Annotated in this window: 220 protein-coding genes, 3 tRNA genes, 1 pseudogene and 2 riboswitches (1 of these 226 only partly in view); of the genes and pseudogenes, 100 read left to right on the top strand and 124 right to left on the bottom strand. The window is 71.1% G+C overall.

Going from position 1 to position 225,405, the window contains the following annotated elements; genetic code table 11:
• Together ASG23_RS01095 and ASG23_RS01090 are read right to left on the bottom strand one after the other, a co-directional pair.
• On the bottom strand, positions 1-1,629 hold the 5' portion of the coding sequence (locus ASG23_RS01095; protein ID WP_056018883.1) for an ABC-F family ATP-binding cassette domain-containing protein. It extends 18 nt beyond the left edge of the window; 1,629 of the gene's 1,647 nt are visible here — the first part of the coding sequence; it begins with the start codon at positions 1,627-1,629; its stop codon lies beyond the left edge, outside the window.
• A 95-nt stretch (positions 1,630-1,724) separates the two neighbouring features.
• Positions 1,725-2,123: an ATP-binding domain-containing protein gene (locus tag ASG23_RS01090; RefSeq protein ID WP_235520782.1), complete on the bottom strand. Its 399-nt coding sequence runs from the start codon at positions 2,121-2,123 to the stop codon at positions 1,725-1,727.
• A gap of 67 nt (positions 2,124-2,190) precedes the next feature.
• On the opposite strand from ASG23_RS01090, the gene ASG23_RS01085 reads away from it, so the two are divergent.
• A complete protein-coding gene (locus ASG23_RS01085) occupies positions 2,191-5,643 on the top strand; it encodes a TM0106 family RecB-like putative nuclease (protein WP_056018877.1) in 3,453 nt (1,150 codons plus the stop codon).
• Positions 5,644-5,709: 66 nt separating this feature from the next.
• Here the strand turns inward: ASG23_RS01085 and ASG23_RS20210 are convergent, their stop codons facing one another.
• Positions 5,710-6,555, bottom strand: coding sequence for a hypothetical protein (locus tag ASG23_RS20210; RefSeq protein WP_056018874.1), 846 nt, complete (start codon positions 6,553-6,555; stop codon positions 5,710-5,712).
• Complete coding sequence (locus ASG23_RS20095) at positions 6,527-6,769, bottom strand: hypothetical protein (protein WP_056018872.1); 243 nt, start codon at positions 6,767-6,769, stop codon at positions 6,527-6,529. The genes ASG23_RS20210 and ASG23_RS20095 overlap by 29 nt, the downstream gene beginning before the upstream one ends.
• Positions 6,770-7,183: 414 nt before the next feature.
• Here ASG23_RS20095 and ASG23_RS01070 point away from each other — a divergent pair, with 414 nt between their 5' ends.
• The 10 genes from ASG23_RS01070 to ASG23_RS01025 all read left to right on the top strand — a co-directional run bounded on the left by ASG23_RS01070 (position 7,184) and on the right by ASG23_RS01025 (position 17,013).
• A complete protein-coding gene (locus ASG23_RS01070) occupies positions 7,184-8,215 on the top strand; it encodes a TIGR03885 family FMN-dependent LLM class oxidoreductase (RefSeq protein ID WP_056018870.1) in 1,032 nt (343 codons plus the stop codon).
• Positions 8,212-9,894, top strand: coding sequence for an alpha-amylase family protein (locus tag ASG23_RS01065; protein ID WP_056018867.1), 1,683 nt, complete (start codon positions 8,212-8,214; stop codon positions 9,892-9,894). Before ASG23_RS01070 ends, ASG23_RS01065 begins: the two co-directional genes overlap by 4 nt.
• Positions 9,895-10,020: 126 nt before the next feature.
• Positions 10,021-10,992 carry an FKBP-type peptidyl-prolyl cis-trans isomerase gene (locus ASG23_RS01060; protein ID WP_056018864.1) on the top strand — a complete coding sequence of 324 codons (972 nt, stop codon included), beginning with the start codon at positions 10,021-10,023 and terminating at the stop codon, positions 10,990-10,992.
• Between the two features lie 97 nt (positions 10,993-11,089).
• Positions 11,090-13,147, top strand: a complete 2,058-nt coding sequence (locus tag ASG23_RS01055) for an elongation factor G (RefSeq protein ID WP_056018862.1) — start codon at positions 11,090-11,092, stop codon at positions 13,145-13,147.
• Positions 13,144-13,500 carry a nucleotide pyrophosphohydrolase gene (locus ASG23_RS01050; RefSeq protein WP_200941483.1) on the top strand — a complete coding sequence of 119 codons (357 nt, stop codon included), beginning with the start codon at positions 13,144-13,146 and terminating at the stop codon, positions 13,498-13,500. The genes ASG23_RS01055 and ASG23_RS01050 overlap by 4 nt, the downstream gene beginning before the upstream one ends.
• A gap of 10 nt (positions 13,501-13,510) precedes the next feature.
• Positions 13,511-14,131, top strand: coding sequence for an L-threonylcarbamoyladenylate synthase (locus tag ASG23_RS01045; RefSeq protein WP_056018860.1), 621 nt, complete (start codon positions 13,511-13,513; stop codon positions 14,129-14,131).
• Positions 14,132-14,248: 117 nt separating this feature from the next.
• On the top strand, positions 14,249-14,725 hold the full coding sequence (locus ASG23_RS01040; protein ID WP_056018858.1) for a TIGR00725 family protein: 477 nt from the start codon (positions 14,249-14,251) through the stop codon (positions 14,723-14,725).
• A gap of 84 nt (positions 14,726-14,809) precedes the next feature.
• Positions 14,810-15,559, top strand: a complete 750-nt coding sequence (locus tag ASG23_RS01035; protein WP_327019452.1) for a uracil-DNA glycosylase — start codon at positions 14,810-14,812, stop codon at positions 15,557-15,559.
• A 26-nt stretch (positions 15,560-15,585) separates the two neighbouring features.
• Complete coding sequence (locus ASG23_RS01030) at positions 15,586-15,996, top strand: VOC family protein (protein WP_056018856.1); 411 nt, start codon at positions 15,586-15,588, stop codon at positions 15,994-15,996.
• Between the two features lie 60 nt (positions 15,997-16,056).
• Positions 16,057-17,013 (top strand): glycoside hydrolase family 113, encoded by a 957-nt coding sequence (locus ASG23_RS01025; protein ID WP_442856797.1) that lies wholly within the window; start codon positions 16,057-16,059, stop codon positions 17,011-17,013.
• Here ASG23_RS01025 and ASG23_RS01020 read toward each other — a convergent pair.
• Positions 17,006-17,767, bottom strand: coding sequence for an RDD family protein (locus ASG23_RS01020; RefSeq protein ID WP_162242647.1), 762 nt, complete (start codon positions 17,765-17,767; stop codon positions 17,006-17,008). The genes ASG23_RS01025 and ASG23_RS01020 overlap by 8 nt on opposite strands.
• 134 nt (positions 17,768-17,901) lie before the next feature.
• Positions 17,902-18,633, bottom strand: coding sequence for a TetR/AcrR family transcriptional regulator (locus tag ASG23_RS01015; protein ID WP_157465462.1), 732 nt, complete (start codon positions 18,631-18,633; stop codon positions 17,902-17,904).
• Positions 18,634-18,755: 122 nt separating this feature from the next.
• Between ASG23_RS01015 and ASG23_RS01010 the strand changes: the two genes are divergently transcribed.
• Genes ASG23_RS01010 through ASG23_RS00995 form a run of 4 tightly spaced genes read left to right on the top strand, consistent with a single transcriptional unit; the run spans position 18,756 to position 22,002 of the window.
• Positions 18,756-19,697, top strand: coding sequence for an NAD-dependent epimerase/dehydratase family protein (locus ASG23_RS01010; RefSeq protein ID WP_056018851.1), 942 nt, complete (start codon positions 18,756-18,758; stop codon positions 19,695-19,697).
• An 11-nt stretch (positions 19,698-19,708) separates the two neighbouring features.
• Positions 19,709-20,533 (top strand): LLM class flavin-dependent oxidoreductase, encoded by an 825-nt coding sequence (locus ASG23_RS01005; protein ID WP_056018849.1) that lies wholly within the window; start codon positions 19,709-19,711, stop codon positions 20,531-20,533.
• Entirely contained in the window at positions 20,530-21,195 is a 666-nt protein-coding gene (locus ASG23_RS01000; RefSeq protein WP_200941481.1) for a GNAT family N-acetyltransferase, read from the top strand. The genes ASG23_RS01005 and ASG23_RS01000 overlap by 4 nt, the downstream gene beginning before the upstream one ends.
• 15 nt (positions 21,196-21,210) lie before the next feature.
• Positions 21,211-22,002 (top strand): hypothetical protein, encoded by a 792-nt coding sequence (locus ASG23_RS00995; RefSeq protein ID WP_056018846.1) that lies wholly within the window; start codon positions 21,211-21,213, stop codon positions 22,000-22,002.
• A gap of 20 nt (positions 22,003-22,022) precedes the next feature.
• On the opposite strand, the gene ASG23_RS00990 is transcribed toward ASG23_RS00995, so the two are convergent.
• Together ASG23_RS00990 and ASG23_RS00985 are read right to left on the bottom strand one after the other, a co-directional pair.
• The gene (locus ASG23_RS00990) at positions 22,023-22,406 is read right to left on the bottom strand and encodes an SseB family protein (RefSeq protein WP_157465461.1); all 384 of its coding nucleotides are present in this window, start codon (positions 22,404-22,406) and stop codon (positions 22,023-22,025) included.
• A 45-nt stretch (positions 22,407-22,451) separates the two neighbouring features.
• The gene (locus tag ASG23_RS00985) at positions 22,452-22,775 is read right to left on the bottom strand and encodes a hypothetical protein (protein WP_056018839.1); all 324 of its coding nucleotides are present in this window, start codon (positions 22,773-22,775) and stop codon (positions 22,452-22,454) included.
• 198 nt (positions 22,776-22,973) lie between these two features.
• Here ASG23_RS00985 and ASG23_RS00980 point away from each other — a divergent pair, with 198 nt between their 5' ends.
• Positions 22,974-24,038 carry an LLM class flavin-dependent oxidoreductase gene (locus ASG23_RS00980; protein ID WP_056018836.1) on the top strand — a complete coding sequence of 355 codons (1,065 nt, stop codon included), beginning with the start codon at positions 22,974-22,976 and terminating at the stop codon, positions 24,036-24,038.
• A 9-nt stretch (positions 24,039-24,047) separates the two neighbouring features.
• Here the strand turns inward: ASG23_RS00980 and ASG23_RS00975 are convergent, their stop codons facing one another.
• Positions 24,048-25,532: a DHA2 family efflux MFS transporter permease subunit gene (locus ASG23_RS00975; protein WP_056018833.1), complete on the bottom strand. Its 1,485-nt coding sequence runs from the start codon at positions 25,530-25,532 to the stop codon at positions 24,048-24,050.
• A 99-nt stretch (positions 25,533-25,631) separates the two neighbouring features.
• Complete coding sequence (locus ASG23_RS00970) at positions 25,632-26,192, bottom strand: hypothetical protein (protein WP_056020545.1); 561 nt, start codon at positions 26,190-26,192, stop codon at positions 25,632-25,634.
• A 207-nt stretch (positions 26,193-26,399) separates the two neighbouring features.
• Between ASG23_RS00970 and ASG23_RS00965 the strand changes: the two genes are divergently transcribed.
• The 4 genes from ASG23_RS00965 to ASG23_RS00950 all read left to right on the top strand — a co-directional run bounded on the left by ASG23_RS00965 (position 26,400) and on the right by ASG23_RS00950 (position 31,982).
• Complete coding sequence (locus ASG23_RS00965) at positions 26,400-28,619, top strand: glycoside hydrolase domain-containing protein (protein WP_056018830.1); 2,220 nt, start codon at positions 26,400-26,402, stop codon at positions 28,617-28,619.
• Positions 28,620-28,640: 21 nt separating this feature from the next.
• Entirely contained in the window at positions 28,641-29,930 is a 1,290-nt protein-coding gene (locus tag ASG23_RS00960) for a glycosyltransferase (protein WP_056018826.1), read from the top strand.
• Between the two features lie 84 nt (positions 29,931-30,014).
• The gene (locus tag ASG23_RS00955; RefSeq protein WP_056018824.1) at positions 30,015-30,476 is read left to right on the top strand and encodes a pyridoxamine 5'-phosphate oxidase family protein; all 462 of its coding nucleotides are present in this window, start codon (positions 30,015-30,017) and stop codon (positions 30,474-30,476) included.
• A 105-nt stretch (positions 30,477-30,581) separates the two neighbouring features.
• Positions 30,582-31,982, top strand: coding sequence for a glucose-6-phosphate dehydrogenase (locus tag ASG23_RS00950; protein WP_056018822.1), 1,401 nt, complete (start codon positions 30,582-30,584; stop codon positions 31,980-31,982).
• Between the two features lie 3 nt (positions 31,983-31,985).
• On the opposite strand, the gene ASG23_RS00945 is transcribed toward ASG23_RS00950, so the two are convergent.
• Both ASG23_RS00945 and ASG23_RS00940 read right to left on the bottom strand, forming a co-directional pair.
• Positions 31,986-32,396, bottom strand: a complete 411-nt coding sequence (locus ASG23_RS00945; protein WP_200941480.1) for a type II toxin-antitoxin system VapC family toxin — start codon at positions 32,394-32,396, stop codon at positions 31,986-31,988.
• A complete protein-coding gene (locus ASG23_RS00940; protein ID WP_056018819.1) occupies positions 32,393-32,623 on the bottom strand; it encodes a FitA-like ribbon-helix-helix domain-containing protein in 231 nt (76 codons plus the stop codon). The genes ASG23_RS00945 and ASG23_RS00940 overlap by 4 nt, the downstream gene beginning before the upstream one ends.
• A gap of 142 nt (positions 32,624-32,765) precedes the next feature.
• Between ASG23_RS00940 and ASG23_RS00935 the strand changes: the two genes are divergently transcribed.
• From ASG23_RS00935 to ASG23_RS00920, 4 genes are all read left to right on the top strand, one after another.
• A complete protein-coding gene (locus tag ASG23_RS00935) occupies positions 32,766-33,332 on the top strand; it encodes a DUF4956 domain-containing protein (RefSeq protein ID WP_056018816.1) in 567 nt (188 codons plus the stop codon).
• On the top strand, positions 33,329-34,045 hold the full coding sequence (locus ASG23_RS00930; protein ID WP_157465460.1) for a polyphosphate polymerase domain-containing protein: 717 nt from the start codon (positions 33,329-33,331) through the stop codon (positions 34,043-34,045). The genes ASG23_RS00935 and ASG23_RS00930 overlap by 4 nt, the downstream gene beginning before the upstream one ends.
• A gap of 11 nt (positions 34,046-34,056) precedes the next feature.
• A complete protein-coding gene (locus ASG23_RS00925) occupies positions 34,057-35,832 on the top strand; it encodes a carbohydrate-binding domain-containing protein (protein ID WP_056018810.1) in 1,776 nt (591 codons plus the stop codon).
• Between the two features lie 126 nt (positions 35,833-35,958).
• Positions 35,959-36,393: a hypothetical protein gene (locus ASG23_RS00920; RefSeq protein ID WP_056018807.1), complete on the top strand. Its 435-nt coding sequence runs from the start codon at positions 35,959-35,961 to the stop codon at positions 36,391-36,393.
• A 27-nt stretch (positions 36,394-36,420) separates the two neighbouring features.
• On the opposite strand, the gene ASG23_RS00915 is transcribed toward ASG23_RS00920, so the two are convergent.
• Positions 36,421-37,695: an alpha/beta fold hydrolase gene (locus ASG23_RS00915; protein WP_056018804.1), complete on the bottom strand. Its 1,275-nt coding sequence runs from the start codon at positions 37,693-37,695 to the stop codon at positions 36,421-36,423.
• A gap of 104 nt (positions 37,696-37,799) precedes the next feature.
• Between ASG23_RS00915 and ASG23_RS00910 the strand changes: the two genes are divergently transcribed.
• On the top strand, positions 37,800-39,182 hold the full coding sequence (locus ASG23_RS00910) for an MFS transporter (protein WP_082515643.1): 1,383 nt from the start codon (positions 37,800-37,802) through the stop codon (positions 39,180-39,182).
• A gap of 27 nt (positions 39,183-39,209) precedes the next feature.
• Positions 39,210-39,392, top strand: coding sequence for an antitoxin (locus ASG23_RS00905; RefSeq protein WP_056018796.1), 183 nt, complete (start codon positions 39,210-39,212; stop codon positions 39,390-39,392).
• Between the two features lie 42 nt (positions 39,393-39,434).
• Here ASG23_RS00905 and ASG23_RS00900 read toward each other — a convergent pair whose 3' ends face one another.
• The gene (locus ASG23_RS00900) at positions 39,435-40,064 is read right to left on the bottom strand and encodes a hypothetical protein (protein ID WP_056018793.1); all 630 of its coding nucleotides are present in this window, start codon (positions 40,062-40,064) and stop codon (positions 39,435-39,437) included.
• A 136-nt stretch (positions 40,065-40,200) separates the two neighbouring features.
• Between ASG23_RS00900 and ASG23_RS00895 the strand changes: the two genes are divergently transcribed.
• Complete coding sequence (locus ASG23_RS00895; RefSeq protein WP_056020539.1) at positions 40,201-40,635, top strand: nitroreductase family deazaflavin-dependent oxidoreductase; 435 nt, start codon at positions 40,201-40,203, stop codon at positions 40,633-40,635.
• On the opposite strand, the gene ASG23_RS00890 is transcribed toward ASG23_RS00895, so the two are convergent.
• The 3 genes from ASG23_RS00890 to ASG23_RS00880 all read right to left on the bottom strand — a co-directional run bounded on the left by ASG23_RS00890 (position 40,632) and on the right by ASG23_RS00880 (position 43,409).
• Positions 40,632-42,134, bottom strand: coding sequence for an APC family permease (locus ASG23_RS00890; RefSeq protein WP_056020536.1), 1,503 nt, complete (start codon positions 42,132-42,134; stop codon positions 40,632-40,634). The genes ASG23_RS00895 and ASG23_RS00890 overlap by 4 nt on opposite strands.
• Positions 42,135-42,206: 72 nt before the next feature.
• Positions 42,207-42,944: an MIP/aquaporin family protein gene (locus tag ASG23_RS00885; RefSeq protein ID WP_056018790.1), complete on the bottom strand. Its 738-nt coding sequence runs from the start codon at positions 42,942-42,944 to the stop codon at positions 42,207-42,209.
• Between the two features lie 27 nt (positions 42,945-42,971).
• The gene (locus tag ASG23_RS00880) at positions 42,972-43,409 is read right to left on the bottom strand and encodes a ribosomal maturation YjgA family protein (protein WP_056018788.1); all 438 of its coding nucleotides are present in this window, start codon (positions 43,407-43,409) and stop codon (positions 42,972-42,974) included.
• 147 nt (positions 43,410-43,556) lie between these two features.
• Between ASG23_RS00880 and ASG23_RS00875 the strand changes: the two genes are divergently transcribed.
• Positions 43,557-44,267 (top strand): HNH endonuclease family protein, encoded by a 711-nt coding sequence (locus tag ASG23_RS00875; RefSeq protein ID WP_082515641.1) that lies wholly within the window; start codon positions 43,557-43,559, stop codon positions 44,265-44,267.
• 59 nt (positions 44,268-44,326) lie between these two features.
• On the opposite strand, the gene ASG23_RS00870 is transcribed toward ASG23_RS00875, so the two are convergent.
• The 4 genes from ASG23_RS00870 to ASG23_RS00855 all read right to left on the bottom strand — a co-directional run bounded on the left by ASG23_RS00870 (position 44,327) and on the right by ASG23_RS00855 (position 47,697).
• Complete coding sequence (locus tag ASG23_RS00870; RefSeq protein WP_056018785.1) at positions 44,327-44,716, bottom strand: RidA family protein; 390 nt, start codon at positions 44,714-44,716, stop codon at positions 44,327-44,329.
• Positions 44,717-44,797: 81 nt separating this feature from the next.
• The gene (locus tag ASG23_RS00865; protein WP_056018782.1) at positions 44,798-45,523 is read right to left on the bottom strand and encodes a M50 family metallopeptidase; all 726 of its coding nucleotides are present in this window, start codon (positions 45,521-45,523) and stop codon (positions 44,798-44,800) included.
• A 55-nt stretch (positions 45,524-45,578) separates the two neighbouring features.
• The gene (locus tag ASG23_RS00860; RefSeq protein ID WP_056018780.1) at positions 45,579-46,283 is read right to left on the bottom strand and encodes an LmeA family phospholipid-binding protein; all 705 of its coding nucleotides are present in this window, start codon (positions 46,281-46,283) and stop codon (positions 45,579-45,581) included.
• Between the two features lie 82 nt (positions 46,284-46,365).
• Positions 46,366-47,697, bottom strand: coding sequence for a GmrSD restriction endonuclease domain-containing protein (locus tag ASG23_RS00855; RefSeq protein WP_235520780.1), 1,332 nt, complete (start codon positions 47,695-47,697; stop codon positions 46,366-46,368).
• A gap of 121 nt (positions 47,698-47,818) precedes the next feature.
• On the opposite strand from ASG23_RS00855, the gene ASG23_RS00850 reads away from it, so the two are divergent.
• Positions 47,819-49,171, top strand: coding sequence for a multidrug effflux MFS transporter (locus tag ASG23_RS00850; protein WP_082515637.1), 1,353 nt, complete (start codon positions 47,819-47,821; stop codon positions 49,169-49,171).
• A gap of 91 nt (positions 49,172-49,262) precedes the next feature.
• On the top strand, positions 49,263-49,679 hold the full coding sequence (locus tag ASG23_RS00845; RefSeq protein WP_056018777.1) for a hypothetical protein: 417 nt from the start codon (positions 49,263-49,265) through the stop codon (positions 49,677-49,679).
• A 24-nt stretch (positions 49,680-49,703) separates the two neighbouring features.
• On the opposite strand, the gene ASG23_RS00840 is transcribed toward ASG23_RS00845, so the two are convergent.
• Genes ASG23_RS00840 through ASG23_RS00830 form a run of 3 tightly spaced genes read right to left on the bottom strand, consistent with a single transcriptional unit; the run spans position 49,704 to position 54,344 of the window.
• Positions 49,704-52,760, bottom strand: coding sequence for an AAA family ATPase (locus ASG23_RS00840; RefSeq protein ID WP_056018774.1), 3,057 nt, complete (start codon positions 52,758-52,760; stop codon positions 49,704-49,706).
• On the bottom strand, positions 52,760-53,923 hold the full coding sequence (locus ASG23_RS00835; protein ID WP_056018771.1) for an exonuclease SbcCD subunit D: 1,164 nt from the start codon (positions 53,921-53,923) through the stop codon (positions 52,760-52,762). Before ASG23_RS00835 ends, ASG23_RS00840 begins: the two co-directional genes overlap by 1 nt.
• 55 nt (positions 53,924-53,978) lie before the next feature.
• Positions 53,979-54,344 (bottom strand): STAS domain-containing protein, encoded by a 366-nt coding sequence (locus ASG23_RS00830; RefSeq protein WP_235520778.1) that lies wholly within the window; start codon positions 54,342-54,344, stop codon positions 53,979-53,981.
• Between the two features lie 149 nt (positions 54,345-54,493).
• Between ASG23_RS00830 and ASG23_RS00825 the strand changes: the two genes are divergently transcribed.
• On the top strand, positions 54,494-54,886 hold the full coding sequence (locus ASG23_RS00825) for a PPOX class F420-dependent oxidoreductase (protein ID WP_056018769.1): 393 nt from the start codon (positions 54,494-54,496) through the stop codon (positions 54,884-54,886).
• On the opposite strand, the gene ASG23_RS00820 is transcribed toward ASG23_RS00825, so the two are convergent.
• The 4 genes from ASG23_RS00820 to ASG23_RS20650 are packed head-to-tail and all read right to left on the bottom strand — an operon-like array spanning position 54,876 to position 56,530.
• Positions 54,876-55,382 carry an aminoacyl-tRNA deacylase gene (locus ASG23_RS00820; RefSeq protein ID WP_056018765.1) on the bottom strand — a complete coding sequence of 169 codons (507 nt, stop codon included), beginning with the start codon at positions 55,380-55,382 and terminating at the stop codon, positions 54,876-54,878. The genes ASG23_RS00825 and ASG23_RS00820 overlap by 11 nt on opposite strands.
• Before the next feature lie 18 nt (positions 55,383-55,400).
• On the bottom strand, positions 55,401-55,778 hold the full coding sequence (locus ASG23_RS00815) for a nuclear transport factor 2 family protein (protein ID WP_056018762.1): 378 nt from the start codon (positions 55,776-55,778) through the stop codon (positions 55,401-55,403).
• Between the two features lie 25 nt (positions 55,779-55,803).
• Entirely contained in the window at positions 55,804-56,229 is a 426-nt protein-coding gene (locus ASG23_RS00810) for an SRPBCC family protein (RefSeq protein WP_056018759.1), read from the bottom strand.
• A complete protein-coding gene (locus tag ASG23_RS20650; protein ID WP_056018756.1) occupies positions 56,222-56,530 on the bottom strand; it encodes an ArsR/SmtB family transcription factor in 309 nt (102 codons plus the stop codon). Before ASG23_RS20650 ends, ASG23_RS00810 begins: the two co-directional genes overlap by 8 nt.
• Before the next feature lie 87 nt (positions 56,531-56,617).
• On the opposite strand from ASG23_RS20650, the gene ASG23_RS00800 reads away from it, so the two are divergent.
• Both ASG23_RS00800 and hrpA read left to right on the top strand, forming a co-directional pair.
• Positions 56,618-57,700, top strand: a complete 1,083-nt coding sequence (locus ASG23_RS00800) for a phosphotransferase (protein ID WP_056018753.1) — start codon at positions 56,618-56,620, stop codon at positions 57,698-57,700.
• Between the two features lie 40 nt (positions 57,701-57,740).
• On the top strand, positions 57,741-61,997 hold the full coding sequence (hrpA, locus tag ASG23_RS00795; RefSeq protein ID WP_056018751.1) for an ATP-dependent RNA helicase HrpA: 4,257 nt from the start codon (positions 57,741-57,743) through the stop codon (positions 61,995-61,997).
• Positions 61,998-62,075: 78 nt separating this feature from the next.
• On the opposite strand, the gene ASG23_RS00790 is transcribed toward hrpA, so the two are convergent.
• Together ASG23_RS00790 and ASG23_RS00785 are read right to left on the bottom strand one after the other, a co-directional pair.
• Positions 62,076-62,870, bottom strand: coding sequence for an ABC transporter permease (locus tag ASG23_RS00790; RefSeq protein ID WP_056018748.1), 795 nt, complete (start codon positions 62,868-62,870; stop codon positions 62,076-62,078).
• Entirely contained in the window at positions 62,870-63,781 is a 912-nt protein-coding gene (locus ASG23_RS00785; RefSeq protein WP_056018745.1) for an ATP-binding cassette domain-containing protein, read from the bottom strand. The genes ASG23_RS00790 and ASG23_RS00785 overlap by 1 nt, the downstream gene beginning before the upstream one ends.
• Before the next feature lie 85 nt (positions 63,782-63,866).
• On the opposite strand from ASG23_RS00785, the gene ASG23_RS00780 reads away from it, so the two are divergent.
• The 6 genes from ASG23_RS00780 to ASG23_RS00755 all read left to right on the top strand — a co-directional run bounded on the left by ASG23_RS00780 (position 63,867) and on the right by ASG23_RS00755 (position 70,915).
• The gene (locus ASG23_RS00780) at positions 63,867-65,018 is read left to right on the top strand and encodes a TetR/AcrR family transcriptional regulator (protein WP_056018742.1); all 1,152 of its coding nucleotides are present in this window, start codon (positions 63,867-63,869) and stop codon (positions 65,016-65,018) included.
• Positions 65,019-65,087: 69 nt separating this feature from the next.
• A complete protein-coding gene (locus ASG23_RS00775; RefSeq protein WP_056018739.1) occupies positions 65,088-65,699 on the top strand; it encodes a DNA-3-methyladenine glycosylase I in 612 nt (203 codons plus the stop codon).
• 93 nt (positions 65,700-65,792) lie between these two features.
• Positions 65,793-66,008, top strand: coding sequence for a hypothetical protein (locus ASG23_RS00770; protein WP_056018735.1), 216 nt, complete (start codon positions 65,793-65,795; stop codon positions 66,006-66,008).
• Positions 66,009-66,138: 130 nt separating this feature from the next.
• Positions 66,139-66,234, top strand: a riboswitch (SAM riboswitch).
• 67 nt (positions 66,235-66,301) lie between these two features.
• Complete coding sequence (locus ASG23_RS00765) at positions 66,302-67,339, top strand: methylenetetrahydrofolate reductase (RefSeq protein ID WP_056020527.1); 1,038 nt, start codon at positions 66,302-66,304, stop codon at positions 67,337-67,339.
• A gap of 7 nt (positions 67,340-67,346) precedes the next feature.
• Positions 67,347-69,680, top strand: a complete 2,334-nt coding sequence (gene metE / locus ASG23_RS00760; protein ID WP_056018731.1) for a 5-methyltetrahydropteroyltriglutamate--homocysteine S-methyltransferase — start codon at positions 67,347-67,349, stop codon at positions 69,678-69,680.
• Between the two features lie 68 nt (positions 69,681-69,748).
• Complete coding sequence (locus ASG23_RS00755) at positions 69,749-70,915, top strand: MalY/PatB family protein (RefSeq protein WP_200941479.1); 1,167 nt, start codon at positions 69,749-69,751, stop codon at positions 70,913-70,915.
• Between the two features lie 81 nt (positions 70,916-70,996).
• Here ASG23_RS00755 and ASG23_RS00750 read toward each other — a convergent pair whose 3' ends face one another.
• The 5 genes from ASG23_RS00750 to gcvP all read right to left on the bottom strand — a co-directional run bounded on the left by ASG23_RS00750 (position 70,997) and on the right by gcvP (position 76,507).
• On the bottom strand, positions 70,997-71,422 hold the full coding sequence (locus ASG23_RS00750) for a (deoxy)nucleoside triphosphate pyrophosphohydrolase (protein ID WP_056018728.1): 426 nt from the start codon (positions 71,420-71,422) through the stop codon (positions 70,997-70,999).
• Between the two features lie 79 nt (positions 71,423-71,501).
• Positions 71,502-71,735 (bottom strand): helix-turn-helix domain-containing protein, encoded by a 234-nt coding sequence (locus ASG23_RS00745; protein WP_056018726.1) that lies wholly within the window; start codon positions 71,733-71,735, stop codon positions 71,502-71,504.
• A gap of 283 nt (positions 71,736-72,018) precedes the next feature.
• Entirely contained in the window at positions 72,019-72,390 is a 372-nt protein-coding gene (gcvH, locus tag ASG23_RS00740) for a glycine cleavage system protein GcvH (protein WP_056018723.1), read from the bottom strand.
• A 38-nt stretch (positions 72,391-72,428) separates the two neighbouring features.
• Positions 72,429-73,571: a glycine cleavage system aminomethyltransferase GcvT gene (gene gcvT, locus ASG23_RS00735; protein ID WP_056018721.1), complete on the bottom strand. Its 1,143-nt coding sequence runs from the start codon at positions 73,569-73,571 to the stop codon at positions 72,429-72,431.
• 11 nt (positions 73,572-73,582) lie between these two features.
• A complete protein-coding gene (gene gcvP, locus ASG23_RS00730) occupies positions 73,583-76,507 on the bottom strand; it encodes an aminomethyl-transferring glycine dehydrogenase (RefSeq protein ID WP_442856803.1) in 2,925 nt (974 codons plus the stop codon).
• A 237-nt stretch (positions 76,508-76,744) separates the two neighbouring features.
• Positions 76,745-76,839: riboswitch (glycine riboswitch) on the bottom strand.
• A 107-nt stretch (positions 76,840-76,946) separates the two neighbouring features.
• On the opposite strand from gcvP, the gene ASG23_RS00725 reads away from it, so the two are divergent.
• From ASG23_RS00725 to moaA, 3 genes are read left to right on the top strand one after another with little or no spacing between them, the layout of a single operon-like run.
• Positions 76,947-77,441 (top strand): MogA/MoaB family molybdenum cofactor biosynthesis protein, encoded by a 495-nt coding sequence (locus ASG23_RS00725; RefSeq protein ID WP_157465458.1) that lies wholly within the window; start codon positions 76,947-76,949, stop codon positions 77,439-77,441.
• Positions 77,438-77,851, top strand: a complete 414-nt coding sequence (locus ASG23_RS00720) for a molybdenum cofactor biosynthesis protein MoaE (RefSeq protein ID WP_056018718.1) — start codon at positions 77,438-77,440, stop codon at positions 77,849-77,851. Before ASG23_RS00725 ends, ASG23_RS00720 begins: the two co-directional genes overlap by 4 nt.
• Positions 77,851-78,945 carry a GTP 3',8-cyclase MoaA gene (gene moaA, locus ASG23_RS00715; RefSeq protein ID WP_082515631.1) on the top strand — a complete coding sequence of 365 codons (1,095 nt, stop codon included), beginning with the start codon at positions 77,851-77,853 and terminating at the stop codon, positions 78,943-78,945. The genes ASG23_RS00720 and moaA overlap by 1 nt, the downstream gene beginning before the upstream one ends.
• Position 78,946: 1 nt before the next feature.
• Here the strand turns inward: moaA and ASG23_RS00710 are convergent, their stop codons facing one another.
• The 7 genes from ASG23_RS00710 to ASG23_RS00680 are packed head-to-tail and all read right to left on the bottom strand — an operon-like array spanning position 78,947 to position 84,061.
• Positions 78,947-79,183: a MoaD/ThiS family protein gene (locus tag ASG23_RS00710; protein WP_056018712.1), complete on the bottom strand. Its 237-nt coding sequence runs from the start codon at positions 79,181-79,183 to the stop codon at positions 78,947-78,949.
• Positions 79,180-79,440, bottom strand: a complete 261-nt coding sequence (locus tag ASG23_RS19725) for a DUF6457 domain-containing protein (RefSeq protein ID WP_056018709.1) — start codon at positions 79,438-79,440, stop codon at positions 79,180-79,182. Before ASG23_RS19725 ends, ASG23_RS00710 begins: the two co-directional genes overlap by 4 nt.
• The gene (gene mobA, locus ASG23_RS00700) at positions 79,437-80,102 is read right to left on the bottom strand and encodes a molybdenum cofactor guanylyltransferase (RefSeq protein ID WP_082515628.1); all 666 of its coding nucleotides are present in this window, start codon (positions 80,100-80,102) and stop codon (positions 79,437-79,439) included. The genes ASG23_RS19725 and mobA overlap by 4 nt, the downstream gene beginning before the upstream one ends.
• Positions 80,099-80,575: a cyclic pyranopterin monophosphate synthase MoaC gene (moaC, locus tag ASG23_RS00695; protein WP_056018706.1), complete on the bottom strand. Its 477-nt coding sequence runs from the start codon at positions 80,573-80,575 to the stop codon at positions 80,099-80,101. The genes mobA and moaC overlap by 4 nt, the downstream gene beginning before the upstream one ends.
• Positions 80,572-81,762, bottom strand: a complete 1,191-nt coding sequence (locus tag ASG23_RS00690) for a molybdopterin molybdotransferase MoeA (protein ID WP_056018705.1) — start codon at positions 81,760-81,762, stop codon at positions 80,572-80,574. Before ASG23_RS00690 ends, moaC begins: the two co-directional genes overlap by 4 nt.
• Before the next feature lies 1 nt (position 81,763).
• Positions 81,764-82,870 (bottom strand): molybdopterin-synthase adenylyltransferase MoeB, encoded by a 1,107-nt coding sequence (gene moeB, locus ASG23_RS00685; protein ID WP_056018702.1) that lies wholly within the window; start codon positions 82,868-82,870, stop codon positions 81,764-81,766.
• A 30-nt stretch (positions 82,871-82,900) separates the two neighbouring features.
• Entirely contained in the window at positions 82,901-84,061 is a 1,161-nt protein-coding gene (locus ASG23_RS00680) for a pyridoxal phosphate-dependent aminotransferase (RefSeq protein ID WP_056018699.1), read from the bottom strand.
• A 58-nt stretch (positions 84,062-84,119) separates the two neighbouring features.
• Between ASG23_RS00680 and ASG23_RS00675 the strand changes: the two genes are divergently transcribed.
• Entirely contained in the window at positions 84,120-85,112 is a 993-nt protein-coding gene (locus ASG23_RS00675; protein ID WP_056018697.1) for a magnesium and cobalt transport protein CorA, read from the top strand.
• Here the strand turns inward: ASG23_RS00675 and ASG23_RS00670 are convergent.
• Genes ASG23_RS00670 through ASG23_RS00660 form a run of 3 tightly spaced genes read right to left on the bottom strand, consistent with a single transcriptional unit; the run spans position 85,109 to position 88,432 of the window.
• Positions 85,109-85,591 (bottom strand): glutathione peroxidase, encoded by a 483-nt coding sequence (locus tag ASG23_RS00670; RefSeq protein WP_056018693.1) that lies wholly within the window; start codon positions 85,589-85,591, stop codon positions 85,109-85,111. The two genes, ASG23_RS00675 and ASG23_RS00670, sit on opposite strands and share 4 nt — an antisense overlap.
• Positions 85,592-85,598: 7 nt before the next feature.
• Positions 85,599-86,063 carry a low molecular weight protein-tyrosine-phosphatase gene (locus ASG23_RS00665; protein ID WP_056020510.1) on the bottom strand — a complete coding sequence of 155 codons (465 nt, stop codon included), beginning with the start codon at positions 86,061-86,063 and terminating at the stop codon, positions 85,599-85,601.
• A gap of 44 nt (positions 86,064-86,107) precedes the next feature.
• Complete coding sequence (locus tag ASG23_RS00660; RefSeq protein ID WP_056018691.1) at positions 86,108-88,432, bottom strand: esterase-like activity of phytase family protein; 2,325 nt, start codon at positions 88,430-88,432, stop codon at positions 86,108-86,110.
• 141 nt (positions 88,433-88,573) lie between these two features.
• Between ASG23_RS00660 and ASG23_RS00655 the strand changes: the two genes are divergently transcribed.
• The 4 genes from ASG23_RS00655 (at position 88,574) to ASG23_RS00640 (ending at position 92,272) form a co-directional block, all read left to right on the top strand.
• On the top strand, positions 88,574-89,500 hold the full coding sequence (locus tag ASG23_RS00655; RefSeq protein ID WP_056018684.1) for an NADP-dependent oxidoreductase: 927 nt from the start codon (positions 88,574-88,576) through the stop codon (positions 89,498-89,500).
• Between the two features lie 113 nt (positions 89,501-89,613).
• Positions 89,614-90,276 carry a PadR family transcriptional regulator gene (locus ASG23_RS00650; RefSeq protein WP_056018680.1) on the top strand — a complete coding sequence of 221 codons (663 nt, stop codon included), beginning with the start codon at positions 89,614-89,616 and terminating at the stop codon, positions 90,274-90,276.
• A gap of 173 nt (positions 90,277-90,449) precedes the next feature.
• On the top strand, positions 90,450-91,457 hold the full coding sequence (locus ASG23_RS00645; protein WP_056018677.1) for an ABC transporter ATP-binding protein: 1,008 nt from the start codon (positions 90,450-90,452) through the stop codon (positions 91,455-91,457).
• Positions 91,454-92,272 (top strand): ABC transporter permease, encoded by an 819-nt coding sequence (locus tag ASG23_RS00640; RefSeq protein WP_056020507.1) that lies wholly within the window; start codon positions 91,454-91,456, stop codon positions 92,270-92,272. The genes ASG23_RS00645 and ASG23_RS00640 overlap by 4 nt, the downstream gene beginning before the upstream one ends.
• A 56-nt stretch (positions 92,273-92,328) precedes the next feature.
• Here ASG23_RS00640 and ASG23_RS00635 read toward each other — a convergent pair whose 3' ends face one another.
• From ASG23_RS00635 to aceA, 5 genes are all read right to left on the bottom strand, one after another.
• Positions 92,329-93,846: a CoA-acylating methylmalonate-semialdehyde dehydrogenase gene (locus ASG23_RS00635; protein WP_056018673.1), complete on the bottom strand. Its 1,518-nt coding sequence runs from the start codon at positions 93,844-93,846 to the stop codon at positions 92,329-92,331.
• 178 nt (positions 93,847-94,024) lie between these two features.
• Positions 94,025-94,789, bottom strand: a complete 765-nt coding sequence (gene map, locus ASG23_RS00630) for a type I methionyl aminopeptidase (protein WP_082515625.1) — start codon at positions 94,787-94,789, stop codon at positions 94,025-94,027.
• Between the two features lie 321 nt (positions 94,790-95,110).
• Complete coding sequence (locus ASG23_RS00625; RefSeq protein ID WP_056018670.1) at positions 95,111-95,890, bottom strand: SDR family oxidoreductase; 780 nt, start codon at positions 95,888-95,890, stop codon at positions 95,111-95,113.
• A gap of 111 nt (positions 95,891-96,001) precedes the next feature.
• Positions 96,002-97,645 carry a malate synthase A gene (aceB, locus tag ASG23_RS00620; RefSeq protein WP_056018667.1) on the bottom strand — a complete coding sequence of 548 codons (1,644 nt, stop codon included), beginning with the start codon at positions 97,643-97,645 and terminating at the stop codon, positions 96,002-96,004.
• A 112-nt stretch (positions 97,646-97,757) separates the two neighbouring features.
• A complete protein-coding gene (aceA, locus tag ASG23_RS00615) occupies positions 97,758-99,056 on the bottom strand; it encodes an isocitrate lyase (protein ID WP_082515770.1) in 1,299 nt (432 codons plus the stop codon).
• A 151-nt stretch (positions 99,057-99,207) separates the two neighbouring features.
• Here aceA and ASG23_RS00610 point away from each other — a divergent pair, with 151 nt between their 5' ends.
• Complete coding sequence (locus ASG23_RS00610; protein ID WP_056020501.1) at positions 99,208-100,662, top strand: helix-turn-helix transcriptional regulator; 1,455 nt, start codon at positions 99,208-99,210, stop codon at positions 100,660-100,662.
• 31 nt (positions 100,663-100,693) lie between these two features.
• Here the strand turns inward: ASG23_RS00610 and ASG23_RS00605 are convergent, their stop codons facing one another.
• The gene (locus tag ASG23_RS00605) at positions 100,694-101,158 is read right to left on the bottom strand and encodes an LIC_13387 family protein (RefSeq protein ID WP_056018661.1); all 465 of its coding nucleotides are present in this window, start codon (positions 101,156-101,158) and stop codon (positions 100,694-100,696) included.
• Positions 101,159-101,223: 65 nt separating this feature from the next.
• On the opposite strand from ASG23_RS00605, the gene ASG23_RS00600 reads away from it, so the two are divergent.
• Positions 101,224-101,793 carry a TetR/AcrR family transcriptional regulator gene (locus tag ASG23_RS00600; RefSeq protein ID WP_056018658.1) on the top strand — a complete coding sequence of 190 codons (570 nt, stop codon included), beginning with the start codon at positions 101,224-101,226 and terminating at the stop codon, positions 101,791-101,793.
• A 2-nt stretch (positions 101,794-101,795) separates the two neighbouring features.
• On the opposite strand, the gene ASG23_RS00595 is transcribed toward ASG23_RS00600, so the two are convergent.
• The 6 genes from ASG23_RS00595 to ASG23_RS00570 form a co-directional block, all read right to left on the bottom strand.
• Positions 101,796-102,584, bottom strand: a complete 789-nt coding sequence (locus ASG23_RS00595) for an SDR family oxidoreductase (protein WP_056018655.1) — start codon at positions 102,582-102,584, stop codon at positions 101,796-101,798.
• An 88-nt stretch (positions 102,585-102,672) separates the two neighbouring features.
• Positions 102,673-103,464, bottom strand: a complete 792-nt coding sequence (locus ASG23_RS00590) for an IclR family transcriptional regulator (RefSeq protein ID WP_056018652.1) — start codon at positions 103,462-103,464, stop codon at positions 102,673-102,675.
• A 19-nt stretch (positions 103,465-103,483) separates the two neighbouring features.
• The gene (gene kduI, locus ASG23_RS00585; protein WP_056018650.1) at positions 103,484-104,314 is read right to left on the bottom strand and encodes a 5-dehydro-4-deoxy-D-glucuronate isomerase; all 831 of its coding nucleotides are present in this window, start codon (positions 104,312-104,314) and stop codon (positions 103,484-103,486) included.
• Between the two features lie 33 nt (positions 104,315-104,347).
• Positions 104,348-105,655, bottom strand: coding sequence for a TRAP transporter large permease (locus tag ASG23_RS00580; RefSeq protein WP_082515623.1), 1,308 nt, complete (start codon positions 105,653-105,655; stop codon positions 104,348-104,350).
• Positions 105,652-106,212 (bottom strand): TRAP transporter small permease, encoded by a 561-nt coding sequence (locus ASG23_RS00575; RefSeq protein WP_056018647.1) that lies wholly within the window; start codon positions 106,210-106,212, stop codon positions 105,652-105,654. Before ASG23_RS00575 ends, ASG23_RS00580 begins: the two co-directional genes overlap by 4 nt.
• Entirely contained in the window at positions 106,209-107,249 is a 1,041-nt protein-coding gene (locus ASG23_RS00570; RefSeq protein ID WP_056018644.1) for a TRAP transporter substrate-binding protein, read from the bottom strand. The genes ASG23_RS00575 and ASG23_RS00570 overlap by 4 nt, the downstream gene beginning before the upstream one ends.
• 220 nt (positions 107,250-107,469) lie before the next feature.
• Between ASG23_RS00570 and ASG23_RS00565 the strand changes: the two genes are divergently transcribed.
• Positions 107,470-108,426: a DUF4862 family protein gene (locus tag ASG23_RS00565; protein WP_056018640.1), complete on the top strand. Its 957-nt coding sequence runs from the start codon at positions 107,470-107,472 to the stop codon at positions 108,424-108,426.
• 26 nt (positions 108,427-108,452) lie between these two features.
• On the opposite strand, the gene ASG23_RS00560 is transcribed toward ASG23_RS00565, so the two are convergent.
• The 4 genes from ASG23_RS00560 to ASG23_RS20205 form a co-directional block, all read right to left on the bottom strand.
• The gene (locus ASG23_RS00560) at positions 108,453-109,016 is read right to left on the bottom strand and encodes a hypothetical protein (RefSeq protein ID WP_157465457.1); all 564 of its coding nucleotides are present in this window, start codon (positions 109,014-109,016) and stop codon (positions 108,453-108,455) included.
• A 70-nt stretch (positions 109,017-109,086) separates the two neighbouring features.
• Positions 109,087-110,694: an FAD-dependent oxidoreductase gene (locus tag ASG23_RS00555; RefSeq protein WP_056018635.1), complete on the bottom strand. Its 1,608-nt coding sequence runs from the start codon at positions 110,692-110,694 to the stop codon at positions 109,087-109,089.
• 159 nt (positions 110,695-110,853) lie between these two features.
• The gene (locus tag ASG23_RS00550) at positions 110,854-111,495 is read right to left on the bottom strand and encodes a GyrI-like domain-containing protein (protein ID WP_056018632.1); all 642 of its coding nucleotides are present in this window, start codon (positions 111,493-111,495) and stop codon (positions 110,854-110,856) included.
• An 84-nt stretch (positions 111,496-111,579) separates the two neighbouring features.
• Positions 111,580-112,197, bottom strand: a complete 618-nt coding sequence (locus tag ASG23_RS20205; protein ID WP_056018629.1) for a hypothetical protein — start codon at positions 112,195-112,197, stop codon at positions 111,580-111,582.
• Positions 112,198-112,375: 178 nt separating this feature from the next.
• Between ASG23_RS20205 and ASG23_RS20645 the strand changes: the two are divergent.
• Positions 112,376-112,621, top strand: a pseudogene (locus tag ASG23_RS20645) (DJ-1/PfpI family protein); the annotation flags it as partial.
• Positions 112,622-112,675: 54 nt separating this feature from the next.
• Positions 112,676-113,083, top strand: a complete 408-nt coding sequence (locus ASG23_RS20640; RefSeq protein ID WP_327019458.1) for a helix-turn-helix domain-containing protein — start codon at positions 112,676-112,678, stop codon at positions 113,081-113,083.
• A gap of 118 nt (positions 113,084-113,201) precedes the next feature.
• Here the strand turns inward: ASG23_RS20640 and ASG23_RS00535 are convergent.
• Positions 113,202-113,284: transfer RNA gene (locus tag ASG23_RS00535), tRNA-Leu, on the bottom strand.
• Positions 113,285-113,477: 193 nt separating this feature from the next.
• Between ASG23_RS00535 and ASG23_RS00530 the strand changes: the two genes are divergently transcribed.
• The 7 genes from ASG23_RS00530 to pknB are packed head-to-tail and all read left to right on the top strand — an operon-like array spanning position 113,478 to position 122,170.
• Positions 113,478-114,188, top strand: coding sequence for an FhaA domain-containing protein (locus ASG23_RS00530; RefSeq protein ID WP_056018623.1), 711 nt, complete (start codon positions 113,478-113,480; stop codon positions 114,186-114,188).
• Positions 114,189-114,197: 9 nt separating this feature from the next.
• Positions 114,198-114,716 (top strand): FHA domain-containing protein FhaB/FipA, encoded by a 519-nt coding sequence (locus ASG23_RS00525; protein ID WP_056018618.1) that lies wholly within the window; start codon positions 114,198-114,200, stop codon positions 114,714-114,716.
• A 4-nt stretch (positions 114,717-114,720) separates the two neighbouring features.
• A complete protein-coding gene (locus ASG23_RS00520; protein ID WP_056018615.1) occupies positions 114,721-116,034 on the top strand; it encodes a Stp1/IreP family PP2C-type Ser/Thr phosphatase in 1,314 nt (437 codons plus the stop codon).
• Positions 116,035-116,044: 10 nt separating this feature from the next.
• On the top strand, positions 116,045-117,472 hold the full coding sequence (locus ASG23_RS00515) for an FtsW/RodA/SpoVE family cell cycle protein (RefSeq protein WP_056018610.1): 1,428 nt from the start codon (positions 116,045-116,047) through the stop codon (positions 117,470-117,472).
• Positions 117,469-118,920, top strand: a complete 1,452-nt coding sequence (locus ASG23_RS00510) for a peptidoglycan D,D-transpeptidase FtsI family protein (RefSeq protein WP_056018607.1) — start codon at positions 117,469-117,471, stop codon at positions 118,918-118,920. The genes ASG23_RS00515 and ASG23_RS00510 overlap by 4 nt, the downstream gene beginning before the upstream one ends.
• Positions 118,917-120,167: a serine/threonine-protein kinase gene (locus tag ASG23_RS00505; protein WP_056018604.1), complete on the top strand. Its 1,251-nt coding sequence runs from the start codon at positions 118,917-118,919 to the stop codon at positions 120,165-120,167. Before ASG23_RS00510 ends, ASG23_RS00505 begins: the two co-directional genes overlap by 4 nt.
• Entirely contained in the window at positions 120,167-122,170 is a 2,004-nt protein-coding gene (pknB, locus tag ASG23_RS00500; RefSeq protein ID WP_056018602.1) for a Stk1 family PASTA domain-containing Ser/Thr kinase, read from the top strand. The genes ASG23_RS00505 and pknB overlap by 1 nt, the downstream gene beginning before the upstream one ends.
• A gap of 48 nt (positions 122,171-122,218) precedes the next feature.
• Here pknB and ASG23_RS00495 read toward each other — a convergent pair whose 3' ends face one another.
• The 4 genes from ASG23_RS00495 to ASG23_RS00485 are packed head-to-tail and all read right to left on the bottom strand — an operon-like array spanning position 122,219 to position 124,671.
• Positions 122,219-122,857, bottom strand: coding sequence for an aminodeoxychorismate/anthranilate synthase component II (locus ASG23_RS00495; protein ID WP_235520774.1), 639 nt, complete (start codon positions 122,855-122,857; stop codon positions 122,219-122,221).
• Complete coding sequence (locus tag ASG23_RS20200) at positions 122,854-123,012, bottom strand: hypothetical protein (protein ID WP_186813462.1); 159 nt, start codon at positions 123,010-123,012, stop codon at positions 122,854-122,856. Before ASG23_RS20200 ends, ASG23_RS00495 begins: the two co-directional genes overlap by 4 nt.
• 31 nt (positions 123,013-123,043) lie before the next feature.
• Positions 123,044-123,847, bottom strand: coding sequence for a class E sortase (locus ASG23_RS00490; RefSeq protein WP_056018597.1), 804 nt, complete (start codon positions 123,845-123,847; stop codon positions 123,044-123,046).
• Positions 123,844-124,671, bottom strand: coding sequence for a DUF881 domain-containing protein (locus ASG23_RS00485; protein ID WP_056018593.1), 828 nt, complete (start codon positions 124,669-124,671; stop codon positions 123,844-123,846). The genes ASG23_RS00490 and ASG23_RS00485 overlap by 4 nt, the downstream gene beginning before the upstream one ends.
• Before the next feature lie 210 nt (positions 124,672-124,881).
• Between ASG23_RS00485 and ASG23_RS00480 the strand changes: the two genes are divergently transcribed.
• A complete protein-coding gene (locus ASG23_RS00480; RefSeq protein WP_056018590.1) occupies positions 124,882-125,130 on the top strand; it encodes a cell division protein CrgA in 249 nt (82 codons plus the stop codon).
• Between the two features lie 306 nt (positions 125,131-125,436).
• Here the strand turns inward: ASG23_RS00480 and ASG23_RS00475 are convergent, their stop codons facing one another.
• Positions 125,437-126,162, bottom strand: a complete 726-nt coding sequence (locus ASG23_RS00475) for a rhomboid family intramembrane serine protease (protein ID WP_327019451.1) — start codon at positions 126,160-126,162, stop codon at positions 125,437-125,439.
• A 144-nt stretch (positions 126,163-126,306) separates the two neighbouring features.
• The gene (locus tag ASG23_RS00470; RefSeq protein ID WP_056018583.1) at positions 126,307-126,846 is read right to left on the bottom strand and encodes a peptidylprolyl isomerase; all 540 of its coding nucleotides are present in this window, start codon (positions 126,844-126,846) and stop codon (positions 126,307-126,309) included.
• Between the two features lie 130 nt (positions 126,847-126,976).
• On the opposite strand from ASG23_RS00470, the gene ASG23_RS00465 reads away from it, so the two are divergent.
• Positions 126,977-127,933, top strand: a complete 957-nt coding sequence (locus tag ASG23_RS00465; protein ID WP_200941476.1) for a hypothetical protein — start codon at positions 126,977-126,979, stop codon at positions 127,931-127,933.
• Positions 127,934-128,126: 193 nt separating this feature from the next.
• On the top strand, positions 128,127-131,285 hold the full coding sequence (locus ASG23_RS00460; protein WP_056018580.1) for a glycoside hydrolase family 9 protein: 3,159 nt from the start codon (positions 128,127-128,129) through the stop codon (positions 131,283-131,285).
• An 80-nt stretch (positions 131,286-131,365) separates the two neighbouring features.
• Here ASG23_RS00460 and hisF read toward each other — a convergent pair whose 3' ends face one another.
• Genes hisF through ASG23_RS00435 form a run of 5 tightly spaced genes read right to left on the bottom strand, consistent with a single transcriptional unit; the run spans position 131,366 to position 135,396 of the window.
• Positions 131,366-132,163, bottom strand: coding sequence for an imidazole glycerol phosphate synthase subunit HisF (gene hisF, locus ASG23_RS00455; protein ID WP_056018575.1), 798 nt, complete (start codon positions 132,161-132,163; stop codon positions 131,366-131,368).
• Entirely contained in the window at positions 132,153-132,782 is a 630-nt protein-coding gene (gene hisH, locus ASG23_RS00450; RefSeq protein ID WP_162242646.1) for an imidazole glycerol phosphate synthase subunit HisH, read from the bottom strand. The genes hisF and hisH overlap by 11 nt, the downstream gene beginning before the upstream one ends.
• Positions 132,783-132,824: 42 nt before the next feature.
• Positions 132,825-133,640, bottom strand: a complete 816-nt coding sequence (locus tag ASG23_RS00445) for an ABC transporter permease (protein ID WP_056018567.1) — start codon at positions 133,638-133,640, stop codon at positions 132,825-132,827.
• Positions 133,637-134,473, bottom strand: a complete 837-nt coding sequence (locus tag ASG23_RS00440; protein WP_056018564.1) for an ABC transporter permease — start codon at positions 134,471-134,473, stop codon at positions 133,637-133,639. The genes ASG23_RS00445 and ASG23_RS00440 overlap by 4 nt, the downstream gene beginning before the upstream one ends.
• A complete protein-coding gene (locus ASG23_RS00435; RefSeq protein ID WP_056018561.1) occupies positions 134,470-135,396 on the bottom strand; it encodes an ABC transporter ATP-binding protein in 927 nt (308 codons plus the stop codon). Before ASG23_RS00435 ends, ASG23_RS00440 begins: the two co-directional genes overlap by 4 nt.
• 83 nt (positions 135,397-135,479) lie before the next feature.
• On the opposite strand from ASG23_RS00435, the gene ASG23_RS00430 reads away from it, so the two are divergent.
• Positions 135,480-136,127, top strand: a complete 648-nt coding sequence (locus ASG23_RS00430) for a GNAT family N-acetyltransferase (RefSeq protein WP_056018559.1) — start codon at positions 135,480-135,482, stop codon at positions 136,125-136,127.
• Between the two features lie 34 nt (positions 136,128-136,161).
• Here the strand turns inward: ASG23_RS00430 and ASG23_RS00425 are convergent, their stop codons facing one another.
• From ASG23_RS00425 to ASG23_RS20370, 5 genes are all read right to left on the bottom strand, one after another.
• Entirely contained in the window at positions 136,162-136,662 is a 501-nt protein-coding gene (locus ASG23_RS00425) for an HAD-IA family hydrolase (protein WP_056018556.1), read from the bottom strand.
• A 65-nt stretch (positions 136,663-136,727) separates the two neighbouring features.
• Positions 136,728-136,800, bottom strand: a tRNA-Ala gene (locus ASG23_RS00420).
• A 25-nt stretch (positions 136,801-136,825) separates the two neighbouring features.
• The gene (locus ASG23_RS20375) at positions 136,826-136,945 is read right to left on the bottom strand and encodes a DLW-39 family protein (protein WP_235520772.1); all 120 of its coding nucleotides are present in this window, start codon (positions 136,943-136,945) and stop codon (positions 136,826-136,828) included.
• A 22-nt stretch (positions 136,946-136,967) separates the two neighbouring features.
• A tRNA-Ile gene (locus ASG23_RS00415) sits at positions 136,968-137,041 on the bottom strand.
• 96 nt (positions 137,042-137,137) lie between these two features.
• Positions 137,138-137,698: a DUF3566 domain-containing protein gene (locus ASG23_RS20370; protein WP_235520770.1), complete on the bottom strand. Its 561-nt coding sequence runs from the start codon at positions 137,696-137,698 to the stop codon at positions 137,138-137,140.
• Positions 137,699-137,813: 115 nt separating this feature from the next.
• On the opposite strand from ASG23_RS20370, the gene ASG23_RS20365 reads away from it, so the two are divergent.
• A complete protein-coding gene (locus ASG23_RS20365) occupies positions 137,814-138,005 on the top strand; it encodes a hypothetical protein (protein WP_235520767.1) in 192 nt (63 codons plus the stop codon).
• A gap of 64 nt (positions 138,006-138,069) precedes the next feature.
• On the opposite strand, the gene gyrA is transcribed toward ASG23_RS20365, so the two are convergent.
• The 7 genes from gyrA to dnaA form a co-directional block, all read right to left on the bottom strand.
• The gene (gene gyrA / locus ASG23_RS00405) at positions 138,070-140,676 is read right to left on the bottom strand and encodes a DNA gyrase subunit A (RefSeq protein WP_056018549.1); all 2,607 of its coding nucleotides are present in this window, start codon (positions 140,674-140,676) and stop codon (positions 138,070-138,072) included.
• 48 nt (positions 140,677-140,724) lie between these two features.
• On the bottom strand, positions 140,725-142,764 hold the full coding sequence (gene gyrB / locus ASG23_RS00400; RefSeq protein ID WP_056018546.1) for a DNA topoisomerase (ATP-hydrolyzing) subunit B: 2,040 nt from the start codon (positions 142,762-142,764) through the stop codon (positions 140,725-140,727).
• 183 nt (positions 142,765-142,947) lie between these two features.
• The gene (locus tag ASG23_RS00395; protein ID WP_082515618.1) at positions 142,948-143,508 is read right to left on the bottom strand and encodes a DUF721 domain-containing protein; all 561 of its coding nucleotides are present in this window, start codon (positions 143,506-143,508) and stop codon (positions 142,948-142,950) included.
• Positions 143,498-144,679, bottom strand: coding sequence for a DNA replication/repair protein RecF (gene recF, locus ASG23_RS00390; protein ID WP_056018543.1), 1,182 nt, complete (start codon positions 144,677-144,679; stop codon positions 143,498-143,500). The genes ASG23_RS00395 and recF overlap by 11 nt, the downstream gene beginning before the upstream one ends.
• Before the next feature lie 10 nt (positions 144,680-144,689).
• The gene (gnd, locus tag ASG23_RS00385) at positions 144,690-145,619 is read right to left on the bottom strand and encodes a phosphogluconate dehydrogenase (NAD(+)-dependent, decarboxylating) (protein ID WP_056018539.1); all 930 of its coding nucleotides are present in this window, start codon (positions 145,617-145,619) and stop codon (positions 144,690-144,692) included.
• Between the two features lie 65 nt (positions 145,620-145,684).
• The gene (dnaN, locus tag ASG23_RS00380) at positions 145,685-146,815 is read right to left on the bottom strand and encodes a DNA polymerase III subunit beta (RefSeq protein ID WP_056018536.1); all 1,131 of its coding nucleotides are present in this window, start codon (positions 146,813-146,815) and stop codon (positions 145,685-145,687) included.
• Positions 146,816-147,523: 708 nt separating this feature from the next.
• Positions 147,524-149,068 (bottom strand): chromosomal replication initiator protein DnaA, encoded by a 1,545-nt coding sequence (dnaA, locus tag ASG23_RS00375; protein WP_056018533.1) that lies wholly within the window; start codon positions 149,066-149,068, stop codon positions 147,524-147,526.
• A 490-nt stretch (positions 149,069-149,558) separates the two neighbouring features.
• On the opposite strand from dnaA, the gene rpmH reads away from it, so the two are divergent.
• The 8 genes from rpmH to ASG23_RS00340 all read left to right on the top strand — a co-directional run bounded on the left by rpmH (position 149,559) and on the right by ASG23_RS00340 (position 159,467).
• Positions 149,559-149,696, top strand: coding sequence for a 50S ribosomal protein L34 (rpmH, locus tag ASG23_RS19335; protein ID WP_043601468.1), 138 nt, complete (start codon positions 149,559-149,561; stop codon positions 149,694-149,696).
• Between the two features lie 11 nt (positions 149,697-149,707).
• Positions 149,708-150,073 (top strand): ribonuclease P protein component, encoded by a 366-nt coding sequence (gene rnpA, locus ASG23_RS00370; RefSeq protein WP_056018530.1) that lies wholly within the window; start codon positions 149,708-149,710, stop codon positions 150,071-150,073.
• A 7-nt stretch (positions 150,074-150,080) separates the two neighbouring features.
• Complete coding sequence (gene yidD / locus ASG23_RS00365) at positions 150,081-150,377, top strand: membrane protein insertion efficiency factor YidD (RefSeq protein WP_056018527.1); 297 nt, start codon at positions 150,081-150,083, stop codon at positions 150,375-150,377.
• A gap of 21 nt (positions 150,378-150,398) precedes the next feature.
• Complete coding sequence (gene yidC, locus ASG23_RS00360; protein WP_056018525.1) at positions 150,399-151,451, top strand: membrane protein insertase YidC; 1,053 nt, start codon at positions 150,399-150,401, stop codon at positions 151,449-151,451.
• A 35-nt stretch (positions 151,452-151,486) separates the two neighbouring features.
• A complete protein-coding gene (locus ASG23_RS00355) occupies positions 151,487-152,002 on the top strand; it encodes a Jag family protein (protein ID WP_056018523.1) in 516 nt (171 codons plus the stop codon).
• 3,529 nt (positions 152,003-155,531) lie between these two features.
• Positions 155,532-156,260, top strand: coding sequence for a 16S rRNA (guanine(527)-N(7))-methyltransferase RsmG (gene rsmG / locus ASG23_RS00350; RefSeq protein ID WP_235520765.1), 729 nt, complete (start codon positions 155,532-155,534; stop codon positions 156,258-156,260).
• 1,051 nt (positions 156,261-157,311) lie between these two features.
• Positions 157,312-158,277: a ParA family protein gene (locus ASG23_RS00345; protein WP_327019450.1), complete on the top strand. Its 966-nt coding sequence runs from the start codon at positions 157,312-157,314 to the stop codon at positions 158,275-158,277.
• The gene (locus ASG23_RS00340; RefSeq protein WP_056018517.1) at positions 158,274-159,467 is read left to right on the top strand and encodes a ParB/RepB/Spo0J family partition protein; all 1,194 of its coding nucleotides are present in this window, start codon (positions 158,274-158,276) and stop codon (positions 159,465-159,467) included. The genes ASG23_RS00345 and ASG23_RS00340 overlap by 4 nt, the downstream gene beginning before the upstream one ends.
• Positions 159,468-159,517: 50 nt before the next feature.
• Here ASG23_RS00340 and ASG23_RS00335 read toward each other — a convergent pair whose 3' ends face one another.
• The 8 genes from ASG23_RS00335 to ASG23_RS00300 form a co-directional block, all read right to left on the bottom strand.
• Complete coding sequence (locus ASG23_RS00335) at positions 159,518-160,471, bottom strand: D-alanine--D-alanine ligase family protein (protein WP_056018514.1); 954 nt, start codon at positions 160,469-160,471, stop codon at positions 159,518-159,520.
• A gap of 74 nt (positions 160,472-160,545) precedes the next feature.
• A complete protein-coding gene (locus tag ASG23_RS00330; protein ID WP_056018511.1) occupies positions 160,546-161,892 on the bottom strand; it encodes an aminotransferase-like domain-containing protein in 1,347 nt (448 codons plus the stop codon).
• A gap of 94 nt (positions 161,893-161,986) precedes the next feature.
• Entirely contained in the window at positions 161,987-162,319 is a 333-nt protein-coding gene (gene trxA, locus ASG23_RS00325; RefSeq protein WP_056018509.1) for a thioredoxin, read from the bottom strand.
• 6 nt (positions 162,320-162,325) lie between these two features.
• Positions 162,326-163,321, bottom strand: coding sequence for a thioredoxin-disulfide reductase (gene trxB, locus ASG23_RS00320; protein ID WP_056018507.1), 996 nt, complete (start codon positions 163,319-163,321; stop codon positions 162,326-162,328).
• A 91-nt stretch (positions 163,322-163,412) separates the two neighbouring features.
• The gene (locus ASG23_RS00315; RefSeq protein ID WP_157465456.1) at positions 163,413-165,344 is read right to left on the bottom strand and encodes a protein kinase family protein; all 1,932 of its coding nucleotides are present in this window, start codon (positions 165,342-165,344) and stop codon (positions 163,413-163,415) included.
• Between the two features lie 29 nt (positions 165,345-165,373).
• Positions 165,374-167,020, bottom strand: a complete 1,647-nt coding sequence (murJ, locus tag ASG23_RS00310) for a murein biosynthesis integral membrane protein MurJ (protein WP_056018501.1) — start codon at positions 167,018-167,020, stop codon at positions 165,374-165,376.
• Positions 167,017-169,152 carry a DUF6049 family protein gene (locus tag ASG23_RS00305; protein WP_157465455.1) on the bottom strand — a complete coding sequence of 712 codons (2,136 nt, stop codon included), beginning with the start codon at positions 169,150-169,152 and terminating at the stop codon, positions 167,017-167,019. Before ASG23_RS00305 ends, murJ begins: the two co-directional genes overlap by 4 nt.
• Positions 169,149-169,703, bottom strand: coding sequence for an NUDIX hydrolase (locus ASG23_RS00300; RefSeq protein ID WP_056018497.1), 555 nt, complete (start codon positions 169,701-169,703; stop codon positions 169,149-169,151). Before ASG23_RS00300 ends, ASG23_RS00305 begins: the two co-directional genes overlap by 4 nt.
• A gap of 138 nt (positions 169,704-169,841) precedes the next feature.
• Between ASG23_RS00300 and ASG23_RS00295 the strand changes: the two genes are divergently transcribed.
• Positions 169,842-171,293 carry a CCA tRNA nucleotidyltransferase gene (locus ASG23_RS00295; RefSeq protein ID WP_235520843.1) on the top strand — a complete coding sequence of 484 codons (1,452 nt, stop codon included), beginning with the start codon at positions 169,842-169,844 and terminating at the stop codon, positions 171,291-171,293.
• On the opposite strand, the gene ASG23_RS00290 is transcribed toward ASG23_RS00295, so the two are convergent.
• The 4 genes from ASG23_RS00290 to ASG23_RS00275 all read right to left on the bottom strand — a co-directional run bounded on the left by ASG23_RS00290 (position 171,268) and on the right by ASG23_RS00275 (position 176,114).
• On the bottom strand, positions 171,268-172,956 hold the full coding sequence (locus tag ASG23_RS00290; protein WP_056018494.1) for a SpoIIE family protein phosphatase: 1,689 nt from the start codon (positions 172,954-172,956) through the stop codon (positions 171,268-171,270). The two genes, ASG23_RS00295 and ASG23_RS00290, sit on opposite strands and share 26 nt — an antisense overlap.
• The gene (locus ASG23_RS00285) at positions 172,953-174,263 is read right to left on the bottom strand and encodes an MFS transporter (protein WP_056018491.1); all 1,311 of its coding nucleotides are present in this window, start codon (positions 174,261-174,263) and stop codon (positions 172,953-172,955) included. Before ASG23_RS00285 ends, ASG23_RS00290 begins: the two co-directional genes overlap by 4 nt.
• A gap of 112 nt (positions 174,264-174,375) precedes the next feature.
• The gene (locus ASG23_RS00280) at positions 174,376-175,467 is read right to left on the bottom strand and encodes an inositol-3-phosphate synthase (RefSeq protein ID WP_056018488.1); all 1,092 of its coding nucleotides are present in this window, start codon (positions 175,465-175,467) and stop codon (positions 174,376-174,378) included.
• Positions 175,464-176,114, bottom strand: a complete 651-nt coding sequence (locus ASG23_RS00275) for a PadR family transcriptional regulator (RefSeq protein WP_056018485.1) — start codon at positions 176,112-176,114, stop codon at positions 175,464-175,466. Before ASG23_RS00275 ends, ASG23_RS00280 begins: the two co-directional genes overlap by 4 nt.
• Positions 176,115-176,432: 318 nt before the next feature.
• Between ASG23_RS00275 and ASG23_RS00270 the strand changes: the two genes are divergently transcribed.
• The 5 genes from ASG23_RS00270 to rplI all read left to right on the top strand — a co-directional run bounded on the left by ASG23_RS00270 (position 176,433) and on the right by rplI (position 180,724).
• Complete coding sequence (locus ASG23_RS00270; protein ID WP_056018482.1) at positions 176,433-178,817, top strand: transglycosylase domain-containing protein; 2,385 nt, start codon at positions 176,433-176,435, stop codon at positions 178,815-178,817.
• A gap of 218 nt (positions 178,818-179,035) precedes the next feature.
• Positions 179,036-179,329, top strand: coding sequence for a 30S ribosomal protein S6 (rpsF, locus tag ASG23_RS00265; protein WP_055915972.1), 294 nt, complete (start codon positions 179,036-179,038; stop codon positions 179,327-179,329).
• Positions 179,330-179,403: 74 nt separating this feature from the next.
• Complete coding sequence (locus ASG23_RS00260; RefSeq protein ID WP_056018479.1) at positions 179,404-179,946, top strand: single-stranded DNA-binding protein; 543 nt, start codon at positions 179,404-179,406, stop codon at positions 179,944-179,946.
• Positions 179,947-180,023: 77 nt separating this feature from the next.
• Positions 180,024-180,260 (top strand): 30S ribosomal protein S18, encoded by a 237-nt coding sequence (rpsR, locus tag ASG23_RS00255; protein ID WP_056018476.1) that lies wholly within the window; start codon positions 180,024-180,026, stop codon positions 180,258-180,260.
• 14 nt (positions 180,261-180,274) lie between these two features.
• A complete protein-coding gene (gene rplI / locus ASG23_RS00250) occupies positions 180,275-180,724 on the top strand; it encodes a 50S ribosomal protein L9 (protein ID WP_056018473.1) in 450 nt (149 codons plus the stop codon).
• Between the two features lie 106 nt (positions 180,725-180,830).
• Here rplI and ASG23_RS00245 read toward each other — a convergent pair whose 3' ends face one another.
• Complete coding sequence (locus ASG23_RS00245; RefSeq protein WP_235520761.1) at positions 180,831-182,174, bottom strand: MATE family efflux transporter; 1,344 nt, start codon at positions 182,172-182,174, stop codon at positions 180,831-180,833.
• Between the two features lie 326 nt (positions 182,175-182,500).
• On the opposite strand from ASG23_RS00245, the gene dnaB reads away from it, so the two are divergent.
• The gene (gene dnaB / locus ASG23_RS00240; protein WP_056018470.1) at positions 182,501-185,092 is read left to right on the top strand and encodes a replicative DNA helicase; all 2,592 of its coding nucleotides are present in this window, start codon (positions 182,501-182,503) and stop codon (positions 185,090-185,092) included.
• An 89-nt stretch (positions 185,093-185,181) separates the two neighbouring features.
• Here the strand turns inward: dnaB and ASG23_RS00235 are convergent, their stop codons facing one another.
• Positions 185,182-186,069 (bottom strand): helix-turn-helix transcriptional regulator, encoded by an 888-nt coding sequence (locus ASG23_RS00235; protein WP_056018467.1) that lies wholly within the window; start codon positions 186,067-186,069, stop codon positions 185,182-185,184.
• Between the two features lie 139 nt (positions 186,070-186,208).
• On the opposite strand from ASG23_RS00235, the gene ASG23_RS00230 reads away from it, so the two are divergent.
• Together ASG23_RS00230 and ASG23_RS00225 are read left to right on the top strand one after the other, a co-directional pair.
• A complete protein-coding gene (locus tag ASG23_RS00230) occupies positions 186,209-187,195 on the top strand; it encodes an aldo/keto reductase (RefSeq protein ID WP_056018464.1) in 987 nt (328 codons plus the stop codon).
• A gap of 24 nt (positions 187,196-187,219) precedes the next feature.
• Positions 187,220-187,591 (top strand): DUF2255 family protein, encoded by a 372-nt coding sequence (locus ASG23_RS00225; RefSeq protein WP_056018461.1) that lies wholly within the window; start codon positions 187,220-187,222, stop codon positions 187,589-187,591.
• Between the two features lie 56 nt (positions 187,592-187,647).
• Here ASG23_RS00225 and ASG23_RS00220 read toward each other — a convergent pair whose 3' ends face one another.
• Positions 187,648-188,709 (bottom strand): sensor histidine kinase, encoded by a 1,062-nt coding sequence (locus ASG23_RS00220; RefSeq protein WP_056018458.1) that lies wholly within the window; start codon positions 188,707-188,709, stop codon positions 187,648-187,650.
• A 95-nt stretch (positions 188,710-188,804) separates the two neighbouring features.
• The gene (locus tag ASG23_RS00215) at positions 188,805-189,458 is read right to left on the bottom strand and encodes a response regulator transcription factor (protein ID WP_056018455.1); all 654 of its coding nucleotides are present in this window, start codon (positions 189,456-189,458) and stop codon (positions 188,805-188,807) included.
• Positions 189,459-189,627: 169 nt separating this feature from the next.
• Between ASG23_RS00215 and ASG23_RS00210 the strand changes: the two genes are divergently transcribed.
• Entirely contained in the window at positions 189,628-190,506 is an 879-nt protein-coding gene (locus tag ASG23_RS00210; protein ID WP_056018452.1) for an ABC transporter ATP-binding protein, read from the top strand.
• A complete protein-coding gene (locus ASG23_RS00205; RefSeq protein WP_056018449.1) occupies positions 190,503-191,495 on the top strand; it encodes an ABC transporter permease in 993 nt (330 codons plus the stop codon). The genes ASG23_RS00210 and ASG23_RS00205 overlap by 4 nt, the downstream gene beginning before the upstream one ends.
• Before the next feature lie 433 nt (positions 191,496-191,928).
• Here the strand turns inward: ASG23_RS00205 and ASG23_RS00200 are convergent, their stop codons facing one another.
• Positions 191,929-192,531 carry a TetR/AcrR family transcriptional regulator gene (locus ASG23_RS00200; protein ID WP_056018446.1) on the bottom strand — a complete coding sequence of 201 codons (603 nt, stop codon included), beginning with the start codon at positions 192,529-192,531 and terminating at the stop codon, positions 191,929-191,931.
• Positions 192,532-192,630: 99 nt separating this feature from the next.
• On the opposite strand from ASG23_RS00200, the gene ASG23_RS00195 reads away from it, so the two are divergent.
• The 6 genes from ASG23_RS00195 (at position 192,631) to ASG23_RS00170 (ending at position 197,793) form a co-directional block, all read left to right on the top strand.
• Complete coding sequence (locus ASG23_RS00195; RefSeq protein ID WP_056018443.1) at positions 192,631-193,794, top strand: epoxide hydrolase family protein; 1,164 nt, start codon at positions 192,631-192,633, stop codon at positions 193,792-193,794.
• Positions 193,795-194,165: 371 nt separating this feature from the next.
• A complete protein-coding gene (locus ASG23_RS00190; protein WP_056018440.1) occupies positions 194,166-195,398 on the top strand; it encodes a GNAT family N-acetyltransferase in 1,233 nt (410 codons plus the stop codon).
• A gap of 574 nt (positions 195,399-195,972) precedes the next feature.
• Entirely contained in the window at positions 195,973-196,404 is a 432-nt protein-coding gene (locus ASG23_RS00185) for an SRPBCC domain-containing protein (protein ID WP_056020488.1), read from the top strand.
• Entirely contained in the window at positions 196,394-196,741 is a 348-nt protein-coding gene (locus ASG23_RS00180; protein ID WP_056018437.1) for an ArsR/SmtB family transcription factor, read from the top strand. The genes ASG23_RS00185 and ASG23_RS00180 overlap by 11 nt, the downstream gene beginning before the upstream one ends.
• 1 nt (position 196,742) lies before the next feature.
• Entirely contained in the window at positions 196,743-197,315 is a 573-nt protein-coding gene (locus ASG23_RS00175; protein ID WP_056018434.1) for a dihydrofolate reductase family protein, read from the top strand.
• A 16-nt stretch (positions 197,316-197,331) separates the two neighbouring features.
• Positions 197,332-197,793: a nitroreductase family deazaflavin-dependent oxidoreductase gene (locus tag ASG23_RS00170; RefSeq protein ID WP_056018432.1), complete on the top strand. Its 462-nt coding sequence runs from the start codon at positions 197,332-197,334 to the stop codon at positions 197,791-197,793.
• A gap of 134 nt (positions 197,794-197,927) precedes the next feature.
• Here ASG23_RS00170 and ASG23_RS00165 read toward each other — a convergent pair whose 3' ends face one another.
• Both ASG23_RS00165 and ASG23_RS00160 read right to left on the bottom strand, forming a co-directional pair.
• Positions 197,928-198,713: an SDR family NAD(P)-dependent oxidoreductase gene (locus ASG23_RS00165; RefSeq protein ID WP_056018428.1), complete on the bottom strand. Its 786-nt coding sequence runs from the start codon at positions 198,711-198,713 to the stop codon at positions 197,928-197,930.
• Positions 198,714-198,715: 2 nt separating this feature from the next.
• Positions 198,716-199,513 (bottom strand): alpha/beta hydrolase, encoded by a 798-nt coding sequence (locus tag ASG23_RS00160; RefSeq protein ID WP_056018424.1) that lies wholly within the window; start codon positions 199,511-199,513, stop codon positions 198,716-198,718.
• 110 nt (positions 199,514-199,623) lie between these two features.
• Between ASG23_RS00160 and ASG23_RS00155 the strand changes: the two genes are divergently transcribed.
• A complete protein-coding gene (locus ASG23_RS00155; protein WP_056018422.1) occupies positions 199,624-200,259 on the top strand; it encodes a TetR/AcrR family transcriptional regulator in 636 nt (211 codons plus the stop codon).
• Between the two features lie 31 nt (positions 200,260-200,290).
• Here ASG23_RS00155 and ASG23_RS00150 read toward each other — a convergent pair whose 3' ends face one another.
• Together ASG23_RS00150 and ASG23_RS00145 are read right to left on the bottom strand one after the other, a co-directional pair.
• Positions 200,291-201,268, bottom strand: coding sequence for a hypothetical protein (locus ASG23_RS00150; RefSeq protein WP_056018418.1), 978 nt, complete (start codon positions 201,266-201,268; stop codon positions 200,291-200,293).
• 119 nt (positions 201,269-201,387) lie between these two features.
• Entirely contained in the window at positions 201,388-201,831 is a 444-nt protein-coding gene (locus ASG23_RS00145) for a response regulator (RefSeq protein WP_056020485.1), read from the bottom strand.
• A gap of 202 nt (positions 201,832-202,033) precedes the next feature.
• On the opposite strand from ASG23_RS00145, the gene ASG23_RS00140 reads away from it, so the two are divergent.
• Positions 202,034-202,888, top strand: coding sequence for a Gmad2 immunoglobulin-like domain-containing protein (locus ASG23_RS00140; RefSeq protein WP_056018415.1), 855 nt, complete (start codon positions 202,034-202,036; stop codon positions 202,886-202,888).
• A gap of 52 nt (positions 202,889-202,940) precedes the next feature.
• Here ASG23_RS00140 and ASG23_RS00135 read toward each other — a convergent pair whose 3' ends face one another.
• The gene (locus ASG23_RS00135) at positions 202,941-203,300 is read right to left on the bottom strand and encodes an MmcQ/YjbR family DNA-binding protein (protein WP_056018411.1); all 360 of its coding nucleotides are present in this window, start codon (positions 203,298-203,300) and stop codon (positions 202,941-202,943) included.
• A 157-nt stretch (positions 203,301-203,457) separates the two neighbouring features.
• Here ASG23_RS00135 and ASG23_RS00130 point away from each other — a divergent pair, with 157 nt between their 5' ends.
• From ASG23_RS00130 to ASG23_RS00120, 3 genes are all read left to right on the top strand, one after another.
• A complete protein-coding gene (locus ASG23_RS00130) occupies positions 203,458-203,997 on the top strand; it encodes an AAA family ATPase (protein ID WP_056018408.1) in 540 nt (179 codons plus the stop codon).
• A 90-nt stretch (positions 203,998-204,087) separates the two neighbouring features.
• Positions 204,088-204,984, top strand: coding sequence for a fructosamine kinase family protein (locus ASG23_RS00125; RefSeq protein WP_235520759.1), 897 nt, complete (start codon positions 204,088-204,090; stop codon positions 204,982-204,984).
• 65 nt (positions 204,985-205,049) lie between these two features.
• Complete coding sequence (locus tag ASG23_RS00120; RefSeq protein ID WP_056018403.1) at positions 205,050-206,153, top strand: hypothetical protein; 1,104 nt, start codon at positions 205,050-205,052, stop codon at positions 206,151-206,153.
• A gap of 30 nt (positions 206,154-206,183) precedes the next feature.
• On the opposite strand, the gene ASG23_RS00115 is transcribed toward ASG23_RS00120, so the two are convergent.
• From ASG23_RS00115 to ASG23_RS00095, 5 genes are all read right to left on the bottom strand, one after another.
• Complete coding sequence (locus ASG23_RS00115) at positions 206,184-207,476, bottom strand: cation:proton antiporter (RefSeq protein ID WP_056020478.1); 1,293 nt, start codon at positions 207,474-207,476, stop codon at positions 206,184-206,186.
• A gap of 89 nt (positions 207,477-207,565) precedes the next feature.
• Entirely contained in the window at positions 207,566-207,964 is a 399-nt protein-coding gene (locus tag ASG23_RS00110; RefSeq protein ID WP_056018400.1) for a (R)-mandelonitrile lyase, read from the bottom strand.
• Positions 207,965-208,005: 41 nt separating this feature from the next.
• A complete protein-coding gene (locus tag ASG23_RS00105; RefSeq protein WP_157465453.1) occupies positions 208,006-208,449 on the bottom strand; it encodes a cyclophilin-like fold protein in 444 nt (147 codons plus the stop codon).
• 92 nt (positions 208,450-208,541) lie between these two features.
• Entirely contained in the window at positions 208,542-209,114 is a 573-nt protein-coding gene (locus tag ASG23_RS00100; protein WP_056018395.1) for a DapH/DapD/GlmU-related protein, read from the bottom strand.
• A 15-nt stretch (positions 209,115-209,129) separates the two neighbouring features.
• Positions 209,130-210,035 carry a helix-turn-helix transcriptional regulator gene (locus ASG23_RS00095; protein WP_056020475.1) on the bottom strand — a complete coding sequence of 302 codons (906 nt, stop codon included), beginning with the start codon at positions 210,033-210,035 and terminating at the stop codon, positions 209,130-209,132.
• A 142-nt stretch (positions 210,036-210,177) separates the two neighbouring features.
• On the opposite strand from ASG23_RS00095, the gene ASG23_RS00090 reads away from it, so the two are divergent.
• The 3 genes from ASG23_RS00090 to ASG23_RS00080 all read left to right on the top strand — a co-directional run bounded on the left by ASG23_RS00090 (position 210,178) and on the right by ASG23_RS00080 (position 212,553).
• Positions 210,178-211,197: a zinc-dependent alcohol dehydrogenase family protein gene (locus tag ASG23_RS00090; RefSeq protein WP_056018390.1), complete on the top strand. Its 1,020-nt coding sequence runs from the start codon at positions 210,178-210,180 to the stop codon at positions 211,195-211,197.
• A 194-nt stretch (positions 211,198-211,391) separates the two neighbouring features.
• Positions 211,392-211,871 carry a GNAT family N-acetyltransferase gene (locus ASG23_RS00085; RefSeq protein WP_056018379.1) on the top strand — a complete coding sequence of 160 codons (480 nt, stop codon included), beginning with the start codon at positions 211,392-211,394 and terminating at the stop codon, positions 211,869-211,871.
• A 184-nt stretch (positions 211,872-212,055) separates the two neighbouring features.
• Entirely contained in the window at positions 212,056-212,553 is a 498-nt protein-coding gene (locus ASG23_RS00080; protein ID WP_200941474.1) for a CHRD domain-containing protein, read from the top strand.
• 80 nt (positions 212,554-212,633) lie between these two features.
• Here ASG23_RS00080 and ASG23_RS00075 read toward each other — a convergent pair whose 3' ends face one another.
• The 5 genes from ASG23_RS00075 to ASG23_RS00055 form a co-directional block, all read right to left on the bottom strand.
• Positions 212,634-213,281 carry a dihydrofolate reductase family protein gene (locus ASG23_RS00075; RefSeq protein ID WP_056018376.1) on the bottom strand — a complete coding sequence of 216 codons (648 nt, stop codon included), beginning with the start codon at positions 213,279-213,281 and terminating at the stop codon, positions 212,634-212,636.
• Positions 213,282-213,317: 36 nt separating this feature from the next.
• A complete protein-coding gene (locus ASG23_RS00070) occupies positions 213,318-214,823 on the bottom strand; it encodes a multicopper oxidase family protein (protein WP_056018373.1) in 1,506 nt (501 codons plus the stop codon).
• Positions 214,820-215,251: a hypothetical protein gene (locus tag ASG23_RS00065; RefSeq protein WP_056018370.1), complete on the bottom strand. Its 432-nt coding sequence runs from the start codon at positions 215,249-215,251 to the stop codon at positions 214,820-214,822. Before ASG23_RS00065 ends, ASG23_RS00070 begins: the two co-directional genes overlap by 4 nt.
• A gap of 153 nt (positions 215,252-215,404) precedes the next feature.
• Positions 215,405-216,052 (bottom strand): response regulator, encoded by a 648-nt coding sequence (locus ASG23_RS00060; RefSeq protein WP_056018367.1) that lies wholly within the window; start codon positions 216,050-216,052, stop codon positions 215,405-215,407.
• Complete coding sequence (locus ASG23_RS00055; RefSeq protein WP_056018364.1) at positions 216,049-217,221, bottom strand: sensor histidine kinase; 1,173 nt, start codon at positions 217,219-217,221, stop codon at positions 216,049-216,051. Before ASG23_RS00055 ends, ASG23_RS00060 begins: the two co-directional genes overlap by 4 nt.
• Positions 217,222-217,353: 132 nt before the next feature.
• Between ASG23_RS00055 and ASG23_RS00050 the strand changes: the two genes are divergently transcribed.
• Positions 217,354-217,878 carry a hypothetical protein gene (locus ASG23_RS00050; RefSeq protein ID WP_235520757.1) on the top strand — a complete coding sequence of 175 codons (525 nt, stop codon included), beginning with the start codon at positions 217,354-217,356 and terminating at the stop codon, positions 217,876-217,878.
• A 23-nt stretch (positions 217,879-217,901) separates the two neighbouring features.
• Here the strand turns inward: ASG23_RS00050 and ASG23_RS00045 are convergent, their stop codons facing one another.
• From ASG23_RS00045 to ASG23_RS00030, 4 genes are all read right to left on the bottom strand, one after another.
• Positions 217,902-218,573, bottom strand: a complete 672-nt coding sequence (locus tag ASG23_RS00045) for a hypothetical protein (RefSeq protein WP_157465452.1) — start codon at positions 218,571-218,573, stop codon at positions 217,902-217,904.
• Positions 218,574-218,700: 127 nt separating this feature from the next.
• A complete protein-coding gene (locus tag ASG23_RS00040; protein WP_056018358.1) occupies positions 218,701-219,645 on the bottom strand; it encodes an ATP-grasp domain-containing protein in 945 nt (314 codons plus the stop codon).
• Positions 219,642-220,412: a hypothetical protein gene (locus ASG23_RS00035; RefSeq protein ID WP_056018355.1), complete on the bottom strand. Its 771-nt coding sequence runs from the start codon at positions 220,410-220,412 to the stop codon at positions 219,642-219,644. Before ASG23_RS00035 ends, ASG23_RS00040 begins: the two co-directional genes overlap by 4 nt.
• A 60-nt stretch (positions 220,413-220,472) precedes the next feature.
• Positions 220,473-221,882: a hypothetical protein gene (locus ASG23_RS00030; RefSeq protein ID WP_056018352.1), complete on the bottom strand. Its 1,410-nt coding sequence runs from the start codon at positions 221,880-221,882 to the stop codon at positions 220,473-220,475.
• 128 nt (positions 221,883-222,010) lie between these two features.
• Between ASG23_RS00030 and ASG23_RS00025 the strand changes: the two genes are divergently transcribed.
• Positions 222,011-222,232, top strand: coding sequence for a hypothetical protein (locus tag ASG23_RS00025; RefSeq protein ID WP_056018349.1), 222 nt, complete (start codon positions 222,011-222,013; stop codon positions 222,230-222,232).
• 76 nt (positions 222,233-222,308) lie between these two features.
• Here the strand turns inward: ASG23_RS00025 and ASG23_RS00020 are convergent, their stop codons facing one another.
• From ASG23_RS00020 to ASG23_RS00010, 3 genes are all read right to left on the bottom strand, one after another.
• Entirely contained in the window at positions 222,309-222,731 is a 423-nt protein-coding gene (locus ASG23_RS00020) for a DMT family transporter (RefSeq protein ID WP_082515766.1), read from the bottom strand.
• Entirely contained in the window at positions 222,728-223,423 is a 696-nt protein-coding gene (locus ASG23_RS00015; RefSeq protein WP_056018346.1) for an FMN-dependent NADH-azoreductase, read from the bottom strand. The genes ASG23_RS00020 and ASG23_RS00015 overlap by 4 nt, the downstream gene beginning before the upstream one ends.
• A 235-nt stretch (positions 223,424-223,658) precedes the next feature.
• Complete coding sequence (locus ASG23_RS00010) at positions 223,659-224,603, bottom strand: NADP-dependent oxidoreductase (RefSeq protein ID WP_056018344.1); 945 nt, start codon at positions 224,601-224,603, stop codon at positions 223,659-223,661.
• Positions 224,604-224,628: 25 nt separating this feature from the next.
• Here ASG23_RS00010 and ASG23_RS00005 point away from each other — a divergent pair, with 25 nt between their 5' ends.
• On the top strand, positions 224,629-225,102 hold the full coding sequence (locus ASG23_RS00005) for a winged helix-turn-helix transcriptional regulator (protein WP_200941473.1): 474 nt from the start codon (positions 224,629-224,631) through the stop codon (positions 225,100-225,102).
• Positions 225,103-225,405: the final 303 nt, after the last annotated feature.

The raw sequence follows: 225,405 nt of genomic DNA, 5'->3' as shown, positions 1-225,405 counted from the left end.
GGTGACCTGGCCGTCCTCCACGTGCCAGCGACGGGTCAAGCGGACGGTCTCCAGCATCCGGCGGTCGTGCGTGACCAGCAGGATCGTCCCGTCGAAGCTGTCGAGCGCGGCCTCCAGCTGCTCGATCGCCGGCAGGTCCAGGTGGTTCGTCGGCTCGTCGAGGACCAGCAGGTTCACGCCGCGGGCCTGCAGGAGCGCGAGGGCGGCGCGAGTCCGTTCGCCCGGGGACTGCGACGAGGCAGGGCGGTGGATGTGGTGGCCGCCGAGCCCGAACTTGGCCAGCAGGGTGCGGACGTCGGCCGTGGGCCAGTCGGGGACCTCGCGGGAGAACGCGTCGACCAACGGCTCGTCGCCCTCGAACGCCCGACGCGCCTGGTCGACCTCACCGACGAGCACGCCGGAGCCGAGGTCGACCGTGCCGGACGTCGGCTCCAGACGGCCCAGGAGCAGGCCGAGGAGCGTCGACTTGCCAGCTCCGTTGGGACCGGTGACGGCGACCCGGTCGCGCCAGTCGAGCTGGAGGTCGACCGGGCCGAGGGTGAAGTCGCCGCGGGTGAGGACCGCGTGCCGGGCGACCGCCACGACCGCACCCGACCGGCCCGCGGTCGCGATGCTCATCTGCAGCTGCCACTCCTTGCGCGGCTCGTCGACGACATCCAGGCGCTCGATCATCTTCTCCGTCTGCCGAGCCTTCGCCGCCTGCTTCTCCGATGTCTGCCCGCGGAAGTTCTTGATGTGCTTGTCGTTGTCCGGCGCCTTCCGACGAGCGTTGCGGACACCCTTCTCCATCCACGCCCGCTGCATCCGCGCACGGGCGTTGAGCGCGTCCCGCCGGGCGGCATACCCCTCGTAGGCCTCGCGGGCCTGGCGACGGGCGATCGAGCGCTCGTCGAGGTAGGAGTCGTAGCTGCCGCCGTAGGTGGTGACGCGCTGCAGGCTGCGGTCGATCTCGACGACGGCCGTGACGGTGCGGCTGAGGAACTCGCGGTCATGGCTGACGACGACGATCGCGGCCTCCGACCGGTCGACGAACTCCTCCAGCAGGTCCAGGCCCGCGGCGTCGAGGTCGTTGGTCGGCTCGTCGAGAAGGTAGAGGTCGTAGCGCGAGAGCAGCAGTGCGGCCAGGCCGACCCGGGCGGCCTGTCCCCCGGACAGCGCGGTCATGGGGTGGTCGAGGTCGACGGTCAGCCCGAGGTCGTCGGCCACGCTGCCGAGGCGCGACTCGAGGTCGGCCCCGCCCAGCGCCAGCCAGCGTTCGAGCGCCTCGGAGTAGGTGTCGTCGGCCCCGTCCTGTCCCGCACCGAGCGCGTCGGCGGCCTCGTCGAGGGCGATCTGCGCGGGCGTCACGCCGGTCCGACGCCCGAGGTGGTCGCGCACGGACTCGCCGTCGAGACGCTCGATCTCCTGCGCGAGGTAGCCGAGCTGCGCGTGCGCGGGCGACACCGCGACGCTGCCGCTGTCGGCCTGGCGACGGCCGCCCAAGATCTGCAGCAGCGTGGACTTGCCGGCGCCGTTGGGGCCGACGAGACCGATGACGTCGCCGGGTGCGACGACGAGGTCGACGCCGGAGAACAGCTCGCGATCGCCGAACCCGGCCCTCACGTTCTTGGCCTGGACGGTTGCGGTCATGCGGTCATTCTCCTTGCTCGACGGACGTGCGAAGGTACGCCGCCGACCGGTCTGGGCGCCTGCTGATTCCCGACGAGGAAGCGCTTCGCTCGGTGCTACACGACCTGAGCCCGCTCGAGCCGCTTCCGCACCCCGTCGCCACCGATGCGCTCGATCTCGGCCCGGGGACCGACCACCACCAGGAGCACCCGCGCGCGGGACAGCCCGGTGTAGAGCAGCGTCCGCGCGCGCTCGATCTCACGAAATCCGTTCACCGCCAGGATCACCACTGTTCGTTCCAGGCCTTTGAACCCGAGGACGTGGGCCCAGAACACCTCCTCGCCGGCGAAGAACCCGTCCCAGTACCCGTCGTGCCCGGCGCCGTCCACCAGCTCGACCTGCAGCTGGTGCCGTGAGCCGGTCGCGAGCAGGGCGATCTGGCCGGGCAGCCAGCCTTCCTCGAGCAGGGTGTCGACCATGTCGTCGGCTTCCCCGATCGCGCGCTCGTACGGCACGTCGAGGATCCGCACCGGGGCGCCGCCCCGCGACGGCCTTGTCCGAGGCGCCCTCTACCCTCGGCGCATGTTCCTCCTCGCCGACGGCGGCCTCGTCCTCAGCCCGAGCGACCTCGCCAACGCAGCCGCCTGCGAGCTCGCAGTGCTCAGCCACCTCGACGGTCGGCTCGGCTGGTCGGATCCGGCTCCGATCGCGGCGGACGCGATGCTCGAACGGGTGTCTGCGCTGGGCACGGCGCACGAGCAGGTGGTCCTCGCCTCGTATCGCGCGTCGGGCGACGTCGTCACGATCGAGCGACCGCGGTACGACGAGGCAGGCGAGCGTGCCGCGCTGGAGAGTGTGCACAAATCGACGCTGGAGGCGTTGTCGTCGGACGCGGACGTCGTCTACCAGGCAGGGTTCTTCGACGGCCGGTTCACCGGGTGGGCCGACTTCGTGGTGCGCGAGGGCGGCCGGTGGGCAGTGCTCGACACCAAGCTGGCCCGCAGCGTGAAGGTCACGGCCCTGCTCCAGCTGACGGCGTACGCGGACCAGCTCCTCACCGCCGGCATCCCGGTGACGGACGACGTGCACCTGATCCTCGGCGACCGCTCGCGGTCCAGCCACCGCCTCGCCGACCTGCTCCCGCTCTACCGCGAGCGCCGCGCGCGCCTGGAGGACCTGCTCGACGAGCACCGTTCCGGGGGCACGCCCGTGACCTGGGGTGATGCCCGCTACCGGGCGTGCGGCCGGTGCGACGCCTGCACCGCGCGGGTGGTCGCGCACCGCGACGTCCTCCTGGTGGCCGGGATGCGGTCGACCCAGCGCGCACGCCTGGCGGCGGCCGGCGTGACCACGATCGACCAGCTGGCGACGGGCACCGGGGCGGTGCCCGGCATCGGCGTGGCCACGCTGGCCAACCTGCGCCGACAGGCCGCCCTCCAGGTCCGGCAGGAGACCGCGACCGAGCCGCTCGTCTTCGAGGTCGTGGAGCCCGCGGCGATCAGCGACCTGCCGGTGCCGGACGCCGGCGACATCTTCTTCGACTTCGAGGGCGACCCGCTCTGGACGGACGACACGGTGCCCGCCGACGAGCCTGCGGACTGGGGCCTGGAGTACCTGTTCGGGGTGGTGGAACCTGACGGCTCGTTCCGGCCGTTCTGGGCGCACGACCGCGCGCAGGAGAAGCAGGCGTTCCTCGACTTCCTGGCCTACGTCGAGAAGCGTCGAGCCGACCATCCCGGCATGCACGTCTACCACTACGCCCCCTACGAGCGGTCGGCCCTGCTCCGCCTGGCGGGCCGCCATGGTGCCGGCGAGGACGGCGTCGACCAGCTGCTGCGCGACGGGGTGCTGGTCGACCTCTACGCCACCGTGCGTCGCGGGCTGCGCGTCGGGAGCAGCTCGTACTCGCTGAAGAAGCTCGAGCCGCTGTACATGGGTTCCCGGACGCGCGACGGGTCGGCCGTGACGAACGCCGCGGACTCGATCACCGAGTACGCCGAGGCGTGCGACCTGCGTGACGCCGGGAACGAGACCGCCTGGCGCACCAAGCTCGACGAGATCGGCGAGTACAACCGGTACGACTGCGAGTCGACGCTGCGGCTGCGCGACTGGTTGCTGGCGCACGGTCCGGCTCCGACGCGGTCCGCTGCGGCCGAGCTCCAGGAGCCGGCCGAGGAGGACCCGCTGGTCGTCGACGTCCTTGCGAGGGCCGAGGGTCTCGACGATCCCGCGGACCGCCAGGCGCTCCGGATGCTTGCGGCGGCGGTCGGCTACCACTCGCGCGAGGCCAAACCGTTCTGGTGGGCGCACTTCGACCGGCTCCAGTCCGACCCTGCCGAGTGGATGGACCCGCGCGGCACGCTGCTCGTCGACGGCACGCCCGAGGTGGTCGAGGACTGGAGCGTCGGAGCTGGGAAGCACACCTTCAGCCGCGTCCTGCGCGTCGCGGGCCACCTCGAACCAGGCAGCGACCTGCGCGCGGGCGGCAAGGCCTACGCCCTCTACGACCCGCCCCCCGCCTACGCGCAGACGTCCAGCACCGGGCACCGCGGGTGGACGCGGGGCGTCGAGATCCTCGACGTCACCTCGCAGCACGCCCCGGACGCGCCGTCCGGCAACCGCGACGTCCTACGGATCGTCGAACGGCTCCCCAAGGGCGCGACACCCGGGCCCGACCTGCCGATGGCGCTCGCGCCGTCAGCGCCACCGCCGACCCCGACCATCGAGGCGGCGATCCGCACCCTCGTGGAAAGCGTCGGCGACGACCTCCCCGACCTGCCGGCCGTCGACCTGCTGCGCCGCATGCCCCCGCGCACCCGGGCGCTCCCGCTCCCGCGCCCCGACGACGTCACCGGCACCACCGAGGCGATCATCGACGCGATCCTCGACCTCGACGGCTCCTACCTCGCCGTGCAGGGGCCACCAGGGACCGGCAAGACGTACACCGGGGGCCACGTGATCGCGGCACTCGCGGCACAGGGCTGGAAGGTGGGCGTCGTCGCGCAGTCCCACGCGGTGGTCGAGAACATGCTGCGTGCCGTCCATGACGCCGGCCTGGCCGCGGAGCACATCGGCAAGAAGGCGCAGGACGAGCACCCCGACGACGCCGTCTGGGAGTCGCTCCCGCAGGGCAAGCACGCGGTCGCGTTCCATGCCAGGCAGCCCGGCGGCTTCGTCATCGGTGGCACGAAATGGGACTTCACCAGCCGCGACCGCATCCCGGAGGGCGGCTTCGACGTGCTCGTCGTCGACGAGGCGGGTCAGTTCTCCCTCGCGGACACGATCGCCGTGTCGACGTCGGCCCGAAACCTGCTGCTCCTCGGAGACCCGCAGCAGCTCCCGCAGGTGACCCAGGGCCGACACCCGGAGCCCGTGGACCGGTCGGCGCTCGGGTGGCTCTCGGACGGGCACGACACGCTGCCCGACGAGCTCGGCTACTTCCTGCCGCGCACGTGGCGGATGCACCCGGCGCTGTGCGCGGCCGTCTCGCACCTCTCGTACGAGGACCGCCTCGAGTCCGTCGCCCTCACCGCGGACCGCTCGCTCGAGGGCGTCGATCCCGGGCTGCGGACCGTCGTCGTCGACCACGTCGGCAATGCCGTCTCGTCACCCGAGGAGGCCGCGGTGGTGGTCGACCAGGTGCGTGACCTGCTCGGCCGCAGCTGGACGGACGGCACCACCCGACCGTTGACCGGGCACGACATCCTGGTCGTCGCGCCCTACAACGCGCAGGTCTGGACGGTCCGCCGCGCCCTGGACGCCGCGGGCATCGCCGGCGTCCGCGTGGGGACCGTGGACAAGTTCCAGGGCCAGGAGGCCGCGGTCGTGCTGGTCACGATGTGCGCGTCGTCGGCCGACGAGGTTCCGCGCGGGATGGAGTTCCTGCTGAACCGCAACCGGCTGAACGTCGCCGTCTCGCGAGCGCAGTGGTGCGCGGTCATCGTCCGGTCGAGCCGCCTGACCGACTACCTGCCCACCCGCCCGGAGACGCTGGCAGAGCTGGGCGCGTTCATCGGGCTGTGCACCACCGGGTGACGGGTGCGACCGGACCGGGGACGGGAGCCGACCCCCGGCTCCCGGCCCCCGCCTCGTGGTCCCGCGTTACTCGACGCCCGACTGACGGCGTCGCAGCCACGTCAGCCCGCCGAGCACGGCGACACCGGCGGCGACCAGCCCGGCCGCGATCGCGAGCGTCGGCCCGGTCTCCGTCCCGGTCACGGACAGCTGCTCCGCACTGAGCACCGGGTTGGTCAGGCAGCTCGGGCTGGACGGCGGGTACGCGACCGTGACGGTAGCCTCAGGGTTCACCTGGAACAGCACCTGCACGCTCGGGCGCACCCAGTCGAACTCGTCGCCCTCGACCCACGTGCCGTCCGTCAGCTGGGTCCAGCCTGGCCAGTCGACGCCGCGCCCGTTCACCACGACCGCGCCCGGCCAGTTGACCGTTCCGGACAGCGGCTGGTCCGCGTAGACCACGTCGGCTCCGCCTGGGTTGAGCCAGGTGATCGTCACCGTCGTGGCAGTCGAACCCGGCACCGTGATGTCGTAGCGCAGCTTCGGGACGTCACCGTCGCAGATCGGCGCCAGCACGCCGACGTTCAAGGCAGTCGGGGTGGGCGTCGGCGTCGGGGTCGGCGTCGGCGTGGGGGTCGGCGTGGGGGTCGGCGTCGGCGTGGGGGTCTCCGCCCGGTAGCACGGGGCTGCGGGGTTGGTGGACTGGAACCCCAGGGCGCCTGCCACGGTGATCACCCGGGTCTTGGTGGTGGTGCCGTCCGGGAACGTCGCGCCGTTCTCCGCGGTGATCGTCAGCGTGTAGACACCCGGGCCGTCGTAGGTCGGGGTCACCGACACGCTGACGTTCGGGAACGTGTCCTCGAAGTCGAACGACCCGGCCGTCTCGCAGGTCGGCGGCGTGGGCTCAGCGTTGAACAGCGCCGGGATCGGCACGACGGGAACGGTCGGCGTGGGCGTCGGCGTGGATGTCGGCGTCGGCGTCGGCGTGGGTGTCGGCGTTGGCGTGGGTGTTGGTGTTGGCGTTGGCGTGGGTGTTGGTGTTGGTGTCGGCGTCGGCGTGACGGTTGGGCTGGTCGTCGGTGGGTAGGTGAAGGCCGCGTCGTCCAGATCCGACGTCGTCTCGGACTCCCCCGCGGCGGTCGCCCACGACGCGACGGCCAGGCCGAGGACGACGGCGAGCAGCGCCGCAATACACAGCTTGATGGTTGATCTCATGGTGCGTGCCCCCCGGCTCGGCGGGCGGTCGTCTACCCGCCCTTCCCGGGGCCGGGGGCGGTGAACTCTCGTGACGCACCGCACTCCCGAACTCCGGGCATTCGTGTCATGTCACCAATAGGCTGGCACACTATTCGGAATCGGTCATTAAGGACATTTGTCCAACAGAATGCGCGTACAAATCGCTCCCTGTCGGTAGCGACGACAGACCGACGGACCGCATGGGGGCAGCTCGAGCAGACCCTCACCTCGATGACCGTCCGCCGAGGGATGCGTCCCACCGTCGACCCCTGGACTCGGCCGCTCGCCGCGCACGTTCCAGGCGGAGCGGGTAGAACCGATCCACATGACCATCGTCGGATTCCACAACTCGCACGAGCAGGTCCACCCCGCCGCGCTCCTCGCGGCCACCCAGCGCGCGGAGCAGGCCGGGTTCGACGCCGCCATGTGCTCGGACCACTGGGCCCCCTGGTCGGTCCGGCAGGGCCACTCCGGGTTCGCCTGGACGTGGCTGGGTGCTGCGCTCGCGACGACCGGGCTCCCCCTCGGCGTCGTGAACGCGCCGGGTCAGCGGTACCACCCGGCGATCATCGCGCAGGCCGCGGCGACGCTCGCCGCGATGTTTCCGGGGCGGTTCTGGGTGGCGCTGGGCTCGGGCGAGAACGTCAACGAGCACATCACCGGCGGACGCTGGCCGGCCAAGGCCGAGCGGGACGCGCGCCTGCGGGAGTGCGTCGAGATCATCCGCGCGCTGCTGGACGGCGAGGAGGTCACGCACGACGGGCTGGTCACGGTGGACCGGGCCAAGCTGTGGACGCTTCCCGACGAGAAGCCGCTGCTCATCGGCCCCGCGGTGACGCCCGCGACGGCCCGCGCGCACGCCGCCTGGGCCGACGGGCTGGTCACGGTGAACCAGTCGCCGGAGATCCTCAAGCAGGTCGTAGGTGAGTACCACGACGCCGGCGGGCGCGGCTCACTGAGCCTGCAGGTGCACGTGTCGTGGGCTCCGACCGCGGAGACCGCCCTGGCGGTGGCCCGGGACCAGATGGCCGGCCAGGTGTTCGGCCCGCCGGTGGCGTGGGACCTGGACACCCCGGAGGCGTTCGACTCCCTCGGCACCCACGTCGGCGACGAGACCCTGCGCCGCAGCGTGCTGGTCGACCACGACCCGGCGCGCCTGGCCGACCGGGTGGGCGAGCTCGTGGCCATCGGCTTCGACGCGGTCTACCTGCACCAGGTGGCGACAGACCCCGTGCCGAGCGACGAGAAGCACGACGACGCCGCACGGACGGCCACCCCGCGCAGCGCGACCCTCGACGCGTTCGTCGACATGGCCGCCGAGCACCTCCTCCCCCAGCTGAAGCAGGTGACCGCATGAGGATCCACGACACCGGCGACCTGTGGTGGAAGAACGCCGTCATCTACTGCCTGGACGTCGAGACGTTCATGGACTGGAACGACGACGGCGTCGGGGACCTGCCCGGCCTGGTCCAGCGCATCGACCACCTGGCCGACCTGGGCGTGACGTGCCTGTGGCTCATGCCGTTCTACCCGACGGCCGACTACGACGACGGCTACGACATCTCCGACTTCTACGGGGTGGACTCGCGCCTCGGAGACGCTGGCGACCTGGTCGAGGTGATCCGGACGGCGAAGGATCGCGGGATCCGGGTGATCGTCGACCTCGTCGTGAACCACACGTCGGAAAAGCACCCCTGGTTCCAGAGCGCCCGCAGGAGCAAGGACAGCCCGTTCCACGACTTCTACGTATGGCGCTCGGACAAGCCGCCGTCGACCAAGGACAAAGTCGTCTTCCCTGACAAGGAGACGGGCATCTGGACCAAGAACGAGGCCACCGGCGAGTGGTACCGGCACACCTTCTACCACCAGCAGCCCGACCTGAACACGGCGAACCCGCAGGTCAGAGACGCGATCGCGAAGGTCATCGGCTACTGGGCGGAGCTCGGCCTGAGCGGGTTCCGCGTGGACGCCGTGCCGTTCTTCCTGGCCGATGCCGCCAAGACGCCGGGTGACAAGGTCGAGGACAAGCACGACTTCCTCAAGGAGCTGCGCGCGTTCCTCACGCGGCGGGTGGGCGACGCGATCCTCATGGGCGAGGTCAACCTGCCGTACGTGGAGCAGCAGAAGTACTTCGGTGGCGACGGGGCCGACAGCGACCAGCTCACGCTGCAGTTCGACTTCATCGGGATGCAGAACCTGTACCTCGCACTGGCCCGGCAGGACGCGCGACCCATCGCGAAGGCTCTGGATCAGCGGCCGGAGATCCCGCACGACGCGCAGTGGGCCACGTTCGTCCGCAACCACGACGAGCTCACGCTGGACAAGCTGTCGGAGGACGAGAAGCAGGAGGTGTTCGCCGCCTTCGGCCCCGACCCCGACATGCAGCTGTACGACCGCGGCCTGCGCCGACGCCTCCCGACCATGCTCGGCGGCGACCCGCGCCGCATCCGGATGGTCTACTCGCTGCTGTTCTCGCTGCCCGGCACCCCCGTGCTGTTCTACGGCGAGGAGATCGGCATGGGCGAGAACCTGGCCGCCGAGGGACGCCTAGCGGTCCGCACCCCGATGCAGTGGACGTCGGGCGTCAACGGCGGGTTCTCCCGGGCGCCGAAGCGTGCGCTGTCCGGCCCGGTCACCGACGGCGGGTTCTCCCCTGAGCACGTGAACGTCGCCGACCAGCGTCGCGACCCGGACTCGCTCCTGTCCTTCGTGCAGCTGCTGATCGGGCGGTACCGCGAGTGCCCCGAGCTCGGCTGGACGCCGCGGGCCGAGATCCTCGACCAGCCGCACAGCGCCGTCCTGGCGCACCGCAGCACCTGGGACGACGGTTCCCTGGTCGCGCTGCACAACCTGGGCACCGAACCCGTGATGGTCCCGCTGCGGCTGGCCGACTGCGACGACACGGTCCAGCTGGTCGACCTGCTCCAGGACGGGTCGTGCACCATCGACGCGCGCGGTGCCACCGAGGTGGAGCTCGACGGCTACGGCTACCGCTGGCTGCGCGTGGTCCGCGAGGGCGACCGCCGGCTGCTGTAGCCGCGGCCGCCGAACCGTTTCGCACCTCTCACCCACCGGCTCGCTCAGCAGGCTCCCAGGGTTCTCGCGTACCGTGCCGTGGTCCGCCGCCTCCCCGGGCGGGACCCGAACCGACGGAGGACCCTCGTGCGCCGCACGACCACCGCCCGCCGCGGCCTCGCCGCAGCAGCTCTCACCCTGTCCCTCGGCCTCGCGCTGGCCGGCTGCTCCGGCGACTCCGGCGACGACCCGTCGCCCTCCGCCTCCTCGACGTCGTCGGCGAACCCCGCCGACACCGCCGCACTGGCCGAGGTCACGGTCGAGGGCGAGCCCGGCAGCAAGCCCACCATCACGCTCCCGAGCACCCCGTTCGAGGTCACCGCCCTCACGGTGCGCGTGGTCGACGAGGGTGACGGCGACGAGATCGAGGAGGGCCAGACCCTCTCGATCCAGACGACCGCGGTCAGCGGCGCCGACGGCTCGGAGCTGGGCGACACGTACTCCACCGCGCCCGAGAAGATCGTCGCCGACGACCAGCTGCTCCCGGAGCTGCACGACGCGCTCGTCGGCCAGCAGGTCGGCGTCCGCATCCTCTTCGCGATCCCAGGCACCGCGGACGCGACTTCTACTGCGGCCCCCGTCACGAACGTCGTCGTCGGTGAGGTCGTCGAGGCCAAGGACACACCGAAGCCCCTCGAGCGCGCCGAGGGTGAGGCCGTGACGCCTGCCGCCGGCCTGCCCACGGTCACGCTGGACGCGGACGGCAAGCCGTCGATCACCCCGGTCGACGCCGCGGCGCCCACCGAGCTCGTCGTGCAGCCGCTGATCACGGGCACGGGAGCACCCGTGACCGAGGACCAGACCCTCACCGTCAACTACACCGGCTGGCTCTGGGACGGCACGCAGTTCGACTCGTCCTGGGACCGGGGCGAGCCGGCGACGTTCGCTCTCACCGGAGTCATCCCGGGCTGGACGCAGGGCCTCACCGGCCAGACGGTCGGCAGCCAGGTGCTCCTGGTCATCCCGCCGGACATGGCCTACGGGGAGCAGGGCAGCGGCGAGTCCGTCCCGCCGAACTCGACCCTGATCTTCGTGGTCGACATCCTCGCGGCCAGCTGACAGCTGCTGCACCGCACGAGCCCGGGACGCACCTCGCGTCCCGGGCTCGTCGCGTCCTAGGGTGGCTCAGGAGCAACCCGTCGACCAGGAGTGGGCCATGGACCAGGCAACGACGCCGAGGATCCGCACCGTGGCGCTGCTGGGCGCCGTCGGGTCGGGCAAGACGACACTCACCGAGGCGCTGCTGCACCGGGCCGGCGTGCTGAGCCGCACCGGCCGCGTCGAGGACGGGTCGACGGTGAGCGACCACGAGCCGGAGGAGATCGCCCGCGGAATCTCCCTGGGCCTCGGCGTCGCCCCCTTTCCGTGGACGGCGACGGACGGCAACACCTACGACGTGACGCTGCTGGACACCCCCGGGTCGGCGGACTTCGCCGGGGCGGTCGACGCGGCGCTCGCAGCCGCGGACCTGGCGCTCGTCGTCGTCAGCGCGGTCGACGGGGTGCAGGCGGGCACGCACACGGCGTGGCGGCTCGCGACCGACGCCGGGGTGCCGCGCATGGTCGTCGTCACCAAGGAGGACAAGGCACGGGCCGACTTCCGGCACGTGCTGGCGGACCTGCGGGAGGCGTTCGGCGACGGGCTGGTCCCCCTCGAGCTGCCGCTGGGCGAGGAGACCGCCTTCACGGGCGTCGCCGACGTGCTCAGCGAGGAAGGTCTCGCGTACGACCGTGAGGGCCACCACCACACGGAGGCGCTGCCGGCCGGGCTCGCCGACGAGGAGCACCGCCTGCACGACGAGATCACCGAGGAGATCGTCGCCCACGACGACGACCAGCTGGAGCGCTACCTGTCGGGCGACGTGCCCACCACGCAGGAGCTGGAGAGCACGCTCGCGCACGAGGTCCTCGCGGGCGAGGCGTTCCCGGTCCTGATGGTGTCGGGGGTCACCGGCGTGGGGGTCGACCGGTTGGCGGACCTGCTGTGCGAGCTCGGCCCGTCACCGGCGGACCGGACCGCACGGGTGCAGGCGGGGAAGACGGAGGTCGAGGTCGCCGCCGACCCCGCCGGACCGACGCTGCTCTACGCGTTCCGGACGCTCGCCGACCCGTTCGTCGGCCAGGTCACCATGTTCCGCGTCCTGTCCGGCACGGTCCGCAACGGCGACCGGCTGCTGAACACCGCGACCCGCACGGAGGAGCGCATCCCCGGGCTGTTCCGGCTGCGCGGCAAGGAGCACCTGCCGGTCGACGCGGTACCGGCGGGGCAGATCGGCGCCGTCGCCAAGCTCACGGGCACCCCGTCGGGAACCCTGCTGGCGGAACGGACCGGGCCGGGCGCGTCGATGACCGCCCGGCCCCCGCGCGAGCGGGCCACGGTGTTCGGCCTCGCGCTCGAGCCGGTCACGCAGTCCGACGACGACCGGCTCTCCGCCGCGTTGACCCGTCTGACCGCCGAGGACCCGACCCTGCGGGTGGACCGGTCCGGCGACAGCACCGTGCTGCGCGGGCTCGGCGACACCCACCTGGCCGTCGCGCTGGAGCGGCTGGCCCGCGTCTTCGGGGTGCACGTGAGCACGTCGCCCGTGCCGGTGGGGTACCGGGAGACCATCCGGAAGCCGGTCGAGGCCGAGGGCAAGGTGAAGAAGCAGTCGGGCGGGCACGGGCAGTTCGCCGTGGTGCAGCTGCGGGTGTCCCCGCTGCCCAGCGGGACGGGGTTCGAGTTCGTCGACGCGATCGTCGGCGGGGCGATCCCGCGCACGTACGTCCAGGCCGTGCACAAGGGCGTCGTCGAGGCGATGGCGTCCGGTGGGCCGCACGGGTACCCCGTCGTGGACCTGCGCGTCGAGGTCTACGACGGCAAGTCGCACTCGGTGGACTCCTCCGACATGGCGTTCCGGACCGCGGCCGCGACCGGCGTCCGCGAGGCGCTGCACGCCGCCGGGACCACCGTGCTCGAACCCATCAGCCACGTGTCCGTGACGGTGCCGATGGCCGCGCAGGGCGACGTGATGAGCGACCTGTCCGCCCGCCGCGGGCACATCAACGCGACCACGTCCCTCGACGACGGCCTGGTGCTCATCGAGGCGTCGGTGCCGGAGGCCGAGCTCGGGCGCTACGTGCTGGACCTGCGCTCGCTCACCGGTGGTCGCGCGGAGCTGACGATGGAGCCCGACCGGTTCGAGGTCTGCCCCGACCACCTGGTCCCCGCGTGACGCAGGAGCGCGAGCTGGCGGAGCTGACGCGCCTGGTCCGGGAGTTCAGCACCGAGCGCGACTGGCAGCAGTTCCACGACCCGAAGTCGGTGATCCTGGCGCTCGTCGGGGAGGTCGGGGAGCTGGCGGAGCTGTTCCAGTGGGTGCCGGCGGAGGAGGCTGTCGCGCGGTTCTCGGACCCGTCCCGCAAGGCCCGTGCGGCGGAGGAGATGGCCGACGTCCTCGTCTACCTGGTGTGCCTGGCGGACGTGCTCGGCGTCGACCTGGGCGAGGCTGCCCGCGCCAAGCTGGCCGCGTCGCACGTGCGGTTCGCGGCCGACCAGGTCCGGGGCGTCGCACCCGACAAGCCGTAGCCTCGTCCCCATGGCCCGGTACTTCGACGTGCACCCCGAGAACCCCCAGCCGCGGTCGATCGCGCAGGTGGTCGACCTGCTCCGCCAGGACGCGCTCATCGCCTACCCCACCGACTCGTGCTACGCGCTCGGGTCCCGGATCGACAACCACGCGGGCGCCGACCGCATCCGGACCATCCGGCACCTCGACGACAAGCACCACTTCACGCTGGTCTGCGCCGACTTCGCGCAGCTCGGGCAGCTGGTGCACCTGGACAACAGCGCGTTCCGGGCCATCAAGGCGGTCACCCCCGGCCCGTACACGTTCATCCTCCCGGCCACCCCCGAGGTGCCCCGCCGGCTCGCGCACGCGAAGAAGCGGTCGGTCGGCGTCCGGATCCCCGACCACCCGGTGGCGCAGGCGATCCTGCGCGAGCTGGGTGAGCCCCTCCTGTCCAGCACCCTGCTGATGCCCGGCGCCGAGTGGCCGATGGTCGAGGGCTGGCAGATCAAGGAGGAGCTGGACCTGGTGCTGGACGCGGTCGTCGACGCGGGCGACTGCGGCACGGAACCGACGACGGTGGTCGACTGGACGGAAGGCGCTCCGGAGGTGGTCCGGGTGGGCGCGGGCGACCCAGACCGCTTCAGCTGACACGCCACCGAACTCGTCGGTCGCGGCCGAACTCGTCGGTCGGGGCCGAACTCGTCGGTTGCAACGAACGATCTCGGCCCGGAGCGACGAGTTCGGGGCGACGCGGAGGAGGCGGACATGGCGTACGTCGGAGTGGTCGGGCCGTCGTCGGCCGACCAGCGTGAGCTGGACGACGCGGAGTCGCTCGGGCGCGGGCTCGCGGCGCGCGGGCATGTCGTCGTCTGCGGCGGGCTCGGCGGGATCATGGAGGCCGTCGCGCGGGGGGCGGCACAGGCGGGCGGGATCGTCGTCGGACTCCTCCCCGGCACCGACCGCTCGTCGGCGAACCCCCACGTCACGGTGACGATCCCGACGGCTCTCGGCGAGATGCGCAACGCCCTGCTCGTGCGGTCCAGCGATGTCGTCGTGAGCGTCGGCGGGTCGTGGGGAACGCTCAGCGAGATCGCGCTCGCGATCCGCACGGGAGTGCCGGTGATCGGGATCGGAGGCTGGCAGCTGACGACGGCGGACGGCCGGACGATCGACGACGGACCGCGGTCGGTGTCGTCGGCCGACGCGGCGCTCGAGCTGCTGGACGACCTGCTGCCTCGGTAGACCGAACGTTCCCCTGACCTGCACAGATGGACCCCAGCGACCCATCGCGCACGGACCGTGGCCCGTGGACGTACCGTGCTGAGTGTGGACCACCCGCTCACGGTGCCGACGACGCCCGACGACGTCGCCCGTGCCGCCGCCGACGCCCCCGACCTGGCGGCGCTCGACGCCGTCGTCCCGCATTGCCGTGCGTGCCCGCGCCTCGTCGAGTGGCGGGAGCTGGTCGGCGTCGAGAAGCGCGCGGCGTTCCGCGACGAGACGTACTGGGCGCGACCGGTCCCCGGCTTCGGTGACCCGGACGCGACGGTGCTCGTCGTGGGTCTGGCTCCCGCGGCGCACGGCGCCAACCGCACGGGCCGGATGTTCACCGGCGACCGGTCGGGTGACTTCCTGTTCGCGGCGATGCACCGCACGGGGTTCGCGTCGCAGGCCACGTCGACGTCCCGCGACGACGGCCTCACGCTCACGGACATCCGCGTCACGGCGCCGGTGCGGTGCGCGCCGCCCGCCAACGCGCCCACCCCGCTGGAGCGCCGGACGTGCGGGCCGTGGCTGGGCCGGGAGCTGGCACTTCTGCGTCCGCGGGTGGTCGTGGTGCTCGGCGGGTTCGGGTGGCAGGCGCTGCTGACGACCCTGGCCGAGCAGGGCTGGGCGGTGCCACGTCCGCGGCCGGCGTTCGGTCACGGCGTGGAGCTGGCCCTGTCCGGGCCGGGCGGTGCCGAGCTCGTGCTCCTCGGCTGCTTCCACGTCAGCCAGCAGAACACCTTCACCGGTCGGCTGACCCCGGACATGCTCGACACGGTCCTGCTGCGAGCCCGGACCCTCGCCGGCTGACCAGAGTCCGCGGCTACGGTCGGACGATGGAGATCTCCTTCGTCGCGGGCTTCGGGCCCATCACCCAGGACGGTGACGCCGCCCGCGCGTTCTGGGGTGACAGCCTCGGCATCGCCCTGGAGGAGCCGGTGCCCGGGTACCTCACCAATGACGACCTCGACGGCGTCAAGGCGTTCGCGCTCTGGCCGCTCTCCCAGGCGGCGCAGTCGACGTTCGGGTCGGCGCAGTGGCCGACGGACGTGCCGGTCCCGCAGGCGTGGGTCGAGCTCGACGTCGCGACTGTCGCCGCTGTTGCCGATGCCGTCGCCGAGCTGACCGCCGCGGGTCACCGAGTGCTCAAGGACGCCACGGAGGAGCCGTGGGGTCAGACGACCTCCCGGCTGCTCAGCCCGGAGGGCCTGCTGGTCGGCGTGACCTTCACACCCTGGATGCACTGACTTTGTTCGTCGCTCTAAGAAAGTCGTAGGGTGGCCTCCTCGGCGATCGAAGGAGATGGCGTGGGCGACCTCGGCTACGTGGCGGGCATGACGTGGGGCTGGACCGGCGTGCGGGGCACGTGGGGTGGCCCGGATGCTCAACGGTCGATGGACCTCATGGTCGAGCGCCTGGGCGTGAACTGGACGGCGATCACGCTCAGCGCCCTGCAGGACACTCCGCAGTCGACGCAGATCCAGTTCCACGACCGGCCGACGGTCACCGACGACGAGGTCCGCTGGGCGGTCCGGCAGGCCAAGGCGCGCGGGCTGAAGGTCTGCCTGAAGCCCGTCGTCAACGTCAAGAACGGGACGTGGCGCGCCCACATCAACTTCTTCGACATCGACGTCCCCCCGGAGCCCAAGTGGTCCGAGTGGTTCGCCAGCTACACCGAGTTCATCGTCCACCACGCGCGCATCGCCGCCGAGGAGGGCGCCGAGATGCTCTGCATCGGCTGCGAGATGGTGCAGACGGACCGCCGCGAGGCGGAGTGGCGCGCCCTGATCGCGGAGGTCCGCGCGGTCTACGACGGCCTGGTCACGTACAACTGCGACAAGTACCAGGAGGACCGCGTCGGCTGGTGGGACGCGGTCGACGTCATCTCGTCGTCGGGCTACTACCCGGTCGACGACTGGGAGAACCAGCTGGACCGTATCGAGCCCGTGGTGGCCGCGTCCGGGAAGCCGTTCTTCTTCATGGAGGCCGGCTGCCCCAGCCGCGTCGGCTCCCCCGCCCTGCCCAACGACTGGAACCTGCAGGGCGCGGTGTCCCAGCAGGCACAGGTCGACTGGTACCAGGCGGCGTTCACGGCGTGCGCCCGGCGCGACTGGGTGGGCGGCTTCATGCTCTGGGACTGGCCCGCACGGTTGTACGACGAGTCCGCCGCGGCCACCGACGACGACTACTGCATGTTCGGCAAGGCCGCCGAGGGTGTGGTGCGGAGCGCCTACGCGGAGGCCCTCCGCACCGGCGTCAGCTGACGACGACCGTCTTGGTGAGCTTGTCCGAGAACGTCTGTCGCTTGGCGTCCCAGAGCGGCCAGAGGTACCCGAGGTAGAAGAACCCGTCGACGTAGTGGGCGACGTCGCGCACGAACGCCATCCAGATGCCGAGCGGCTCGCCCGTCCCGTCGCGCTGCATCGTGAGCCCCAGCGCCTTCTTGCCCCACGACTGCCCGGTCCGGCCGCCGCGCACCCACCGGTTCCATCCCCACAGACCGAACGAGACGAACGCACCGAGGACGAACGCCAGGGCGCCGGCAGGGTTGGGCTGGCTCACCGGCACGCCGTCGACGTAGGACGTGGTCGGTGACGCCACCGCACCGATGATGGCGCCCATCCAGTAGGGCAGCAGGGCGAGCGAGTCCAGCAGGTAGGCACCCACCCGCTGGCCCCACGAGGCGTGGATGACGCCGAACCCGACGAAGTACCCGGGGTATCCGACCGTGGGAGCGCCGTACGCGGGAGAGCCGTACGCGGGAGGACTGAACGTCGGTGCGCCGTCGGCGGGTGCGCCGTACGCGGGAGTGCCGTACTCGGGAGTGCCGTACGCCGGTGCACCGATTGCGGGGGTGCCGTACGCGGGGGCCCCGAACGCGTCCTGGCCGTACACGGGCGCGGCCTGTCCGTAGGAAGCGGGTACCGCGTACGGATCGGCAGCCGACTGCCCGTAAGGGCCCGGTGCGGGCTGGTCCCAACGCGCGCCTGAGGGCTGGAAGGGGTCCTGGTTGCTCACGGTTCTCCTGTGCACTTGGGGGCTGACGGACGAGTCCACATCCCCCATCGGCACGGCACGCGCACCGATTGAACCGGGGGCGACGGCCGTCGTGGGCCGTCACCCGGTCGGCGGTCGCCCTGGTCAGCCCCGGGTCAGTCGAGGGAGACGCGCAGGCCGACGCCCGCGGCGGACGTGGCGATGGTGACGTCGAAGAACCGTGCGTAGTCGCCCGCGACGTGGTGCAGGTGGCCGAACAGCTCGACGGAGATCGCGCCGACGAGGGAGGTGAACAGCGTCCCCGACCGGATCGCGATCCGCGCCACGTCGTCGGGCACCGTCGTGGGGTCGGTGAACCCCGCGACGGCGAGGGCCTCGGGCGCCATGCGGCCGGCGGGGTCGAAGTCGGGTCCGGCCGGGTCGAGGACCCCGTCGCGGGCCGCCGCCATGAGCAGGCCGATGATGACCCCCCACAGCCGCACGGCCGATCGCACGGTGTCGTCGGGGGCCCGGTAGCCGCGGACCGGGGTGCCGTAGATGAGCTCGAACGAGTACGGCTGGTCGAGGGCCCATCGCCGCACCGCGCGCGCCACCTCCAGCCACGTCTGCGCCGGGTCAGCCCCGTGGGCGTCGGCGGCGACCTTCTCCGCGACCTCCCCGACGGCGTCGTACGCCTCGATGATCAGCAGGGTGAGCAGGGCGTCGCGCGACGGGACGTAGCGGTAGACGGCCGACGAGGCCATGCCGAGGTCGCGGGCGACCGCGCGCAGGCTCAGCGCCGCGGACCCCTCGCTCTCGAGGCGCGCACGTGCCGCGGCGAGCAGCTCGGACATGACCTCGGCCCGCGCTCGGTCGCGGGCGCGCAGGGGGGTCGTCGGCTCGGTCACGGACGCCAGTGTGCCTGCTCCGTCGCGAAACTGCGAGCACTGCTCTTGTTCTCGACAGACGATTGTGCGAGCATTGCTCACAGCAGAGAGCACTGCTCTCGTTTCTCACGAAGGAGTTCGACATGGCTCGCCACGTCATCGTCGGCAAGGGTGCCGTCGGCACCACGCTGGCCCACCAGCTCGCCGACGACGGTGCCGACGTCCTGGTGCTCAGCCGGACCGGCGGCGCGTCCGCCGGCCGCATCACGCACGCCGCCGTCGATGCGACCGACGTCGATGCCCTGACCGCGGCCGCCCGAGGCGCCGACGTCGTCTACAGCTGCGCCGCCCCGCCCTATCACCGCTGGCCCACCGACTGGCCCCCGCTGTGGGCGTCCCTGCTCGACTCGGCTGCGCGGACCGGTGCAGTCCTCGTGGCCGTCGGCAACCTCTACGGGTACGCGACGCACGGTGCCGTGATGACCGAGGACACCCCGCTCGACAGCACCGAGCGCAAGGGCAGGGTCCGCGCGCAGATGTGGCGCGACGCCGAGGCGCGCCACCGCGCCGGCGACCTGCGGGTCACCGAGGTGCGCGCTGCCGACTACTTCGGACCGTTCGCGGACTCCCAGGCGATGGCCGGACCGCGCTTCCTCGGACCGCTGCTCGCCGGCAGGGTGGTGCGGACGGTCACCGCCGTCGACCAGCCGCACAGCTGGACGTACCTGCCCGACCTGGCCCGCGCGCTCGTCGCCGCCGGCAGGACGCCCGACGCCTGGGGGCGCGCCTGGCACGTCCCGACAGCGGAGCCGCTGACGATGCGGGAGCTGGGCGAACGGTTCGCCGGTGCGGGACCGGCCCCTAGGATCCGACCGATGCCGGGGCCCGTCGTGCGCGCGCTCGGCCTCGTGTCGCCGCTGCTGCGCGAGGTCGCCGGCGTCTCCGACCACTTCACGCAGCCCTACGTCATGGACACCACCGCGTCGTCGCGGATGCTCGGCCTCGTTGCGACGCCGTGGGACACCTCGATCGACGAGACGATCGCAGCGACCCTCGGGCGGTCGGGTGTCGGAGGTCGGGCGTAGCGTCGGCTCCCATGAAGTTCGGTGTCACCGCGTCGTGCGGTTCCGCAGCCCAGAACATCGAGATGGCCGTCGCGGCAGAGGATGCCGGCTGGGACGCGTTCATGGCCTGGGACGGCATCAGCGTCGGCCCCATGGACACGTTCGACCCGTGGACCGTGCTCGGCGCCGCCGCGGTGCGGACCAGCCGGATCACGCTCGGCGCCATGGTGTTCTCGCTGCCGCGGCGCAAGCCCTGGGAGGTCGCGCGCCAGGCACTGACCGTCGACCACCTGTCCGGCGGCCGCTTGGTCCTGCCCGTGGGCCTCGGCGCCATCGACGACGGTGCCTACAGCCGCGTCTCCGGTGAGACCACCGACGTCAAGGAGCGCGCCGCACTTCTCGACGACTCCCTCGCGATCCTCGACCTCGCCTGGACCGGGGAGAAGTTCAGCTACCAAGGGACCCACTACCAGGTCACCGATCTCGAGTTCCGGCCTCGGCCGGTGCGAGGAGCGATCCCCGTCTGGGTCATCGGCGCCTGGTTCGCGCCACGGTCGATGCGCCGTGCACTCGCGCGCGACGGGGTCATCGCGGTCCGGCGGGAGGACGGGTTCGACCCGCTGAAGCCCGACGAGTGGCGGTCCGTGCGGTCCTGGGTGGACGAGCACAGCGGCGGTACGCCCGTCGAGCTGGTCGCCGAGGGCGTGCTCCCGGCCGACCCTGCCGAGGCAGCGGACAAGATCGCCGCGCTCGAGGACGCCGGCGTCACCTGGTGGATCGACTCCAACTGGAACTTCGACACCGTCACCCCCGACGGCCTCCTCGACCGGATCCGCCAAGGACCCCTCCCCACGTGAGCGTGACCGTCGCCGACTGCGAGCGCGTCCAGACCAGCTGGTTCCAGCACCGGTCCGAGGTCCTCGGGGTCGACGCGTGGGAGGACACCGGACTGGTCTGGGCCAACGGCGACCTGATGTTTCCGCAGCTAATCGACCCGGCGGCCCTCGCCCGCGGCGTGGAACGCGCTCGCGCCGGCGGGAGCACCGTCGTCGGCGCGTGGCTCGGGCTCGACGTCGACCCGGCCCCGCTCGCGGCGGCGGGGTTCGAGAAGGGCTGGTCTCCGTGGTGGATGACCGGCCCGATCGACCTGGGCGGTCTCCCGGCGGATCCGCGGGTCGAGCTGCAGGACGCCTGGGAGCGCGCCTGGTACGCCGCGGCCCACGTCGACGGACGGCTCGCGGGCCGGGCGGCGTCGCACCGCGTCGATCACCTCGCCGGCGTCTTCGACATGGAGGTCTGGCCGACGTTCCAACGCCGCGGGCTGGGCACGGGGCTGATGCAAGCCGTGTGCGCCGCCGCAGCCGACGCCGGGGCCCGGCACGTGGTCCTCAACTCGACGCCGACCGGCGTCCGCCTCTACGAGAAGTGCGGTCTGGAGCGCATCGGGACGGGCATCACCTGGTGGCTGCATCCGCCGACCGTCCCCGGAGCACCGCTGGGTGCGTCACACTCTTCGTAGAGACGAAGGAGCACCATGCTGACATGCCCGGTCTGTACGTCCGGAGAGCTCGAACTCGTCGAACGGTTGGCGGACGATCGCCGCACCATCCGATGCACCGCCTGCGCACACCAGTGGACCCGCGGAGAGTCGAAGACGTCGGCCCCCCTGCCGTCCTCGTCGGCCGACCTGCAAGCCGCGTTCCCCGACCGCTCCGCTGTCGACCCGGCCCGGTGGGACAAGGTCGCCGCGCTGGCCGCGACGTCGCCGCCCACCGAGCCCGGGTTCGACTGGTCCCACTACCAGCAGGTGTTCGCCCGCGACGAGGTGGCCGACTGCGACCCCCGCGACCTGCTGTCGTTCGTGAACGAGACGCCGGGCGCGACGAACGCGACCACCGCCTCGTTCAACCGGGCGTGGAAGACGATGGGCGAGCGTGAGGCGTCGGCCCGCACCCGCAACACCATCCGCTACCTGCTGTACGGCCCCACCTCGGTGCCGCTGCCGGACCGGCTCACGCGGCTGATCCTCGGCCAGGGCGGGCTCGGCATGACGGGCTTCAAGGAGCCGACGCTCACCCGGGTCCTCGTCGCCACCTCCCCCGAGTCGTACCTGCCCATCTCCACCTACGGCGGGGCGCGCGGCGGCAAGAAGGAGATCGCGCAGCGCGTCTACGGGCTGAGCCTGCCGGAGGTCGCCAAGGAGCAGTTCACGATCGGTCGGCTCATCGTGTGGAGCAACGACCTGCTCGTGGACCTGGTCGAGGACGAGTTCGACGACCTCACTCAGGCGGCCGCGTTCCTCACGACCGTGAAGGTGCCGGCGTAGTCACTCGGTGCTGACGCGGCTCACGGCGACTCGTCGTGCGGCCGCGTCAGCTCGTCGCGCAGCTTCGCGACGACGTCCGGACCCAGCTCGAACCCCTGCGAGCTGCCGGGGTTGATCACGATGCCCACGTCCGCGGGCATCCGCAGCAGCACCTCCCGGACCGGCATCGCGACCGCCTCGCCCCCGAGCCGCCCCTCGTCCCTGAACCGCTGCACCGACGAGAACGCCACGAGGTGGTGCGAGCCGTCACGCTGCACGAGCGCGGGGATGAAGCCCTCCAGGTGCTCCCCGACCGGGCCGCCGCTCGGGACTGCGACCTGCTCGTACGCGAACCGCGTGAGCAGCTTGGCGCCGTCGATCGTGCCGGGGGCCGCGGTGCGCAGCGCCTGGTCGAAGTCCTTCATCGGTGCTCCCTCGTCGTTGCGGGCGAGGCTCACGCTACCGGCGGTTCACCTCGTCGCCAGCCGGAACAGGGAGGGTGTCACGACCTCGATCCTGTGCACCTCGAACCCCGTCCGCCGACCCACGACGTGGCGAGCCCACGCGTGCTCCCGGCACAGCTCCTCCGATGACCACACCTGCCCGTGCGGGAACCCCGGCGTGTCCAGCAGAACACCCATGACCTCGCCCATGACGACGACCCAGCGCGTGTCCGGGCCGGTGATCGGAGCCTCTCCGATCGGGTGGGCGACGGCCCAGACGGTCGAACCCGGGATCGGCTCGTGGTGGTCGGTGGCGGAGCGGAGGCGGGTGGCGTCCGACGTGGTGGCCATGGGTCCAGTGCACTCGCGCGACGTGGCGGGGGTGTGACGGCAGGCCGACGGGGAGGTGGCCGTCCGACGAGGGACGGATGGCCGGAGGTCGGTATCACATGTCGAGCATGTCGATCGGCTTAGTGACGTATTGCCCGGGACTCGGGCACGATGCGCCGGCTGAGCCGAACCGCTCCGACGAAATCCGAGGAACCCTCCATGAGCTCGACCTACCTCTGGTACATCCCCAATGAGGTCGCCCCCGGACACCGCGGCGACTCCGTCGTGGCGCACCACAACAGCCTGTCGACCCTGACCGAGCGGGCCGTGGCGCTCGAGAACCACGGCTGGACGGGCGCGCTGCTCGGCACCGGCTGGGGCCGGCCCGACACGTTCACCGTCGCCACAGCCCTGGCCGCCCGCACCGCCACGTTCGAGCCGCTCATCGCGATCCGGCCCGGGTACTGGCGTCCCGCCAACTTCGCGTCCGCCGCGGCGACCCTGGACCACCTCACGGGTGGGCGCGTGCGCATCAACATCGTCTCCGGCAAGGACAACCTCGGCGCGTACGGCGACGTCGAGGGCGACCAGGCGGACCGCTATGCGCGGACGCGGGAGTTCATGCAGGTCGTGCGCCGCCTCTGGACGCAGGAGGACGTGCACCACGACGGCGAGCACTTCCAGCTGACGGGGTCGACCGTGGTCCCGCGGATCGAACCGCGCGACGGACGCCTGCACCCGACGCTCTACTTCGGGGGTGCGTCCGACGCGGCCGAGCGTGTCGCGGCAGCCGAGGCCGACGTCCAGCTCTTCTGGGGCGAGCCCTTGGCCGGGGTGCGGGACCGCATCGAGCGTCTGCGGGCGCTCAGCGACGAGGTCGGACGGGAGCACGCTCCCCTGGAGTTCGGCCTCCGTGTGACGACCCTCGTGCGGGACACCACCGAGGAAGCCTGGGCCGACGCCGAGGCGAAGGTCGCGCAGATGGCCGCCACACAGGGCGCCGCCCCGCAGAACCCGCACCGTCGGACGGCCGTCGGCCAGCAGCGCCTGCTCGACCTGGCTGCGCAGGGCGACGTGCTCGACGACAACCTCTACACCGCACCCGGCCGGTTCGGTGGCGGGGGCGCGGGCACCACGTGGCTCGTCGGATCTGCCGACGACGTCGCAACGTCGCTGCGCAAGTACGAAACCCTCGGCGTGACGCACTTCGTTCTCTCCGACACCCCGTACCTGCGGGAGATCGAACGGCAGGGCGACCAGCTGCTCCCGCTTCTGCGCGGATGAGCGAACCGGTTACGCCTCGCGACGCGCGTCGGCCGGCGGCCGCCCTCCGGGTGTGTCGACCTTCCTCGGCAGCACGAACACCAGCGCGAAGCTCACGACGGCAAGCACTGCACTGACGGCCATCGCGTGCGCGGCGCTGTCGACGAACGCCTGCGCGATCTGCGTCGGGTCGTTGCTGGTGATGTGCAGCGTGCCGAACAGGACGCTGCCGATGACCGCGATCCCGATCGCGGAACCGACGCGCTGCATCACGCTGATCACGCCGCTGGCGGCCCCGGCTTCGGAGCGATCGACGGTCGCGACGATGAACTGCGCGTTCGGTGCGATGAACAGCCCGCTGCCGATGCCGGCGATCAGCAGCGGCAGGAGCAGGTCCCAGCTGACGAGGTCCGCCGCGTCGACGAAACGCAGGACGAGCCACGTCGAGACCAGGCCGACTGCCACCATCCCCGTACCGACGATGAGCACCGTCCGCCCGAGGCGCTTCGAGAGCCGGTTGCTCTGCGAGGCACCGATGATGCTCCCGATCGCGAACGGCACCGCCACCAGCCCGGACTCGAGCGCCGTGTGGCCGAGGCCCGCCTGCCACAGCAGCGAGATGGTGAAGAAGATGCTGGTGAACGCAGCGAAGTAGACGAGCGCGAGGATCGTGCCCCCGGTGAACGCCGGGTGGGAGAACAGGTGCGGCGGCACCATCGGGTTGTCGTCCTCGATCCGCTTCTCCCAGAACGCGAACGCCACGATCAGCAGCACACCCGCCGCCAGCGTGACGAACGTCCACGTCTGCCAGCCTTTGTCCTGCCCCTCGATCAGCGGCACCAGCAACGCGATCAGTCCCGTGGTGAGCAGCGCCAGCCCGACGAAGTCGTACCCGTCCTTCGCCCTACCCTCCGCACCTGCCGGCAGGATCCTCGCGGCCGCGATCAAGGCAACGACACCGATCGGGAGGTTGACCCAGAACACCAGCCGCCACCCGTTCACGTCGCCGAACGCCTGGATGATCAACCCGCCGAGAATCGGTCCGAGAGCCGTCGAGACCCCGATGACCGAGCCCATGATCGCGAACGCCTTGCCGCGCACCGGCCCCGGGAACAACAACTGGATCATCGCCGTGACCGCCGGGACGAAGATGCCGCCCGCCAGGCCCTGGACCACCCGCGCGACGACCAGCTGCAGACTGTTCTGCGCGAGCCCGCAGAACAGGCTCGCGATCGTGAACAGCAGCAAGCCCGTGAAGAAGACCCACTTGTGGCCGATCCGGTCACCGATCCGGCCCGCGGGGATCAGCGCGATACCGAACGCCAGCGCGTAGCCGCTGATGATCCAGCTGAGCGTCGCCTCTGACGCGTCCAGGCTGACCTGGATGGTCGGGAGGGCGACGTTGACGATCGTCGTGTCCAGCAAGGCCATGAACATGCCAGCCATGAGGACGATGAGCGCGTTCCAGGCGGAGCGGGGCACGGCGATCGCTTGCCGGGACTGGCCGTCCGTCATGAAGGCGCGTCCTTTGAGCGGCGGCAAGAGACAGGGCGCGCACCTGCGCCGAGCCCACGATCTCCCGACGATCGCCCACGCGCAACGCGTGCGGCGTGCTCAGCGGGCGCTCTGACCCAGTCCGCCGTATCCGAATATGTGGGCGCTGAGCACGTCGACTTCCCGGCGTGGGTCGCCGAAGAAGGCCTGAATCCGACGAGCGACCCGGGCAAACGGCCGCTCGCGAGCGCCTCCCGCGGCATTCCAATTTGCCATGGGAACGATCAGGAACAGGTGGTGCGCGTCGGGTGCGATGTGGACCTTCCAGAAGTCTTTGAGGTCGTGGTTATTGGTCGTCGTGCCTCCTCGTTCGACCTCCGCGACGATTCCACGGCCGAGCCCGAGCGGGTACACGAAGTCGGGCCGGGCACGGGTGACAAGCCCAACCTCCGGCGTGAGGACCACCTCCTCGCGAAACCCCAAGTCCGCGAAAAGCAACTCAGAGACGATTCGCTGGACCGCACTGCTACCGGCACCGTGAATGTGGACGAGGTCGATGTCCTCGGTTCGCGCCTCCAGGTGAGTTGACAACTGAGCCGCGACTGAATCGACGGTGCTCAACTCCACTGCCTCAGCGGCCGTTATCTCGCTACGCGTGAACCTTGCGTAGCGCTGGACCATGTCGAGCAGCTTCGCCCGCATTCCATCGAAAAGCTAGCTCCGAATGGATGCAATGCGCTCAAGCTCGCGCGATGCTCGCCGTGCTTGCTCAGCCCACGAAACCCCCCCGCAACACTCCCCCCGTACCGTCCCCTCAACGAGGCATAGACGCAGGCGTCGCCCGCACGCGACCCCAGCGTCCCGACGGACGAGCGCGAGGAGCGGCGGATGTTCGAGCGCGTCGACCCTTTCATCGGCACGGAGGCCACGAGCCTGCCGGGTCAAGAAGGCCTCGCACGGACATGGTGGTGGCCGAAGCCGCAGGTCGGCAACACGCACCCGGGCGCGACGTACCCGCTCGGCATGGTCAGCGCGTGCGCGTACTCGGGCGCTTACCCGACGGGGTACGGCCGCTACGACCTCGGCACGGAGGGCCTCCCGACGGAGCTGTACGACCGGCAGGTGGCCAGCGGGTTCACGCACTTCCAGCAGTCCGGCACGGGTGCGATCCGCAAGTACTACAACTACTTCCGCGTCACCCCGATGCTGCAGCCGTTGGACGATCTGGGTCAGCTGTGGGACGTCGTCGACGAGAGCGCGGAGCCCGGCTACTACACGGCGACGCTCGACTCAGGCATCCGTGCGGAGATCACGGTCGGTCCCAAGTCGGCGGTCCACCGGTACACGTTCCCCGCGCACCGGGACGCGCGGCTGGTCATCGACTTCTCGCTGGGCGGCCTGTCCATCCCCCACGGCCGGACGGTTCCGCTGCGGGCGCACCTGCACTCGATCAGTCCCGGGATCGCGCAGGGCGAGATCGTCGTCGAAGGTGCTCCGCTGGCCATCCATGTGGAGTGCGACGACCCGCGCTGGCGGCAGCTGCTCTGGTACGACCGTCGGCTCATGCCGGGCGGCACGCGGCTGGACTTCGACCGGATCCGGCCGACGACGCTGCGACCGTTCGGGCTGATGTGGGCGGGGCCGTCGGAACCCGGTCAGGTGGTGGAGCTGCGGTTCGGGTTCTCGCTGAGGGGTGTGGACCAGGCGCGGGAGAACCTCGAACGTGAGTGCGGTCCGGGCCCGTCGAGCTTCACGACGCGCCGCGCGGCGACTGCAACAACCTGGCAGGAGGCGCTCGGCAAGATCCGGGTGGACACGCCGTCGAAGGACAAGCAGACCGTCTTCTCGACGGCGCTCTACCACTCGCTGATCAAGCCGTGCCTGGCGCCGGACGAGTCGCCGTTCTGGCCGGCCGACGGGCCGTTCGCGTTCGACCTCGCGACCATGTGGGACATCTACCGGACGCAGCTGCCGCTCCTGGCGACGCTGATGCCGGACAAGGCCGTCGAGCTGGCCAACGCGCTGCTGTACATCTCGGAGGAGGAGGGGAACCTCCCGATCGGCTACCGGATGGCGCGCGGTGCCGACCAGTTCAGCCGGCAGGCGTCCGCGCTGGCGCACACGTTCCTGTCCGACCTCTGCCAGCTCGGGCTGCCGGGCATGGACTGGGACTGGGCGTTGGTGCACATGCACAACGACCTGCGCCGGACGTACGGCGAGGACTTCCTGCTGCGCGGCAAGGTGCACCCGATCAGCCACACGCTCGACCTCGCGTTCGGGTACTGGTGCACGTCGCAGATCGCCGCCCACGTCGGTGACCCGGCGCTGGTCGAGCAGTTCACGCCGTTGGCAGCGCGGTGGGTCAACGCGTTCGACGAGGAGACCGGCCTCCTGCAGGACTCCACCTACTACGAGGGCGGGCGCTGGAACTACTCGTTCCGGCTGCTGCACGACATGGCCGCACGCATCAAGCTCTCGGGTGGCGACGACGCCTTCGTCGCGCAGCTCGACCACTTCTTCGGCTTCGACGCTCCGCCCGTGGTGCAACCGGGGGTGCGGCCGAGCATCGAGGAGATGGCCACGGGGTACGCGCTGAACCGGTTCGAGGGCCTGAACAACGAGCCGGACATGGAGGCGCCCTGGTCGTACCACTACGCCGGCCGACCGGACCGGACCGCAGAGGTTGTGCAGGCCATCGTGCAGAACCAATTCAGCACCGGGCGCGGCGGGCTGCCCGGCAACGACGACTCCGGTGGGCTGTCGTCGTGGTTCGTGTGGGCGTCGCTCGGGCTCTTCCCCGTCGCGGGCCAGAACCTGTTCCTGATCAGCGCGCCCGCGTGGCGCGAGTCGAGCATCGACGTCGGCGACCGCAACCTCACGATCGAGACCACCGGATTCATCGAACCGACGCCGGGCGGGCCCACGCAATATGTCCATTCCGTGCACCTCGACGGTGTGCGGCTGGAACGCACCTGGCTCACCGGCACCGAGCTCCATCGCGGCGGACGACTGCACCTGGAGCTCGGCCCGACGCCGAGCGACTGGGGCACCACCGTCCGCCCTCCGTCCGTGAGCACCCACCCCCCGACCACCGCGCTGCGGCGCTGAGCGAGCCACCAAGGAGCAGCCGTGTTCCCGAACCGCCGTCTCGTCATCGTCGTCCGCGCCGACCCGGTTATCTGCGGCCACTCGGGTGAGGCCCGCAATCTCGCCGAGGCTGCCCTGCAGCGAGGTTTCGACGACGTCCGCATCGTCACGTGGCCCATCGACCGGCTGCAGGCGACCGGCCTGCCCCTCAAGCCCCTCGACGGCGTGCTGCCGTACTCGCCGGGGATCACCGTCGAGCGCCCCGAGCCGGTCGGCGACTACAAGGTTCCCGACGGCCGCTGGCTCGCGGGCATCGTCGGCCGGCTCGTGGAGCTGTTCACGGACGGCGTCCCGACGGTCGCGATGTCGCTCTACCTGAGCCCGCACTCGCTCGCGGTGGCCGACGCCGTGCACGTCGCCCGTCGGACCGGTCTGCCGGTGAACGTGACGACCGTCGCGGAGGCCGTCGGCTCCGACGTCACCAACGTGGTCCGCGCCTGCGTCGAGAAGGACGAGTTCGGCGCCGCGGCGCACGTGCTGTCCAGCTACCTGGAGCACGACGTGTGCCTCGCGGTCAGCGACTACACGCGTGAGCTGATCATCGCCGAGGCCGCCGCCATCGACGCCAAGCACGGCACCACGTTCGCCGCCCAGTGCCGCGAGCGCGTCTCGGTCTCCTACCCGGCGATCGACGTCGGCTCGTACCTCGACCTGGACCAGACCGAGACAGCGCGAGTGCTCGATGCTCGCGGGCTGCGCGCCGACGGGTACGTCCTGTTCCTCTCCCGTCTCGCGCACGCCAAGGGGGTCGACGACCTCATCGCCGGCTTCGCGACGAGTCGCGGCTGCGACGACCTCCGGCTGGTCGTCGCCGGCAACGGTCCCGACGCGTCGCGCCTCCAGGAGCTCGCGGCCTCGTCGAGCGCCGCCGACCGGATCGTGTTCTTCGACGACGTCGACGACGACGAGAAGGCCCACCTCATGGCCGCGTCCGCCGCGTACGTGCTGCCGAGCAAGCCGCGGCCGGAGTTCGTCGAGACGTTCGGCATCGCGCTCGCCGAGAAGATGCTCGCCGGCGGCGGACCGATCATCACCACCGACACCGGCGGCATCAGCGAGGCGGTCGGCGACTGCGCGCTCATCGTGCCGGTCGAGTCCCCCTCGGCGATCGCCGAGTCGCTGGACCGCATCCTCGCCATGTCCGCCGACGAGCGCGCCGACTGGGAGACCCGCGCGCGACTGCACGCCCTGCAGTTCGACCGAGGCGCGGTGCTGGACGCGATCCTCGACCGGGTGGCGCGCGTGATGTGGGTGCCGACGCCGGTGGGCTGAGGTGCGCGTCGTTGACGTGCCCGCACGCGCGGTCGGAGACTGGCGGGACGAGGGCTCGACGTCCTCATCCCCGCAGGAGGCATCGTGGCCGACAGCGCGACCTACCCACAGGCACCCCCGCTCACCGAGGACGAGCTCACGGACTTCCTCCGGAGCGCGGACGTCGCCCGTCTGGCCACCCACAACGAGGACGGCAGCATCCACCTGGCACCCGCGTACTACGTGTACGAGCTGCCGGACATCCTGATCGGGACCCAGACCACCTCGCGCAAGGCCCGCAACGTCGCGCGCGACCCTCGTGTCTCTGTCTTGTTCGACGTCGTCGGGGCCGAGCCGATCGGCGCCCTCGTCTACGGCACGGCTGAGCTGGACCGCCACGACGTGCTGGCCAAGCGGGCGACGATCTTCCGTCGGTACATGGCCGACGACGCCGCCGACCAGTTCGCCCGGAGCCTCGCCGACTCGTGGGATCCGGTGATCATCCGGGTCCGGCCCGAGCGCATCGTCTCGTTCGACTACCGCAAGGGCTTCCCCGCTGGCGACTGAGGCAGACATGTCGGGGCGGTAGACGCGGGGTGATCCCGACGCGCGCTCGTCGGCAAGCGAACGTACGGTCGAAGACCCGCCCGTCACGTCGTGAGGATCAAGCCGATGGCGTCCACCGAGCCCTTGATCTTCGTCCTGCACGGCGCGCGCGGTGACCTGGCGAGGCGCATGGTGCTCCCCGCGCTGGCCACGCTGCAGCGGCGGCACCTGCTCCCGGAGCGGTGGGCGCTGCTCGGCACGGGCCGCTCACCGATCAGCTCGCAGGAGTTCGACGAGCTGCTGCGCGACGCGGTCCGGGAGTTCGGCGACGACGAGGCCGCCGAGGGCGTACCCGAGCTGACCGAGCACACCGCCTACTGCGGAGACGTCAGCGAGGACGACAGCGCCGACGAGCTCCCCGGGGAGCTGGACCGGCTGCGCGCCAAGCTGGGCGGCGACGTGACAGTCATCCACTACCTCGCGGTCCCGCCGTCGTCGTTCGCGCCGATCACCCGGGCGCTGAAGAAGGCGGGTCTGACGGACGGGATCCGCATCGTCTACGAGAAGCCCTACGGCACGTCGCTGGAGACGTTCCGGGAGCTCGACGCGACGGTGCACGACGCGTTCGACGAGGAGCAGGTCTTCCGGATCGACCACTTCCTGGGCAAGGAGGCGACGCAGAACCTGCACGTCCTGCGGTTCGCCAACGAGCTGTTCGGCGGCATCTGGAACCGGCAGCACGTCGCCCAGGTCCAGATCGACGTGCCGGAGACGCTCGACGTCGCACAGCGCGCGGAGTTCTACGACGCGACCGGCGCCGCGCTCGACATGCTGGTCACGCACCTGTTCCAGGTGGCCGCCGAGGTGGCGATGGAACCCCCGCGCCGCCTCGACGCCGCGAACCTGGGCACGGCGCGCGAGGACGTCATCGCGCACTTCCGCCCGCTCGACCCGACGAACGACGTCGTGCTCGGGCAGTTCGACGGCTACCGCGACATCGACGGAGTGCCCGACGACTCCACGACCGACACGTTCGTCGCCGCCCGGCTCTGGGTGGACACCGAGCGCTGGAGGGATGTGCCGTTCCTGCTGCGCACGGGCAAGCGGATGGCCGCGTCGGCGCAGCAGGTGACGCTCGTGCTGCGGACGCCCGACGAGCTGTTCGGCTCCCCCGTCGGACCCAACCACGTGATCGTCTCGCTGGCGGGATCGGGCGAGCTGAAGGTCACGACCACCGTCAAGCGGCCCGGCGCGTTCCTCGAGCTGGCGACGGGTACCGCGGACCTCGCCCTCTCCGACGTCGAGCCCGGACAGTCCCTGCCGCCCTACGCGGGACTGCTGGAGGACGTGCTCGTCGGCGACCGCACCCTGTTCACCACGTCCGCCGGGCTCGAGTCCGCGTGGATCGCGTTCGACCCGCTGCTCGGCGCAGACCGCCCGACGCCCGAGCCGTATGCGGTCGGATCCTGGGGACCGGAGGCCGCGGACCGGTTGGCGGAGCCGCACGGGTGGGTGCTTGGCGACTGACGCTCAGGCGGCCGCGGCGACGACCTCGATCGGGCACGTGACGTCCGGTGCGCCGGCGATCCGGGCATCGGCCGTCAGGAGCACGGCGCCCAGTCGCTCCGCGAGCGCGACGTACGCCGCGTCGTAGGCCGAGAGGTTCGCGCCGAGGGCCCACACCCGCTCAGCGAGGACGTCGTGCGACCAGAGGTCGATCGAGAGGGAGCGGAACCCGTCGAGAGCCAGCCGCGCCTCGGCGTCCGAGAGCCGACCGGCATTGCGATACCTGCGCAGGACGTTGGTGACCTCGTACGGGAGCAGGTCGGGCGCGACGACCGCTGCACCGTCGAGCCGCGCCGCGACGTGCTCACCGGCCGGCCCCGGGTCGATCAGGAGCATCAGCGCGGCCGACGCATCGAGGACCACCGTCTCCGTCACCGACGATCGGCCCCGAGCTCGTCGACCAGATCGGCGTACGAGAGGCGCGGGTAGGCGCGCGCCCGGGACCGGACCTGAGCGAGCGCGTCGGACGGGCTGGGCCGTCCGGTGAGGTCGATCAGGTGCGCGCGGAGGAACTCCTGCATCGACATCCCGCTGCGCGCCGCTCGGGCCGCGAGCTCGTCACGCACCTCGTCCGGGACGTCCCTCACCGTGATCACTGTCATGACTGCATCCTAGCGTGCGTGCATGCATTTCACCTGCACGCGACTGCACGTCGGGCAGATCCACGCCCCAGCCTCAGCGCCCGCACAGCGTCGGTACAGGCACGCATCGCTCAATGGAACCCGTCCCACACGGAGGGTTCCCATGACTCAGTACGCGCTCCTCGCGCTCGACCTCGTCGCCATCAGCGTCCTCGCGTTCGGCGTCTACTTCCCCCGGCACCGTCGGCGTGACCTCGTCGTCGCGTACCTCGGCGTGAACGTCGGTGTCCTGGCAGTCGCGACGGCCCTGGCCGGCAGCGCGGTCGGTGCAGGCCTCGGGCTCGGGCTGTTCGGCGTGCTGTCGATCATCCGGCTGCGGTCCACGGAGCTGACGCAGCACGAGGTGGCGTACTACTTCTCCGCGCTGGCGCTCGGGCTGCTGGGCGGGGTGACGGTGACGCCGTCGGCCGTCAGCGCCGCGCTGATGGTGATGGTCGTGGTGGTCATGGCCGTCGTCGACCACCCGCGGATGCTGCGGCGGTACCGGCAGCAGACGATGGTGCTGGACTCGGCGATCACGGACGAGACCGCACTCGTCGCGCACCTGGAACGCCTCCTCGGCGCCACCGTGCACACGGCCATCGTGCAGCGGGTCGACCTGGTGAACGACACCACGTGCGTCGACGTCCGGTACGAGCTGGCGGCCGCACGGGAGCGGGTCGCCGCATGATGCCCATCGGCCTGGTCGAGCTGACCGAGCGCGCGAGCCTGCAGACCCGCATCGACCGCAAGTACGTGATCCCTTCGGCGAAGCTCGACGTGCTCCTGCGAGGCATCGAGCCGGGCGCCCGGGTCCTCGAGATCGACGGGGAGCGCGACTTCGCCTACGAGTCCGTCTACTTCGACACCCCCGACCTGACCAGCTACCTCGGCGCGGCACACCGCCGGCGTCGGCGGTTCAAGCTCCGCACCCGCACCTACGTGGACTCCGCGCTCTGCTGGGTCGAGGTCAAGACCCGCGGCCCGCGCGGCAGCACTGTCAAGACACGCCTGCCGTACGACCCGGACGACCGCGACACCCTGACCGACGAGGGCCGGCGGTTCGCCGGCGACGTCCTGGACAGCGACGCGGCGGTCGGCAAGACGCTGGTCAGCACGTACCGCCGGACGACCCTCTTCCTGCCGGCCACCGCGAGCCGCACGACCATCGACACCGGCCTGGTGTGGACGTCGGCGCTCACGGGAGCGTCCCGGGCCCTGCCGGACCGCGTGGTCATCGAGACCAAGACCGGCTCCACCCCGAGCTCCACCGACCGCCTCCTGTGGCGGCACGGCCACCGCCCGGTCCGCATCTCCAAGTACGGCACCGGCATGGCCGCCCTGCACGCCGACCTCCCCCACCACCCGTGGCGCCGCGTCCTCGACCGGCACGTCACCCTCTGAAGGAGCACCTCATGCGACGCCTCACCCCGACGATCCTGGTCCCCGCCGCCCTCGTCGCGGCCCTGCTGACCGGCTGCACGGCCACGGCTGACGCCGCCAGCTCCGACGGGAGCACGACCACCGTCACGACCGACGCCGACCTGACCGTCGAGCAGGCCAGGGATGCGAACACGGCCCCGTCGGAGGTCGATCTCGAGCCGTCGGCCGACGAGGTCGCGATCACCCTCAACGACCCGACCGCGACCGACGGCGTGACCGTCGACGGCAGCACCGTCACGATCACCGCGGCGGGCACCTACCGGCTCAGCGGCGCCCTCACGGACGGCTCCGTCGTCGTGAACACCACCGACGACGGGGTGGTCCACCTGATCCTCGACGACGCCTCCGTGACCAGCTCGACCACGAGCCCGCTGCAGGTGCTCGACGCCGACCAGGTGGTGGTCCAGCTGATGGGGGACAACCACCTGTCCGACACCGCCGCGTACGCCGAGACCGACGAGGCGAGCGCGGCGCTGTTCAGCAGCACGGACCTGACCATCACCGGAGACGGTTCCCTGACGGTCGACGGGAACGCGAACGACGGGATCGCAGCGAAGGACGGCCTCGTCATCGCGGGCGGCACGATCACGGTCGACGCCGTCGACGACGGGATCCGCGGCAAGGACTACCTGGTGGTCACGGGCGGCACCCTGGACATCACGGCCGGCGGCGACGGCCTGAAGTCCGACAACGACGAGGACGAGACCCTCGGCTACGTCGAGATCACGGGCGGCTCCGCAAACGTCACCGCCGGGGACGACGGCATCGCCGCGCAGACCGACGCGATCCTCGCCGACGGCACAGTGAGCATCGTCGCGGGCGACGGGCACGACGCCACGGTCGCCGACGACGCCTCCCCCAAGGGCCTCTCGGGGGCGGTCTCGGTGGTGGTCGGCGGCGGGGAGCTGCTCGTCGACGCGGCCGACGACGGCATCGGGTCCGACGGCGTCGTCAGCATCGCGGGCGGATCCGTGACGATCGCTGCCGGCGACGACGGCGTGCACGGCGACCAGGCCCTGCAGATCAGCGACGGGACGGTCGACGTCACGTCGTCGGTGGAGGGCCTCGAGGCGGGACTCATCACGATCGCCGGCGGCGACATCAACGTCCTGGCCAGCGACGACGGCGTGAACGCCTCCGACCCGGACGCGACGGGCGAGCAGGCGCCCGGCCGTGCGGCGGGGACCGACGTCGGGCTCACGATCACCGGCGGCACGATCGTCGTGGACTCCCGGGGCGACGGGCTCGACGCGAACGGGTTCCTCACCATGACCGGCGGCACGGCCGTGGTGAACGGGCCGACGAACGACGGCAACGGCGCGCTCGACGTGGACGGCACGTTCGACGTCTCCGGTGGCACGCTGCTGGCGGCAGGCGCGTCCGGCATGGCGATGACCCCCGGCGCCGACTCCGCGCAGTCGTTCGTCGCGTTCACCTTCGCCTCGACGCAGGCCGCCGGCACCGTCGTCCACGTCCTCGACGCCGAGGGGACCGAGATCGCCGCGTTCGAGACCAGCAAGGACTTCTCGTCGCTGGTCTACGCGTCGGCGGACGTCGTCGCCGGCCAGACCTACTCGGCCGCCACCGGCGGTTCGGTCAGCGGCGACACCGTCAGCGGCCTGGCGGAGGCCGGCGACAGCGCCGGCTCGACGGTCACGACGACGGCGACAGCCGGCGAGGCGATCTCCGGAATGGGCGGCGGGGGGATGGGCGGCGGCCCTGGCGGCGGCCCGGGTCGTCGACCCTGACCCTGCTCGACCGAACCCGATATGGGTGCCGTCTCGAGCCCGATGACGACACCCATGTCGGGTTCGCCGCGGCAGCATCGGCGGTGTCGACGTGCGGGGGGCCGTGGGCACAGCGACCATCGACTCATGGCCGACGAGCGCGACGACGAGCACCGCCAGCCGCCAGGCACCTCCGAGCAGACGGTTGACGCCGTCGGTGCGCTGACCGCCGCGTTCGAGGTGGTCGAGCACGCCCGCGGCATGCTCTACGCGTTCCACCGGCTCACGGGCCGGGCGGACAACGAGCTGGCGGACGCCCTGGACCAGCTGGCGGAGGCAGGACACCAGGAGCTGGCCGACGAGCTCCGCGCCGAGCTCGTCGGCCGCAACGTGCTGCCGGGCCGATGGACGTTCCAGGTGGTCGAGGCGTACGACGAGCAGTACTACCGGGTGTTCGAGGCGGCCGAGCAGCGCGTCCGGGACGAGCTCATGGCGGGTCGTCGCCACGTCTACGAGGCACGCCTCAAGGAGGAGAACCGCACCCACGGCCGCCCGGGCCACGAGCCGACCCCGGAAGCGTGAGGACGGCACGTCGCGACGAGTGCGAGGTCAGCGGCCCGTGACGCGCGACTTGCCCGCGGCCAGGTCGAACAGCCTCGGCAGGATGGTGTCGCCGGCGACGCGGAGCCCGTCGTGCAGGTGCTCGTTCGTGATCCAGACGTCCAGGTTGCCGACGGGGGTCGCCAGCGCGAGGTCCAGGTCCACGTACGGGTCGTCGTAGTACTGCACCGCCGCGACGGGCACCTCGTTCGCCGCGAGCGCGTCCAGGTCGTACAGCGCCGGCCACTCGGTCCGGGACGCCAGCGCCTCGGCGGCACCGCGGAACGGCCGCAGGGCGGCGTGCTGCTCGTACATCCACGGGAAGATCGCCTCGCCGGTGAGCTGCAGCGGGCGCGCGTCCGGGTCGAACGACGGCCACCGGTCGCGCTCGGCTTGCGCCGCCCATCCCGGTTCACGGGCGCCCTGGTGGTAGATGACCTCCTGGAGCACCGCATACAGCGGGTTGCTGTCGAACCCGGTCGCACGCACCACGGACCCGAGGAACGCGTCGGACAGCGTCCCGGCGGGGGTCAGCGCCGTGTCGAGCAGCCAGTGGAGCTCGTCGACCCCCGTGCTCATCCCGAGCGGCTGCCCCAGCTGCTGGAGCCGCTCGACGGTGAAGGGCTCGCCGGTCGGCAGGACGACGGACCCGTCGGCCAGCAGGTCAGCGATGCGTCCCAGCAGCGGCACGTCCGACGGGTGCAGCCGCGCGAGCTCCCGGTTGCGTGCCGTCTGCCGCCGGAACGTGGCCGCGTAGACGGTCTCGGCGTCGACGGTCGCGGGCGGCAGCCCCCCGGTGACGAAGCAGCGGGTCAGCGCCGACGGGTGCCGCGACAGGTAGGTGAGCGTGAGGAACCCGCCGTACGACTGCCCCAGGGTCGCCCACTGCCGGCCCCCGTACACCGACTCGCGGAGGTGCTCCGCGTCGGCGACGATCGCGTCGGCACGAAAGCACGCGAGGTAGCCGGCGGCGTCCTCGATGCCGCTGATGAGCATCCCGTCCACCGGTGACGACCGGCCGGTCCCGCGCTGGTCGAGGAGGATCACGCGGTACTTCTCGAGCGCCGCGGCGACCCAGCCACCGCCCAGCGGTCTCGGTCCCTGACCGCCCGGTCCACCCTGGAGGAACAGCAGCAGCGGCAGGTCGTCCGACGCCCTCTCCGGGTCCACCAGCTCGCGGGCGAACACCTCGATCGAGCCGAACCGCTCGGGTGCCGACCAGTCAACGGGCACCTCGATCCGGTGCTCGCGGACGGTGAACCCGGTCATCGCATACTCGCGCATCACGCGTGCCAGCCTAGGGTCGGTCCTGAACCACCCCCAGCGAGGAGGCACCCCTGAGCATCGACGTCGGCTTCCGCTCCGAGCGCGGGCCGATCCTCGTCGCGATGATGGTCACCACCGGCCTGGTCGCCATCGACGCGACCATCCTGGCCACCGCGGTGCCGACGATCGTCGCGGACCTCGGCGGCTTCGCCAGCTTCCCGTGGCTGTTCTCCGTGTACCTGCTGACGCAGGCGGTGAGCGTCCCCATCTACTCCAAGCTGGCGGACACCGTCGGCCGCAAGCCGGTGATCCTGCTGGGCATCGGCCTGTTCCTGCTCGGGTCGATCCTGTGCGGGTTCGCGTGGAGCATGCCGGCACTGATCGCGTTCCGCGCGGTGCAAGGCCTGGGCGCGGGGGCCATCCAACCGATAGCCATCACCATCGCGGGGGACATCTACACGGTCGCGGAGCGAGCCAAGGCGCAGGGGTACATCGCTAGCGTGTGGGGCATCTCGGCGGTCGTCGGTCCCACGCTCGGTGGCCTGTTCGCGGAGTTCCTGACCTGGAACTGGATCTTCTTCGTCAACATCCCGCTGTGCCTGGCGGCGGCGTGGCTGCTGGTCCGGCACCTGCACGAGACGGTCGAGCACACCCGTCACCGCATCGACTGGGCCGGCGGCCTCCTGCTGACCACAGGCATGACGCTGCTGATCCTCGCGCTGCTCGAAGGCGGCAACGCGTGGGAGTGGCTGTCGGTGCCGAGCATCGCCGCGTTCGTCGTCGGCACGCTGCTGCTGGTGGCGTTCGTCGGCGTGGAGCAGCGGGCCGACGAGCCCGTGCTGCCGCTGTGGGTGTTCTCACGCCGGCTGCTGCTCGCCGCGTCGCTGGTGTCGGTCGGGGTCGGCGTCATCCTGATCGGCCTGACGTCCTACGTGCCGACGTTCCTCGAGGCGCTGCTCGGCGTCTCGCCGCTGGTCTCGGGCCTCACGCTGGCCACGCTGACCATCGGATGGCCCATCTCCGCGTCGCAGTCGGGCCGGCTCTACCTGCGGTTCGGCTTCCGCACCACGGCCCTCATCGGGTCCACGGTGGTGGTGGTGGGCGCGGGTGGCCTGGTCGTCGCGTCCACCCACCCGTCGGTGCTCGCGGTCGGGCTCGCCTGCTTCGTCATCGGTGCGGGCCTGGGGCTCGTCGCGTCACCGAGCCTCATCGCCGCGCAGTCGAGCGTCGGCTGGAGCGAGCGTGGGGTGGTCACCGGCGCCAACCTGTTCTCGCGGTCCATGGGCAGCGCGGTCGGGGTCGCGGCGCTCGGAGCGCTGGTCAACGGCCTGATGCACGGGGACACCCCGACGCAGGACCCGGAGCAGTTCGGCGACGCGGTCACCGTGGCCTTCGTCGCGGTCGCGCTCGTCGCGCTGGCGACGGTGGCCGCTGCGGCCGCCATGCCCCGGACCACCCTCGAGCACAGCTCGCCGGGCGCACCCGTCGACGACGTCGCAGACTGAGACGTCACCACGGAGGAGGACGACATCATGGGCATCGAAGACCTGGTCAACCAGGCGAAGGCAGCCGTCAGCGGCCACGAGGACCAGGCCAAGGACGCCATCGAGAAGGCGGCCGAAGCGGTCAAGTCGAAGACGAGCGACAGCCAGGACGCCCAGATCGACAGCGTCGTCGAGAAGGCCAAGACCTACCTGGACGAGCAGAAGAAGTAGCCGGGTGCGCGGCGGTCAGCGCGACCGCCGCGCACCGTGGTCTCAGTCCTCCTGCAGGCAGAGGACGTCGGACTCGGCGTCTGCCTCGAGGTACAGGTCGTCCGGGCACTCCTCCGGGGTGCTGACCTCGGAGATCGCCTTGAACTGGTGCTCGGAGTCGCAGCCGACGGCCTCGGCCATCCCGTCCTCGTCCACGGTCCAGCAGGAGCCCACGCCGGTCTCGAGCGACTCGGCCGCGACGAAGCTCGACGCCGCGCCGACACCCGTGCCGAGCACGGCGACGACACCGACGGCGACGATGCCCTTGGCGAGCCCGCTGAGGTCGGGGGCGCCGCCCTTGCGCGCGGCCCGGTACTCCGTGAACGCACGCACCAGCGCGATGGCGCCGACGATCATGCCGCCCCACCAGATGACGCCGCTGTTCGAGTTCGACGTGACGATGGTCGAGATCGCCCCGGCGAGGAAGACGCCGACGCCCACGAGGAACGACGTGGTGGCCTGCTTGTAGTGCCGGGTGGCCTCGGTGGTCTCGCCGGGCAGGACGGTGTCGTCCTCCACCCAGAGCTGCCAACCCGGGGGCGGCGCGGGCAGCGTCGGGTCCGGGGTCCAGCCGGGCTCCGGCGTGAAGCCCTCAGGCGGAGCCGGCCAGTTGGGCGGCGGGTTGAACTTCATGGAGCTCCGATCTGTGGCCGGCGCGCGGCTGGGAGGGCGCTGGGGAGCGCCGTGTGCGGTGTGTCATCGACTGCTCAGGTTCGTGGCTTGAGTGCGCGCGGGAATGCGCTTCCGCGTCGACGTCGTTGCATCGGTCATGCCACTGACCGGAGAGTATGCGCCCAGCACGTCCGCGTGGGCCCGTAAGCAGGCCGAGACTTTCGAGCGCAGCAACGGGCAGGAGGCCAACACGCTCCAGGGGAAGCCCGTGATCGTCCTGACGTCCGTGGGAGCCACCAGCGGAAAGCTCCGCAAGACGGCCCTGATGCGCGTCGAGCACGACGGCCGGTATGCCGTCGTCGCCTCGAAGGGTGGGGCCCCCGAGCACCCTGCCTGGTTCCGCAACCTCGTCGAGCACCCGCACGTCGAGCTCCAGGACGGCGCCGTGAAGAAGGACTACGTCGCGCACGAGGCGAGCGGGGCCGAGCGTGACGAGTGGTGGGCGCGCGCGAACGAGGTGTGGCCGGCGTATGAGAGCTACCAGAAGAAGACGGACAGGTTGATCCCGGTCTTCGTGCTGGAGCCGGCCTAGAGCTTGGCGCCCGTCCTGGCGTCGTGGTGCGGGTTCGCCGCCACCGAGTGCCGGTACGAGTAGGCGAAGTAGATGACCACCCCGGCCACCAGCCAGGCCAGGAACCGCAGCCACGTCAGCGTGGTCAGGTTCACCATGAGCCACAGGCAGGCCACGCCCGCGATGATCGGCAGCGCGGGCGACCAGGGGACCCGGAAGCCGCGCGGCAGGTCGGGGCGCGTCCGGCGCAGGATCGGGATGCCGAAGCTGACCAGCACGAACGCCGACAGCGTCCCGATGTTGATCATCTCCTCGAGGAGCTCCACCTCGGAGAGTCCGGCGATGAGGGCGACGACGATGCCGACGCCGATCTGCAGCCGGACCGGGGTGCCGTACTTGTGCGACGTGCGCGACGCGGCGCGGGGCAGGAGCCCGTCGCGGCTCATCGCGAAGACGATGCGCGTCAGGCCCAGCAGCAGCACCATGAGCACGGACGTCAGGCCCACGAGGATGCCGACGGAGATCACGCGACCCGCCCAGTCCGCGCCGACGAGCACGAACGCCGTGGTCAGCGAGGGTGTGTCGGCCTCCGCGAGCTCCGTGTAGGACACCATCCCCGTGACGACGATCGTCACCAGGATGTACAGCACGGTCACGATCGCGAGGCCGCCGAGGATGCCGCGCGGCACCGTCCGCTGCGGGTTCTTGGTCTCCTCGGCAGTCGTGGCGACGACGTCGAAGCCGATGAACGCGAAGAACACCAGTGCGGCGCCGGACAGCACGCCGATCACGCCGTACGCGGTGGGCTCGAGCCCGAAGAGGAACGCGAACACCGGCTGCTCCAGCGACGTCCGCTCCGGGGCCGGCTGCGACGGCGGCACGAACGGCGAGAAGTTCGCGGTGTTCACGTAGAAGAAGCCGACGACGATGACGAAGATCGTGATGGCGACCTTGATGATGGTGAACACGCTGTTCACGCGCGTGCTGAGCTTGGTGCCCAGGGCCAGCAGCGCGGTGAAGATGCCGACGATGACGACCGGGCCCCACTCGACGTCCACGCCGCCGAGCGTGAGCGTCGTCGGGATCTCGATGCCGAACAGGCCGAACGCGTCGGACAGGTACACGCCCCAGAACTTCGCGATCACCGCGGACCCCAGGAGCATCTCCAAAATGAGGTCCCAGCCGATGATCCAGGCGACGAACTCCCCCATCGATGCGTAGGAGAACGTGTACGCGGAGCCGGCGACCGGCAGCGTCGAGGCGAACTCGGCGTAGCACATGATGGCCAGCCCGCACACGACGGACGCGATGATGAACGAGACGATGACGGCCGGACCCGCGTAGTTCGCCGCCGCGGTGGCGCCGACGGAGAAGATGCCCGCGCCGACCGCCACGGCGACGCCGAGGACGATGAGGTCCCACGTGGTCAGGGTGCGTTTCAGGGCCCGTTCGGGATCCAGGGTCTCCTCGAGAGAGTCCTCGACGGACTTCCGCCGGAAAATGCTGGTGCTACCTGCCATGGTCGCCACCACCCCCGCGACCGAGCATGCCGGTAACGCCGTGGTTCGTCACCTGCTGACTCACCTCGATGGTCAGCCGAGCAGCAGGTACCAGCCGCCGACGCCGATGATCCCGCCCAGCACGGGCGCCGCCACGGGCACCCACGCGTAGTCCCACTGCGACGACCCCTTGTGCCGCAGCGGCAGCACCGCGTGCACCATGCGCGGTCCCAGGTCACGCGCGGGGTTCAGCGCCGGGCCGGTGGGACCGCCCAGGCCCGCGACCAGTCCCCAGACGAGGAACCCGAGCGCCAGGTGCGCGACGGCGGGCTCGGTCTGGGTGAGCGGCGAGTGGATGATCGCCAGCGCGCACGAGAAGAGCACCACCGAGCCCAGCAGCTCGGACAGGAACCCGTTCAGGCGCGAGTGGGCGGCGTTGATGGTCGAGAACGTGGCCAGGATGTCCTCAGGGTCCGTCGTCTGGTCGTAGTACGGCTTGTGCGTGACGACGATGGCGACCTGGCCGGCGATCGCCCCGAGCATCTGCGCCACGATGTACGGCGCGACCTCCGACCACGGGAACAGCCCCCAGGTGGCCAGCCCGATCGTGAACGCGGGGTTGATCATGTTGCCGCTGATCCCGCCGAACATGATCGCGGGGATCATCACACCGAAGCCGTAGCCCATCGCGATGAGCGACCACCCACCGCGGTACCCCTTCGACCCCTTGAGGTGGACGTTCGCGACCGTGCCGTTGCCCAGGATGATGAGGATCGCGGTGCCGATGAACTCGCAGGTCAGCCGCACGGCCAGGCTGTACGACGGATCCATGTGCCCCCGCTTCGTCGGTCCTGGTCGTCAGCGTCGCACAGCCGCCCCCCGCCGCACGAGCAGGGCGGCCCCGACACCGGCCGCGTAGGCGACCAGGTCGACGGCGACGAACGTGGTGCCGAGCGCGTACCGGGCCGCGGGGACCGCGTCGACGACGGCCGCGGGGATGCCGGTGAGCTGCGCGAGCTCGACCAGGACGCAGAGGCCGAACGCGATCACGGCGACGGCGCTCGGTCGCGCGCGGGGCGCGATCACGACGAGCAGCGCGTACACGAACGCGGCGTAGACGGCGTCGCCGACGGGATCGGCGAGCGGGTGCTCCAGCCGAGACACCATGAGCCCGACGCCGACGAGCCCGACCGCGACAGCCCCCGCCACCGCCCGAGACGTCAGCGGGCCCCGCGACGCCTCCGCAGGGCGGGGCGACGTCAGCTCGTCGAGGGTCGGGGCGTCGTCGGCGGGCACAGGGTCGACCGTACGGCGAGGTCTGCGGAGGTCGTGTCACGTGAACGTGCAGGTGCTGCGCGCGCCGTCGAGTGGACTCGGCCGCCCACAGCCCGCGCTGCGCACAGGCGGCCGGGGGCCACCGCCCGATCTGCGCGATCGTGCGGCATGCGCCACGACGACCACCCGGCCCCGAGACGGCACCGGCCCGGTCCGTGGCTCGTGGGCCTCGTCCTCTGCATCGCGGTCGGTGCCGGGGCGCCCGCCTGGTCCCAGGCGCGAGACGCCGCACGGTACGCGGTCACGGCGGAGGATCTCGCGGCCGGTCGCGCGGCGCTCGACTCGTTGGCGGTCCGCGGTCGGGCGCCGAGCACCGGGTACGCCCGCGAACGGTTCGGGCAGGCGTGGGCGGACGTGGACCGCAACGGCTGCGACACCCGCAACGACGTCCTGCGCCGGGACCTGGTGGCGACGGTCGTCGAGGACTGCGTGGTGCTGAGCGGCACGCTCGACGACCCCTACACCGGTGTTCCGATCCCGTTCGTCCGCGGACCGGGCTCGGCCGCGGTGCAGGTCGACCACGTCGTCGCGCTGTCGGACGCCTGGCAGAAGGGCGCCCAGGGGTGGACCGCGGAGCAGCGCGAGGCGTTCGCCAACGACCCGGCCAACCTGCTCGCCGTGGACGGACCCGCCAACCAGGAGAAGGGAGCCGGCGACGCAGCCACCTGGTTGCCGCCTCACCGCGGGTACCGCTGCGTCTACGTGCTGCGGCAGGTGCGCGTGAAGGCGGCGTACGGGCTGTGGGTCACCGCGGCGGAACGCGATGCCATGAACCGGACGATGGGCGGGTGCGTCGTCGCTACGGTGAGGCCACCCTGACGCTGCGCTTCCCGACCCTGCTGCGGCGATCGTTCGACCAACGTCCGTGGGCCGTCCACCTAGTCGTCGTCGGACGTGAGCCGCCCCGCGACGACGTCGATCTCCACCTTGATCCCCGCCAGCTGCGACCCGACCGTCGTCCGCGCGGGCTTCGGGTACGGGAAGAACTCCCCGTACGCCTCGTCGAACTCGGCGAAGTCCGCCAGATCAGCCAGGTGGACCGTCGTCTTGACCACGTCGCCCAGGTCGAGCCCCGCCTCCGCCAGCGTCGCCTCGACGTTCCGGAGCACCCGACGCGTCTGGTCGGCCACCGACTCCGGGATCTCGCCGGTGACCGGGTCCTGAGGCCCGAAGCCCGCAGTCCACACCAGGTTGCCCAGCCGGATCCCCTGGGAGTAGTTGCCCGCGGGCTGCGGCGCGTCCGGCGTGCTGATCTTCTCGCGGGTCATGAGGCTGCCTCTCGGTGGTGAGCACTACCGAGTCCAGTCTTGCTCAGCGCGCCGCGCGACCGGGGAGGCTGGGCAGTACGGCTAGACCTGCAGCCCGATCAGCCACGCCGCACCCAGCGCCAGCGCGGCCAGGCAGACGAGCATCAGGATGGCGACCCAGAGCGCGCCAGGCGTGTGCGTCAACCGACCCAGCATGCCTGCGTCGGAGGTGTCCGTCGCTCCTCGGCGCCGACCGCGCCGACGCTGCGACTGCATCTCCAGGACCGCGCGCGGCGCACCCAGCAGCAGGAACCAGGTCATCGCGTAGGCGGCGACGCTCTGCACGGTCGCCGATCCCCACACCGTCACACCGACCAGCAGCGCACCCGTCACGAGCACCGCCCACAGGCCGTACCAGTTGCGGATCTGCACCAGCACGAGGACCAGGACGACGAGCAGGATCCACAGAAGCGCGACCGCGTACCCGCGGGACAGCAGCCACGCCGCGCCGAGGCCGAGCAGCGCCGGGCCGGTGTACCCCGCGGCGACAGTCGCGACCATGCCCGGACCCCGGGGCTTGCCCACCGAGACGGTCAGACCCGAGGTGTCCGAGTGAACCCGGATGCCGGACAGCCGGCGCCCGACGAGCACCGCGACCGTCGCGTGCGCAGCCTCGTGCACGATCGTCAGCCCGTGCCGTGCCACGTGCCACGCAGCCGGGACCAGCAGGACCAGCAGCACCCCGGCGGCGGTGAGCAGCACCGTGGTGCTCGACGGCACCGGTTGGGGCGTGGTGATGTCCTGCCAGGCGTCGCCGATCCAGTCCACGGGCAGGGGTCCTTCGTCCGTCGTCGTCCACCCAGCCGGGTGGGCAGGACGGACCCTACCCAGCCGGGGGCGCAGCGGTGGGCAGGACCACGTCGGTGCCGTCAGCGGTGATGCGCACCCCGTCCGCCACGACGGTCGCGTCCGACAGGACCAGGCCGTCCGGGAGTCCCTCGACGGGGATCTCGATGTCGGTCAGCCGGTTGCCGATCGCGTTCGGCAGGTCGTCGACGGACACCGTGAGCCCGGCGATCTGCACGTTCTCGACAGACACGAGCAGCGTCCCGTCCTCGACGCGGGGCACCAGGTTCGCGGCCAGCCGCAGCCCCAGGACCTCGCCTGACGCCGTCAGCGCATTCCCCTCGACCGCGACGGCGATCTCGAGGTCTGAGCGGTCGGCGACGATCTGCTCGATCGACGCGGTCGGCAGCGTCGCGGAGATGGTCGCGGTGCCCACCGTGTACGGCTCCGACGTGCTGACGTCGTGCCCGTCGAACGTCACGTCGGTGGCGTCGATCCCGTCGAGGGTCACCCCGTCGACCTGGCCCGTGACGTCGTCGATGGAGCCCGCCAGCAGCTGGGTGAGGAACGGGAAGCCCCCGAGCTCGACGGTCGGGGTTCCGACGACCTCGAGGTTCTCCTCGATCGCGGCGACCACCTGCTTCTCGGCCGACGACTCCGCCACCCGGTCCGCGACGAACGCGCCGGCCACGAGCACGACGCACGTGCTCAGAACCCCGATGGCCACTCCGCGTGCGCTCACGGGACACAACCTAGAGGCTGCGACGACCCCGCGGGCAGCGGCTCCGCCGGGCACGTCGACAGCACCTGACCGGACCTGGTGGTCAGGGGCGCCTCTCGCACCCGATCCCGTCGAGGTCGCGGTCGAGCTTGGTGGCGTACCCGGGGTCACCCACGTACACGGGTGCGGCGCCCGCCGCCCACGCTTCGGTGCAGTTCGCGAACGGGCCGGTGACGGGGGCGGGTGCGGGTGCGGGTGCCGGAGCAGGCGGAGCCACGACCGCGGGAGCGACCGGTGCGGCGGGTTGTTCGACGACGGGCGGCGGCACGACCACGACCGCCGGCGCCTCCTCCACCGTCAGCGGCGGGACCGCCGAACCTGCCGGTAGCGGCTCTGCCGGGCACGTCGACAGCACTCCGACCATCGCGTCCTGCTCGGCCTGCGTGACCCAGAGCCCGTAGGTGTACTTCACCCCGACCTGGCGCGCGACGTACGCGCACCGGAACGCCTTGTTCGGCGGGAGCCACGTCGCCGTGTCTCCGTCGCCCTTCTGCTGGTTCAGGGGGCCGTCCGCGGCGAGCAGGTTCAGCGGGTCGTTGCCGAACGCCTCCCGCTTCGCGGTGTCCCACTGCTGGGCGCCCTTCTGCCAGGAGTCGGACAGCGCGACGACGTGGTCGATCTGCACGGCCGACGACGTGTCCTGCCCGCGGACGAACGCGATCGGCGTCCCCGAGTACGGGTCGTTCAGCGTGCCCGCCGCCACCACGCAGCCGTTCGTACCGTCCTTGAGCACCTGGTCCGTGAGGTCCCGGCGCAGGATGTCGTTCCGGGTGTCGCAGCCGTTGCGGTCCACGTCCTTCCACGCCTGGCCGTAGAGGTCGCGGTCGTAGCCGGTCTTCGGCGCGCGGCCCTTGACCGGCAGCAGGGCGGCGGTGGCCAGGGCGGTCTGCGGCTGGGCACTGGCAGCGACAACCGCGTCGTCGGCGGGCGGTGTCGGCTCCGGCTCGGGCAGTGCCGCCGCCTGATCCTCGAGGCTCGGGGTCGGGGTGGCGCTCGGGGTGGCGCTGGCGGCCGGGCTCGCGGCCGTCGGTCCGGCTTCCGGGTCGGCGGACGGCGAGACAGCCACGGACGCGACGACGGTCAGGACGACGAGCGACCCCGCGAGCAGACCAGCGGCGGCACCGCGGCGCATCGGCCCGAGCCACGACCGGCGCCGGACCACCGCGTACAGCGCGGTCACCCCGACGTACAGGCAGGCGAGCTCGACCGCGGCGGACCAGCCGGAGGTCAGTCCGAAGAGCACGACGAGCGCCAGACCGACGGCACCGGCGATCCGTGCCCAGCCCCAGGTCGAGCGGACCGGCGGTCGCTCAGGCTCGGGGGCGGAGTCGGTCGGGTCGGCCCACCACACGTCGTCGTCCGGCGGTCTCGTCACTCCCCGAGTATCGGCGCCGTGCGGCCACCGGATGACGGACGAAAGTCCCGGTCGCACCATGACCCGTCCCACAGAGTGGACATCCAGGGAAGATGCTTGCGTCTCACAACCTTGGACTGTCATGGCCCGAACCCCCGTGGCGCGTGCGAGCGTCGGCTTCGTCCTCCTGCTGTCGGCGCTCACGGCGCTCGGCCCGTTCACGTTCGACACGTATCTCGCCGCGTTCCCCGAGATCGCCGCCGACCTGAACACCACCGCCGCCGCCGTCCAGCTGACCATCGCGGCGTCGCTCGCCGGCCTTGCGCTCGGACAGCTGCTCATCGGCTCGGTCTCCGACGCGTACGGCCGCCGTCGACCGCTCCTCGCTTCCCTCGTCGTCTACGTGCTGACCTCCGTGGGCCTCGTGCTCGTGCAGAACATCACCGCGTTCACCGCCCTGCGGTTCGTGCAGGGCTTCACCGCCGCCGCGGGGATGGTCCTGTCGCTGGCAGTGGTCCGCGACAGGTTCGAAGGGCTAGCCGTCTCCAAGGTGATGGCCCGCCTGATGCTCGTCGTCGGGGTCGCTCCGATCCTGGCGCCCACCATCGGCGCCCAGCTGCTGCTCGTCGGCTCGTGGCGGCTGATCTTCGTGTTCCTCGCCGCGACCGGCGCGGTGCTGTTTGTCGTCGCGGCATTCGCGCTGCGGGAGTCGCTCCCGGTCGAGCTGCGCCGCACCGGTGGGACGGGCGCCGCGCTGCGCACCTACCGCGACCTGCTCACCGACCTGCCGTTCCTCGGGCTCGCCCTGATGTCGGCGTTCTACCTGTCGGCCATGTTCAGCTACGTCGCGTCGTCCACGTTCGTGTTCCAGGAGGGGTACGGCCTGACGCCGCAGCAGTTCGGCTGGGTGTTCGCCGCGGGCGCGGTCGCGATCACCGCCGGCTCGCAGATCAACGGCGCCCTCGTCGGCCGCTTCCGCCCCGAGCAGATCCTCTCCGGCGCCGTCGCCGTCGGCGTGGTGCTCGGCCTCTCGCTCTTCGCGACGACGCTCCTGGGTGCTCCGTTCTGGCCCGTGACCGTCCTGCTGGTGCTCACCCTCGGCACCGCCGGCTTCGTCCTGCCGTCCGCACCGGCCATCGCTCTGGCATCCAACCCGCACCGCGCGGGGTCGGCCGCTGCCCTGCTCGGTGCCCTGCAGTTCGGGCTCGGCGCGCTCATCGCACCGCTCACCAGCATCAACGGGACGCCGACCGCCGTGAGCATGGGGGCCGTCATGGCGGGCGTCATCGTGATCGCCGCGGTCCTGCTCGTCGCGGTCCGACGCTCGTGGGCGCGTGGTGCTCTCGACGAGGCCGAGGGTGTCGTGGCGGCTGCGCGAGCCGGCGCGGCGGCGGACATCGTGGCTGATGCCGACGTCGTCGTAGACGCGGACGTGGCCCGGGTTCCGGGCGTGCCGGCGTCGCAGGTCGCCGCCGGCGCGCCACTCAACCGCTGACCTGAAATCCGCCGTCGGGGTGGCAAATGATGTGGCGTAGGTCACATTCGCGACTTAGTCTGAGTCGTACGCGCTCGACGAAGGACGCACGATGAGCTGGGTCATGCTGGCCGCTGTGATGTTCGTCCCGGCGCTCGTCTTCGGAGCGATCTGGCAGCTGTTCCCGTCGCCCGACGAGCCGCCGCGATGGCGCACGTTCCTGGCCACCCGGCTGGAGCACCTGGCCGCCCGGATCCGGCCGCCGCGGCCGCCCGAGCCCGACCCGTTCGACACCCTGCGCGTGCAGGAGCGGCTCGGGGTCGTCGCCGACCACGTCCGCACGCTCGAGCTGAACACGCGCACCTTCGCCCGCGCCGAGCGCATCATCGCGTCGCAGCTGGCCTACGACCAGCTGCTGGTCGAGGCGTGCCAGCTGGCCGGCGTCGAGGTCCAGCCTGCCGCGAAGGGCGACCCCGCCGAGCGGTTCCGCGAGGAGGTCGAGCTCGCCTCCCGCGGCTGGGCCTGGTGACGACGAGCTGAGCGAGGACGCTCGTCAGCCCGCGCGCACCGTCAGCGTGCTCGGGCCTGCGGCCGTCGGGCGGACCTCGACCCGGTCGGCGATGGACTGCTTCAGCGCCTCGACGTGCGACACCACCCCGACCACCCGGCCACCCGCGCGCAGGCGGCCGAGCTCGGCGAGCACCGCGTCGAGCGTGTGCGGGTCCAACGATCCGAAGCCCTCGTCGACGAACAGGGTGCCCAGGTCGATCCCGCCCGCCTCCGCCGTCACGACGTCGGCCATGCCGAGCGCCAGGCAGAGGGACACGTAGAACGTCTCCCCGCCTGACAGGGTGCGAGGGTCCCGAGCCTGCTCGGTCCGGTGGTCGATGACGCGCATGGCCAGGCCGGTGTTCCGCGCCCGCACGTCCTCCTTCTCGTCGCTGCGGACCAGCTCGAAGCGGCCGTCCGACATGACGAGCAGCCGCTCGTTGGCGGCCGCGACGACGTCCTCGAAGCGGCGCATCAGCACGAACGTGGCCAGCGACAGGTTCCGTGCGTTGTCGCCCCCGCCGCCTCCGGTCAGGTCCGCGAGCCGGCTCACCGGGCCCGCGGTCCCGAGCGCGTCGGCGAGGGCGGTCGCGGACGCGATCACCCCGTCGGCGGCGACCGCGGCTGCCGACGAGCGATCCTCGGCCACCCGTGCCTCACCGGCGGTCCGCTCCGCCTCCACCCGCGCAGCGGCCTCCGCGGACGTCGCCGCGTCGAGGTCGACCACCAGGTCGTCGGCGAGCGCCGCGACGGCCGGCTCGGCCAGTCCGGCGGTCGCCCGGTCGAGCCGGGCGGCATACGCGGTCACGACGCGGTCCAGCTCCGCCAGGACCGCCGCGTCGACCGCAGCGGCACGCGCCTCGTCGACAGAGCCGAAGCCGTGCGCGGCGAGTCCCTCGGCCAGCTCGTCCTGCCGACGGCCGAGCTCGTCCTGCGCGGCGTCCTGCTCCGCCAGCGCGTCGAGCACCGTGGTCGACGCGGCAACCCGTGCGAGCAGCTCCGAGTGCCGGGCGGCGACCGTCGGGTGGTCACCCCGGCCGGCGACGACCTCGGCCTCGGCGGCGTCGAGGTCCAGCGCCGTCACCTCCAGCGTCGCCCGCTCCCCCGCGAGGCGCGCGACCGCGTCCGCCCGCTCGGCCTCCCGGATACGGGTCTGCGCGTCGAAGCCGTCGAGCGCCGGCACCAGCCGGACGATGTCGGCCTCGGCGGCCCGAGCCTGCGCGACTGCCGAGCGCGCCTGGTCGCAGCGTTCCGTCGCGTCCTGCGCGGTGCCGTCGCCCACGCGCGCTCGCAGCGCACCCACGCGCTCCTCCAGCACGCTGCACCGCTCGGCGGCGGCGTGCAGGGTGCTCTCCGCGGCGGCGCGCTCGGCCTCGGTCCGCTCGACCTGCTCGGCGGACACGTGATCGGCACTGCGGACGGCCTTGGCGGGATGCTCCACCGAGCCGCACACCGGGCAGGCGTCGCCGTCGCCGAGCCGGTCCGCGAGCTCGCCCGCCAGTCCCGCGATCCGGGCGGCGCGCAGGTCCCGCTCGACGTCGAGCGCATTCACGGCGGCGGCACCGGCGGCGGTCCGGGCCGCGCCGGCCTCCGCGAGGGTCTGCTCCGCGGCGGCGAGGGCCTTGTGCGCACCGACGATCTCGATCGCCGTCGCCAGCGCCGACTCCCGCTCCCCGACCGCAGCGGCCAGCGTCCGGGCAGCCTCCAGCTCGGCGAGCAGGGCAGCCCTCGCGGCAGGCCGGGTGGCGAGCCACTGGTCGTCGGTCGCGATCGCGGCGACCAGGTCGTCAACCGTGTGGCGCGTCTGGCGCACCGCCCGGCGACGCGACTCGAGCCCGGCCTCGACGTCCACCAGCCGCGCGAGCGCGCCCGCATCCACGGCCGCGGACCGTCCGGCGGCCTGCACGTGCGTCCGCAGGTCCGTGCCGTCCGGCGGAGTCGTGAGGTCCTCGGGGGCTCCGTCCAGCGCGGCGGTCACCGTCTTGCGGGCGGCCTCGAGCATCGTGGCGGCGCGCTCGGCGCCGACCAGCAGCGGCCGAACGGCCTGGGCGGCCCGTGCGGTGGTGAGCTGCAGGATGGCCTCGGCGTTCATGTCGGCCGCGGCAGCCAGGGCCGCGCACTCGGCGCGCAGCGCGGTGCGCCGGCGCAGCAGGACATCGGTGGCCGTCGACTCGTCGAGGTGCGTGCGTGCTGCCCGGCGGGCCGCGTCCGCCACCACCGCTGCGGCGCGCGCGGCCGTCGCCCGGCCGTCGAGCGCGTCGGTCCGGGCGGCGACCACCGCTCGCACGTCGGCCACCAGTCCGTCGCCGCGCGCGACGGCCGCGTCGATCGCTGCCCGCAGCTCTGTGGCCTCCTCGTCGGTGAGCTGAGCGGCCCCGACCAACCGCGACGTGCCCGACGACAGCGCCGTCCGCGCTGCCGCGCTCGCGCGGTCGCCCTCACGACGCATCTCCGCCAGGCGCTGCGCGAGCCGTTCGTAGACCTCGGTGCCGAAGATCTTCTGCAGCAGCCCGCGCCGCTCCTCGGGCTTGGCGCGCAGGAAGTGCGCGAACTCGCCCTGCGGCAGCACGATCGTCTGGACGAACTGCGTGCGGTCCAGCCCCACGGCCTTCTGGATCTCGGCGCCGACCTCGTCCAGCCGGTTGCCCAGCGGGACGCCGACGGTGTCGAGGATCGCCGGGTCGACGTCCGTCCCGGCAGGCAGCCGCCACGCCTTCACCGACGCGTTCGCCGTGGTGGTGCCGCTGCCCCGCCGCTTCGCACGCTGGTAGGCAGGGGTGCGTCGGACGCGGTAGATGCCGGCGGGGACCTCGAAGACCAGGTCGACCACGCTCTCGACGTCGTCCGCGGCGTACGCCGAGCGCAGCCGGTCCTCCGACGCCTCGCTCGACGCGACCTTCCCGTACAGGGCGAACACGATGGCGTCGATCAGAGTCGACTTGCCGGAGCCCGTCGGACCCTCCAGCAGGAAGAGGCCGGCCTGGCCGAGCGCGTCGAAGTCGACGGTGTGCCGTCCGGCGAACGGCCCGATCGCCTGGAGCGTGAGGGTGCGCAGGTGCATCAGGCGCTCCGCTCCATCGCGGCGACGTCCTCGTAGGCGTGGCGCAGCACGTCGGCCTCGGCGGGCGTCGGCCCGTGCCCGGTCACGTGCGCGAGGAAGTCGGCGGCGACATCGAGTGGGTCGTGCGCCGCCGTGACGACGGCCGTGCGCGAGGACGACGCCGAGTCTGCGGGACGGTGGTGGACCACGAGGGCGTGCGGGAACCGCTGCTTGACCTGGCGGAACAGGTCGTCCGGTCGGTGCGCATCCGTGACGGTCACCCGCGTCCACGCGTCGGTGTGCGGCGCGCCCGCGGCACCCAGAAGCTCCTCCAGCGTGCCCGTCACGTCGGCGAGCCGGCGCGGCACCGGAGCGGCGACCAGCGACGTGCGCACCTGACCGCCGGACAGCTCCACCAGGACCGTCGACTTGGCGTGGTGCTGCTCGGAGAACGAGTAGGCGAGCGGCGAGCCGCTGTACCGCAGGACCGTGCCGTCGGCACCGGTCACCGTCTGCGGGCCGTGCAGGTGGCCGAGCGCCACGTAGTCCACCCCGGCGAACACCCCGGCCGGGACCTGGTCCACGCCGCCCACGCGGATGTCCCGCTCGGAGTCCGTCGGGGCGCCCCCGATGACGAACGCGTGCGCCGCCACCACGGACCGCTGTCGAGTGGAGCCGGGCCGCCGAGCCAGGTCGTCGCGGATCCGACGCATCGCCGCCGCGGCCACAGCCTGGTGCGACCGGGCCAGCGACTCGGGCCCGTCGGCCAGCTCGACGCGCGCGAAGTCGGGGTCGAGGTACGGGATGCCGTACACCAGCACGTCGCCCTCGTCGTCGGGGAGCACGACCGGCTCCGCCAGGCCGGCGACCCGGGTCCGGAGCCGGACCCGGTCCCTCATCAGCGCGGACCCGAAGCCCAGCCGCGTCGCGGAGTCGTGGTTGCCGGACGTCACGACGACGGTGGTGTGCTCGGCCAGCCGCGCGAGCGTCTCCGAGAGCAGCGTCACCGCCTCGACGGGCGGGATCGCGCGGTCGTACACATCGCCCGCGACGACCACCGCGTCGACCTGCTCGGCGCGCACGACATCGACCAGGTGATCCAGGTACGCCGCCTGGTGGTCGAGGAGATCGACCCCGTGCAGCGACCGGCCCAGGTGCCAGTCAGACGTGTGCAACAACCGCATGCCGCGAAGGTAGACCAGCCCACCGACACACCCGCTGACCGGGCTCGGGGTGGCGTCAGACAGACACCGCGGGCGCTGTGGGCGCAGCAGGCGCTGTGGGCTCCGGGAGCATCTCGTCGGAGATCCCGACCATGTCGAGCACGTCGCGGAGCACGCGGTGCGGGTCGAGGAGCGACACGGGGATCCGCTCGGCGGAGGCCGCAAGGTGCAGCTGGAGCACGAAGGCGATGCCGGACGAGTCGATGAACGTCGCCCGGGTGGCGTCGATGACCACCGGCAGCCCGCTGACCAGCGCGACGCCCATGCACGCGCCGGCCTCGTCGCGCAGGGCCGCGTCGATCTCCCCGACGAGGCTGATGACCGTCGTCGTGTCCTGCGCGTCGACTCGGATGGTCCCGGCCGCGGGCACGCCTTCGATCACGTCGAACTCTCCTCAGCTGTCGCCCCCGTGACCGGACCTGCTCTCCGGCGCGTCGACGCTACCGCTCGTGGGGTGGGGGCACCTACGCATCGACGAACGGATGTGGTCGTCCGGAGGTTCCCGGACGGGAGCGGAGCTAGCCTCGTGCGATGGCCCACCACGAGCTCCCCGCCAGCCACGCCGACCTGCTGGAGCGGCCCCTCTTCGCCCACCTCGCCACGGTCGCGCCGGACGGCTCGCCCCACAGCAGCGTCATGTGGTTCGTGTGGGACGGCGAGGTGCTGCGGTTCACGCACACGTCAACCCGCCAGAAGTTCAAGAACCTCCAGAACGAGCCCCGGGTCGCCATCTCGATCCACGACCCCGCGAACCCGTACCGCTCGCTCGAGGTCCGCGGCGCGGTGGTGGAGACGATCCCCGACGACGAGGTCGCCTCCTTCTACAAGTCGCTGCAGACGCGCTACGGCCAGGACTACGAGATCACCGACGCCCCGAGGCGCGTGATCCTCACGGTCCGGCCGACCACGTTCGTCACGAAGTAGCGGGCGGCTCGGGCTCGGTCACGTCCGAGACCGTCGCGTCCAGCGCGTGCACCAGCGCGGCACCGTCGACGGTCGCCGCAAGGCCGTGCGCCCCGCCACCGATCGACACCGCCCGCGTGCGGATGCGCGAGTCGGCGACGACGGGCCACGCCACCAGCGAGCCGAACGGCGTGATCGTGCCGCGCTCGTACCCGGTGACGTCCTTCGCGGTGGCCGCGTCGGGCATCGACAGCCGCGAGACCCCGAGCAGCGCGCGCAGCTTGGGCCACGAGATCGTCCGGTCCCCCGGCACCAGCACGAACAGGAAGTCGTCGTCGCCGCGGCGCACCACGATCGTCTTGACGACGCCGGCGGGGTCGATGCCGCGCGCCTGCGCGGCCTCCGCCAACGAGCCGACACGCCCGTGCCGGGTCACCCGGAACTCGATCCCCGAGGCCTCGAGGCCGGCGAGCGCGCGACGCTCTCCGTCGGTCGGTGCAGCGGCTGCATCGTTCATCCGGCCACTGTAGGAGCGTCAGCGGGACGGCGTCGCGCCAGCCATGGCCTGTCCGAAGGCGGCGGAGTCGAACACCAGCGTCTCCGCCGCGATCTTCCCGTCGCGCACGACGAAATGGTCGACCGTCGGTGGCAGCGGCTGACCCGTTGGCCCGTGCAGCTCGTACATCAGGAGCATCTCGTCGCCGTCGCCGAACGCGGCGACCTTCCGCCAGCCACGCCCGATCCGGCTGCTGAACCGGGCGAGGAACGGCACGAACTCGTCTGCCGACGTGAACGACGCGCCGGCGCCCTCGAACGTGAAGTCCGGCGCGAGGTAGGTCGCGGCGGCGATGAGGTCCCCGGACGTCCAGGCGTCCTGGTAGGCGGTCACGATGTCGAGCACGTGCTGCGTCATGGCTCCTCCTGCGGTAGTGGTGGGTTCATCTGGCCCAGGTGTCGGGGCCGGGGTCATCGCCTGCGGCGCTCGTCGCCAGGCGGGGCAGGAAGTGCGCCCAGCCCTCCGAGTGGCCGGCGGCGCGGCTCGTCGGCAGGCCGGTGTGGAACAGCTCGACCCGGGTCCCGTCGCCCACGGCGGTGAGCACGAATTCGACGCGGCTCGCCGAGGGTGGGAGCTCGGCGCTCCCGGCCATGCCCCAGGACACGACCACCCGGTGCGGCGGCTCGACCTCGAGGTACTCGCCGCGCACCAGTGAGCCGCCGATGTCGACGGCGAACTCGCCGCCGACGACGGGGTCGAGCGACGCGCGGTGGCCCATCCAGGTCACCATGCGCTCGGCGACCACCAGGTGCGAGAACACGACGTCCGGCGGAGCGTCGATGTGGATCGACGTCGCATAGTCAGCCACGGGACGCCTCCGCCGCGCTCTTCAGTGCGCGCAGGTGCGCCGGCCAGAAGTCGTCCAGGTACTCGCGCACGGCAGAGAGGCCGTCGGTCCGCACGACATACAGGTGCCGGGTGCGATCACGCTGCTCGGTGACCAGGCCGGAGTCCCGCAGCACACGCAGGTGGTGCGAGACCGCCTGCTGCGACATCCCGACCTGCTCGGCGATGTCGCCGACCGCGACCGGCCGGTCCCGGACGACGGTGAGGATCCGGCGGCGGCTCGGGTCCGCCAGCGCCCGCAGCGCCGAGGCAGCAGCGTCCATCCGATCCTCCACAAGTCCGTGCTTGTACAAGTGAACGTTAGCTTGGCCAGCATTCCGGGACAAGGGTCCCTGCGACATGCTGGCCCCATGACCGACGACACCCTGCGGAACGCCTCCGCCGCGCTCGGTGTGCCGGTCTCCGACCCGCAGCCCCTCGGCGGCTCCACCAGGTCCGAGGTGCTGCGCTGCCGAGTGCCGACGGGCACCGTCGTGCTCAAGCGGTACCCGGACGGGTCGTCGGCGACCGCCCGGGAGGTCGCCGGGCTCACGGCGCTGGACCACACGCCGGACCTGCTCGCGGTCGACCGCGCAGCGGGGCTGGTCGTGATGAGCGACCTCGGAACCGGTCCCACGCTCGCCGACCTGCTGCTCGGCGACGACGGTGCCGCCGCATGGGCGGGCGCGCTCGAGTGGGTCGAGGCGCTCGGGGACACCCTCGGCCGGTCGCGCGGCGCCACGGCGGTCTTCGCTGCCGCGCTGGGCGTCGTGTCCACGGACGAGCCGTCGGCCGCCGCCCGGGTCGGGGCACAGATGCTTCGCGACGACGTCCTCGGCCTCCCGGCCGACCCCGCGCTCGACGCGGCTCTCGACGCGGAACTGCAGCTCATCTCCACGCTCGACCATCGTGACCCCGCCTCGGACGTCGTCTCCCCCACCGACACGTGCCCGGACAACGCGATCCGTACCGCCGACGGCTGGCGCTTCCTCGACCTGGAGGGCGCGACCGTGCACCACGCGGCGTACGACGCGGCCTACGCGGCGATGCCGTTCTCCACCTGCTGGTGCGTCTTCGACCCACCCCCGGGCTTCACCGACCAGCTGCTCGAGCGCTTCACCGCGACGCTCGGCACCCACCTGCCCGACCTCGTGCGCGAGCCGGGATGGACCCGGTCGGTCGACCTGGCGTCGGCGGCGTGGATCCTCGCGATGACCGGCTGGCTCCTGTTCGGTGCCGACGAGGACCGGTCGCGGGTCGGCCCGCCCGGTCTGCCGTCCCCGTCCTACCGGCAGCTGCTGGCCACGCGCTGGCGCTGGGGTGCGGTGCGGTTGCGGTCCACGCTGCCGGCCGTCGCGAGCCTCCTGGGGACTGCCGCGACCTGGGCCGACGAGGAGTGGGGCGAGTCCGCCGCGCCCGTCGGCCCGTACCGCGCGTTCGCCGACGACGAATGAAGGAGCGGTCGGCGCCCCGCACCTGGGAGACTGGGACGTCGTGAGCACGCCGTCCCCCTCCCCCGTCGACCCGCCCGGGTCCGGTGCGGGGCGACCCCCGAGGCGCCGAGGCCGTGGGCGACGGAAGCCGACGACCGCGGAGCAGCCGAAGCCATCCACTGACCCGCCCTCGGGTCAGCGGTCGTCCGGTCAGCGGTCGTCCAGTCAGCGTTCGTCCGGTCGACGTACCTCGGGTCGCGACGATCCCGCACGCGCCGCCGCCCGCCGCGCGCGTGCCGCCGAGATCCGCCACGCGGTCGATCTCCCGCCGATCGTCTACCCGGAGCAGCTCCCCGTCAGCGCGCGCCGGTCGGAGATCAGCGACGCCCTGCGCGACCACCAGGTCGTCGTCGTCGCCGGCGAGACGGGGTCCGGCAAGACGACGCAGATCCCGAAGATCGCGCTCGAGCTCGGCCGGGGACGCGCCGGGCAGATCGGCCACACGCAGCCGCGCCGGATCGCCGCCCGTAGCGTCGCGGAGCGCATCAACGAGGAGCTGGTCGGGGACGCCCCGCTGGGCGGGATCGTCGGCTACCAGGTCCGGTTCACCGACGAGTCGAGCGAGTCGACGCTGGTCAAGGTCATGACCGACGGCATCCTGCTCGCCCAGATCCAGCGGGACCCGATGCTCCGGGCGTACGACACGCTGATCATCGACGAGGCGCACGAGCGGTCGCTCAACATCGACTTCATCCTCGGGTACCTCACGCGGCTGCTCCCCCAGCGCCCGGACCTCAAGGTCGTCATCACGTCGGCGACCATCGACTCCGACCGGTTCGCCCGGCACTTCGCGAGCGCCGACGGGGTCGCCGCTCCCGTCGTGGAGGTGACCGGCCGCACCTACCCGGTCGAGATCCGCTACCGGCCGCTGTCCCCGGACGTCGAGGAGGGTGCTCCGGCGCAAGCGAAGCAGCGCAGGAACCGTGCCGAGGACCGCGACCCGATGACGGCCATCTGCGAGGCCGTCGACGAGCTCTGCCTCGAAGGCCCCGGCGACATCCTCGTGTTCCTGTCGGGCGAGCGGGAGATCCGCGACGCCGAGGACGCCCTGCGCTCGTCGCTGGGGGTCCGGGTCAGCGACCCGCGCACGCCCGGCGCGGTCGAGCTGCTCCCCCTGTACAGCCGGCTGTCCGCCGCGGAGCAGCACCGCGTGTTCGAGCGGCACCAGAACCGTCGCGTGGTCCTGTCCACCAACGTCGCCGAGACGTCGCTGACGGTGCCGGGCATCCGGTACGTGATCGACCCGGGCACCGCCCGCATCTCCCGGTACTCCAAGGCGACCAAGGTCCAGCGGCTGCCCATCGAACCGATCTCGCAGGCGTCCGCCAACCAGCGGTCGGGTCGGTGCGGGCGCGTCGCGGACGGCATCGCGATCCGCCTGTACTCGGAGGATGACTTCGACGCGCGGCCGTTGTACACCGAGCCCGAGATCCTGCGTACGTCGCTCGCGTCGGTGATCCTGCAGATGATCGCGGTGGGCGTCGCGACGACGCCGGAGGACATCGGCGACTTCCCGTTCGTCGACCCGCCGGACACCCGGGCGGTCCGCGACGGCGTCCAGCTGCTCACCGAGCTCGGAGCGCTGGGCGACGGCCGGCTGACGGACACCGGCCGTGCGCTCGCACAGCTGCCGATGGACCCGCGGCTGGCGCGGATGATCGTCGAGGGCGGTCGCCGGTCGGTGGCCCGCGAGGTCATGATCATCGCCGCCGCCCTGTCCATCCAGGACCCGCGTGAGCGCCCGGTCGAGGAGCGCGAGAAGGCCGACCTGTCGCACTCCCGCTTCGCCGACCCGACCTCTGACCTGCTCACCTACCTCAACCTGTGGCACTACCTGCGCGACCAGCAGCGGGACCTGTCGGGATCGGCGTTCCGACGGATGTGCCGGTCCGAGCACCTCAACTACCTGCGCATCCGCGAGTGGCAGGACGTGGTCACGCAGCTGCGCGAGCTGGCCAAGCCGCTGGGCATCGTGGTCAACGCCCCCCGGAGCGCGCCGGACACCGAGGGGCTCCGGCTCGAGTGGGACGGCGACCGCATCCACGTCGCGATCCTGGCCGGGCTCCTCTCACAGATCGGGATGCAGGAGGCCACCGAGGTCTCGACGCGCGGAAAGACCCCCGGCAGGCCCGACCGACGGGGCCGCAACGAGTACCTCGGCGCCCGCGGGGTCCGGTTCGCGATCTTCCCCTGGTCGGGCCTGGCCCGGAAGCCCCCCGCCTGGGTCATGGCCGCCGAGCTCGTCGAGACGTCCCGCCTGTGGGGCCGCGACGTCGCCCGCATCCAGCCCGAGTGGGCCGAGGAGGTCGGCGCTCACCTGGTGAAACGCACCTACTCGGAGCCGGCCTGGTCCACCAAGCAGGGTGCGGCGACGGCCTTCGAGAAGGTGCTGCTGTACGGCGTCCCGATCGTCAACCAGCGCCGCGTCCTGTTCGCCAAGGTCGACCCCGAGCACGCGCGCGAGCTATTCATCCGGCACGCACTGGTGCAGGGCGAGTGGAGCACCCACCACTCGTTCTTCCACGAGAACCGGCGCCTGCTGGCCGAGGCGGAAGGGCTGGAGGCACGGGCGCGACGACGGGACCTGGTGGTCGACGACGACACGCTGTTCGCGTTCTACGACGAGCGGATCCCGGATGACGTCGTGTCCAGCCGGCACTTCGACCAGTGGTGGAAGTCCGCCCGCCGCGAGAACCCCGACCTGCTGACGTTCACACGCGAGCTGCTGGTGGGCGAGGCGGGGGCGATCGACGAGTCGGCGTTCCCGTCGCGCTGGCCGCAGGGCGACCTGCGCCTGCCGCTCACGTACCAGTTCGAGCCTGGTACAGAAGCGGACGGCGTGACTGTACACATCCCTCTCTCGACCCTCGCTCGCCTGACCCCTGACGGCTTCGGCTGGATGGTGCCGGGTCTCCGCGAGGAGCTGGTCACCGCCACCATCCGCTCCCTGCCCAAGCCCGTGCGCGTGCAGCTGGTCCCCGCACCCGATGTGGCCCGCGGCGTCGACGCGTGGATGACCGAGCACACCGCCGACTGGGAGGACACCGTCCGCGCCGGTGATGCCGCCCCGTCGTTCCGCGAGGTGTTCCGCCGCGCGGTGCGCGAGCTGCGCGACGTGGACGTCCCCGACGACGCGTTCGACGACGACCGCCTGCCGCCGCACCTGCGCATGACGTTCCGGGTGGTCGGCGATCGCGGGGGAGTGGTGGACGAGGGCAAGGACCTTCTGGTCCTCCAGCGTCGGCTCGCAGCCCAGACGCAGCAGGCCGTCGACGACGCCGTCCGGACCGCCGTCCGCGCGGCGATGGAGGAGGCGCGCAAGGCGGCCCCGGCGGCGACCGAGGCACCGTCGGCACCGTCGGCACCATCACCTCCGCCGGCCCCCGTCGTTCCCGACCTCGAGCGCACCGGCCTCACCACCTGGCCCGCCGACCTGCCCGAGCTGCCGGAGGTCGTCGAGGTCGGCCGCGTCCGCGCGTTCCCGTCGCTGGTCGAGGAGATGCAGACCGTCGCCGTGCGCGCCCTGGCCGACGAGTCCGCCGTGCCCGAGGCGTCGCGACGCGGGCTGCGTCGGCTGCTCCTGCTCGACGTCGGCCTGGCGACCGGCCGCATCACGACCCGGTGGACCGGCACGCAGGCCCTCACGCTCGCCGCGAGCCCGTACCCGAGCACGGATGCCCTGGTCAGGGACGTGCAGCTCGCCGCGATCGAGTCGCTGATGACGGCACCGGCGGACAGCATCCGGACCGCCGACGCCTACGCCACCCTCCGGGCAGCCACGAGGGACCGGCTCGAGGACATCGTGTTCACGGTCGTCACGGACCTCGTCGCGGTGCTGACCGCGTGGCGCGAGCTCGACGCGGAGATACGCGCCCGGTCCAGCCTCGCGCTGCTGGCGACCGCTCAGGACGTCCGCGCGCAGGCCGCCCGCCTGGTGCACAACGGCTTCGTCAGCGAGACCGGCGCCGGCCGCCTCCCGCACCTGGCCCGCTATCTGCGCGCGGCCCGGCACCGGCTCATCAAGGCGGCGGAGAACCCGCAGCGCGACGTCGACCTGGCGTGGCAGGTGCAGGACGTCGAGGCGCTCTACGACGACGTCGTCGCCAAGCACCCGCACGACCCCGAGGTGACGGCGGTCCGCTGGTTGCTCGAGGAACTGCGCGTGAGCCTGTTCGCCCAGCAGCTGGGCACGCCGGTGCCGGTGTCGACCACCCGCATCAAGAAGGCCCTCGCGGCGACCCCACCCGCTCGCCCCTGACCACGCGGGTCCGACGTGTGCCGGTCGACAGAACGACCGGCACACGTCGGGAACGACACGCGGGTGCGCACGTGACGCTCAGTCGCGCCGGCGGAACAGCAGACCCGCCGCGATCCGCCCGACGAGGAAGATCCCGACGCACCACAGCAGCGCGGGCACCACGACGTCGCCGACGGGCGTGCCCAGCAGCAGGCCCCGCAGGGTGTCGGTGATCGGCGTGACCGGGTTGAACTGGGCGATCGCCTCGAGCGCCGACGGCATCGTCTCGGGCGGCACGAACGCGCTGGACACGTACGGCAGGAAGAGCACGGCGAACGTGAAGCCGCTGGCGGCCTCGGGGCCCGACGCGACGATCCCGATGGCGACGGCCACCCACGTGAGTGCCAGCACGTAGAGCGCGATCAGGCCGATCGCAGCCAGCCAGTCGAGCGGAGACGCGACGGCGTCGAACCCGATGAGGGCCGCGATCCCGAACACCAGCGCCGTCGACACGGCGTTGCGCGCCATGCTCGCGACGACGTGCCCGGTGACCACCCCGGTCGGTCGGATCGGCAGCGACCGGAAGCGGTCGATGATGCCGCCCGTCATGTCGCTGGCGACGTCGACCGCCGTGTTCGCGGCCCCGTACCCGGCGGTCAGCAGGATGATCCCGGGCACCACCCAGTTCACGTAGTCGCCGCCGGTCTCGATGGCGCCGCCGAACACGTAGACGAACATCAGCAGCAGCATCACGGGCAGGATCACCGACAGCAGGACGGTGTCCAGCTGTCGCAGCGACCGCCGCAGGCACCGGTCGATGAGGGCGACCGTGTCGTGCGCGGTCCATCCGAGGGCCGGGACGGCCGTCGTCGGAACAGGCGTGAGCGTGGTCATCAGGACTCCCGGGAGGCGACGAGGACGGGTTCGTGATCCGGCGCGGTCGGCCGGCCTGTGAGCGTGAGGAAGACGTCGTCGAGCGTGGGGGAGCGGACCTCCCAGGTGTCGACGTCGACGCCACGGCGCTCGATGTCGGCGAGCACCCGCCGGACGTCCGGCACCGAGCCGTCGGTGGTGATGCGCTCCTCGGTACCGTCCTTGAGGCGGAGCTCGACGTGGGCGGAGCCGACGGCCCCCTTGAGCTCGCGCGCCGTGCCGTTCGCGATGACCCGTCCGTGGTCGATGACCGCGATACGGTCGGCCAGCTGGTCGGCCTCCTCGAGGTACTGCGTGGTGAGCAGCACGGTGGTGCCGGCGGCGACGACCGACCGGATCACGTCCCAGAGGTCGTTGCGGCTGCGGGGGTCGAGCCCCGTCGTCGGCTCGTCGAGGAACACCACCTGCGGCCGCGCCAGCAGCCCCACCGCGAGGTCGAGCCGCCGCCGCATGCCGCCGGAGTAGGTCTTGACGACGCGCTTTCCGGCGTCGGTCAGGTCGAAGAGCTCGAGCAGCTCGGCGCTCCGGGTACGGACCTCGGCACGCCCCAGGTGCGCCAGCCGCGCCATGAGGTGCAGGTTCTCGACGCCCGTGAGCAGGTCGTCGACGGCCGCGAACTGCCCGGTGAGGCTGATGGCGGCGCGCACCTCGGCGGGCTGCCGCACCACTTCCTTGCCGGCCACGAAGGCGGTGCCCCCGTCGGGTCGCAGGAGCGTCGACAGGATGCGCACGGTCGTGGTCTTGCCGGCGCCGTTGGGGCCGAGCAGGGCGAGCACCTCGCCCGAGCCGACCTCGAGGTCGACGCCGTCGAGCACGGTCAGGTCGCCGTAGGACTTGCGCAGCCCCCGGGCGACCACGACGGGTGCGGTCATGGTGGTCTCCTTTGTTCTGTGTATGTCGTAAACTGTGTGTGTACTTCATACACACTTATAGGATCACGGGTCAAGGAGGTTCTTGGTGGACGACGACGAGGCGCGAGAGGCCGCACGCGAGGCCGAGGAGGCCCGCCGTGAGGCGGAGCTGCTGCGACGGGACCTGGTGAAGGCCGAGCGCGCCGAGGCCAAGGAGGCAGACCGTCGTCGCCGCGATCTCGAGAAGGCCGAGCGGGACGCCCAGAAGGACGCCGACCGCCGCGAGCGCGATCGCCTGCGCGCCGAGCAGGACGCGGCCAAGGAGGTCGAGCGGCTGCGCAAGGAGCAGGAGCGCGCCGCGCAGCAGGCCGTGCGCGAGGCAGCACGTCAGCTGCGTGAGGCGGAGAAGGCCCAGCGCGCCGCCGCGCTCGCCCAGCAGCAGGCGGCCCGCGAGGCCGAGAGGGCGCGTCGGCACGCCGTGCGCGTCGCCGGGGCGGACTCCGTCCCCGTGGACCTGCCGCCGGGGATCGCGGTGCTCTGGCGCACCCCTGGCCCGGGCCGTCCCGGACCTCGGCCGGGCCTCACGCTCGAGCAGATCGCCGATGCGGGTATCGCGCTGGCCGACGCGGAGGGCATCGAGGCCGTGTCGATGGCCCGGCTCGCCGAGTCGCTCGGGTTCACCACGATGTCGCTGTACCGCTACGTGTCGTCCAAGGACGAGGTGCTGAGCCTCATGTCGGACCGTGCGGCCGGCCGGCCGCCGGTCGTCGGGCCCGAGGTCGGCGGTTGGCGGGAGCGGCTCGAGCTGGTCCTCGCGGTCCAGCAGCCGATCCTGCACGCGCACCCGTGGCTCGCGCGCACGTCCCAGGTCCTGCACGCCGTGGGGCCGGGACGGCTCGCCTGGATGGAGGCGATGCTCGCCGCGCTCGACGGCACCCCGCTGTCCGAGCCCCAGAAGGTGGGCGCGATCGGCCTGCTCGCCTCGCACACCCTGGACCGGCTGCGGATCGTCGAGGAGCTGAGCGGCACCGGGCGGGCCGCGGCCGTCGGCACCACCGCGGACGGAGGTCCGCCGCCCGACCTGGGCGGGCTGATCTCCCTGCTCTCCTCCGCGGACGAGCACCCCGCCCTCCGGCGGGCCGCCGCGGTGGGCGCGTTCTCGTTCCCGGACGACGCCCCCGGCGACGACGAGGAGCTGGACTTCGGGACCGAGCTCATCCTCGACGGCATCGAGCGGCTCATCTCGCTCGCCTCCTGAGCCGCCCACAGCCCATCCGCGTCCACACCCGCCGACCGTCGTGTCGGCGGTGCGCGGCAGACTCGGCGCATGACCTCGCCCGACGCCCCGCGCTCCGGCCGCTGCTTCGGCGACGGCAACCCCGTCTATGAGCAGTACCACGACGAGGAATGGGGCAGGCCGGTCCATGGCGAGAACGCGCTGTACGAGCGGTTCGCGCTCGAGGCGTTCCAGTCCGGGCTCGCGTGGATCACCATCCTGCGCAAGCGGCCCGCGTTCCGGACGGCGTTCGCGGACTTCGACCCCGGGGTCGTCGCCGCGTTCGACGACGACGACGTGGCCCGCCTCATGGCGGACGCCGGCATCGTGCGGAACCGCGCCAAGATCGACGCGACCATCGCCAACGGCCGCGCTCTGCAGGCCCTGCACGCGTCGGGTCGCACGCTCGACCAGGTGCTCTGGTCGCACGCTCCCGACCGTTCCACGCACGTGCGTCCGGCCACCTGGGCGGACGTGCCGGCGCAGACCTCCGAGAGCCGGGCGCTCGCCAAGGAGCTCAAGCTGCTGGGCTTCCGGTTCGTCGGTCCTGTCACCGCGTACGCGGCGATGCAGGCCTGCGGGGTCGTCGACGACCACCTGGCAACCTGCCTCACCGTCCGTGAAGCGCGGGGAACGGCCGACCTGAACCACGCTCCGGCGTGAGCGGCGCACCGTCTGGTGCCGGCGTTACTCCCGCCGGGTGACGCTCGTCCGGGGCTCTCGGCATCGCGAGCGGTGCGGACTACAGTCCCCCGCATGACGGACAAGCCCGACTCCGACGCTCGGCGTGATGCCGCGCGTGCGGCGGCCGAGGCTCTGGCGGACGACGTCGTCCCCGACGCCGAGACCCTGAAGGCGGTGCAGGACGGACTCCTGTCCGTTCCCGCCGGCTCCCCGAGCTCCTGGTTCGACGTCCCGTCACAGCGCAGCCGCAGGCACTCGAACACCCTCGCCCCGCGCCGTCCGCACTGACGACGGCACGGACGCGCCCGCCGTCGCGGGCATCGGCGCTGCGCGCGGATCCGACGACGAACCTCGGAATCTCCTGTCTCATCTGCCGAGCATCGTTGCCCAGCATGTGATCGCCGGTCTACCATCACGCCTACCATCCAGAGCGGCCGAGAGACCTGGCTCGACGACGCCGCAGCAACCCCCCTCCTCGCGAGGGTGTGGGTGCTTCCGCCAGGGACGATGGAGAGAGCAATGTCCCGCAGGCCATGTGTCACCGCACCGCACCGGTGCCAGCCGACCCGGTCGGTCGCGCCATGAGCGCCGCCGCCGTGGAGCCCCGCACGCCCGGCCTGCACGCGTCGACCAGCCGTCGCGCGCAGGCGGCCAACGACCGGCCGACCATCTCCTTCGAGCTCTTCCCGCCGCGCAACCCCGCCGCGGCCCCGCGCCTGTGGGCCACCATCCAGGCCCTCGAGTCCGTGCACCCTGATTTCGTCTCGGTGACCTACGGCGCCGCGGGCAAGACCCGGGTGACCACGCGGGCACTCGTCCGCCGGCTCCTGCGGGAGACCACGCTCAACCCGATCGCCCACCTGACCTGCGTCGGGACGTCGCGCGAGGAGATCACGACGATCGTGGGGGAGTTCCTCGACGAGGGTCTGCGGTCGTTCCTCGCCCTGCGGGGCGACCCGCCCAGCGACCAGAGCGACTGGGAGGCTCACCCCGACGGGCTCCAGACCGCGAGCGAGCTGGTCGAGCTGCTGCGCGAGATCGAGGCCCAGCGGTGCGCGGACAGCCCCTCGCAGGCTGTTCGGGCGCGGGTGCGTCCACTGTCCGTGGCGGTCGCGGCGTTCCCGCGCGGCAACCACGCCACCGGCGGCACCCGCGCGCAGGACGTCGCCTCGCTCCTGGCCAAGCAGGAGGCCGGCGCCGACTTCGCGATCACGCAGGTGTTCTACGACGCGGAGGACTATCTCGGTATCGTGGCGGAGGCCCGGGAGGCCGGCGTGACCATCCCGATCATCCCGGGCATCATCCCGACCACGGACCCGGCACGGCTGCTGCGCCTGCAGGAGCTGACCGGCGTCCCGGTGCCGCACGACCTGCTCGACCTGCTCGGCTCCGCCGACGACGAGCTCGACCGCCATCGCCGGGGCATCCGCGCGAGCGTCGACCTGGTCAACGGCGTCCTGGACGGCGGAGCACCCGGCGTCCACCTGTACACGTACAACCAGCACCATGCCGCACTTGACCTGCTCGAGGGTGCACACCTCGACGGCGGAGCTCGGACAGCTCCCGACCTGGCCAGCTGGCCGCAGGACACGGCTCCCGCCCGACCCCCGAGGGACTGAGAAGAAGATGAGCAACACCAACCCGACGTTCCCCGCCAGCTCCGTGCTCGGCTACCCCCGCATCGGCCCGCGGCGCGAGCTGAAGAAGGCTCTCGAGGCGTTCTGGGCCGGCCGCACCTCGGCCGACGAGGTCGAGGCGACCGCCGTCGAGCTTCGCCGCCGCACCCGCACCCGCCTGGCCGAGCTCGGCCTGGCCACCGACGTGCCGGCCATCCCCAGCGCCTTCTCGTTCTACGACCACGTGCTCGACGCGACCGCCGTGGTCGGTGCCGTGCCGGCCCGCTTCGCGGACGTCGTCGGTGCCGACGGTGCGCTCGATCTCGCCGGGTACTCCACCGTGGCCCGCGGCCGCGGCGACGACCTGCCGCTCGAGATGACCAAGTGGTTCGACACCAACTACCACTACCTCGTCCCGGAGATCGGCCCGGAGACGACGTTCCGCTACGCCAGCGACCGCCCCGTGCGGGAGTTCAAGGAGGGCCTCGCGGACGGCGTCCTCACACGCCCGGTCATCGTCGGCCCCGTCACGTACCTCGCCCTGGCGAAGGCCACGGAGGACGCGCCGGAGGGCTTCGCGCCCATCGACCGCCTCGCGGACCTGCTGCCCGTGTACGCCGAGCTGCTCACGGACCTCGCCGCCGCGGGTGCCACCTGGGTCCAGCTGGAGGAGCCCGCGCTGGTCTCCGACTCGGTCGCGGTACCGGCCGAGCAGCTGCTCGCCTCCGTGATCGAGGCGTACCGCGCCCTGGCCACCGAGCTGACGCGCCCGACGCGTCCCGCCATCCTCGTCGCGGCGCCCTACGGCGACCTCGGCGCGGCGTTCCCGGTGCTCGCCGCCACGGACGTCGAGGCCATCAGCATCGACCTGGTCCGGGGCCACGCGCCTACGGAGTCGGTCCCGGGGCTGGAGTCCAAGACGCTGGTCGCCGGCGTCATCGACGGCCACAACATCTGGCGCGCGGACCTGGACGCCAAGCTGGCGATCCTCGAGCAGCTCGAGGGCCTCGGCGCCGCCGCGGTCACCGTCGGCACCTCGACGTCGCTGTTCCACGTTCCGCACACGACCACCGACGAGCCGAACCTCGACAGCACCCTGACGTCGTGGCTCGCGTTCGCCGACGAGAAGGTCGTCGAGGTCGTCACGCTGGCCGAGGGTCTGACCGAGGGCCGCGAGGCGATCCACGAGCAGCTGCTCGCCGCCACCGACGCGGTGAACTCCCGCCGCACGGCGCCTGGGGTCGTCAACCCGCAGGTCCGCGACCGTGTGGCCGCCCTCGACGAGGCCGCCTTCAACCGCGGTCCGTTCGACGAGCGCAAGATCGCCCAGGCCGCTCGGCTCAACCTCCCGCCGCTGCCGACGACGTCGATCGGCTCGTTCCCGCAGACCACCGAGATCCGCACCGCCCGTGCGGCGTTCGGCAAGGGTGAGCTGACGGAGGCGCAGTACGACGAGGAGATGAAGGCGGAGATCCGCCGAGTCGTCGACCTGCAGGAGACAATCGGCTTCGACGTGCTGGTGCACGGCGAGCCCGAGCGCAACGACATGGTCCAGTACTTCGCGGAGAACCTCGACGGGTTCGCCGTGACGCAGAACGGCTGGGTCCAGTCCTACGGCTCGCGCTGCACGCGTCCGTCGATCCTGTGGGGCGACGTCTCGCGGCCGAAGCCGATCACGGTCGAGTGGTCGGCGTACACGCAGTCGCTCACGGAGAAGCCCGTCAAGGGCATGCTCACCGGCCCCGTGACCATCCTGGCGTGGTCGTTCGTCCGTGACGACCAGCCGCTCGGTGACACCGCCAACCAGGTCGGACTGGCCCTGCGCGACGAGATCGCCGACCTCGAGGCCGCCGGCATCGCGGTCATCCAGGTGGACGAGCCCGCCCTGCGCGAGCTCCTCCCGCTGCGCGTCGAGGACCACGCGGCCTACCTCGACTGGTCGGTCCGCTCGTTCCGCCTGTCGACGGCCGGTGTCCGCCCCGACACGCAGATCCACACGCACCTGTGCTACTCGGAGTTCGGCGAGATCATCGGCGCGATCGACGGCCTCGACGCGGACGTGACGTCCATCGAGGCGGCCCGCTCGAAGATGGAGATCCTCGGCGACATCTCGGCGGCCGGCTACCCGCGCGGCATCGGCCCGGGCGTCTACGACATCCACTCGCCGCGCGTCCCCAGCGTGGCCGAGGTGGAGGAGCTCCTCACCGAGGCGGTCAAGGCCATCGCGGTCGACCAGCTCTGGGTCAACCCGGACTGCGGCCTGAAGACCCGTCGGTACGAGGAGGTCGCCCCGTCGCTGGAGCACATCCTCGCCGCGACGCGAACGGTGCGCGCCACCCTCTGACGCACGCTCACGGCCCCGGACATCCCCGCAGGGTGTCCGGGGCCGTCGTGCGTCCTAGGGTCGGTCGGGTGACGATCTTCGACACCGTCCCCCTCGAGCAGCTGCGGCGACGGACCAGCGAGAAGTGGCGGCACTACCCGCCGGACGTGCTGCCGCTGTTCGTCGCGGAGATGGACGTGCCACAACCGGAGCCGGTGGTCCGCGCGGTCACCGACGCGATGCGCCTCGGCGACACCGGGTACCCGGCGGGCACCGCGTACGCCGAGGCGATGGCGGCGTTCGCGGCCGACAGGTGGGACTGGACGGTCGACGTCGCCGCGACCCGGCTTGTCCCCGACGTGATGCTCGGCGCCGTGGAGCTCCTGCGGCTCGTCACCGACCCGGGCGACGCCGTCGTGATCAGCCCACCGGTCTACCCGCCGTTCGCCACGTTCACCAGGTACGCGGACCGCCGTGTGCTCGACGCTCCGCTCGGTCCCGACGGGCGTCTCGACCTCGAGTCTCTCGACCGCGCGTTCGGCGCGGCCACGGCGACCGGCGCCCGCGCCGCGTACCTGCTGTGCCACCCCCACAACCCCACGGGCACGCTGCACACGCCGGCCGAGCTGCGGGCGGTCGGCGAGCTGGCCACCCGGCACGGCGTCCGGGTGGTCGCCGACGAGATCCACGCTCCGCTCGTGCTCGGTCCCGGAAGCCGGTTCGTGCCCACGACGACACAGATCCCGGACGCGATCGCCCTGCACTCCGCGTCGAAGGCGTTCAACCTGGCGGGCCTGCGCGCCGCGGTCGCGGTGCCGGGACCGGAGGCGGTGGACGACCTCGCCCGCCTGCCCGCGGTCGTCGCCGATGGCGTCACCCACCTCGGCGCGCTGGCCCAGCAGAGCGCCTACCGGGAGGGGGGTGCCTGGCTGGACGAAGTGCTCGACGGGCTCCGGCACAACCAGCGGCTGGTCGCGGACCTCCTGACCGAGCACGTGCCGGACGCCGTCTGGTCGCCGCCGGAGGCGACGTACTTCGCCTGGATCGACCTGCGCGCGCTCGACCCGGTCCGGGCGGGAGCCGACCCGGCCCGGCTCGCGCTGCACCGGGGCCGCGTCGCCGTCAACCCCGGACCGACGTTCGGCGCCGACGGCACCGGCTTCATCCGCCTCAACCTGGCCGCGTCGACGGCGACCCTGACGGACGCCGTGACCCGGCTCGCCCGCGCCCTGGAGGGTGTCGCAACCGATTCATGACCACGACACGTTGCCCGCAACCACCGCTGGTGACACAGCTGCGCCCCGCACCGGAGGGGGCGGGGCGCGCAGGCGAGCGGGTCAGCTGAGACGGACCGAGAGGCTCGCCAGACGATCGACGATGCGGACGTCCGCATCCAGCCAGGGGACGTCGTGCCACTGGTGCGGCGCGAGCCACCGCAGCTCGTCGTGCTCGACGAGCGGCTCCGGCGTGCCCTCCACCACCTCCGCCAACCAGATCCGCATCACGTAGTCGTCGGACAGTCGCCACACACCGTCGTCCGGTCCGACGAGCTCGTCACCCAGGCCCACCCGGACACCGAGCTCCTCGCGGATCTCCCGGTGCAGGGCAGCCTCGGGCGACTCGTCACCTTCGAGCTTGCCGCCGGGGAACTCCCACCGGCCCGCCAGACGCGCCGGGACAGCCCGGCGGGCAGCCAGCAGCTCGCGAGGGTCGTCGAGGTCGTCGACGATGGCGGCGGCCACGACGAGTACAGGTGTGGTCATGCGGTGAGTCTGCCAGGCCCGCGTGCAAAGGACGGGGGGCTGAGGGGACGGCCCACTTTCTGGAGCCGTCGGACCGCGCTCAGCGGATGCCGTGCTCGACGGCCCAGGCGACTGCCTCGGCGCGAGTGGAGGCACCGATCTTGCGGTACACGCTCCGGACCTGCGACTTCACGGTGTTACGGGTGACGAAGAGCCGCGTCGCGATCTCCTCGAGAGTGACGTCCTCGGCGAGCTCCGCCAGCACGACCCGCTCGCGGCGCGTCAATGCGTCGTTCGCAAGTCCGACGGTCCTGCTCGTCTCCAACATGCTCATGATGTCCTCCGGTGTGCTGCGTGATCCGGGGGGTCCGGGTCACGCTTTGGGCTGCGTACCGGATGAGAGAGCACTGGTCGTGAGCCATGACGCCACTTCCAGCGATCTCCTCATGCGCGGGTTCCCCCCGCCACTCGCCGATCCCGCTTGCCACCCACAATGAACCCCGGTTGCCCCGGTTGATACGTCGAACGTGTGACCAGTGCCGAGTTTTCACCCGGAAGGCTGACCTCCCCGTGTGGCGCAGACCACACGGGGACAACGACGGCGTCGACGCGGAGGTTCAACCGGCGTTCTGTGAGGTGTACTCAGCGGCAGTGAGCAGCGGACCGGTCGACGACACGTCGACCTTCAGCAGCCAGCCCTGTCCGTACGGGTCTGAGTTGACCACCGAGGGATCCTCGACGGCAGCCTGATTGATCTCGACGACCGTGCCGGACACCGGGGAGTACAGCTCGGAGACCGACTTGGTCGACTCGATCTCGCCGACGACGGCGCCGGCGACGACCTCCTCACCGACGGCGGGGAGCTCGAGATAGACGATGTCGCCGAGCGCGTCAGCCGCGATCCCGGTGATGCCGACGGTCGCGGGGGCGCCGTCATCCAGCCATTCGTGCTCGACCGTGTAGTGAAGGTGGGAGGGCAGCTCCGTCATGTGTGAGGCTCCTGTCAACTTTTCTTCTAGGGCTTGGTTTACCGGGGTCGGCGGTAGAAGGGAAGGGGTACGACCCGGACGGGTTCATTGCGTCCGCGCACGTCAACGGCGAGCTCCGTGCCGGGGGCGCTGACTTCCGGCGTCACGTAGGCCATCGCGACGGGGTGCCCGAGCGTCGGCGAGGGTGCACCGGACGTCACGGTGCCGACCGTGGGAGCGTCCGCGGCGGTGGAGAACCGCACCGGGTAGCCGTGCCGGGCGGCCCGTCGGCCGAGGCCTTCGAGCCCCACCAGGACGCGGGCCGGCTCCGACTGGGACCTGCCCTCCAGCGCGGCACGTCCGACGAACGGGAGCGGGTTGCCCTCGTCGTCGACCTTGTCCAGCTTCACCACGCGGCCCAGGCCGGCGTCGTGCGGGGTGGTCCTGCGGTCCAGCTCGTTGCCGTACAGCGGCATGCCGGCCTCGAGCCGCAGGCTGTCGCGCGCGGACAGACCGGCGGGCACCAGCCCGAACGGCTGGCCGGCCGCGAGGAACGCCCGCCACAGGGCGGGGGCGAGCGCGGCGTCGAGGAAGAACTCGAAGCCGTCCTCTCCCGTGTAGCCGGTGCGGGCGACGAAGACCGGGTTGCCCTCGAAGGTCATCGGGATCGCTGCGTAGTACTTCAGCGTCCCGGCGTCGTGGCCGGCCTCGGCGAGCCCCTCGGTGGCTCGCAGGATCTCGAGCGCCCGCGGTCCCTGCACGGCGATGAGGGCCGTCTGCGGGGAACGGTCCTCGACGGCGACATCGAACCCAGCGGTCCGCTCGGCGAACGCGGCCAGCACGGTGTCGTGGTTGGAGGCGTTGGCGACGACGAGGAACGTGTCGTCGGCGTCGCGGTACACGATCAGGTCGTCGATGACGCCGCCGTCCTCGGCGCAGATCATCGTGTAGCGCGCACCCAGCACACGCAGGCCGGAGATGTTGCCGACGAGGGCGTAGTCGAGGAACCGGCCGGCGTCCGGACCTGTCACCCCGATCTCGCCCATGTGCGACAGGTCGAACAGGCCTGCGGCCGTGCGGACCGCGGTGTGCTCGGCGATGTCCGAGGTGTAGCGCAGGGGCATCTGCCAGCCGGCGAATGACGTGAGAGCTGCGCCCAGGGCGACGTGCTCGTCGTGCAACGGGCTGAGTGTGTCGCTCATGGTGGTCCCTCTCACTCGGCGTACGACTCGATGGGCGGGCAGGAGCAGACCAGGTTGCGGTCGCCGTGCGCCCCGTCGATCCGGCGGACCGGCGGCCAGTACTTCCCCTCACGGAGCGCGGCCACGGGGAACGCGGCGAGCTCGCGCGGGTACGCCTGCTGCCAGGTGTCGGTGCTCACCGAGGCCGCGGTGTGCGGCGCGTTCCGCAGCGGGGAGTCTGCGACGGCCCAGCGGCCGGCTTCCACGGCGTCGATCTCGCCGCGGATGGCGACCAACGCGTCGACGAACCGGTCCAGCTCGGCCAGGTCCTCGCTCTCGGTCGGCTCCACCATGAGCGTGCCGGCCACCGGGAAGGACAGTGTCGGCGCGTGGAAGCCGTAGTCCATGAGGCGCTTGGCGACGTCCTCCGCGGTCACCCCGGTCTCCTTGGTGATGTCCCGCAGGTCGAGGATGCACTCGTGCGCGACCAGGCCGTTCGGACCCGTGTAGAGGACGGGGTAGTGGCCGGACAGGCGCGTGGCCAGGTAGTTCGCCGCGAGGACGGCGGTCTCCGTGGCGGTCTTCAGTCCGTCCGGACCCATCAGCGCGACGTACGCCCAGGAGATCGGGAGGATGCCCGCCGAGCCCCAGGGCGCAGCGCTGACCGGAGCGGTTCCCGCGCGTGCGGCCGTCGGCGTCGGGTCGCCCGGCAGGAAGGGCGCGAGGTGCTCGGCCACCGCGACCGGTCCGACGCCCGGGCCACCGCCGCCGTGCGGGATGCAGAACGTCTTGTGCAGGTTCAGGTGGCTGACGTCGCCGCCCAGCTCGCCCGGACGGGCCAGGCCGACCAGCGCGTTGAGGTTGGCGCCGTCGATGTACACCTGGCCGCCCGCCTCGTGTACGAGTTCGCAGACCGTGCGCACGCCCTCTTCGTAGACGCCGTGCGTCGACGGGTAGGTGATCATGATCGCGGCCACCTCGGACCCGTGCTTCGCCAGCTTGGTGCGCAGGTCGTCAAGGTCGATCGAGCCGTCGGACGCCGTCGCGACCACCACGACGCGCATGCCCGCGAGCGCCGCCGACGCCGCGTTGGTGCCGTGCGCGGAGGCGGGGATCAGGCAGACGTCGCGCTTCTCGCCCCGCGACGCGTGGTACCCGTGGATGGCGAGCAGCCCGGCGAGCTCGCCCTGGCTCCCCGCGTTCGGCTGCACCGACACCGCGGCGTACCCGGTGATCTCCGCCAGCCAGTCCTGCAGCTCCGTGACCAGCTCGGCGTAGCCGAGAGTCTGGTCGGTGGGGGCGTAGGGGTGGATCGTGGCGAACTCCGGCCAGGAGATCGGCTCCATCTCCGCCGTCGCGTTGAGCTTCATGGTGCACGAGCCCAGCGGGATCATCGTGCGGTCGAGGGCCAGGTCCTTGTCCGAGAGACGCCGCAGGTAGCGCAGCATCGCGGTCTCGGACCGGTGCAGGTGGAAGACCGGGTGCGTCAGGTAGGCGCTGGTGCGACGGAGGTCAGTCGGCAGCGCGTCGCCGGAGCCGAGGCCGACGAACCCGAAGGCGTAGGTGCCGTCGTCGTCGGCGTCGAGGGTGGTGACGCCCACCGCCGCGAACGCCAGGACGATGCGCAGCAGGTGGTCGGCGCTCGTGCGCTCGTCGCACGCGATCTGCACGTGGTCGTCGTCGGGCGCCCACAGGTTCACGCCGGCGGCCGCCGCCTGGGCGACGACCTCGCGGGCCTTGCCAGGGACGACCGTGCGGATCGTGTCGAAGAAGGTGTCGTGCTCGACCGTGACGCCGACACCGGTGAGCAGCTCGGCGAGGCCGGCCGCATGCGCGTGCACCCGCTCAGCGATCGCCCGCAGGCCGTCCGGCCCGTGGTAGACCGCGTACATCGACGCGACGATGGCCAGGAGAGCCTGCGCGGTGCAGATGTTGCTCGTCGCCTTCTCGCGGCGGATGTGCTGCTCACGCGTCTGCAGCGCGAGGCGGTAGGCGCGTGCGCCATCGGCGTCGATGGACACGCCCACCAGACGGCCGGGGAGCATCCGCTCGAGCCCGGTGCGCACGGCCATGAACGCGGCGTGGGGTCCGCCGCCGAACAGCGGCACGCCGAAGCGCTGGGCAGAGCCGACGGACACGTCGGCACCGAGCTCGCCGGGGGAGGTGAGCAGCGTGAGAGCCAGCAGGTCCGCGGCGACCGTGACGAGCCCGCCACGCTCCTTGGTCTGCGCGATGACGTCTCGCAGGTCACGGACGCGTCCGGATGCGCCGACCTGCTGCACGACCAGGCCGATGAGGTCGCCGTCGATCTCGGGCAGCCCGTCGGTGAGGTCCGCGACGACGACCGGCAGGCCGATGGCCTCCGCGCGGCCGAGCGTGACGGCCAGCGACTGACCGAACAGGTCGGCGTCGAGCACCACCGTGCCGGCCTTGCCGCGGGCCGCGCGCCACATGAGGGCGACGGCCTCGGCGACCGCGGTGGCCTCGTCGAGAAGCGACGCGTTCGCTACGTCCAGACCCGTGAGGTCGGTGACCATCGTCTGGAAGTTGAGCAGCGCCTCGAGCCGGCCCTGCGCGATCTCGGGCTGGTACGGCGTGTAGGCGGTGTACCAAGCCGGCGACTCGAGCACGTTGCGACGGATGACCGCCGGCGTGATCGTGTCCGAGTAGCCCTGCCCGATCATCTGCGTCATGACCTGGTTGCGGCCCGCGATGGTGCGCAGCGCTGCCAGCACCTCCTCCTCGGAACGTGCGGCCGGCAGGTCCAGGGGACGGTCGGTGCGGATGCTCGCGGGGACCGCTGCGTCGACCAGCTCGTCCAGGGAGTGATAGCCGACGACCGACAGCATGTGCGCGGTCTCGCCGCCACGCGGCCCGATGTGACGGTCCGCGAACACCTCGGCAGGCGGGGTGTGCTCGACGCTGGTGAACGGCACGGCGTCGGACAGCGTGTCCACGTGGATGGCAGGGACGCCGTTCACGACGGCGTCGTGCAACTGGCTCAGATCGGTCACGGGCTGCTCCGCTGGGGTCGTCCGGACGTGCCGGGACGGTGGGTGGGCTCCCCGCTCTGTCATTACGCGGTTGGGTACGCGCGACCTGAGAGTTTTGCCGGTCCGCCTGTCGGGGCGCGCCGGCTTGCACCGTCGGTGGGACCAACTCCTCTCAGGAGTCGGTCCGCTTTCCAGAGTTGCCTCGCCGTGGCGGTACAGGGGCCTGAGAGATTCCCGGGGAGGGTTGCTCCTTCGGCGCCCCGCACGTCGTGCGGGAGCTCTCCCGCCACAGTTCGAGCAGCGTGTGAAGTTGTGGGCCAGGCTTGTGGGGCCAGCGTACCCGCCGCTGTCCAGGGAGCAGGCCGCCCGGCCGCCGCCCGCGCAGCGTGCGTAGATTGGCCGGGTGCCTACGTCCCCGCCTCCTCTGGCTGCGGTTGTCGTCGTGTCCGACAGGTCCGCTGCCGGCCAGCGCGAGGACCGCTCCGGTCCGGTGGCCGCCGGGCGGCTGGCTGCCGCAGGTTTCACGGTCGCCGACGTGGTGGTGGTCCCCGACGGCGAGCTCTCGGTGGAGACCGCGCTGCGCAGGGTCCTCCGCGCCGGCGCACGGTTCGTCGTGACGTCCGGGGGTACGGGTGTCGGTCCCCGCGACCGGACGCCCGAGGGCACGCGCCCGGTGATCGACAGGCACCTGGACGGGATCCCGGAGCTGCTCCGTCGCGAGGGTGCGAGGACGGTGCCGACGGCCACTTTGTCCCGCGGGCTCGCCGGCGTGACCGAGGACGGAGCGCTCGTGGTCAACCTTCCCGGCTCGCCAGGTGGCGTGGCCGACGGCCTTGACGTCCTCCTCCCGCTCGTGCCGCACGTGCTCGACCAGGTGGCGGGCGGGGACCACCGATGATCGCGCGCGTCGTCGAACAGCCTCTCGACCTGCAGTTTCACGTGGAACACGTCAGTGATCCGCGGGCCGGGGCGGTCGCGACGTTCGTCGGGCTGGTGCGCGATCACGACCCGTCGGTCGAGGGGCGGGTGGTGGGCCTGGAGTACTCGGCGCACCCGACCGCGCAGGACGTGCTGGAACGCATCGCCTCGGCTGCGGCTGCGTCGGAGGACGTCATCGGCGTCGCGGTGAGCCACCGCATCGGGCACCTGGGCGTCGGGGAGGCCGCGATCGTGGCCGCCGTGTCCACCGCGCACCGTGCCGAGGCGTTCGACGTGTGCCGCGCGCTCGTCGAGACGGTCAAGGCCGAGCTGCCGGTATGGAAGCGTGAGGTCCTCGAGGACGGTTCGCACGTATGGGTGGGTCTGTGATGAGTGAGCAGCTGGTCGACCGGTTCGGGCGCGTGCACCGCGACCTGCGGATCTCGCTGACCGACCGGTGCTCCCTGCGCTGCACCTACTGCATGCCCGCGGAGGGCGTCCCGTGGCTCGCGCGCTCGACGATGCTCAGCACCGAGGAGATCGTGCACGTCGCGCGCGTCGGCGTCTCGATGGGCATCACCGAGATCCGGCTCACCGGCGGTGAGCCGCTGCTGCGCGTCGACATCGTGGACGTCGTCCGTCGGCTCACCGCTCTCACCGGCCCGGCCGGCTGCCCCGAGGTGTCCCTGACGACGAACGCGCTGCGGCTGCCCGGGCTGGCCTCCGACCTCAAGGACGCCGGGCTGTCCCGCGTGAACATCAGCCTGGACACCCTGGACCGCGCGAAGTTCCTGGAGCTGACCCGCCGCGACAAGCTGGTGGAGACGCTCGCCGGGATCGCCGCCGCCGACGCCGCCGGGCTGCACCCCGTGAAGATCAACGCGGTGGCCATGCGCGGGGTGAACGATGACGAGGTGGTCGCGCTGACGCGGTTCGCCATCGACCGTGGCTACCAGATGCGGTTCATCGAGCAGATGCCTCTCGATGCCGGGCACACGTGGGACCGCGCGGAGATGGTGACCCAGGCGGAGATCCTGGAACGGCTGCGTGCGGCGTTCCGGCTCGGGGAGGTACCCGGCCGCGGGGCCGCGCCCGCCGAGCTGTGGACCGTCGACGGCGGCCCCGGGACCGTCGGCGTCATCGCGTCGGTCACCGCGCCCTTCTGCGGCGCGTGCGACCGGCTCCGCCTCACCGCCGACGGCCAGCTGCGCGCGTGCCTGTTCTCGCAGACGGAGACGAACGTGCGGGACCTCCTGCGCGGAGAGTCCGCCGTCCCGGACGCTGCGGCGATCGGGATCGGACCCGGGCAGGCCGTGCGGATCGGCACGTCAGCGCCCGAACGGCCCGCGCCCGTCGCGACCGACGTCGACGGCGCCCTGGCCGACGCGTACCGCCGGTGCCTGGCGGGCAAGAAGGCGGGGCACGACATCGACGACCCGAGCTTCCTGCAGCCCGACCGCCCGATGAGCGCGATCGGCGGCTGACTCAACCGCCGGCGAACGGCGGGAGCACGTCCAGGATGGCCCCGGCCAGGACGACGTCGTCGCCTTCCACGCGGGTGCCGTCCGCCAGCAGGGCGCACCGGCCGAGCACGCGGTCCAGCGCGACGCCGTGCGCGGCGACCATCGCGTCGCGGACCTGCGCGGCCGAGCCGGCGGGCAGCTGCTCCGAGTCGACCCCGGCCGCCTCCGCGGCGGCGGCGAAGTAGCGGACCGTGATCACTGCTCGGCGGTCCACGCGGCGGCGCGCGTCTCGAGCCAGGCGAGGACGTCGGACGGGTTGGAGCTCGCTGCGGCCAGACCCGCGACGAACATGGTCACCGGGACGGCGGGGCGGGCCACCTGGTGCGCGACGTCGGCCGACACCTGCAGCAGTCGCTCGATGTCGACGAGCTCGCGCTCGACGCCGAGCGCGGCCGTGATCTGGTCGATCCATTCCGGCAGGTCTGCGCCCGGGGCGCGGCGGGGGTCGTCGGTCATGGGTCGATCCTGTCACTGAGCCTCGCGTCGAGGCGCTCGATGTCGGCCCAGGTATCGGCATCCGCGGTCGCGTCCTCGTCGTCGACGACGTCCGTCAGCCGCAGGCCCTCGACGAGCCGGTGCATCGCGGCGCCGTGCACGGACGGGAGCCCGTCGAGCGCCGTGCGCAGGGGCGTGCGCCGGTAGACGGCGACCAGGTGCTGCGGCCGACCTTCGGCGCCGACCATGCGGGCGCCGTCCGCGAGGGCGCCCCCGGACGCGGCGGCGAGAAGCGCGGGCACCACCCGCCCGGCGCCAGGGACGTCGCACGCGAGGACGACCACCAGGTCCGGGCCGTCGGCCGGCAGCGCGTCGAGCCCCGCCGCCACACCGGCGACGGGTCCGCCGTCCGGCGGGTCTTCCAGCACCGTCGCGATCCCGGGACGGGCCACCTGCGGCGGGCCGACGACGACCACGTGGGCCGCGGCGGCGACCGCTGCGAGCGCGTGGTCCAGCAGCGCGATGCCGCCGACCTCGACGTCGGGCTTGCTCGCGCCACCCAGCCGACGGGCGCGCCCGCCGGCGAGCACGATCGCGTCGTAGGCCGGCCGGGGCACGGCGCCACCGGGTTCGACGACGACGGCGTCCGGGCTACCCGCCGCGGCCTCGCCAGGTGTCGTCATCCGGTCCGCCGCCAGTCGCCCGAGCGGCCGCCGGACTTCGCCTCCAGCTGCACGTCGGCGATGCGGACGGACTTGTCGAGGCCCTTGACCATGTCGACGACCGCGAGCGCGGCGACCGAGACGGCGGTGAGGGCCTCCATCTCGACGCCGGTGCGGTCGGCGGTCCGGACCGTGGCCGTGATGGTCACGCCGTCGTCGACGATCTCGAGGTCGACGACCACGCCGTGCACGCCGATGACGTGCGCCAGCGGCAGGAGCTCGGGGGTGCGCTTGGCGGCGGCGATCCCGGCGATGCGGGCGACCGCCAGGACGTCACCCTTCGGGACGGCACCGTCGCGCAGCGCCGCGACCACGGAAGGCCCGCACAGGACGCGCCCGCTGGCGGTGGCGGCGCGGACGGTCGGCTGCTTGGCGGTCACGTCGACCATGCGGGCGTGCCCGGCGGCGTCGAGGTGCGTGAACTGCTCGCTCATGGGCTCACTCTCAGGACGGTGACGTGGTCGCCGGCGGCGACGTGGTCGATCTCGGCGGGGATGACGGCGAGCCCCTCGGCCAGGGCCAGGCGTGCGACGAGATGCGAGCCGGAGCCGCGCGCGGTCGCCCGGACCACGCGGTCGGGGCCCACCCAGCGCACCGGCATGAGCTGCGCGCGGCCGGGCGGCGTTGTCCAGCCCTCGTCGGCGACGGCGAGCACGGTCGGGCGCTCGACGTCGCGAAGCCCCCGCATCCGCAGGATCGCCGGGCGGACGAACATCTCGAACGACGCGAACGAGCTCACCGGGTTGCCCGGCAGCGTGTAGATCGGGGTGCCGCCGGGGAGCCGGCCCAGGCCCTGCGGCTTGCCGGGCTGGACCGCGACGGCGACGAACTCGACGTCCGGCTGGTCGAGGAGCGCGGCCTTGACCACGTCGTACGCGCCGACGCTGACGCCGCCGGAGGTGACGATCGCGTCCACGTCGAGGCCAGTCAGCAGCTCGCGCAGCGCGTCCACGTCGTCGGGGACCGGGCCGATGCGCACGGCCACGCCGCCGGCCTCGCGGACGGCGGCGGCGAGCAGCCAGGAGTTGGAGTCGGGGATCTGGCCGCGGCGCAACGGCGACCCGGGCGGCACCAGCTCGTCGCCGGTGGAGACGACCGCGACGCGTGGCCGGCGGTGGACCCGGACGTGTGCGTGGCCGAGCGAGGCGACCGCGGCGATCGCGGCGGGTCCTAGCAGCGTGCCTGCCGCGACGACGACGTCGCCCGGTACGGCGTCCTCGCCTGCGCGCCGGATGTGCGTGCCCGCCGCGGGCGCGTCCCGGACCAGGACGGTTACCGTCCCGGCGTCGGTCAGCTCGACGGGGACGATCGTGTCCGCACCGGCGGGCAGCGGTGCCCCGGTCATGATCCGGGCGGCCGTGCCGTCGGCCACGACGGGCTCGTCGGCGGAACCGGCCGGGAGGTCCGCGACCACCCGCAGCGTCACGGGCAGCGCGGCGACGTCGGCGTGCCGGACCGCGTAGCCGTCCATCGCCGAGTTGTCCCAACGCGGCAGAGGCCCGTCCGTGCGCAGGTCGTCGGCCAGGACCAGCCCGTCGGCGTCGTCCAGCGGCACCTCGACGGCGGGCAGCGGCGCGGCGAGCGCGAGAGCCGCCGCGCGGTGGTCGGTCAGCGAGCGCACGTCAGCGCGCGTCCATCCAGGCCAGGATCCCGCCGTCGACGTTCGACGCGTCGAAGCCGGCCCCGCGCAGGATCTTCGCCGCGGTCAGCGAGCGCGCACCCACCTGGCAGTGCACGAGGATCTCCTGGTCGCGCGGCAGGTTCGCTAGCGCGGAGCCGTCGAACACCGAGCCCAGCGGCACGAGCACCGCGCCGGGGATGGACGCCTGGGCGTACTCGGCGGGCTCGCGGACATCGATGAGCAGGAAGTCGTCGGTGCCTTCCTGGCGGGCTGCCAGCCGGCTGACCAGGTCGGTGGCGCTGACGACGGGGACGTCGGACATGGGAGGGGCCTCCAGGCTCGGGGTGGGGATGGGGCGGCCGACGAGGGGGACCTCGGTCCACCGGCCGCGCAGGGCGTCGACGACGAGCACGCGGCCGAGCAGCGGCTCGCCCGTGCCGGTGAGGAGCTTGACCACCTCGGTGGCCATCACGGAGCCGATCTGCCCGCAGAGCGCGCCGAGCACGCCGGCCTCGGCGCAGGACGGGACCTCGTCGTCGCGCGGGGGCGTGGGGAACAGGTCGCGCAGCTGCACGCCGGCGCGGCCCCAGAAGACGGTGGTCTGCGCGTCGAACCGCAGCACCGACCCCCAGACCTCGGGCATACCCAGTCGGACGCACGCGTCGTTGACGAGGTAGCGGGTGGGGAAGTTGTCGGTCCCGTCGACGACGACGTCGTAGCCGCGCAGGATCTGGTCGACGTTCCCGCTGGTCAGACGCGTGCGATGGACCACCACGTGGATGTCCGGGTCGAGGGCCTCGACCGCGTCGCGCGCGCTGTCGACCTTCGCGCGGCCCACGTCGGCGGTCCCGTGGATCACCTGGCGCTGCAGGTTGCTGACGTCGACCACGTCGTCGTCGACGATCCCGATCGTCCCGACGCCGGCCGCCGCGAGGTACTGCAGCACAGGCGCCCCGAGACCACCCGCCCCGACGACGAGCACCCGCGCGTTGCGCAGCCGGCGCTGACCATCGACGCCGATCTCCGCGAGCAGCAGGTGCCTCGACCCGCGCTCGACCTGCGCAGGGGTCAACGGGGATCCCGGCGGGACCAACGCGGGGAGGGGCACAAGATCCAACCTACGTGACCACGTCCCGGGTCAGAGCGTCCGTTGCCAGGCGACGATCCGGTCCACCGCCTCGCGGACCACGTCGACCGAGGACGCGAACGACAGACGCACCCAGCTCGCGCCGTCGACCGGGTCGAAGTCGGTGCCGGGCGTCAGCGCGACGCCGGCCTCGTCGAGCAGCCGCGCGCACCAGGTGATCGAGTCCAGGCCGCTCGCGGAGATGTCCCCGTACAGGTAGAACGCGCCGTCGGCCGGGGCGACGCGCGACCAGCCGAGCTCCGGGAGCCGTGCCAGCAGATGGTCCCGTGCCACGGCGTAGCGCTCGACGTTCTGCCGGGCGGCCGCGTACCCGTCGGGGCTGAAGGCCGCGACCCCGGCGTGCTGGGCGAGCGCCGGCGGGCACAGCGCCACGTTGCCCGCGAGCGCGTCGACGACCGACACCAGGTCGTCCGGGAGCACCAGCCAGCCGAGCCGCCAGCCGGTCATCGCCCAGTACTTGGAGAACGAGTTGACGACGACGGCGCCGCTGTCGAGGTAGTGGGCGGCGGTCGCCGTCTCCTCCGAGCCGTAGGTGATCCCGTGGTAGATCTCGTCGCTGATCAACCGGACACCGTGCGTCCCGCACCAGGCCGCGAGCGCCGCCAGCTCGTCGGGGTCGATCATCGTGCCGGTCGGGTTGGCCGGGCTGGCGACCACCAGGCCTTCCACCGGCGGGTCGAGCGCCTCGAGCTGCGCGACGGTCGGTTGGTACCGGGTCTCCGGGCCGCAGGGGACGATCACGACCTCGCACCCGAGCGCGGCGAGGATGTTCGCGTAGGCGGGGTAGCCGGGGACCGCGAGCGCCACCCTGTCGCCCACGTCGAACGCGGCGAGGAAGGCGAGGACGAACCCGCCGGAGGAGCCGGTGGTGACGGCGATCCGACGGGCGTCGAGGGACACGTCGTACTGGTCCCGGTAGTGCTGCGCGATCGCCGACCGCAGCGCCGGGGCGCCGAGGGCCTCGGTGTAGCCCAGGTCCCCCGACGTGAGCAGGTCGATCGCCCGCTGCCGCACGACTTCCGACGCGCCCGTCGACGGCTCGCCCGCGCAGAGGTTGAGGATGTTCTCGCCCGCGGCCTTCCGGGCGTTCGCGGCGGCGAGGATCTCCATCACGGCGAACGGCGGGACGTGGGCGCGGTTGGCAACCTTCATGGGCCCATCGTGGCGCACGAGCACCTCGCGCCGGGCCGCCCGGTCTAGCCTTCGACGTGTGATCGTCGACTGCGCGCTCTACTCCGACGGCCGGCGCCGCCACCACCTCGACGACCTCCGGGTCGCCCTGCGCGAGGCCGAGAAGGAGGACGGGTTCGTCTGGATCGGACTCGTCGAGCCGACGGCGGACGAGTTCGACGCGATCGCGGAAGGCTTCGAGCTGCCGCAGCTCGCCATCGAGGACGCGATCCGCGCGCACCAGCGGCCCAAGCTCGAGCAGTACGGCGGTGTGACGTTCGCGGTGGTCAAGCCTGTGCACTACGTGGACCACGTCGAGGTGGTGGAGGTCAGCGAGCTGGCCATCTTCCTGGGCGACCGGTTCGTCATCGTCGTCCGCCACGGCGACACGACGATCCCCGCGCAGGTGCGCGCCGGCCTCGAGGCGGACCGCGACATGCTGCTGCACGGACCGCCGGCGGTGCTGCACGGGATCCTTGACCGGGCCGTCGACCAGTACCTCGAGGTGACAGCGGCGATCGACGAGGACCTCGACGAGATCGAGGACCAGGTGTTCGGCGACGCCGGTCACGATCACGCCGAGCGCATCTACAAGCTCAAGCGCGAGGTCCAGCAGTTCCGTCGCGCCGTCGTGCCGCTGGTGGGTCCGCTGACCCGGCTCGCCGAGGAGCAGGTGGCCTGCATCCCCACCTACGCACGCCCGTACTTCCGCGACGTCCAGGACCACGCGCTGCGCGCCGCGGAGCTGATCGAGGCGGCCGACGCGCTGCTCACCAACGTCCTGCAGGCCGACCTGGCTCAGGTCACCGTCGAGCAGAACCGCGTGACGGTCCAGCAGAACGCCGACATGCGCAAGATCTCGGCGTGGGCGGCGATCGCGCTGGTGCCCACCGCGATCGCGGGGCTCTACGGCATGAACTTCGACTACCTGCCGGCCATGCACTCGCCGTTCGGCTTCTGGGTCGTGCTGGCCGGGATCGGCGTGGTCTGCTTCGGCCTCCACCGCGCGTTCCGGCACAACCGCTGGCTCTAGCCGGCCAGGGCCCCCTCGATGACCTCGACGATCTCCGGGGCGTCCGGCTCGGTGGTCGGCCGGAACCGGTGCACGGACCCGTCGGGCGTGACGACGAACTTCTCGAAGTTCCAGATGACCCGGCCGGCCTTGCCGGACGCGTCCGGCGTCTTGGTGAGCTCCGCGTACAGCGGGTGCTGCGACCGGCCGTTGACCTTGGTCTTCTCGAACATCGGGAACGTCACGCCCCAGGTCGTCGAGCAGTACTCAGCGATGGCCTCCTCGGAGCCGAGCTCCTGCAGGAACTGGTTGCTCGGGAAGCCGAGGACCGTGAACCCGCGGTCGCCGTAGGTCTTCTGCAGGTCCTCGAGCTTCGCGTACTGCGGCGCCAGGCCGCACCGGGAGGCGACGTTGACGACGAGCTTCACCTTGTCCGCGTACTCGCCGAACGTCGTGTCGTCGCCGTGCAGGGTCGTCAGCGGGATCTCGTTGAGGGACATGCCTCGGTCAACCATGACGCGTGACCTGCGCATTCCCCAGATCGTTGCGCACGTGCTCCACGATGCCGTCGGCAGCGGCCTCGATCTGCGCGAGGCAGACCTCGAAGTCCCGCGGACCGCCGTACCAGGGGTCGGCGACGTCGAGATCCCCGGACGCGTCCGGGTCGAAGGACCGGAACAGCACCGGATCCAGGCCTCGCAGCGCGCGGGCGTGGGCGTTCGTCATCGCCAGGACCAGGTCGCGCTGGTCGTCGGGGCGGACCTGTCGTGCCCGGTGGCCGTCGCCGGTGGGGTAGCCGCGGGCGACCAGGACGGAGCGCGCGCGACGGTCGACCGGGTTGCCGCGCTCCTCGTCGCTGATGCCCGTGGAGTCGACGACCACCTGGTCGGCCAGGCCTGCGGCGGCGAACCGTTCCCGGAGCACGATCTCGGCCATCGGGGAGCGGCATATGTTGCCCGTGCAGACGACCATGACGGAGTAGGGGTTGGACACCCCGCCATGATCGCCTGCCGCGGTCACCTTCGCAGACCGGGCTTGCTGTCCGTGAACACCTTCGACGCGTCGCCCAGCCGCAGGAGCACCGTCTCGCCGGTGGCGTCCTTGAGCCCGTCGTTGTCGGTCACCGCGTAGACCTGACCGTCCCCGCCGATGGTGAGGCCCTCGAGCTTTTCCTGCGTCCACCCGTTCGTGGCCCGCAGGTCGGTGACGAGGTCGCGGACCAGCGTCTTGGTCAGCGTGCCGACCGTGCCCTGCGCCGGGTCCGTGGTCGGGATCTGGACCGAGTAGACGGCCTTGACCTTGGCGTCCGGGCCGTTGAGCTTGTCGCGTTCGATCACGGCGAGCGTGTCGCGGTCGACGACGGTGATCTCCGACAGCCCGATCCAGTCGCCCGCCGTCGTCGTGGTGCCCAGCGGGTAGCCGAACCAGGCCCACGCTCCGGTCGCGACGTCGTAGCGGCCGATCCGGGCGTGGGTCTCCTCGCCGGCCAGCCCACGCTGCAGCGCGACCCAGACGTGCTCGCCCTCCCCGTCCTCGCTCGCAGCGACACCCTCGATGCCCCACTTGCTCAGGCGGGCGGAGACGTCCGCGGGCAGCGGCACGGTCTGCTGCACCGCCCCGCTCGCGTCCGTGCGGACCAGCGCGTTGGCGGCGCCCGTGGCCCCCTCGGAGCCGATCCAGAACCCGCCGTGACGACGGGCGGATACCCCTTCGATGTCCAGCGACGCCGGCGTGCCCCCCTGCGTCACGACGACGTCGCGGTCGATGACGGCCGGCGTGCGGGACACGTCGAGCCGCAGTAGATGTGCGGTGCTGTACGCCGCGTCGGTCGCCGTCCACAGGTGCTTCCTGTCGGTCGGGTCCGCGCTCAGCGCGCCGAGCGCACCCCAGCCGATCGGGTTGCCCGCGGCGTCGTCGGCCGAGACCACGCTCGGGAACTGCGGCGTCCCGGCCTCCTTGGCGTACGCGTTGCCGCGCCCGAAGACGGTCACCGACGAGCGGACCAGGGCGGCGGCGTCGTCGGTCTCGCTGGAGACGAGCAGCAGGTCGCGCGACGGCACCGGCAGGATGCCCTCCGGGCCGTTGGTCGTGGCGAGCACCTGGACGAACCGCGGGTGCGCCGCGTCGTCCACGTCGTACACGGCGACGAGGTTCGACCGCTCGGAGCCGACGAACGCGTACCGCTGACCGCCGAGCGTCGCGACCGCGAGGCCCTCGATCTCGACGCCCTTCTTGCCCGCACGGGACTCGGAGTGCAAGCCGGTCCGCACGGCCAGCCGCTCCAGCTCTGCACCGGCGTCCCACACGACCGCACCGGTGGTGTCGAAGACGGTCCACCCGCGGGTGCCGCCCTTCCAGTCACCCTCGTTCGCGGTCGCCAGGTGAGTAGCGTCCAGCCAGGCGATGGCGTCGGGCTCACGCGGGGCCAGGGGGATGGCGCCGGTCTGGTTGATGATCCCGTCCTGCGCGGTGTCGATGCCGGTCACGGCGACGCTGCCTGCGCTGAAGACGCTCGTCACGGTTCCCGACGCGATGTCCACCAGAGCGACGCCGTTGTTCTCCTGGAGCGTCACGGCGACGGTGGTGCCGGTCGGGTTCACCGCGACGTACTCCGGCTCCGGGTCCTGCGGGGTGTCCAGGCCGGCGAGCGCGTCCGCGGTGAACGGCACCGCCCGGGTGGTCCAGGTCGCGGGGTCGGCGCCGGGTAGGTCGACCAGCTGCAGGAAGCCGCCGGGCAGCTGCGGCAGGTCGCCCTTCTTCGCGCCGGCCGGTGTCGCGTCCTCGTCCCGCTGGTTTTCGATGGCGATCGCGGCGTGCGACTTGTCCGGCGTGAGCGCGATGGAGTCCGGCTGGCCCCCGAGGTCGAGGGTGCGGACCAGCGCGTGCGTGGTCAGGTTGACCACCGCGAGCAGGCCGGACGGCGAGGTGAAGCTCTCCGAGGTGTCCACGACCACCAGCACGTAGCCGCCGACCACGGCGACCGACGTCGGCTCCGCGTGCGCGCCGACGCCGAGGTCCGCGGCCAGGTCCAGCGTGCCGAGGCCCTGCGGCTGCGCCGGGTCCGTGATGTCCACGAAGCCGATCCGGCCCGCGAGCGCGTCGGTGTGGATGAACGTCCGACCGTCCTCGCTCACCGCCGAGATCTCGGCGACGGTCGGGTCCGCCGCCGCGGTGCCCGCTGGGCGATTCAGGTACACCGGGTACGTGGCGAGCCGATGGAACGTCTCGTTCGGGCGGTCCGGCCGCGATGTGGGGCTCGCCGTCGATGCGGTCGCCCCCAGACCCGCACAGAGCACGGCGGTGCAGGTCAGCGCAGCGAGGGTGCGGCGGGCGTGCGGCATCGAGGTCCCCTTCGATCGGTGTGCACCGAGGATGACCAGGACGGATGTCCGAGTCCGGGCCGCCAGGTGAACATCGACCGGACACCAGGTGACGTTTGCCACTGCGGAAACACTTCACGCCTCCTGCTGGTTGTCCGGGGCATGCGAGCAATCACCTATTCCCGCTACGGCGGTTCCGACGTCCTCGAGCTCACCGAGCAGCCCACCCCGAAGGTCGGCCCCGACAGCGTGCTGGTCCGCGTTCGCGCCGCCTCGGTCAACCCCGTCGACTGGAAGGTCCGCGCCGGGTACCTCGACGCGATCATGGACGTGACGTTCCCGGTGGTGCCGGGCTGGGACGTGGCCGGCGTGGTCGAGCGGGTCGGTCTGGACACCCCGGAGCTGCAGGTCGGCGACGAGGTCTACGGGTACGTCCGTCGTGACTGGGTGCAGGGCGGCACGTTCGCCGAGCTCGTCGCGGCCCCTGTGCGCACGCTCGCGCGCAAGCCCACGTCGCTCTCCTTCGAGGAGGCCGCAGCCGTGCCGCTCGCCGGGCTGACGGCCTACCAGACGATCCTGCGCGCCGGCGTGACGGACGGGCAGACCGTCCTCGTGCAGGCCGCGGCCGGCGGGGTCGGCGCGTTCGCCGTCCAGATCGCCGGGTCGCTCGGCGCCCGCGTCATCGGCACCGCGTCGGCGCGCAACCACGAGTACCTGCGCGGTCTGGGCGCGGAACCCGTGGAGTACGGCGACGGCCTCGTCGACCGCGTGCGCGCGCTCGCGCCGGACGGCGTCGACGTCATCCTCGACTTCGGCGGCGACGACCTCGTCGCGACCTCGCGAGCACTGCTGGCAGACGGTGGCACCGTCGCGTCGACCGTCGACGCCGCCGCGCGCGACGAGCTGGGCGGCCACTACGTCTGGGTGCGCCCCGACACCGCCGACCTCGACGCCCTCACCGCCCTGCTCGATGCCGGAACGGTGGCGGTCGACGTCACCGAGGTCTTCGAGCTGGCAGACGCGGCGGCCGCCCACGAGGCGAGCCAGACGGGCCACGTCCGCGGCAAGGTCGTCGTCCGAGTCAGCTGACCGTCCGCACCCACGGCCCGCGTCCTGTCGAGAGGACGCGGGCCGTTCTGCTTGGCAAACGCGTAATACTCGAGATATATTCGAACCAGAACATTCGGGATCGAGGAGGGACCGTGGCAGCGCGCAGCCGCAGCAACCCGCTGGCCCTCGCCGTGCTGGCGCTGCTCTGGGAACGCCCGATGCACCCGTACGAGATGTCGATGACGCTGCGCGAGCGCCGCAAGGACGAGTCCGTGAAGCTCAACTTCGGCTCGCTGTACTCGGTGGTCGACTCGCTGGTGAAGCACGGGCTGATCGAGGCGGCGTCGACGGAGCGCGACGGCAACCGCCCCACGCGCACCGTCTACCGGATCACCGACTCCGGCGCGACCGAGGCCATCGACTGGCTCACCGACCTGGTCCGCACGCCGGCCAAGGAGTACCCGCAGTTCGAGGCCGCGCTGTCGTTCCTGCCGCTGCTGGGTCCCGACGACGTCGTCCGGCTGCTCCGGCTGCGCCAGGCGTCGCTCGAGCGGCAGGTCGCGGGTCTGGAGGCGTCCCTCGCCGACGCGAAGGCCCTGGGGCTCCCCGCGATCTTCTCGCTCGAGAGCGAGTACGAGTCCGCGATCGTCCGCGCCGAGCTCGCCTTCGTCACCACCCTGGTGACGAGCATCGCGGACGGTTCGTTCGAGGGCGTCGAGCTCTGGCGCGATCTGCACGCACGCGCCGCCGCCCATGGCCGTCTCGACCCTGAGGAGCTTGCGGAGGCGCTCGCGCCGTATCTGAGCCCACCGTAGGAAAGAAGGTCGGCCCAGGTGCTGGAACACCCGGGCCGACCACCACGAACCGACCGGGACCCGTGAGGGCACCTGCGCGATCCGCCGCACGAATCAGCATAGGTGGCAGCTCGGTCGGACCATCCGCCGTCCTGGCCGGAAGGAACGGACGGCACGACCGAGAAGGCGGCACCATGCCGACAGCATCCGTGGTCGAAGCGATCGACCTCGTCAAGACCTACCCCGGTGGCCGCGGCCGACCGGACGTCCGGGCCCTCGACGGCCTCACGCTCACCATTCCCGCGGGCACCGTGCACGGCGTGCTCGGTCCCAACGGCGCCGGCAAGTCCACGACGACGAAGGTGCTCACGACGCTGGCCCGCGCTACCTCGGGCGCCGCCCGGGTGAGCGGCCACGACGTCGTCCTCGAGGCCGACGCCGTCCGCCGGTCCATCGGCTACGTCTCCCAGGGGACCGGCGCCGACCCGCTGCTCAGCCCGCGGGAGAACCTCCTCATGGCCGCCCGCCTGCGAGGGCTCTCCCGGTCGGCCTCGGCCGATCGCGCCGCGGCGCTCGTGGACCGGTTCGGTCTCGCCGAGGCCGCCAACCGCGGCGCGGGCAAGCTCTCCGGTGGGACCCGACGCAAGCTCGACGTCGCGCTCGGCCTCGTCGGCACCCCCCGAGTGCTGTTCCTCGACGAGCCGACCACCGGGCTCGACCCCGAGGCACGCTCGGCGATGTGGGCGGAGATCCGGCGACTGGCCGGCGAGGACGCGCTGACCGTCGTCCTGACCACCCACTACCTCGAGGAGGCGGACCGCCTGGCCGACGGGCTCACCATCGTCGACCGCGGGCGGGTCGTCGCGTCCGGGTCCCCCGAGGCGCTCAAGGCCACCCTCGAAGGAGACACCCTCACCGTGGACCTGGTCGAACCTGCGGTGGAGCTGGTCCGCTCGGTGGCCGCGTCGATCACCGCCCTGCGCGACGTCGTCGTGCACGTCGAGGGGCCCGCGGGCCGGCTCGTCGCCAGGACCGACGACGGCCCGGCCGTGGTGGGCACCGCCATCGCAGCGCTGCAGGCGGCCGGCGTGCGGCACGGAGCCGTCGCCGTCTCCCGTCCCAGCCTCGACGACGTCTACCTGCAGCACGCCGGCCGTTCGTGGACCTCGGCCGACCTCGCCTCGACGGAGGTCGCTCGATGAGCACGCTCACCGTGACCCGCCCCGTCGCCGCTCCCACCCGCGCCTCGTGGATCACGCAGACCTCTGAGGTCACCCGTCGCTGGACCGTCGACTCGCTGCGCCAGCCGTGGGGTCTCGGGGTCGCGATCATCCAGCCCGTCATCTGGCTGGTCCTGTTCGGGAACGTGTTCTCGTCGGTCGGCTCGGTGCCAGGCTTCGGGCCCGACGACTACCTGACGTTCCTGGTCCCCGGCATCCTCATGATGACCGTCCTCTACTCGGGCGCCTGGGCGGGCACGGGGTTCATCGACGACATCCGCTCCGGCGTCATGGACCGGATGCTGACGTCGCCCGTGTCGCGGTCGTCGCTCGTCGCCGGGCAGCTGGTGCAGCAGCTGCTCATCTGCGTGGTCCAGGGCATCTGCGTGATCGGCATCGGCGCCCTCGCCGGCGCGGACTACGCGGGTGGCGTCGGCGGCATGGCCGTCGCGATCGCGGCGTCGCTTGTGCTCGCCGCCGCGTTCTGCTCGCTGTCGGCGGCCGTCGCGCTGCTGGCCCGGGACCAGACCGCGCTCATCGGCATCTCGACGATCGTCGTGCTTCCGGCGACGTTCCTCTCGACCGCGCTCATGCCCGTCACCCTGCTGCCCGACTGGGTGCAGACGGTCGCCCGCTACAACCCGCTGACCTGGGCGACGGAGATCGCCCGCACGGCCATGTCCACCGATGTCGACTGGTCGGTGGTGGCCACCCGCGGCGCCCTGCTGCTGGCGCTGGCGTCGCTGGTCGCATGGTGGTCGGTGCGCGCGATGCACACGTACCAGCGCTCGCTGTGACACCCGCAACGTCCGAGGAAGTGGTCGCCAGGCAGCCACTTCCTCGGACGGCGGCGTCAGTGGGACGTGGTGCGGCCGAAGTGGAACTTGGCTGATGCCGGGCTGGCCGGCCAGCGGCTGGTGACCACCTTGCCGCGCGTGTAGAAGCGGACCGCCTCCGGGCCGTAGATGTGGCTCTCGCCGAACAGCGAGTTCTTCCACCCGCCGAACGAGTGCCACCCCACCGGCACCGGGATCGGGACGTTGATGCCGATCATCCCGACGTTCACGGCCCGCTGGAACGTGCGCGCCGCGTCGCCCGAGGACGTGAAGATCGCGGTCCCGTTGCCGTACGGGTTGTCGTTGACCAGCGCGATCGCGTCGGTCAGGTCGGCCGCCCGGACCACCACGAGCACCGGCCCGAAGATCTCCTCGACGTAGGCGCGCATGTCCGTCGTGACGCCGTCGAGGATGGTGGGGCCGACGAAGAACCCGTCCTCGTGACCGGCCACCGTGTGCCCGCGACCGTCGACGGGTGCGGACGCTCCGCTGTCGACCGCGTCCGTGACGATCTCCTCGATGCGCAGCTGCGACGCCCGCGTGATGACCGGCCCCATGTCACTCGAAGGATCGTTCCCGGGCGCGACGCGGACCCTCTCCGCCGCGGCGGTGAGTCGTTCGAGCAGCGCGTCGGCGACCTCGTCGACGACGACCGCGACCGAGATCGCCATGCACCGCTCGCCGGCCGCCCCGAACGCCGCGCCGGTCAGGTGCGTCGCCGCGAGGTCCAGGTCGGCATCGGCCAGCACGACCGCGTGGTTCTTCGCCCCGCCCAGGGCCTGCACCCGCTTGCCGTGGGCGGTCGCGGTGGCGTGCACGTGCTGCGCGATCGGCGTCGACCCGACGAACGACACGGCGGCGATGTCCGGGTGGGTGAGCAGCGCGTCGACGGCCACACGGTCGCCCTGCACCACGGAGAACACCCCGTCGGGAAGCCCGGCTGCCTTCCACATCCTCGCCAGGAACAGGGACGCCGACGGGTCCCGCTCCGACGGCTTGAGGACGAACGCGTTGCCGGTCGCGATCGCCATCGGCGCCATCCACAGCGGAACCATCGCCGGGAAGTTGAACGGGGTGATGCCGGCGACCACGCCCAGCGGCTCCCGGAACGAGAACACGTCGACGCCCGTCGCCGCCTGGTCGGTGTACTCACCCTTGAGCAGCTGCGGCATCCCGCACGCGTACTCGATGACCTCGAGCCCGCGGGCGATCTCCCCGTGCGAGTCCGCCAGCACCTTGCCGTGCTCGGCCGTGATGATCGCGGCCAGCTCGTCGGTGTGTTGGACGATCTGCTCGCGCAGCGCGAACAGCACCGCGGTCCGCTTGGCGACGGGCTCCTGCGACCAGCTCTCCGCTGCTGTCACCGCCGCCGCCACCGCGGCATCGACGTCCGCCTGCTCGGCGAGGAGCACCCGGCCGGTCACCTGCCCGGTCGCCGGATCGAACACGTCCTGCGTCCGCGACCCCTCGGGCGTCGTCACCTGCCCCCCGACGACGTGACCGATGAGCGGAGCGGTGTCGACGAGCGCGGACATCAGAGGCCCTCTTTCGTGCGGGATCCGACGGCATTGCCGGATCGAGCCAATCTAAGTCCGCCGTCAAGAACAGCCAACGCTCGAACGTGCGGACGTCTTCCACCCACCTCCGCAACGTCCGCAGATTCGGTCGTGGGGACGCTCGAATCTGCGGACGTTGCGTGATGGAGACGTTCGGTCAGTCGCGGGCCGTCAGCACCAGCGGGCCGTCCGGGGTGATCGCGACCGTGTGCTCCGCGTGCGCGGCCAGCGAGCCGTCGGCCGTGCGGATGGTCCAGCCGTCGTCGTCGATCGTGTACTCGTCGCCGCCCGCCATGAACCACGGCTCAATGGCGATGACCAGGCCGGTCTTCAGCTTCAGCCCGGTGCCGGGGCGGCCGAGGTTGGGGACGTGCGGGTCCTCGTGCATGGTCCGGCCGACGCCGTGGCCCCCGAAGTCGGCGTTGATCCCGTACCCGCCGGCGCGCCCGACGGTGCCGATGGCCGAGGAGATGTCACCCATCCGGGCGCCCGGACGGGCCGCGGCGATGCCGGCCGCCAGAGCGCGCTCGGTGGTCTCGATGAGCGCGGTGACCGCAGGCGACTGCGTGCCGATCTGGAAGGTCAGCGCTGAGTCGGCCACCCACCCCTGCACCTGCGCGGCGAAGTCGATGCTGAGCACGTCACCGTCCGCTAGCACGTAGTCGGACGGCAGGCCGTGCAGGGCGGCGTCGTTCACGGAGGTGCACAGCACGCCCGGGTACGGCATCGCGCCGAACGACGGGTGGTAGCCCAGGTAGACGGAGTGCGCGCCGGCCGCGTCGATCATCTGGTGCGCGTGGGTGTCCAGGTGCTTGAGCGTCATCCCCTCGCGGGCGACGTCACGCAAGGACGAGAGCACGCCCGCGACGAACTTCCCGGCGGGGCGCATCTGGGTGATCTGAGAGGGGTTCTTGAGGGCCACGGTCCCACCCTGTCACGAGAACCTGCCACGCAATGGGCAGGCAACAGCCCGTGGGCCGGACCTCCGAGGAGGCCCTGCCGCGAAGGACGAGGTCGCGGCTCCCACGGGCTGCGGTGACTGCCATGGATTCGCTCGCCGGTCCGGGTGGGCCTGCGGGCGGATCGTGTGTGCAATCCGTCCGAGTGCTTTCCGGCGACTAGCGGACAGTCACCTCACGCGTCCTGGAATAGAACATGTCCTGGACCACCTCCTTCCCGTGTCCGACGAAGGTACGTCCGCTTGGCTCCTGGCGCCAAGGGGTTTTCCGGGTGGCGAACATCCTCACCGCGACCGCGACTGCACCCACTCCGCGAAGGTCAGCCGCCCTGTCGCATGCTCGGGTGTCAGGTGGTTCCCGTGGCGGAACCCGCTCAGCGGGCCGGGGACCGGCACGGCCCACACGGGTCGGCGTCGACCGGTCGCCGCGAGGTACGTGCGCATGAGCTCGGTGGTGGTGAGGACCTGCGGGCCGCCCAGGTCGTCGACCCGACCCGACGGCCCTTCGACGACCAGCTGGACCAGCCGGGAGGCGACCTCGCGGACGTCGACCGGCTGGGCGCTCATCCCCGCCGGCGCCACGGCCACCGGTCCCCGCGAGAGCTTGTCCAGCATCGTCGCGACCCAGTCATGGAAGTGCGTCGCACGCAGGATCGTCCACGGCACGCCGCCGTCCTCGACGATCTCCTCGACCCGGTGCTTGGCCTTGAAGTACGGGTACGGGACGCGGTCGACGCCGACGATCGAGACGTTGACCAGGTGCGGTGCTGCAGCCGCGCGGGCGGCGAGCAGGAGCTGCACCGCGGCGTCGAGGTCGTCGTCGGGTCGGCGTGGATCGCTGGCGCAGTGCACGACCGCGCTCACGCCGGTCACCGCCTCGGCCAGCCCGGCGCCGGTGAGCAGGTTGCCGAACACCCAGTCCGCCTCGGCCGGGGCCGCCGGTGAACGTTCGCGACGGCTGAGCACCCGCACCGCTCGGCCGGCGTCGAGGAGCGTGTGCACGAGGGCGCGACCAAGAGTGCCGGTCCCGCCGGTCACCAGCACGGGGCGTTCGTCGTCAACCATGCCCGCCATCCTGGCGTACGCCTCGGGGTCCCGACGAGACCGCGCACGCCACCTGTTCGCCGTTGGGGGACGACGTGGCCCGGGTCGGATCGGCGGCCCGGGCCACGTCGGTCAGGCGTGCTCGACCAGGTACTGCGTATAGGCAGGCACGGTGAGGAACGTCGGGAAGTCCTCCGCCAGCGCGACCTGTCGGAACAGGTCCGCCGCGTCGTCGTACCGGTCGCCCCCGGTGCGCGGGAGGTCGGCCAGCACCTCCTTCAGCACCTGCTCGACCCGCGCGGCGTCGATCCGGGTGCCCTCGGCGGTGACGACCTCCTGGTGCACCCACTGCCAGACCTGCGACCGCGAGATCTCGGCCGTGGCGGCATCCTCCATGAGGTGGTCGATGGCCACCGCGCCGATGCCGCGCAGCCAGGCCTCGAGGTAGCGGACCCCCACCGACACGTTGCCGCGCAGCCCGCCGTCGGTGACGGCCCCGGGCTCGCCGCCACCGGCCGACGGGATGTCCAGCAGGTCCGCGGCGGTGACGTGCACGTCCTCCCGGCGGCGGTGACGCTGGTCGACGCGGTCGCCGAGGGCCTCGTCGAACACCTCGCGGGCGACCGGCACGAGGTCGGGGTGAGCCACCCAGGTGCCGTCGTACCCCTGTCCGGCCTCCCGCTGCTTGTCGGCTCTCACCTGCGCGAGCGCAGCGGCGGTGACCTCCGGGTCGCGGCGGTCGGGGATGAACGCGCTCATGCCGCCGATGGCCTGGGCGCCCCGCTTGTGGCAGGTGGCGACGAGCAGCTCGGTGTACGCCTTCATGAAGGGGACCGTCATCGTGACGCTGCTGCGGTCCGGCAGGACGAACCGGGGTCCGCGAGCGCGGAAGTTCTTGATGACGCTGAAGATGTAGTCCCAGCGGCCGGCGTTCAGGCCGGCGCAGTGGTCGCGCAGCTCGTAGAGGATCTCCTCCATCTCGAAGGCGGCCGTGATGGTCTCGATGAGCACGGTCGCGCGGATGGTGCCGTACCGCAGGCCCAGGTACGTCTCGGTGAACCGGAAGATCTCGTCCCAGAGGCGCGCCTCCAGGTGGCCCTCCAGCTTGGGCAGGTAGAGGTACGGGCCGCGGCCGGAGTCGATGAGGGCGTGGGCGTTGTGGAACAGGTACAGACCGGCGTCGACGAGGCTCGCGGAGGCCGCGCAGAGCTGGCCGGCGCGGTCCGTGAACTCGAGGTGCTTCTCTGTCAGGTGCCAGCCGCGCGGTCGGAACACGATCGTCGGGGTCGTCGTCCCGACGCGGTACTCCTTGCCCTCGGCCGACGTGAAGTCGATCTGCCCGCGGATGGCGTCGAACAGGCTGTGCTGCCCGCCGATGACGTTGGTCCACGTCGGGCTGGTGGCGTCCTCCATGTCCGCGAGCCAGACCTTGGCGCCGCTGTTCAGCGCGTTGATCGTCATCTTGCGGTCGGTGGGGCCGGTGATCTCGACGCGGCGGTCCTCCAGGCCCGGTCCCGGCCCGGCAACCCGCCAGCCCGGGTCCGCCCGGATGCCTGCCGTCAGCGGCTGGAAGTCGGGGTCGGCGCCGTTGGAGAACCGCGTCCGGCGGTGCTGGCGGCCGAGCAGCAGGTCGTGCCGCCGACCGGAGAACCGGACGTGCAGGTCGGTGAGGAAGTCCATGGCCTCGGACGTGAGGATCTCGGTCGCACCGGGCACGGCAGGTCCGGTGATCGCGAGACGAGGTCGGGTGGTCGGCGGGGTGATGGTAATGGTCATGGCGAGTGCTCCTGGTGGATGGGCCGCGAGATCGTGAGGTTCCGACGAGGTAGTCAGTTGCAGCTGACGATCTCGTCGGAGATTCACGACCTTGCGTGCGGGGCGAGGATGGTCAGTGGGTGAACTGGGCCGTCTCGGTCGAGCCCGCGAGCGCGAGGGTGGCGCTGTCCGGGCTGATCGCGGTGGCGACGCGGTCGAAGTAGCCGGTGCCGACCTCACGCTGGTGACGTGTGGCGGTGTAGCCGTCGGACTCGGAGGCGATCTCGGCCTCCTGCAGCTCGACGTACGCGCTCATGCCGCGCTCGGCGTAGCCGCGGGCGAGGTCGAACATCGAGTGGTTGAGGGCGTGGAACCCGGCCAGGGTGATGAACTGGAACACGTACCCGTGGCCGGCCAGCTCCCGCTGGAACCGCGCGATCTGCAGGTCGTCCAGCTGCGAGCGCCAGTGGAACGACGGCGAGCAGTTGTAGGCGAGCAGCTTGCCGGGGAACCTGTCGTGGATCCGCTCCGCGAACTCGATCGCGGCAGCGACGTCGGGGGTCGACGTCTCCACCCAGATGAGGTCGGAGTGCGGCGCGTACGCCTCGGCGCGGGCGACGACGGGGTCGAGGCCCGGGCGCACCCGGTAGTACCCCTCGGGGGTCCGCTCCCCGGTGAGGAACGGCTCGTCACGCGGGTCGATGTCGCTGGTCAGCAGGTCGGCGCCGAGCGCGTCGGTGCGGGCGACGATGACCGTCGGCACCCCGGCGACGTCGGCCGCGAGCCGCGCCGCGGAGAGCGTCCGCACGTGCTGCGACGTCGGGACGAGCACCTTGCCGCCCAGGTGGCCGCACTTCTTCTCGGCGGCGAGCTGGTCCTCCCAGTGCACGCCGGCCGCGCCCGCGGCGATCATCGAGTGCATGAGCTCGTAGGCGTTCAGCGGTCCACCGAAGCCGGCCTCGGCGTCGGCGACGATCGGCGCCAGCCACTCCCGGGAGCGGCGACCGGTCTCCGCGAACTCGATCTGGTCGGCGCGCAGGAGCGCGTTGTTGATCCGACGGACCACCGCGGGCACGGAGTTCACCGGGTACAGCGACTGGTCGGGGTAGGTCTGGCCGGACAGGTTGGCGTCGGCGGCGACCTGCCATCCGGACAGGTAGATCGCCTCGAGCCCCGCGCGGACCTGCTGCACGGCCTGGTTGCCGGTCAGCGCCCCCAGCGCCGGCAGCAGGGTGCGCGAGTGTAGGAGCTGCCAGAGCCGGTCGGCTCCGCGCTGGGCGAGCGTGCTCTCCTCGCGGACCGACCCCCGGAGCGCGACGACGTCCTCGGCGGTGTGGGTGCGGCGGATGCCGGCCCAGCGCGCGTCGAGGTCCCAGCTCGTCGCGAGCTCAGCCGCGGTCTCGGTCTGGTCGCCGTGCCTGTACGTGCTCATCGTGTCCTCCGTCATTTGACGCGTTCTTCTCGGCCCCTCGGCCTGACCTCCACGTTCCCTGGTGTTCCGTCGTTCTTCCCTGGCGAAGTGCGCAGAAGATCGGCGATCCTTCTCCTGGACAGAAGCCCAGGCTCGGGCGAGGGTGGACGGCATGACGACGACGGCCAACGGCGGCCTCGACACGCTCGTGCTGGGACGACGGATCCGGCACCTGCGCACGGGCCGGAACATGACGCTCGACGACCTCGGTGCGGCCATCGGCCGCGCACCCTCCCAGGTCTCGATGCTGGAGAACGGTCACCGCGAGCCCAAGCTCTCGCTCCTGGCGCAGGTGGCGGAGGCCCTCGACGTCCCGCTCAGCGAGCTGCTCCGCACGGAGCCGCCGACCCGACGGGCCGCCCTGGAGGTCGAGCTCGAGCGCGCGCAGCGAGGTCCGCTCTTCGCGAGCCTGGGCGTCTCACCGGTGAAGGTCGGTCGGTCCCTGCCCGCCGATGCGCTCGAGGCCCTCGTCCGCCTGCAGGCCGAGATCCAGCGCCTGCTCATGGAGAACGCCGCGACCCCCGAGGAGGCGCGCCGCGCGAATGCCGAGCTCCGGATCCGGATGCGCGCCCAGGACAACTACTTCCCCGAGCTCGAGGCGCACGCCCGGACGCTGCTCGCCGCGATCGACCACCCCGGCGGCCCGCTGTCACAGCGCGCGACCGCTGACATCGCCGCCCACCTGGGCTTCGGCCTGCACTACGTGCCCGACCTGCCGCACTCGACGCGCTCGGTCACCGACCTCGCCCACGGTCGCATCTACCTGCCCCAGGGCAATCCCGGCGCCAGCGACGCCCGCTCACCCCTGCTCCAGGCCATCGCCAGCCACGTGCTCGGCCACGCGGAACCGAAGGACTACGGCGACTTCCTGCGCCAGCGCGTCGAGGCCAACTACCTGGCCGCCGCTCTGATGCTGCCCGAGGACGGCGCCGTGCCGTTCCTGCAGGAGGCGAAGGCCGAGCGCCGGCTGTCCGTGGAGGACCTTCGCGACGCCTTCGCCGTGCCCTACGAGACGGCCGCCCACCGGTTCACCAACCTGGCGACGCGCCACCTGGGCATCCCCGTGCACTTCATGAAGGTCCATGAGGGCGGCACCCTGCACAAGGCCTACGAGAACGACGGCGTGAAGTTCCCTGCGGACCCGCTCGGCGCCATCGAGGGGCAACCCGTCTGCCGGCAGTGGACCGCCCGCGTGGTCTTCACGCTGCCCGACCGGTTCACGCCGTACTACCAGTACACCGACACGTCGTCGGGCACGTACTGGTGCACGTCCCGCGTGCAGCCGTCGTCGCAGGGCGCCTTCTCCGTGTCCGTCGGGGTGCCGTTCGCGCACGTCCGCTGGTTCCGCGGGCGCGAGACCACCGAGCGCGCGGCATCGAAGTGCCCCGACCCGATGTGCTGCCGCCAGCCCCCGGCCGAGCTGGCCGAGCGCTGGTCCGACAAGTCCTGGCCCAGCGCCCGCCCGCACGCGTCGCTGCTCGCCGCGCTGCCCGTCGGGGTGTTCCCTGGGGTGGACACCACGGAGGTCTACCGGTTCCTGGACCGGCACGCGCCGACGGAAGGCTGAGGTCCCCCGCGGGTCAGTTCTCACAAACCCGCTAGCTCCCGTGGGAAAGCGTCGGAGCAGTTCTGGAGCGTGCGCTCGTCAGCGTGGACCGTCGGGACGGTGCGCTCAGCGCGACGGCGAACGCCACGGACGCGACGGCCATGAGCACGATCGGCGGAGCGGGCAGGAGCAGCACCGCGGTGACCAGCAGCGCCAGGGACAGCACGAGGGCGACGACGAGCTGCGCCCGCTCCGGGGTCCGGTCGTGACGCGTCATGAGCAGGACGGACACGCCCCAGGCGATCAGCAGGAGGGACATCGTGACGCTGAACCCCTCCATGAGGTCGGCCATGCTGTGGCTCGGGGTCATCGGGAAGCGCACCTCTTCTATCTGCCGCTCCACGACAGCCAGGTCACCCGTGGACGGCGGCAGGAGGTTGGCCAGGCCCAGGTGACCCGCCCCGGTCAGCAGGAAGGCCCACCCGCCGACGCGGGTCGCTGTGGTCTGCACGGTCATCGTCGCGCCTCCTCCGTCGGGAACCTCTACATACGTAGAGGACTCTACGTATGTAGAGTCGCCAGATGTCAACCGACCGTCAGTCCGCTCTCAGCGACGCCGGGCTGCGACTCATCGCCCAGGACGGGCTTCGTGGCCTGACCCACCGCGCCGTCGACGCGGAAGCTGGGGTCCCGCTCGGCTCGACCAGCTACTACTTCCGCACGCGCGACGAGCTCGTGTCCGCGTGCGTCCGCCGCCTCGTCGAGCTCGACCTGCTCGCGCTGACGACCGGCGGCATCGGAGAACGCCGGGTGACCGCCGACGAGCTGGCGGACCTGGGCGCCGACCTGATGTGGCAGTGGATCACCGTCGACGCGGACCGCCAGCTCGCGCGGTTCGAGCTGCTCCTGCACTCGCGCCGACGGCCCGAGCTCGCGGCGCAGCTGCACGGGGCGGGAGAACAGGTTCGGGCCGCGATGGCCGCCGTGCTGGAGACGCAAGGCTGCGCCGAGCCGGCGTCGACCGCCGTCTGGTTCGTCGGCTGCGTCGACGGCGTCGTGCTGGACCAGCTGACCGGTCCGGCCGAGCGGCGCATGTCACGCGCCGACCTGCGCGTGCTCGCGCTGACCCTCGTCCGGGCCGCCCTCGGGTGAGGTCAGCGGGCCAACCACCCGCCGTCGACGGGCAGGACCGCGCCGTGGACGTAGTCGGCGGCGCGGGAGCACAAGAACAGGACCGCGCCGGCGATGTCGCTCGGCTCGGCCCAGCGGGCAGCGGGGATGCGGGCGAGGATGGCGTCGCTGCGCTCGGCGTCAAGCCGCAGGTCATGGGTGTTCGCCGTCGCGACGTAGCCGGGAGCGACGGCGTTGACGTTGACGCCGCGGTCCGCCCACTCGTTGGCCAGCGCCTTGGTCAGCCCGGCGACGGCCGACTTGGACGCCGTGTACCCCGGCACGTTGATCCCGCCCTGGAAGCTGAGCATCGACGCGGTGTTCACGATCTTGCCGCTGCGCCGCTCGAGCATGCCGCGGCCGATCTCCCGGGACAGTGTGAACGTGGCGCGCAGGTTGACGCCCAGCACGTGGTCGAAGTCCTCGTCGGAGTGCTCGGACGCGGGCGTGCGACGGATCATGCCGGCGTTGTTCACCAGGATGTCGACGGGGCGCGTCGCCAGCTCCGCGGCCAGCTCGGCAACCCGGGACCGGTCGGAGAGGTCCGCCGACATCGGTGTGAACGCTCGGCCCAGCGACTCGACGGCGGTGCGGGCCGGACCGTCGCCCGGGGGCATCCCGGCGCTCACGGCGATGATGTCCGCGCCGGCCGAGGCCAGTGACTCGACGATGGCCAGCCCGATTCCTCTGCTCGCACCGGTGACGACGGCGAGCTTCCCCTCGAGGCTGAAAAGGCTCTCGACGTAGGAGGCGGGCGTGGGCGCAAGGGTCATGGGTCGGTGCTCTCTCGTGGCTTCGGGCGTGCTCGTCCGCCGCACGGCGTCCGCCGTGCAGGGTTTGTGCGGTCAGTGCTGCGGGAGGTCAGGCCTCGTAGCCGAGGGCTGCCGAGATCTTGTCCGCCGTCTCGATCGCCAGGCCCGACATCGCCTCGACCTGCTCGAGGGTGTGCTCGAGGGTGAGCGTGGAGATGCTGAGTCCGTACCGGGCCGCCCCGGTGTGGTCCCGGATCGGCGCCGCGACGCACGCGACGCCGGGCACGTTCTCCTCACGGTCGAGCGCGTAGCCGAGACGTCGGACGTCCTCGATCTCGGCGCGCAACCGCTCGAGCGTCGTGATCGTGTGGTCCGTCCGCCGTGGCAGACCCGCCCGGGCGACGAGGCGCTCCAGACCGTCGTCCGTGAAGTCGCTCAGGATGGCCTTGCCGATCCCCGACGTGTGGAGCGGGATGGCGTGGCCGACGCGCGAGGGCATCTGATACGGCTTGTCCGAGTCGGCGCGGATCAGGTAGACGATCTCGTCGCCGTTGACGACACCGACGTGGACCGTGCAGTGCACGACGTCGACGAGGTCGTCGACGAACGGTTGCGCGATCGCGGAGATGTCGATCCGCCGCAGCGCCCGGCCGGCCAGCGACAGGATCTTCGGTCCCGGCAGGTACGTGCCGTCCTGCGAGACGGTGATGAAGCCGGAGTCGGCGAGCGTGGTCAGGATGCGGTGCGTCGTGGCCTTCGCCAGACCGGTCGCCTCGACCACGTCGCTGAAGCGCGGGTGGTCGAGGGCGGCCTCGAGCACGAGGAGGGTCTTCTCGCTCGCGCTGGCCGACGAGGCAGCCGCAGCCGTCGACGTCTGAGGTTCGGTCTGGTCCGTCGCCATGGTCGTCATCCTGTCCGCCTCAGCGCATGTCTGCGATGGCGAAGCCATCCATGTCGTCGAATGACTGGTTCTCGCCGGCCATCGCCCACACGAAGCTGTAGCTGGCGGAGCCCACACCGGAGTGCACCGACCAGCTGGGCGAGATGATGGCCTGCTGGTCGGCGACGATCAGGTGCCGCGTCTCCGAGGGGTGTCCCATGAGATGGATGATCCTCGCCTCGGGCGCCATGTCGAAATAGAGGTAGGCCTCGGTGCGTCGGTCGTGGGTGTGCGCGGGCATGGTGTTCCACATGCTGCCCGGGTGCAGGGTGGTGACGCCCATGACGATCTGGCAGCTGAGCACCCCGTTCTCGTGGATGTACTGGTTCAGCGTCCGTCGGTTCGACGTCAGCGGATCGCCCAGCTCACGGACGATCCCGCCGCCGGCCTCGACCAGCGTCGTCGGGTACGCCGTGTGCGCGGGTGCCGAGACCAGGTAGAAGCGGGCGGGTTCCGCCCCGTCGGTCGACGTGAGCACCACGTCGCGGGCGCCCCGGCCGATGTACAGGCAGGACCCGTGGCTCAGGGCGTGCTCGGTGCCGACGACCGAGACCGTGCCGTGGCCGCCGACGTTGACGATCCCGGCCTCCCGGTGCTCGAAGAAGAACTCGGAGCGGAGCTCCGGGAACGTCGGCAACGAGATCGGTCCCGTGACCGGGGTGGCCCCCAGGAGGACGACCCGGTCGTGGTGCGTGTAGACCGACGCCACGTCGTCGTCGACGAAGAGGTCCTGGACGAGGTACCGGCGGCGGAGCTCGGCGGTGTCCATGGCGGGAACGTGCTCGGGGCTCGTGGCGTACCGCTGTTCCATCTGATGCATGAGCTGCCTTTCGAGTGGGGTCGACTACAGCAGGCCGAAGAGGCCCGGCAGCCAGAGGGACAGGGCAGGCACGAAGGTCACCAGCAGGAGCACGGCGACGAGCGCGAGGAAGAAGGGCATGAGCCGCCCGATGACGGACTCGACCTTGACGCCCGCGACTTGCGCGCCGACGAAGAGCACCGGGGCCGATGGTGGTGAGATCACCGCGATGCAGAGGTTGAACGTCATCATGATCCCGAAGTGCACGGGGTCGATCCCGTACTGCATGGCGATCGGCAGGAAGATCGGCGTGAAGATCAGGATGGCCGGGGTCGCGTCCAGCGGGATACCGATGATCAGCAGGACCACCATCATGATCAGCAGGACGACGAACTTGCTGTCCGTGAACCCGAGGAGAGTCTCCGCGATCAGCTGCGGGATCTTGGTGAAGCTCATGACGAACGACATGATCGACGAGACGCCGATGAGGAAGATCACCACGGAGCTGGTCCGTGCCGCGTTGTACAGGATGTGCGGCAGGTCCTTGATCTTGATCGCCCGGTAGAGGAACCCCAGCAGCAGCGCGTAGACGACCGCGATCGCGGAGGCCTCCGTCGCGGTGAAGAAGCCGCCGATGATGCCGCCGATCACGACCACGACGAGGGTCAGCGACGGCAGCGCCTGGACGAACGTGCGCCCCAGCTCGCCGAGGCTCGACCGCACGGGCGCCTTGAGCTCGGGGTGCTTGCGGGCGTAGAACCAGACGACCGCCATGCAGGCGACGCCCCAGAGGATGCCCGGGATGTAGCCGGCCATGAAGAGCGCCCCGACGGACGTCCCGCCGCTGGCCAGCGCATAGACGATCAGCAAGTTGCTGGGCGGGATGACCATGCCGCTCGGGGCCGAGGCGACGTTGGTCGCGGCGGTGAAGCCCTTGTCGTAGCCTTCGCGCGCCTGCATCGGCGCCATCGTCGTGCCGACGGCCGCCGCCGCCGCGATGGCCGACCCGCTGACCGAGCCGAACAGCATGTTGGCCAGGACGTTGGTCTGGGCCAGCGGCGCCGGCGTCCTGCCGACGAGCACCTTGGCGAGGTTGATGAGCCGGGTCGCGATCCCGCCGTTGTTCATGATGCCGCCGGCGAGCACGAAGAACGGGATGGCCAGCAGGGCGAACGAGTTGACGCCCGTGAACATCCGCTGCGCCGAGGTGGTGGCGCCGTTCTCCAGCCCGAGGACGAGGATCATCGAGATGGCCGACGGGAGGCCGATGCTGATGCTGATCGGTGCCCCGATCAGCATCAGCACGACCATCCCGCCGAGCATGACTGCGCTCACGAGCGCGACGTCGTTCACAGCTCCACCCCGTCCTCTGCGGCGATGTGCTCGAGCCCGGTGTAGCCAGGCGAGAGCGTCCTGATCAGGTGGTAGATCAGATAGAAGGTGAGCAGGACCCCGGAGATCGGTACCGCGAGATAGAGCACCCCCGCCGAGATCGGCAGGACCGGGTTGAGCTGGTGCATGGTCTGGGCGGCGTTGAGGTAGCCGCCCCAGACCATGACGACGAGCGCGAACGTGAGCGTGGCGAGGTACGCCACGATCTCGAGCACCCGCTGAGCGGCGAGAGGCGCCTTCTGCACGAAGTAGTCGATCGCCACGTCGGCCTTCTCACCCGTCGCGATCGAGATCCCGATGAGGCTCAGCCAGATGAACACGTACCTGGCCAGCTCCTCGGACCAGATGCTCGGGTTCGACAGGACGAGGCGCGTGAAGACCTGCCACGTCACGAGGACGACGAGGAGCGCGAAGAGACTGACGCAGATCGTGCGCAGGACCATGTCGAGCAGCGACTTGAACCTGGCCAGCACCGACGGCCGTGGTGCGCTCTCAGAGCTCAGCGGGTGCTCGCTCACTTAGCGGCTGCCCGGACCTTGGCGTGGATGTCCTTGATGAAGTCGTTGGTCAGCTTCGACTGCGTGAGCGGGGCGATGGCCTCGGCGAACGCCTCCTCGTCGACCTCGTTGAACTTGGCGCCGTCAGCGATCGCCTTCTCCTTCGAGACCTCGATCTCGGTCTTCCAGAGGGCACCCTCCTCCTCGACGGCCGCGGCGATCTCCTCGGCGAAGATCTCCTGCACGTCCTCGGGCAGCCCGTCCATGACGCTCGGGTTGCTGATGAGGTAGTCGGGCAGCATGAGGTGCTTGGTGTAGCTGTAGTACGGCGCGACCTCGGTGTGCTTGACGTTCGCGTAGGTGAGCTCGTTGTTCTCGGCGCCGTCGATGACACCGGACTGGATGGCCGTGTAGACGTCGCCCATGCCCATCGGGGTACCCGTCGCCCCCATGAGCTCCATCATCTCGATGTTGGTCTCGGACTCGATGACGCGGATCTTCATGCCCTCCATGTCCGCGGGGGTGACGATCGGCTTGATCGAGTTGTACATCGAGCGGATGCCGCCGTGGAACGAGCCCAGGACGCGCAGGTTCTGGTCGTCCAGCGACGCGTACAGCTCGGAGACGATCTCCGGGTCGTTCGTGGTCTCGCGCTGGTGGTCCTGCGAGTCGAACGTGAACGGCAGGTTGAAGACGACGAAGTCGGGGTTGTAGTTCTCGAGCAGCGGCGCGGCCACCATCGCGAACTCGATCGTCCCGGACTGGACCAGCTCGATGGTCTCCTTCTGGGCGCCGAGGGTCTCGTTGGGGAACACCTCGAGGTCGTAGGCGCCGTTGGTGCGCTCCTTGATCCGGTCGCCCATCGCGTCGAGCGCGATGTACTGGGGGTGGTTCGGCTGCTGGTTGAACGCCACCTTGAAGGTGGTCGTCGAGACGGCCTCTTCGCTGGAGCCGTCGGTCTCCGACGCGCCGGCGTCGGTCCCGCTGCTACAGGCGGCGAGCGTGAGGGCTGTGGCCCCGAGCAGTGCGGCGATCGACACGACCTTGCTTCGCATCATGGGATGACTCCTTCGTCGGCTCACACGGGTGAGCTCGCTGGTCGAGCAGGCGGGGTGAACTGGGGGTGCTGAGGGGCGTACGTGCAGACGTGCCGAGACTTCGTCGTCGTCGGGGACAGGCCTCGGTGCCTGTCTGGCCATGGAACTCGGTTCCGTACAGCGGAAAAGGTAGATAGTCTCGGTCTGCCCGTCAAGTCACCGCCGACTATCCGGAGGATCCATGCCCTCGCTTCACCACCTGCTGCTCTCGGGCTACATCGCTGCACCCGAGGACCCCACGGAGGAGGACGAGTTCTTCGCCGGCCTGGTCGATCTCGGCATCGGCGGCCTGGAGCACGCCCTCCCGCTGGAGGGGACCCGCAGCCTGGAGGCCAGCTGGGTGGCCCGGAACCTGCGGCCCGAGTGGGACGTCGTCGTCTCGCTCGTGCCGACGATGATGCCGCGGCTCGGCGTGGCGCCGACCTACGGCCTGGGCTCCCTTGACGAGGACCAGCGGGCGCTCGCGCTCGCCGACGTCGCCCGTGCACGGGACCTGGCCGTCACCCTGGCCGACTCCGACGGGCGCCGACGGGTGAGCGCGATCGAGGTGCACAGCGCCCCCGGACCGCGCAGCGGCTCGGTCGAGGCGTTCTCCCGCTCGCTGGACGAGATCCTCGGCTGGGACCTGGCAGGCGCCGAGCTCCTGGTCGAGCACTGCGACGCCTACGTGCCCGGCCTCACCCCTGCGAAGGGGTTCTGGACGCTCGAGGACGAGCTCGCGGTCGTGCGCTCGAAGGGCCTGCCGGCGGACGTGCTCGGCATGTGCGTCAACTGGGGCCGGTCCGTGATCGAGGGCCGCAGCACCGCCACCGCCGTCGAGCACACCCAGGCAGTGGCCGAGGCCGGCCTGCTGCGCATGCTCGTGCTCTCCGGGGCGACCGGCGAGTCGACCCCCTGGAACCCGCCGTGGTCGGACATGCACATCCCGCCCCGCTCCGACGACCACCCTGCCCTCGCCGCCTCCGCAGGCTCGCTCATGGGCCTCGCGGAGATCACCGAGACCCTCAAGGTCGCGGGCGACGTCCCGCGGGTCGGTGTCAAGGTCGGCGTCCGGCCGACGGACGCGGACGTCGCCACCCGGCTCGCTGTCGTGCGCGCATCGCTGGAGGTCGTCGCGGAGGCTCGGGCGAGCCTCTGACCTGGGGCTCGACCGCTGTCGCCGGCTCAGGCCACGGCGGCACGCTCGCGATCGAGGTGCGCGACGGCCGTCACCAGGCCGAACCGAGCGGCGAGCGCGTCGAGGCTCGTGAGACCAGGCACCCCGCGCTCGCTGTGCACGGCGACGAGCGCGGGGAGCAGGTCGTCGTGCGGGACCGGCACCGTCGCCTCGAGCAGCGTCTCGGTGCCCTCGGTCACCAGGTAGGACATCGCAGGCCCGAACTCGTCGGCCGGCGCGACCCGGAACCGCACGGATCCGACCTCGACGGGCGCGGGCAAGGGCTGGCCGGACACGTGCCCGATCTCCAGCAGGTCCCGGATCGCCTTGGCGCCGGCAGCGTCCAGACCGGCCGAGGCGTCGAGGGAGTCCAGGTCCGCGAGCACCACGCACGACTCGGCGGGCTCGTCGGAACCGGGGTGCCAGGAGGCGTCGACCTCGAGCGCCAGGAAGCCGCCGCTCACCGAGAACGCGCCGCGGATCAGCGCAGCCCGCTCGTCGGCGGACAGGCCGCGCATCGGGTGACGACGAGTGGTCCCCGCGGAACCGCACGAGCACGAGAGAGTGATCATGGGTCAAGGGTGCAACCGACCACTGACACGCCCCCGCCGCACACGCCGCGATCGCCGAAGCACCGTTCTCTTACCGCAGCGCGAGGAGCTGGTGCACGAACGCGATCACCATGCCCCCTTCGCCCACCCCGGCGGCCACCCGCTTCACGGACCCGGACCGGACGTCGCCGGCCGCGAACAGGCCGGGCACGGTGGTCTCGAGCGCGAACGGGTCCCTGGCGTGCATCCACCCGCCCGACGACCGGGCATCGGGACCGGTGAGCACGTACCCGTGCGCGTCGCGCGCCACCTCGTCGGGGAGCCAGGAGGTGACGGCGTCCGCGCCGATCATCACGAACAGCACCTCGGCCTCATGGGTCACGACGGTCCCGGTGCGCCGGTCGACGACCTCGATCTGCTCGAGCACCTCCTGCCCGTGCAGCGCGGTCACCTCGGAGCGCGTCTCGACGGTGATGTGCCGGTTCGAGCCGATCTGGTCGATCAGGTACTGGGACATGCTCGACGCGAGCGACTCGCCGCGCACGACGAGGGTCACACTCCGGGCGAACCGCGAGAAGAACAGGGCCGCCTGTCCCGCGGAGTTGCCTGCGCCGATGATGTAGACATCTTTGCCGTGCGCCAGGCCGGAGTCGCTGCGCGCAGCGCCGTAGTAGACGCCGTTGCCGACGAAGCGGTCGATCTCCTCCAGGAGGAGGTGCCGCCACTCGACCCCGGAGGTCAGCAGCACGACCTTGGCGTCGACCTGCGCGCTCCCGTCCAGCGTCACGGACAACGTCCGGGGGTCGACGCCCTCGACGGTCCGCGTCACGACGATCTCGGCGCCCAGCCGTCCCGCCTGCCGCAGTGCCTTGCTGGCCAGCTCGTCACCCGAGACCCCGAACGGGAAGCCGGTGTAGTTCTCGATCCGTGTCGACGTCCCCGCCTGACCGCCCGGGGCGAACTTCTCGACGACCAGCGTGCGGAGACCCTCAGCCGCTCCGTTCACGGCCGCCGTGAGCCCGGTCGGTCCGCCGCCGACGATGACCACGTCGTACTCGTCGCGAGACGGCACCACCTGCAGCCCACCCGCGAGCGCAATCTCCCGCACAGCCGGGTCGACGAGCCGTGTGCCGTCGGCGAGCCGCACCACGGGGTCGTCGTGCCCGGCCGGCGTGTCGAGCGTGTCGAAGGAGATCTTGTTGCGGTGCAGGAACGTCCGCAGCTCGTGCACCCGCGGGTCGACCGGCCGGCCGATCACGACCATCTCCGGCGTGGGCTTCTCGGCGGCGATCTCCTTCAGACCCTCGATGCGCCCCTGCGCCAACGCACCCACCCGGGCGACGACCTGCGGTGCCGTGGCCGCGAGCGTGAAGAACGTCCCGACGTCCACCTTGACCATCCTCGACGCCTCGACCGCCACGCAGCTGGCCGGCATGTTCATGCTGAGCATGACCGGCACCTCCCCGTAGATCTCGCCGGGGCCGCGGGGGCCGATGACACGTTCGACGCCGTTGATCTCCTTGGTGAGGTCCACCCGTCCGTCCACGACGACGAACAACGCGCGCTCGTCCCCCTCGTGGACCGCGTACTCCCCGGGCAGCAGGGAGAAGTCTTCGACAGCGCGCGCGAGGAACCCGAGCTGGTCCGGTGTCAGGTCGGCGAACAGCGGGATGGCGGACAGCTCGGCTGCGGTGATCACGGGGCCTCGCGGGGACGGGTCGGACCAGATCCCCGCATCGTCGCAGACCTCGGCCCCCGGCCCTGCGTCCGCCGGACGCGGCGCGACCCCGGACCGTCGAGGTCCGGGGTCGCGCTGTGTGGGGTGCGGCGGGCCGCAGGCGCCTCAGCGGCGCCGGGTTCATCGCGGCTCGACCATCGGGTCGGCGACCGGCGCCACCGGCTGCCGCAGGATCGTCCGCTGTTTCTCCGGCTCGACCCTTCGCCGGTCGCTCAGGTAGATCTCGTGGTGCGTCCCCACCATGCGCAGCCCACTGTCCGGGATGAACTCGTGGTGCATGCGCGCGAGCACATCGGCTTCGTCGTCGAAGCTGCCGACGTGCAGCGTCTGCGCGCAAAGCCCCTCGGACAGCGCCTCGCACCGGAGGTCGCGCACCCGCGCCGACTGCCCCTTCGCGTCGACCTGCGAGACCGCAGCTGCGACCGCCTCCTGGTCCAGCCAGTCCGGGACCATCAGCATCAACGTCCAGTCCCACCGGGACTTGTCCCGTGCCACTGTGAAGGACTCAAAGTCCTCGGCCCACCACAGACCCTCCAGCGGCGGGACGACGTAGTCGCGTCCGAGCTCACGCTTGCTGGCGAGCTTCAGCGCGTACGCCACCGGGTAGAGCGCCTCGAGCGCCTCGCTGAAGGCCGGCGAGCCGTTGGGGTCTCCGTGGCCGTCGACCATCAGGTACTGGATGTCCGGCACGTCCACGAGCCGGAAGCGACCGCGCGTCGCCTGGTAGCTGTCGTAGGTCTTGACGTCGGTCTTGTCCGTCATCACACTCCCTCCCCACCGGTCTCCTCGCGGGCATCGACCGCAGGAGAGCGAGGGCTCGCTCAGCTCAGGTTTCGCGACCTGCGGTCAGGCGGCACGTCGACGCGCTCGGACGATCAGCGGGATCCCGACGCCGAGGCCGACGACGAGCAGCACGAGCAGCCACCAGACCCATGCCGGGGTGCCGTCAGCGACCTCGGCCGTGTCGTCGGCCGACGGGGACGGGGACGGTGTGACCTCCTGCGTCGGCGTGGGGGTCGGCGTCACGGTCGGGGTCGGCGTGGGCGTCGGCGTCGGTGTGGGGGTGGGGGTGGGCGTCGGGGTCGGAGCCGAGGTCGGCACCGGGGCGACGGCCGTCTCGGTCGGGGTGGGCTCCGGCTCCGGCGTGGGGGTCGGGGTGGGAGTCGGGGTGGGGGTCGGAGTCGGTCGCGGCCGCCGCGTGCGGGTCGGCTCGGGCTCGGTCGGAGTCGGCTCGGGCTCGGCGGTCTCCGACGGCGAGGGGCGGATGGGCGAGGTCACGGTCGGCGTCGGGAGCGACGGGACCGTGATCGTCGGGGTCGGGACAGTGATCGTCGGCGTGGGGATCGTGATCGTCGGGGTCGGACGAGGCAACCCGCCGTCACCGCACGCCGCCAGCAGGAGGACGGCCACGAGCACGCCGGCCACTCCCGAGGTCCGACGGACGACCTTCTGCCGTGCGTCCACGCCACGCCCCTCTCGGCAACCCGCTCGCATGCCCCCGGCCGCCACAAAGGCCAGGTCGTCGACCCCGCGGGCCGATGCGCATGGTCATCTGACCACAACTCGGGCGCAGCCGACGTGACCTTCTACCGCGGCGCGTCAGTCGGCCAGGCCCGACGAGACCAGCTTCCCGGCCCCCCCGGAGGTCCTGTCAGCGATCCGCAGAGCCCACGCACGAGGTGCGCGTCTCGTGTCCACCTGGACCGGCGTGTTCGTGCTGGCAGCGGCCGGTGTCCTCGACGGACGTCGAGCCGCTGTGCACTGGAAGCACGCGGACCGCTTCCGCGCGCTGTACCCGACCGTCGAGGTCGACTCGCACATGCTCTACCTCGACGAGGAGCGTGTCATCACCGCCGCCGGCACTGCCGGCGGGATCGACCTGAGCCTCCACATCCTCCGCACGGACCTGGGTGCGCGCGTGGCCCGGCACGTCGCCCGGTACATGGTGGTCGCGCCGCACCGGGACGGAACTCAGCCGCAGTACCTGCAGACGCCGGTCCAGGACTGGGCACCCCGTCCCGACGGCATCGCCCTCGCGATGGAGCACGCACTTCGCCACCTGGACACCGAGCTGACCCTGGACGAGCTGGCGCGAGCCGCGTTCATGTCCACGCGGCACTTCTCCCGGCGGTTCCGAGAGGTCACGGGTACCAGCCCGGCACGGTGGGTGACGAGCCAGAAGCTCGCGCGGGCGCTGGCACTGCTGGAGGAGTCCGACCAAGCCATCGAGGACGTCGCGTCCGCGGCGGGCTTCCGCAGCCCTGTGACGTTCCGACAGAGGTTCTCCGAAGGGCTGCACATGTCGCCCGCCGCCTACCGACGCATGTTCCGGAGCCGGCTGGCCGGGTGAGCCGCAGCCGTCCCGCGCAGCAGCGACTGAGCCCACCGACGACGAAACTCCCGGTCAGATCGCTCTGACCGGGAGTTTCGATACTGCTCAGGCGGTTTCTACAAGAACCACCCACGTGTGCGCGAGGGGGGATTTGAACCCCCACGCCCTTTCGGACACTGGCACCTGAAGCCAGCGCGTCTGCCGTTCCGCCACTCGCGCGCGCCGCAGAACATTAGCACGACGTCGGGGTTGCATCTGAACGCGGGCGCAGCCCGCTGACCCGTCCGGGCGAGACGCCGCGCGCACTTCGCCCCCCATCCGGCCCCGTACCGGCGCGTCACAGTTACGATCAAGGCGGATTGCGGTGAGGGCAGCTGCACGCAGACGTGCACGAGGGACGGGGGAGGTGGCAGTGGGCATCCTCGACAGGTTCGAGAACGGCGTGGAGCGGGTGGTCAACAACGCCATCGCCAAGGCCTTCAAGAGCGAGCTCAAGCCGCTCGACCTCGCCAGCGCGCTGCGCCGCGAGGTGGATGACAGGGCTGCCGTCGTGGGTCGGGATCGCACGGTCGTGCCCAACGAGTTCACGATCGAGCTCGCCACTGCCGACTACGACCAGGTGGAGTCGTGGGGTGCGGAGGCGTTGGCGGACGAGTTCGCCAACAACATCACCGACTACGCGGCCAGCCAGCGCTACGCGTTCGTGGGTCCGGTGACGGTCTCGTTCAGCGAGGACGGCGAGCTCGAGGCTGCGCGGTTCCGGGTGCACAGCGCCACGGTGCGCGGTGCGGTCGCGCCAGCGTCGGCCTCGTCGGCGCCCAGTGCGCGGCACCCTCTGGTGGACATCGACGGCCAGCGGTACATCCTCACGGGCCCGGTCACAGTCATCGGGCGCGGCTCGGAGGCGGACATCATCGTCGACGACCCGGGCGTCTCGCGGCGGCACCTGGAGATCCGGGTGACGGGCGACGGGGTGGTCGCGACAGACATGGGCTCGACCAACGGACTCTTCGTCGAGGGCCATCAGGTTCCTGCTGCGACCTTGCTGGACGGCAACACGCTGACCATCGGGCGCACCCGGATCCTGTTCTGGACAGGCGGCGAGCCGGACCTGGACGAGTGACGCCGGCACATGAGTGAACTGACGATCACCCTGCTCCGGCTGGGTTACCTGGCTCTGCTGTGGGTGCTCGTGCTCTTCGCCATCGGTGTGCTGCGCCGCGACCTGTACGGGACGCGCATCACGGACAGGCGTCGTCGCAAGGCCGTCCCTGCAGCGGCAGCTGCGTCGGTCGCGACCGAACCCACCAAGCCCGAGGGGGCGCCGGCCCGCGTCCCCCGTTCAGCGCGCGGCGGGAGCGGGCCCGGTCGGCTCGTCGTGACCGAGGGTCCGCTGCGCGGCACGATCGTCCCCCTGGGTACGTCGGCTGTGCTCATCGGCCGCGCACCGGGCTGCACGCTAGTCCTGGACGACGACTACTCGTCGTCGCGGCACGCGCGGATCTTCCCGCAGGGCGGCCAGTGGTTCGTCGAGGACCTCGGGTCGACGAACGGGACATTCGTGGCGGACCAGCGCGTCGAGGCTCCGACTCCCGTCCCGACGGGTACACCCGTCCGCGTGGGCCAGAGCGTTCTCGAGCTGCAGAGGTAACCCGGTGTCCGTCGCACTCAGATATGCGGCGCGGTCCGATGTCGGGCTCGTGCGCTCCAACAACCAGGACTCGGCGTACGCCGGTCCGCACCTGCTCATGGTCGCGGACGGCATGGGCGGGCATGCGGGTGGCGATGTCGCGTCCTCGGTCGCTGTCGCCGCGTTCGCACCGCTCGACGGCGAGTCGCACGGTCCCGACGATGCGCTGGACCAGCTGGAGACCGCGCTCGCCGACGCCCGCGACGAGATCATCGCGCGCAGCGACGCCGACCCGGAGCTGAGCGGCATGGGCACGACGGTGCTCGCCATCCTGCGGGCCGGCAACAAGCTCGCGATGGTGCACCTGGGCGACTCGCGCGGGTACCTGATGCGCGACGGCGTCCTCACGCAGGTCACCACCGACCACACGTTCGTGCAGCACCTGGTGGACATCGGCCGGATCACGCCCGAGGAGGCGGAGCACCACCCGCAGCGGTCGGTCGTGATGCGCGTGCTGGGCGACTTCGACCCGGAGGTGACCCCTGACCTGTCGGTCCGGGAGGCGCGCCGGGGCGACCGGTGGCTGCTGTGCTCGGACGGCCTGTCGGGCTTCGTGAGCGCGGAGACGATCGAGGAGACGATGGCGACGATCGCCGACGTCGACGCGTGCGCGGACCGGCTGGTCCAGCTGGCGCTGCGGGCCGGCGGCGGGGACAACATCACGGTCGTGCTCGCGGACGTGGTGGAGCTCGACGACGTCGCCGACGGCGAGGGCCCGACGACGAACGCGACGGTGGTGGGCGCCGCGGCACTGAGCCGCAACGACCCGACGGCCGCCGCTGCCAGCCCTGCGGCACGGGCCGCAGGGCTGGCGCGGGCCGCCCAGGTGGACGGCGACGCGCAGGAGGGCGCCCCGGCCGAGGCCGTGACCGACGAGGACGAGCAACCGCCGGCCCCGCGTCGCTGGCGGACGGTCGTCGTGTGGCTGGGGATCGCCGCAGTCGTCATCGGCGCCGCGCTGGTCGCGTACAGCTGGACGCAGACGCAGTACTACGTGGGAGTCGACGACGACGAGGTCGTGATCTACCGCGGTCTCCCGCAGACGCTGGGCCCGATCGCCCTGTCCTCCGTGGTGGAACGCACCGGGACGTCGGTGGAGGACCTCGACTCGCGCTACCTGCAGGAGCGCGTGGAGCAGACTATCCACGCCGACTCCCTCGACGACGCCCGCGGCCTGGTCGCGATGCTCGAGGAGGACATCGCTCCGTCGCCGCGACCGACCCCCACCTCGACCACCCCGACCGCCACGCCCGTCCCGTCCGGGACGGCCACACCGTGAGCCGCGAGTGATGGCTACCGTCCAGCCGCACCGGGTGCGGGCCGGCCGGGGTGTCGAGCTGGGCCTGCTGCTGCTCGCGCTCGCCATCGGCGTGGCGTCGTACGCGCTCGCCGGCATCGGCACCACCGACGAGGTGCCGCCCGACGTGATCGGCTATGGGGTCGGCATGGCGGCCCTCGCGATCGGCATCCACCTGGTGCTGCGGTGGCGTGCCCCGTTCGCGGACCCGGTGATCCTGCCGATCACGGTGGCGCTGAACGGCATCGGCCTCGCGATGATCTACCGGATCGACTTCGCGTACGCGGCGCGGGGTCGTGAGGACACGTTCGCGCAGCGTCAGCTGGTGTGGACGGCGGTCTCGGTGGTCCTCGCCGCGGCCGTCATCATCCTGCTGCGGGACCACCGCACGCTGAGGCGGTACACCTACACCGCGATGATCGCCGGTCTGGTTCTCGTCCTGCTACCGCTGGTCCCGGGGTTGGGCGTCAGCATCAACGGAGCCAGCATCTGGGTGCGCGTCGGCGGGGTCGGTTTCCAGCCCGCGGAGTTCGCCAAGATCGCGTTCGCCATCTTCTTCGCCGGCTACCTGGTCACCCATCGCGACACCCTCGCGCTCGCCGGGCCGAAGGTGCTGGGTCTCCAGCTGCCACGCCCACGGGACCTCGGCCCGATCCTCATCGTCTGGGGTGCGTCGGTGGCGGTCCTCGTCCTCGAGCGCGACCTCGGGACCTCGCTGCTGTTCTTCGGCCTGTTCGTCGCCATGCTGTACCTCGCCACCGAACGACTCAGCTGGGTGGTCATCGGGCTGCTCCTGTTCGTCCTGGGGGCGATCGTCGCCGCCAGCACGTTCGCCCACGTCGGAGCGCGGTTCGACGCCTGGCTGCACGCGTTCGACCCCGCCGTCTTCGACCAGAGCCCGGGCGGTTCGGGGCAGCTGGTGCGCGGGCTGTTCGGCATGGCCAGCGGCGGCCTGTTCGGCACCGGGTGGGGGCAGGGCCGCCCGGACCTGGTGCCGTTCGCGGAGTCGGACTTCATCGTCGCGTCCCTGGGTGAGGAGCTGGGCCTGACCGGGCTGCTCGCGATCCTGCTCTTCTACGCGATCCTCACGGAGCGCGGCATGCGCACGGCGATCGGGGTGCGCGACGGCTTCGGCAAGCTCCTGGCGGGTGGTCTGGCGTTCATCGTGGCGCTCCAGACGTTCGTCGTGGTGGGCGGCGTCACCCGGATCATCCCGCTCACGGGTCTGACCACGCCGTTCATCGCGTACGGCGGCTCGTCGCTCGTCGCCAACTGGGTGATCGTCGCCCTGCTGCTGCGGATCTCCGACGAGGCCCGGCGACCGGCACCGTCGATGAAGCCGACGCTGACGCCCGTCGCGGGCACCCCGGCGGTCGGCGACGACGACCAGCTGACCGAGGTCATGCGAGGGGTGCGATGAACACCCCGCTGCGCCGCCTCGCCACGGTCGTCCTTGTCATGTTCGTGGGCCTCATGGCCAGCGCCACCTGGGTGCAGTACGTCCAGGCCGAGCGCCTCAACAACGACAGCCGCAACGTCCGCACGCTGTACCGCGAGTTCGGCAACGCCCGCGGACCGATCGTCGTCGCCGGTGAGGCCATCGCGCTCTCCACGAAGGTCGAGGACGCCTACGGCTACCAGCGGTCGTACACCAACGGGGACCTCTACTCCGCCGTCACGGGCTTCTACTCCGTGGTGAACGGCCGCTCGCAGCTGGAGCGGGCCGCGAACGAAGAGCTGACCGGCCGCGGGGACCGCCTGTTCTTCTCCCGCATCCGCGACCTGATCACCGGGAGCCAGCCGGAGGGGGCGGCGGTCGAGACGACGATCAACCCCGCCGCACAGCAGGCGGCCTTCGACGGCCTGGCCGGCCAGCAGGGTGCCGTCGTCGCGATCGAGCCGTCGACCGGCAAGATCCTCGCCCTCGTCTCGACGCCGGGCTTCGACCCGAACGTGCTCGCGTCGCACGACATCACCGCCGCGAGCGCCGCCTACCAGGAGCTGGACGCCGCCGAGGGCAACCCGCTGCGCAGCAACGCGACGCAGGAGCGCTACCCGCCCGGTTCGACGTTCAAGCTGGTCACGGCCGCGGCGGCGCTCGAGAGCGGCCAGTTCACGCCCGACAGCACCCTGCCCGCCCCGGTCCGGCTGACGCTGCCGCAGACGTCCGCGACGATCGGCAACTTCGGCGGGGGTGGCTGCGGCGCCGACCCGATCACGCTGTCCGACGCGCTGCGCATCTCCTGCAACACGTCGTTCGCGCAGCTCGGCATGGACGTGGGCTCCGACGCGCTGCTCACGCAGGCAGAGCGCTTCGGGTTCAACGATCCCGACCTCACCATCCCCATGCTGGTGGCCGAGAGCGTGTTCCCCGAGGACATGGACGTGCCCGTCACGGCCCAGTCCGCCATCGGGCAGCGCGACGTGCAGGCGACGCCGATCCAGATGGCGATGGTGTCCGCGGCGATCGCGAACCAGGGCCAGCTGATGACGCCGTACCTCGTGCAGACGGTCCGCTCGGCGGACCTGCACCGCGTGTACGAGACGGAGCCGACGCTGTACTCGACGGCCACGTCCCCGGGGACCGCCGACTCGCTGCGGACCATGATGATCGGGGTCGTCGAGAACGGCTCGGGCGAAGCCGCGCAGATCCCCGGCGTCCAGGTGGCCGGCAAGACAGGCACCGCGCAGACGGCAGACGGTCAGGCGCCGCACGCGTGGTTCACCGCGTTCGCCCCCGCCGACGCCCCGCGCGTGGCGGTCGCGGTGATCGTCGAGCACGGGGGGAACGCGGGCAACGAGGCGACCGGCGGACGGGTCGCGGCCCCCATCGCGAAGGCCGTCATCGAGGCGGTGCTGGGATCGTGAAGACGGCATCGGGTCTCCTGCTCGGCGAGCGCTACCGGCTGGTCCGGCAGATCGCCGTCGGTGGCATGGGCGAGGTGTGGGAGGGGTACGACGACGCTCTCGCCCGCCCGGTCGCGGTCAAGGTGCTGCGCTCGGAGTTCGCCGGTGACCGTGGCTTCCTCGAACGGTTCCGCACCGAGGCGCGCAACTCCGCGTCCCTGTCGCACCCGAACATCGCACAGCTGTTCGACTACGGCGAGCAGGAGGGCTCCGGCTTCCTGATCATGGAACTGGTCGTCGGCGAGCCCCTGTCCGACCTGCTCGAGCGCGAGCCCGTGCTGCCCACCCGTCGCCTGTTGCCGATCCTCGCGCAGACGGCCCGCGCCCTGCACGCGGCGCACCTGGCGGGCGTGGTGCACCGGGACGTCAAGCCGGGCAACATCCTGCTGGGCCGCGGCGGCCGCGTGAAGATCACCGACTTCGGGGTCTCCCTGGCGCGCAACCAGCTGGCGATGACGGCGACGGGCATGGTGATGGGGACCGCCCAGTACCTGTCGCCGGAGCAGGCCGTCGGCAAGCCCGCGACCCCGCTGTCCGACCTGTACTCGTTGGGGATCATCGCGTACGAGGCCCTCGTCGGCCACCGGCCCTTCACCGGTCCGACGGCGGTCGACATCGCCGTGGCCCACGTGAACGACGCCGTCCCGCCACTGCCCGCGACCGTCGACAGGCCGCTGGCCGCCCTCGTCCTGCGGCTGCTGTCCAAGGAGCCGACCGCACGGCCGGCGTCCGGTGAGGAGCTGGCGCAGCTGCTGGACCGGCTGGTCCCGCGCACGCCGCCCTCCGGGGTCCCCGTCCTGGTCACGAAGGTCCAGCGCACCCCGGACACGTTCGCGACGGCGTCCACCTCGGCAGACGTCCCGGTCGGTGCTCCGCCGTCGTACCCGCCGCGGCGGACACGCCGCGCCGAGGAACCGTCGGGCCGCGCGGCAGCCCGGCGGGCATCGACGACCACGGGGGTGCGTCTCGGCCGCTCCGGACGGCTGTCGTGGCCGCTCCTCGCGCTGGTCCTGCTGCTGATCGGCCTCCTCGGTGCAGCCCTCGCGGCGAAGATCACCAGGGCGGACGGACCGCACGACGGCGCAACCCGGCTGGTGGCCTCGGCGGGCCACTACCCTCGTGCAGATGCCCCGGATGGGATGATCACCGACAACGGGTCGGTAGCGTTCGCCGCAGACCCCGCATCGACGGAAGCAAAGGACGCCTAGTGGTGGACGACGGATCCCGCACCCTCGCAGGACGGTACGAGGTCGGCGAGCTCATCGGCCGCGGTGGCATGGCCGAGGTGCACATCGGCCACGACACCCGACTCGGCCGCACGGTGGCCATCAAGATCCTGCGGTCCGACCTGGCGCGGGACCCGTCCTTCCAGAACCGGTTCCGCCGCGAGGCGCAGTCCGCCGCCGCGCTGAACCACCCCGCGATCGTCTCGGTCTACGACACCGGCGAGGACGTCTTCACGGAGCCGACCGGCGTCGTCGCGCACGTCCCGTTCATCGTCATGGAGTACGTCGAGGGCCACACCGTCCGCGACATCCTGCGCGACGGCCACGCGGTGCCCATCGAGGAGGCCGTGGAGATCACGGCCGGCGTGCTCTCGGCGCTGGAGTACTCGCACCACGCGGGCATCGTGCACCGCGACATCAAGCCCGCCAACGTCATGCTCACCCCGACGGGCGCTGTCAAGGTCATGGACTTCGGCATCGCCCGTGCGATGGCCGACTCCGCCGCGACCATGACCCAGACGCAGGCCGTCATCGGCACGGCGCAGTACCTCTCGCCGGAGCAGGCGCGCGGCGAGACCGTGGACGCCCGCTCCGACCTGTACTCCACCGGCTGCCTGCTCTTCGAGCTGCTCACCGGCCGTCCGCCGTTCACCGGTGACTCGCCCGTGGCCGTGGCCTACCAGCACGTCCGTGAGGCAGCGCCGGTGCCGTCGACGTTCGCCTCGGACGTCCCGGACTCGCTGGACCGCATCACGCTCAAGGCCCTGGCCAAGGAGCGCGACTCCCGCTACTCCAGCGCCGCCGAGTTCCGCTCCGACCTGGAGGCCGCCGTGCGCGGCGGGGCCGTGGGCGCACCGGCAGTCGGGGCGCTCGCCGCCGCGGCGCTGGTCGCGACGCCCGCCACCGAGGCCACGCAGCTGATGGCTCCGCCGGTCGCGACGACGCAGACGATGCCGGCGGCAACCTCGCCGTGGGGGTCGACCGGTGCGGCCGTCGCCACCGCCGACGGGCTGGACGACGAGGACGAGGGCAAGAAGCGGCCGTGGCTGCTGCCGTTGCTGATCGCGATCGCCGTGCTCGCGGTGGCGGGGATCGTGGCGTTGCTGATCGCGAACAACCGGGAGACGCCGGAGACGACCGTGCCGGTGCCGACGGTCGTCGGTCTGACCGAGGCCGAGGCCAGGACCATGATCACCGAGGCGGACCTGCTCTACGAACGCGCCGACGAAGCGAGCGACACGGTCGCGGTCGGCCTCGTCATCCGGACCGACCCGGCGGAGGGCACAGACGTCGAGAAGGAGTCGACCGTGACGGCCTTCGTCTCGACCGGACCCTCCAGCCTCGCTGTTCCGTCCGTCGCCGGTCGGACAGAGCAGGAAGCGACCGACATCCTGACGGAGGCGGGTCTCACCGTCTCGGCCAACCGTGAGGACGACGACAACCCCGCCTTCCCGCAGGGCCAGGTCACCAAGACGGAGCCCCCCGAGGGCACGTCGGTCACCGCCGGCTCGTCCGTCACGCTCTTCGTGTCCACGGGCAACGTGCTGGTCCCGGACGTGACGGGCAAGACGAAGGCCGAGGCGACCACCCTCCTCAACGACGCCAAGCTGCAGGTCAACACGTCGCCGGTCGAGAGCACCCAGACTCCCGACACGGTCGTCAGCCAGGACGTCCCCGCCGGCACGCCGGTCAAGCAGGGCCGGGTGATCAACCTCGAGATCGCCACCGCGCCCACCACGGCGACCATCCCGAACGACCTGGTGGGCAAGACGTACGAGCAGGCGGTGCAGCAGCTGCAGGGGCTCGGGCTGACGAACTTCAACCGCATCGACGACGAGTCGGAAGCCCCGGCCGGCACCGTGATCCGGACGGATCCGACGTCGGGCGACGAGGTCCCGCTGGACCAGCAGATCGACATCCATGTGGCGAAGGCACCGTCGGGCAGGAACAACAACAACCCGGCCCCGACGCCGACCACCACCTGACGCATGACGAAGGGGCCGTCCCGGCTGGGACGGCCCCTTCGTCGTCGGTCAGAGGCGGACGAGCGGGTGCAGCCCTTCGGAGCGCGCCACGGCCTGGTCGTCGCCGCAGATCTCGAGCCAGTTGGCCAGCAGGCGATGACCGCCCTCGGTCAGCACAGACTCGGGGTGGAACTGCACGCCGTGCAGCGGGAGGGACACGTGCTGCAGGCCCATGATGATCCCGTGTGCGGTCGCTGTGACCTCCAGCTCGTCGGAGACCGTGTCGTTGACCACCGCGAGAGAGTGGTACCGCGTGGCGGTGAACGGGTCGGGCAGTCCCGCCAGCACGCCTTCGCCCTTGTGCTCCACCTGGCTGGTCTTGCCGTGCATGAGCTCGGGAGCGTGCGTGACCGTGCCACCGAACACCTCACCGAGCGCCTGGTGGCCGAGGCACACCCCGAGCATCGGCAGCCCGGCGTCCGCGCAGTCGCGGATGACCTGCATGCTCTGGCCCGCGTCGGCAGGCGTCCCCGGGCCAGGGCTCACCAGGACGCCGTCGAAGTCGGCACGCTCCGCCACGGGCGGCACCGCGTCGTTGCGCACGACGACCGTCTCGGCACCCAGCTGGTTGAGGTAGCCGACGATCGTGTAGACGAACGAGTCGTAGTTGTCGATCACCAGGATCCGCGTTGTCGACTGCACTGTCACTCACCCACCGTGGTCTCGTTGAACGGCATGAACGGCGCGACCGCCGGGAACACCCACAGGAAGCAGGCCGCCAGCACGGCCAGTGCCGCGACCGTGAGGATCAGCGCGCGCACGCCGGCGGGTCCGGGCAGCCGGTGCCACAACCATCCGTACATCAGCGTCCTCCGTCTCGCACGCAGGTGACCATCATGCGCCACCGGCCAGCTCTGCTGGGATGCCGTCCGAGGTCGGCGCCCAGTAGTCCAGGACTCCGTGCACGATGAACCGTTCCTGGGCTGAGTACATCGGGTGGCACGTGGTCAGCGTGATCATCCGTTCGGTAGGCACCGCGCCGGGGTCGCCGGGGACCGGGGCGATGACGTCGATCGCGGACGGAGGGACGATCTGCGTCGACGTCACGCGGTAGACGTACCAGACGTTGTCCGTCGTCTTGAGGATGAGCGGGTCCCCGACCTGCAGCTCCTCGACCCGGTTGAAGGGCTTGGCGTACGTGGTGCGGTGGCCGGCGACGGCGAAGTTGCCGAGGCCGCCGGGCATCGCCGTGCCCTCGTAGTGCCCGACGCCGAGCACGTCGAGCACGGTCGCCCGATCGGTCCCCTGGCTGATCGGTCGTTCGGGCTCGCCGACCCAGCGCGGCACCTGCATCGTCGCGAACGTCGTGGCGTGCGGCGGCTCCGCCATGACAGGCGGCTCGTCCCGACGCGGCGGGGCGATGACGGGTCCGACGGGTGCCCCGGCGCTCGGCGTGGCCGTCGGCACGGGTTCGAACGGCAGCTCTGCCACGATCTCGGCCTGCGCGTGGTTCCCGACGACGTCCGTCCACCACAGCTGCCAGAGCAGGAACGCGAAGAGGAGGACGCCGAGCGTGATCAGGAGCTCGCCGATCACCCCGACGACCCCGTAGAACACGTCACGGGCGCGGCTCCGGCCGGCCGCGCGCTGTTCTCGACGGGTGGGAGCAGGTGGCTCCGTCGTCGTCTCGCTGCTCACTGCTTGTCCTCGGGTCCGACCGTCCTGGTGGGTTCGGTCCTGGCCCGCTGCGCCTCCTCGGCGGCCTCCAGCCCGGGCAGGATCTCGACGCCCTCGGGGACCGTCGCGGCTCGCAGCTCGGTGGCGCCCGAGTAGGCGGCGAGCTCGAGCGGCTGGTCCGCATCCGTCACGTCCCAGCCGAGCCCGACCTCCGCGGCGTCGCGCAGGTACAGCTGGACGGCCGGTGACGCGCTCAGACCCTTGCGCAGGTCGTCCGGGTCGCCGACCGCCTGCACCACGTACGGCGGCGAGTACACCCGGCCGTGCAGCTTCAGGACGTTGCCCACGCACTGGAACGCGCTCGTCGAGATCACCCGCTGGTCCATCAGCGTCATCGCCTCGGCGCCCCCCGCCCACAGCGCGTTCATCACCGCCTGCAGATCCTGCTGGTGCACCACGAGCGTGTCGGGGTTGGAGTCGTCGCGACGAGGAGAGTCGGCGGGCGCGTCGTCGAGCCGCACCGTCACTCCCGGACCGGTGACCGGCACGATCCCGCCCTCGACCAGGTAGGCCGTGCTGGGCTCACCCACGGGCGTCCCCGCGTTCTCGACCGCCGTCAGGTCGTCGACGACCGCGCGCAGGGTGTCGACCTCCGTGGACAGCCGCGCCACCCGAGCGGTCTCGACCTCGGCCAGCTCCCGGAGGTCCTGCGGGTGGCGCTCGCCGGACGCACGGGCGAACTTGGCGTTGGCGGCGAAGAGCGCGCCCGACAGGGCCAGGACGAGCGCGACCGACAGCGTTCCGCGCGCGACGAGGCGACGCGCGCGGTGCGGGTGGTCGGTCACGAACGGCTCCTCGGGCGGGGCGCCCTGCGACGGTGCGGAGACGGCGCAGTACGGGCACAGTACGGACGGGCACTACGCTAGGTCACGATGCGAGGAGTCCGTGACGACGCGGACCCCCGCAGCATGATCGACCGCCCCACGACCGCGACGGCAACCGCGTGGTCCCCCGTGGCCCGAGGGCCGCATCGCCGCAGGACAGGAGCACCGGACGTGCCTGAGTCGAAGTCGCGCAAGAAGGCGACGTACACACCGCCGCCCGCCAAGTCGACGGGACCCAAGGTCAACGCGCCCTGGTTCCTCCCCGTGATGCTCGGGCTGATGATCCTCGGACTGATCTGGATCGTCGTCACGTACCTCACGCAGTCCCAGTACCCGATCCCGGGCATCGAGCAGTGGAACCTGCTCATCGGGTTCGCGTTCATCATCGCCGGCTTCGCCATGACGACCCGCTGGCGCTGACGCCAGACAGACGTACCTGGGCGCCGTCCGCACCCTGCGGGCGGCGCCTTCGTCGACCCAGGCGGCTCGTCACCCCCAGCTCCCTCGGCGATCGCTCGGCGGCCGTCCCCACCCTCGCCCCCCTCGCGGCGCCGACTGTGTCGTCCACAGCCACCCTCTCTGACCTGCGACAACGCCGCGACTGTCCCCAGCGGTGCACAAGTCTGTGGATAACTACATGGGTGTAGTTCCACAGGTGTGGGTAACGGTGGGGATGGCGGCGAGCTCGTCGAATCCGGCTCTCCAGGCGATCGTCAGCCCTGCCGGTCAGGAGGAGAAGGCGCCGATCGACGCGTACGTCAGCAGGGTGGCGACCAGGAGCAGCGCACCGAGCGCCACCGGTGCGAGGATCGCGACGAGCCGTCGCCGGGCCGGCGGCGCGTAGGCGTACGCGGCTGCGAGCAGCGCACCGGTGACCAGCCCACCGACGTGGGCCTGCCACGCGATGTTCGACATCACGAACCCGAGGGCCAGGTTGATGCCGATGAGCACGAGGATGCCCCGGACGTCGCCGCCCAGCCGCTTGCTGACCACCAGGATCGCGCCGAACAGGCCGAAGACCGCCCCGGACGCCCCGACGCTGGTCGTGAACCAGCTGTCCGTGGCGGTGGCCAGCAGCACCGAGCCGACGGAGCCGCCGACGGCCGACATCAGGTAGAGAGTGATGTACCGGGCGCGGCCCAGCGTGTTCTCCAGGGTGGGCCCGACGAACCACAGGGCGACCATGTTGAACACGATGTGCAGGTACTGGCCCGGGGAGTGCAGGAACGCGGCGGTGAGGAAGCGCCACGGTTCGACGAACCCGGCGAGCGGCTGGAAGAGCCACCGGGTGGTCCACCCCGGCACGACGAGCTGCAGGACGAAGCTCACGACGCACAGGCCGATGAGTGTCAGGGTGACGATCGGCCGGCCCTCGTGCCGGACGCCGCCGAGGGCGGTCCGGCTGGTCGGCAGCGCCTGGGCCGCCTCAGCGACGCAGTCGACGCAGTGCACGCCGACAGCGGCCTGGCGCTGGCACTCGGGGCAGGTGGGCCGGCCGCACCGCTGGCACCGCACGTACGACACCCGGTCCGGGTGACGAGGGCAGACCGGCGGCGCGACCGGCGCGCCCGGTTCGGGACTCCCGCTGATGGTGCCTCAGTCCTCGATGGTGATCGAGTTGAGGACGATGTCCTCGACGGGACGGTCGCCGGGGCGGACGCGGGTCTTCTCGATGGCGTCGACCACGGCGCGGCTCTCGTCGTCGGCGACCTTGCCGAAGATCGTGTGCTTGCCGTTGAGCCACTCGGTGGGGGCCACGGAGATGAAGAACTGGGAGCCGTTGGTGCCGCCGACCTTGCCTGTGGTCGGGTCGACGCGCTTGCCGGCGTTGGCCATGGCGAGCAGGTAGGGCTCGTTGAACGACAGCTCGGGGTGGATCTCGTCGTCGAACGTGTAGCCCGGGCCCCCGCGGCCGGTGCCCAGCGGGTCCCCGCCCTGGATCATGAACCCGGAGATCACGCGGTGGAACACGACGCCGCTGTAGAGCGGGTCGGTCCGTTCCTCACCGGTGGTCGGGTCCGTCCACGGGATCGTTCCTGTGGCCAGCCCGGTGAAGTTCTGCACCGTGCGGGGAGCGTGGTTCGGGTAGAGCTCGATCCGGATGTCTCCGGCGGTCGTGTGGAGGGTCGCAAACATGCGAGAAGTCTCGCACGCGACCCCCTGGATCACAGGAGATCGCCCAGGTGCGCAGGCCACAGCCACTGCGCTGCCGCGTCCGCGGTGGCAGAGTGGGTGGTCAGTGCAGCCGACGAGCCGGGAGCCAAGAATGCCGTTCACGAAGAGCCGCGCGAAGATCGACGTCGACAGCGAGAAGCTGGCCGACCTGGGGGCCACCCTCGCCGACGCCGCGAAGAGTGCCAAGGAGTCTGCAGGCACCGCTGCGGCGAAGGCCGGGGACGCCGCATCCCATGCCAAGGACTGGACGACCCCGAAGGTCGAGGCAGCCATCGACTGGCTGCTGCCGCGGGTGGAGCACCTGTACAAGGAGAGCGTGAAAGCAGCGGCACCCAAGGTGGAGCACGCCGCGGAGCGGGTGTCGCCCGCCATCGACACGGCCCACGACAAGCTGGTCGACGACCTGCTGCCCAAGCTGGTGGCCGCGATGAACGAGGCCGCGGTCAAAGCCGGAGCCGCCGTCGAGGCGGCTGCGGGCACCACCGCCAAGAAGGGCAAGGGCAGGGCAGCCGCCCTGGCTGCCGCTGCTGAGGCGGCGTCGGGCAAGAAGAAGCACACGGGCGCCAAGGTGTTCTGGCTCCTCGCTGCGCTCATCGGCATCGGGGCGGGGGTCGCCGCCTGGACGCGCTCGCGCTCGAGCGTGGACCCGTGGGCCGAGCCGTGGGAGCCGACAGACGCCGGCACCACGCACACCCGTGTGGGCGATGCGGCCGACGCCGTCGGGGAGGCGGCCGGCAGCGCCGTCGCCAAGGGGCGCGACGCCACCCGCAAGGCAGCCGAGAAGGTCACGGCCGCGACCGAGTCGCTGACCGAGAAGGTCGTCGAGGCGAAGGACGAGCTGACCGAGAAGGTCGCCGGGGCGACGGACGCCGCCAAGGAGAAGGTCGCCGGGGCCACGGAGGCGGCGAAGAAGGCCGCGACCCGCCGGACCGGGAAGCCGGACGACGACGGTGCGACGGACCCGGTCGTCGGGACGACCGAGCCGGTCGTCGGCGCGACGCCGGACCCCTTCGTCGACCCCACCGCAGAGGGCGACAAGCCCGCCTGACCCCCTGGTCGCGAAACGGCCCCCGGTCCCCACGGACCGGGGGCCGTCGTCGTCTACCGAAACGTTTTGGCCGTTGACCCTCTGACCACCCGCTCTGCACGATGCGCCAGGCGCGTCGTGCCGGGGCCGCAGCGAGGCGACGCCGGGCCACCCGCCGGATCCCTGTGTCTCCCGTGCCGTGGAAGAGGACCCCATGCCCCGCCCCAGATCCCGCGGTCGCGTCGCGATCGCGTGCACGACCGCGCTCACCGTCGCCGCCGGCCTGCTCGTCGCCCCGCTCGCCGGCGCCGCGACCGCCGCGGACCCGGCGTACAACTACGCCGAGGCGCTCCAGAAGTCGATGTACTTCTATCAGGCGCAGCGCGCCGGCGACCTGCCCGCCGACAACCCCGTCTCGTGGCGCGGCGACTCGGCCCTGACCGACGGCGCCGACGTCGGCAAGGACCTCACGGGGGGCTGGTACGACGCCGGCGACCACGTGAAGTTCGGCCTCCCGATGGCGTTCAGCTCCACGATGCTCGCGTGGGGAGCGATCGCCGCGCCGCAGGGCTACACCAAGGCCGGCCAGCTCGACGAGCTCAAGGGCAACCTGCGCTGGGTGAACGACTACTTCGTCAAGGCGCACACCGCGCCCAACGAGCTGTACGTCCAGGTGGGCGACGGCGAGGCCGACCACAAGTGGTGGGGACCCGCCGAGGTCATGACGATGGCGCGGCCGTCGCACAAGATCAGCGCATCCTGCCCCGGCTCCGACGTGGCCGGCGAGACCGCGGCGTCGCTCGCGTCCGCCGCGATCGTCTTCAAGACCGACGACCCGACGTACTCCGCCACGCTCCTGTCGCACGCCAAGCAGCTCTACTCGTTCGCGGACACCTACCGCGGCAAGTACTCCGACTGCGTGACGGCCGCCGCCTCGTACTACAAGTCGTGGTCCGGCTACCAGGACGAGCTCGTCTGGGGCGCGTACTGGCTCTACAAGGCGACCGGCGACGCCACCTACCTGGCCAAGGCGGAGGCCGAGTACCAGAAGCTGAGCGTCGAGAACCAGACGACCACCCGGTCCTACAAGTGGACCGTCGCGTGGGACGACAAGACCTACGCGATGTACCCGTTGCTGGCCATGGAGACCGGCAAGCAGCAGTACGTCGACGACGCCAACCGGTGGCTCGACTACTGGACCGTCGGCGTCAACGGCCAGCGGATCCCGTACTCGCCCGGCGGCCAGGCCGTCCTCGACTCGTGGGGGTCGCTGCGCTACGCCGCGAACACCTCGTTCGTCGCGCTCGTCTACTCCGACTGGCTCACCGACCCCACGCGCAAGGCGCGGTACCACGACTTCGGCGTGCGTCAGATCAACTACGCGCTCGGTGACAACCCGCGCAAGTCCAGCTACGTCGTGGGCTTCGGCGCCAACCCGCCGCAGAACCCGCACCACCGCACCGCGCACGGGTCATGGCTCGACTCGCTGACACTGCCGGAGAAGACCCGGCACGTCCTGTACGGCGCGCTCGTCGGCGGACCCAGCGGTCCCAACGACACCTACACGGACCTGCGCTCCGACTACACCGCCAACGAGGTGGCCACGGACTACAACGCCGGCTTCTCGAGCGCGCTGGCTCGGCTAGCCCAGGAGTACGGCGGCACGCCGCTGGCCGGCTTCCCCGTGGCCGAGCAGCCGGACGGTGACGAGATCTTCGTCGAGGCCATGCTCAACCAGCCTCCTGGTGGCACGTTCACCGAGGTCAAGGCCATGATCCGCAACCAGTCGGCGTTCCCCGCGCGGGCCCTGAAGAACGCCACGCTGCGCTACTGGTTCACGCTCGACTCCGGTGACTCGGCGGCGAACCTCACGCTCTCGGCCAACTACAGCGAGTGCGGTCCGCAGACGGGCAAGCCCGTCCGCGCGGGCGGCACGCTCTACTACGCCGAGCTCAGCTGCGTCGGACAGAACATCCACCCCGGTGGCCAGTCGCAGCACCGTCGCGAGCTGCAGTTCCGGGTGACCGGTGGTTCCACGTGGAACGCAGCCAACGACGCGTCGTTCGCCGGGCTCACCACCACGGCGCTCGCCAAGACGAAGGCGATCACGCTGTACGACGGGGGCAAGCTCATCTGGGGCACCGAGCCCACCGGCACGGTCACCGACACGACCCCACCGACCGTCCCGGGCACCCCGGCCGCCACCGGCATCACGTCGACCGGCGCCTCCCTGAGCTGGACCGCGTCCACCGACGCGGGCAGCGGGGTCGCCGGGTACGACGTCTACCGCGTGCAGGGTTCGACCTCGACCCTGGTGGCGTCGACCACGAACGCGTCGACCGTCCTGACCGGCCTGACGCCCAGCACCGCGTACACGTACACGGTCACGGCGAAGGACGTCGCGGGCAACGTCTCGGCCGCCTCGTCGGCCGGCACGTTCACGACGACCACCCCGCCCGTCGATGTCGTCGCACCCGGCACCCCGGGGACGCCTGTGGCATCGGCCGTCACCTCGGCCGGCGCAACCCTGACCTGGGCGGCATCCACCCCCGGGACCTACGCGCTGACCGGGTACGACGTGCTCCGGATCAGCGGGACATCGTCGACGGTGGTCGGCACGGCCACCGGGACGACGTTCGCGCTCACCGGCCTGACCGCCGGGACGGCGTACACGTACGCGGTCCGGGCCCAGGACGTCGCCGGCAACCCGTCGACCGTGTCCGCCCCCGTCACGTTCACCACGACGGCGGCGACCGACACGACCGCACCCACCGTCCCGGGCACCCCGGTCGCGTCGTCGGTCACCCAGACCGGCGCGACCCTCACCTGGGCGGCCTCGACCGACACGGGCGGCAGCGGGCTGGCCGGCTACGACGTGTACCGCGTACAGGGGACCACCTCGACCCTGGTCGCCTCACCGACGTCGGCGTCGACGACGCTCACCGGACTCACGGCGAGCACCGCGTACACCTACGCGGTGCGGGCCAAGGACGGCGCCGGCAACACCTCGGCGGCGAGCTCGGCGGTCACGTTCACGACCCTCCCGACGACGTCCACCAGCACCTGCGCCGTGACGTATACGGCCAACAGCTGGAACGTCGGCTTCACCGGCAGCGTGAAGGTCACCAACACGTCGACCTCCCCGCTGACGTGGAACCTCGCGTTCACGTTCCCCACCGGGCAGCAGGTGACCCAGGGCTGGAGCGCGACGTGGGCCCAGACGGGATCGTCCGTGACGGCGACCGGGCTCGGGTGGAACGCCACCCTCGCCCCGGGAGCGAGCACGGACATCGGGTTCAACGGGTCCCACACCGGGACCAACACCGCGCCCACCGGGTTCACGGTGAACGGGGTGGCCTGCACGGTCTCCTGACCTGAGACGACCTGCGGGACGCCGAAGGGCGCCCACCTCGCTGGCCGGGGTGGGCGCCCTTCGCGGCGTTCGTGCTGAGGTCAGTCGGCGCTGTGCACGGGGCGGACTCTCTCGCCCAGCTCACCGAGCTGGGCCTTCAGGTCCTCGACCGAGAGGTTGTGCTCGACGCGCGGCGAGTAGAGCATCGAGCTCACGATCGCCCCCGTGGCACCGATCGCGAACGCGTCGCTCACGTGGCTGACCAGCCCCGCGCCGCCGGAGGCGATCACGGGAAGCGAGACCGCCTCCGTGATCATCCCCGTGATGTCGAGGTCGTACCCCGCCCCCGTCCCGTCGCGGTCGATGCTGTTCACGACGATCTCGCCGGCCCCGAGGTCCTGGCCGCGCTTCGCCCACTCGACCGCGTCCATCCCGGTGAACGTGCGCGCACCGTCGATGGCGATCTCGTAGCCGCTGGGGATCTTCGCGGTCTTGTCGACGCGCTTGACCTGCATGCTCAGCACGATGCACTGCCGACCGAACTCGACCGACCCCTGCGTGATGATCTGCGGGTTGCGGACGGCCATGGAGTCGATGCTGATCTTCTCCGCACCCGCGCGCAGGACCTCGTGCATGTCCTCGAGGTGCCGGATCCCGCCCCCGACCGTCAGCGGCACGAACGTACGGTGCGCCGCCTTGCGGACCATCGCGAGGTCGATCTGACGCTTCTGGGCGCTGGCCATGATGTCGTAGATGACGATCTCGTCGACGTCCTCGTGGTACAGCCGGTCGGCCAGCTCGGCCGGGTCCCCCACGTCGATGTTGTCCTGGAACTGCTGGGCCTTGGTGACGCGCCCGTCCTTCACGTCGAAGCAGGCGATGAGCCGGTTAGCGAGCATCGTTCACGTCCTTCACGTCGAGGTCGCAGAACGCCTTCAGCACCTGCAGGCCGGCGCGCGCGCTCTTCTCGGTGTGGAACTGCGTCGCCATGATGTTCTTGTGCGCCACCGCGGCGGCGAACTCCTGGCCGTACGTCGTCACGCCGACCAGCGCGGAATCGTCCGTCGGCTTCGCGTAGAAGGAATTCACGAAGTAGTAGAACCCGCCCGGTGTGAATGACCGGGAGAACGGGTGGTCGCCGCGCACGGCGACATTGTTCCAGCCCATGTGCGGGACTCGGACCTGGGATCTGTCGAACTCGTGGACGCTGCCCTTGATCCAGCCCAGGCACTCGACGTCACCCTCGTCCGAGTGCTCGAACAGCACCTGCAGGCCGACGCACACCCCGAGAAACCCCTGGCCATCGCCCAGAACCTTCTCGTTCAGGTGGTCGATCCAGCCCTCCTGGGCCAGCGACTCCATGGTCACGCCGGCGGCGCCGACCCCGGGCAGGATGTACTTGTCGACCTCGTCGCACTCACCCGGCTTGGCCACGAGCGCGTGCGGGACACCGAGATGTTCGAGCGCATAAGAAATGCTCTGCGAATTACCGGTCCGGTAGTCGATGATCCCGATCACTTGCCCAATCCTACACCGGACACATGTCTCACATATTGGACCTCAGTCGAGGAACAGGGCCCTCAGCCGGACCGTGGTGAACGCCAGACCGAGGCCGATCATCACGACGAAGTAGGCCACGTGCGTGAGCATCGAGCCGTCGAGCACCCCGAGCGTCAAGCCACGGACCAGCTCCACCGCGTGCCACAGCGGGAGCGCCTTGATGAGCCCTTGGATCCATCCGGGGTAGACCGTGATCGGGTAGAACGTGGCCGAGAACAGGAACATCGGCAGCATCACGAAGTTGATCCAATCCATCTGCTGGAAGGTCTTCATGTAGCTGGTGACGGCCATCCCGACGCTGGCGAACCCGAAGGCGACGAGCAGCACCGCGGGGACGGCCAGCGCAGCGGTCCACGCGAGGTTCAGGCCCATGACCTGCATGACGGTGAGGAACCCGATGGCGTAGACGCCCCCGCGCAGCAACGCGTACGTGATCTCGCCGAACGCCACGTCCAGCGGGCCCAACGACGTGGCGAGCATCCCGTCGTAGAGCTTGCCGAAGTGCATCTTGAAGAAGACGTTCCAGGTCGAGTCGTACACCGCGCCGTTCATCGCGGAGACGGCCAGGAGCGCCGGCGCGATGAACGCTGCGTACGAGACGGACGTGCCGTTCGGCAGCTCGACGTCGCCGATGAACGTGCCCAGCCCGAGGCCCATCGCGAGCAGGAAGAACACCGGCTCGAAGAACCCGGACAGCACGATGACCCAGTTGGTGCTCTTGGTCGCCTTGAGCCCACGCGCGACGACGGATCGCGCGTTGCGCGCGTACAACGAGCTGATCGTGGCCTTGTGCGTGGGTTCGGTCGTGGTGGTCATCCGGCCCGCAACCTCCTCACGAAGGCGCGACGCGCCAGCACCCAGCCGAGGACGGCGAGCACGACGAGGACGGCGAGGTGCCAGCCGACGGGCCAGGCGCCCGGSGGGGAGCCGTACGACAGCGTCCGGCCGATCTCGCTCGCGTGCCAGATGGGCGAGATCCACCCGATCCACTGCAACCAGACCGGCAGCGTCGCCAGCGGGAAGAACGTGCCGGAGAACAGGAACAGCGGCGTGAAGATGAACCGCTGCACCAGCGCGAACTGACCCTTGTCCTCGGTGAGCCCCGCGGAGAACGCCATCAGCGGCAGCCCGAACGCCAGCCCGCCCAGCACCCCGACCAGCGGCATGAGCGCCCCGGTCACCGGGTCGCCCACCGCGCCGAACGCCACGATCAGCAGGTAGTAGATCGTGCAGGTGAACAGCATCCGCAGGACGACCGAGATCACCAACCCTGCCGCGATCTGCGGCGGCGCGACCGGCGAGGCGTTCATGCCCCAGAAGATCCGGCGCCACTTGAACCCGGCCATGATGACGAACGTGAACTCGTCCATCGCCACCGTGACAGCAGCGGTGGCCAGCAGGGCGGGCGCGACGAACCATACGTAGTCCACGAGCCCGTCGGCGCCGGACGCGATGGGCTGGTCCAGGAACGCGGCCAGGCCGAGCCCGATCCCCAGCAGGTAGAGCAGCGGGTTGCCGACGCTGCCGACCACGATGGTCCAGCCGTACGCCTTCATGCCGCGCAGCTGGTGCTCGGCGATGTACCAGGCGCCGAAGCGGCGTGGTCGGTACGCCGCCGTGACGGCGGCCTCCGGGAGCGTGGTCGTCATTCGATCAGGCTCCGCCCCGTGAGCCGCAGGAACACGTCCTCCAGGCTGGAGCGTCGCACCAGCGACGTGGTCGGGTGCAGGCCGAGGTCGGTCACGCGCTCCAGCACCGCCTCGCCGTCCTCGGCGTACAGCAGCACCCGGTCCGGGAGCACCTCGATCCGCTCCACCAGGCCGGCCATCCGCACCGCCGCGTCAGCGTTGCGTTCCGACCCGAACCGCAGCTCGACCACCTCCCGCGTCGAGTACTGACGGATCAGCGCCGACGGGCTCCCCTCCGCCATGATCTTGCCCTTGTCGACGACCACGATCCGGTCGCACAGCTGCTCGGCCTCGTCCATGTAATGCGTGGTGAGCACGAGGGTGGTGCCGCGCTCCTTGAGGCGGAACAGCCGGTCCCACAGCACGTGCCGCGCCTGCGGGTCGAGGCCCGTCGTCGGCTCGTCGAGCATGAGGATGCGCGGCTCGTTGATCAGCGCGCGGGCGATGGTCAGCCGTCGCTTCATGCCGCCCGACAGGTCGTCGACCTTGGCGTTGCGCTTCTCCTCCAGCTGCGCGAAGCCCAGGAGCTCGTCGGCCCTCGTCGCGCAGACGGACCTGGGGATGCCGAAGTAGCGGCCGTAGACGATGAGGTTGTCCCGCACGCGCAGCTCGGTGTCGAGGTTGTCCTCCTGCGGCACCACCCCCAGCAGCGACCGGATCTCCGGGCCGTGCGTGTCGGGGTCCAGGCCGAGCACGGTGAGGTCACCGGCCGTCCGCTGCGACACCGCGCCGACCATGCGCATGGTCGTCGACTTCCCCGCGCCGTTGGGGCCCAGCAGCCCGAACGACTCGCCCGGGGGGACCTCGAAGTCGATGCCGTCGACGGCGGTGAAGTCGCCGAAGCGCTTGGTGAGGCCGTGGGCGGCGATGACGGGTGTGCTCACAGCGGTACAACCTAGGCGAGAGAACCGACACCTCCCAGCCCAATGGAGTTGACCGAGGCAGCCGCCGCGGGCAGCCTGCACCGATGGACGACCTCTGGCCCCTCGCAGCCCTGCGTGTCCGCAGCGGCGACCTCGAGCTGCGGTACATGGACGACGCCGACGTCCAAGCCCTCGCGAGAGTCGCTGCCGAGGGCATCCACGCGCCCGAGGCGATGCCCTTCACGGTCCCCTGGACGCGTGGCACGCCGACCGAGGTGGCCCGCAGCATCCTCACCTACCAGTGGGAGAAGCGAGCGGCGGTCACACCGGAGAAGTGGACTCTCGAGCTCGCGGTCGTGCGGGACGGCGAGGTGCTGGGCATCCAGGCCCTGATGGCGAGTGACTTCCTCGTCACCAGGACGGCAGAGACCGGGTCGTGGCTCGGTCTGCGGCACCACGGTCGGGGCGTCGGCACCCGCATGCGCCTGATGATCCTGCACCTGTTCTTCGAGGGGTTCGACGGCCTGCGCGCCACGACCAGCGCGTTCGACGACAACGCCCCGTCCAACGCAGTCACCCGCCGCATCGGCTATGCCGAGAACGGCGTCGAGGTGCTGGCCCGCGAGGGGAAGCCGGCGGTGAGCCGTCGGTACGTGCTGGACCGTGCCGCCTGGGACGCCCGTCCGGCAGAGCTGCGACCGGACGTCCGCCTGGTCGGCGTCGACGGCGCCCGGGAACAGCTCGGCATCTAGCGCTCGTCGGCGTCCCTCCTGTCCCGCGGGACAGTCACCATCCGCCCACGAGAAGGCCCGGTAGATCAGCGACGGAGTCGAGCGTGACGTCCGCCTGCTCGCCCGCACCCGCGCGTGACTGGTCGGCGAACTTCCCCGTGCGGACCTGGACCGTCACGGCGCCGGCGGCGCGCCCACCCGCGATATCGGTCGTCGCGTCGTCGCCGATCACCACGCACGCCGCGAGGTCGACCCCGAGCGACGACGCCGCCGCCTGGAAGTAGTCGACCGACGGCTTGCCGACGACGCGCGCCGTCACGTCGGCGGCGTACTCGATCGCGGCGATGACCGCCCCGGTGTCGACGTGGTCGCCGTCCGGACGCTTGAAGTACTTGCCCCGCTGGAGCGCGACGAGCGTGGCACCAGACCGGACCGCTCGGAAGGCGGTGTCCAGGAGGGCGTAGTCCAGGACCTCGCGGCAGTCGCCGACGACCACGTGCGTGTACGGCGGCTCGATGACGACGGACGGCAGGTTCGCGGCGAGCGACGATCGCAAAACGCCCCCGACCGGTTCCGGTCGAGGGCGTGTGCGCAGTTCAGAGCGTTGTGCGCGTGCGTGCGTGGAGCCAAGGGGACTCGAACCCCTAACCCCCTGCTTGCAAAGCAGGTGCGCTACCAATTGCGCCATGGCCCCGTGTCCGAGAACGCGGCGGGCGCGATTACTCGAACGTGTCGGTGACCTCTGCCCACAGGTCACGCTCGTCGCGATCCTGCGCGTACTTCTGCCACACGACGAATCCGATGGCGGCGATGGCCACCAAGAACAGGAGCTTCTTCATCGGTTCCCCCACGGGTCGGGAGTGGGCCTAACAGGACTTGAACCTGTGACCTCTTCCTTATCAGGGAAGCGCTCTAACCGTCTGAGCTATAGGCCCGTGCACTGCGCGCGCCGCGGTGGCGCCGGATGAGACTACCCCAGGGCAGGGGCGCCACCCAAACCGGCTACGGAGAGGCACTGATCGCTCGGCTGATCACTCGTCGGTCATGGTCACGTGCACGCCGCCGACGAGCGCCGCCACGATGTTGTAGAGGAACGCGCCGATGGTGGCGAGGGCCGTGAGCAGGAAGACGTCGATGACCGCGATGAGCGTCGCGCCCGAGATGATCCGCTGGAACTCGACGTACTGCAGGATGTCGATCGAGCTCTCGGTCCCGGTGATCTGCGTGACCAGATCGTCCGCCTTGGTGAAGACCTGGAGCCCGTCGAGCGTGAACCAGACGACGGCTGCCGCGACGACGAGCATCACGCCGATGGCCACCGACAGCAGGAATGCCAGCTTCATCACGGACCACGGGTCGATACGCGAGATGGCGAGGCGGACCCGGCGCGGTGCACCGTGCGACCCGACTGTCGGGATGCGTCCCGAGCTCGGCCGGGCACCCGTGAGGTTGTCGGTCGAGGTCGCTGTCCGAGGGGCCGTCGGAGTGCTGGTCATGGACGGCTGCTCCTTGGGACGGGGTCGGGTGGCCGCGGCGAACGCGGCGGACGTGGCGACACCGGCCTTCTTGATCCAGACGGTGGCGGTGTCCACCGCCACCATCATCGGGGACGGAGGGTCGTGCTCGTCGGTACCGGCAGCGGTGGTCGTGTCACGATCCTGTGGAGATGTCGCGGTGGCCGGGCCGGATTCCGGGCGTTCCGGTCGAATGGGCGCCGTCGTCCGGGCCGCCGTCGTCGACGTGCGCGTGGGCGTCCCCGTCGTCGGTGGCATGACGCTCGCGGGCACCGTGAACGCGGTCGACCCGTTGGAGCCGTTCAGGCTCGGCACGTGCGTCGCGGCGTCGTCGGTTGCGCTCCACGTCGGTCCGGACCCCGTGCGCGGCGCTGAGGTCGTCTGACGGCCGGCGGTCGTCGGAGTCGTCGGGCGCTTGCGTGGCGGGATCGAGGGGGGCGTGGAATCGGTCATGCGTCCTCCGCTGACGGGTCTGTCACAGCCTCGGCGTCGGGCACCCCTGCATCGACGGGGGAGTCCGGGACGTCCGAAACCTGGCCATTCTCAGCGCCCACGGTACCTGGCTCGTCGGCCAGGTGTCGCTCAGTGTTGCGCGCAACCGCGATGATCTGGTCTCCGCTGTCGGGCTTGGCGAAGATGACGCCCTGCGTCGTGCGGCCCGTGGCGTTGACCTCCGCGGTGGCGGAGCGCACGATCTTGCCGCGTTCCATGATGACGAGAACCTCGTCGTCGGGGTCCACCACGAGGGCTCCGACCAGGTCGCCGTTCGCCTCCGGCAGGTTCGCGACCTTGATGCCCAGACCGCCGCGGCCCTGCTGGCGGTAGTTCTCCACGGTCAGCGCGGTGCGCTTCGCGATGCCGCCCTGGGTCACGGTGAACAGGAAGGCGTCCTCGCGCACGACGTCCATCGCCAGGAGCTCGTCGTCGGCCCGGAACTTCATCCCCGTCACTCCTGACGTGGCCCGGCCCATGGGCCGCAGCGACTCGTCCGACGCGGTGAACCGGACCGACTGACCCTTGCGCGACACCAGGATCAGGTCCTGGTCGGAGTCGACGAGCCGCGCGGAGACCAGCTCGTCCGGCAGGCCGTCCTCGTCCTCGCGCAGGTTGATCGCGATGACGCCTCCGGAGCGGTTGGAGTCGTAGTCGCTCAGGCGAGTCTTCTTCACGAGCCCGCGCTGCGTCGCCAGGACCAGGTACTCGGCCTTGGTGTAGTCGCGGATGTCGAGCACCTGGGCGATCTTCTCGCCCGGCTGGAACGCGAGCAGGTTGGCGACGTGCTGACCCTTCGCGTCGCGGCCACCCTCGGGCAGCTCGTACGCCTTGGCGCGGTAGACCCGGCCGAGGTTGGTGAAGAACAGCAGCCAGTGGTGGGTCGTCGTGACGAAGAAGTGGTCGACCAGGTCGTCCTCGCGCAGCTGCGCGCCTCGCACGCCCTTGCCGCCGCGGCGCTGTGCTCGGTAGTTGTCCGACCGGGTCCGCTTGGCGTACCCGCCGCGGGTGATGGTGACGACCATCTCCTCCTCGGCGATGAGGTCCTCGACGCTGACCTCGCCGTCGAAGGGCAGGATCGTCGTGCGGCGCTCATCGCCGTACTTCGCGACGATCTCGCCCAGCTCCTCGGACACGATGTCCCGCTGCCGCTGCTCAGAGGCGAGGATCTCGCGGTACTCGAGGATCTCCGCCTCGAGCTTGGCGTAGCGCTCGAGGATCTCCTGGCGCTGCAGCGCGGCCAGCCGGCGCAGCTGCAGGTTGAGGATCGCGTTCGCCTGGAGCTCGTCGATGTCGAGCATGGCCATCAGGCCGGCACGGGCCTCGTCCGCGTCGGGCGAGCGGCGGATGAGCGCGATGACCTCGTCGAGCGCGTCGAGCGCCTTGAGGTACCCACGGTAGATGTGGATGTCCGCCTCGGCCTCGCGCAGCTTGAACGCGGTGCGACGGACGACGACCTCGAGCTGGTGGGTCACCCAGTGGCGCACGAACGCGTCGATGCTCAGCGTGCGGGGGACGTCGTCGACGAGCGCGAGCATGTTCGCGCCGAACGTGTCCTGCAGCTGCGTGTGCTTGTAGAGGTTGTTCAGCACGACCTTCGCGACGGCGTCGCGCTTGAGCACGATCACCAGTCGCTGGCCGGCGCGGCCGGACGTCTCGTCGCGGATGTCCGCGATACCCGTGACCTTGTTCTCGCGGACCAGGTCGGCGATCTTCTTCGCCAGGGTGTCCGGGTTCACCTGGTACGGCAGCTCGGTGACGACCAGGCAGATACGACCCTGGATCTCCTCGACCTCGACGATCGCGCGCATCGTGATGGAGCCGCGACCGGTTCGGTACGCCTCCTCGATGCCCTTGTGGCCCAGGATCGTCGCACCTGTGGGGAAGTCGGGGCCCTTGATGCGCAGCAGGAGCGCCGCGAGCAGCTCCTCGCGCGACGCCTCGGGGTGGTCCAGGTGCCACTGGACACCCTCGGCCACCTCGCGCAGGTTGTGCGGCGGGATGTTGGTCGCCATGCCGACCGCGATGCCGGCCGAGCCGTTGACCAGCAGGTTCGGGAACCGCGACGGCAGGACTGTGGGCTCCTGGGTGCGGCCGTCGTAGTTGTCCTGGAAGTCGACGGTGTCCTTGTCGATGTCCCGGACCATCTCCATGGACAGCGGCGCCATCTTGCACTCGGTGTACCGCGGGGCGGCCGCCGGGTCGTCGCCCGGGGACCCGAAGTTCCCCTGCCCGGACACCAGCGGGTACCGCAGCGACCAGTCCTGCACCAGGCGGACCAGGGCGTCGTAGATCGCCGTGTCACCGTGCGGGTGGTACTTGCCCATGACGTCGCCGACGACGCGCGAGCACTTGGAGAACTGGCGGTCGGGGCGGTAGCCGCCGTCGTACATCGCGTACAGCACCCGGCGGTGCACCGGCTTGAGACCGTCACGGACGTCCGGCAGGGCGCGGCCCACGATGACGGACATGGCGTAGTCGAGGTACGACCGCTGCATCTCCAGCTGCAGGTCGACCTGGTCGATGCGGCCGTGCTCGATCTCGTTGCCGGTGGTCTCGCTCAACGTGGTTCCTTACGTTCGTTGCTTGCTCTGGCCCGTGCGCTCTCTCGATCAGATGTCGAGGAACCTCACGTCCTTGGCGTTGCGCTGGATGAACGAGCGGCGGGACTCGACGTCCTCGCCCATGAGGATCGAGAAGATCTCGTCGGCGGCGGCGGCCTCGTCGAGGGTGACCTGCAGGAGCGTGCGGTGCTCGGGCGACATCGTGGTCTCCCAGAGCTCCTGGTAGTCCATCTCTCCCAGACCCTTGTACCGCTGGATCGAGTTGTCCTTCGGCAGTCGCTTGCCATTCGCCTGACCGTCGGCGACGACGGCGTCGCGCTCCCGGTCGGTGTAGACGTAGTCGTGGTCGGCGTTGGCCCACTTCACGCGGTACAGCGGCGGCTGCGCGATGTAGACGTGACCGTGGGTGATCAGGTTCGGCATGTACCTGAACAGCAGAGTCAGGAGCAATGTCCGGATGTGCTGACCGTCGACGTCGGCGTCGGCCATGATCACGATCTTGTGGTACCTCAGCTTGGACAGGTCGAAGTCCTCGCCGATGCCGGTCCCGAAGGCGGTGATCAGCGCCTGGACCTCCTGGTTGCCCAGCGCGCGGTCCAGTCGCGCCCTCTCGACGTTGAGGATCTTTCCGCGGATCGGCAGGATCGCCTGCGTGCGCGGGTTGCGCCCACGGACGGCGGAGCCACCGGCCGAGTCACCCTCGACGATGAAGACCTCGCACTCCTCGGCCCGGCTCGACTGGCAGTCGCGGAGCTTGCCCGGCATGCCCCCGGACTCGAGCAGACCCTTGCGACGCGTGGCCTCCCGGGCCTTGCGGGCAGCCATGCGAGCGGCGGCGGCCTGGATCGACTTGCGGATGACCTCGCGCGCCTCGTTCGGGTGCGAGTCCAGCCAGTCGCCGAGCTGCTCGTTGACGACCCGCTGCACGAACGTCTTGGCCTCGGTGTTGCCCAGCTTCGTCTTCGTCTGGCCCTCGAACTGCGGCTCGCCCAGCTTGATGGAGATGACGGCGGTGAGTCCTTCACGGATGTCGTCGCCCGTGAGGTTCTCGTCCTTCTCCTTGAGGATGCCCTTGTCCCGCGCGTAGCGGTTGATCAGGGACGTCATGGCTGCACGGAAGCCCTCCTCGTGCGTGCCACCCTCGGTGGTGGAGATCGTGTTCGCGTACGTGTGCACCGACTCGGAGTACGCGTTGGTCCACTGCATGGCGATCTCGACGGCGATCCGGCGCTCGGTGTCCTCCGACTCGAAGTCGATGATCTCCGGGTGGACGACCTCCACCTTCTTCGCGCTGTTCAGGTGCTTGACGTAGTCGACCAGGCCGTCGTCGTACTTGTACGTGACGTTCCTGAAGACCGGCGCAGAGGCGTCGCCCTCCTCTTCCTTGCCGGCCACCTCGTCACCCGTGCCGAGGTGCTCCGGGCGCTCGTCCGTCAGCGAGATCTGCAGGCCCTTGTTGAGGAACGCGTACTGCTGGAAGCGGGCACGCAGCGTCTCGAAGTCGTACTCGGTGGTCTCGAAGATCGACGGGTCGGCCCAGAACGTCTGCGACGTCCCCGTCTCGTCGGTGGGCTCGCGCTTCTGCAGCTCGCCCAGCGGCTTGCCGCCGTCGGAGAAGTCCTGCTGCCAGACGAAGCCGTCGCGCTTGACCACCGTCTCGACGCGGGTGGACAGCGCGTTCACCACGGAGATGCCGACACCGTGCAGACCACCGGAGACCGCGTACCCCGCACCGCCGAACTTGCCGCCCGCGTGCAGGATCGTCATGACGACCTCGACCGTGGGACGGCCCTCGGTCGGGTGGATGGCTACCGGGATGCCGCGGCCGTTGTCGACCACACGCACGCCACCGTCCGCGAGCAGCGTGACCTCGACGTGGTCGCAGTAGCCGGCCAGGGCCTCGTCCACGGAGTTGTCGACGACCTCGCTCACCAGGTGGTGCAGGCCGCGCTCACCGGTGGAGCCGATGTACATGCCGGGGCGCTTGCGCACCGCCTCGAGCCCCTCGAGCACCGTGATCGCGCTGGCGTCGTACCCGCCGTTGCCGCTCTTCGTCGTGCTGGTGGAGGGGATGCTCTGCTCGGCCACGGGCGGTGGTGCTCCTCAAGCTCTCACACGCGACGGAGGGCGCCGACCGAACTTCACCGGATCGGATCACTCCATGACGCTGGAGTTCCAGGCACAGGCGCGCCAGGAATGACCTTCACAGTCTACCTGGTGGACAGGCCTGGACCCTCTTTTCCGACAGGCGCCGGCCCAGGCATTCCTCGATCAGCGGAACGTGTCTCGCTCCCCGCGTCCGGCGACCCTCTTCGGACCCGTCTTGAACCGAGGTCCGCCCGGGTTCAGCACCGTGATCTCCAGGACGATCCCCTCGCCGAGGTCGGCCGCGAAGCGCCCGAGCATGGCGGGCGCCAGGAACTTCAGCTGCGTCGCCCACGACGTCGAGTGCGCACGCAGCGTCAGCGCCCCGCCCTCGAACGACACGTACTCGCAGTGCTCCGCCACCTGCGGACCGACCAGCTCCGACCACCGGTGCTTGAGCACGCCCGCCACCTGGTCGGAGGGCCCGCCCAACTGGTCGAGCAGCCCGCTGACCGTCGAGCCGATGAGCTGCGGGTCGCGCGCACCCGGGCCGGCGGTCCCCACCGCCACCGGGACCAGGGGCCGGCGGCGAGCAGGATCGCCCGGCCGGTACCCCCGTTGTGCTGCCGCGGCCTTCGCGCGGCCCAGCGCACCGAGCGCCACCTGGCGCGGCGGGGTCAGCTCGACCAGGTCTCGGAGCGGCGTGTCCGCAGCTTTGGGCTGCGGGAAGAGCTCATCAGAGGACACGAGCCACCTCGCCGCCCATGACGTCCACGCGTGCACCTGCCAGCGGAGCCGGGACGTCGTCGGCCACCGCGGCCGTGATCAGCACCTGCCGGGCCGGCGCGACGAGCTCCGCGAGCCGGTCACGACGACGTGAGTCGAGCTCCGCGAACACGTCGTCGAGGATCAGCACCGGTTCACCGTCCGGACCCCAGTCGCCCCCGACACCCTCGTCGCCACGGGTCAGCAGCTCGTACGAGGCGAGCCGCAACGCCAGCGCGAAGGACCACGACTCCCCGTGGCTCGCGTAGCCCTTGGCCGGCAGGCCGCCGAGCGTGAGGACCAGGTCGTCGCGGTGAGGCCCGACCAGGCTGACGCCGCGCTCGATCTCCTTGCTCCGCAACCGGCCCATCGCCTCGAGCAGCTGCGCCTCGACCAGCTCGACACCGGCTGTGTCGTCATCGATCTCCAGCACCGCGTCCAGCGACGACTTGTAGGTCACGATCGCATCGCCCTGCCCGGCGCTGACCTGCGCATATGCGCGTTCGATGTGCGGCGCCAGCGCCCTGACCAGGCTCCTTCTGGCGACGATGATCTGCGCCCCGGTCTGCGCGAGCTTGGCATCCCAGACGTCCAGCGTGCGCAGGTCCGCGCCAGCACCCCGACGTGCGACGGCAGCCGACTTGAGCAGCGCCGAGCGCTGCCGCAGCACCCGGTCGTAGTCGGCCACCGTTCCGGCGACCCGCGGGGTGAGCTGCACCAGCAGGTCGTCGAGGAAGCGTCGTCGTCCGTCCGGGTCACCCTTGACCAACGACAGGTCCTCCGGCGCGAAGAGCACGGTACGCAGGATGCCCAGCACGTCCCGCGCCCGCGTGGGCGAGCCGCCGTTCACCCGCGCGCGGTTCGCCTTGCCGGGCGTGACCTCGATCTCGACGAGCGTCGAGCGTGGACGCCCGGGCTCCAGCTCCCGGACCACCTTGGCCCGGACAACCGCGCGGGTGGTGCCGGCGCGCACGAGCGCCGCATCCGTCGGGACCCGGTGGCTGCCGAGGGTCGCCACGTAGCCCAGTGCCTCGACCAGGTTCGTCTTGCCCTGCCCGTTGGGGCCGACGAGCGCGGTGATCCCCGGCTCCAACGGGAGCTCGACCTGCGCGTACGAGCGGAAGTCCGTCAGGGAGAGGTGGGCGACGTACATCAGGTCCCGGCTAGAGCGACTGCGAGGGCGGCGTGCCCGTGACGGGTCCTGTGGTTCCCGCGGGCTTCACGGCGTGGCCGCCGAACTGCTGGCGCAGCGCCGCCACCGCCTTCATGGCGGGGGACTCCTCCTGCCGGGAAGCGAACCGTGCGAACAGCGACGCGGAGATGACAGGCGCCGGAACCGCGAGGTCGATCGCCTCGTCGACGGTCCAGCGTCCCTCGCCGGAGTCCTCGACCCAGTCGTCGATCTCCCCGAGGCCGGGGTCCTGCTCGAGCGCCTTGACCAGCAGCTCGAGCAGCCAGGAACGCACGACCGTCCCCCGTTGCCACGCACGCATCGTGCCGTGCACGTCCGTGACCAGGTCTTTCGCGGCCAGCAGCTCGTAGCCCTCGGCGTAGGCCTGCATGAGCCCGTACTCGATGCCGTTGTGGACCATCTTCGCGAAGTGCCCGGCACCGACCTTCCCCGAGTGCACGAAGCCCTCGTCGCGAGGACCCTCCGGACGGAGCGCATCGAACACCGGCATGACCGTCGCGACGACCTCCGGGTCGCCCCCGACCATCAGCCCGTAGCCGTTCTCGAGCCCCCACACACCACCGGACACCCCGGCGTCGAGGAAGTGGATGCCCGCCGCGGCCAGGACGTCGGCGTGCTTCTGGTCGTCCTGGTAGTAGGAGTTGCCGCCGTCGATGAGGATGTCGCCCTCGGTCAGCAAGCCCGCGAGATCGTTGACGACGCCGTCGGTGATGACCCCCGACGGCACCATCACCCAGACGACGCGCTCACCGGCGGGCAGCGCGTCGACCAGCGCCTCGAGCGACGGGACGTCGGTCACGTCCGGGTTGCGGTCGTACCCCGTGACCTCGATGCCCGCGGCACGGATGCGGGTACGCATGTTCGCACCCATCTTGCCCAGACCCACCAGACCGATGTGCATGACTGTGCCTCTCTCGGATCCGCGTCGCGCGTCTGACTGTGCCGCAGGACTCGACGGCGCGCCTCTCAGCTGGCGAAGCGGATGGGGACGAGCAGGTAGCGGTACTCCGGGTTGTCCTCGCCGTCGAGCGACTCCTGGCCCGTGAACTCCACCGGCTTGTTCGGGTGCGTGAACGACAACCGGACGAACGTGGTGCTCAGCGCGCCGAGGCCGTCCAGCAGGAACTGCGGGTTGAACGCCACGGAGATGTCGTCGCCGACGAGCGTCGCCTCGAGCGCCTCGGACGCCTGCGCGTCGTCGCCCTGGCCGGCGTCGAGGACGACCTGGCCCTCGCTGAACGACAGCCGGATCGGGGTGTTGCGCTCGGCGACGAGGCTTACGCGCTTCGCGGCGTCCGCCAGGGCGTGCGTGCCGACGATGGCGTGGATGGGGGTCTCGTCCGGGAAGAGCCGGCGGACAGCGGGGTAGTCGCCGTCGACCAGGAGGCTGGTGGTCTGCCGGCCGGCCGCCTCGAACCCGATCATGTCGACGCCGGAGCCGGTGGACAGGGCGACCGTGACCGAGCCGGCGCTGCCGAGCGACTTGGCGGCGTCCGAGAGCGTCCGAGCCCGCACCAGCGCGACGGTCGAGATGTCCGGGGACGACGGCTTCCACGTGAGCTCGCGCAGGGCGAGCCGGTAGCGGTCGGTGGCCAGGAGCGTGACCTTCTCGCCCTCGATCTCGACGCGCACGCCCGTGAGCAGGGGCAACGTGTCGTCCCGGCTGGCGGCGACGGACACCTGGGCGACCGCGTGAGTGAGCTCGTCGCCGTCGACCGTGCCCGTGGTCGGCGGCATGACCGGGAGGTTCGGGTAGTCCTCGACGGGCATCGTCAAGAGCGTGAACCGGCTGGCGCCACAGGTCACGACGACCTTGGTTCCGTCGAGGACGACGTCGACCGGCTTGTCGGGCAGGGCCCGGGAGATCTCTGCGAGCAGTCGACCGGAGACGAGGACCGTGCCGGCCTCGCTCACATCCGCGGGGATCTGCGACCGTGCAGAGACCTCGTAGTCGAAGCTCGAGAGCTGGACCGTGCCCGTGGTGTCGGCCTCGAGGCGCACACCTGCCAGGACAGGGACGGGCGGCCGAGTGGGCAGGCTGCGCGCCGTCCACGTGACGGCGTCCGCGAGAACGTCACGGTCGACCCGGAACCTCATACCTCACCTCTCGTCGAGCTGGCCTCGCCGGCGTGCCGTCACGGTGTGTGCGGGGGTCCAGGCGGGCAGGCGTCAGGCGAACACTACGCGAGTGGTCCGACGCTCGGTACGGGTCACGGGGTGACAACGACAGCCGTGTCGTTCCGTCCCGGTGCTCCGGCCACCTCGCGTCCTTTGGCGGTGTGTGGATCCCCCACCTAGAGAAGTGTCATCGTCGTCATCGGTCCTGTGCACTGTGTGGATCGTCGACGTCCGCGCAGGTCAGACCCCGATCAGGCTGTGTATCCGGACTGTGTGTCGATCCGGACGTGTGGTGGACGACCGTGGACGTCTGGAGACGCCCACTTCTGTGTCCACGGGTCGGGGGCGTGGCGTCCACACCCAGATGGCGTGTCATCCACCGTCATCCACAGGTCAGTGCACAGGTGTGGAGATTCGTCCCATGCATGTCTCATCCGGAGGCTGAACGTTCGGGTCAAGGCCCTCGTATCGATTCGACGGTGAGAGTTGTCTCATGCCCAGAGGCGTCGAATGCCCGTTTGTGAACGCACACATCCGTTCCAGGATGTCCCTTTGATGATGTATCCGCAGGTCAGGGGGCCGCACATGGCAGCGAAACCGGCTCACTGCACCGAATGGGTGAACCCCGTCACAAGTGTCCCCAGGATCCTGTGGACGGCTGTGATAACTCGGGCCGGTCAGGCCGACTCAACCTCGGTTCTGCTGCTTGATCCGGTTCGTGAGCTCGGTGACCTGGTTGTAGATCGACCGTCGCTCCGCCATCAGCTCGCGGATCTTGCGGTTCGCGTGCATGACCGTGGTGTGGTCCCGGCCTCCGAACGCCTGCCCGATCTTGGGCAGGGACAGGTCGGTCAGCTCCCGGCACAGGTACATGGCGATCTGGCGGGCCGTGACGAGCACGCGCGAGCGGCTGGACCCGCACAGGTCGTCGATGCTGAGCCCGAAGTACGCGGCGGTCTGGCCGATCACCTGCGTCGCGGTGATCTCCGTCGTCTGGTCGTCGGTGATGAGGTCCTTGAGGACGATCTCCGCGAGCGAGAGGTCAACCTGCTGACGGTTCAGGTTGGCGAACGCCGTGACCCGGATCAACGCACCCTCGAGCTCGCGGATGTTGGTGGAGATCTTGCTCGCGATGTACTCGAGGACGTCCGGTGGCGCCTGCAGCCGCTCGCTGCCGGCCTTCTTGCGAAGGATCGCGATGCGGGTCTCGAGGTCGGGCGGCTGGACGTCGGTGATCAGGCCCCACTCGAAGCGTGACCGCATCCGGTCCTCGAAGCCGTTCAGCTGCTTGGGAGGCAGGTCGGACGTGATCACGACCTGCTTGTTCGCGTTGTGCAGCGTGTTGAACGTGTGGAAGAACTCCTCCATCGTCTGTTCCTTGCCCTGCAGGAACTGGATGTCGTCGATGAGGAGCACGTCGACCTCGCGGTAGCGCCGCTGGAACGCGCCGGCCTTGCCCTCGCTGATCGAGTTGATGAAGTCGTTGGTGAACTCCTCGGAGTTTACGTAGCGCACCCGCACGCTCGGGTACAGGTTCTGGGCGTAATGGCCGATCGCGTGCAGCAGGTGCGTCTTGCCCAGACCCGAGTCGCCGTAGATGAACAGCGGGTTGTACGCCTTGGCCGGCGCCTCGGCGACAGCGACCGCGGCCGCGTGCGCAAAGCGGTTGGAGCTGCCGATGACGAACGTCTCGAAGAGGTACTTCGGGTTCAGCCGTGCGGGTTCCGCCGGCATGCGACGGTTCGCGGGGGGCGGCCGGTCGTCGTTGCGGCCGCCGTACCGGCGCTCCCGCACCTGGTCGTCGCGGTCGTCCTGCCCGTCGTCGGGCACCAACGACAGGTCAGGGCGGGCGTCTCGACGCGCATCGGCCTCGTCGGCTTCGCGCTCGTCGCGCGACTGGCTGTAGGGCTCGTGCCGTTGGTCCGCGCCCGAACCGACGACACGGAGGGCGGGCGGTGCGTCCTCGGCCAGGTCCGGGTCGACGGTGATGGCGAACCGCGCCTCGCGGTCGAGGGCGGTGCTCAGCGCAGCGGTCACCTCACCGCGGACCCGCGACTCGAGGTAGTCCTTGGTGAGGTCGTTGCCGACCGCCAGCAGGAGCGTCCCGTCGAGGAGTCCCAGCGGCCTGGCCAGCCGGACGAAGGCGATCTGGCGCGGGGTGATGTCCGGACTCGACTCGAGGGTTGACACCACGTGACCCCAGACCCGGGAGAGCTCTTCGTCCTGTGACACGTGCTACCTCAGCTGTTCGATCGCGTGGGTGGTCGAGTCTCGCACGACCGCCCGTTGTCCACACAGTTGTCCACACCTGTGAGCGGTGGTTAACGCAGGCGTCATACGTGCTCAGACGGATGAGGACGGCTCGTCGGGCGCCGTTCTGGAGTTGGTGGTCGTCGCTCGGGCCGCCGTCCACCACGTCGTGGTCCACAGGCTGTTCGCCCCCCCGGCGACGATGACCGATGCTAGTGGTCCGGGACCGAGGCGGGGAGTGCCTGACGGGGTGACGTCGGCGGCCCTGTGGGAGGATTACTCCGGCGCGTCGCGCGCATTTGACCCGCCAGTACGGCGGGAAGTACGGTATTGCAGCCTTCTCGATGGCTCCTGCTGGCGCGCCCTGACGCCGCACGCACGCGATGTGTGTCCTGGGAGCAGTTCGATCTCGGCAGCCTGAACCTGGTCGCGCGGCACATGCGAGGCCCACCCGATGTAGTTGGAGACTCTCGTGACCAAGCGCACCTTCCAGCCGAACAACCGGCGCCGGGCCAAGACCCATGGCTTCCGCCTGCGTATGCGTACCCGCGCCGGCCGCGCGATCCTGGCGGCTCGTCGTCGCAAGGGCCGCGCGGAGCTCTCGGCCTGACACCACCGTCGGTGCTGTCCGCTGCGCACCGCATGCGCCGCGCTGCCGACTTCGAGCAGGCGGTGCGCCGAGGCGCGCGCGGCGGACGGGACACCCTCGTGGTGCATCTGACGACCAGGACCGACCACTCGCCCTCCGGGCCGGTGGTCGGTCTTGTCGTGTCCAAGGCAGTGGGGACCGCGGTGACGCGCAACCTGGTCAAGCGTCGTCTGCGCGAGCTGGTTCGTGCACGGCTGGCAGCGATGCCGGCCGACGCAGGCATCGTCGTCCGGGCCCTTCCGCCCGCGGCGACCCGCCCGTTCGCACAGCTGGGCGTTGACCTCGACGCAGCGCTGGAGACAGCAGCTCGTCGCGCTCGACGCCGGAGCGAGGACTAGTCATCCCATGACTATTCGATCTGTGTTCCGCGGGATCGTTCGTGCTCCCGCTCGGCTGCTGCTGCTCCTGCTGAAGGGGTATCAGCAGTTCATCTCGCCGATGACACCACCGACGTGCAAGTTCTACCCGTCCTGCTCGCAGTACGCCGTCATCGCAGTTCAGCGCCACGGCGCGATCCGCGGGACAGGGCTCGCCGTCTGGCGGGTGCTCCGCTGCAACCCCTGGAACCTGGGTGGCGTGGACGACGTTCCACCATCACGACCCGTCCACCACCATCACGACGTGGCTCCGTCCACACACTGACCCCCCGAGGAGTTCTGCCCGATGGACTGGTTCGACGGTCTGCTCAAACCGATCATGGTCGTCGTGGCCTGGATCATGGTCCAGTTCCACGCACTCTTCACGGCGATCGGGCTCGACCCCGAAGGCGGCGCTGCCTGGTCGCTGTCGATCGTCGGTCTCGTGATCGTCATCCGTATCCTTCTGATCCCGCTCTTCTTCCGGCAGATCAAGGCCTCGCGCGGCATGCAGCTGCTCGCACCTGAGATGCAGGCGATCCAGAAGAAGTACAAGGGCAAGACGGACCCCGCCTCTCGCGAGGCGATGAGCCGCGAGACCATGGCGCTCTACCGGGAGCACGGGACCAACCCGTTCGCCTCGTGCCTGCCGATCCTGCTGCAGTCCCCCATCTTCTTCGCGCTGTTCCGGGTGCTCATCGAGCTGCCACGGATCGCCGCCGGCACGTATCCCCCGATCGGTCCGATGACGCCCGAGCTCGCGGCGCAGGCCGAGGCGGCGACGATCTTCGGTGCTCCGCTGTCGGGCACGTTCATGCAGGCCGGCGACAACTGGCACATCCGGGTCGTCACCGTGGTTCTGATCATCGCGATGTCCGCGACCACGTTCCTCACGCAGCGCCAGCTCACGATGAAGAACATGCCGCCTGCCGCGCTGCAGGGTCCGATGGCACAGCAGCAGAAGGTGCTGCTCTACGTGCTGCCGCTGATCTTCGCGTTCTCCGGCGTCAACTTCCCCATCGGTGTCCTCATCTACTGGACCACCACCAACCTGTGGTCGATGGGCCAGCAGTTCTACACGATCCGCCGCATGCCGGCCCCTGGCTCCCAGGCGGAGATCGCCATGAAGGAGCGCAAGGCGAGGAAGGCGAAGTCGCACGGTGTGATCGAGGAAGCCGCTGCGCCGGTGATCATCGAGGAGAAGCCGCGCGGACAGCGGGAGCAGCCCAAGCGCAAGGACCGCAACAAGCCGCGGCCCGGGATCGACCAGGTCAAGGACACGCCCGCTCCACCCGCGGACGGCGATTCCGACGGACCCAGCACTCCGGCGCCAGGCGCGCCCACCAAGCCAAAGAAGTAGCGCACCCGCGCGACGATGATCGGAGAGAGAACTCCATGACTTCGACCCAGCCCGACGCTGTCCCCGTCGAGAGCACCAGCACCAAGCGTCTCGAGGAAGAAGGCGAGATTGCCGCCGACTACCTCGAGGAGCTGCTGGACATCGCCGACCTCGACGGAGACATCGACATCGACATCGACCACGGCAGGGCCGCTGTGGAGATCGTGTCAGAGGACCCCGCCGACCACTCGCTCTCCCGGCTGGCCGGGCCCGACGGAGAGGTTCTCGACGCTCTGCAGGAGCTGACGCGCCTGGCCGTCCAGGCCAAGACCGGTGAGCGCAGTCGGCTGATGCTCGACGTCGCGGGCTACCGGTCCGCGCGCCGCGCCGAGTTGGTGAAAGTGGCGGAGGAGGCGATCGCGCGCGTCAAGGAGTCTGGAGCAGCCGTGGCCCTCGACGCCATGAACCCGTTCGAGCGCAAGGTTGTCCACGACGCCGTCGCGGCGGCCGGGATGTCGAGCGACTCCGACGGTGTCGAGCCCAACAGGCACGTGGTGATACGACCAGCGTGACTCGTTCTCGCTAGGGAGCTGAAGGGGTGGGCCGCAAGCCCACCCCTTCGCTGTGTATAGGGCGCTGTTTCACGTGGAACCGGGGTTCGTCCTGCGAACGTGCGCTCTCTCGATGAGGTCAATTGACCGGCGTGCCACCTCACCACAGGGCGCGGCAGGGCTTGGTTCGTTGCGCCGCCGGCGCTGGTCTCGGGCGCGGTTGCGGCGTGGTTCTGTGAGGCGAATTCCGCATCGCCGCACTTTCGCCGTGAGGATCTATCTCAGACGCGTCATGGTCGGTGTGGCTGCCACACGGACGCCCACCGTCGAGCGCCCGGGTGAGTCGCGGCACTCCTGGAGGCTGGTTCGATGGCGACCTCTACGAACAGGGCGAGCCGGCGTTGTTTCACGTGGAACACACGGCAGCGTCCCTGCTAACGATCGTGCCGGGTGGCCCCGACGCCAGCGTCTGCTCGCGGTTGAGAGGCGCGCTTTCGACCATGGTCAACCTGACGTCGGACGAGGGTTGCGTCATTCGAGAGGGACGACAGTGCCCACCACCCTTCGCTCGGGCGGGGTCCGTTGGACGGACAGCTATGCCGGCGCTCCTGGGTGATGCAACCAGATCGACCGGCGCAGTGCTGCTTCTGGCCGAGCGCTGTCGTGGAGTGAGGTGCGCTCGGCGAGATCTGGCGTCGGTATGGCGGAGCCGTCCACCTGCCAGTTGTCTTGAACTGGCGCCCTCCGGTTCTCTGGCTTCGCGCACTGGCGGTGACCATTGAGCCTGAGGTCTCCGTCCCGGAGGCTGACGCGCACCGCGACACCCGGCTTGCGGAGAGTTGCGGAACCAAGAGTGAAGAGTGCACCCGTCAACAGGCGGACGAGATCGGAGCCAGAGCGGTGATGAGACCGACACCCGGCGGACCGAGTGGTTGCTTGTCGAGTGCAGTCCGATCCGCCGCTAAGCGATGGAGAGCATGCAGGACTCGTCGGCAGGCCTCGCCGTTTCACGTGAAACGACTCCGTCAACCGTGCGTTGGGTTCGCTGCGTTCCACGTGAACGACCCCCAGCGAGCAGTGCGCCTCTGGTGCCTCACCTGGTGAGGAGGGGGTCGCGCCCTGCTGCCTTTGAGGTGGCGCGGCCCAGGCGGGCGAGCTGACAGACGCGGTCAAGGGCTGCAATTCTCGGTCCCAGAGCTGTGCACGCTCAGCGCGGGCGGCACCACGCTTACCGGGGTTCCCGGTGGCTCCGCCGACGTAAGCCTGCTGGCGCCATCGACGCGACAGCCAATTCGCGCTCCCTGCTAGAGCCCGAGCGAACGGCACACAGTCACTGGCCTGCAGCGAGCAGGGAGGCAGGTCCTCGTCAGCCGTGCGTGCCGATCTTCCCGTCGATTGGAATCTGCTCGGGCGTGGATACGAAGGGTCCGCGCCGGCGGGCATCGGAAGAATGATCGCCCGTGGTGCACTCGGCGATCAGGCGCGCCCCTCCGAAGGCTGGGACCAGTGCGCCCCTCTGAAGGCTGGGAGGCGGCGTGTGACGTTCGGAGGCGACTCAGGTGACGCCGCAGCCGGTTGTCGATCGCCTGCTCACCACAGACGTACAAGCACTGGATTCCGCACCCGAGACTCCCCGGCGGTCGACTAGCGAAGTGACATCAGCTCGCGCGGGAAATGTGGCGATCGCCAGGAGCGGTCGTTTGACTAGCGGCGCCCTGCCCCAAGCGGGCGCCCAGGTCGAGGTGCAATTCGAGCGAGCCGAGCGCTGAGAGCGCTGTCTCTCAGTACGCGATGCCCCGTCTCGGCGAGGTCTGACAGCCGAGTCGGCCAGCCGCGTGTCGAAGAGGGCGGGTACAAAAGAGTCAACAGCCTGCAGCCTGCAGCCTGCAGCCTGCGATGGCGAGGGCGATGGCGATGGCGATGGCGATGGCGATGGCGATGCCGATGCCGGTGCCGATGCCGATCGCTGCTCACTGATGATGCGAGCCTCCTGTTTCACGTGAAACGGCTTCAATCGCGCGACGCGAAATCGGGCGAGCTCTGCGCCCACTGGCCGCCATCAGCAGCCCATTCCCACACCCGGCGGCACCAGCCGGCGCTAAACCGGAACGGCCGGGGCCAGGCGGGGCGAGGCGGTATCGCGCGTGTGCAGGCGAGAGTGCGCTCGGGTCGTACGCGCCGGTAGGGACAGGTTGACCACCCACGCCGAGGGGGAGCGCCGAGCACGCTCAGTTGCGCGTAAAGGAGGAACCAACTGTCTGTTCGTTCACGGCTCGGACATGGCCAGGTGCGGGTACTGCCCGGCCCACGGCTCCACGGCCCACGGTTCCCGGCATACAGCTCACAGAGCGATGCTTCGCCAGACCCACGTGGTGAGGTGAAGGGCTTGTGGCAGCATCACCGGGCGCACGATGAGCCCGGCGCGTGTGGCGATCACCCTTCGCGGCGAGCCCAACGCCCGGACCCGTTGGGTAGCGGCGCCGGAGGTTCCAGTGGAGAGGCGGTTGCATGCCCTGCCGACGCGAACTTCCGCGTGGAACGGGACCAAACATGAGGCACAACGGACCGCTCAGGAACTGGGCCCGACCTCAGAGTCACCTGGACCTCGGGCGTTTCACGTGAAACCTGCCGCGCAGATCCCGTGGGTCCCTCCGATTAGAGGCGGGCCCTCACCTTATGGACGGTCACTCCTAGGTGGCTTCCGCCTGTTTCACGTGAAACGGCTGGCATATGGGAATGAGGTGTCCCCGTCCTGAGCGAATCGTCACGCTCCGCGCGGGGCGCGATCGATCCTCCGTCCTCAGGCCTGGATCTGTAGTCCGGTGCTGCCTGGCTGGTCCGTCTCGCAAGGAGTCGGGGTCGTGTCGAAGTTCGTGCCTGAGGTGTACCGGCCAGCGGCGCCTGTGCTGCCGGACTTATGGAGGAGCTCTGGAACGTGTCGGGTAGCCGTTGTGCGTCAGACGCATCTTGGAGCGAGCAGGCGGTCCCCTCCTCGATTGAGCCGTCCGAAGACAATCGCGCTTCCTGGCTGGGGCAGGTTAGGTGGCTGTGCGAAGAGACTCGACGGCGTTACCACCGCCGCTGATCGCAGTACGCCCACGACGAAGCGCGTTGCGAGCGCTCAGGGACAGATCTACCGGCGCGAGACCTTTCCACCTCGATCTAGGCCGAGGAAGCAGTGCGGGGTGGCGTTGGCTCTTCACCTGCGCGGCCTCGTAGGTCCTCGACTCGCAACTGCGGAGCGGGGCGACTGACACACGTCGTGGCTCGCTAGCTTGGGGCTACGTCACTTCTCTCGAGGCAGGAGCTGGCGGGTGGGGACGCGTAGGTCGGTGCGAGCACTATCGCGCCGCCCCGCGTCGCACCTGCCGCCGGCGAGCTTTCACGTCGCGCCCGAGTTGGGGGGGACTGTGTCGTCGGACAGGCTTCGCTGTAGGACTTCAGGTTGTCAGCGCCAGTCCCTGTGGAGGGAGCGTCCGGCGCAGTCCAGCACGGTACGGTAGGGCCGCTGCGGGCCGAGCGCGGGCCGTCGCACGGCTTTCGAAAACGCTTGCTGTCATGCACGCATCTCGTTTCACGTGAAACCTGGGGGAACCTGACGGTGATGGAAGCTCAGTCGGCCACGACCGACGGAGCAGACCCGCTCGATGGCGACGATCGGCTCGAACCCTTCTTCGGCTCCGCGTGGCCTGCGGTCAAGGGATTCCATGATCTGCTCGTCGACCAGGGTGAGCTGCGCGGTCTTGTCGGTCCGCGAGAGTTCTCACGGTTATGGGAACGCCACCTCCTGAACTCGGCTGCGGTGGTGCCGTTCCTGCCGACCGAGGGTCGAATCATCGACCTGGGGAGCGGAGCCGGTCTGCCCGGGATCGTGGTGGCGGCGATGACGCCCTCGGCTGAGGTCGTGCTTCTGGAACCGATGGAACGACGCACTGACTGGTTGAGCGAGGTAGCTGAGACGCTCGGGCTCGACAACGTCGTGGTCAGACGAGGTCGGGCACAAGATGAACACGGCGTCCTGGTCGGCGAGGCTGTCACCGTTCGAGCGGTGGCAGCACTGGACAAGCTCTACCGCTGGGCCATCCCTCTGCTGACGAAGGGCGGAACACTCGTCGCGCTCAAGGGGAGCCGAGCCGAAGAAGAGATCGAGGCGGCCAAGCACGTCGGCCGCAAGCTCGGTGCTGGGGTGGCGTCCGTCGTGGACGCGCCCACGATCGAGGGAGTCGAGGTGACGAGGGTGGTCCGCGTCGTACGGGAGGCAGTTCCTGGTGTTCGGTAGGAAGAAGCGTCGACAGGAAGAGGCGGCGGCCGCGCAGGCCTCCGACGCAGCAACGGACCAGATGAGGGGACCAGCACCCAGCGCGTCTGCGGAGTGGACTCCACAAACGGCCGCTCCGGCGCCGCAACCCGAGGGCCCCGTACAGCCGCAGGCGGCGCCTGTCCCGCCGCAGCCAGCACCGGTCCAGCCGCCCCTGGAGTCCTCTGAGCCGCTTCTCACGCCGGCGCCGGCCGAGCCCAGCTCAGGGCCACTGGGAGCGGAGCACTCCGGCCAGACGTCATCGCAGCAGCCCGTCGCCGCATCGCCGCCGGCTCCAGGGTCCACCGTCGGGCAGCCGTCGGCACCAGCGGTCGCTTCCGCCGGCTCGGCCGAGCCTGAGGCGGCGCTCGAACCGCCGTCGGACTTCGGAGACCGTGTCGCTGCGGACCTCCCCGCCGGATGGCAGAGCCAGGGCGCACCAGCTTCGGCCACGAGTGCCGCCGACCAGCAGCCTGCGCGCCACGAGGGACCGAGGGCGGCGCACGATGAGAACGCGGCGGATGAGGACCTCGCTTCCGAGGTTGCCACGCCTGACTCGACGGCCCAGACGGCGGTCCCACCCGTCGACGATCGGACGGGCACAGACGCAGGCGGGTCGACGCCCAAGCTGCGCACCGCCGACCGCAAGCCGGTGAGCGCTGGAGAGCCCTACATCCCCATGACGAACCCATCAGCCTCCGCGCAGGACGACACCGTTTCACGTGGAACAACGGATGATGCAGAGATTGTCGCGCCGCCAGAAGAACCCACAAGATCATGGGATGACACGACTGGTGTCACTGGTCAGCAGTTCGCAGGGGAAGACTCGACGGCGAGCACCGAGTCCACGATGAGGTCCGAGGCCGACGTCACAGTCGACGCGCCTGAGGCCCACGGCCCTGGTGCCGGGGAAGTCGGTGGCGAGCGTGGCACGATCTCGCCCATGACGCCGCGAGACGACCTCGATCCCGAGGAGACACGTCGCGCTGCCCTCGTCGACAGCCTGCCAGTTGCAACTGATGAGACGCCATTGATGGCGGAGCTCAAGCAGGATGCACGCCGCCGCATCGAGCTGCGGGGCCGCCGGTTCCCGCGCCCCCCACAGACGCGCGTGATCACGGTCGCGAACCAGAAGGGCGGGGTCGGCAAGACGACGACCACCGTCAACATTGCTGCGGCCTTGGCACAGGCGGGGCTGAACGTCCTCGTGCTGGACAACGACCCGCAGGGCAACGCGTCGACAGCGCTCGGGGTCGAGCACCGCGCCGGTACGCCGTCGATCTACGAGGTCCTGGTCGACGGGGCGCCCCTCGCCGAAGCCGTGCAGAAGAGCCCTGACGTACCGAACCTCTGGTGCCTTCCTGCGACGATCGACCTGTCGGGCGCCGAGATCGAGCTGGTCTCGATGGTCGCGCGAGAGACCCGGTTGCGGAATGCGCTCGACACGTACCTGGACTGGCGGCTGGCGAACGGGCAGGAGCGCATCGACTACGTGTTCGTCGACTGCCCCCCGAGCCTCGGGCTCCTGACCGTGAATGCGTTCGTCGTGGCTCGTGAGGTCCTCATCCCGATCCAGTGCGAGTACTACGCGCTGGAGGGCCTGAGCCAGCTGCTGAAGACGATCCAGCTGATCCAGGCGCACCTGAACCCCCGCCTGCACGTCTCGACGATCCTGCTCACGATGTACGACGCGCGGACCAACCTTGCGCAGCAGGTGGCGACCGAGGTGCGTACCCACTTCCCGGAGCGGACGCTCCGGACGACCGTCCCGCGTTCGGTCCGGATCTCCGAGGCACCGAGCTACGGCCAGACGGTGATGACCTACGACCCGGGGTCGTCCGGCGCGTTGGCGTACCTCGAAGCGGCCCGCGAGGTTGCCGAGCGGGGGGCCTTGGAGCCCGCGGACAACGTCGTCGACGGGCCGTTGACGAACGGCGACACCCACCAGGCAGATCACGAGTACCAGGCGGCATCGCCCGTCCTTCAGGAGGAACAGTGAGCGAGAAGCGACGCGGTCTGGGCCGAGGGCTCGGCGCCCTCATCCCGACAGGTCTGGACGGCCAGCGACCTACCGGCGCCGAGCGTCCCGCGGACGTGTTCTTCGGGGACCCGAAGCGGGAAAACAACGAGACGGCCGCCGCCGGCGCGACTGCCACTGCGACGTTGACGGAAGCACCGCCGGTGTCGCCGCAAGACGCGACCGACACCGTTGCCGCCGTGCCGGCAACGAACGGGACACCCACGGCGAGCGCGCCCCTGGCAACGGAACGGGTCGCGGTGGCGACGTCCCCAGTGGAGCCGTCCGTGGCAGAGCCGTCGCCGAAAGAGCCGACGCCCTCGGATGTCAGCAGCGCCGACGGTCTGGTCCCCGTGCCGGGGGCTCGGTTCGCTGAGCTGCCCGTGGGCGAGATCCGACCGAACCCGAAGCAGCCGCGCACCGTGTTCGACGAGGACGCCCTCGAGGAGCTGGTCGGCTCCATCCGCGAGGTCGGCGTGCTCCAGCCGATCGTCGTCCGCGATGCAGGTGACGGCTACGAGCTGATCATGGGCGAGCGGCGGTGGCGCGCGACGCAGGCGGCCGGTCTGGCGACGATCCCGGCGATCATCCGGGACACCGACGACTCCGACCTGCTGCGCGACGCGCTCCTGGAGAACCTGCACCGGTCCGAGCTGAACCCGTTGGAGGAGGCCGCGGCATACCAGCAGCTGCTCGACGACTTCGGGTGCACGCACGAGCAGCTGGCGACGCGCATCCAGCGCTCACGCCCTCAGATCTCGAACACGCTCCGGCTCCTGAAGCTGCCGCCGCTGGTGCAGCGCCGCGTCGCGGCCGGGGTGCTGTCCGCCGGCCACGCTCGTGCGCTCCTCGGGCTGAGTGATGGAGCGGCCATCGAGCGGCTCGCGCAGCGGATCGTCGCCGAGGGTCTGTCGGTGCGAGCGGTCGAGGAGATCGTCTCGCTCGGAGGCGACGCTGAGCCGAGCGCGCGCCGGGCTGCCCCTCGGGCGGGCGTGAAGAACGAGGCCCTCGACCACCTCGCGGCACGGCTCTCGGACCGCTTCGAGACCCGCGTCAAGGTGAGTCTGGGGAAGTCGCGGGGCCGGCTCACGGTCGAGTTCGCCTCGGTCCAGGACCTGAACCGCATCCTGGCGAGCCTCGCCCCGGAAGACCCGGGCCTGCTGAAGAACTGATCTGTACGACCAGAAGGCCGGGCGTCGTACAAAATGTCCGATTCCGCAGGTCAGCGGCCGAGCGATGCCTCGACGAGCGACCGGTAGAGCGTGCCGAGCGACAGTCCGGCTGCTTCGGCTGCTTGTGGCAGGAGCGACGTCTCGGTCATCCCAGGCGCCACGTTGACCTCGAGGAACCAAGGGGTGCCATCGGCGTCGACGATCACGTCGGTGCGTGACAGAGCCTCGAGCCCGAATGCCTCGTGTGCGGCGAGGGCGAGCTCCGCGACCGACGCCGTCATCGCCTGCGACAGCCGAGCGGGCGTGAAGTACTCCGTGCGCCCGGGGTTGTAGCGAGCGTCGAAGTCGTAGGGTCCCTCGGTCACGATCTCGACGGCGGGAAGCGCGAACGGTCCGTCGCCGGTGTCGACCACGCTCACCGCAACCTCGGTGCCGAGAACGGCTCGCTCCACGAGGGCGGTGTCGCTGTAGGCGAAGCAGTCCACCATCGCCTGGGGGAGGTCGTCGGCGCTGGCGACGAGGGTAACCCCCAGCGCGGACCCGCCCCGGGACGGCTTCACGACGACGGGGAGCCCGAGCATGCGGACGATCGCGTCGAGGACGTGACGTGCACCGAGCTCCCGGAACAGCGACTGCGGGAGGGTCACGAAGTCGGGCGTCGCCAAGCCGGCACGGGCGGCGACCGTCTTGGCGATCGGCTTGCTCCAGGCGATCCGGCTCTCGCGCGGACCGCTGCCGAGGAGTCGCAGACCCAGCATCTGGACGACGTCGCGCACAGAGCCGTCCTCGCCGCTGGTCCCGTGCAGGAGCGGCCAGACGAGGTCGGGCTGCAGCTGGACGAGCGCAGGCACCAGATCGGCGTCGACGTCGTGGACCGAGACGTCCACCCCGACCGAGCGCAGCGCGTCGGCGACGCGTCGACCGGAACGCAGCGACACGTCACGCTCGTGGGAGAGACCCCCGGCAAGGACGACGACGCGAGGCGACGGGGCGGTGGTGCTCACGGTGAGTGGACTCCGATGAGGGGGCGAGCGACGGTGACGGGGTGAGCGACGGTGTGACGGGACGAAACCGCAGGTCAGGCGACATCCGGACCGGGCTGTTGCACATCTCCATGACCGGCCGACCCCGTGGTGCCGAACAGCTCGACGAGCTCGCGCTCGCCGGCGATGACTCCGGCGAGCCGCCGGACACCCTCGCGGATGCGGTCGGGGGTGGGGTAGCAGAAGGAGAGCCGCATGTGGTCGGCACCGGAGCCGTCGAAGTAGAAGGCGGTGCCCGGAACGTACGCGACCCGGGCGGTGACCGCCCGCGGCAGCATGTCCTTGGCGTCGAGACCGTCAGGAAGCCGGACCCAGGTGTAGAAACCGCCGTCGGGGACGTTCCACGACGCCTCGGGAAGGTGCTCGGTGAGCGCGGAGATCATGGCGTCGCGCCGCTCACGGTACTGCTCGCGGTACGACTTGATCTGACCTCGCCAGTCGCAGGTGGACAGGTAGGTCGAGATCGCGATCTGCGATGCGTTCGACGGGCAGAGGATCGAGGACTCGCTGGCCAGGACCAGCTTCTCGCGGACGGCGTGCGGAGCGACGACCCAGCCGACGCGGTAGCCGGGAGCGAACGTCTTGGAGAACGACCCGAGGTAGAGCACGCCCTCGTCGTCGAGGGACCGCAGCGCGGGGACCGGATCGGTGGAGAATCCGAGCAGACCGTACGGGTTGTCCTCGAGCACGAGCACGCCGTAGCGGCGCGCGATCTCGAGGATCTGCGGGCGGCGCTCGACGGAGAGCGAGACGCCGGCGGGGTTGTGGAAGTTGGGCACGGTGTAGAGGAACTTGACCCGGCGCCCCTCGCGGGCGAGGCCGGCGAGCGTCGACTCGAGCGCTTCCGGGATCAGTCCGTCGGCGTCGATGGGGACGTGCACGACGTCTGCCTGGTACGCCCGGAACACTCCGAGCGCGCCGACGTAGGAGGGGGCCTCCGCGACGACGACGTCGCCCGGGTCGATGAAGATGCGGGTGACCAGGTCGAGCGCCTGCTGGGAGCCGGTGGTGACGACGACGTCGTCGGGGTGTGCGTCGATCCCTTCGAGGGCCATGACCTCGAGGATCTGCTCGCGCAGGGTCTCGTCGCCCTGACCGGAGCCGTACTGCAGCGCCTGGAGGCCGCGGGTGGCGACGACGCGTTGGGCCAGGTCACCGAGGATGTCCAGGGGCAGGCCCTCGAGGAACGGCATGCCGCCGGCGAGCGAGACGACCTCGGGGCGGTTGGCGACGGCGAACAGGGCGCGGATCTCGCTGGACCGCATCCCGTGGGTGCGTTCGGCGTACGAGCCGAGCCAGCGGTCGAGGCGCGTTCCGGTGCCGGCGGCGGAGGACGTGGGGGGGCCCGACGTCTCGCCGTCGGGAACCGGATGCTCAGTCATGCAGCCGAGTTTCGCACGGGAGTCGGCGTGCGCCGCGCACTGTCCCATCGACACGAGAGCCCCCGCCGCGTGGCAGGGGCTCTCGGAGCGAGGATCAGACCGTGGCGAGCACGCTCTCGATGTCCTCGGAGATCATCGACTTCGGCCGTGCGCCGATGACGGACTTCACCAGCTCGCCGCCGGAGTAGAAGTTCAGCGTCGGGATCGACACGACGCCGTAGTCACCCGTGACCTTCGGGTTCTCGTCGGAGTTGAGCTTGACGATCTTCACGCGGCCCTCGTACTGCGCGGCGAGCTCCTCGAGCACCGGCGCGACCATGCGGCACGGCCCGCACCAGGGGGCCCAGAAGTCGACGATCACGGGGATCTCCGACTCGAGGACCTCGGACTGGAACGTCTCGTCGGTGACGGGGGTGGTGGTGCTCATCTGCTGTCAGCTCTCCTCGAAGTACAGGCCCTCGGTGGGCGGGACGGCGTGGGCCAGGTCGGCCAGCGAAGCAAGGAAGCTCTGGGCGTCGAGCGCGGCAGCGCAGCCCGAGCCGGCAGCGGTGATGGCCTGCCGGTAGGTGTGGTCAACCAGGTCACCGCACGCGAAGACGCCGGTCAGGTTGGTGGCGGTGGTGCGGCCGACGACCTGGACGTACCCGTCCTCGTCGAGGTCGACCTGCCCGCGCAGCAGCTCGGAGCGCGGCACGTGGCCGATGGCGACGAACACGCCGGTGGCGGGGTGCTCGCGCGTCTCACCGGTGACGGTGTCCCGCAGCGTGACGCCGGTGACCTTGTTCTCCCCGTGGATGGCGACGACCTCGCTGTTCCACGCGAACTCGATCTTCGGGTCGTTCGCGGCGCGGTCCGCCATGATCTTGGAGGCACGCAGGTGGTCACGGCGGTGCACGAGAGTGACGCGCTTGCCGAACCGGGTCAGGAAGGTGGCCTCCTCGACCGCGGAGTCGCCGCCGCCGACCACGATGATCTCCTGGTCGCGGAAGAAGAACCCGTCGCACGTGGCACACCAGGAGACGCCGCGGCCGGACATCCGCTTCTCGTCGTCGAGGCCGAGCTCGCGGTACGCGGAACCGGTGGCCAGGATGACCGCGCGTGCCTGGAACGTCTCGCCGCCGAGAGTCTGGATCGTCTTGACGTCGCCGTCGAGGTCGAGCACGGACGCGTCGTCCCACAGCACCTCGGCACCGAACTTCTCGGCCTGCTTCTGCAGGCCTTCCATCAGCTCGGGACCCTGGATGCCGTCGGGGAACCCGGGGAAGTTCTCCACCTCGGTGGTGTTCATCAGGGCACCGCCGGCCGTGACGGACCCGGCGATCACCAGGGGGGCCAGGCCGGCTCGGGCCGCGTAGATCGCGGCGGTGTAGCCCGCAGGACCCGATCCGACGATGACGAGATCGCGGACGGTGGTGGACAGGTCGGTCACGTGAGGTCCTTGCGTGTTCGGCGTGCCGGAGACGTCCGGCGGGGGCTGACGGGATCAACCGATCCTAGGCGGGTTCTGTTCCGGACCCGCGTCAGGACAGGGCGATCTCCGTCAGCTCGAGCCGGAAGCCACCGTCGGCGGCTGTCGGGAGCTGGGTGATCCACAGGACGAGCGACTGGGTCTCGGTGGCGGGGTTGAGCGTGAAGACGGTCTCCGGGCCGAACGCTCCGGACGCCAGGACGGGTCCGGCGGTGGGGTTCGACGCGTCCGTGGCCCTGATCTCGACGTTCCCGCCGTTGCTGTTGGTCCGCAGCGTGACGGTGCTGACGGTCGTCTTCTGGGTCAGGGTGATGGCGTAGCCGACGGCGTCCTTGAACCCGGCGAAGTCGTCCCGCTTGTACGTCTGGGTGTACCAGAACGTCGAGGGGTCGCCGTCGTACGCCTTGGCGACGTCCTCCTGGTGCTCACCGTCGGCGTCGGACGGGTCGATGGACGTGGTGGAGGCGATGACCGGCGGGCCGGCAGGCGGGGCGGCCGCCTCGGGAGCCGACGGCTCCGGCGTCGGCTCGCCCGCGACGGCAGGGGCCGACGCGCTGGGCGACGGGTCCGTGTCCGCAGGCGACCCGCTGGGGTCGAGCGAGGCGAACAGCGCCCTGAAGGCGAGGACGACGCCGATGATGACGGCGATCACGACGATGATCAGGATCAGCGCGGTCGGGTCGGACCGCCGGGTGCTGGTCGGACCGGTCTCGGCCCCGATGACGTCGCTGAAGCCGAACGCCTCCAGAGGTTCGTCGGACGGAGAGTCCGGAGGAGAGGGGGATGGCGTGGGGGGTGGAGGGGGCGGTGCCGTCGCCTGGGAGACGGATCGCCGGACGACCGCCGGGACCACGGGCGGCGGGGGGGCCGCCTGCTCGTAGGGGGGAGGCGTGATGACGGGCTGACCGAGGGGAGGTGTCTCGGTGTCGGAGGGGACCGCGCCGAGCCCGGTCGCCCGCGAGGGTGTCGCCGGTGGGGGTGTGCCGGGTCGGTTGGCCCCGGGGGGATCCTGCTGCGCGAAAGCGGTCCGCACGGACTGGCGCTGTACGGTCACCGGCGCGGTGTCCTGGTCGTCGTTCTCGGCCGGCACCGGGATCCCGCCGCCGGGCGCGGCGGCACCCGTCGGGGGGAACTTCGCCGTCGCGGGACCTCCGAGGGTGGCGGTCTCGGCGACGGACGCACGGATCTCGCCCCACGGCTCGAGCTCGCGCACCAGCTCGCCCGGGCTGTGCGGGCCGTCGTCGTTGGGGCCGAGCGTCACGACGCAGAGCGTGTCGAGGTCGTTGGGCACCCCGGCGACGAGGTCAGCGGGTGCGACGGGGGCGCCGTTGACGATGGGCGCCGGCGGCAGCGTCTCCCCTCCCGGGGTCTGCGGCGCGCGCGGGTCGGCGGGCCAGAGGCCGGTGAGGGCGGCGTACAGCAGGCGGACGAGGCCGACGGCGTCGGCACGCGTGGTCGAGCGGGCGTCACCGCCGGAGTCCCCGAGCAGGGCGGCGTCGAGCGCGAGGCCACTGACGAGCACGCGGCCGTCGGGGCTCACGTGCAGGACGGACGGACGCAGAGCCAGGTGGTGCACGCCGCGGCGACGGGCGATCTCCAGCGCGGACGCGGCCTCGCCGACGACGGCGCGGGCCTGGTCGGCGGTCAGCGGGCCCTGCGCCACGAGACGCGCCAGGGACTGCCCGACGAGCTGCTCGGACACCACATAGCCGTAGCCCTCGTGGGTGCCGACGTCGAGCACGCGCACCAGGCGGCCGTCGGTGACGAGGGCGGCGCGACGGGCGGCGTCGAGCGCGGGGGCGACGGCACCGTGCTCGAGGATGCGGACGCGGACGGGGCGGTCGAGGATCTGGTCCGTGGCCTGCCAGGCGCTGGCGCCCGCGAGGTCGGACACCACCGGGGACAGCACGCGGTAGCGGCCCGCGAGCACCGTGCCCCGTCCGACGACCTCGCTCACCAGCACCTCCATGTCGAGAACCCGCACCAGAACACCTGAATGCTAGACGTGCCCGCTCAGCGGCGTCCTCCGCGGAGGCGCCGGAGCGCGGGCAGGAGCAGGTCGTCCAGCTCCCGCACGCGCAGGAGCCGCAGGGTGGCGGCGTAGACGAGGGCCATCACGGTACCCACGACAGCACACTGGATGATCGACGCCGCGAGACCTGTGGACATCCAGAGCCTGAGCAGCATCAGCAGACCGAAGCCGACGGCGGCCGACACCACCGCGGCGAGGGTAGCCCGTGCGATCACCCGCAGGACGCGGGAACCGTCGATCCCGCCGAGCCGTCGCCGCAGCCGCCACTGCGCGATGCCTGCCCCCACGACGTAGGAGACGGTCATGGCAGCACCCGCTCCGGCGACCCAGAGCGTCGGCCGCAGGAGCATCTGGGAGGCCCAGGCACCGACACCGACGACGGCGGCCATCACCACCTGGATCGGCACCATCGACCGCGCGTCCTCGTACGCGTAGTACGCCCGCTGGAACATCGACCAGGCGCCGAACGCCGGCAGGCCGAGAACCATCGCGACCACCACGGGCGCGACCGCGTCAGCCGAGCCCTCCGACGACTTCACGAGGATGACCCGGGTCAGCGGGAGCGCGAGCACAGCGATGGCGGCCGTCGCGAACACGGTGAACACGCCGACCACGCGCAGCCCGGAGGAGAGGGTGGCCCGCACACCGGCGACGTCGGCGTCGTGCGCCTGGCCCGACAGCCTGGTGAACAGGGCCGTCGCCAGCGACACCGTCACCAGCGAGTGCGGCAGCATGAAGATGAGGAACGCGATGTCGTACGCCCCGACGCCTGCCACGGCGGAGGCCGCCACCCCGTCGTCGACGGCGGCCTTCGGTGCGGCGGAGGCGACGTTGGAGACGACGAGGTACCCGAGCTGCCCGACCCCGAGGCCCGCCAGGGTCCAGGTGGCCACGCCCCCGGCCGTCCCGAGGCCCGACCCGCGCAGCCCCCAGCGCGGACGGTAGTGGACACCGGCACGGCGCAGGGCCGGGACGAGCACGACGGCCTGGGCGACCACGCCGAGGGTCGCGGCGCCGGCCAGCAGGGCGACCTGCCCGCCGGTCCACGTCGAGGCGTCCGTGACCCCCGAGGTGTCCCACACCCCGAAGACGGCGATGAAGACACCGAACCCGATGATCGCGACGATGTTGTTGACCGCGGGCGCCCACATGTACGGCCCGAACGACCCGCGCGCGTTGAGGACCTGGCCGAGCAACCCGTACGCGCCGTAGAAGAACAGCTGCGGGATGCACCAGTAGGCAAACGTGGTCGCGAGCGCATCCTGCGCCGGGTTGCCGAAGTCCGAGTACAGGTCCACGAGAACCGGTGCGAGGAGCGTCAGGACCACCGTCGTGCCGGCCAGGATCGCGAAGCCGACCGTCAGCAGGCGGTCGACGTACTCCTGGCCCGCTTGGCGCTTGTAGGCGCGCACGACCTGAGGCACGAGGATCGCGTTGAGCACCCCGCCGATGAGGAGCATGTACAGGACGTTGGGCAGCTTGTTGGCCACCGCGAACGCGTCGGCGGCCTGACCGGTCGCGCCGATCGCGCTGGCCATGACCATGGCGCGCAGCAGCCCCAGCATGCGCGAGGCGGCGGTTCCCGAGGCCATGAGGGCAGCGCCGCGGCGCGTGCCGTCGTCGGTCATCGAGTCTCCTGCTCGCTCGTGTCGTCCTCGGGGGCGGTGCCGCCGAGGACGGGGAGCGTCGTCGACGTGCCCGCTTCCGCCTCGGTGCGGGCGCCGCGGCGGGCGCTCTGCCCGCGACGCACGGTGCGGACGATACCGAGCACCAGCCCGATCGCCAGCAGGATGCCGACGACGACCGTGCCGATGCTCTCGATCGTCGGGGCGACCTGGGCGGTGAACCGTACGGTCGGCGACACGGCGAGGCCGTCCGTCGCGGTGAGCTGGGCGGAGACGACGACCGAGCAGTTCGCGCGCGCGTGCAGCGGGACGCGGACGTTGGTCTCGCTCTGCGCCTCCACGACGACGGGCTCGAGCTCGCCCACTTCGAGGCACGCCTTGCGCGGGGTGACGGCGAGCAGCACGGTCGCGGGGACGGTGAGCTCGTTGCGCACGACGACGGGCAGCTCGCTCGTGGCGGCGACGACCCGCACATCGCTCACGTCGGCGATGCTCAGCCCTGTGGTGCGGGCATCGACGTCCGCGACGACCGAGGAGACCAGAGCGTCGCGTCCGGCGGGGTCGACGCGCCATGCGACGGACAGCGGTGCGAGGACCTCGTTGTCGACCCCGTCCAGCAGGACGGCCGGCTCGTTGGTGACGCCGGCGAACGCGACGGCGCGCGCCCGGGCCTCGGCCAGTGCGCGCACGCTGACCGGTGCCAGCTCGTCGGGGTTCACGACGCTCGTGGGCAGCGTGCCTCGGGTGTCCGGTACGTCCGTGTCGAGGAGCGTCGCGACCCGTGCCAGACGCACCCAGGGCGCCTCGGCGAACGCGGTCGTCAGCGCGGTCACGGTCGGCACGTCGGCGTCCCAGCCACGTCCGGGGGCGATCAGCAGGTGGGGCTGGTCGGTCTCGCTCTCCCGCGTGATGACGGCGAGCTCGGCGAGGGATCGCTGCACCGTGGTGGCGGTCGTCGCGCCCGCGTCGACCCCCTGCGGTGCCGTGAACAGCCGGGTGAGCAGCGCGTCCGGCCGGTACGCGGTGACCGGGCCGTCGGTGGTCTGCACCCGCTGGGCGGCGCCGGGGGTGTCCGTGTCGTCGTCGGTCTCGTCGCTCGTGGTCGGTGGCAGGACGATCGCGTCCGCGCCGACCTGGGAGGTCACGGCGGCGGTCGTCTGGTCCGGCAGCCCGGCACCCGGCGCCCACAGCAGCCCCGACGGCGCCGACAGGCCAGGGATGCCCGCCTGCGCGGTGCGCTCCAGCGCGAGCTGGACGAGGTCCGGGTGGTCACCGTGCGCCGCTGCGGCGATGTCCGGGTCGGACCACGGCAGCGCGACGACATCATGGTCGCGGAGCTCGTCGGTGAGCTCGGTCGCCCAGGCCTGCGTCCCGAGCGTCCCGGCGGACGCCGCGGCGAGCAGCGCCGGGTCGACGGCGACGCCGATCTGGGGTGCGACCGCGACAGCCGCGGCGAGGTCACGCAGCCGTCCACCCGGGCGGGTCAGCTCGTCGAGCCCGGCGACGGTGGCCTCGCTCGGCTCGGTGCCGCCCTGCGCTGGCGCCGACGGCGGACCGACCACCGGCACCAGCACGGAGACCGGGGTGCGCGGCACGTCGTCGGTGGGGAGCCACAGCAGGAACGTGCGCTGGATGCCGACCCGGGTCGTGCCGTCGAGCGCCTCGACCACGAGGCCGCGCGGCCCCCACGTGTCGGCCCCGGCCAGCAGGTCGACGTCCGCCGCGAGGACAACCAGCTCGACCGCCACGCTCGCACCGGGCTGGAGCGGTTCGGCGACCGGCGCGGTGGCGTCGCGCCTCATGCGGCTCAGCCCGGTGGTCCCCGCAGACGTCCACGCGTCCAGATCTGCACGCACGCTGATGCGGAACCGACTGATCCGGAGAGCCGCGCTGGGCTCGTCGATCACCTCGTCGCCGTCGTTGCGCAGGGTGGCCTTGACGTGCAGGTCCTCACCCGGGCGCAGCACGCTCGGCGCCACCTCGGTGATCTGCACGGTGACCGGGAGGTCCGGGTCCGGGCTCGGGGCCGGAGTCGGCGTGACGGCGGCACCGCTGACGGGGACGACGAGCGCGACGGCGCCGACGAGAGCCAGGGCCGCACTGAGCACCCGGCGTCGTCGCGAGGGGGCGCTCATCCCTCGCCGACGAGCACGACGAGTGCTGCCTCGGCGAGCCGCCGTTCGTTCGGGTACGCGAGCACCCCGTTCAGCTCGGCCACCGGGATCCACGCGGCGTCCTCCGCCTCGCCGTCCGGGTCGCCCTCGACCGTGAGGAACCCTCCGGTCGCGCCGAGCAGGAAGTGGTGGACGACCTTGTGCACCCGACGGTCGTCGCCGCTGAACCAGTAGTCGATGACCCCGAGCCGGCGCAGGACCTCCCCGGTGATGCCGGTCTCCTCCGCGATCTCGCGGACGGCGGCTTCCTCGGGGGTCTCGTCGCCCTCCAGGTGACCCTTCGGCAGGCACCACTCGAGGCGGCCCGCGCGGTTGCGGCGCGCGATGACCGCGGCGTGGTCGACACCCTCGCGACGGCTGACGACGATGCCGCCCGCGGAGGTCTCGTCGACCACCGGCAGAGGGATGGAGGGAACCCGGGTGATGCTGTGGCGGGGGTCGATGCGCAGCGGGTGACCGCCCGGCGGCGATGGGACGCCCCCGGGGACGGGTGGACGCGCCGGGCTCGACATATCGACACTGTAACGACTGGAAGGGCGCCGTCCGGTCCGCAGCCGCCCGTGGTGGCCGGGACGTCTGGCAGGCTTGGACGAGTGCCCTCCCTCGATCCGTCCGTCGGCCCCGACTCCCCTGACCTGAGCGCCGCCCTGGTGGGGTTGCAGAAGCGTGCGCTCAGCGTGCTGGCGGGGCTGCCCGCTGACGCGCTCGAGCTGGGCGACCTGTTCCGTGCGGCCGGGCACGAGCTCGCGCTCGTCGGCGGTCCGGTGCGGGACGCGTTCCTCGGTCGGGCGTCGGCGGACCTCGACTTCGCGACGTCGGCGACCCCGGACAAGACCCAGGCGATCCTGGCCCGCTGGGGCGACGCGCACTGGGACATCGGCAAGGAGTTCGGCACCATCGGTGCCCGCCGGTTCGCCGGTCGGCGCTCGTCGCTGGCGGACGACGTGGTCGTCGAGGTGACCACGTACCGGTCCGACGAGTACGACCCCACGTCGCGCAAGCCGCAGGTCGCGTTCGGCGACTCGCTCGAGGGCGACCTGTCTCGTCGTGACTTCACCGTGAACTCCATGGCCGTCCGCGTGCCGGACCTGACGTTCGTCGACCCGTTCGACGGCCTCACGGACCTCGCGGCCGGTCTGCTGCGGACCCCGGTGGACCCGCGGCAGTCCTTCGACGACGACCCGCTGCGGATGATGCGGGCCGCGCGGTTCGCCGCCCAGCTCGGCTTCGGGGTCGACCCCCAAGCCCACACCGCGATCGTCGACATGGCGGAGCGGATCACGATCGTCTCGGCGGAGCGGGTCCGCGACGAGCTGAGCAAGCTGCTGGTCTCCGCGCAGCCGCGGGCGGGTCTGGAGGTGCTGGTCGACACGGGTCTGGCGGCGCACGTCCTGCCCGAGCTGCCCGCCCTGCGGCTGGAGATCGACGAGCACCACCGGCACAAGGACGTGTACGAGCACTCGCTGATGGTGCTGGACAAGGCGATCGCCCTGGAGACCGGTCCCGACGGCGCGGTGCCCGGTCCCGACCTCGTGCTCCGGCTCGCGGCGCTGCTGCACGACATCGGCAAGCCGAAGACCCGCCGGTTCGAGGGCGGCGGCGGCGTCAGCTTCCACCACCACGAGATGGTCGGCGCCAAGCTCGTCGCCAAGCGGCTCAAGGAGCTGCGGTACGACAAGGCCACGGTGCAGGCGGTCGCACGGCTGACGGAGCTGCACCTGCGGTTCCACGGGTACGGCGAGGGCGGCTGGACCGACTCCGCGGTGCGTCGCTACGTCACGGACGCGGGGCCCCTGCTGGAGCGGCTGCACCGGCTGACCCGGTCCGACTGCACCACGCGGAACCTGCGCAAGGCGGCGCGGCTGTCGGCGGCGTACGACGACCTCGAGGACCGGATCGCCCGCCTGCGCGAGCAGGAGGAGCTCAGCTCGATCCGGCCGGACCTGGACGGCACCCAGATCATGGAGATCCTCGGGCTGTCGCCCGGACGCGAGGTGGGTGAGGCCTACAAGCACCTCCTCGAGCTGCGGATGGAGCGCGGTCCGCTAGGCCCCGACGCGGCCCGGGACGAGCTGCTCACGTGGTGGGCCGCGCGCGCCTGACCACGAGCAGGCACACGTCGTCCTCCTGGTGCGTGCCGACGAAGCCCCCGACCAGCCGGTCCTTCACGGCGGTCGCGTCGGCGTCGTCCGGCAGGGCCGACAGTGCTGCCGCGAGTGCCTCGATGCCTTCGCGCAGCCCGCGGTCCCGACGCTCGACCAGCCCGTCGGTGTAGAGGACGAGGGTGGCGCCCGGAGGGACGTCGACCTTCGCCTCGGCGCCACCGGGGCCTGCCACCCCGATGGGCGTGGACAGCCCGTCGTCCAGGGCGAGGACCTCACCGCCCGTGAGCCGGAGCAGAGGCGGCGGGTGGCCGGCGCGGGCGTAGGTGACGTGGGCACCGGAGCCGGACGACTCCCAGCGCAGGTAGGCGCAGGTCGCGATGTCAGCGATGTCCAGACCGCGCACCAGCTCGTCGGCACGCGCCAGGACATGGCCGGGCGAGGACCCCTCCCACGCGTACGACCGCAGCAGCGACCGGAGCTGACCCATCGCGGCTGCGGCTTGCAGGTCGTGCCCGACGACGTCCCCGACAGCCAGGCCGACAGCACCGTCCGGGAGCGGGAGCACGTCGAACCAGTCGCCCCCGACCTCGGCCCTGCGGGCGGACGGGATGTACGCGGCGGCGACGTCCAGGCCGGGGATCGCCGGGATCTCGGGGAGCAGGCTTCGCTGCAGGGTCACGGCGGCGGACCGCTCGGCGAGGAACAGGCGGACGTTGTCGAGCGCCAGGCCGGCACGGCGCCCCAGGTGCGCGGCCGTGACCACCGCGTCGGCCGAGAAGCCGTCGACAGCGACCAGGGTCAGCACTCCGAGGACGCGGTCGCGCGCTCTCAGCGGCACCACCATCGCGCTGCCCAGACCGAGCCGGCGCAGCAGCGCGAGCTGCGTGGGGGTCGTGCGACCGGGCAGGCTCGCCACGTCGATCGCGTACGGCGTCGCGACGAAACCGGGTCCGCTGGTCAGCGCCTCGATGATCTTGGGCGCCCGCGACAGCCAGCCGATGTCCTCGTCCGCCAGCGCCTGCGCTGCCTCCCGGTCGGCCGGGTCGGCGACGGCCAGGTGGATGCGGTCGAACCGCCCCCGGTCGTCGGTCACCGCGACGAATCCCCACGTGGCCAGTGCCGGGACGGCGATGTCGCCGAGGGCGTCCACGGCGTCGTCGTACTCCAGCCGCTGCGCGAGCTCGTCGCTGATCCGGGCCAGCAGGTCCAGCCGGGCCGTCGCCTCGTGGGGCACGTCGATCTCGAGGTCCTGTGCGCGCTCGGCTGCCACGCGGTCGGTGACGTCGACCTGGATCCCGATGTGGTGCGTGACCCGGCCGCTCTCGTCGACGACCGGGCTGATCACCACCTGGTTCCAGAAGGGGGTGCCGTCACGTCGGTAGTTGCGGATGACCGTGGCCACCGCTCGCTGCTCGTCGAGGGCGGTCCGGATGCGCGCGACGGCGACCGGGTCGGTGTCCGCACCCTGGAGGAACCGGCAGTTGCGGCCGAGGACCTCCTCGGCCGGGTAGCCGGTGAGCCGGGTGAACGCACGGTTGACCCAGACGAGGGGGTTGTCGTCGCGGAGCGCGTCCGAGATCGACAGTGCGAGGTCGCTGCCGAGGACCGCGTTCAGCGGCAGGTCGTCCTGCCGCCCGACCACCTTGTCGTCGCTGCTCACGGGGCGACCCGTGCAGGGACGGGGGGCACCGCGGGGACCCTTCGGGAGGCGGATCCGTACAGCGCAGCGAACCCGGCGTACGCGACGGCGAGCACGAGGAACAGTCCCTGGGAGTAGCCGGTGTCCGGCAGGGTGATCGCGCCGAGGGCGGCGGCCCCGACGAACGCGGCGTTGTAGAGGACGTCGTAGAGCGCGAACGCGCGGCCACGGAAGGCGTCGTCGGTGTCGCGCTGCACGATCGTGTCGACGGCGATCTTGGCGCCCTGGGCGGCCAGGCCGAGGAAGCCGGCGGCGACGAGGACCGCGGCGCGTGCGCTGGACGCGACGAGCAGGAGCTGGCTGACGGCGGCGAGGCCCAGGCACAGGACGATCCAGACGTGCGGACCGGTGCGCGGCGACAGCACCGGAGTGAGGACCACCGCCAGCACGAACCCAAGCGCCGACGCCCCCAGCACCAGCCCGAACGTCCGCAGACCCTCGTCGGCGTCCGCCGGGTCCGACAGCAGGTTGCGGGCGATGAGGATGCTCGCGATGAACGTGACCCCGTACAGGAACCGGTGGGCAGCCATGATGCCGAGGGCCCGTGCGGGGGTCCGACGCTCGATCAGGTGCCGTGCGCCGGCGACCAGGCCGCGCGCGAGGATGCCGAGGGCGGCGCGCAGCTGGGCCGCGTCGGCGCGCTCGTCGGGACCCAGCCGGTCCTTGCCCAGCCGGGTGGCCAGGGCGGCCGCCGTCGCCATGACCGCCGCTGCGAGGAACAGCGCCGTCGCATCCCGCCCCCGACCCGCCGGCAGCACCAGGCTGAGCACCAGCCCGATCGCCCCACCCACACCGGCCGCCGCGGCACCGAGCGTCGGCGTCAGGGAGTTCGCGGTGAGCAGCAGCGGGCCGTCGACCGTGCGCGGCAGCGCCGCACTGAGCGCCGACAGCAGGAAGCGGTTGATCGACAGGTTCACCAGCGCGAGCACGTAGACGGCCGGTCCCACCCCGTCCGTGGCCATGAGCAGCGCGATGACCACGGTGATCCCGACGCGGACGAGGTTGCCGACGAACAGCACCTGCCGGCGCCGCCACCGGTCCAGCAGCACCCCGGCCCACGGGCCCACGATCGTGAACGGCAGCAGCAGCACGGCGAACGCCGTCGCGACGCCCGTCGCGGTGCTGGCGTTCTCCGGTGAGAAGAAGAACAGGGTGGCGAGGCCGACCTGGAACATCCCGTCGGCCGTCTGGCTGACCAGCCGGACGGCGAACAGCTTGCGGAAGTCCTGCAGAGGCCAGAGGGCCCTGAGGTCGGCGATCACCTGCACCGGCTCATCCTTGCACCCGGCGGTCGGGGCCCCGTTCCTTACGCGTGGACGACGAAGGCGCGCACCCCGGGGGATGCGCGCCTTCGTCGTCGGTTCAGCGGAGAGGTCGAGCTCAGCGCTCGTTCTCGCCGCGGATGAAGGACTCCAGCTCGGCGCGGCCGAGGGTGTCTTCCATCTGGACCGGCGGGGACTTCATGAAGTACGTCGACGCCGACAGGATCGGGCCACCGACGCCGCGGTCCTTGGCGATCTTCGCGGCGCGCAGGGCGTCGATGATGATGCCGGCCGAGTTGGGCGAGTCCCAGACCTCGAGCTTGTACTCGAGGTTCAGGGGAACCTCACCGAACGCGCGACCCTCGAGGCGGACGTAGGCCCACTTGCGGTCGTCGAGCCAGGCGACGTAGTCCGACGGGCCGATGTGGACGTTGCGGTCCTCCTTCTTGCCGCCCAAGGGGCCGGTCAGGTTGGAGGTCACGGCCTGCGTCTTGGAGAGCTTCTTGGACTCCAGGCGCTCACGCTCGAGCATGTTCTTGAAGTCCATGTTGCCGCCGACGTTCAGCTGGTACGTGCGGTCCAGCACGACGCCGCGGTCCTCGAAGAGCTTCGCGAGGACACGGTGCGTGATGGTCGCGCCGACCTGCGACTTGATGTCGTCGCCGACGATCGGGACGCCGGCAGCCTCGAACTTCGCGGCCCAGACCGGGTCGGACGCGATGAAGACGGGCAGGGCGTTCACGAACGCGACACCGGCGTCGATGGCGCACTGCGCGTAGTACTTCGCGGCGATCTCGGACCCGACGGGCAGGTAGCAGATGAGAACGTCGGCCTGCGCCTCACGCAGGGCGGCGACGATGTCGACGGGCTCGGCGTCGGACTCGGTGATGGTCTCGCGGTAGTACTTGCCGAGACCGTCGTTGGTCACGCCGCGCTGCACGGTCACGCCGAGCGGGGGCACGTCGGCGATCTTGATCGTGTTGTTCTCCGAGGCGCCGATGGCCTCGGACAGGTCGAAGCCGACCTTCTTCGCGTCGACGTCGAACGCCGCGACGAACTCGATGTCGCGGACGTGGTAGTCGCCGAACTGCACGTGCATCAGACCGGGCACGGTGCTGCTCGGGTCAGCGTCGGCGTAGTAGTGCACGCCCTGGACGAGCGACGCGGCGCAGTTGCCGACGCCGACGATGGCGACGCGGATGGAGGTCATCCTCGCTCCTTCTCGGTGGTTCGCGCGGGGGCGACGTCGTCGTCCACCGCGGGTGTGTCAGCAACGGCCGGACGACCGGTGCCTGCAGGACGGGTGCGACGGAGGCCGCGCTCGTTGTCGATCAGTCCGTCGAGCCAGCGGACCTCACGCTCGACCTGTTCGAGGCCGTGCCGCTGGAGCTCGAGGGTGTACTCGTCCATGCGCTCGCGGGTGCGGGCGAAGGACAGGCGGATCGTCTCGAGACGTTCGGTCAGGCGCGTGCGCCGACCCTCGAGGATCCGAAGCCTGGTCTCGGCGTCGGTCTGCCCGAAGAAGGCGAACCGGACGTCGAAGTTCTCGTCCTCCCAGGTGGCCGGCCCGGACGACGCGAGCACCTGCTGGAGGTGCTCCTTGCCGTCGGCGGTCAGCTGGTAGACGATGCGGGCGCGCTTGGACGCCACGGCGGGCGGCGTCTCGACGGACTCGGTGCCCTGGATCCAGCCGCGCTCGACCAGCGACTTCAGGCACGGGTAGAGCGAGCCGTACGAGAGCGCACGGAACGAGCCGAGCACGAGGTTGAGGCGCTTGCGCAGCTCGTACCCGTGCATCGGGGACTCGTGGAGCAGCCCGAGGATGGCCGGCTCGAGCACGTCGGAACGACCGCGCACGGGGCACCTCCTCAGGATGTTGGTGGAATCGATGTATCAACTCGATACATCCGTAGGTTATGTCGAGAACGAGGGAATGGGCAAGTTCGGCCTCGGACGGGTGACCGCCGTCACCTCGGGGCGCCGGCGTGCGACGGCGGTTCGCGGGCACCGTGCCGATCGTGTGAAGGCTGCTCGGATCTGGGCCTTCGGTCCCGTGGCGGGCACAGGAGGGTCCTCCATACTGGGCTCCGCGGCTGACGTCTGCCCGAAACCGGTCCGTGGGACCGGCGGGGCGGGCGGACAGCCGGACCTGTTCGTCGGACGGAAGGCAGAGCGTTGGCACGCACGAATCGGAGGGCTCCGGCCCGGGGGAAGCGCAGTGCGCCCCCCGGCACGGCTACCTCGTCGCGCAGCAGCGCCCCCAAGCGACGCTTCTTCGACTACCCACGGACGGGCTACCACGGTCTGCACCGCTGGCTGCCGTCGTGGCGCTTCGCCGTCGGCAGCATCCTTGCGGTCGGCTTCCTCGGCGCCGGCGGGGTCGTGGCCGCGTACGCCAGCACGACGATCCCGGACCAGGCCGACGACACCAAGGCGCAGACGACCACGGTCTACTACGCGAACAACGCCGACGGGTCCCCCGGCGAGGTGATGGGCACGTTCGCGGCGCAGAAGCGTCAGATCGTCCCCTACGCCTCGCTGCCCGAGTACGTGGGCCAGTCGGTCGCCGCCGCCGAGGACAAGACGTTCTTCACCAACAACAGCGGTGTGTCGATCACCGGCATGGGCCGTGCGCTCCTCAACAACCTGCGCGGCGGGCCGACCCAGGGTGGGTCGACGCTCACGCAGCAGTACGTCGAGCGGTACTACGTCAACGAGACGACGACCGACTACGCCGGCAAGTTCAAGGAGACGCTCCTCGCGATCAAGATCGCCAAGGTGGAGTCGAAGACCGAGATCATGGAGCGGTACCTCAACACGATCTACTTCGGTCGTGACTCGTACGGCATCCAGGCCGCGTCCCAGGCCTACTTCGGGGTGGACGCCGCCGCGCTGACCCGCGAGCAGGCCGCCCTGCTGGCCGGCATCATCCCCTCGCCCAACAACTGGGACCCCGCCGAGAACCCCAAGAAGGCGGAGGCGCGCTGGAACATCGTCCTCGACTCCATGGAGGAGGAGGGCTGGCTCACCGCCGCCGAGCGCGCGCCGATGGTCTTCCCTGAGACCCAGGCGTACCAGCGGTCGAACACGATGGGTGGCTCTGTCGGCTACCTGCTCGACATGGTGCGCGACGAGCTCAACGGCGAGCCGCTGGCGTTCTCCGACGACGAGATCAACCGCCGGGGCCTGACGGTCGTCACCACCATCCAGAAGCCGTTGCAGGACGCTGCCGTGGCGCAGGCCGAGGCGTTCCGCGCCGGGACGCTGCCCGGGCAGGACGGGGCGATCCCCGACGCGCGCACCCGCGTGTCGCTCTCGTCCGTGGACCCCAAGGACGGCGCGATCGTGTCCTTGTACGGAGGTTCCGACTTCCTCACCGACCAGCGGAACGCCGTGACCTACGACAACGTCCAGCCGGGGTCGACGTTCAAGCCGTTCACTCTGATCGCGGCGCTCGAGCAGGGCGTCAGCCTGAGCACCAAGTTCGACGGGCACACGCCGCAGGAGTTCGGGGACTGGAAGGTCAACAACTTCGGCAACGACCAGTACGGCAACATCGATCTGGTCCAGGCGACCGCGGAGTCGGTGAACACCGTCTACGCGCAGCTCAACCTCCAGGTCGGACCGGAGACGACCGCGGCGGTCGCCGAGCGCGCGGGCCTCCCGGCACCGGTCGACACGAACAGGGCCAACGTGCTCGGTACCGCGGACGTGCAGCCGATCGACGTCGCGGGCGCCTACGCGACGATCGCCTCGGGCGGGATGCGGGTGGACCCGTACATCGTCCGCACCGTCAGCTACGACGACGGGAAGGTCGCGTACCAGCACAAGGACCCGACCGAGCGGGCGTTCGCCGCGGACGTCATGGCCGACACGACCTTCGCGATGACCCAGGTGGTCGAGAAGGGGTCCGGCAAGACGTGGATCAAGCCCCTGGGCCGACCGATCGCGGGGAAGACTGGCACCTCACAGGACAACAAGTCGGCCTGGTTCGTCGGCTTCACCCCCAACATCGTCACCGAGGTGTCGCTGAGCCAGATCGGTACGGACGGCACGACGCAGGAGTCGATTGCGCAGATCGGCAAGGTCAAGTACGTCACGGGGTCCACCTGGCCGGCGTTCCTGTGGCAGTCGTACATGACGGACGTCTTCGCGCAGCCGCAGTATGCCGAGGTGCTCCAGTTCCCCGCGCGGGCCAACGTCGGCGGCAAGCCGACTCCGACACCGACGGCTCCCACGGAGACGGTCGCGCCGACGGAGGAGCCCACCCAGGAGGCGCCGTCGGAGATCGCGGTCCCGTCCGGTCTCGAGGGCAGGCTCGAGGGTGACGCGACCGCGTCGATCATCAACGCCGGGCTGGTCGCGAGCGTCGTCTCGGAGCCGTCCGACTCGGTGCCGGCCGGGCGCGTCATCCGGGTGGACCCGAAGGGCGGCACCATGCTCGCGCCCGGTGGACCGGTGACGCTCGTCGTCTCGAGCGGGCCGAAGCCGGTCCCGACGAAGGAGCCCAAGCCGGACCCCCAACCGACGCCCGAGCCGACGCCCGCGCCGACCCCGTGATCCACGGCGAGGGCGGACGCAGTCCTTCACAGCCCTCGCCACAGCTTCCAGGTCCGCGCCCGTCCACAGCCGATTTCGGCGGTGGCTCCGGGCCGGGTAGCCTAGGAGATTGCTGTGCCCGGAGGGGACCGTCGTCATGGACGGGACCGTCCGGCCAGCGACGCACACACCCTCCTGCCACGGATCGACCGTGGCCGCGAAGACCAGAGGAGGTGGGTATGAGCCTGCGTCAGTACGAACTCATGATCATCCTTGACCCCGAGATCGAAGAGCGCACCGTTGCTCCGTCGCTCGACAAGTACCTGACGGTCATCAAGACCGACGGTGGCACTGTCGACAAGGTCGACATCTGGGGCCGTCGTCGGCTTGCCTACGACATCCAGAAGAAGTCCGAGGGCATCTACGCCGTCATCGACTTCCACGCGACGCCCGCGACCGCCAAGGAGCTCGACCGCCAGCTCGGCCTCAACGAGGTCGTCCTGCGGACCAAGGTCCTGCGCGCCGACGCCTGATCTCTTGTGGGTGGCCGCCCGTAACGTGCGGTCCCACACACCTTCCGACTGATCGAACGAACGAGGAGCTGGGCATGAGCGGTGAGACCGTCATCACGGTGATCGGGAACCTGACCGGGGATCCCGAGCTGCGCTTCACCCCTTCCGGGGCCGCTGTCGCGAACTTCACCGTCGCGTCCACCCCCCGTACGTTCGACCGCCAGAGCAACGAGTGGAAGGACGGCGACACGCTGTTCCTCCGCTGCTCGATCTGGCGGGAGGCGGCCGAGTCGGTCGCCGAGTCGCTCACCAAGGGCACCCGCGTCATCGTGACCGGCCGGCTCGTGCAGCGCTCCTATGAGACCCGTGAGGGCGAGAAGCGCACCGTGTACGAGCTCCAGGTCGACGAGGTCGGCCCGTCCCTTCGCTACGCCACGGCCAAGGTCACCCGGACCCAGCGTTCGGGTGGCGGCGGCGGTGGCTTCGGCGGCGGGGGCGGCGGCGGCTTCAACAACGGTGGCGGCGGCGGCGGATTCGGTGGCTCCGGTGGCGGTGGCGGCAACACGCAGGACGACCCGTGGGCGACGCCCGCGGGTGGTGCTGGCGGTGCCGGCTACTCCGACGAGCCCCCGTTCTGATCGGCGCCTGACTCTCAGACATTCCCCATCCCTGGGCACGGCAACGCCCAGGGCTCCAGCAGACAAGGAGCACCACGATGGCCAAGCCCGTGGTTCGTAAGCCCAAGAAGAAGTTGAACCCGCTCAAGGCGGCGAAGATCGACGTCGTCGACTACAAGGACACTGCGCTGCTGCGCAAGTTCATCTCCGACCGCGGAAAGATCCGCGCTCGCCGGGTGACCGGTGTGTCCACGCAGGAGCAGCGCGCGATCGCGCGTGCCGTCAAGAACGCCCGCGAGATGGCTCTCCTGCCGTACTCGTCGTCGGCGCGCTGAGAAAGGGGACCATCATGGCGAAGATCATCCTGACCCACGAGGTCACCGGTCTCGGTGAGCCCGGTGACGTGGTCGAGGTGAAGGACGGGTACGCCCGGAACTTCCTCGTCCCGCGCAACCTGGCGACGGCCTGGACCAAGGGCGCCGAGAAGGACGTCACCGCGATCCGCAAGGCCCGCAAGGCCCGCGAGATCGCGACGCTCGACGACGCGAAGGCGATCCGCGACTCTCTGCAGAGCAAGCCGGTCGTCGTGTCGGCCAAGGCCGGCGAGTCGGGCCGTCTGTTCGGTGCCGTCACGACTGCCGAGATCGCTGACGCGGTCAAGAAGTCGGGCGCCCCGCAGATCGACAAGCGGAAGGTCGAGATCGGTCAGCCGATCAAGGCCCTCGGCGAGTACCAGGTGTCGGTCCGTCTGCACGCAGGCGTGTCCGCGACGGTGACCGTCAAGGTCGTCGCAGCCTGAGCTGAGCAACATCCAGCAGCGCCCCGTTCCCCTCGTGGGGAGCGGGGCGCTTCTGTGTCTGGCCCAGCCACCGCAACGCCCGCACTCGATCGCCCCGGAAGCTGGATCAGGCGCCTGTGACCATCCAGGCCGAGCCGCGGGCGCGCCAGCCGGTGGTGATCGCGCGGGCCAGCATGAAGACCCCCGCGAACGCCGCCCACAGCCACGCCAACCCGGCCGCGCCCGGTGGAGCCGACTCCCGGACGGCCAGCGCGAACGGCACGTAGACCACCAGCGTCGCCATGCCGGCCCAGGCCAGGAACCGGCCGTCGCCGGCGCCGATGAGCACGCCGTCGAGCACGAACACCCAGCCGGCCATCGGCATCGTCACGGCCGCGACGACGAGGGCGGCGACGGCGGCCCGGCGGACGTCGTCGTCGGACGTGAAGAGGGGGACGTAGACCCACGAGAGCCCGCCGACGACGAGCCCGAGCGCCGCGCCGGCCCCCACTCCCCACTGGAGGGTGCGCTTCAGGACCGCCCGGACGCGGGAGACGTCCGCGGCGCCCAGGGCATGGCCGACGAGGGCCTGTGCGGCGATGGCGAGCGCGTCGAGCGCGAACGCGGCGAGCCCCCAGACGACGCTGACCACCTGGTGCCCGGCGAGCTCGACCGCCCCCAGACCCGTGGCGACCCACACGGTCAGCAGGATGGCCAGCCGCAGCGACAGCGTGCGGACGAACAGAGGCGTCCCGGCGCGCGCGTTGGCCCAGATACCTCCGGCGGCCGGGCGGAGCTGCGCACCTGAGCCCCTCGCACCGCGGACGACGACGACGGTGAGGGCCACGGCCATGGCCAGCTGCGTGAGCGCGGTGCCGAGTCCGGAGCCGGCGATCCCCATGCCGACGCCGTAGACGAGCACCACGTTGAGCACCGCGTTGACGACGGCACCGGCTGCGGCGACGACCAGGGGCGTGCGGGTGTCCAGCAACCCGCGCAGAGCGCCCGTGGACGCGAGGACCAGGAGCATGCCGGGGAGGCCCGGTGCCGACCAGCGCAGGTAGGTGACGGCCTGCTGGGCGACCTCGTCGGAAGCCCCGAGTGCCTCGATCAGCCAGGGGGCGCTCAGCCACGTGGCGGCGGCCAGCACGATGCCGAGGCCCACGGCCAGCCACATCCCGTCGACACCGACCTGCAGCGCACCCGCGCGGTCGCCTGACCCGAGTCGTCTGGCGACGGCGGCCGTCGTGGCGTAGGCGAGGAAGACGCAGAGCCCGATGACGGTCATGAGCACGGTCGAGGCGAGGGCGAGTCCAGCCAGGGGGGCGGTTCCCAGGTGGCCGACGACGGCGGAGTCGACGAGCACGAAGAGCGGCTCGGCGACGAGAGCGCCGAGCGCCGGAACAGCGAGAGCCAGTATCTGGTGGTCGATGCCGGGGGGTCGACGTCCGACAGATGAAATCTCGGCCAACCTTTCTCGAATCCACAGCGGGTGCACAGCGTTCCTGCGGGTGACAGGCGGATCGGCGGCGAAGCTCGTTCCTCTGTCCACACCCCTGTCCACGGACTGTGGACAGAACCGGACGTGATCCACAGCCCCGCTCACAGTAGGTGAGGCCTCGCTCCACAGAAGTCTGCACGTTGCCCACAGGGCGTTCCGACCCAGTTGGACGAGGACTACGCGGACCCCTAACGTCGCGAGTGCGAGGACCCGATGCTGCGCCTGGGAATCTCGCCTGGGCGCGGATGTCAGACCCCCCATGGAACATGTGTTCGGATGACGACGATGGGGATCACGTGACGATCGAGGAGCTCGAGTACGGCGCGCCGTCGGGTACCAACCGCGGTGGCGGTGGCTACGACCGCACCCCGCCGCAGGACCTCGACGCCGAGCGCAGCGTGCTCGGCGGCATGATGATCTCCAAGGACGCGATCGCCGACGTCGTCGAGCAGATCCGCGGCACCGACTTCTACCGCCCGGCCCACGAGGTCGTCTACGACGCGATCATCGACCTCTACGGCCGCGGCGAGCCGGCTGACGCCATCACCGTCGCGGACGAGCTGACCAAGCGCGGCGAGATCCAGCGCATCGGCGGTGCCCCCTACCTGCACACGCTCATCTCGTCGGTCCCCACCGCCGCGAACGCCGGCTACTACGCCCGGATCGTGCGTGAGCGCTCCGTGCTCCGCAAGCTCGTCGAGGCGGGCACCCGCATCGTCCAGCTCGGCTACGGCACCGACGGCGGTGACGTCGACGAGATCGTGAACAACGCACAGGCCGAGGTCTACGCGGTCACCGAGCGACGGTCGTCCGAGGACTACCTGATCCTCGGCGACATCATCGGCGGTGCGGTCGACGAGATCGAGGCTGCCGGCCACCGCGGCGAGGGCATGATCGGCGTGCCGACGGGGTTCTCGGACCTGGACAGATTGACCAATGGATTGCACCCCGGGCAGATGATCGTGCTCGCTGCCCGTCCCGCCATCGGCAAGGCACTCGCGCTCGACACGCCTCTGCCCACGCCGACGGGCTGGACGACGATGGGCAAGGTCCGGGTCGGTGAGGAGCTCCTCGCTGCAGACGGGACGCCGACGCGCGTCGTCGCCGCCACGGACGTGCTCCTCGGTCGGCCGACCTACCGCGTGACGTTCGACGACGGAAGCGAGATCGTCGCGGACGCACTCCATCAGTGGGCGACCAGCACCCGCGCGGAGCGCCGACGGAACGTGGGTCTCTCCGCGATCCGCACGACCGAGGAGATCTACACCAGCGTCAGGTGCGCGACCGCCGACGGCCGCGCCAACCACTCGGTCGCCACGACCACCGCGCTGCGTCTGCCGGAGGCGGAGCTCCCGATCGACCCGTACGCGCTCGGCGTGTGGCTTGGTGACGGTCACTCGGCCTCGGCGCGCTTCACGAGCGCTGACCCCGAGATCGCCATGCTGATCGAGGGGCGCGGCCTCGTCGCACGAGCCACCGTCTCGGATTCCGGCGCCGCCCGGTCGTACTCGATCCAACTGCCGGTCACCACGGTCGCTGAGCGCTGCTGCGAGGTCTGCGGTGTGGCGTTTGTACCGAAGCGCTCGCAGGTCCGCACCTGCGGCCGGTCCTGCGGCGGCAAGGTCAAGGCGCTCACGGGCCCGGTGCCTGTGCCGACCTGCCCCGACTGCGGCGTCGAGACGACCGGACTCCTCCGGTGCCAGCCGTGCCACGACGCGAACGGGACCATCCACGGTCGGCTTCGTACGCTCGGCGTCCTGGGCAACAAGCACATCCCGTCGAGATACCTGCGTGCGAGCGAGCAGCAGCGGCGCGACCTGCTCGCAGGGCTTCTCGACACGGACGGCACCGTCAACCCGACAGGCTCGCCGCAGATCGCACTCACGAGCCGGCGGTTGGCCGAGGACGTCCGCGAGCTCGTCCACTCGCTCGGGTACCGGACCGGGTGGTCGACCAAGCGGGTTGCCGGCCGGACCGAGGCCTCGTCGATCGCGTACACGCTGACGTTCACGACGGATGACGACGTGTTCGGTCTCGAGCGTAAGCGGCTGGTGCACAAGGAGCGCCGCGGCCCCTCGACCGCCCGACTGACGCAACGGTTCATCGTGTCCGTCGACCCGATCGAGAGCGTGCCTGTGCGCTGCGTCGAGATCGAGCACGCATCGCACCTGTACCTCGCCGGCGACTCGATGATCCCGACGCACAACTCGACGATGGGCATCGACATCGCCCGGTCGGCGTCGATCAAGCACAACATGACGTCCGTCGTCTTCTCGCTCGAGATGAGCCGCAACGAGATCACCATGCGTCTGCTCTCCGCCGAGGCGCGCGTGCACCTGCAGAAGCTGCGCAACGGCCAGATGGGCGAGGACGACTGGGCCAAGATCGCCGCGACCATGGGCAAGATCTCCGAGGCGCCGCTCTTCATCGACGACTCGCCCAACATGTCCCTGATGGAGATCCGCGCCAAGTGCCGGCGGCTCAAGCAGAAGCACGACCTCAAGCTGGTGGTCATCGACTATCTCCAGCTGATGTCCTCCGGCAAGCGCGTCGAGTCCCGACAGCAGGAGGTCTCCGAGTTCTCGCGTGCGCTCAAGCTGCTGGCCAAGGAGCTCGAGGTCCCGGTCATCGCCATCTCGCAGCTGAACCGTGGCGCCGAGCAGCGGACGGACAAGCGGCCGCAGATGAGCGACCTGCGTGAATCGGGATCGATCGAGCAAGATGCCGACATCGTCATCCTCTTGCACCGCGAAGACGCGTATGAGAAAGAATCGCCCCGCGCGGGAGAGGCCGACGTCATCGTGGCCAAGCACCGGAACGGGCCGACGGACACGCTCGTCGTGGCATTCCAGGGGCACTACTCACGCTTCGTGGACATGCAGGCCTGAGTTCGCTGTTGTGTTGTTGTCGAGATGAAAGATTGTTTGAAGATCGGGCTCGGATGCCTTTAGTACGGCCAGTCATGCTCTGAACGTGGCTACGGACGACGCGGTCTCGGTGCGGTCTCGGTATTGGTCGCTGCCCAGCTGGCCAGCATTCGGATGGCGTCTTCGTCGGGCGAGCCTGCCGGGCTGGTGAAGGTGATGAGAGTCAGGCCGGGGTCGGCGGGCAGGTCGAGGACCTCGAAATCGAGGTGGAGCTCGCCGACGACGGGGTGGCGGACGTGCTTGCGTCCGGTGCGGTGTAGGCGGACATCGTGCGCGGCCCAGCGGGTGCGGAACGGTGGGCTCTGGGTGCTGAGCTCGCCGACCAGGTCAGTCAGCGCCCGGTCGTAGGGGTCTCGCCCGGCTTCGGTGCGCAGCTGGGAGACAGCGTCGTCGGCGGCGCGTTCCCAGTCGATCCAGAAGTCGCGGGCGCGGTCGTCAAGGAAGGTGAACCGGGCGTGGTTGGCGGGGCTGCCGACCGGGTGGGGTGTGGCGTACACCGGTGAGAACAGGGAGCGGCCGAGGGTGTTGGCGGCGACCAGGTCGAGGCGGCCGTTGTTCACGATGACCGGGACGGCGTCGCCGATGAGGTCGAGCAGGCGCTGCACTCCGGGGCGGATCTGACCGGGCGCCGGCTTGGGGCGCTGCCGGGTCGCCGGACCAGCGGCGCGGGCGAGGTCGGCCAGGTGGGTGCGTTCGGCTTCGTCGAGCTGCAGGGCGCGTCCCAGGGAGTCCAGGACGCTGTCGGAGACCCCGGCCAGGTTGCCGCGTTCGAGCTGGGCGTAGTACTCGACGCTGACCCCGGCCAGGTCGGCGACCTCGCCGCGCTTGAGACCGGGCACCCGCCGGTTGCTGGCGAACGCGGTCAGGCCGGCGTCCGCTGGGGTGAGCCGGGCTCGACGGGTGCGCAGGAAGTCCTTGATCTCGTCGCGGTTGTCCACTTCGCCACCGTACGACCGGCCGGTCGGCCCTGGGGTGGGCTGTCGGTACACCTTCCAGCAGTGACTTCTTCGCCTCTCTCGTGGCGGGTTGCATGGCTCGTACCGCTCGGCCTGAACCTCACGACAAGGAGTCACCTTCATGAAGACCGCACACCTGGCAGACCTCGAGGTCTCCCGCATCGGGCTGGGCGCCATGACGATGGCCGGCACGTACACCAGCGAAGGCGCCTTGGACGACACCGAGTCGATCCGCACGATCCACCGCGCGCTGGACCTGGGCGTCACCCACATCGACACCGCCGAGATCTACGGACCGTTCCACAGCGAAGAGCTCGTCGGGACGGCTGTCCGGGGCCGACGCAACGAGGTCGTCATCGCGACCAAGTTCGGGCTCGTCCAGCACACGGGCGGCGAGCCGGTCCCCGGCGTGACCGACAGCAGTCCCGCCAACGTGCGGGCCGCCGTCGAGGGCTCCCTGCGCCGGCTGGGCACCGACCACATCGACCTGTACTACCAGCACCGCATCGACCCGGCCACGCCCATCGAAGACACCGTCGGGGCGCTGGCCGACCTCGTCACCGAGGGCAAGATCCGATACATCGGCCTGTCCGAGGCGGGTGCGGACACCATCCGCCGCGCGCACGCCGTGCACCCGCTCACCGCTCTGCAGACCGAGTACTCGCTGTGGACACGGGACGTCGAGGCAGAGATCCTGCCGCTGTTGCGTGAGCTCGGCATCGGGTTCGTGCCCTACTCCCCGCTTGGCCACGGCCTGCTCACCGGGCAGATCCGCACCGTGGCCGACTTCGCCGACGACGACTGGCGCAAGACCAACCCCCGCTTCACCGGCGAGAACTTCGCGCGCAACCTCGCGATCGTCGACGAGGTGCGGGCGATCGGCGCCGAGAACGGCGCCACGCCCGCACAGACCGCGCTGGCCTGGCTGCTGAGCCGCGGCGAGGACATCGCCCCGATCCCCGGCACCCGCCGCGTGTCCCGGGTTGAAGAGAACACCGCCGCCGACGCCATCGAGCTGACCCCGGCACAGCTGCACCGCCTCGACAACCTCGAGCCCGCCGCCGGTGAGCGGCACGACGAGGCCAACATGGCCTCGATCGACCACTGACCTCGAACACCACAGGAGGGCACCGTGACGCACTGGACCGCCGAGGAGGTCGCCGTCATCGAGCAGAACCAGGACCTGTTCGCCTCCCCGTTCCGCCCCGACGGCCACACCTACGGCACCCCCACCCAGACCTGGGCTCTCGTCGTGGACGGCGACGTCTACGTCCGCGCCGCGAACGGTCCGCAATCACGCTGGTATCGGGCCGCGATCGCACAGCAGGCCGGTCGGGTGCGCGTCGGCGGCCAGGACTTCGACGTCACGTTCGAGTCGGCGACCGAGGCCGACGAAGCCGTGATCGATTCCGCCTACGAGGCCAAGTACCCGGGCAGCTCCGCCGTGCCGATCATGCAGGGATCCGGACCCAGGTCGGCCACCGTTCGAATCTCGCGACGCTGATCGCTCGTACCGCCCAGGTTGCCGCCAAGACGCGGTACCGGCACTCTCGGGCTTGCTCACGTGTCAGGTGGCGTCGTCCCGAAAGAAAAAGTCACCTCCACGACAAGACCGCCCTGGGGCCGCGGGAAGGCGATGGCCGTCGCGCCGTGGGCACGGGCGATCGCGTTCACGATCGAGAGGCCGAGGCCGTGGTGGCCGTCGCTGGCGGCGCGGTGCAGCCGTTGGAACGGCTCGAACAGACGGTCGACCTGGTCCGCGGGGACGGCCTCGCCGGTGTTGGCGACGGCGAGCACCGCAGAACCGATCGTGCGGCGGACGGCGACCTCGACGGTGCCGCCTGGCACGTTGTGCTGGATGGCGTTGTCGCAGAGGTTGACCACCAGCCGGCTGAGCAGCACCGGATCGCCGGGTATCCGCACAGGCCGCAGCGATGTCGTGACCTCCAGGCCGTGCCGCGCAGCCTCGGGCGCCCGCTCACGCAGCGCGAGCTCGACGAGGGCCGCGAGGTCCACCTGCTCGTCGGCGCCGCGGCCCTGCTCGCTGCTGGACAGCGTGAGCAGCGACTCCAGCAGCTGTCCGCGTTGCTCGCTGATCACCAGGAGCCGGGCGAAGTTCGACCGGAACGAGTCCAGACCTGCTGCCGGGTCGATCAGCGGTTCCTCGAGCAGCGCGCGCTCGACAGTGAGCGGGGTCCGCATCTCGTGCGCTGCATTGGCGACGAACCCGCGCTGCGCGTCGAGCGTCGTCTCCAGCCTCCCGAGCAGGCCGTCGACGGTGTCGGCCAGGTCCGTCAGCTCGGTGCGGCGACCGGGCAGGGCAAGCCGCTCGTGCACGTTGCGGTCGGAGATCTGACGCAGCACCTGGGTCATGGTCAGCACCGGACGGAGCACACGGCCGGCGATCAGCCAACCGAGCAGCAGCGAGATCACGGCCATGATGGCGAGCGCGATCAGCGGCTGCTCCACCCGGTCGGCGAGCAGACCGCCCGCGTCGAGCTCGGAGATCTCCGGGAGCGGTAGCGGACTGTCGTCGGCCACGTCGGCCACGTCGGGCGGACCCCAGTCGTCCAGGGTCTCGGCCAGCGCCCACATGATTCCCAGCAGGGCCGCGCTCGACATGACTGAGACGAGGCAGTACAGCAGCGTCAGTCGGAGCCGCAGGGGATGCCTTCCGAACCACGTTCTCGACCGCTTCCGCCTCTCGACCTGCACGGTCAGATCCGGTATCCGGCTCGGGACGCCGTCTCGATGACCGGCGGGTCGCCGAGCTTGGCCCGGAGCCGGTTGACCGTGGCCTTCACCGTCGTGGTGAACGGGTCGGTCGCCTCGTCCCAGACCCGGTCGAGCAGCTCCTCGGCGGACACGACCCGGCCGCCACAGGTCATCAGGTACTCGAGCACGGCGAACTCCTTCGGACTGAGGGGCAGACGGGCCCCGGCGCGCGACGCGGTCCGCTGTGCCGGATCGAGGCGCAGGTCACCGTGCGTCAGCACAGGCGGCGCGGCCGGCTGCGAGCGTCTGGCGAGCGCTCGGATCCGGGCGACCAGCTCGGCGTACGCGAACGGCTTGGGGAGGTAGTCGTCTGCTCCCAGTCCGAGCCCTTCCACCCGGCTCGCGATGGTGCCCGAGGCGGTCAGCATGAGCACGCGGCTCGTCGATCCGCCGTCGACAAGCGTGCGACAGACGTCGTCCCCGTGCACCACGGGCAGGTCACGGTCCAGCACGACCACGTCATACGGGACCACCGTCGCCCGCTCCAGCGCCGACCCGCCGTCGTACGCCACGTCGACGGCCATGCCTTCGCGCCTGAGCACCCGCGCGACGGAGTCGGCCAGGTCGGGCTGGTCCTCGACCACGAGCACCCGCATCACAACTCTCCTCCGCGTGAGCGACCGGCCGTTCGACCGGCCGCTCGGGCCGACGCTACCGACCGACCCGTCACGGTCCGGTCACAGCCGCACGGACCGTGCTGTGACCGTGCCCCGTCTAAGAAGTGTCACTGAGAGCACGAGCCCAGGAAAGAAGGCGGGGAGACCAATGACTGTGGCAATCCGTACGACCGCGCTCAGCAAGCGCTATGGCCGCCATCTCGCACTCGACGACTGCACGTTGACCATCCCGCACGGCCGGATCGTCGGCCTGGTCGGGCCCAACGGAGCCGGCAAGTCGACGCTCCTCGGGCTGATGTCGGGCATGATCGGGCCGACGAGCGGGAGCATCGAGGTGCTTGGGCGTCGGCCCGCCGCCGCCGCCGACCAGCTGGCCAGGGTCGGGTTCGTCGCCCAGGACGCGCCGGTCTACGGCCGGTTGACCGTGGCTGAGCACCTGGTGCTCGGCGCGCGGCTGAACCCCCGGTGGGACAACGGGTTCGCGGTGCGGCGGACACGCGAGCGCGGGCTGGACCCTCGGCAGAGCGCCGGATCGCTCTCGGGCGGTCAGCGGGCGCAGCTGGCGCTGACGATCGCCGCGGCCAAGCGAGGCGAGCTGCTGGTGCTCGACGAGCCGGTGGCCGCGCTGGATCCGCTCGCGCGACGCGCCTTCTTGCGCGACCTGCTCGACTTCGTCGACGAGCTCGGGGTGGGTGTCGTTCTGTCGTCGCACCTGCTCGGTGACGTGGAGCAGGTCTGCGACCACCTCGTCGTGCTCGCCGACGGCCGCACCGAGCTCGCCGGCGACGTCGTGGACCTGCTCGACGCCCACCACCGCATCACCCGTCGCCCGGGCGAGGAGCTCAAGCTGCCGGCCGGGGCCGAGGTGATCCATGCCGAGACCAGCGGCGGCGAGTCCGCCATGATCGTCCGCTCCATGCGGCCGCCCGCCGGGGCGGAGCCGGTCGACCTCGAGGACCTGACCTTGGCCTACCTGACCCGGGCCACGACGGCGGTCCCGGCACCCGCTAAGGAGGCGGTCCGATGACCTGGCTGACCTGGCGGCAGGCCCGTGCGCAGCTCCTCGTCGCAGCAGGCGCGCTGGCGGCGCTCGCGATCTATCTTGTCTTTCTGGGCGGCGCGATCCGGCGCTTCTACGGCGAGCGGATCGCCGGTTGCGAGGGCCAGGCGTGCCACCTCGCGCGGATGGACATTCGGGCCGGTTTCGACGACACGATCTCGGTCGCGATGGTGCTGCTGCTCGCAGTCCCCGGCCTGATCGGCGTCTTCTGGGGCGCACCGCTGGTGGCCCAGGAGCTCGAGCAGCGCACCGACCGGTTGGTGTGGAACCAGAGCATCACGCGCGCTCGGTGGCTGGCGGTCAAGCTCCTCGTCGTCGGCCTGTGCGGCGCCGCGGTGACCGGCCTGTTCAGCCTCCTGCTGACATCGAGCGTGAGTCGGTACGACCAGGTGGTCGGTGGGCGTTTCCTGGCCCTGAGCTTTGCTTCGCGCAATATCGTGCCGATCGGGTACGCGCTGTTCGCATTCGTCCTGGGCAGCGTCGCCGGCATGGTGCTTCGGCGCACCCTGCCGGCCATGGCGGTCACCCTCGTCGTCTTCGCGGCCGTCCAGCTCCTGGTCCCGACGGCCGTGCGACAGCACCTCGTACCGGCGGTCACGCAGACCGTCGCCGTCGACGCCGCTGTCCTGAACAGCGGGGTCGGGATGCGTCTGAACGAGGACGACACCTTCGACCTGCAGGGATACGTCGCCGACGGGAGCTGGTCGCTGGACTTCTCGGCACCGCTGTCCAAGGCGGACGGCTCCTCCTACACGGGCGAGGACGCGAGGCCTTGCCTTCTTCCCGAGGACGTCGAGGGCGGCGACGCCTGCGTCGTCGCGCAGGACCTGCACTTCGAGTACACCCACCATCCGGCGGGCCGGTACTGGACATTCCAGTGGCTCGAGCTGTCCCTGTTCATTGGCCTCGCACTCGTGCTGGCCGGGTTCGGCTTCCTCTGGATCCGGCGCGTCTGACGGTCCGGGCTCCGGCATCGATGGAGCAGCCCGTTCTTGCGTGTTGACGGTGAGGTCCCGCGTGCGACGTAGGCGCGCTTCATCGTCATCCGGTTGCCGCGCGGGTCATCGAGCACCAGCGGTCCGACCGGTTGCGCAGGGCGTCGAAACGGGCTCAGAGGTACTCGTCGCGCGCGCGAACCTTCAGCCGTTCCCGGACGACCGCCTTCTCGAGATGGACGACGCGTTCGACGTCGGGGGCGATCGCTCCGTACTTTGACCGGACCGGGCCGGCCGGGCCGACCGGTCAAAGCTCGCCGCACAGCCGCGGTCAATCTGTCCTGCATCTCGACATCTGACTACCCGATCTGTCCTGGTCCACCACTAGTCCGTGAGGTAGGCCCGACCACCCCACCATTGCCCCTACAAGTTCGATCGACCCACGTTCCTCGGCTCAGGCCCGACCCGCCTGCTCGGCCAGAACCTTCGCGCGTGATTCTGGAACGCCCAGCATGAGCAGGCTGGTCAGGATCACCGCGGAGACGTCGAGCTCCATCCGCGACAGCTCGTCGTCGGCGATGGTGAACACCGCCGACCAGGCCGCCTGGCTGAGGACGCCCGCGGGAAGGTGTCGCCCGAACGCCCCACTGCGCTGACCCCGTTCGACCAGGTCAGCAAGTGACTGCTCGACGTCTCCGAGAAGGGCGTGGATGCCCTCTCCGAACTCACCGCGCCGGAGGACCACGAGCACCCGGTAGCGGTGTGTCATCGGCCAGAGGCGGGCGATGAAGTCGGCCCACGCCACGTCGGCCGCCTTGCCGACGGGTGCATCTTCGGCGAGGACCGCGGCGATCTCGCTCACGGCGCGTCGCGCAAGTGCCACCAGGAGGTCGGACCGGGTCGGGAAGTAGCCGTAGACGGTCCGTCTGACCACCCCAGCGGCCGAGGCCACGTCGCCCATGCGCGCGTCCGGGGTCGTCCCGAGGACCTCGATCGCCACGTCGAGGAGTCGCTCCCGGGTGTCACCGCCACGAGGACCGGAGGGTTCGTTCTGCACGGCCTCATGGTTGCACACCGGTGTGCAATGCGCCTAGGTTGCACACCAGTGTGCAACGCCGGTCGGTGCGCGTGCACCACAGCCGACGGGAGACAGACGATGACCGCATCCAGTCCTGCACCCGCCGACATCCGCCCGTTCCGCGTCGCCATCCCGGACGCGGAGGTCGATGACCTCAAGGAACGGCTTGCCCGGACCCGCTGGCCAGATCGGGAGACGGTCCGCGACTGGTCGCAGGGCGTCCCCGTGGAGAACGCCAGATCGCTCGTCTCGTACTGGGAGCACGAGTACGACTGGCGCCGCTTCGAGACCGGATTCAACTCCTTCCCTCAGTTTCTGACCACGATCGACGGCCTCGACATCCACTTCCTCCATGTCAGGTCCGCGAACCCCGACGCGCTGCCCCTGCTCCTGACGCACGGATGGCCGACGTCGATCGCGGACTTCCTGAGGTTGATCGGGCCGCTCACGGATCCCGTCGCGTTCGGAGGGGATGCCACGGACTCCTTCGACATCGTCATCCCGTCCCTCCCGGGATTCGGATTCTCGGGCAAGCCGACCGACGCAGGATGGGACGTCACCCGCATCGCCGGAGCGTGGACGGAGCTCATGCACCGACTCGGGTACCGGTCCTGGTCGGCCCATGGCGGCGACTGGGGGGCTGCCATCACCACGGTCCTAGGCGCGATGAAACCTGAGGGTCTCCTCGGAATTCACCTGAGCACGCCATACGCATTCCCGGAGCACGTTCCCGAGACGCTGACTCCCGAAGAGCGCCACGCGGTGGACGGCCTGGCCCTCTACGCCGGCCCGCTCGGCGGGTCCAACCACCTGCAGGCCACGAAGCCGGCGACTGTCGGGTTCGCACTGGCGGATTCGCCTGCCGGCCAGGCGGCCTGGATCTACGAGAAGTTCCAGTCCAAGACGGACAACCGTGGGCTCGCCGAGGACACGCTCAGCATCGACACCATGCTGGATGCGATATCGCTCTCCTGGTTCACCAACAGTGCGGCGTCGTCCGCCCGGATCTACTGGGAGAACCGATCGGCGACCATGGCCGGTCCGAAGCTCACGCTGCCGGTCGCCGTGACCGTCTTCCCGCGAGACATCCCGCGGTTGCCGAGAAGCTGGATCGAGGCCGCGTACAGCAACCTGATCCACGTCGGCCTCGCCGACAGGGGTGGACACTTCGCTGCTCTCGAGCAGCCCGAGATCCTCGTCAGCGAACTGCGTACCGGCCTGAGGGGCCTCCGCGCCTCATGAGTGCCTCCCGATGATGTGCGGAGGACGGCGTGTACACGCACAGGACGAACACGCTCCGTCGAGCCGCAAGGCACGAGGTCCGCCCGGCGCCACGGTGTCGATGACAAACCATGTGTGACGCCTCCCACCGCACCTGACACCGAGCCGCAAGAGCGATGGTCCGGTGGTGGTTCAGGCGTACATCGACTCGATGCGCACTGTGTGGGTCTCACGGACGTGGAGCGCGGACCCGGCCCGGCCGACCGTTCGGCGACCGTCGCCAGAGGGCGCAGGTCAGGAGTAGACCAGGAACAGCAGATCCGGCTGCCTCGTCGAGGCCAGGTCCGACAATCGGCTGGACCCGGCACCGGGAGAGGGCGAGGCTGCGGACCATGACGACGACGCCCGGCGGGCTCGAGCTCCGCACAGCCCGACCGTCCGACCTCGACCAGATCGGGACGCTGCTCGTCGAACGCGGCGAGGAGCCGGATGCGCTGGACCACCGGCTCGTCGTGGAGGGCGAGCTCGGCTGGGACGCGTGCGCCGTCGTGGTGGACGGCGACCGCGTGGTCTCGACCGCGACGCTGCTCGACGAGACGGTCCGGGTCGGCGACGTCGTGCTCCTGGCGGGTCAGGTCGAGCTGGTGGCCACCGACTCCGGGTACGAGGGCCGGGGCCTGGTCCGTGCCCTGATGGGCTGGGCGCACGACCGCTCGCGCGACCGCGGGCACCTGGTCCAGGTCATGATCGGGATCCCGTACTTCTACCGGCTCTTCGGCTACGAGTACGCGATCGACATCCCCCGGGCACGAGCGCTGCGCGAGTCGCCGTCACCCGGGTCCGGGACCGGCGAGCCCGCGTCGGCCCATCGCGACGCGCCGGCCGGATCGGTCCTCCGCGAGGCGACGACGGCCGACATCCCGGCGCTCGTCGCGCTGCAGGAGGCGGCCCAGGCCCCGTACGACGTGGCGATGCCGCACCCGGAGGAGCGCTGGCGCTGGCTGCTCGCGCACGAGGGCAGCACTATGCGGGTCCTCGAGCGCGACGGCATCGTCGTCGCGTCGGCGCGGACGGGACCCCCGGACGAGGGGCTGCTCATCGCGGAGGCGGCCGCGGCGGACACGGCGGCGGCGCACGACCTCCTCGACGCCCTGCGCGGGCTCGGCGAGCCGCTGACGATCGTGCACCGGCCGCTCACCACGCCGGGACGGGCCTGGGCGGACCTCCTCGAGCCGGGCGGGACCGACGCGACGCAGTACTACGCGCGGCTGGAGCGCCCCGAGCTGGCGCTGGACGCGCTGCGCCCGGTGCTCACGGCGCGACTGCGCGCCGCCGGGCTCGGCCGGGACGTCGTGATCTCGACGTTCGGCCGCCACTACCGGCTGCCGTGGACCACGGACGCCGGGCTTGGCCCCGTCGAGGTCGGCGGCCCCATGCAGGCGCCCGGCGTCGCCAAGGGCGCGGGCGTGGCCCCGGACCGCCTTCCGGCGCTGCTCCTCGGTCAGTTCGGCATCCAGGGCCTCGAGCGCCTCTACCCCGACGTCTACGCACCGGACGCCGAGTTCTTCGGTGCCCTGTTCCCGCCGGTCACCGCCGACCTCCTCACCTACTACCTCCCCTGGTGAACCCGGCGGCTACATCGCTACTCGGCGGCAAGGACCACGTCGGGGAGCCGGCCGCGAGAGCCCGCCAGGTGGAGGCGGTGTCATTGGACGAGCACGCTCATCGCGAGGCATTCGGTCAAGGAGTGCGCTCGCAGCCGGGCAATCTGTCCTGCGTCTCGACACCAAGAGGTGCCAGTCTCGTCGCGGCTCCGACGCCGAGCTCGGAAGCGCCCCGTACGGCGGTTCCCGGCCTGGCTGTGGGGTGTCCCCTCGGGTTGGTGAAGAAGGCGGCGCTTCGAGCTCGTGCTGCAGAGGGCGGGGGCTCGAGGCCTGTCTCCGTCGGGCCCGGCCGGGCCTCGCGTACCAGGCGTACGCCAGCTCGGCCGCCTGGTGGTGATCCTCGGGCAGCCCGGATCTCGCGTCGCTCGTCGTGGCGAGCATGTAGTTCGTCGGCGACATCGCTCGCGGTGCGGGGCGTGCTCACGTGCGGGGAGATTGACCGTGATGCCGGCCCGCCGCCGGCGTCCTTGACGCAACCTATCAGTTGCGCTACCGTCCATAGCAACTCAATGGTTGCTAGTGCATGGAGGGCGCGATGGGATTCCCGGATCGGATCGAGCGGACCGTAGAGATCGCTCACCCGCCGGCCAAGGTGTGGGGGGCACTCACGACGGCCGAGGGTCTGGGAGCGTGGTTCGGCGACGAGGCGACGCTCGACCTGCGACCCGGGGGGCCGGGGCGGATGACCTGGACGAGCGGCGAGAGGCAGGACTTCCGAGTCGAACGTGTCGAGGAGCCGAAAGTCTTCGGTTTCACCTGGCAGGTCTTTGGGCTGCCGGGTGACGACCCGCGACGCACCTATGTCGAGTTCACCCTGGTAGCGAACGGAACGGGCACGCGGCTGACGGTGGTCGAGTCCGGTTTCGCCCAGCTACCGGACGGGGCCTACCGGAGGGCGTACGAGGGCAACGTCAAGGGCTGGGCGCTTGAGCTAGGCGAACTGATCGAGTTCCTCGATGCCGCCTGACCAGGAGTCGGTGGCCGAACAGGTCTTCGTCGCACTGGCCGACCCGACCCGGCGCGGCATCTTGGCGACGTTGGCCGCTGCAGGTCCTGCCACGGCGACGGACCTGGCCGATCGCCTCCCGATCACGCGTCAGGCGATCGCCAAGCATCTCGCTCTGTTGGCAGAGGCCGGTCTGGTGACGGCCGAGCCGGGCGAGAGGCGCAGGGTGCGGTATCGGCTGCGGTCCGCGCCGATGCGGGTCGCACAACAGTTCCTGGCGGCGCTCGCCAGCGATTGGGACGGCCGGCTCGAAGCATTGATGGACCACCTCGAGAGCGAGAAGGACAAGGAGTCGTGACATGCGGAAGCTGATCGGCGGAATGAAGCTGTCTCTGGACGGAAAGGTGGCGGGACCTGAAGGGGTTGCTGATTGGGTAGACGGCTGGTCGGAGGACTTCGGCCTCACGCCACAGGTGGACGCGTGCCTGCTTGGAGGGGGCATGTATCCGACCTACGAGCAGTACTGGACCGAGATCCAGAACGAGCCGACCAAGCGCCACCCGCTCAGCGGGGAGGTACCGACCCAGGGCGAGGTCGAGTGGGCGCGCTTCGCTGCGCAGACTCCTCACTACGTGCTGTCTGGCAGCGTGGCCTCGGCGCAATGGACACAGACGAACTTCGTGACGACGCTCGACGAGATCGACTCCCTCAAGCGGCAGTCGGGGAAGGACATCTACCTCGTCGGCGGAGCTCGAACCACGGCGAGCCTGATCGACGCCGGGCTTGTCGACGAGCTCAGACTCCTTGTCTATCCGCTGATCGCAGGTGAAGGGACTGCCCTTTTCGCGACGCCCGTTCGTCGTGGACTCGAGCTGCGGAAGGTCGAACAGCTTGCCGACGGCCGTCTCAGCCTGAGCTACGAGCTTGGCTGAGTCTGGAACAGCTCGCATGGACGACGAATACAACGCCGCGATCATCGAGGAGTTCCGCGCGAGCAACGGTCGCCTCGGCGGGTCGTGGGCCGGCTACGTCGTGATCCTGATCCACCAGATCGGTGCCAGGTCCGCGGTGGAGCGGACCACACCGCTGAGCTGCTTTCCCGTCGACGACGACCGATGGGCGATCGTCGCCTCCAACGGGGGATCGGACAGACACCCGGACTGGTACTACAACCTCAAGGCCAACCCTCTGATCACCGTCGAGCTCGGGGCCGACACCTTCACGGTCCTGGCTGAGGAGCTGCACGGCACCGCACGCGCGACGCTGTGGCCGATGCTGGTCGCGGACGTCCCGAGACTCGGGGACCTGCAGGCAGGGATCGCGCGGCAGATCCCCGTGTTCATCCTGACCCGCCAACACGAGCAGCTCTCGCCGACGCGTCCGGCTCCGCCGACAGCATCTGAAACCTGAGATGGAGTGGCGCGGAGGCGGCGAACACCTTTAAGGAGACGCCAGTCGGCTCGTCGCGTGGGACGCCTCGTCACTGCGGAAGGCCGTGGCACTCATGTGGCCGGCGCACGAGGCGCTCCGAGGGCAGGCGGCGGTCACAGCGTGGTGATCAGCCCTCCGTCGATGACCATGTCGCTCCCCGTGATGTTCGCCGCCCGATCGCTGGCCAGGTAGAGCACCAGGTCGGCGATCTCGGCAGACGTGGTGAACCGGCCGGACGCCGCGGCGGCCTCCTGCTGACGGACGACGTCGGCGGGGTCGGTCCCGGCGGCGCCCCCCACGGTTGCCGCGACGCCGCCCGCGCCGAGCCAGAGGTCGGTCCGCACGGGACCCGGGCTGATCGTGTTGACGCGGATGTCCGGGCCGAGCTCCTTGGACAGCGACTTGCACAGGTTGGTGAGCGCCCCCTTGGCGGCGCTGTAGTCGATGACCCCAGGGTCTGGCAGGAAGGCGTTCACGGAGCTGATGGTGACGATGTTCGCCCCGGGCCGGCCGGACATGGCGGGGATGGCGGCACGCATGGTGCGGACGGCCGCCAGGAAGTTGATGGTCAGCGCCCACTCCCAGTCGTCGTCGGTGAGTGCCACGAAGCCGTCGAGGCGAGGGCGGACGGCGCCGACGTTGTTCACCAGGAGGTCGACGCCACCGAACCGGTCGACCGCGGCGGCGACGAGCTGCGCCGGGCCGTCGGGCGCGGTCAGGTCGACCGACACGGGGTGCACGTCAGCGGTGCGGCTCAGCTCGTCGAGCTCGCTGCTGCCGCGCAGCGCGCCTGCGACGACGGACGCCCCCTCCGCGGTCAGCGCGCGGGTGATGGCCAGTCCGATGCCCTTGCTGGCGCCCGTGACGACGGCCGTCCTCCCCTCCAGGTGGAGATCCACCGTCAGATCCCCTGGTCCTTGAGCCAGGCCAGTGACGCGTCGGCGACGTCGCGCCAGCCGTGGTCGATGGTCAGCGAGTGGCCGCGGTCCGGGAAGTCGAGGAGGTCGGTGGTCGCCTCGCTGTGGCGGTACTGCTTCAGGGTCGCCTTGGTGACCGCCTCCGGGACGGTGTGGTCGCGACCGCCCGAGATCAGCAGCAGCGGCCCGCGGCCCTCGTTGCCGGTGTTCACCTTGGCCGGGGAGTGCGGGTCGAAGTTGGCGGCCGCGGCCTCGAACAACGGCCGGCCGGGGGCGGGGATGGTCCAGCGCTCGTGGAGCGCGTCCGACTCCTCGGCCGGGATCGCGTTCCCGAAGGCGAACCGGAACTGGTCGGCGGTCAGCGAGACGGCGCGGTGCCGGTTGGCGGGATTCTTGAACACCGGCAGGGTCGCCTTGAGGGCCGACAGGGGCAGGGGAAGCACGCCCTTGATCTGGGCAGCGTCGATGGCGACCGCGGCTGCGGCGAGCTCGGCGCCCAGGAGCTTCTGCGCGATCATGCCGCCGAAGGAGTGGCCGACGAGGATCGGCTTGGTGCCGAGCTCGGCGATGACGGACGCGAGGTGCGCGACGACGTCGTCGATGCCGTGGTCGGCGATGGCTTCCGGGTGTGCCCGCGCCTCGTCGACCGAGTCCGGGTCGCCGGGCCAGCCGACGGCGGACGCCTCGTACCCCGCGCTGGAGAAGTGGTCGATCCAGTCGTCCCAGGACCGCGCGTGCAGCCAGAGACCATGGATGAACAGGACGGGCGGGCTCGTGGTCATGGGGGTTCCTCCCTCGCGTCGTAGGTAGACCGATCGATCTACCTACCTGGCGCTTACCGTAGAGCCATCCCTCGGTCCGGGGGAAGGGATCTGAGCGAAGGAGTGGGTGCATGACCGTCCGCCGCATCTCCGAAGCCAGGGAGCGCATCCTGGCGACGGCCGACCGGCTGTTCTACGACGAGGGCATCCACGCGGTCGGCATCCAGCGCATCGTCGAGGAGGCGGCCGTCACGCGCGTGACCCTGTACCGGCACTTCCCGTCCAAGGACGACCTGGTCTCGGCGTACCTGTCGCGTCGAGCTGACCACGACCACGCCCAGGTCGACGGGATCATCGCGGCACACCCGGACGACCCCCGCGCGGCGCTCACCGAGCTGGCGACCGCCCTGACCCGCGACGACTTCGCCGGGATCAGTCGCGGCTGCCCGTTCATCAACGCGTCCGCCGAGTTCACCGGTTCGCACCCTGCCCGGCTGCACGCCGGCGAGATCCGCCGCTGGGTGGTCGAGCGGCTTGAGGAGCTCCTGCGACGGCTCGACCACCGGGACCCCGTCACGGCCGCGCAGCAGCTCATGATGGTCCGCACCGGCGCGGTCGTGTCGGGCGCGCTCGACGTCAACGACCGGCTGAGCGCCGATTTCCTGCAGGCGTGGGAGAAGCTGATCGACGACGGGCTCCCCTCGCACGGCGTAGAGACCACCAGCGGTTTCGCGACGAGCTGGCGGGAGCCGCGGCACTTTGCCTGATGCGGCGCCGCCGAGCATCGGCGGGCTCTGACTAGGTTCGAGCCGGATCCTGGTCCCACCAGTCGAGCGCCCGTGCTCCGATCAGGGTGAGCCACCGCGACGACTCACTCTCGGGGACATCGACGTCGAACCACGTACGGCCGGGCAGGGGAGCGCCCTGCAGCCAGGTGCCGTCCGGCTGGCGCGCGGCGCGCACGACATCGACGGCTTCGGCGAGACGCGGATCGGGAGGCGTCCCGTCGAGCAGCGCGGCGTCGCGGAAGTGATCCAGCGCCATGAGCGCGCTGTACCGGTGCCGGTTCGGGAACACGAAGTGCGCAACGAAGTCACCGACGGGCGAGCCCGTGGTCGCCCGGTACAGCAGGTGCCGGCTGAGCAGGTACTCCTCGCCGGCGTGCCGGACTGAGCGGACGCTGGTGTCGCCTGTGATCCGCTCATAGGCGAGCGTGCCGCGTATTGCGTTGAGGGTCGAGTGGAACGAGGAGCGTGTCGAGCGGCCTTCCTCGGCCTCGCAGTTCCAGCCTCCGTCGGCGAGGCGGTGGGTGGGGAACCATGCGGCAAGAGCTGAGACGTCGGCGCCGAGCCACGCCCCGGTCGCGAGCGTGTAGGAGTTGATGCAGACGTCGACCTCGCCCCCCCAGTACGGCAGGTCGTCGTACTCCCAGCGACTGTTCGCCGCGAGCTTCTCGGCCGTCCCGGTCAGCACGGAGGCGTCGAGGCCCCACTCACGCAGGTCCTTCAGCGCCCAGGTCGTCGCGGTCCACGGCTGGCCCGGCTCATCGGCTTCGGCACTCCCGAAGAATCCGGCGGGGAAGTACGCGCCGCCTGCCCACTGACCGTCCGCGTCCTGCTTCGAGAGCAGCTCGGCGCCGAAGCCCTCCGTAGCGACCCGGGCCCGGGTCGCCTCCCAGGTCTCGGGCGGGGCGCCCGCCAGATCCCGCTCCACCTGCCAGCGGAGGGCGGGATCGGAGTCGAGCAGCCAGGTGAGCAGGCGCTGGTCCGTTGCCATCGCTCCACGCTAGCTGCGACCTCACGAGGACGTCGACGCTCAGAGTGACGGCCTGGCCACGACCACACTGGCCGGCGAGCAACTCGGTGCGTCGGTCGCGCCCGGCCTCCTCGGGCGGCTCAGGCGACAGGGGCAGGCAGCCGGGCGATCTCGAGGTAGAAGCCGGTGATGTGTTGCACTGCGGCGGTGAACTGGTCCCAGTCGATCGGTTTGGGGACGTACGCGTTCGCGTGCGCGGAGTACATGCGCACGATGTCTTCTTCGGCGTCCGACGTGGTGAGTACGACCACCGGAATCGAGGCCAGCTCGGGGTCCGCCTTGATCCTCTCCAGGACCTCACGACCGTTGACCTTCGGCAGGTTCAGGTCGAGAAGGATCAGCGATGGGCGGCTCGCCAAGGAGTGAGGGCCTTGCCGGTAGAGGTAGTCGAGCGCTTCCTCGCCGTCGTCGACGGTGGCGAGTGCTGCCCCGAGCCCGTGGTGCTCGAAGACTTCACGGACCAGCATCTGGTCGCCCGGGTCATCTTCGACGAGCAGGACTGAGCTGGCGGGCATGGGGTGCATGGACACCATGATGAGGCTCCGTGGAGGGGGTCGCTCAGGACGTAAGGCCCCTCTCGGGTCAAAGAGACTGGCGGCCCGCACATTTGAGCGCGCAGTGAGGCGACTCCTCACCGTCGTCGACGGCCCTCCGTGCCCGGTAGCGGCGCCGCACGGCTGCTGCGACCATGGCCAGGAGGCCGCGGTCCAGAAGGAAGGCCCAGAGATGCGCCGCACCGGAGCTCTTCTCGTCCTGCTCGTCCTGCTCACCGGGTGCGTGCGCCCCGAGGTCGAGCCGACGTCGGGACCGACGGAGCCGGCGACCACCGCACCGACGGCCGAGCCGACACAGAGCCCGGAGCCGACCGCGGCACCGTCGAACACGTGGGTCTACTACCTGCTCGACACCCGTGCCGGACTCAGGCTGGCCCGAGAGGCGGCCGACGTCGACCCGGACGACGCCGTCCGGCTCGCGGTGGAGCGGATGATCGCCGGGCCCAGCGACCCTGACTACTCCACACCGTGGAACCCGTCCACCACCGTGCTCGGCATCGACATCGCCGGAGGCGCACTGTCGGTCGACCTCAGCGACGATGCCCGCACCGCGAGCATCGGCTCGGCGGGGGCGGCGCTGATGATCCAGCAGCTCGTGTACACCGCGACCGACGCCGCGGGCGACGAGGCCATGCCAGTGATGCTGACGATCGAGGGTGAGCCGGCCGGTGAGCTCTGGGGAGCCGTGGTGTGGGACGAGCCGGTCACCCGCGAGGACCCCCTGGACGTGCGTCTCCTGGTGCAGGTCGACGAGCCGCAGGAGGGTGCGACGGTGACGTCGCCCGCGACGGTCAGCGGGGATGCCGCGGTGTTCGAGGCGAACCTGCTCTGGTCGGTGCTCGACGCCGCAGGTACCGAGGTGCAGGCGGGCTTCACAACGACGGCTGAGGGTCAGGTCTTCGCGCCGTACGAGTTCGTGCTCGAGCTGGAGCCTGGTGAGTACACCGTCGTCATCAGCGAGTCGGACCCATCGGACGGCGAGGCGGGCACTCCGATGAGCGACAGCAAGTCCATCACGGTGTCCTGAACGCCTCCAGCCTCCCGGAGACTTCGGCGCCGCTGTGGTCCTCTGCTCAGGCTCAGCCGGGCCCGGCAGGATGGGCGAGATCGTAGGCCCGGGAGATCCTCTGCGGGACGACCATGCGCCAGGCGTCGACGACGAGCTCGCGCGCCTCGGGCCGATCAAGGGCAGCGAGGTCGGCGTGCACCCAGTTGAACCGCAGGTCGGACTCGCTTGGCAGCTGGAACCTGATCGGGTCGCTCGCCACGAGCGCTGCGCGCTCCTCCCTGGGGAAAGCGAAGCCCATGACTCGCTCGTCGAGGGAGAACGCGACATAGACGATCTGCTTGACGCGGAACTTCAACCGGCCGCGCACGTAGACCGGATATGACCGCTCCAGCTCGGTGCCCAGCGATCGGACATCCTCGAGGACCGCCATGGCCTCATGTTCACACACCGCTCAAAGACGCAGGCCCGCGGGTGGCTCCGTCGGCAACCCTGCCGTCGACGGCGGTGCGGAATCGTGGTGAGTGTCGGATCGGTGTGGTGCTGGTCGTGGACGCGATGATGCGGTCACCGCTCAGATCGGGGAGGCGATGACGATCCAACCCACGCTCTTCCTGACAGTAGGACTGCCAGGAACCGGGAAGACCACAGAAGCGCGGCGCATCGAGGTCGAGCAGGACGCGCTTCGTCTGACGAAGGACGAGTGGATCAAGGCCCTCTACGGGCTTGCGAACCCGTCGTCCGCCTCGGATGTGATCGAAGGACGGCTCATCGCGATCGCGCTGCGCGCACTCGAGCTGGGCGTCAGCGTCGTTCTCGACTTCGGGCTGTGGGGCCGGGATGAGCGATCTGCGCTTCGGCAGGCAGCAGCGGATGTCGGTGCGCGAGTGGAGATGCGCTACTTCACACTCACGGCGGAGGAGCAGCGCAGACGACTGGACCGGCGCTCTGCCGAGGCCGCGGACACGACGTGGAGCATGACCGACGACGAGCTCGCGGCGTACGCAGCCACCTTCACCATCCCGACCCCGGGCGAGCTCGACGGTAGCGAACCGGTGGACACGGCACCGGCGGACTATGCCACCTGGGACGAGTGGCGCCGGGAACGCTGGCCTCCCTCGGTCTCCTAGCGTCTCGACATCTACTGTGCGCAACCCCCTGCTGTCGAGATGGAAGACGACGTCCGGATGGCGCAGCACGTCCCGGCTACGGTGGCAGGCGTGACGACGCCCGACCTGCTGCGCCACCGCCTCCACGACGCAGGCCTGACCGACGTGACGCGCGTCGAGGAGCTGCACGGCGGAGTCGTGCACGCGGCCGGTCTGGCGCACAGCACGTCGGCGCCTCCCGTGTTCGCCAAGACAGCCGTGCAGAGCCGTCAGGACGACATGTTCGCGGCCGAGGCGGACGGCCTGCAGTCGCTGCGGGAGCTCGGCGGCATCCGGACGCCCGACGTGCACCTGGTCACGCCTGACCTGTTGGTCCTCGAGGCGATGGCGCCGCGCACCGACACCCCCGACTTCTGGGAGCGGCTCGCGCACGACGTCGCCCACCTGCACACGTCGACCGCCGGCCCCGGGTTCGGGTGGCACCGCACGACGTGGCTCGGCCTGGAGCCGCAGGACAACACGTGGGAGGACGACGGGTTCGAGTTCTTCGCGCGCCGTCGCCTGCTGCGTTGGCTGCCCGAGCCGCGCGTGCGTGGTGCGTTCGACGAGGCTGACCGGGATGCCCTTGAGCACCTGTGCGCCCGGCTGCCGGAGCTCCTGCCGGACCGTCCGGCGTGCCTGACGCACGGCGACCTCTGGTCCTCGAACGTGGTCGCGACGACGGACGGTGACCCGGTGCTCGTCGACCCTGCCGTGTCCCGGACGTGGGCGGAGGTCGACGTGGCGATGCTCTGGTGCGAGCCGCGGCCACCGGAGTCGGACCGGTTCTTCGACGTGTACGCCGAGGTCACGGGCCTCGACGGGGGGTGGCGCGAGCGGATGCCGCTGCTCTATCTCCGGCAGAACCTGGCGGTTGTCGCGCAGTTCGAGCCCGACTGGGGGCACGCGGAGATGGCGCGCGCGATTCTGGCGCCGTTCCGGCGGCGATCGACCGCCCCGGGCGCGTAGACGCCTGCTCACCGCAGTCGTGCGGCCGGTGACGACGGTGCCGCCGGCGCCCCTACCGTGAGTTCGTGATCGACCGTGGCGACCTCATGACTGGACCGCGTGGGCGACGTCTGTGCCTGGAGACAGCAGCGTCCTTCGCGCGTGCGACGCCCACGCCGGAAGGAGACGAGTACCTCCGCGCGGCCTTCTTCTCGGCGCACCAGCTCGATCCGGGTGCGGGCACCGCTCGGGTGATGCTGCGCGCGTCAGCCGACGAACCGGACGAGGTTGATCCGAGCCCCACGCCCGCGGACGTCGCACGCCTCCTGAATGGGATGCCCCTGGACGGGCTCGACCCCGACGTCCTGCTCGTCGCGTTGAGGGCAGCGGTCGACAACGCGCGCTACTGGCAGGAGCCCGACGGTGAGGACGTGCTCGCCGCGACCCCAGAGGTGCGGACCTCGCTCGCGCGGGTCGCCGCCTCCATCGCGGCTTCCGGTCTGGCCGGGTGGTGGGCGACACCGATCGAGTGGACGTCGCAGCTGAGTGTGGTCTTCGACGACCCGGCCTCGAGGACGCCCATTGCCCAGGCTGCGACCCGGACCCTGTCTCGCTGGCGAGACGGTGCCGTCGAGGAGGAAGCCCGTGCGCTGCGGGAACGACCCGCTGATCCCCGCGCTGCCTGGAGCGGAACGTGGTGGTCAACGCCACCGCGCGACCTGACGCGAACCACGCGCCGCCTCGGCGCGCACGGGCCTGTCGGCCTCTGGCTGGTCGAGGACGCCTACGACTGGGAGCGGGCGACGGTGCGATCGATCGACGTCCCGGGTGGGGCGAGCGTCTACGAGGTGGACGGGCCCGAGGCGTGGTCCGAGCTGTGCCGCCGGTTCCCGCTCGAGGTCACCGCGTCACGGCGTCACGACTGGTTCCGCACCACCGGTGCTGCCGACCGTTGGGTGATCCCTGACTGGGTACGCGTGGCCGAGGAGTTCGACGCCGTCCATGTGACCACGGCCGGCTACCTCACGACTGCCGGTCGACCAGTTGCAGTCGTCGAAGGAGACATCAGCTCCGTCCTGGCCGGCTGGAACCCGGACGAGACCTACTGGCTCACCGACCCACCACCCGCGACCGAGCCGCACCAGCGATGGCACCGCCTCGACGACACGTGGCAGGTAGACCCGTCCTGATCGCGCCGGCGGTGGCGCTGCCGCGCTGCGTCAGACGGGAGTTTCGGCGGCGGCGTCGCCCACCGCCGCGGCGCGTCGCTCGCGCCGGCGGTCGAGCGAGCGCATGACCGGGGTCGCCGCCACCCCGTGGATCAGCACCGACCCGACGACCGCGAGGCCGACGATCGCCCAGAGCCGGTCGGCGTCCGCGAAATCGCCCTCCTGGACGGCGTAGGCGATATAGAACAGCGACCCGACTCCTCGCACGCCGAAGAACGAGATCACCGCACGCTCACGCGGCCCGGTCCGGCCCCCGCGCAGCGCGACCCATCCAGCGAGCGGTCTGACCACCAGCAGGAAGGCCAGAACGACTCCCACCTCTGCCCAGCCGAGCTCGGTGAACGCCCCGCGCGCGACCGCCCCGCCTACCAGCACGATCACCGCCACGGTGAGCAGCCGCTCGATCTGCTCGACGAAGGAGTGCAGCACCTTGTGGTACTCGTGCTCGCGCTCGGTCCCGCGCAGGGCAACCGCGCAGACGAAGACCGCGACGAACCCGTACCCCTCCGCGACCTCGGCCAGGCCGTAGGCGAGGAAGGTCGCCGCGAGCGCCACGAAGCCTTGCGTGTGCTCGGTGATCCGCAGCCGCTCTGCGAAGGAGGAGAAGAACAGCCGGCCGAGCAGCCAACCCACGAGGAACCCGATGGCGACTCCCACGCTCAGTCGCCACACGACGTCCAGCAGCACCCAGCGGCCGAGCCAGCCCCCGGGCGCCAACCCCGAGAGGCTGACGGCGATCGCGGCATAGGTGAAGGGGAAGGCGAGGCCGTCGTTGAGGCCCGCCTCCGAGGTCAGGGCGAAGCGGGCCTCGTCATCCTGCGTCCCAGGCTCGTCGACGGGTTCGCTCACCTGGACCTCGGTCGCCAGTACCGGGTCGGTCGGGGCGAGCGCCGCGGCGAGCAGCATGGCGCTCGCGGCACCGAGGCCGAGAGCCGTCCACCCCATCACCCCGACCGCGATCATGGACAGCGGCATGGTGATCGCCAGCAGCCGCCAGGTGGAGCCCCAGGTGCGCCACGCGAACGGGCGGTTGATCGCGAGGCCAGCGCCCATCAGGGAGACGATCACACAGATCTCTGTCAGGTGGAGCGCGATCTCGGGATGGGCGGTCGGGCTCGGGTCGGGGAGCTGGGGGAGCAGCAAGAAGCCCAGAGCGCCCGTCGCGAGGAACACGGCCGGCATCGAGATCGGCGCACGGCGCAGCAAGCGCGGGAGCACGGCCGCAGCCAACGTGGCCAGGCCGACCGCCAGGAAGATCGCGGCTGGGCCGTCGACAGCAAGCACGAGCACACCGTACGGGCGAGCCGACGGTCGGGCCCGATGAGCGCCCCCCGGCGCGGTGGACGCTCCCTTGTCTCTTCTGCCGGCTCAGGTCACGCCTGGTCGTAGTCCTCGTCGGTCACGTGCTCGAGCCACGTGACCACCTGGCCGTGCTCGTCGGCCTCGTGGAGGGCGACGTGCGCCATGAACCGGCCGGGGGTGGCCCCGTGCCAGTGCTCCTCGTCGGGCTCGATGTAGACGACGTCGCCGGGGCGGATCTCCTGGACCTCGCCGCCGCGGGTGGCGACGTAACCGATGCCGTCGGTGACGTAGAGGGTCTGCCCCCGAGGGTGCCGGTGCCACGCGGTGCGTGCGCCCGGCGCGAACCGCACGTGGGCGCAGCCGATGGCGGACCGGTCGTCGGGGGTGCGGATGCCGTCGATGTGCACGGTGCCGGTGAACCAGTCCTCGGGTCCGGCGGCCGTCTCGCCGCCGCTTCTCGTGAGCTCCATCGCGGTCGTCCTCCTGGGAATCGGGTGGGGTCGGTGCGGTCTCAGCCGTCGGCGCGCGCGATGCTCACCGTGACGTCCTGCGGGCCCTCGGCGAGCAGCTCGGTGCCGCTGATGTCGAAGCTGCCGAGGCGGGCGATCCCATTCCAGTACCCGACGTCGCCGTAGTACAGGACCAGGACCGAGGACGGCGCGTACAAGCCGATCTCGCCCGGGTTCGGGTCGTCGCCGGCGGGCATGCCGGCCATGGTGAGGGGCGGGTCGAGGCGCGCCGTCTTCTCGACGGCGTTGTAGTCGCCGAACGTCAGGGTCAGTGGCAGGCGCGCGGCCAGGTCGCGTGCGGCCGGGTTGTCCCAGAGCCGGCCCTGCAGCGTGGTGCTCCCGATCGAGACGAGGACGGCCGTCTCCCCGGTCGGTGCGGCCGGTCCTGGCGTGCCGCTCGGTGAGGGCGCGACGGTCGGGGTCTGCTCGGCGGGCGGTGGGGTCATGGTCGGCGGTCCTGTCGGATCAGGTGCGGCGGTGCATGCGGTGAGGGCGAGGGTCAGGGCGAGACCGACGAGGCCGTGGTGTGTCGTCGCTGTCATGCGGCGCCCGTCATCCGGATCACCCGGGCGGGGACGCCGGCCACGATGGCGTTCGCGGGCACGTCCTTGGTGACGACGGCACCCGCGCCGACGACCGCCCCGTCGCCGATCGTCACGCCTGGGACGACCGTGACACCCGCGCCGAGCCACACCTTGCGGCCGATGACGACCGGTGCGGGGACCATGTCGGCACGACGGGCGGGGTCGATCGCGTGGTTCAGGGTGACCACGGTGCTGCCGTGGCCGATGAGCGTGCCGTCCCCGATGGTGATGCCGCCGGCGTCCTGGAACGTGCAGCCCATGTTGATGAAGACGTCGTCGCCGAGCGTGAGGTTCTTGCCGAACTCGCAGTGGAACGGCGGGAAGAGCGTGACCGACTCCGGCACCGTGCGACCCGTCAGCCGTGACAGCAGGTCCCTGACCTCGCCGGGCGTGCGGTAGCCGCTGTTCAGCTCGGCCGAGACCCGCAGCGCGTCCTGGGCGGACTCGATCAGGAAGGCGTGCTCCGCGGAGCCGCCCTCGATGACGGCTCCGGTCCGCACGCGGTCGAGGAAGTCGTCGAGGTTCATCTGCTGGTCCTGTCGTCAGAGGGAGGGCGTGGTACCCGTCGCCGGCCGAGCCGGCGCGTCGCGGTGCGCGACGTCGGCCCCCCAGGACGCGAGCAGGCGGAGGCGTTCGGCCGACGGGGAGCCGGGTTCGGCGGTGTAGACCATGAGGACCTGTCCGGGCTCGGCGGTGATGGCGAGCTCCTCGTAGGCGAGGGTGAGCTCGCCGACGACGGGGTGGTGGAAGCGTTTGGTCCCGGATCCGTGGGTGCGGACGTCGTGCGCGCCCCAGAGGCGGCGGAAGGTCTCGCTGCGCGTGGAGAGCTCGCCGACGAGGTCCTGAAGCCCTTTGTCGTGTGGGTCGCGACCGGCCTCGGCGCGCATGATCGCGACGCACATCTCCGCGAACAGGTCCCAGTCGGGATAGAAGTCGCGGGCCGCGGGATCGAGGAACTGGAACCGGGCGAGGTTCGGCGGTCGGCCGCCGTCACCGATGACGGGTGAGTAGAAGGCGCGCCCGAGCGCGTTCGTCGCCAGCAGGTCCTGGCGCTGGTCGCGGACGAAGGCGACCCCGTCGGTGATGGCCGACAGCGTCCACTGCAGGCTCGGTCGTGGCACCGACGGGCGTGCTGCACGACGGCGGGGCCGGCCCGAGGACGGGATGCCGTCGGCGGCGCGGGCGAGGTCGAACAGGTGCGCGCGCTCGGCGTCGTCGAGCTGCAGCGCACGGGCCAGGGCGTCCAGGACGGATGCCGATGCCCCGCCGATCGCACCGCGCTCGAGCTTGGCGTAGTACTCCACGCTCACACCTGCCAGGGCCGCGACCTCGCTGCGGCGTAGCCCGGGCACGCGTCGGTTGCTCCCGCCGAGGACCCCCGCGGTGTCGGGGCTCACCTTCGCGCGCCGCGACATGAGGAACTCGCGCACGTCCGCTCTGTTGTCCATGCTCACGACGGTAGGCCCGGCGCTGTCGGGCAGGGAGTCCACGGTGAGGGGTGCACCGGCGGTACACCCTTCGTCAGGGACTCCCCGGCGCCGGAGGAACGAGGTTCGCTGGTGCGCATCCCGACAGAGAGGCATCACCACCATGCGCGCAGTCGTCATGTACGCCCCGGGCGACGTCCGGGTCGACCAGACCGAGCGGCCGACGATCGTCGAGCCGACCGACGCGATCATCAAGCTCGCCGCGACCTGCATCTGCGGGTCTGACCTGTGGCCCTACCGTGGCGCCGACGACGTCGACCACCAGCCGATGGGCCACGAGTACGTCGGTGTCGTCGACGAGGTCGGGGCGGACGTCGTCAACGTCGAGGTCGGCGACTTCGTCGTCGGCTCGTTCTTCTCCTCGGACAACACGTGCGAGATCTGCCAGGCCGGCTACCAGACCCACTGCGTGCACCGCGGTCCCGGTGCGGTCCCGGGCGCCCAGGCCGAGTACGCCCGGATCCCGCACGCCGACGGCACCCTCGTCGCCACACCCGGCATGCCCGACGACGACCTGATCCCGTCGTTGCTCGCTGCCTCCGACGTGCTCGGCACCGGCTGGTTCGCCGCCGTCGCCGCCCAGGTCGGCCCGGGCAAGACCGTCGCCGTCGTCGGGGACGGAGCCGTCGGCCTGCTCGGCGTGCTCGCCGCCAAGCAGCTCGGCGCCGAGCGGATCATCGCGATGTCCCGTCACGCCGACCGGCAGGCGCTCGCCCGCGACTTCGGCGCCACCGACATCGTCGACGAGCGCGGCGACGCCGGCGTGGCACGCATCAAGGAGCTCACCGGGGGCCTGGGCGCGCACAGCACCATAGAGGCCGTCGGCACCCAGGAGTCGATGATGCAGGCCATCCGCGCGACCCGGGCCGGTGGTCACGTCGGCTACGTCGGCGTCTCGCACGACGTGTCGCTGCCCGGCCAGGAGCTGTTCTTCTCCGGCGTGCACCTGCACGGTGGGCCGGCGCCGGTGCGCCGCTTCCTGGCCGAGCTCATCCAGCTCATCTGGGACCGTGAGATCGACCCGGGCAAGGTCTTCGACCTCACTCTGCCGATCGAGAAGGCCGCCGAGGGGTACCAGGCCATGGACGAGCGCCGCGCGACCAAGGTCCTGCTCACCTTCTGAGCCACCCGTCCGACCGAGAGGTACTCCCATGCCCACCGTCGCCATCGTGGGTGCCGGCCGCGGACTTGGGTGTTCCGGAACCGTATGGCGCGCGGGGGGTCAGGTGCGACGTTCAGCGCCTGTCAAACCTGTCGTGCTTCTCGACAAAGGGCGGCACAGTGACCTGACCAGGTGAGCCCAGGGAAAGGAACTCCATGTCCAGCAACCACCCGAGGAACGCGCAGGCGGAGCAGATGACTGTCCGGACTGCTGATCGTGCCGACCGCGGATGGCTGTACGAGCTTCACGAGCAGGCGCACCGGAGCCTTGTCGAGCGCGCCTACGGGCCCTGGCACGACGAGCAGCAGCAGGGCTTCGTCCAGGCGCTGGTCGATGAGAACGAGGTGTACATCCTCGAGCGTGACCAGCAGCCGGTCGGGGCCGTCTACCTCGTCGACCGAGATCAGGACGTGTGGCTTGAGCTGGTCGAGGTGCTGCCGTCGTACCAAGGGCAGGGTCTGGGGACCGGAGCTCTGCGCTGGGTGCTGGACAGGGCGGCCGTCGAGGGCCGCACGACCCGACTGCAGGTGCATCGCGTGAACGATGACGCACGCCGGCTCTACCTGGCTGAGGGCTTTGTTGCCGAGGGGGAAACCAGCACGCACCACCTGCTGCGTCACCCTCCGCTCGGCTGACGTCCTGAGTCGCCGAGGCTGCCGCGGCTGAGCGGTCGAAGACCGGCCCCAGGGGTGAAACTTGCCGCTGTGATGATGTCGACCCGGCGTACCCTGAACAGGCAGGAACTGGACTGCACGGGCAGCGACGCCCGCCTGGGCCCGCCGCCCGCCGGAGCGATTCGGAGGGGTAACCATGCACCACGTGAGTCGACGAGTAGCCACCGTCGTGGCGGCGACGGGCCTGACCCTGGGGGCCGCGGTCGGATTGAGCACGAGCTCGCAGGCGGCCTCTGCGACGTTCACGACTCCACTGTCCGGCGCAGAGGAGGTCCCCGCCGTGGACACCCACGCTCGGGGGGTCGCCACGTTCCAGCTGAGCAACGACGGCACCGAGCTGAGCTATCGGGTGATCGCGTCGAACATCGAAGACGTTCATATGGCCCACATCCACCTGGGCGCGGCTGGGGCCACGGGAGGCGTCGTGGTCTGGCTGTACCCCGACGCGCCGCCGCCCGTGCACATCGAGGGCCGGCACAGCGGCGTCCTGGCCACGGGGACCATCACGGCCGACGACCTCGTCGGAGCACTCGCCGGGATGGACCTGAGTGATCTAGTCGACGCGATGGAGGCCGGGATGACGTACGTCAACGTGCACACCATGGAGAACATGTCCGGCGAGATCCGCGGTCAGATCGACTGACGGCCGGCCAGCAGGGTGCATGCCGCCTGGCATGCACCCTGCTCCGGACGTCGGGCGGCGAGAGTCGGTGGCCGCCCGTGTCAGGTGGTGACCTCTCTGCCGTCGCGCACCGCGTACTCACCGGTGTCCGGGGCCCCGTGCCGCGTGGGCCTCAGCTCCAGGGACACGACGCCGTCGGCGAGGGTGGCGGCTCTCGCCTGGAACCCGGTGGGCACCGCCGCGTCGTCGAAGAGCCGCTTGCCCCCGCCGGCCACGACGACGGGGAAGACGAGCAGCCGGTAGACGTCGACGAGGCCCGCGTCGTGCAGCGACCGGACCAGCTGCCAGCTCCCGTGCACCTGGAGATCCCCGTCGCCCGCGGCTTTCAGCGCTCGGACCCGGCCCAGCACGTCGTCGCGCAGGACAGTGGTGTCGCCCCAGGCCGCCTCGTCGTCGCCGAGCGTGCCGCTGACCACGTACTTCGGCCCGTGGTTGAGGACGGTCGCGACGCGGTTGTCGGGGTCGGTCACCTGGGGCCAGTAGTCCTTCATCATCGTGAAGGTGCTCCGGCCGAGCAGGACGGCTGTGGTGCCGGCGAACCAGCCGTCGACCACGTGGCCCCAGCCGGCGACGTCGAACGGGACGAGCCAGCCGCCCCCGGGGAACCCGCGGGACACGTCCTCCTGGGGACCGCCGGGAGCCTGCATGACCCCGTCGAGGGTGACGAACGCGTTCACTGACAGCTGCATCGTGCTTCTCCTGTCGTTCATCGGATGGGTGGTGCCTCAGTGGTCGTGCGAGGCGACGGTCCCTGCGGCTCGGCCGTCGTCGGTGACGACGAACTGCGCCATCAGGCCTTCGTCCTCGTGGAGGAGGAGGTGGCAGTGGATCATGTACGGGGTGCGCGGATCGGCGTAGTCCTCGAAGCGCATGACCAAGCGGTAGGTGCGCCGGGGCTCGAGGTAGATGGTGTCCTTGCGGCCCCGCAGCTCGAGCGGGGGCGGCGAGCCGTCGAGGTCCAGCACCTCGAACTGGACGTCGTGCACGTGCCAGTTGTGCGGGAACAGGTCGCGGTTGGTGACCTCCCAGATCTCCGTGTCGCCCAGCCGGACCACCTCGTCGATCCGGTCCATGTCCATCGTCCGGCCGTTGATCGAGCGGTCCTGGAGCTCGAAGCTCCGGGTGACCGCGGCGTCGCGGGCGATCACGGTGTCGGCCGCCGCGACCTCGAACCGCTCGGGGACCGGTGGCGAGGGGATGAGCCGCTCCGCCGCCCGCAGGCGCAGGACCGGGAAGGCGTCGGTGCCACCGAACGCGAAGGGCGCCGCCACGTCGCCGAGGTCCGGCGCGCGCGAGACGAGCATCGTCTCCGCGCCCGCGTCGAGGGCCACGACGATCTCCGCGCGCTCCCCGGGGGAGAGCCGGACGTGGTCGGTCTCGTACGGGTCCGGCAGGAGCCCGCCGTCCGTCGCGACGTGCACGAAGGCACGGTCGTCGTCGAACGCGAAGTCGTAGACCCGCGCCGTCGACCCGTTCAGCAGACGCAGGCGGACCCGCTCGGTCGTGACCTCCTGGACCGCGCCGGCGACGCCGTTGGTGAGCACCGTCGACCCGAGCAGGCCGACCTCGTTCCCGTTCGATTCGAGGACCAGGCGGCCGTCCGCGTCGAGCCGCTTGTCCTGCACGATCACCGGGACGTCGTCGACCCCGTACTGGTCCGGCAGGCCGGAGGGCTCCGGGTCGTCCACCAGGAACATGCCGGCCAGACCGCGATAGACGTGCTCCTCCGTGCGCCCGTGGGGGTGCGGGTGGTACCAGAGCGTGGCGGCCGGCTGGTCGACGGTCCACGTCGGGCGCCAGGTCGTGCCCGGGTCGACGCTCTGGTGGGGACCGCCGTCCATCCGCGCGGGCAGGTGCATCCCGTGCCAGTGCACGGTCGTGGCCTCGTCGAGGGTGTTCCGCACCTCGACGGCAACCTGCTCCCCGCGCGTGGCGCGCAGCGTGGGTCCGAGCACGTCCCCGCTGTAGCCCCACGTCGGGGTCTGGATGCCGGGAACCAGCTCCGACGTGCCCTCCTGCGCGGTGAGGGTGAACACCCGCACGCCGCCGACGACCGTGGAGGGCGCGAGCGGCGGGATCGGGAGCGGGGTGTCGAAGGACGCCGGCGTCTGCACTGTCGACAGGGACCCGGCCGATCCGACCTGGCCGCCCGGGACGCAACCGCCGGCCAGCAGCGCGGCGACGAACGCCACCGCGCCGACCCGCCGGCTGCCGGTCCGCGCCGCACTCATCGCGCGGCCAGCGTCCGCTGCAGGGCCGCCGCGAGCAGGCCGGCGAGCGCGCCGAGACCGGCGGAGCGGGCGATCTCGACGACGGCGACCGCGGCGCCGAGCCGGCCGTCGAACGCCGGTCGCACGTCGAGCAGGAGGGAGAGCGCCACGAGGATGACCCCGTACACGACGCCGGCCAGCGTCAGGGTGAGGATGGGCCGCGGGACTCGGCCGAAGCCGGCGCCGAGCACCCAGGCGAGGCCGACGATGGCGAGGACGGCGAGGGCGGTCGCGGGTTGGCCCAGCGCGTCGGCCACCGCGAGCGCGTCGACCAGGGGCCAGAGCAGCGCGAGGGCGCCGAAGCCGACCACGACGGGCCAGCTCACGGGCTCCCGGCGGCGGGTCCGGGGGGTGTCGAGGTGTTCGGGGAGGATCGGGTCGTAGGACATGGAGCGACCGTAGGAACTGCCCCGCCCGCGGCGCGTCGGCCGCCAGGCGTCAGTCCCTGTCGCCCCGGGGCGACACGAGCGTCGCCGCGCGACGACCCGCCCCGGCCACCACAGCGGTGCGTCGCACCCGGTCTCCTCGGTTTTCTCTCGGGCTCAGGCCAGCCCCGACCGGTGGGCGATGATCGCCAGCTCGGTCCGGTCTCGGGCGTCGAGCTTGGCCAGGATCCTGCTGACGTACGTGCGTGCCGTCGCGGGGCTCAGGAAGAGCGCTGCCGCGATCTCGTCGTTGGTGTCGCCCTGACCGACTCGGGTGAGCACCTCGAGCTCGCGTTCGCTGAGTGTGCCGAGCCCGGGGTGCGGTGCCGGTTGTGGGGGCGTCGCCGCCACGAAGTCCATGAGGCGCCGAGTGATGGTGGGCGAGAGCAGGTTCCCGCCCTCCGCGGCCGTCCGCACGGCGTGGCGCAGCTCAGGTCCGGCGGTGTCCTTCAAGAGGTAGCCGGCGGCGCCGACGCGGACCGCCTCGATGACGTCGGCGGCGTCGTCGAAGGTCGTGAGGATGAGCACGCGGGTGGCGGCGAGCCGCGGGTCCGCGCGGATCCGGCGGGTCGCCTCGATCCCGTCGGTGCCCGGCATGCGGATGTCCATGAGGACGACGTCGGGGCGGTGCCGGACGGCGAGCTCGACCGCGCGTGCGCCGTCGGACGCCTCGGCCACCACGGTGATGCCCGGGTCGCTGTTCAGCAGCGCGCGCAGCCCGGCCCGGACGAGGTCCTGGTCGTCGACCATGAGGACGGTGGTCATGTCGCCTCCGTGATCGGCAGGGCGGCGGCGACCACGAACCCGGAGGGGGTGCGCCCGACCGACAGGGTCCCCCCGAGCGCCGCCGCGCGCTCGCGCATGCCGACGATGCCGTGCCCGGCGCGCGCGGCCTCCGGGTCGTTCGCCGACCCCGGGCCGTCGTCCTCCACGCGCACGTGCAGCACCCCGTCCCGTGCGCGGACGTCCACACCGACGCGGCGGGCGTTCGCGTGGCGCACGACGTTGGTGATCGACTCCTGGACGATGCGGTACGCCGCGGCCTCCACGGACCTCGGGAGGTCGGACACGGCGTCGACGTCCGCGACGACCTCCAGGCCCGCCTGCCGGGCCGGTCGCAGCGCCGCCGCCAGGTCGCCGAGCCCTGGCACGTCCCGCGACGGTGGAGCGTCCTCGCGCAGGACCGCCACAGTGCGTCGCAGGTCGGTGAGCGTGCTCGCGGTGGTCGACCGGATCACGTCCACGGCGTCCGCCGCCGCGGCATCGTCGCGGCCGATCGCCTCGCCGGCCACCTGGGCGTGCAGGGAAACGACGGTCATGGCGTGCCCGACGGAGTCGTGCAGATCGCGCGCCATGGTGAGGCGCTCCGCGGTGACCCGCTCCTCCGCCTGCCGTCGATACCGCTCGGCCAGCAGCGCGGCCACCTCGCGCGCGCGTTCCTGCAGCCGGCGCCGCGACCGCACGCCGTCCCCGAGCGCGACCGCCGCCGCGAGCATCAGCGCGTTCCCGACGAGCTCGTAGCCCAGGACGAAGTCGGGATCCTGACCCGCGATGAGCCGGTAGGTGGTGGAGACCCCGAGGACAGCGGCGGAGCCCGCCACCGCGACGCCCATCCGACCCACCTCGGCGGCCGAGAAGACGGCCGCGGCGACGGGGATCGCGACGCCGACCGGGGGGTACCCGGCGGCGTAGTAGGCCAGGACACCGCCGACGGTCAGGGCCACCACGAGCGCCGGGTACCGCCGACGCACGAGCATCAGCGCTCCGAGCCCCGCGGCCCACAGGTACGCGGGCGCCTCCGGCCGGGACCCGTCCACGTCGGCCGTGATGACCAGCGACAGGGTGAGCCAGACCGCCACGGCCAGGATCGCGTCGGCCACCCACGCCTCTGTGCGGGTGGTCCGCGCCCCGACTCCCGGCTCCCCTGCCGCCATGCCGCCAGGGTAGACAGCGCGACGGCGACCCGGCAGTCGCTCCCCGACGACTCCGTCGTCGCCTCCTGCCGTACGCAGGTGCCGCTCGGGGACGGCCGCGGGCGGCTGCGGGACGCTCCTACCGTCCGATCCATGACCACTCCACAGCAGCCCGCAACCGGGCACACCGTGTCTCCCACCCCCAGCCTGCACCCGTCCTCCGCGGCGGGCCCGGTGCACCGCTTCCTCGGACTCCCGTTCCTCGCCGTCATCGGCCTGGCTGCGCTCGGGCTCCCGCGCGTCGTGCTGCACGACCTCGGCGTCCTGACCGGCAGCTCGGTCGCCGCCTTCCTGCTCGCCGTCGGGCCCCTGGTCGCCTGGGTGCTCGTCGCGATCCGGCCGACGGTCCGCCGGCCCTTCCTCGCTCTGCTCGCGACCGGTGCCCTGCACGGACTGCTGCTCGCCGCCACGCACCAGGTCCTGTGGACACAGGCGTTCGACGGCGCCGCACCGCGCCTCGGCGACAACCTTGCCGATGTCGACCCGGCCGTGCAGGACGTCGTGCTGCGCGGAGCCGCCGTCATGTCCGGCCTGCACACCGGGATCGCGCTCGGTGCCGTGACCGGCCTCGTCGCGTGGCTCGTGGTGCGCCACCGGACCCCGAGCAGCGCGCGCTGATCGCGCAGGCGCTGCGCACTGCATCAGGCCGCGCGTCTCACCCGGTCCTCTCGCAGGAGACGCCGTGCCCGCTCCACCGGCTCGCCGGTGGCCAGCTCATGCCGCGACTCCGGGATCGTGGCGTACAGCTCGATCATCTCCTGGTACGGCAGCGATGGGAGGAAGGCGTGCGGGAGCGAGATGGCGTCGGCCTGGAAGATCTTGCGTCGTCCGCCGAGCAGCGGCAGCGTGCGGCGGTGTCGCACGGGGTGGCGCGTCTCGACGATGAACTCCTTGGGAGTCGTGACCAGACCGCGCACGTCGTCCCACGGCACGAACACGTCCGACCCGGCCCACAGCTGGTGGATGCCCTCCGCAGTGAGCGTCAGCGTGCCGTCGCCGGCCCGTCCCGTGGTGCGGGCCCAGCTCAGGTAGACGAAGAAGGCGCCGACAGCGAGGAAGACGGCGCCTGCGTACGGGGCCGATCGAACGGATCCGACACCGACAGCCAGCATCCCGATGGCGAACGCCCACGCCAGCACCGGGAGCGACCGGTGCCCACGCTCTGGGTGGATCGCCAGCCCGCGCGTTCCCTCGGCTGATCCGAGGGTCACCACGTCGTCGACGGCTCGCCTGCGCACCGACAGAAGAATCGGCACGGCGCACAGGAGCAGCAGGGCCGCGATCGCCAGCACACCACCCACGGCACCTGCCACCTGACCACCCCTTCGCCCGCGCGACCCTCGCAGGTTGGAGCGTCTCACGCGGCCATGAGCGCCTGCGCTTGACTCCGGACGACGCGCGCTCGGTGCGTTCTCGCTGCGGTCCTCGTCCCACAGCCTGCTACGCGGCCCGCATCAGCCACCGGGCGAGCGCGTCAGAGATCGGCAGCCCCGCGGCCGTCTCGTACCAGGAGTAGCCCGGGGACGGGTTGACCTCGAAGCACACGATGCGCCCGTCGTCCGCGAGCTTCAGGTCGACGCCGGCGAACGGCAGGTCGAGGTCGCGGGCAAGAACGACGCACCGCTCGGCGACCTCGTCGGGCAGCGCGTACGGGGCGAGCGTGGCGTCCTCGCCCACCTGGGCGCGGGCGTAGCGGTAGTCGGTCGCGGACGAGTCGACGATCGCGGCATACACCTCGTCGCCGACCACGTGGACGCGCACGTCCCTCCCGCGAACGTTCTCCTGGAACTGCACGGGGCACCAGCGGATCAGCTCCAGCCGCTCGGCGTCACGGTCCAGGTCCACGATGCTGACGATCGAGCGGACCCCGCTGACCGACTTGTAGATCGCTCCGCGGTGCGCGCGGACGAACGCCCGCGCCTCGTCCGGATCGTCGGTGACGACCGTCTCGGGGGTGTCGAACCCACCCTTCTGCACCAGCTGCGCCTGGTACGGCTTCGACATGTTGGAGGCCATGGCGGACAGCCGGCTGGCGACTCTGCAGCCCAGCGCGTCAGGAGCGGCCTCGGTGAAGGCCATCAGCGCGTCGAACTGCGCGCGGGCGCGCTGCATCGCGGGATCGTCGGCGGCCACGTCCTTGAGCTCGGGAACGAGCTCCGGCTCGATCGGCCGCACGTAGACGCCGACGATGTCGCCGACGTCGGTCGTCCGGTCCTGGACCCGGATCGAACCGCGCAGCTCTCCGCCCGAGAGGCCGATGTCGACGCTCTGCTCCAGGAACTGACGAGGATGGACCACCACCGGGTCTGCTCCGTTGCGCGACAGGGCCTCCAGCAGGAGCGCGACCGGACTCTCCGTCGGCACTCCCCACACCATGACGCTCATGCCGGCACCTTCTCCACAAGTCCGATCAGATCCTGGACGAGGGCGTCGCCCGCGAACATCAGGTCGGGCAGCGGTGTCATGCCCGCGAACCACCACCGGCTCCCCGCGACCACGATGTCGATGCCGATCAGGCCCTCGGCGGCACCCACGGCGGCGGCGAAACGTGCGATCGACGACGAGAAGCCCTCCGGCATCTGTGCGCCGACCCGTTGCTCGACGCCGTCGGCATCCACGATGCGACCGTCGAGGACGACGAGGTGGAAGACGCGCGCGGCCTGCCCGGCGTTGCGGACCGCGGCCTCGAGGAGCCAGAGCGGAGACGTGCCCGCGCCGAGGTCGGCATCCGGCACGTCGAGCCCTGCTCGGTGGGCGACGACCGCGGCACGCAGCGGGTGCGGTGACGGGCCGGCGAGGCAGGTCGGTGAGGGACGGTTGCGTACCGCACCCGGCACGGCCGCGAGCCAGCTCAGCGTGAACGCGGTCATCTCCGCCGCGGCGTAGTCGCGCTCGCCGGGCCGCGCCCACTGCCAGGCGGCGACGGGTGGCGACAGGAGCCTGTTGACGACGAGGTCGGGCTGGTCGATCACCCCGGCATCACCGAGGTCGACGACCGCACGCGTGCCTTCGCGGCCGATCCACTGCGATCGTCGCCGAGCGAACGACAGCAGTCCGGAGGTGACGAGCAAAGAGCTCTGACCGAGGTCGCGGAATCGCGCATCCAGCCAGAGAGCTGCACTGTCGTCGAGGTCGCACAGAACGACGAACATGGGGTTCCCCTCGGTAGGGACCCGGCCGGTGAGGTCGTCACCGGCCGGGTCGCTATCTGCTCAGCCCAGAAGGTTGTCGAGCTCGGACTTCGCGGCCGCGGCATCGGCAACCTGACGTTCGGCCTCGGCGCGCAGCGCCGCGATCTCGTCCGTCGAGAGCTCGTCCTCGGCGCTGAACGCGCTGGAGGTCAGGTCAGGGCGCAGCTCGGGCGAGATGAAGCTCTCGAGCGAGCCCAGCCTGCCCTCGAGCTCGGCCAGGCGGTCGGAGAATCCACCACCGAAACCACCACCGAAGCCCGGGCCCTCGCCGGGGTCGCCGGGGTCGAAGGGAATGTCGGGCGACTTGAACACGTCCTTGATGTCCTTGAGCCGCTTCCCGTCGATGATGAGCTCCTTCTTGAACTCCTTGTCCTTGATGACCTCCTTCTTGAGCTCCTTGTCCTTGATGAAGTCCTTGCGGAGCTCCTTGTCCTTGTCCTTGATGAAGTCCTTGTGACCGTCCTTGATGTCCTTGATGATCGACTTCCCCTTGGGGATGGCGATGTTCAGCTCGGACAGGACGCTCGCGATCGGGTTGCCGACGGTGTTCGTGCCGGATCCCGCGAACAGCAGGGCCACGACCGCACCGGTCGAGTCGACGATCACGGAACCGGAGTCGCCGTGGTCGGAGAACAGCGGGTTCTGTGCGGTGTCGGTGGCGATGCTCACCTGGTCGGTGAGGGTGTGGACGCCCAGGCCGTCGCCGTAGTCGACGTTCACGGTGAGCGACAGCCCGTCGACGGAACCGTGCGTCAGACCAGTCGTGCGGCCGCGCTTGCGGACCGCCATCCCGAGCGTCGCCGGCTTCGTGCCGTTGACCGTTCCGATGTCGACGATCGTTCCCGCCGTCGTCCTGCCCGCATCGATCGAGAGGACCGCACCGTCGATGTGCGACGACAGGACGGCTCGGAGGATCGCCCCGAACTCGTCGCCGGGCACCGTGCCCGTGTCGCCGCGGCTGGGCTGCACCTGGCGGTCGCCGACGTTCCACCCGCTGTCCACGCACGCCACGTGGAAGTTGGTCACGGCCGCCTTCTGGCCGCTGACGTTGTCCGTGACGACCGCGCCCAACGTGCCGGAGTAGACGAAGCCGCCGATCACCCTGCTCGGGCCGATGCTGATGCCGCCCTGCAGGGTGGCGTAGTGCGTCGTGTCCGCCTGCGCGCTGACGGTCAACGGCGTGCGGACCACCTGCAGCTCGTACGTGCGCTCCAGCACGTCCGTGACGGCGCCGTCGATCGACGCAGGAACCGCCTGCGCCTTCGGCACACTGGCCTTCTTCTTCTCGACGTGGACCCGGATGGCGACCTCGTCGGTCTGGACACCCCCCACGACCTTGTACCCGACATCGATGCCGTTCACCCCGGGTCGTGCGAGGTATTCCGCCTCGACGCGCTCCTTGATGGCGACCAGCTCCGCAATGGATGGCATTGGCCCTACCCCCTTGTATGCACCATCGTCGGATGGGCAGACGCCCACCCATGAGAAGGAGCGCGTCCTCGATGCGGGAATACGTCCGACGGCGGGCGGCGTCACCGCCCGAGTGAGACGATGGTGCGATGGCACTCACGTATGACGAGGCCGTCGCCATCCAGCGCGAGCACGAGGCGCGGCTCATCGATCTCACAGGCGTCAACGCGGTCGGCGTGAAGCAGACCGACTCCGGTCTGGTGCTCGAGGTCACCGTCTCGCCGGACGCCGAGCTTCCCGCCGAGCTGGACGCCGCCGAGCTGGATGGTCTCCCGCTCAAGGTCGTCCGCGGCGGCTACACGCTCCAGTGACGCGAGGTACGCGCTGACGTCGAGCCGGTCATCGCGGCTCAGGCCGGGCGCGAGCTCGTGGCGAGCCCGCGCGCGGCTACCTGCTCGGGAACGGGCGCTCAGCGCTCTCGAGGGGCGCTGTCGAGCTCAGCGCCGGTCGGGGCACCGTCTCGCCTGCCCCGCTCTCCGCGCCGGATCCCGATTCCGCTGCGTGGCAGACCGCAACCCCGGCGACCACCAGGGCGAGCCCGATCGCCCGCGGTGCGGTGATCGGGTCACCGTGCAGCAGGACTCCGAGGGTCACCGCCCCGACCCCACCGAGCCCGGTGAAGACGACGTACGCCGTCCCGACGGGGAGCGTGTCCATGGCGTGCGTGAGGAGGAACACCGACGAGGCGCCCAGGACGAAGCACACGAGGGTGGGCAGCAGTCGAGTGAAACCTTCGGTCGGCTTGATGGACTGCGACCACGCCGCTTCGACCAGCCCGGCCGCGAGCAACCACCACCACCCGGCCGTCACGACACCACGCTCCACTCCCCGAGGGCGCTCCCGGCTGCACGGGCCTGGTCCAGGGCGGCCTCGTACGACAGGTGGTGCGCGTCGCGCGCATCGGCAAGAAGGGGGTCGACGCGGGAGTTGGCGAGGTCGACCGTGACGGTGACCGGGGCCCGCACGCCGTAGTGGCCCTGCACAAAGTCGCTCAGGTACCGCGTCTGGTGCTCGACGCCGGCATGAGGGCTGCCCTCGCCGTACCACCCGCCACGGGCGGCCACCACCACGAACTCACGCGGCGGCAGGTCCATGCGGGGGAAGGTGACCTGGTCGAGCCAGGCCTTGAGCGAGGAGGAGATCGAGTAGTTGTACATGGGGGTCGCCAGCACGACCACCTCGGCCTCCACGAGCTCTGCGAGGAGCGGCTCGACGACCGCCCACGCCTCCCGCTGCGCCTCTGTGCGGACGCCCTCGTGCAGGCGGTCCAGCGCGGTGATCCGGTCGCGCATCAGGTTGTCGCAGATCTCGGTCCACGCGTCGGTGATGTGTGGCACCGGGTGCGCCCCGAGGTCACGCCGGATGACGCGGCCGCCGGGGTGGGCAGCGAGCCATGCCGCCACGACCTCGCCGCTGACCGCGGTGGAGATCGAGGCAGTCCGCGGGCTGGCCGTGACATGCAGGAGCGTGGGCGGCTGCGCCGCCGTGGAGTTGATCGCCATGCCCGGGTCAACAACGTGAGCCCCCGGTCCCGACGAACGCTCGTGGCCTGTGGCGCGATGCCATCGCCGCCTGTCCGATGCGCGGCGTCCGGTCAGGCATCGCTCGGATCGGGACATCTCGGTTCGCTCCGGAATCCCCGCGGCGCCGGCGCACGCTGAATTGCCCAGCCGACAGCGCGGGATCGTCGAGGAGGTCAGAGTGAGTCACCAGGTCAGCGACGTGGGCCGGTGGGGTCTAGGGAACCAGCACGATCCGGCCGCGAAGGCCTCCCGCCTCCATGACGTCGTGCGCCTCGGCTACCAGCGTCAGGGGGAGTCGCCGGGTGCGCGGCAGCTCGATGACCCCGGTGTCGACCAGCGCCACGGCCTCAGCGAGGAGGGCAGGGTCCGCCCAGGCCTCGTGCACCCGCACGTCGGTCCCGCGCAGAGGCGGTGGGGCGAACGGGCGGACCAGCGCGACGAACGTCCCGCCTCCGCGCAGCGCCTCGTGCGCCGCGATCCCGAGGTTGGCGGTGTCGATGACGGCGTCGACCCCGCGAGGGACGAGCGCGCGAACGCGGGAGGCGAGCGTCGCGCCCACGGCATCCGGGTCACCGTCGACGACGTTGACCCCGAGCGCGGTCAGACGGTCCGCGTCGAGGCCACGCCCGACGGCGGTGACCTCGATCCCTCGGCTCACGGCGATCGAGACGCAGAGGGTGCCGATGACGCCACCGGCGCCGGTGACCAGCACGGTGTCGTCACGAGACGCACCGGAGGTGGCCAGGGCGCCGAGAGCCGTCACGCCGGCGAGCGGGAACCCGCCCGCATCCACCAGGTCGGCTCCGGCGGGCGCCGCGGTGACGGCGTCCTGGTGCAGGGCGACGTACTCGGCATGGGTTCCCGGCGTGCCCAGCACGTCCCGGAGGCCGATGACCCGGTCCCCGGGGCGGTGACGGGTGACCTGCGCACCGACAGACTCGACGATCCCGGCGACGTCCCACCCCATCCCGTAGCGGGGCGCCGGAGCCGTGAGCCCACCTGCGGCAAGGCGCCCTGCCCGGAGCGAGACGTCGATCCAGTTGAGGCCGGCCCCGGCGACCCGGACGAGCACGTCCTCGGGTCCGAGGTGGGGTAGGGCCGACTCGACGACCCGGAGCGCATCGCTCGTCCCGAACTCCTCGACAACAACACTCTTCATGTCACCGACGCTAGGAGACGCCACCGTGACTCGTAAGAAGGCACGTGAAGGTGCCCTCCCTTCGCCGCGCACGTGGGACGACCACCAGGAGCACTCCGACCCGCTCCAGGGGTGCCCGGGGCACCTGGTCATCGCCATGCTCTCGGAACGGTGGGGGACGCTGATCGTCGAGGCGCTGGGCGATCGGCCGATGCGTCACAGCGAGCTGCGGCGCCAGATCCAGGGCGTCACGCAGAAGATGCTCACCCAGACCCTCCGGAGCCTCGAGCGGAGCGGGTTGGTGCGACGCTCCGTCCGGTACAGCGTGCCGGTGCAGGTCGAGTACGCACTGACCGACCTGGGCGTCGCGTTCCTCGACCTGCAGCGGCAGGTTCGGGACTGGGCGGAGTCCCACGTGGGCGACATCCAGCGGGCTCGCGCCATCTGGGATCTCGAGGCGGCGATCCGACCCCGAGCATCGATCGTGGAGCTGAATCGTGGCACGGCGTCGATGCGGTGATGCACGGACGTGCTCGGACCCACTCGACCGACCGACGCATCGACTCAGGAGACGCCTCATGCGCAGTGTGCAGATCGACGAGCACGGGGGCGGCGCTACGTGAGTGCTCGGGCACCTTCCCCCGCGGCGAACGAGTCCATCCGGTTGGACTTGCAACGGGGGTCACTTACCAGGCGCGCTGCGGATCACGTCTCAGTCGTCGGTCGGGACGAACGTGGCGGTGGTGACCATCTGCTGGAGCTCGGCGCGCTCCTGCTCGCTGGCGCCCGGCAGGGCCCACGCGTCGAACACGACACGCTGCCC

It is taken from the genome of Cellulomonas sp. Leaf395, assembly GCF_001424125.1.
In the GTDB taxonomy this organism is placed as follows: Bacteria; Actinomycetota; Actinomycetes; order Actinomycetales; family Cellulomonadaceae; genus Cellulomonas.
This window is presented reverse-complemented; position numbering and strand designations above follow the sequence as displayed.

Coding starts and splice junctions, on each gene's coding strand:
- ASG23_RS01085 (WP_056018877.1), top strand. CDS start 2,191: ATGTTCCTCCTCGCCGACGGCGGCCTCGTCCTCAGCCCGAGCGACCTC.
- ASG23_RS01070 (WP_056018870.1), top strand. CDS start 7,184: ATGACCATCGTCGGATTCCACAACTCGCACGAGCAGGTCCACCCCGCC.
- ASG23_RS01065 (WP_056018867.1), top strand. CDS start 8,212: ATGAGGATCCACGACACCGGCGACCTGTGGTGGAAGAACGCCGTCATC.
- ASG23_RS01055 (WP_056018862.1), top strand. CDS start 11,090: ATGGACCAGGCAACGACGCCGAGGATCCGCACCGTGGCGCTGCTGGGC.
- ASG23_RS01045 (WP_056018860.1), top strand. CDS start 13,511: ATGGCCCGGTACTTCGACGTGCACCCCGAGAACCCCCAGCCGCGGTCG.
- ASG23_RS01040 (WP_056018858.1), top strand. CDS start 14,249: ATGGCGTACGTCGGAGTGGTCGGGCCGTCGTCGGCCGACCAGCGTGAG.
- ASG23_RS01030 (WP_056018856.1), top strand. CDS start 15,586: ATGGAGATCTCCTTCGTCGCGGGCTTCGGGCCCATCACCCAGGACGGT.
- ASG23_RS01010 (WP_056018851.1), top strand. CDS start 18,756: ATGGCTCGCCACGTCATCGTCGGCAAGGGTGCCGTCGGCACCACGCTG.
- ASG23_RS01005 (WP_056018849.1), top strand. CDS start 19,709: ATGAAGTTCGGTGTCACCGCGTCGTGCGGTTCCGCAGCCCAGAACATC.
- ASG23_RS00995 (WP_056018846.1), top strand. CDS start 21,211: ATGCTGACATGCCCGGTCTGTACGTCCGGAGAGCTCGAACTCGTCGAA.
- ASG23_RS00990 (WP_157465461.1), bottom strand. CDS start 22,406: ATGAAGGACTTCGACCAGGCGCTGCGCACCGCGGCCCCCGGCACGATC.
- ASG23_RS00985 (WP_056018839.1), bottom strand. CDS start 22,775: ATGGCCACCACGTCGGACGCCACCCGCCTCCGCTCCGCCACCGACCAC.
- ASG23_RS00980 (WP_056018836.1), top strand. CDS start 22,974: ATGAGCTCGACCTACCTCTGGTACATCCCCAATGAGGTCGCCCCCGGA.
- ASG23_RS00975 (WP_056018833.1), bottom strand. CDS start 25,532: ATGACGGACGGCCAGTCCCGGCAAGCGATCGCCGTGCCCCGCTCCGCC.
- ASG23_RS00970 (WP_056020545.1), bottom strand. CDS start 26,192: ATGGTCCAGCGCTACGCAAGGTTCACGCGTAGCGAGATAACGGCCGCT.
- ASG23_RS00965 (WP_056018830.1), top strand. CDS start 26,400: ATGTTCGAGCGCGTCGACCCTTTCATCGGCACGGAGGCCACGAGCCTG.
- ASG23_RS00950 (WP_056018822.1), top strand. CDS start 30,582: ATGGCGTCCACCGAGCCCTTGATCTTCGTCCTGCACGGCGCGCGCGGT.
- ASG23_RS00940 (WP_056018819.1), bottom strand. CDS start 32,623: ATGACAGTGATCACGGTGAGGGACGTCCCGGACGAGGTGCGTGACGAG.
- ASG23_RS00935 (WP_056018816.1), top strand. CDS start 32,766: ATGACTCAGTACGCGCTCCTCGCGCTCGACCTCGTCGCCATCAGCGTC.
- ASG23_RS00930 (WP_157465460.1), top strand. CDS start 33,329: ATGATGCCCATCGGCCTGGTCGAGCTGACCGAGCGCGCGAGCCTGCAG.
- ASG23_RS00925 (WP_056018810.1), top strand. CDS start 34,057: ATGCGACGCCTCACCCCGACGATCCTGGTCCCCGCCGCCCTCGTCGCG.
- ASG23_RS00920 (WP_056018807.1), top strand. CDS start 35,959: ATGGCCGACGAGCGCGACGACGAGCACCGCCAGCCGCCAGGCACCTCC.
- ASG23_RS00915 (WP_056018804.1), bottom strand. CDS start 37,695: ATGCGCGAGTATGCGATGACCGGGTTCACCGTCCGCGAGCACCGGATC.
- ASG23_RS00910 (WP_082515643.1), top strand. CDS start 37,800: ATGATGGTCACCACCGGCCTGGTCGCCATCGACGCGACCATCCTGGCC.
- ASG23_RS00905 (WP_056018796.1), top strand. CDS start 39,210: ATGGGCATCGAAGACCTGGTCAACCAGGCGAAGGCAGCCGTCAGCGGC.
- ASG23_RS00900 (WP_056018793.1), bottom strand. CDS start 40,064: ATGAAGTTCAACCCGCCGCCCAACTGGCCGGCTCCGCCTGAGGGCTTC.
- ASG23_RS00895 (WP_056020539.1), top strand. CDS start 40,201: ATGCCACTGACCGGAGAGTATGCGCCCAGCACGTCCGCGTGGGCCCGT.
- ASG23_RS00890 (WP_056020536.1), bottom strand. CDS start 42,134: ATGGCAGGTAGCACCAGCATTTTCCGGCGGAAGTCCGTCGAGGACTCT.
- ASG23_RS00885 (WP_056018790.1), bottom strand. CDS start 42,944: ATGGATCCGTCGTACAGCCTGGCCGTGCGGCTGACCTGCGAGTTCATC.
- ASG23_RS00875 (WP_082515641.1), top strand. CDS start 43,557: ATGCGCCACGACGACCACCCGGCCCCGAGACGGCACCGGCCCGGTCCG.
- ASG23_RS00870 (WP_056018785.1), bottom strand. CDS start 44,716: ATGACCCGCGAGAAGATCAGCACGCCGGACGCGCCGCAGCCCGCGGGC.
- ASG23_RS00850 (WP_082515637.1), top strand. CDS start 47,819: ATGGCCCGAACCCCCGTGGCGCGTGCGAGCGTCGGCTTCGTCCTCCTG.
- ASG23_RS00845 (WP_056018777.1), top strand. CDS start 49,263: ATGAGCTGGGTCATGCTGGCCGCTGTGATGTTCGTCCCGGCGCTCGTC.
- ASG23_RS00840 (WP_056018774.1), bottom strand. CDS start 52,760: ATGCACCTGCGCACCCTCACGCTCCAGGCGATCGGGCCGTTCGCCGGA.
- ASG23_RS00835 (WP_056018771.1), bottom strand. CDS start 53,923: ATGCGGTTGTTGCACACGTCTGACTGGCACCTGGGCCGGTCGCTGCAC.
- ASG23_RS00825 (WP_056018769.1), top strand. CDS start 54,494: ATGGCCCACCACGAGCTCCCCGCCAGCCACGCCGACCTGCTGGAGCGG.
- ASG23_RS00820 (WP_056018765.1), bottom strand. CDS start 55,382: ATGAACGATGCAGCCGCTGCACCGACCGACGGAGAGCGTCGCGCGCTC.
- ASG23_RS00815 (WP_056018762.1), bottom strand. CDS start 55,778: ATGACGCAGCACGTGCTCGACATCGTGACCGCCTACCAGGACGCCTGG.
- ASG23_RS20650 (WP_056018756.1), bottom strand. CDS start 56,530: ATGGACGCTGCTGCCTCGGCGCTGCGGGCGCTGGCGGACCCGAGCCGC.
- ASG23_RS00800 (WP_056018753.1), top strand. CDS start 56,618: ATGACCGACGACACCCTGCGGAACGCCTCCGCCGCGCTCGGTGTGCCG.
- ASG23_RS00790 (WP_056018748.1), bottom strand. CDS start 62,870: ATGACCACGCTCACGCCTGTTCCGACGACGGCCGTCCCGGCCCTCGGA.
- ASG23_RS00785 (WP_056018745.1), bottom strand. CDS start 63,781: ATGACCGCACCCGTCGTGGTCGCCCGGGGGCTGCGCAAGTCCTACGGC.
- ASG23_RS00775 (WP_056018739.1), top strand. CDS start 65,088: ATGACCTCGCCCGACGCCCCGCGCTCCGGCCGCTGCTTCGGCGACGGC.
- ASG23_RS00770 (WP_056018735.1), top strand. CDS start 65,793: ATGACGGACAAGCCCGACTCCGACGCTCGGCGTGATGCCGCGCGTGCG.
- ASG23_RS00765 (WP_056020527.1), top strand. CDS start 66,302: ATGAGCGCCGCCGCCGTGGAGCCCCGCACGCCCGGCCTGCACGCGTCG.
- metE (WP_056018731.1), top strand. CDS start 67,347: ATGAGCAACACCAACCCGACGTTCCCCGCCAGCTCCGTGCTCGGCTAC.
- ASG23_RS00750 (WP_056018728.1), bottom strand. CDS start 71,422: ATGACCACACCTGTACTCGTCGTGGCCGCCGCCATCGTCGACGACCTC.
- ASG23_RS00745 (WP_056018726.1), bottom strand. CDS start 71,735: ATGAGCATGTTGGAGACGAGCAGGACCGTCGGACTTGCGAACGACGCA.
- gcvH (WP_056018723.1), bottom strand. CDS start 72,390: ATGACGGAGCTGCCCTCCCACCTTCACTACACGGTCGAGCACGAATGG.
- gcvT (WP_056018721.1), bottom strand. CDS start 73,571: ATGAGCGACACACTCAGCCCGTTGCACGACGAGCACGTCGCCCTGGGC.
- ASG23_RS00720 (WP_056018718.1), top strand. CDS start 77,438: ATGATCGCGCGCGTCGTCGAACAGCCTCTCGACCTGCAGTTTCACGTG.
- moaA (WP_082515631.1), top strand. CDS start 77,851: ATGAGTGAGCAGCTGGTCGACCGGTTCGGGCGCGTGCACCGCGACCTG.
- ASG23_RS19725 (WP_056018709.1), bottom strand. CDS start 79,440: ATGACCGACGACCCCCGCCGCGCCCCGGGCGCAGACCTGCCGGAATGG.
- mobA (WP_082515628.1), bottom strand. CDS start 80,102: ATGACGACACCTGGCGAGGCCGCGGCGGGTAGCCCGGACGCCGTCGTC.
- moaC (WP_056018706.1), bottom strand. CDS start 80,575: ATGAGCGAGCAGTTCACGCACCTCGACGCCGCCGGGCACGCCCGCATG.
- ASG23_RS00680 (WP_056018699.1), bottom strand. CDS start 84,061: ATGAAGGTTGCCAACCGCGCCCACGTCCCGCCGTTCGCCGTGATGGAG.
- ASG23_RS00670 (WP_056018693.1), bottom strand. CDS start 85,591: ATGTCCCTCAACGAGATCCCGCTGACGACCCTGCACGGCGACGACACG.
- ASG23_RS00665 (WP_056020510.1), bottom strand. CDS start 86,063: ATGGTCGTCTGCACGGGCAACATATGCCGCTCCCCGATGGCCGAGATC.
- ASG23_RS00660 (WP_056018691.1), bottom strand. CDS start 88,432: ATGCCGCACGCCCGCCGCACCCTCGCTGCGCTGACCTGCACCGCCGTG.
- ASG23_RS00655 (WP_056018684.1), top strand. CDS start 88,574: ATGCGAGCAATCACCTATTCCCGCTACGGCGGTTCCGACGTCCTCGAG.
- ASG23_RS00645 (WP_056018677.1), top strand. CDS start 90,450: ATGCCGACAGCATCCGTGGTCGAAGCGATCGACCTCGTCAAGACCTAC.
- ASG23_RS00640 (WP_056020507.1), top strand. CDS start 91,454: ATGAGCACGCTCACCGTGACCCGCCCCGTCGCCGCTCCCACCCGCGCC.
- ASG23_RS00635 (WP_056018673.1), bottom strand. CDS start 93,846: ATGTCCGCGCTCGTCGACACCGCTCCGCTCATCGGTCACGTCGTCGGG.
- ASG23_RS00625 (WP_056018670.1), bottom strand. CDS start 95,890: ATGGTTGACGACGAACGCCCCGTGCTGGTGACCGGCGGGACCGGCACT.
- aceB (WP_056018667.1), bottom strand. CDS start 97,645: ATGACCATTACCATCACCCCGCCGACCACCCGACCTCGTCTCGCGATC.
- aceA (WP_082515770.1), bottom strand. CDS start 99,056: ATGAGCACGTACAGGCACGGCGACCAGACCGAGACCGCGGCTGAGCTC.
- ASG23_RS00610 (WP_056020501.1), top strand. CDS start 99,208: ATGACGACGACGGCCAACGGCGGCCTCGACACGCTCGTGCTGGGACGA.
- ASG23_RS00605 (WP_056018661.1), bottom strand. CDS start 101,158: ATGACCGTGCAGACCACAGCGACCCGCGTCGGCGGGTGGGCCTTCCTG.
- ASG23_RS00600 (WP_056018658.1), top strand. CDS start 101,224: ATGTCAACCGACCGTCAGTCCGCTCTCAGCGACGCCGGGCTGCGACTC.
- ASG23_RS00595 (WP_056018655.1), bottom strand. CDS start 102,584: ATGACCCTTGCGCCCACGCCCGCCTCCTACGTCGAGAGCCTTTTCAGC.
- ASG23_RS00590 (WP_056018652.1), bottom strand. CDS start 103,464: ATGGCGACGGACCAGACCGAACCTCAGACGTCGACGGCTGCGGCTGCC.
- kduI (WP_056018650.1), bottom strand. CDS start 104,314: ATGGAACAGCGGTACGCCACGAGCCCCGAGCACGTTCCCGCCATGGAC.
- ASG23_RS00570 (WP_056018644.1), bottom strand. CDS start 107,249: ATGATGCGAAGCAAGGTCGTGTCGATCGCCGCACTGCTCGGGGCCACA.
- ASG23_RS00565 (WP_056018640.1), top strand. CDS start 107,470: ATGCCCTCGCTTCACCACCTGCTGCTCTCGGGCTACATCGCTGCACCC.
- ASG23_RS00560 (WP_157465457.1), bottom strand. CDS start 109,016: ATGATCACTCTCTCGTGCTCGTGCGGTTCCGCGGGGACCACTCGTCGT.
- ASG23_RS00550 (WP_056018632.1), bottom strand. CDS start 111,495: ATGACGGACAAGACCGACGTCAAGACCTACGACAGCTACCAGGCGACG.
- ASG23_RS20640 (WP_327019458.1), top strand. CDS start 112,676: ATGGTGGTCGCGCCGCACCGGGACGGAACTCAGCCGCAGTACCTGCAG.
- ASG23_RS00525 (WP_056018618.1), top strand. CDS start 114,198: ATGAGTGAACTGACGATCACCCTGCTCCGGCTGGGTTACCTGGCTCTG.
- ASG23_RS00515 (WP_056018610.1), top strand. CDS start 116,045: ATGGCTACCGTCCAGCCGCACCGGGTGCGGGCCGGCCGGGGTGTCGAG.
- ASG23_RS00510 (WP_056018607.1), top strand. CDS start 117,469: ATGAACACCCCGCTGCGCCGCCTCGCCACGGTCGTCCTTGTCATGTTC.
- ASG23_RS20200 (WP_186813462.1), bottom strand. CDS start 123,012: ATGTACGGATGGTTGTGGCACCGGCTGCCCGGACCCGCCGGCGTGCGC.
- ASG23_RS00470 (WP_056018583.1), bottom strand. CDS start 126,846: ATGTTTGCGACCCTCCACACGACCGCCGGAGACATCCGGATCGAGCTC.
- ASG23_RS00465 (WP_200941476.1), top strand. CDS start 126,977: ATGCCGTTCACGAAGAGCCGCGCGAAGATCGACGTCGACAGCGAGAAG.
- ASG23_RS00460 (WP_056018580.1), top strand. CDS start 128,127: ATGCCCCGCCCCAGATCCCGCGGTCGCGTCGCGATCGCGTGCACGACC.
- hisF (WP_056018575.1), bottom strand. CDS start 132,163: ATGCTCGCTAACCGGCTCATCGCCTGCTTCGACGTGAAGGACGGGCGC.
- ASG23_RS00445 (WP_056018567.1), bottom strand. CDS start 133,640: ATGACCACCACGACCGAACCCACGCACAAGGCCACGATCAGCTCGTTG.
- ASG23_RS00430 (WP_056018559.1), top strand. CDS start 135,480: ATGGACGACCTCTGGCCCCTCGCAGCCCTGCGTGTCCGCAGCGGCGAC.
- ASG23_RS20375 (WP_235520772.1), bottom strand. CDS start 136,945: ATGAAGAAGCTCCTGTTCTTGGTGGCCATCGCCGCCATCGGATTCGTC.
- ASG23_RS20365 (WP_235520767.1), top strand. CDS start 137,814: ATGGGCGCCGTCGTCCGGGCCGCCGTCGTCGACGTGCGCGTGGGCGTC.
- recF (WP_056018543.1), bottom strand. CDS start 144,679: ATGTACGTCGCCCACCTCTCCCTGACGGACTTCCGCTCGTACGCGCAG.
- gnd (WP_056018539.1), bottom strand. CDS start 145,619: ATGCACATCGGTCTGGTGGGTCTGGGCAAGATGGGTGCGAACATGCGT.
- dnaN (WP_056018536.1), bottom strand. CDS start 146,815: ATGAGGTTCCGGGTCGACCGTGACGTTCTCGCGGACGCCGTCACGTGG.
- yidD (WP_056018527.1), top strand. CDS start 150,081: ATGACTATTCGATCTGTGTTCCGCGGGATCGTTCGTGCTCCCGCTCGG.
- yidC (WP_056018525.1), top strand. CDS start 150,399: ATGGACTGGTTCGACGGTCTGCTCAAACCGATCATGGTCGTCGTGGCC.
- ASG23_RS00355 (WP_056018523.1), top strand. CDS start 151,487: ATGACTTCGACCCAGCCCGACGCTGTCCCCGTCGAGAGCACCAGCACC.
- ASG23_RS00345 (WP_327019450.1), top strand. CDS start 157,312: ATGGCGGAGCTCAAGCAGGATGCACGCCGCCGCATCGAGCTGCGGGGC.
- ASG23_RS00330 (WP_056018511.1), bottom strand. CDS start 161,892: ATGACTGAGCATCCGGTTCCCGACGGCGAGACGTCGGGCCCCCCCACG.
- trxA (WP_056018509.1), bottom strand. CDS start 162,319: ATGAGCACCACCACCCCCGTCACCGACGAGACGTTCCAGTCCGAGGTC.
- murJ (WP_056018501.1), bottom strand. CDS start 167,020: ATGACCGACGACGGCACGCGCCGCGGCGCTGCCCTCATGGCCTCGGGA.
- ASG23_RS00305 (WP_157465455.1), bottom strand. CDS start 169,152: ATGAGCGCCCCCTCGCGACGACGCCGGGTGCTCAGTGCGGCCCTGGCT.
- ASG23_RS00300 (WP_056018497.1), bottom strand. CDS start 169,703: ATGTCGAGCCCGGCGCGTCCACCCGTCCCCGGGGGCGTCCCATCGCCG.
- ASG23_RS00280 (WP_056018488.1), bottom strand. CDS start 175,467: ATGACCTCCATCCGCGTCGCCATCGTCGGCGTCGGCAACTGCGCCGCG.
- rpsF (WP_055915972.1), top strand. CDS start 179,036: ATGAGCCTGCGTCAGTACGAACTCATGATCATCCTTGACCCCGAGATC.
- ASG23_RS00260 (WP_056018479.1), top strand. CDS start 179,404: ATGAGCGGTGAGACCGTCATCACGGTGATCGGGAACCTGACCGGGGAT.
- rpsR (WP_056018476.1), top strand. CDS start 180,024: ATGGCCAAGCCCGTGGTTCGTAAGCCCAAGAAGAAGTTGAACCCGCTC.
- rplI (WP_056018473.1), top strand. CDS start 180,275: ATGGCGAAGATCATCCTGACCCACGAGGTCACCGGTCTCGGTGAGCCC.
- ASG23_RS00230 (WP_056018464.1), top strand. CDS start 186,209: ATGAAGACCGCACACCTGGCAGACCTCGAGGTCTCCCGCATCGGGCTG.
- ASG23_RS00220 (WP_056018458.1), bottom strand. CDS start 188,709: ATGTCGAGCGCGGCCCTGCTGGGAATCATGTGGGCGCTGGCCGAGACC.
- ASG23_RS00215 (WP_056018455.1), bottom strand. CDS start 189,458: ATGCGGGTGCTCGTGGTCGAGGACCAGCCCGACCTGGCCGACTCCGTC.
- ASG23_RS00210 (WP_056018452.1), top strand. CDS start 189,628: ATGACTGTGGCAATCCGTACGACCGCGCTCAGCAAGCGCTATGGCCGC.
- ASG23_RS00205 (WP_056018449.1), top strand. CDS start 190,503: ATGACCTGGCTGACCTGGCGGCAGGCCCGTGCGCAGCTCCTCGTCGCA.
- ASG23_RS00195 (WP_056018443.1), top strand. CDS start 192,631: ATGACCGCATCCAGTCCTGCACCCGCCGACATCCGCCCGTTCCGCGTC.
- ASG23_RS00190 (WP_056018440.1), top strand. CDS start 194,166: ATGACGACGACGCCCGGCGGGCTCGAGCTCCGCACAGCCCGACCGTCC.
- ASG23_RS00185 (WP_056020488.1), top strand. CDS start 195,973: ATGGGATTCCCGGATCGGATCGAGCGGACCGTAGAGATCGCTCACCCG.
- ASG23_RS00180 (WP_056018437.1), top strand. CDS start 196,394: ATGCCGCCTGACCAGGAGTCGGTGGCCGAACAGGTCTTCGTCGCACTG.
- ASG23_RS00175 (WP_056018434.1), top strand. CDS start 196,743: ATGCGGAAGCTGATCGGCGGAATGAAGCTGTCTCTGGACGGAAAGGTG.
- ASG23_RS00170 (WP_056018432.1), top strand. CDS start 197,332: ATGGACGACGAATACAACGCCGCGATCATCGAGGAGTTCCGCGCGAGC.
- ASG23_RS00160 (WP_056018424.1), bottom strand. CDS start 199,513: ATGACCACGAGCCCGCCCGTCCTGTTCATCCATGGTCTCTGGCTGCAC.
- ASG23_RS00155 (WP_056018422.1), top strand. CDS start 199,624: ATGACCGTCCGCCGCATCTCCGAAGCCAGGGAGCGCATCCTGGCGACG.
- ASG23_RS00150 (WP_056018418.1), bottom strand. CDS start 201,268: ATGGCAACGGACCAGCGCCTGCTCACCTGGCTGCTCGACTCCGATCCC.
- ASG23_RS00145 (WP_056020485.1), bottom strand. CDS start 201,831: ATGCACCCCATGCCCGCCAGCTCAGTCCTGCTCGTCGAAGATGACCCG.
- ASG23_RS00140 (WP_056018415.1), top strand. CDS start 202,034: ATGCGCCGCACCGGAGCTCTTCTCGTCCTGCTCGTCCTGCTCACCGGG.
- ASG23_RS00135 (WP_056018411.1), bottom strand. CDS start 203,300: ATGGCGGTCCTCGAGGATGTCCGATCGCTGGGCACCGAGCTGGAGCGG.
- ASG23_RS00130 (WP_056018408.1), top strand. CDS start 203,458: ATGACGATCCAACCCACGCTCTTCCTGACAGTAGGACTGCCAGGAACC.
- ASG23_RS00110 (WP_056018400.1), bottom strand. CDS start 207,964: ATGGAGCTCACGAGAAGCGGCGGCGAGACGGCCGCCGGACCCGAGGAC.
- ASG23_RS00105 (WP_157465453.1), bottom strand. CDS start 208,449: ATGACCCCACCGCCCGCCGAGCAGACCCCGACCGTCGCGCCCTCACCG.
- ASG23_RS00100 (WP_056018395.1), bottom strand. CDS start 209,114: ATGAACCTCGACGACTTCCTCGACCGCGTGCGGACCGGAGCCGTCATC.
- ASG23_RS00095 (WP_056020475.1), bottom strand. CDS start 210,035: ATGGACAACAGAGCGGACGTGCGCGAGTTCCTCATGTCGCGGCGCGCG.
- ASG23_RS00090 (WP_056018390.1), top strand. CDS start 210,178: ATGCGCGCAGTCGTCATGTACGCCCCGGGCGACGTCCGGGTCGACCAG.
- ASG23_RS00085 (WP_056018379.1), top strand. CDS start 211,392: ATGTCCAGCAACCACCCGAGGAACGCGCAGGCGGAGCAGATGACTGTC.
- ASG23_RS00075 (WP_056018376.1), bottom strand. CDS start 213,281: ATGCAGCTGTCAGTGAACGCGTTCGTCACCCTCGACGGGGTCATGCAG.
- ASG23_RS00070 (WP_056018373.1), bottom strand. CDS start 214,823: ATGAGTGCGGCGCGGACCGGCAGCCGGCGGGTCGGCGCGGTGGCGTTC.
- ASG23_RS00065 (WP_056018370.1), bottom strand. CDS start 215,251: ATGTCCTACGACCCGATCCTCCCCGAACACCTCGACACCCCCCGGACC.
- ASG23_RS00060 (WP_056018367.1), bottom strand. CDS start 216,052: ATGACCACCGTCCTCATGGTCGACGACCAGGACCTCGTCCGGGCCGGG.
- ASG23_RS00055 (WP_056018364.1), bottom strand. CDS start 217,221: ATGGCGGCAGGGGAGCCGGGAGTCGGGGCGCGGACCACCCGCACAGAG.
- ASG23_RS00050 (WP_235520757.1), top strand. CDS start 217,354: ATGACCACTCCACAGCAGCCCGCAACCGGGCACACCGTGTCTCCCACC.
- ASG23_RS00040 (WP_056018358.1), bottom strand. CDS start 219,645: ATGAGCGTCATGGTGTGGGGAGTGCCGACGGAGAGTCCGGTCGCGCTC.
- ASG23_RS00035 (WP_056018355.1), bottom strand. CDS start 220,412: ATGTTCGTCGTTCTGTGCGACCTCGACGACAGTGCAGCTCTCTGGCTG.
- ASG23_RS00030 (WP_056018352.1), bottom strand. CDS start 221,882: ATGCCATCCATTGCGGAGCTGGTCGCCATCAAGGAGCGCGTCGAGGCG.
- ASG23_RS00025 (WP_056018349.1), top strand. CDS start 222,011: ATGGCACTCACGTATGACGAGGCCGTCGCCATCCAGCGCGAGCACGAG.
- ASG23_RS00015 (WP_056018346.1), bottom strand. CDS start 223,423: ATGGCGATCAACTCCACGGCGGCGCAGCCGCCCACGCTCCTGCATGTC.
- ASG23_RS00010 (WP_056018344.1), bottom strand. CDS start 224,603: ATGAAGAGTGTTGTTGTCGAGGAGTTCGGGACGAGCGATGCGCTCCGG.